The organism is Mycobacterium sp. 852002-51961_SCH5331710 (assembly GCF_001665535.1).
Lineage (GTDB): Bacteria > Actinomycetota > Actinomycetes > Mycobacteriales > Mycobacteriaceae > Mycobacterium.
Genome location: NZ_LZSQ01000123.1, coordinates 171,782 through 356,920, shown reverse-complemented (window position 1 = coordinate 356,920; position 185,139 = coordinate 171,782). Strand labels below are relative to the sequence as shown.

General features: G+C 68.0%; 183 protein-coding genes, 2 pseudogenes and 1 riboswitch (1 of these 186 running past the window's edge). Of the genes and pseudogenes, 66 read left to right on the top strand and 119 right to left on the bottom strand.

Going from position 1 to position 185,139, the window contains the following annotated elements:
• Both A5752_RS28125 and A5752_RS24700 read left to right on the top strand, forming a co-directional pair.
• The coding region (locus A5752_RS28125; protein ID WP_231983503.1) for a hypothetical protein at window positions 1-419 on the top strand (419 nt) is incomplete at its 5' end.
• Window positions 420-873: 454 nt separating this feature from the next.
• A complete protein-coding gene (locus tag A5752_RS24700) occupies window positions 874-2,769 on the top strand; it encodes a glycoside hydrolase family 2 protein (RefSeq protein WP_067091547.1) in 1,896 nt (631 codons plus the stop codon).
• A gap of 1 nt (window position 2,770) precedes the next feature.
• Here A5752_RS24700 and A5752_RS24695 read toward each other — a convergent pair whose 3' ends face one another.
• The 3 genes from A5752_RS24695 to A5752_RS24685 are packed head-to-tail and all read right to left on the bottom strand — an operon-like array spanning window position 2,771 to window position 6,847.
• Window positions 2,771-3,628, bottom strand: a complete 858-nt coding sequence (locus tag A5752_RS24695; protein ID WP_067091450.1) for a pseudouridine synthase — start codon at window positions 3,626-3,628, stop codon at window positions 2,771-2,773.
• On the bottom strand, window positions 3,625-5,376 hold the full coding sequence (locus A5752_RS24690) for a glycerol-3-phosphate dehydrogenase/oxidase (protein WP_067091446.1): 1,752 nt from the start codon (window positions 5,374-5,376) through the stop codon (window positions 3,625-3,627). The genes A5752_RS24695 and A5752_RS24690 overlap by 4 nt, the downstream gene beginning before the upstream one ends.
• 55 nt (window positions 5,377-5,431) lie before the next feature.
• Window positions 5,432-6,847: an NAD(P)H-quinone dehydrogenase gene (locus tag A5752_RS24685; RefSeq protein WP_067091444.1), complete on the bottom strand. Its 1,416-nt coding sequence runs from the start codon at window positions 6,845-6,847 to the stop codon at window positions 5,432-5,434.
• A gap of 65 nt (window positions 6,848-6,912) precedes the next feature.
• Here A5752_RS24685 and A5752_RS24680 point away from each other — a divergent pair, with 65 nt between their 5' ends.
• The gene (locus tag A5752_RS24680; RefSeq protein WP_067091442.1) at window positions 6,913-7,395 is read left to right on the top strand and encodes a gamma-glutamylcyclotransferase family protein; all 483 of its coding nucleotides are present in this window, start codon (window positions 6,913-6,915) and stop codon (window positions 7,393-7,395) included.
• Here the strand turns inward: A5752_RS24680 and A5752_RS24675 are convergent.
• Window positions 7,364-8,749, bottom strand: a complete 1,386-nt coding sequence (locus tag A5752_RS24675; protein ID WP_067091438.1) for an NAD(P)/FAD-dependent oxidoreductase — start codon at window positions 8,747-8,749, stop codon at window positions 7,364-7,366. The genes A5752_RS24680 and A5752_RS24675 overlap by 32 nt on opposite strands.
• Window positions 8,750-8,840: 91 nt before the next feature.
• Here A5752_RS24675 and A5752_RS24670 point away from each other — a divergent pair, with 91 nt between their 5' ends.
• Window positions 8,841-9,557, top strand: coding sequence for a TetR/AcrR family transcriptional regulator (locus A5752_RS24670; protein WP_067091435.1), 717 nt, complete (start codon window positions 8,841-8,843; stop codon window positions 9,555-9,557).
• Window positions 9,558-9,569: 12 nt separating this feature from the next.
• On the opposite strand, the gene A5752_RS24665 is transcribed toward A5752_RS24670, so the two are convergent.
• Together A5752_RS24665 and A5752_RS24660 are read right to left on the bottom strand one after the other, a co-directional pair.
• Window positions 9,570-10,742 carry an amidohydrolase gene (locus A5752_RS24665; protein ID WP_067091433.1) on the bottom strand — a complete coding sequence of 391 codons (1,173 nt, stop codon included), beginning with the start codon at window positions 10,740-10,742 and terminating at the stop codon, window positions 9,570-9,572.
• Window positions 10,739-11,920, bottom strand: coding sequence for a M20 family metallopeptidase (locus tag A5752_RS24660; RefSeq protein WP_067091430.1), 1,182 nt, complete (start codon window positions 11,918-11,920; stop codon window positions 10,739-10,741). The genes A5752_RS24665 and A5752_RS24660 overlap by 4 nt, the downstream gene beginning before the upstream one ends.
• 56 nt (window positions 11,921-11,976) lie before the next feature.
• On the opposite strand from A5752_RS24660, the gene A5752_RS24655 reads away from it, so the two are divergent.
• Together A5752_RS24655 and A5752_RS24650 are read left to right on the top strand one after the other, a co-directional pair.
• On the top strand, window positions 11,977-12,771 hold the full coding sequence (locus A5752_RS24655; protein ID WP_067091427.1) for a purine-nucleoside phosphorylase: 795 nt from the start codon (window positions 11,977-11,979) through the stop codon (window positions 12,769-12,771).
• Window positions 12,772-12,823: 52 nt separating this feature from the next.
• A complete protein-coding gene (locus A5752_RS24650; RefSeq protein ID WP_067091424.1) occupies window positions 12,824-14,452 on the top strand; it encodes a phospho-sugar mutase in 1,629 nt (542 codons plus the stop codon).
• On the opposite strand, the gene upp is transcribed toward A5752_RS24650, so the two are convergent.
• Complete coding sequence (upp, locus tag A5752_RS24645; RefSeq protein WP_067091421.1) at window positions 14,449-15,072, bottom strand: uracil phosphoribosyltransferase; 624 nt, start codon at window positions 15,070-15,072, stop codon at window positions 14,449-14,451. The genes A5752_RS24650 and upp overlap by 4 nt on opposite strands.
• Window positions 15,073-15,121: 49 nt before the next feature.
• On the opposite strand from upp, the gene A5752_RS24640 reads away from it, so the two are divergent.
• Genes A5752_RS24640 through satS form a run of 3 tightly spaced genes read left to right on the top strand, consistent with a single transcriptional unit; the run spans window position 15,122 to window position 17,825 of the window.
• On the top strand, window positions 15,122-15,412 hold the full coding sequence (locus A5752_RS24640) for a type VII secretion target (RefSeq protein ID WP_067091418.1): 291 nt from the start codon (window positions 15,122-15,124) through the stop codon (window positions 15,410-15,412).
• A 3-nt stretch (window positions 15,413-15,415) separates the two neighbouring features.
• On the top strand, window positions 15,416-16,501 hold the full coding sequence (locus A5752_RS24635; protein WP_067091415.1) for a C40 family peptidase: 1,086 nt from the start codon (window positions 15,416-15,418) through the stop codon (window positions 16,499-16,501).
• A 49-nt stretch (window positions 16,502-16,550) separates the two neighbouring features.
• Complete coding sequence (gene satS / locus A5752_RS24630; RefSeq protein ID WP_067091412.1) at window positions 16,551-17,825, top strand: protein export chaperone SatS; 1,275 nt, start codon at window positions 16,551-16,553, stop codon at window positions 17,823-17,825.
• 1 nt (window position 17,826) lies between these two features.
• Here the strand turns inward: satS and A5752_RS24625 are convergent, their stop codons facing one another.
• Genes A5752_RS24625 through A5752_RS24615 form a run of 3 tightly spaced genes read right to left on the bottom strand, consistent with a single transcriptional unit; the run spans window position 17,827 to window position 20,654 of the window.
• Window positions 17,827-18,915 carry an adenosine deaminase gene (locus A5752_RS24625; protein WP_067091408.1) on the bottom strand — a complete coding sequence of 363 codons (1,089 nt, stop codon included), beginning with the start codon at window positions 18,913-18,915 and terminating at the stop codon, window positions 17,827-17,829.
• A 12-nt stretch (window positions 18,916-18,927) separates the two neighbouring features.
• Entirely contained in the window at window positions 18,928-20,235 is a 1,308-nt protein-coding gene (locus A5752_RS24620; protein ID WP_067091407.1) for a thymidine phosphorylase, read from the bottom strand.
• Entirely contained in the window at window positions 20,232-20,654 is a 423-nt protein-coding gene (locus A5752_RS24615) for a cytidine deaminase (protein WP_067091404.1), read from the bottom strand. The genes A5752_RS24620 and A5752_RS24615 overlap by 4 nt, the downstream gene beginning before the upstream one ends.
• Before the next feature lie 336 nt (window positions 20,655-20,990).
• Between A5752_RS24615 and sdhC the strand changes: the two genes are divergently transcribed.
• The 4 genes from sdhC to A5752_RS24595 all read left to right on the top strand — a co-directional run bounded on the left by sdhC (window position 20,991) and on the right by A5752_RS24595 (window position 24,385).
• The gene (sdhC, locus tag A5752_RS24610) at window positions 20,991-21,329 is read left to right on the top strand and encodes a succinate dehydrogenase, cytochrome b556 subunit (protein WP_067091402.1); all 339 of its coding nucleotides are present in this window, start codon (window positions 20,991-20,993) and stop codon (window positions 21,327-21,329) included.
• A gap of 68 nt (window positions 21,330-21,397) precedes the next feature.
• A complete protein-coding gene (locus A5752_RS24605; RefSeq protein WP_067091544.1) occupies window positions 21,398-21,817 on the top strand; it encodes a succinate dehydrogenase hydrophobic membrane anchor subunit in 420 nt (139 codons plus the stop codon).
• A 13-nt stretch (window positions 21,818-21,830) separates the two neighbouring features.
• On the top strand, window positions 21,831-23,585 hold the full coding sequence (gene sdhA, locus A5752_RS24600) for a succinate dehydrogenase flavoprotein subunit (protein WP_067091399.1): 1,755 nt from the start codon (window positions 21,831-21,833) through the stop codon (window positions 23,583-23,585).
• Window positions 23,585-24,385: a succinate dehydrogenase iron-sulfur subunit gene (locus A5752_RS24595; protein ID WP_067091397.1), complete on the top strand. Its 801-nt coding sequence runs from the start codon at window positions 23,585-23,587 to the stop codon at window positions 24,383-24,385. Before sdhA ends, A5752_RS24595 begins: the two co-directional genes overlap by 1 nt.
• Here the strand turns inward: A5752_RS24595 and A5752_RS24590 are convergent.
• Window positions 24,382-27,477, bottom strand: coding sequence for an ATP-binding protein (locus tag A5752_RS24590; RefSeq protein WP_231983502.1), 3,096 nt, complete (start codon window positions 27,475-27,477; stop codon window positions 24,382-24,384). The genes A5752_RS24595 and A5752_RS24590 overlap by 4 nt on opposite strands.
• A 206-nt stretch (window positions 27,478-27,683) precedes the next feature.
• Here A5752_RS24590 and A5752_RS24585 point away from each other — a divergent pair.
• Window positions 27,684-28,265, top strand: a pseudogene (locus tag A5752_RS24585) (carboxymuconolactone decarboxylase family protein); the annotation flags it as partial.
• An 88-nt stretch (window positions 28,266-28,353) separates the two neighbouring features.
• On the opposite strand, the gene A5752_RS24580 reads toward A5752_RS24585, so the two are convergent.
• Entirely contained in the window at window positions 28,354-29,262 is a 909-nt protein-coding gene (locus A5752_RS24580; RefSeq protein WP_067091394.1) for a sigma-70 family RNA polymerase sigma factor, read from the bottom strand.
• Window positions 29,263-29,280: 18 nt separating this feature from the next.
• On the bottom strand, window positions 29,281-30,777 hold the full coding sequence (locus A5752_RS24575) for a gamma-aminobutyraldehyde dehydrogenase (protein WP_067091391.1): 1,497 nt from the start codon (window positions 30,775-30,777) through the stop codon (window positions 29,281-29,283).
• A 122-nt stretch (window positions 30,778-30,899) separates the two neighbouring features.
• On the opposite strand from A5752_RS24575, the gene A5752_RS24570 reads away from it, so the two are divergent.
• The 4 genes from A5752_RS24570 to A5752_RS24555 all read left to right on the top strand — a co-directional run bounded on the left by A5752_RS24570 (window position 30,900) and on the right by A5752_RS24555 (window position 35,154).
• Window positions 30,900-31,421 carry an Lrp/AsnC family transcriptional regulator gene (locus A5752_RS24570; RefSeq protein WP_067091389.1) on the top strand — a complete coding sequence of 174 codons (522 nt, stop codon included), beginning with the start codon at window positions 30,900-30,902 and terminating at the stop codon, window positions 31,419-31,421.
• Window positions 31,418-32,803 (top strand): aspartate aminotransferase family protein, encoded by a 1,386-nt coding sequence (locus A5752_RS24565; RefSeq protein WP_067091386.1) that lies wholly within the window; start codon window positions 31,418-31,420, stop codon window positions 32,801-32,803. The genes A5752_RS24570 and A5752_RS24565 overlap by 4 nt, the downstream gene beginning before the upstream one ends.
• A gap of 32 nt (window positions 32,804-32,835) precedes the next feature.
• Window positions 32,836-33,852, top strand: a complete 1,017-nt coding sequence (locus A5752_RS24560; protein WP_067091383.1) for an SMP-30/gluconolactonase/LRE family protein — start codon at window positions 32,836-32,838, stop codon at window positions 33,850-33,852.
• A gap of 81 nt (window positions 33,853-33,933) precedes the next feature.
• Window positions 33,934-35,154: a D-alanyl-D-alanine carboxypeptidase family protein gene (locus A5752_RS24555; protein WP_067091381.1), complete on the top strand. Its 1,221-nt coding sequence runs from the start codon at window positions 33,934-33,936 to the stop codon at window positions 35,152-35,154.
• Here A5752_RS24555 and A5752_RS24550 read toward each other — a convergent pair.
• The gene (locus A5752_RS24550) at window positions 35,151-36,065 is read right to left on the bottom strand and encodes an NAD(P)H-dependent flavin oxidoreductase (RefSeq protein ID WP_197500719.1); all 915 of its coding nucleotides are present in this window, start codon (window positions 36,063-36,065) and stop codon (window positions 35,151-35,153) included. The two genes, A5752_RS24555 and A5752_RS24550, sit on opposite strands and share 4 nt — an antisense overlap.
• Window positions 36,066-36,131: 66 nt before the next feature.
• Between A5752_RS24550 and A5752_RS24545 the strand changes: the two genes are divergently transcribed.
• The gene (locus A5752_RS24545; protein ID WP_067091376.1) at window positions 36,132-36,446 is read left to right on the top strand and encodes a DMT family transporter; all 315 of its coding nucleotides are present in this window, start codon (window positions 36,132-36,134) and stop codon (window positions 36,444-36,446) included.
• On the opposite strand, the gene yhjD is transcribed toward A5752_RS24545, so the two are convergent.
• Genes yhjD through A5752_RS24530 form a run of 3 tightly spaced genes read right to left on the bottom strand, consistent with a single transcriptional unit; the run spans window position 36,443 to window position 39,315 of the window.
• Window positions 36,443-37,468: an inner membrane protein YhjD gene (gene yhjD / locus A5752_RS24540; RefSeq protein WP_067091373.1), complete on the bottom strand. Its 1,026-nt coding sequence runs from the start codon at window positions 37,466-37,468 to the stop codon at window positions 36,443-36,445. The genes A5752_RS24545 and yhjD overlap by 4 nt on opposite strands.
• An 18-nt stretch (window positions 37,469-37,486) precedes the next feature.
• Window positions 37,487-38,503, bottom strand: a complete 1,017-nt coding sequence (gene trpS, locus A5752_RS24535; RefSeq protein ID WP_067091372.1) for a tryptophan--tRNA ligase — start codon at window positions 38,501-38,503, stop codon at window positions 37,487-37,489.
• On the bottom strand, window positions 38,500-39,315 hold the full coding sequence (locus A5752_RS24530; protein ID WP_067091539.1) for an exodeoxyribonuclease III: 816 nt from the start codon (window positions 39,313-39,315) through the stop codon (window positions 38,500-38,502). Before A5752_RS24530 ends, trpS begins: the two co-directional genes overlap by 4 nt.
• A 119-nt stretch (window positions 39,316-39,434) precedes the next feature.
• Here A5752_RS24530 and ephH point away from each other — a divergent pair, with 119 nt between their 5' ends.
• A complete protein-coding gene (gene ephH / locus A5752_RS24525; protein WP_082950841.1) occupies window positions 39,435-40,226 on the top strand; it encodes an epoxide hydrolase EphH in 792 nt (263 codons plus the stop codon).
• Here the strand turns inward: ephH and A5752_RS24520 are convergent.
• The gene (locus A5752_RS24520; protein ID WP_067091367.1) at window positions 40,223-42,478 is read right to left on the bottom strand and encodes an NADP-dependent isocitrate dehydrogenase; all 2,256 of its coding nucleotides are present in this window, start codon (window positions 42,476-42,478) and stop codon (window positions 40,223-40,225) included. The genes ephH and A5752_RS24520 overlap by 4 nt on opposite strands.
• A gap of 186 nt (window positions 42,479-42,664) precedes the next feature.
• Window positions 42,665-42,787, top strand: a riboswitch (SAM riboswitch).
• A gap of 102 nt (window positions 42,788-42,889) precedes the next feature.
• On the opposite strand from A5752_RS24520, the gene A5752_RS24515 reads away from it, so the two are divergent.
• From A5752_RS24515 to A5752_RS24505, 3 genes are read left to right on the top strand one after another with little or no spacing between them, the layout of a single operon-like run.
• The gene (locus A5752_RS24515) at window positions 42,890-44,239 is read left to right on the top strand and encodes a bifunctional o-acetylhomoserine/o-acetylserine sulfhydrylase (RefSeq protein WP_067091364.1); all 1,350 of its coding nucleotides are present in this window, start codon (window positions 42,890-42,892) and stop codon (window positions 44,237-44,239) included.
• Window positions 44,239-45,372 carry a homoserine O-acetyltransferase MetX gene (gene metX / locus A5752_RS24510; protein WP_067091362.1) on the top strand — a complete coding sequence of 378 codons (1,134 nt, stop codon included), beginning with the start codon at window positions 44,239-44,241 and terminating at the stop codon, window positions 45,370-45,372. The genes A5752_RS24515 and metX overlap by 1 nt, the downstream gene beginning before the upstream one ends.
• Complete coding sequence (locus A5752_RS24505) at window positions 45,369-46,100, top strand: class I SAM-dependent methyltransferase (protein WP_067091359.1); 732 nt, start codon at window positions 45,369-45,371, stop codon at window positions 46,098-46,100. The genes metX and A5752_RS24505 overlap by 4 nt, the downstream gene beginning before the upstream one ends.
• Here A5752_RS24505 and A5752_RS24500 read toward each other — a convergent pair.
• The 4 genes from A5752_RS24500 to A5752_RS24485 form a co-directional block, all read right to left on the bottom strand.
• Complete coding sequence (locus tag A5752_RS24500) at window positions 46,069-47,616, bottom strand: FAD-dependent monooxygenase (RefSeq protein WP_067091356.1); 1,548 nt, start codon at window positions 47,614-47,616, stop codon at window positions 46,069-46,071. The genes A5752_RS24505 and A5752_RS24500 overlap by 32 nt on opposite strands.
• The gene (locus A5752_RS24495; RefSeq protein WP_067091354.1) at window positions 47,613-48,230 is read right to left on the bottom strand and encodes an acyl-CoA-like ligand-binding transcription factor; all 618 of its coding nucleotides are present in this window, start codon (window positions 48,228-48,230) and stop codon (window positions 47,613-47,615) included. The genes A5752_RS24500 and A5752_RS24495 overlap by 4 nt, the downstream gene beginning before the upstream one ends.
• Window positions 48,231-48,294: 64 nt before the next feature.
• Complete coding sequence (locus A5752_RS24490; protein WP_067091351.1) at window positions 48,295-48,588, bottom strand: DUF3017 domain-containing protein; 294 nt, start codon at window positions 48,586-48,588, stop codon at window positions 48,295-48,297.
• Window positions 48,585-49,469: a bifunctional methylenetetrahydrofolate dehydrogenase/methenyltetrahydrofolate cyclohydrolase gene (locus tag A5752_RS24485; protein ID WP_067091348.1), complete on the bottom strand. Its 885-nt coding sequence runs from the start codon at window positions 49,467-49,469 to the stop codon at window positions 48,585-48,587. The genes A5752_RS24490 and A5752_RS24485 overlap by 4 nt, the downstream gene beginning before the upstream one ends.
• A gap of 28 nt (window positions 49,470-49,497) precedes the next feature.
• Between A5752_RS24485 and A5752_RS24480 the strand changes: the two genes are divergently transcribed.
• Complete coding sequence (locus tag A5752_RS24480) at window positions 49,498-50,721, top strand: NADH:flavin oxidoreductase (protein WP_067091347.1); 1,224 nt, start codon at window positions 49,498-49,500, stop codon at window positions 50,719-50,721.
• On the opposite strand, the gene A5752_RS24475 is transcribed toward A5752_RS24480, so the two are convergent.
• Complete coding sequence (locus A5752_RS24475) at window positions 50,688-51,104, bottom strand: hypothetical protein (protein WP_156614134.1); 417 nt, start codon at window positions 51,102-51,104, stop codon at window positions 50,688-50,690. The genes A5752_RS24480 and A5752_RS24475 overlap by 34 nt on opposite strands.
• 68 nt (window positions 51,105-51,172) lie before the next feature.
• A complete protein-coding gene (locus A5752_RS24470) occupies window positions 51,173-51,736 on the bottom strand; it encodes a TetR/AcrR family transcriptional regulator (protein ID WP_067091342.1) in 564 nt (187 codons plus the stop codon).
• A 49-nt stretch (window positions 51,737-51,785) separates the two neighbouring features.
• Here A5752_RS24470 and A5752_RS24465 point away from each other — a divergent pair, with 49 nt between their 5' ends.
• Window positions 51,786-52,268 carry a nuclear transport factor 2 family protein gene (locus A5752_RS24465; RefSeq protein WP_082964045.1) on the top strand — a complete coding sequence of 161 codons (483 nt, stop codon included), beginning with the start codon at window positions 51,786-51,788 and terminating at the stop codon, window positions 52,266-52,268.
• Window positions 52,195-54,780: an FHA domain-containing protein gene (locus A5752_RS24460; protein ID WP_067091340.1), complete on the top strand. Its 2,586-nt coding sequence runs from the start codon at window positions 52,195-52,197 to the stop codon at window positions 54,778-54,780. Before A5752_RS24465 ends, A5752_RS24460 begins: the two co-directional genes overlap by 74 nt.
• Here A5752_RS24460 and A5752_RS24455 read toward each other — a convergent pair.
• From A5752_RS24455 to A5752_RS24425, 7 genes are all read right to left on the bottom strand, one after another.
• Window positions 54,777-55,625 (bottom strand): pyridoxamine 5'-phosphate oxidase family protein, encoded by an 849-nt coding sequence (locus A5752_RS24455; RefSeq protein WP_067091337.1) that lies wholly within the window; start codon window positions 55,623-55,625, stop codon window positions 54,777-54,779. The genes A5752_RS24460 and A5752_RS24455 overlap by 4 nt on opposite strands.
• Before the next feature lie 27 nt (window positions 55,626-55,652).
• The gene (locus A5752_RS24450; protein WP_067091334.1) at window positions 55,653-56,246 is read right to left on the bottom strand and encodes a pentapeptide repeat-containing protein; all 594 of its coding nucleotides are present in this window, start codon (window positions 56,244-56,246) and stop codon (window positions 55,653-55,655) included.
• Window positions 56,221-56,790, bottom strand: a complete 570-nt coding sequence (locus A5752_RS24445; protein ID WP_067091332.1) for a GTP-binding protein — start codon at window positions 56,788-56,790, stop codon at window positions 56,221-56,223. Before A5752_RS24445 ends, A5752_RS24450 begins: the two co-directional genes overlap by 26 nt.
• Window positions 56,771-57,142, bottom strand: coding sequence for a DUF742 domain-containing protein (locus tag A5752_RS24440; protein ID WP_067091329.1), 372 nt, complete (start codon window positions 57,140-57,142; stop codon window positions 56,771-56,773). The genes A5752_RS24445 and A5752_RS24440 overlap by 20 nt, the downstream gene beginning before the upstream one ends.
• 7 nt (window positions 57,143-57,149) lie before the next feature.
• Window positions 57,150-57,569 (bottom strand): roadblock/LC7 domain-containing protein, encoded by a 420-nt coding sequence (locus A5752_RS24435; RefSeq protein ID WP_067091327.1) that lies wholly within the window; start codon window positions 57,567-57,569, stop codon window positions 57,150-57,152.
• A complete protein-coding gene (locus A5752_RS24430; protein WP_067091324.1) occupies window positions 57,566-60,088 on the bottom strand; it encodes a HAMP domain-containing sensor histidine kinase in 2,523 nt (840 codons plus the stop codon). Before A5752_RS24430 ends, A5752_RS24435 begins: the two co-directional genes overlap by 4 nt.
• A 254-nt stretch (window positions 60,089-60,342) precedes the next feature.
• Window positions 60,343-60,948 carry a class I SAM-dependent methyltransferase gene (locus A5752_RS24425; RefSeq protein ID WP_067091321.1) on the bottom strand — a complete coding sequence of 202 codons (606 nt, stop codon included), beginning with the start codon at window positions 60,946-60,948 and terminating at the stop codon, window positions 60,343-60,345.
• Window positions 60,949-61,069: 121 nt separating this feature from the next.
• Here A5752_RS24425 and A5752_RS24420 point away from each other — a divergent pair, with 121 nt between their 5' ends.
• Together A5752_RS24420 and A5752_RS24415 are read left to right on the top strand one after the other, a co-directional pair.
• Window positions 61,070-61,750 carry an alpha/beta fold hydrolase gene (locus tag A5752_RS24420; protein WP_067091319.1) on the top strand — a complete coding sequence of 227 codons (681 nt, stop codon included), beginning with the start codon at window positions 61,070-61,072 and terminating at the stop codon, window positions 61,748-61,750.
• A gap of 8 nt (window positions 61,751-61,758) precedes the next feature.
• A complete protein-coding gene (locus A5752_RS24415) occupies window positions 61,759-62,223 on the top strand; it encodes a tRNA (cytidine(34)-2'-O)-methyltransferase (protein WP_067091316.1) in 465 nt (154 codons plus the stop codon).
• Here the strand turns inward: A5752_RS24415 and A5752_RS24410 are convergent, their stop codons facing one another.
• The 3 genes from A5752_RS24410 to A5752_RS24400 are packed head-to-tail and all read right to left on the bottom strand — an operon-like array spanning window position 62,224 to window position 67,351.
• Window positions 62,224-62,871 (bottom strand): nitroreductase family protein, encoded by a 648-nt coding sequence (locus A5752_RS24410; protein ID WP_067091313.1) that lies wholly within the window; start codon window positions 62,869-62,871, stop codon window positions 62,224-62,226.
• Window positions 62,868-64,040 carry an MFS transporter gene (locus A5752_RS24405; RefSeq protein WP_067091311.1) on the bottom strand — a complete coding sequence of 391 codons (1,173 nt, stop codon included), beginning with the start codon at window positions 64,038-64,040 and terminating at the stop codon, window positions 62,868-62,870. Before A5752_RS24405 ends, A5752_RS24410 begins: the two co-directional genes overlap by 4 nt.
• 17 nt (window positions 64,041-64,057) lie before the next feature.
• A complete protein-coding gene (locus tag A5752_RS24400) occupies window positions 64,058-67,351 on the bottom strand; it encodes an error-prone DNA polymerase (RefSeq protein WP_067091308.1) in 3,294 nt (1,097 codons plus the stop codon).
• 144 nt (window positions 67,352-67,495) lie between these two features.
• Here A5752_RS24400 and A5752_RS24395 point away from each other — a divergent pair, with 144 nt between their 5' ends.
• Window positions 67,496-69,037: an HNH endonuclease signature motif containing protein gene (locus tag A5752_RS24395; protein WP_082964044.1), complete on the top strand. Its 1,542-nt coding sequence runs from the start codon at window positions 67,496-67,498 to the stop codon at window positions 69,035-69,037.
• Between the two features lie 262 nt (window positions 69,038-69,299).
• Window positions 69,300-70,202 (top strand): alpha/beta fold hydrolase, encoded by a 903-nt coding sequence (locus tag A5752_RS24390; protein WP_082964043.1) that lies wholly within the window; start codon window positions 69,300-69,302, stop codon window positions 70,200-70,202.
• Window positions 70,203-70,222: 20 nt separating this feature from the next.
• On the opposite strand, the gene A5752_RS24385 is transcribed toward A5752_RS24390, so the two are convergent.
• From A5752_RS24385 to A5752_RS24375, 3 genes are read right to left on the bottom strand one after another with little or no spacing between them, the layout of a single operon-like run.
• Window positions 70,223-71,539, bottom strand: coding sequence for an adenylate/guanylate cyclase domain-containing protein (locus A5752_RS24385; RefSeq protein WP_067091303.1), 1,317 nt, complete (start codon window positions 71,537-71,539; stop codon window positions 70,223-70,225).
• Between the two features lie 19 nt (window positions 71,540-71,558).
• Complete coding sequence (locus tag A5752_RS24380) at window positions 71,559-72,443, bottom strand: universal stress protein (RefSeq protein WP_067091300.1); 885 nt, start codon at window positions 72,441-72,443, stop codon at window positions 71,559-71,561.
• A 57-nt stretch (window positions 72,444-72,500) separates the two neighbouring features.
• Window positions 72,501-73,370, bottom strand: a complete 870-nt coding sequence (locus tag A5752_RS24375) for a MaoC family dehydratase (RefSeq protein WP_067091297.1) — start codon at window positions 73,368-73,370, stop codon at window positions 72,501-72,503.
• A 54-nt stretch (window positions 73,371-73,424) separates the two neighbouring features.
• Here A5752_RS24375 and A5752_RS24370 point away from each other — a divergent pair, with 54 nt between their 5' ends.
• Both A5752_RS24370 and A5752_RS24365 read left to right on the top strand, forming a co-directional pair.
• Window positions 73,425-75,410, top strand: a complete 1,986-nt coding sequence (locus A5752_RS24370) for an SDR family oxidoreductase (RefSeq protein WP_197500714.1) — start codon at window positions 73,425-73,427, stop codon at window positions 75,408-75,410.
• 24 nt (window positions 75,411-75,434) lie between these two features.
• Window positions 75,435-76,472 carry a nucleoside hydrolase gene (locus tag A5752_RS24365; protein WP_067091292.1) on the top strand — a complete coding sequence of 346 codons (1,038 nt, stop codon included), beginning with the start codon at window positions 75,435-75,437 and terminating at the stop codon, window positions 76,470-76,472.
• On the opposite strand, the gene A5752_RS24360 is transcribed toward A5752_RS24365, so the two are convergent.
• From A5752_RS24360 to A5752_RS24335, 6 genes are all read right to left on the bottom strand, one after another.
• A complete protein-coding gene (locus A5752_RS24360; protein ID WP_067091289.1) occupies window positions 76,465-76,695 on the bottom strand; it encodes a DUF6480 family protein in 231 nt (76 codons plus the stop codon). The two genes, A5752_RS24365 and A5752_RS24360, sit on opposite strands and share 8 nt — an antisense overlap.
• Before the next feature lie 29 nt (window positions 76,696-76,724).
• The gene (locus A5752_RS24355; protein WP_067091536.1) at window positions 76,725-78,287 is read right to left on the bottom strand and encodes a DNA polymerase Y family protein; all 1,563 of its coding nucleotides are present in this window, start codon (window positions 78,285-78,287) and stop codon (window positions 76,725-76,727) included.
• Between the two features lie 27 nt (window positions 78,288-78,314).
• On the bottom strand, window positions 78,315-78,989 hold the full coding sequence (gene imuA', locus A5752_RS24350; RefSeq protein ID WP_067091286.1) for a DnaE2-dependent mutagenesis accessory factor ImuA': 675 nt from the start codon (window positions 78,987-78,989) through the stop codon (window positions 78,315-78,317).
• A 129-nt stretch (window positions 78,990-79,118) separates the two neighbouring features.
• A complete protein-coding gene (gene guaA / locus A5752_RS24345) occupies window positions 79,119-80,678 on the bottom strand; it encodes a glutamine-hydrolyzing GMP synthase (RefSeq protein WP_067091284.1) in 1,560 nt (519 codons plus the stop codon).
• A 28-nt stretch (window positions 80,679-80,706) separates the two neighbouring features.
• Window positions 80,707-81,126 carry a DUF2752 domain-containing protein gene (locus A5752_RS24340; RefSeq protein WP_067091281.1) on the bottom strand — a complete coding sequence of 140 codons (420 nt, stop codon included), beginning with the start codon at window positions 81,124-81,126 and terminating at the stop codon, window positions 80,707-80,709.
• On the bottom strand, window positions 81,126-81,446 hold the full coding sequence (locus tag A5752_RS24335; RefSeq protein WP_067091278.1) for a CD225/dispanin family protein: 321 nt from the start codon (window positions 81,444-81,446) through the stop codon (window positions 81,126-81,128). The genes A5752_RS24340 and A5752_RS24335 overlap by 1 nt, the downstream gene beginning before the upstream one ends.
• 149 nt (window positions 81,447-81,595) lie before the next feature.
• Between A5752_RS24335 and A5752_RS24330 the strand changes: the two genes are divergently transcribed.
• Together A5752_RS24330 and A5752_RS24325 are read left to right on the top strand one after the other, a co-directional pair.
• Window positions 81,596-82,348 carry a beta-phosphoglucomutase family hydrolase gene (locus A5752_RS24330; protein WP_067091276.1) on the top strand — a complete coding sequence of 251 codons (753 nt, stop codon included), beginning with the start codon at window positions 81,596-81,598 and terminating at the stop codon, window positions 82,346-82,348.
• 2 nt (window positions 82,349-82,350) lie between these two features.
• Window positions 82,351-84,702 carry a glycoside hydrolase family 65 protein gene (locus tag A5752_RS24325; protein ID WP_067091534.1) on the top strand — a complete coding sequence of 784 codons (2,352 nt, stop codon included), beginning with the start codon at window positions 82,351-82,353 and terminating at the stop codon, window positions 84,700-84,702.
• Here the strand turns inward: A5752_RS24325 and A5752_RS24320 are convergent.
• The 6 genes from A5752_RS24320 to guaB form a co-directional block, all read right to left on the bottom strand.
• Window positions 84,699-85,103 (bottom strand): tautomerase family protein, encoded by a 405-nt coding sequence (locus A5752_RS24320; RefSeq protein ID WP_067091273.1) that lies wholly within the window; start codon window positions 85,101-85,103, stop codon window positions 84,699-84,701. The two genes, A5752_RS24325 and A5752_RS24320, sit on opposite strands and share 4 nt — an antisense overlap.
• Before the next feature lie 18 nt (window positions 85,104-85,121).
• The gene (gene mdlC, locus A5752_RS24315; protein ID WP_067091532.1) at window positions 85,122-86,735 is read right to left on the bottom strand and encodes a benzoylformate decarboxylase; all 1,614 of its coding nucleotides are present in this window, start codon (window positions 86,733-86,735) and stop codon (window positions 85,122-85,124) included.
• A gap of 129 nt (window positions 86,736-86,864) precedes the next feature.
• Entirely contained in the window at window positions 86,865-87,524 is a 660-nt protein-coding gene (phoU, locus tag A5752_RS24310) for a phosphate signaling complex protein PhoU (protein WP_067091271.1), read from the bottom strand.
• Between the two features lie 28 nt (window positions 87,525-87,552).
• Window positions 87,553-89,289, bottom strand: coding sequence for a GMC oxidoreductase (locus A5752_RS24305; protein WP_067091268.1), 1,737 nt, complete (start codon window positions 89,287-89,289; stop codon window positions 87,553-87,555).
• A gap of 72 nt (window positions 89,290-89,361) precedes the next feature.
• Window positions 89,362-90,489 carry a GuaB3 family IMP dehydrogenase-related protein gene (locus A5752_RS24300; RefSeq protein WP_156614147.1) on the bottom strand — a complete coding sequence of 376 codons (1,128 nt, stop codon included), beginning with the start codon at window positions 90,487-90,489 and terminating at the stop codon, window positions 89,362-89,364.
• Between the two features lie 22 nt (window positions 90,490-90,511).
• The gene (guaB, locus tag A5752_RS24295) at window positions 90,512-92,065 is read right to left on the bottom strand and encodes an IMP dehydrogenase (RefSeq protein WP_067091529.1); all 1,554 of its coding nucleotides are present in this window, start codon (window positions 92,063-92,065) and stop codon (window positions 90,512-90,514) included.
• A 148-nt stretch (window positions 92,066-92,213) separates the two neighbouring features.
• Here guaB and A5752_RS24290 point away from each other — a divergent pair, with 148 nt between their 5' ends.
• Complete coding sequence (locus tag A5752_RS24290; RefSeq protein ID WP_064345682.1) at window positions 92,214-92,618, top strand: DUF5319 domain-containing protein; 405 nt, start codon at window positions 92,214-92,216, stop codon at window positions 92,616-92,618.
• 11 nt (window positions 92,619-92,629) lie between these two features.
• Here A5752_RS24290 and A5752_RS24285 read toward each other — a convergent pair whose 3' ends face one another.
• From A5752_RS24285 to A5752_RS24275, 3 genes are all read right to left on the bottom strand, one after another.
• On the bottom strand, window positions 92,630-93,742 hold the full coding sequence (locus tag A5752_RS24285; protein ID WP_067091264.1) for an anti-sigma-D factor RsdA: 1,113 nt from the start codon (window positions 93,740-93,742) through the stop codon (window positions 92,630-92,632).
• Window positions 93,735-94,313 (bottom strand): sigma-70 family RNA polymerase sigma factor, encoded by a 579-nt coding sequence (locus A5752_RS24280; RefSeq protein WP_067091262.1) that lies wholly within the window; start codon window positions 94,311-94,313, stop codon window positions 93,735-93,737. The genes A5752_RS24285 and A5752_RS24280 overlap by 8 nt, the downstream gene beginning before the upstream one ends.
• Window positions 94,314-94,401: 88 nt before the next feature.
• Window positions 94,402-95,184, bottom strand: a complete 783-nt coding sequence (locus A5752_RS24275; RefSeq protein WP_067091260.1) for a hypothetical protein — start codon at window positions 95,182-95,184, stop codon at window positions 94,402-94,404.
• Window positions 95,185-95,554: 370 nt separating this feature from the next.
• Here A5752_RS24275 and A5752_RS24270 point away from each other — a divergent pair, with 370 nt between their 5' ends.
• Window positions 95,555-95,845, top strand: coding sequence for a WhiB family transcriptional regulator (locus A5752_RS24270; RefSeq protein ID WP_067091257.1), 291 nt, complete (start codon window positions 95,555-95,557; stop codon window positions 95,843-95,845).
• A 13-nt stretch (window positions 95,846-95,858) separates the two neighbouring features.
• Here the strand turns inward: A5752_RS24270 and A5752_RS24265 are convergent, their stop codons facing one another.
• Window positions 95,859-96,911 (bottom strand): 3-deoxy-7-phosphoheptulonate synthase, encoded by a 1,053-nt coding sequence (locus A5752_RS24265; RefSeq protein WP_067091255.1) that lies wholly within the window; start codon window positions 96,909-96,911, stop codon window positions 95,859-95,861.
• 278 nt (window positions 96,912-97,189) lie between these two features.
• Between A5752_RS24265 and A5752_RS24260 the strand changes: the two genes are divergently transcribed.
• A complete protein-coding gene (locus A5752_RS24260; RefSeq protein WP_067091252.1) occupies window positions 97,190-98,800 on the top strand; it encodes a GMC family oxidoreductase in 1,611 nt (536 codons plus the stop codon).
• Here the strand turns inward: A5752_RS24260 and A5752_RS28245 are convergent.
• Window positions 98,781-99,656, bottom strand: a pseudogene (locus A5752_RS28245) (LysR family transcriptional regulator). The gene A5752_RS24260 and the pseudogene A5752_RS28245 overlap by 20 nt on opposite strands.
• Before the next feature lie 107 nt (window positions 99,657-99,763).
• Between A5752_RS28245 and A5752_RS24250 the strand changes: the two are divergent.
• Window positions 99,764-100,129, top strand: coding sequence for a cupin domain-containing protein (locus A5752_RS24250; RefSeq protein ID WP_067091249.1), 366 nt, complete (start codon window positions 99,764-99,766; stop codon window positions 100,127-100,129).
• A 10-nt stretch (window positions 100,130-100,139) separates the two neighbouring features.
• On the opposite strand, the gene A5752_RS24245 is transcribed toward A5752_RS24250, so the two are convergent.
• From A5752_RS24245 to glmS, 15 genes are all read right to left on the bottom strand, one after another.
• Window positions 100,140-100,502: an Rv1352/Rv1906c domain-containing protein gene (locus A5752_RS24245; RefSeq protein ID WP_067091246.1), complete on the bottom strand. Its 363-nt coding sequence runs from the start codon at window positions 100,500-100,502 to the stop codon at window positions 100,140-100,142.
• A gap of 88 nt (window positions 100,503-100,590) precedes the next feature.
• Complete coding sequence (gene nagA / locus A5752_RS24240; RefSeq protein WP_067091244.1) at window positions 100,591-101,733, bottom strand: N-acetylglucosamine-6-phosphate deacetylase; 1,143 nt, start codon at window positions 101,731-101,733, stop codon at window positions 100,591-100,593.
• Between the two features lie 43 nt (window positions 101,734-101,776).
• Entirely contained in the window at window positions 101,777-103,177 is a 1,401-nt protein-coding gene (locus A5752_RS24235; protein WP_067091527.1) for a sugar porter family MFS transporter, read from the bottom strand.
• 175 nt (window positions 103,178-103,352) lie between these two features.
• Window positions 103,353-104,981, bottom strand: coding sequence for a chaperonin GroEL (gene groL, locus A5752_RS24230; protein WP_067091241.1), 1,629 nt, complete (start codon window positions 104,979-104,981; stop codon window positions 103,353-103,355).
• A gap of 78 nt (window positions 104,982-105,059) precedes the next feature.
• Window positions 105,060-105,362, bottom strand: a complete 303-nt coding sequence (groES, locus tag A5752_RS24225) for a co-chaperone GroES (protein WP_046754122.1) — start codon at window positions 105,360-105,362, stop codon at window positions 105,060-105,062.
• A gap of 182 nt (window positions 105,363-105,544) precedes the next feature.
• Window positions 105,545-106,570, bottom strand: a complete 1,026-nt coding sequence (tsaD, locus tag A5752_RS24220; RefSeq protein WP_067091239.1) for a tRNA (adenosine(37)-N6)-threonylcarbamoyltransferase complex transferase subunit TsaD — start codon at window positions 106,568-106,570, stop codon at window positions 105,545-105,547.
• Window positions 106,567-107,019, bottom strand: a complete 453-nt coding sequence (gene rimI / locus A5752_RS24215; protein WP_067091236.1) for a ribosomal protein S18-alanine N-acetyltransferase — start codon at window positions 107,017-107,019, stop codon at window positions 106,567-106,569. Before rimI ends, tsaD begins: the two co-directional genes overlap by 4 nt.
• Window positions 107,016-107,651, bottom strand: a complete 636-nt coding sequence (tsaB, locus tag A5752_RS24210) for a tRNA (adenosine(37)-N6)-threonylcarbamoyltransferase complex dimerization subunit type 1 TsaB (protein ID WP_197500713.1) — start codon at window positions 107,649-107,651, stop codon at window positions 107,016-107,018. Before tsaB ends, rimI begins: the two co-directional genes overlap by 4 nt.
• Window positions 107,630-108,097, bottom strand: coding sequence for a tRNA (adenosine(37)-N6)-threonylcarbamoyltransferase complex ATPase subunit type 1 TsaE (tsaE, locus tag A5752_RS24205; RefSeq protein WP_067091233.1), 468 nt, complete (start codon window positions 108,095-108,097; stop codon window positions 107,630-107,632). Before tsaE ends, tsaB begins: the two co-directional genes overlap by 22 nt.
• A complete protein-coding gene (locus A5752_RS24200) occupies window positions 108,090-109,193 on the bottom strand; it encodes an alpha/beta fold hydrolase (RefSeq protein WP_067091231.1) in 1,104 nt (367 codons plus the stop codon). Before A5752_RS24200 ends, tsaE begins: the two co-directional genes overlap by 8 nt.
• 17 nt (window positions 109,194-109,210) lie before the next feature.
• The gene (gene alr, locus A5752_RS24195) at window positions 109,211-110,377 is read right to left on the bottom strand and encodes an alanine racemase (RefSeq protein ID WP_067091228.1); all 1,167 of its coding nucleotides are present in this window, start codon (window positions 110,375-110,377) and stop codon (window positions 109,211-109,213) included.
• Window positions 110,378-110,428: 51 nt separating this feature from the next.
• Window positions 110,429-111,811, bottom strand: a complete 1,383-nt coding sequence (gene gad, locus A5752_RS24190) for a glutamate decarboxylase (protein WP_067091226.1) — start codon at window positions 111,809-111,811, stop codon at window positions 110,429-110,431.
• A 26-nt stretch (window positions 111,812-111,837) separates the two neighbouring features.
• Window positions 111,838-113,259: an NAD(P)H-hydrate dehydratase gene (locus A5752_RS24185; RefSeq protein WP_067091223.1), complete on the bottom strand. Its 1,422-nt coding sequence runs from the start codon at window positions 113,257-113,259 to the stop codon at window positions 111,838-111,840.
• Between the two features lie 11 nt (window positions 113,260-113,270).
• A complete protein-coding gene (locus A5752_RS24180; RefSeq protein ID WP_067091220.1) occupies window positions 113,271-113,804 on the bottom strand; it encodes an alpha/beta fold hydrolase in 534 nt (177 codons plus the stop codon).
• The gene (glmS, locus tag A5752_RS24175) at window positions 113,804-115,672 is read right to left on the bottom strand and encodes a glutamine--fructose-6-phosphate transaminase (isomerizing) (protein ID WP_067091218.1); all 1,869 of its coding nucleotides are present in this window, start codon (window positions 115,670-115,672) and stop codon (window positions 113,804-113,806) included. The genes A5752_RS24180 and glmS overlap by 1 nt, the downstream gene beginning before the upstream one ends.
• Window positions 115,673-115,727: 55 nt before the next feature.
• Here glmS and A5752_RS24170 point away from each other — a divergent pair, with 55 nt between their 5' ends.
• From A5752_RS24170 to A5752_RS24160, 3 genes are all read left to right on the top strand, one after another.
• Window positions 115,728-116,573: a dienelactone hydrolase family protein gene (locus tag A5752_RS24170; RefSeq protein ID WP_067091215.1), complete on the top strand. Its 846-nt coding sequence runs from the start codon at window positions 115,728-115,730 to the stop codon at window positions 116,571-116,573.
• Window positions 116,574-116,611: 38 nt separating this feature from the next.
• Complete coding sequence (locus tag A5752_RS24165) at window positions 116,612-117,652, top strand: LLM class F420-dependent oxidoreductase (protein WP_067091212.1); 1,041 nt, start codon at window positions 116,612-116,614, stop codon at window positions 117,650-117,652.
• Window positions 117,653-117,832: 180 nt separating this feature from the next.
• Window positions 117,833-119,119 carry a DEAD/DEAH box helicase gene (locus tag A5752_RS24160; RefSeq protein WP_067091210.1) on the top strand — a complete coding sequence of 429 codons (1,287 nt, stop codon included), beginning with the start codon at window positions 117,833-117,835 and terminating at the stop codon, window positions 119,117-119,119.
• Here A5752_RS24160 and A5752_RS24155 read toward each other — a convergent pair.
• The 8 genes from A5752_RS24155 to rplM all read right to left on the bottom strand — a co-directional run bounded on the left by A5752_RS24155 (window position 119,116) and on the right by rplM (window position 125,848).
• Window positions 119,116-119,673, bottom strand: coding sequence for a diacylglycerol-binding protein (locus A5752_RS24155; RefSeq protein ID WP_067091207.1), 558 nt, complete (start codon window positions 119,671-119,673; stop codon window positions 119,116-119,118). The two genes, A5752_RS24160 and A5752_RS24155, sit on opposite strands and share 4 nt — an antisense overlap.
• A gap of 384 nt (window positions 119,674-120,057) precedes the next feature.
• On the bottom strand, window positions 120,058-121,392 hold the full coding sequence (locus tag A5752_RS24150) for a hypothetical protein (RefSeq protein ID WP_067091204.1): 1,335 nt from the start codon (window positions 121,390-121,392) through the stop codon (window positions 120,058-120,060).
• A 1-nt stretch (window position 121,393) separates the two neighbouring features.
• Complete coding sequence (locus A5752_RS24145; RefSeq protein WP_067091201.1) at window positions 121,394-121,690, bottom strand: type VII secretion target; 297 nt, start codon at window positions 121,688-121,690, stop codon at window positions 121,394-121,396.
• Window positions 121,691-121,730: 40 nt separating this feature from the next.
• Window positions 121,731-123,068 carry a phosphoglucosamine mutase gene (gene glmM, locus A5752_RS24140; RefSeq protein WP_067091199.1) on the bottom strand — a complete coding sequence of 446 codons (1,338 nt, stop codon included), beginning with the start codon at window positions 123,066-123,068 and terminating at the stop codon, window positions 121,731-121,733.
• A 138-nt stretch (window positions 123,069-123,206) separates the two neighbouring features.
• On the bottom strand, window positions 123,207-123,908 hold the full coding sequence (locus A5752_RS27810) for a hypothetical protein (protein ID WP_197500712.1): 702 nt from the start codon (window positions 123,906-123,908) through the stop codon (window positions 123,207-123,209).
• Between the two features lie 366 nt (window positions 123,909-124,274).
• Window positions 124,275-124,694 (bottom strand): hypothetical protein, encoded by a 420-nt coding sequence (locus A5752_RS24130; RefSeq protein ID WP_067091194.1) that lies wholly within the window; start codon window positions 124,692-124,694, stop codon window positions 124,275-124,277.
• Between the two features lie 237 nt (window positions 124,695-124,931).
• Window positions 124,932-125,390 (bottom strand): 30S ribosomal protein S9, encoded by a 459-nt coding sequence (gene rpsI / locus A5752_RS24125; protein WP_082964039.1) that lies wholly within the window; start codon window positions 125,388-125,390, stop codon window positions 124,932-124,934.
• 14 nt (window positions 125,391-125,404) lie between these two features.
• Window positions 125,405-125,848 carry a 50S ribosomal protein L13 gene (gene rplM, locus A5752_RS24120; RefSeq protein WP_067091191.1) on the bottom strand — a complete coding sequence of 148 codons (444 nt, stop codon included), beginning with the start codon at window positions 125,846-125,848 and terminating at the stop codon, window positions 125,405-125,407.
• A gap of 297 nt (window positions 125,849-126,145) precedes the next feature.
• Between rplM and A5752_RS24115 the strand changes: the two genes are divergently transcribed.
• The gene (locus tag A5752_RS24115) at window positions 126,146-126,337 is read left to right on the top strand and encodes an excalibur calcium-binding domain-containing protein (RefSeq protein ID WP_064413289.1); all 192 of its coding nucleotides are present in this window, start codon (window positions 126,146-126,148) and stop codon (window positions 126,335-126,337) included.
• Window positions 126,338-126,439: 102 nt separating this feature from the next.
• On the opposite strand, the gene A5752_RS24110 is transcribed toward A5752_RS24115, so the two are convergent.
• The 4 genes from A5752_RS24110 to eccCb all read right to left on the bottom strand — a co-directional run bounded on the left by A5752_RS24110 (window position 126,440) and on the right by eccCb (window position 131,898).
• On the bottom strand, window positions 126,440-126,736 hold the full coding sequence (locus tag A5752_RS24110; RefSeq protein WP_067091188.1) for a WXG100 family type VII secretion target: 297 nt from the start codon (window positions 126,734-126,736) through the stop codon (window positions 126,440-126,442).
• Window positions 126,737-126,745: 9 nt separating this feature from the next.
• Window positions 126,746-127,069, bottom strand: coding sequence for a WXG100 family type VII secretion target (locus A5752_RS24105; RefSeq protein ID WP_067091185.1), 324 nt, complete (start codon window positions 127,067-127,069; stop codon window positions 126,746-126,748).
• A gap of 66 nt (window positions 127,070-127,135) precedes the next feature.
• A complete protein-coding gene (locus A5752_RS24100) occupies window positions 127,136-128,251 on the bottom strand; it encodes a type VII secretion-associated protein (RefSeq protein ID WP_067091184.1) in 1,116 nt (371 codons plus the stop codon).
• Window positions 128,248-131,898, bottom strand: a complete 3,651-nt coding sequence (eccCb, locus tag A5752_RS24095; protein ID WP_067091181.1) for a type VII secretion protein EccCb — start codon at window positions 131,896-131,898, stop codon at window positions 128,248-128,250. Before eccCb ends, A5752_RS24100 begins: the two co-directional genes overlap by 4 nt.
• 118 nt (window positions 131,899-132,016) lie before the next feature.
• Between eccCb and A5752_RS28110 the strand changes: the two genes are divergently transcribed.
• Window positions 132,017-133,315 carry an EsaB/YukD family protein gene (locus A5752_RS28110; RefSeq protein ID WP_067091179.1) on the top strand — a complete coding sequence of 433 codons (1,299 nt, stop codon included), beginning with the start codon at window positions 132,017-132,019 and terminating at the stop codon, window positions 133,313-133,315.
• The gene (gene mycP, locus A5752_RS24085; protein ID WP_067091176.1) at window positions 133,312-134,661 is read left to right on the top strand and encodes a type VII secretion-associated serine protease mycosin; all 1,350 of its coding nucleotides are present in this window, start codon (window positions 133,312-133,314) and stop codon (window positions 134,659-134,661) included. The genes A5752_RS28110 and mycP overlap by 4 nt, the downstream gene beginning before the upstream one ends.
• Here the strand turns inward: mycP and eccB are convergent.
• Together eccB and A5752_RS24075 are read right to left on the bottom strand one after the other, a co-directional pair.
• Window positions 134,629-136,005, bottom strand: coding sequence for a type VII secretion protein EccB (eccB, locus tag A5752_RS24080; protein WP_067091518.1), 1,377 nt, complete (start codon window positions 136,003-136,005; stop codon window positions 134,629-134,631). The genes mycP and eccB overlap by 33 nt on opposite strands.
• A 44-nt stretch (window positions 136,006-136,049) precedes the next feature.
• A complete protein-coding gene (locus A5752_RS24075; RefSeq protein WP_067091173.1) occupies window positions 136,050-136,604 on the bottom strand; it encodes a CGNR zinc finger domain-containing protein in 555 nt (184 codons plus the stop codon).
• Between the two features lie 76 nt (window positions 136,605-136,680).
• Here A5752_RS24075 and A5752_RS24070 point away from each other — a divergent pair, with 76 nt between their 5' ends.
• The 4 genes from A5752_RS24070 to A5752_RS24055 all read left to right on the top strand — a co-directional run bounded on the left by A5752_RS24070 (window position 136,681) and on the right by A5752_RS24055 (window position 139,890).
• Window positions 136,681-137,700 (top strand): EamA family transporter, encoded by a 1,020-nt coding sequence (locus A5752_RS24070; RefSeq protein WP_067091171.1) that lies wholly within the window; start codon window positions 136,681-136,683, stop codon window positions 137,698-137,700.
• A gap of 33 nt (window positions 137,701-137,733) precedes the next feature.
• The gene (locus tag A5752_RS24065; RefSeq protein WP_067091168.1) at window positions 137,734-138,444 is read left to right on the top strand and encodes a cutinase family protein; all 711 of its coding nucleotides are present in this window, start codon (window positions 137,734-137,736) and stop codon (window positions 138,442-138,444) included.
• 27 nt (window positions 138,445-138,471) lie between these two features.
• On the top strand, window positions 138,472-139,131 hold the full coding sequence (locus tag A5752_RS24060; RefSeq protein WP_067091165.1) for a cutinase family protein: 660 nt from the start codon (window positions 138,472-138,474) through the stop codon (window positions 139,129-139,131).
• A 102-nt stretch (window positions 139,132-139,233) separates the two neighbouring features.
• Window positions 139,234-139,890, top strand: a complete 657-nt coding sequence (locus A5752_RS24055; protein WP_082964037.1) for a cutinase family protein — start codon at window positions 139,234-139,236, stop codon at window positions 139,888-139,890.
• Here the strand turns inward: A5752_RS24055 and truA are convergent.
• From truA to infA, 8 genes are all read right to left on the bottom strand, one after another.
• Window positions 139,887-140,756: a tRNA pseudouridine(38-40) synthase TruA gene (truA, locus tag A5752_RS24050; protein WP_067091161.1), complete on the bottom strand. Its 870-nt coding sequence runs from the start codon at window positions 140,754-140,756 to the stop codon at window positions 139,887-139,889. The genes A5752_RS24055 and truA overlap by 4 nt on opposite strands.
• Window positions 140,757-140,763: 7 nt before the next feature.
• Entirely contained in the window at window positions 140,764-141,351 is a 588-nt protein-coding gene (rplQ, locus tag A5752_RS24045) for a 50S ribosomal protein L17 (protein WP_067091158.1), read from the bottom strand.
• A 60-nt stretch (window positions 141,352-141,411) separates the two neighbouring features.
• Window positions 141,412-142,464: a DNA-directed RNA polymerase subunit alpha gene (locus A5752_RS24040; RefSeq protein WP_067091154.1), complete on the bottom strand. Its 1,053-nt coding sequence runs from the start codon at window positions 142,462-142,464 to the stop codon at window positions 141,412-141,414.
• 74 nt (window positions 142,465-142,538) lie between these two features.
• Window positions 142,539-143,144: a 30S ribosomal protein S4 gene (rpsD, locus tag A5752_RS24035; RefSeq protein WP_064413278.1), complete on the bottom strand. Its 606-nt coding sequence runs from the start codon at window positions 143,142-143,144 to the stop codon at window positions 142,539-142,541.
• A 21-nt stretch (window positions 143,145-143,165) separates the two neighbouring features.
• Window positions 143,166-143,579 carry a 30S ribosomal protein S11 gene (rpsK, locus tag A5752_RS24030; protein ID WP_067091152.1) on the bottom strand — a complete coding sequence of 138 codons (414 nt, stop codon included), beginning with the start codon at window positions 143,577-143,579 and terminating at the stop codon, window positions 143,166-143,168.
• A 4-nt stretch (window positions 143,580-143,583) separates the two neighbouring features.
• A complete protein-coding gene (rpsM, locus tag A5752_RS24025; RefSeq protein ID WP_064345640.1) occupies window positions 143,584-143,958 on the bottom strand; it encodes a 30S ribosomal protein S13 in 375 nt (124 codons plus the stop codon).
• Between the two features lie 181 nt (window positions 143,959-144,139).
• Window positions 144,140-144,253: a 50S ribosomal protein L36 gene (gene rpmJ, locus A5752_RS27280; RefSeq protein ID WP_003879483.1), complete on the bottom strand. Its 114-nt coding sequence runs from the start codon at window positions 144,251-144,253 to the stop codon at window positions 144,140-144,142.
• Between the two features lie 30 nt (window positions 144,254-144,283).
• The gene (infA, locus tag A5752_RS24020; protein ID WP_003418601.1) at window positions 144,284-144,505 is read right to left on the bottom strand and encodes a translation initiation factor IF-1; all 222 of its coding nucleotides are present in this window, start codon (window positions 144,503-144,505) and stop codon (window positions 144,284-144,286) included.
• A 281-nt stretch (window positions 144,506-144,786) separates the two neighbouring features.
• Here infA and A5752_RS24015 point away from each other — a divergent pair, with 281 nt between their 5' ends.
• Genes A5752_RS24015 through A5752_RS24000 form a run of 4 tightly spaced genes read left to right on the top strand, consistent with a single transcriptional unit; the run spans window position 144,787 to window position 149,695 of the window.
• Window positions 144,787-146,454 (top strand): NAD(P)/FAD-dependent oxidoreductase, encoded by a 1,668-nt coding sequence (locus A5752_RS24015; RefSeq protein ID WP_067091149.1) that lies wholly within the window; start codon window positions 144,787-144,789, stop codon window positions 146,452-146,454.
• Window positions 146,454-147,947, top strand: coding sequence for an ATP-binding protein (locus tag A5752_RS24010; protein WP_067091147.1), 1,494 nt, complete (start codon window positions 146,454-146,456; stop codon window positions 147,945-147,947). The genes A5752_RS24015 and A5752_RS24010 overlap by 1 nt, the downstream gene beginning before the upstream one ends.
• A gap of 38 nt (window positions 147,948-147,985) precedes the next feature.
• Complete coding sequence (locus tag A5752_RS24005; RefSeq protein ID WP_067091144.1) at window positions 147,986-148,831, top strand: LLM class F420-dependent oxidoreductase; 846 nt, start codon at window positions 147,986-147,988, stop codon at window positions 148,829-148,831.
• A gap of 21 nt (window positions 148,832-148,852) precedes the next feature.
• The gene (locus A5752_RS24000) at window positions 148,853-149,695 is read left to right on the top strand and encodes an LLM class F420-dependent oxidoreductase (RefSeq protein ID WP_067091141.1); all 843 of its coding nucleotides are present in this window, start codon (window positions 148,853-148,855) and stop codon (window positions 149,693-149,695) included.
• Between the two features lie 22 nt (window positions 149,696-149,717).
• On the opposite strand, the gene A5752_RS23995 is transcribed toward A5752_RS24000, so the two are convergent.
• Complete coding sequence (locus A5752_RS23995) at window positions 149,718-150,191, bottom strand: MarR family winged helix-turn-helix transcriptional regulator (protein WP_231983496.1); 474 nt, start codon at window positions 150,189-150,191, stop codon at window positions 149,718-149,720.
• Window positions 150,192-150,310: 119 nt separating this feature from the next.
• Between A5752_RS23995 and A5752_RS23990 the strand changes: the two genes are divergently transcribed.
• The 5 genes from A5752_RS23990 to mmsB all read left to right on the top strand — a co-directional run bounded on the left by A5752_RS23990 (window position 150,311) and on the right by mmsB (window position 155,945).
• The gene (locus tag A5752_RS23990) at window positions 150,311-150,736 is read left to right on the top strand and encodes a Fur family transcriptional regulator (protein WP_067091136.1); all 426 of its coding nucleotides are present in this window, start codon (window positions 150,311-150,313) and stop codon (window positions 150,734-150,736) included.
• 24 nt (window positions 150,737-150,760) lie between these two features.
• Window positions 150,761-152,254, top strand: coding sequence for a catalase (locus A5752_RS23985; protein ID WP_067091133.1), 1,494 nt, complete (start codon window positions 150,761-150,763; stop codon window positions 152,252-152,254).
• Window positions 152,255-152,343: 89 nt separating this feature from the next.
• Window positions 152,344-153,864, top strand: a complete 1,521-nt coding sequence (locus tag A5752_RS23980; RefSeq protein WP_067091132.1) for a CoA-acylating methylmalonate-semialdehyde dehydrogenase — start codon at window positions 152,344-152,346, stop codon at window positions 153,862-153,864.
• A gap of 20 nt (window positions 153,865-153,884) precedes the next feature.
• Window positions 153,885-155,051 (top strand): acyl-CoA dehydrogenase family protein, encoded by a 1,167-nt coding sequence (locus A5752_RS23975; protein ID WP_067091129.1) that lies wholly within the window; start codon window positions 153,885-153,887, stop codon window positions 155,049-155,051.
• Between the two features lie 18 nt (window positions 155,052-155,069).
• Window positions 155,070-155,945 carry a 3-hydroxyisobutyrate dehydrogenase gene (mmsB, locus tag A5752_RS23970; RefSeq protein WP_067091126.1) on the top strand — a complete coding sequence of 292 codons (876 nt, stop codon included), beginning with the start codon at window positions 155,070-155,072 and terminating at the stop codon, window positions 155,943-155,945.
• Here the strand turns inward: mmsB and A5752_RS23965 are convergent, their stop codons facing one another.
• On the bottom strand, window positions 155,946-156,632 hold the full coding sequence (locus tag A5752_RS23965) for a nitroreductase family protein (protein WP_067091124.1): 687 nt from the start codon (window positions 156,630-156,632) through the stop codon (window positions 155,946-155,948). It abuts the gene before it with no gap.
• 128 nt (window positions 156,633-156,760) lie between these two features.
• On the bottom strand, window positions 156,761-157,561 hold the full coding sequence (locus tag A5752_RS23960; RefSeq protein WP_067091121.1) for an HAD hydrolase-like protein: 801 nt from the start codon (window positions 157,559-157,561) through the stop codon (window positions 156,761-156,763).
• Window positions 157,562-157,686: 125 nt separating this feature from the next.
• On the opposite strand from A5752_RS23960, the gene A5752_RS23955 reads away from it, so the two are divergent.
• Window positions 157,687-158,349, top strand: a complete 663-nt coding sequence (locus A5752_RS23955; RefSeq protein WP_067091118.1) for a response regulator — start codon at window positions 157,687-157,689, stop codon at window positions 158,347-158,349.
• Window positions 158,346-159,584 carry a GAF domain-containing sensor histidine kinase gene (locus A5752_RS23950; protein WP_067091116.1) on the top strand — a complete coding sequence of 413 codons (1,239 nt, stop codon included), beginning with the start codon at window positions 158,346-158,348 and terminating at the stop codon, window positions 159,582-159,584. The genes A5752_RS23955 and A5752_RS23950 overlap by 4 nt, the downstream gene beginning before the upstream one ends.
• A gap of 6 nt (window positions 159,585-159,590) precedes the next feature.
• On the opposite strand, the gene A5752_RS23945 is transcribed toward A5752_RS23950, so the two are convergent.
• Window positions 159,591-160,067, bottom strand: coding sequence for a MarR family winged helix-turn-helix transcriptional regulator (locus A5752_RS23945; protein ID WP_067091113.1), 477 nt, complete (start codon window positions 160,065-160,067; stop codon window positions 159,591-159,593).
• 88 nt (window positions 160,068-160,155) lie between these two features.
• Here A5752_RS23945 and A5752_RS23940 point away from each other — a divergent pair, with 88 nt between their 5' ends.
• Window positions 160,156-161,109: an NmrA/HSCARG family protein gene (locus A5752_RS23940; protein ID WP_231983495.1), complete on the top strand. Its 954-nt coding sequence runs from the start codon at window positions 160,156-160,158 to the stop codon at window positions 161,107-161,109.
• Window positions 161,110-161,122: 13 nt separating this feature from the next.
• Here A5752_RS23940 and A5752_RS23935 read toward each other — a convergent pair whose 3' ends face one another.
• From A5752_RS23935 to secY, 10 genes are all read right to left on the bottom strand, one after another.
• Entirely contained in the window at window positions 161,123-161,644 is a 522-nt protein-coding gene (locus tag A5752_RS23935; RefSeq protein WP_067091108.1) for a MarR family winged helix-turn-helix transcriptional regulator, read from the bottom strand.
• 39 nt (window positions 161,645-161,683) lie between these two features.
• Complete coding sequence (locus tag A5752_RS23930; protein WP_067091513.1) at window positions 161,684-162,718, bottom strand: pyridoxal phosphate-dependent aminotransferase; 1,035 nt, start codon at window positions 162,716-162,718, stop codon at window positions 161,684-161,686.
• Window positions 162,718-163,728, bottom strand: coding sequence for a 3-oxoacyl-ACP synthase III family protein (locus A5752_RS23925; RefSeq protein WP_067091105.1), 1,011 nt, complete (start codon window positions 163,726-163,728; stop codon window positions 162,718-162,720). The genes A5752_RS23930 and A5752_RS23925 overlap by 1 nt, the downstream gene beginning before the upstream one ends.
• A 4-nt stretch (window positions 163,729-163,732) precedes the next feature.
• Complete coding sequence (locus tag A5752_RS23920) at window positions 163,733-164,398, bottom strand: hypothetical protein (protein ID WP_067091104.1); 666 nt, start codon at window positions 164,396-164,398, stop codon at window positions 163,733-163,735.
• The gene (locus A5752_RS23915) at window positions 164,379-166,085 is read right to left on the bottom strand and encodes a thiamine pyrophosphate-binding protein (protein ID WP_067091102.1); all 1,707 of its coding nucleotides are present in this window, start codon (window positions 166,083-166,085) and stop codon (window positions 164,379-164,381) included. The genes A5752_RS23920 and A5752_RS23915 overlap by 20 nt, the downstream gene beginning before the upstream one ends.
• Before the next feature lie 70 nt (window positions 166,086-166,155).
• Window positions 166,156-166,881: an anti-sigma factor family protein gene (locus A5752_RS23910; protein ID WP_067091099.1), complete on the bottom strand. Its 726-nt coding sequence runs from the start codon at window positions 166,879-166,881 to the stop codon at window positions 166,156-166,158.
• Entirely contained in the window at window positions 166,878-167,393 is a 516-nt protein-coding gene (locus tag A5752_RS23905) for a sigma-70 family RNA polymerase sigma factor (protein WP_067091095.1), read from the bottom strand. Before A5752_RS23905 ends, A5752_RS23910 begins: the two co-directional genes overlap by 4 nt.
• A 64-nt stretch (window positions 167,394-167,457) precedes the next feature.
• The gene (map, locus tag A5752_RS23900) at window positions 167,458-168,252 is read right to left on the bottom strand and encodes a type I methionyl aminopeptidase (RefSeq protein WP_067091092.1); all 795 of its coding nucleotides are present in this window, start codon (window positions 168,250-168,252) and stop codon (window positions 167,458-167,460) included.
• A gap of 6 nt (window positions 168,253-168,258) precedes the next feature.
• A complete protein-coding gene (locus A5752_RS23895) occupies window positions 168,259-168,807 on the bottom strand; it encodes an adenylate kinase (protein ID WP_067091090.1) in 549 nt (182 codons plus the stop codon).
• The gene (secY, locus tag A5752_RS23890) at window positions 168,804-170,144 is read right to left on the bottom strand and encodes a preprotein translocase subunit SecY (RefSeq protein WP_067091087.1); all 1,341 of its coding nucleotides are present in this window, start codon (window positions 170,142-170,144) and stop codon (window positions 168,804-168,806) included. Before secY ends, A5752_RS23895 begins: the two co-directional genes overlap by 4 nt.
• Before the next feature lie 265 nt (window positions 170,145-170,409).
• Between secY and A5752_RS23885 the strand changes: the two genes are divergently transcribed.
• The 3 genes from A5752_RS23885 to A5752_RS23875 are packed head-to-tail and all read left to right on the top strand — an operon-like array spanning window position 170,410 to window position 173,177.
• Window positions 170,410-171,369: a class I SAM-dependent methyltransferase gene (locus A5752_RS23885; protein ID WP_067091085.1), complete on the top strand. Its 960-nt coding sequence runs from the start codon at window positions 170,410-170,412 to the stop codon at window positions 171,367-171,369.
• The gene (locus A5752_RS23880) at window positions 171,366-172,268 is read left to right on the top strand and encodes a class I SAM-dependent methyltransferase (protein ID WP_067091082.1); all 903 of its coding nucleotides are present in this window, start codon (window positions 171,366-171,368) and stop codon (window positions 172,266-172,268) included. Before A5752_RS23885 ends, A5752_RS23880 begins: the two co-directional genes overlap by 4 nt.
• A gap of 9 nt (window positions 172,269-172,277) precedes the next feature.
• On the top strand, window positions 172,278-173,177 hold the full coding sequence (locus tag A5752_RS23875) for a class I SAM-dependent methyltransferase (RefSeq protein WP_067091079.1): 900 nt from the start codon (window positions 172,278-172,280) through the stop codon (window positions 173,175-173,177).
• Window position 173,178: 1 nt separating this feature from the next.
• Here the strand turns inward: A5752_RS23875 and sppA are convergent, their stop codons facing one another.
• On the bottom strand, window positions 173,179-174,972 hold the full coding sequence (gene sppA / locus A5752_RS23870; protein WP_067091077.1) for a signal peptide peptidase SppA: 1,794 nt from the start codon (window positions 174,970-174,972) through the stop codon (window positions 173,179-173,181).
• A gap of 52 nt (window positions 174,973-175,024) precedes the next feature.
• Here sppA and A5752_RS23865 point away from each other — a divergent pair, with 52 nt between their 5' ends.
• Both A5752_RS23865 and A5752_RS23860 read left to right on the top strand, forming a co-directional pair.
• The gene (locus tag A5752_RS23865) at window positions 175,025-175,951 is read left to right on the top strand and encodes an LLM class flavin-dependent oxidoreductase (protein WP_067091510.1); all 927 of its coding nucleotides are present in this window, start codon (window positions 175,025-175,027) and stop codon (window positions 175,949-175,951) included.
• Between the two features lie 75 nt (window positions 175,952-176,026).
• Window positions 176,027-176,311 (top strand): hypothetical protein, encoded by a 285-nt coding sequence (locus tag A5752_RS23860; RefSeq protein ID WP_067091074.1) that lies wholly within the window; start codon window positions 176,027-176,029, stop codon window positions 176,309-176,311.
• A 1-nt stretch (window position 176,312) separates the two neighbouring features.
• Here A5752_RS23860 and A5752_RS23855 read toward each other — a convergent pair whose 3' ends face one another.
• The 13 genes from A5752_RS23855 to A5752_RS23795 form a co-directional block, all read right to left on the bottom strand.
• Entirely contained in the window at window positions 176,313-176,567 is a 255-nt protein-coding gene (locus tag A5752_RS23855) for a DUF732 domain-containing protein (RefSeq protein WP_353612410.1), read from the bottom strand.
• Window positions 176,568-176,784: 217 nt separating this feature from the next.
• A complete protein-coding gene (rplO, locus tag A5752_RS23850; RefSeq protein WP_067091072.1) occupies window positions 176,785-177,228 on the bottom strand; it encodes a 50S ribosomal protein L15 in 444 nt (147 codons plus the stop codon).
• Window positions 177,225-177,413 carry a 50S ribosomal protein L30 gene (gene rpmD / locus A5752_RS23845; RefSeq protein WP_067091069.1) on the bottom strand — a complete coding sequence of 63 codons (189 nt, stop codon included), beginning with the start codon at window positions 177,411-177,413 and terminating at the stop codon, window positions 177,225-177,227. Before rpmD ends, rplO begins: the two co-directional genes overlap by 4 nt.
• A 3-nt stretch (window positions 177,414-177,416) precedes the next feature.
• Complete coding sequence (gene rpsE, locus A5752_RS23840; RefSeq protein WP_090279624.1) at window positions 177,417-178,073, bottom strand: 30S ribosomal protein S5; 657 nt, start codon at window positions 178,071-178,073, stop codon at window positions 177,417-177,419.
• Between the two features lie 34 nt (window positions 178,074-178,107).
• Window positions 178,108-178,521: a 50S ribosomal protein L18 gene (rplR, locus tag A5752_RS23835; protein ID WP_067091063.1), complete on the bottom strand. Its 414-nt coding sequence runs from the start codon at window positions 178,519-178,521 to the stop codon at window positions 178,108-178,110.
• A gap of 2 nt (window positions 178,522-178,523) precedes the next feature.
• Window positions 178,524-179,063 carry a 50S ribosomal protein L6 gene (gene rplF, locus A5752_RS23830; protein WP_067091061.1) on the bottom strand — a complete coding sequence of 180 codons (540 nt, stop codon included), beginning with the start codon at window positions 179,061-179,063 and terminating at the stop codon, window positions 178,524-178,526.
• 21 nt (window positions 179,064-179,084) lie between these two features.
• Window positions 179,085-179,483 (bottom strand): 30S ribosomal protein S8, encoded by a 399-nt coding sequence (gene rpsH, locus A5752_RS23825; protein WP_067091058.1) that lies wholly within the window; start codon window positions 179,481-179,483, stop codon window positions 179,085-179,087.
• Between the two features lie 171 nt (window positions 179,484-179,654).
• On the bottom strand, window positions 179,655-179,840 hold the full coding sequence (locus A5752_RS23820) for a type Z 30S ribosomal protein S14 (RefSeq protein WP_059101363.1): 186 nt from the start codon (window positions 179,838-179,840) through the stop codon (window positions 179,655-179,657).
• A 3-nt stretch (window positions 179,841-179,843) separates the two neighbouring features.
• On the bottom strand, window positions 179,844-180,407 hold the full coding sequence (gene rplE / locus A5752_RS23815; protein ID WP_067091055.1) for a 50S ribosomal protein L5: 564 nt from the start codon (window positions 180,405-180,407) through the stop codon (window positions 179,844-179,846).
• Window position 180,408: 1 nt separating this feature from the next.
• Window positions 180,409-180,726, bottom strand: a complete 318-nt coding sequence (gene rplX, locus A5752_RS23810) for a 50S ribosomal protein L24 (protein WP_067091052.1) — start codon at window positions 180,724-180,726, stop codon at window positions 180,409-180,411.
• A complete protein-coding gene (gene rplN / locus A5752_RS23805) occupies window positions 180,727-181,095 on the bottom strand; it encodes a 50S ribosomal protein L14 (RefSeq protein ID WP_067091049.1) in 369 nt (122 codons plus the stop codon).
• 214 nt (window positions 181,096-181,309) lie between these two features.
• Complete coding sequence (locus A5752_RS23800; protein ID WP_067091041.1) at window positions 181,310-181,999, bottom strand: hypothetical protein; 690 nt, start codon at window positions 181,997-181,999, stop codon at window positions 181,310-181,312.
• A 38-nt stretch (window positions 182,000-182,037) separates the two neighbouring features.
• On the bottom strand, window positions 182,038-184,389 hold the full coding sequence (locus tag A5752_RS23795; protein WP_067091039.1) for an arylsulfatase: 2,352 nt from the start codon (window positions 184,387-184,389) through the stop codon (window positions 182,038-182,040).
• 204 nt (window positions 184,390-184,593) lie between these two features.
• Here A5752_RS23795 and A5752_RS23790 point away from each other — a divergent pair, with 204 nt between their 5' ends.
• Window positions 184,594-185,139: the 5' portion of a GAF domain-containing protein gene (locus A5752_RS23790; protein ID WP_067091037.1), read on the top strand. 165 nt of this gene lie beyond the right edge of the window; the window shows 546 of its 711 coding nt (coding positions 1-546); it begins with the start codon at window positions 184,594-184,596; its stop codon lies off the right edge, out of view.

Genomic DNA, 185,139 nt, shown 5'->3' with positions numbered 1-185,139 from the left:
CGGTGCAGACCGAGTACATCCGCACCGAGGCGGTGCCCAAACAGGCACTCACCGCGACGCTGTTCTACCTCGCCGAAAGTGGGTCTGCACAGCCGGTCACGTCGACGAACCTGCCGCCGACCGAACCACAGAGCGTCGCTTCGGCGCTCGGCGGGGTCACGGTCACAAGACCCCCGGCGAACAGGGCCGCAACAGCGCACAGCACTACCTTGCGCACATCTCCTCCCTTCGGCGAAGGCAACCGCCTTCGCCGACCTGATTGTGGCAGTGACGCATGCGTCAGGAGGCCGAACGCGCGATCGGCGCGTCGCCGTAACGAACTCCGCCGACGCGTCGATGTCTTCTGCGATGGTCGAACCATTCCTTCCTGTATGGTGGCCGCATCCGGCTTCGATCAGGATCACCAGCCGTACATCTAGCTCACCTATTCACCATTTGCTCTGTCTGGGCATTCTGAGCCTGGGCGCACCGACATGACGCTGGGCGCCGAACGCAGCGCACGTGCGTGCGCACCGTGGCACCGCCGGTGGATCAATGCTAGGCTTGACGAGCGTCTCGACTTTGCATTCATGGTGTGGCACACCAGCTCTCACGCATCCATGTGCTCTTGATCGATCCCTCGATCCCTGCGCAGATGCCTGCACGAACGCTTCGCTCGTCCATGCAGATGCAAAGAATAGGGAAACACCTGATTCCTCGCGGCCTACCTCTGACTAGGTTTGCCACGGGCGTCTGGTGCGCAGCACCCGTCCGCATTCCGTCGATGGTTTCCAGCAGGGGGGACTAGCAGTCGTGGCCGTGAACACCGAGTTGTCGAACAACCGGCACCGTGTGCGCAGAAATCTCAGCCGGTTGACGGCCCTACCCCTCGCCATGGCGGCGGCGTTCGCGGTCTTCGCGGCGCCGGCGAACGCGGCCGAAGCGTGGCAACGCAAGAGCCCGCCGCTGTCGACACCGTGGTCGCATCTGGTTGGCCCGAATAACGCCCTCCCGGAGTATCCCCGCCCGCAGATGGTGCGGGCGCGCTGGCTGAACCTCAACGGTGTGTGGGCCTACACCGGGCGATCGCAGGCATCCGCCCTGGCGACTCCCCCGTCCACCGCCGCGTACGACGAGAAGATCCTGGTGCCCTATCCCACGGAGTCGGCGCTTTCGGGAGTCCAGCGTCACGACGACCAGATGTGGTACCGCAAGAGTTTTCAGTTGCCCGGCACCTGGCGCGGCCAGCGCGTACTCCTGCATTTCGGCGCGGTCGACCAGACCGCAACCGTGTGGGTCAACAACAAGCGCGTCGCCCACCACGAGGGCGGGTTCACCTCGTTCAGCGCCGACATCACCGACGCGCTGCGCTGGACCGGCACCCAGGAGATCGTCGTACGCGCCGAGGACCGCAACGAGGCCGCACCGTTCCCCGTCGGCAAGCAGCGCAACGATCCCGAGGGTCTCTTCTACACCGGCGCCTCCGGGATCTGGCAGACGGTGTGGATGGAACCGGTGCGGGCCGCACACATCGACAAACTCGACATCACGGCGGATCTGAAGGGTTTCACCGTCACGACGCGCTCCACCGGAACGACGAAGGAACGCGCCGAGGTGATCGTGTCGGCGCCCGACGGTCCGACGTTGGCCCGCAGTTCCGGTGAACCGGGCAAGCCCGTGCGCGTGCCGGTACCGGACCCGCGGCTGTGGACGCCGGACGATCCCTACCTCTACGACCTCACGGTGCGGTTGGTCACGCCGGAGGGCAAGGTCGTCGACGAGGTCGCCAGCTACGGCGGCCTGCGCACGATCACCACGGTCAAAGATCCTCAGGGCCGGCCGCGAATCGCGTTGAACGACAAGATCACATTCCTGCACGGCCCGCTCGACCAGGGTTACTGGCCCGACGGGATCTACACCGCGCCCACCGACGACGCGCTGAGGTTCGACCTCGAACGAACCAAGGCACTCGGCATGAACTTCGTCCGCAAGCACGCGAAGGTGGAACCGGCGCGCTGGTACTACTGGACGGACAAGCTCGGGCTGATGGTGTGGCAGGACATGCCGTCGCTGGACGTCTCGCTCGACATTCCGGTTGGCCCGGCGCCCGAACCTTCGCCCGCGGCGAAGGCCAACTTCGAGCGTGAGCTCGTCGAGATGATCGACCAGTTGCGAAGCGTCACTTCGATCGTCGGCTGGGTTCCGTTCAACGAGGGGTGGGGCGAGTTCGACACTGCGAGGATCGCGGGTGTGGCCAAGGCGGCCGATCCGACCCGGATGGTGAATGCCAACAGCGGGGTGAACTGCTGCAAGTCGCGGCCCGACAGCAGGGCCGGCGATGTGTACGACGACCACACCTACGTCGGTCCCGGGCGCCCGGTTCTGCACGACAACCCCGCGACCCCGCACGACGAGCGCACGATGCTCGGCAACCGTCCTATCCCGCTCGAGCATCGCGTCGTCGTCGACGGCGAGTACGGCGGGCTCGGGTTGGTTCCCGAGGGCAACCGCTGGCCCGGTAAACCGCAGGCCTACGAGATGACCGACAGCCGAGCGCGATTGACCGACCGCTACGTCCAGGTGAGCCGCGACCTCGAAGACGAGGTCCGCAAGGGCGGCCTGTCCGGCGCCATCTACACCCAGACCACCGACGTCGAGAACGAGGTCAACGGGTTCATGACCTACGACCGCTGGCTGGTCAAGGTGTCGATGCGCACGGTCGCCGAACGCAACCGCGCGGTGATCGCGACGGGGGCGCAGGTGAACGAACCGGTCGAGCAGCGGCGGTGAGTCACAACGTGCGCAAGCTGACGAACTCGCGCTGACGGCCGCTGACCGGATCGGTGAACTCGAGGCGGTGCGCCAGAAGCTGCAACGGGCGCGAGAAGTCGTCCGGCGCGACGTCGATCACGTCCGGATACAACGGGTCGTTCGCGATCGGCAGACCCAGCGAGGTCATGTGCACCCGCAGCTGATGCGTTCGCCCCGTTCGCGGTGTCAACCGGTACAGCCCGTCGCCAAGTTGCTCGACGACGGTCTCGGCGTTCGGCTCGCCGGGCTCCTCGACCGCCTGTAACTGGCCGCGTCGCTTGACGATCCGGCTGCGCAGGGTGACGGGAAACGCCAACTCCGGATCGACGCCCGCCCTCGCCAGGTACGTCTTGCGTACCTCGCCGTGGGCGAACATCGTCTGATAGGGCCCACGCAGGTCGCGACGCGTCGTGAACAGCAGCACGCCGGCGGTCAACCGGTCCAGGCGATGCGCGGGCGACAACTCCGGCAGGTCCAGTTCCCGGCGCAACCGCACCAACGCCGTCTGCGCGACGTGGCGCCCCCGCGGCATCGTCGCGATGAAGTGCGGTTTGTCGACGACCACGATGTCGTCGTCGCGGTGCAGCACGGGGATGTCGAACGGCACCGGAATCTCTTCGCGCAGTTCGCGGTACAGGTAGACGAACGCTCCCGGCGGCAGCACGGTCCCGGCGGTGACGACCTCGCCGTCTGCGGTCACCACCTCGCCGGCGAGCACCTTGGCCGCGGCCTCGTCACCGAACCGGTCCGCCAGTTCGACCAGCACCGCACCGCCGCGCAACCGCACCCGCGCCGGTCCCAGTCCGTCCCGCACGGGTAGCGGCGCCACCCGCCTCAATTGAGCGGCACCGGTTCGAGGATCTCGGCGCGCGCTTCCGGCGCTGCCGCGCGCAACGCGTCGGCCGATTCGTCGTCGGGTTCCTGCTGCGAACGGATCTCCGCGTCCACCCGCGCCAGGTACGTCTTGACCTCGCGGTCGATGTCCTCGTCGCTCCAGCCCAGCACTGGCGCAACGACTTCGGCGACCTCGCGCGCGCAGTCCACCCCGCGGTGCGGGTACTCGATCGAGATCCTCATCCGCCGCGCGAGGATGTCCTCGAGGTGAAGAGCGCCCTCGGCGGCCGCGGCATACCACGCCTCGACCTTCAGATACACCGGCGCCTCGGTGATCGGATCAAGAAGGTCGGGCCGGACTGCGGCCTGTTCGCTGGCCATCTGCAGCACCTCGCCGATCAAAGAGCCGTACCGGTCCAGCAGGTGGCGCACCCGGTACGGGTGCAGGTCGTAATGCTTTCCGACGCTTTCGGTCTGGTTGATCAGCGCGAAGTATCCGTCCGCTCCCATCAGCGGGACCTTCTCGGTGATCGACCGTGCGACCCGCGCCGGGATGTACTCGGCCGCGGCGTCGATGGCATCCTCGGCCATCACCCGGTACGTCGTGTACTTGCCGCCGGCGATCGCGACCAGGCCCGGGGCGGGAACCGCGACGGCGTGCTCGCGCGACAGCTTCGAGGTCTCCTCGCTCTCGCCCGCCAGCAGCGGCCGCAGCCCGGCGTACACGCCGTCGATGTCGTCGTGCGTGAGCGGCGTCGCCAGCACTGTGTTGACCGTCTGAAGGATGTAGTCGATGTCGGCCTTGGTGGCCGCCGGATGCGCCAGGTCGAGATTCCAGTCGGTGTCGGTGGTCCCGATGATCCAGTGCGTCCCCCACGGGATCACGAACAGCACCGACTTCTCGGTGCGCAGGATGATCGCCACCTCGCTGACGATCCGGTCGCGCGGCACAACGATGTGCACACCTTTGGAAGCGCGCACCCGAAATCGCCCACGCTGCTTGGACAGGGCCTGGATCTCGTCGGTCCAGACGCCGGTGGCGTTCACGACGACGTGCCCGTGCACCTCGGTGACCGCGCCGTTCTCGGAGTCGCGGACCTCCACCCCGGTGACCCGGTCACCTTCCCGAAGCAACGCGACCACCTGCGTCGACGTCCGCACCACGGCCCCGTAGTGCGCGGCCGTGCGGGCGACCGTCATGGTGTGCCGCGCGTCGTCGACCACGGTGTCGAAATACCGGATGCCGCCGATCAGCGACGACCGCTTGAGACCCGGCGCCAGGCGCAGCGCTCCCGATTTGGTCAAATGCTTCTGCGCCGGAACCGATTTCGCGCCGCCCAGCTGGTCGTATAGGAAGATGCCGGCTGCCACGTACGGCCGCTCCCACCACCGGTTGGTCAGCGGGAACAGGAACGGCAGCGGTTTGACCAGATGCGGTGCCAACGTCGTGAGCGACAGCTCCCGCTCATGCAGCGCCTCGCGCACCAAGCCGAACTCCAGCTGCTCGAGGTAACGCAGCCCGCCGTGGAACATCTTCGACGACCGGCTCGACGTGCCCGACGCGAAATCCCGCGCCTCGACCAGGGCCACCTTCAAGCCTCGCGTCGCCGCGTCCAGGGCGGCGCCCGCGCCGACGACTCCCCCGCCGATCACCACGACGTCGAACTGCTCATTGCCGAGCCGCTCCCAGGCCTCCGCCCGCTGCTGGGGACCCAGAAGCGTCTGCCCGTTCGCCGGGATCGGGTCACTCACGGGAATGGCTCCTAGTTACTCGTCGGTACGGTCGCGCATCCCAGGCTACGTGGAACTAGTCCAGATCGTCGTGCGCCATCAGGCGCCGGCCCGCTTCGGTGATCGACCCCGACAGCGACGGATACACCGAGAACGTCTGCGCCAGGTCCTCGACGTCGTTGCCGTTCTGCACCGCCAGTGCGATCGGCATGATCAGCTCCGATGCGATCGGCGCGACCACGACGCCGCCGATCACCACCCCCGTCGCCGGTCGACAGAAGATCTTGACGAAACCGCGCCGCAGGCTCGACATCTTGGCCCGGGCGTTGGTGTTGAGCGGCAGCGTGATCGTCCGCGCGGCCACCGAACCGTCGTCGATCTTCGACTGCGGCACCCCGACCGCGGCGATCTCGGGCCGGGTGAACACGGCCGCGGCGACGGTGCGCAACCGGATCGGTTCGAGTCCTTCGCCCAGCACGTGGTACATCGCGATGCGGCCCTGCATGGCGGCCACCGAGGCCAACAGCATCAGCCCGGTGCAGTCGCCGGCGGCGTAGATGCCCGGCACGCCGGTGCGCGAGACCCGGTCGACCTTCAGATAGTCGCCCTTGCCCAGCTCGATGCCGACCCGTTCCAGGCCCAGATTGCTGGTGTTGGGCACCGAACCGACCGTCATCAATGCGTGGCTGCCCTCGACGGTGCGGCCGTCGGTCATCGTGACCAGCACACCGGACCCGTTGCGCTTGACCGACTGGGCGCGCGCGTTCTTGACCAACGTCACACCGCGATCGCTCAGCGCGTCCTCGAGTACGCCGGCGGCATCGGAGTCCTCGTGCGGCAGGATCTGGTCGCGGCTGGCCACGACGGTCACCTTCACCCCAAGCTCGGTGTAGGCGTTGACGAACTCCGCGCCGGTGACGCCGGAGCCGACGACGATCAGATGCTCGGGCAGCTCCTCGAGGTCGTAGAGCTGGCGCCAGTTCAGGATGCGTTCGCCGTCCGGTTCGGCGCCGGGCAGCACGCGGGGGCTCGCCCCGGTGGCGATCAGCACGACGTCGGCCTTCAGCGTGCTGGCGGTGCCGTCGTGCTCGGTCACCTTGACCGTGTGAGTGGCCATCCCCGGCATGTCGTCGACCAGTTCGCCGCGGCCTGCGATCAGGGTGACGCCGTCGTTGCGCAGCCGTTCGGCGATGTCGGCCGACTGCGCGGCGGCCAGCGTCTTGACCCGCTCGTTGATCTTGGACAGCGAGATCTCGGCGTCGGAGAATTCCAGCGCGTATCCGAGGTCGGGGGCGCGGCGCAGCTCGGTGCGCACGCCTGTCGAGGCGATGAAGGTCTTGGACGGCACGCAATCCCACAGCACGCAGGCCCCGCCGATGCCGTCGGCGTCGACGACGGTGACCTCGGCAACTTCGGGTCCGCGGGTCGCGGCGACCAGTGCGGCCTCATAGCCGGCGGGCCCGCCGCCGATGATCACGATGCGGGTTGCCACGCCCCCAACCTAACGAAGCGGGAGGTTGATCGCCCACGCGGCGCGCTAACGCTTAGTCTTTCCTGGTGCCGCTCTACGCCGCCTACGGATCGAACATGCATCCGGAGCAGATGTTGCAGCGCGCCCCTCATTCACCGATGGCAGGAACGGGCTGGCTGCACGGCTGGCGCCTGACGTTCGGCGGGGAGGACATCGGCTGGGAGGGTGCGCTCGCGACCGTCGTCGAGGATCCCACGTCGAAGGTCTTCGTGGTGCTCTACGACATGACCAAGGACGACGAGGCCAACCTGGACCGCTGGGAAGGTTCGGAGCTCGGGTTCCACAAGAAGATCCGCTGCCGGGTGCACCGCATCTCGTCGGACACCGATTTCGAACCGGTGCTGGCCTGGTTGTACGTGGTCGACGCGTGGGAGGGCGGCCTGCCGTCGGCGCGCTACCTCGGTGTGATGGCCGACGCCGCCGAGATCGCGGGCGCGCCAGCGGAGTACGTGCACGATCTGCGCACCCGCCCCGCGCTCAACATCGGGCCGGGTTCCGAGCCTCGATAGCGCGCGTCAGCGATAGCCGGGCCGACGCCGCCCGGCGGCGTTCGAACCTGCGATGTTCGACCATGCGCTCGGCCTCTCGGCGTACGTCGCGCCGGATCGTCCGCCACAGCGCGCCGCGCTCGACGTCGGAATTGCGGGCCGCCGCGGCCACCCAGCGCACCACCCGGGTGGGTGAGAACACCCGCTGCGGCGACACCAGCCGGTTGAAGGCGTCGGCGACCTCGGTGAAGCCGCCGGGCCTGGCGGCGAACCAGCGGTAAGCGGCCATTTCGATCGGCGATACCTCGTCGTCGCGCCCCAACAGGTTGGCCCACTGGTACATCGGCAGGCACTGAGCATCGCGGTCGAGCTCCCACGCCGTCAGCGCGCGGTCGAGTTCGGCGGGCTCGTCCAGATGCGGCGCGGCGGCCTCGCCGAGTAGGCGGCCGAAGCGCAACGCGTCACGGATGCCCTGCGCGGTGACCGGGTCCTTGAAATGTCCGGCGTCGCCCGCCAACGCCCACCCCGGGCCCGACGAATGCCGGAAATAGGAGGGGTGCGAGTAGGACGTCCGGATCTTGGTGACACGGGTACAACCGCAGAGCCGCTCGGCGTACGGGGCAATGCGCTCGACAGTGGCGTCGAACGCGGCCGCGACGTCGACGCGGAACTCGTCGGCGCGGCGCACCGGCGGCATCTGCAGCGCGACCAATTGCCCTCCGTCGCAGGGGAACACCGTCACGAGGTCGTCGTGGTGGCGCCACTGCATGGCGACGTGTCGCAGGTCGGCGTTGGCGTCCTCGTAGTAGGCGTAGGCCATCATTCGTTGGTTGGGCCAGTGGTGGTGGTCACGGGTGCCGACCAGACGCGCGACTGTCGATCGACGGCCGTCGGCGCCGATCACCAGTTTGGCGGTGATCGTCCCGGTGGAGCCGTCCCGCAGCCGGTATTGCACCCCCGACACGCGGCCGGCGTCGTCGCGGATCAGGTCGGTGACGCGCGCTCGCTCGCGCACGTCGGCGCCCGCCTCGCGCGCGGTCTCCACGAGCGCGAGGTCGAGTCCCGGCCGGCGGACGCAGCCGCCGGCGGACAACCCCTCGTACACGCTCGACGGCCCGACGACCTCGATGCCGGGCGCGCCTAGCCCGGCGTGGGTGTGCAGCGGGGCGCCGAGCTTCATCACGCGGTCGCGGGCGCCGAGCCGTTCCAGTTCGGCCCAGTGGTGGGTGAAGAACAGGTGCGTGGACAGAGTGTCGGACGGAAAGGTCGCGCCGTCGAGTGCGATGACACGCCGACCGCGGCGGGCGAGCGTGATCGCGGCGGCGGAGCCGGCGCAGCGGGCGCCGACGATGACGACGTCGGTGTGCTCGGGCATTGCGTCAGGATGCCAGCTGGAAGCCATTTTTATAAGCGTTTTCAGTTTATGAATCGACTTGCAATTTCGGTTCGTGGCCTATCCTTGGCCGATGTCCGCAGAGCCGCTGGAGCCCGCGCCGACGCCGGCCGCGGCCCGTTCCGGCCGGCGCCGCGCACGCGCCAAGGCCGCCCTCCTGGACGCCGCGGAGGTGGTGTTCGGCCGCGAGGGTTACGAGGGCGCGCGCATCGAGGAGATCGCCGAATTGGCCGACGTGTCGGTCGGCTCGATCTACACCCACTTCGATGGCAAGCGCGGCCTGTATCTGGAGCTCGTGGACCGTGCTCTCGCCCTGTTCACCGAGTACATGCAGCGAAGCGAGGATCCGGAGCTGACGCCGTTGCAGAAGGTGCTGGCCGGCGGCGACGCCTATCTGCGCTTTCACCTCGAGCATCCGGGCGCATTTCATTTCCTTGCGTATCGCAGCCCCGGCGCCCAGCCCCTGTCCGGAGACGACGAGACGGAAGCTCGGATCCGTGACCGGGTCGGTCTGCTGCTCAGCCGATTCGCCGGGCAGATCGACAACGCAATCGCGACCGGTGAAGCCCGGCCCGTCGACTCCCTACGGCTGACGCATTACCTGTGGGGCGCGTGGAACGGTGTGATCGCGTTGCGCCAACAACCCGACGGACTGCGGATCTCCGACGAGGAGATCGCCGAAACGCTGGAGCTCGCGCGGTGGCTGCTGCGCGAAGGCCTGGCCGCATCGTCGCTGCGCGACGCCAACGGCGAAGTGGGAGAACGGGTTCCGCTGCCGCATATCAAGTAGGCGGGCGGTCTTCTAGAACGCGGCGGCCTGGTCGATGATGTTGACGAGGACCCGCACCCCGACCGCGAGCGCGCGCTCGTCGAGGTCGAAAGTCGGCTGATGCAAATCCAATTGAGGCCCGCGGCCGGTCCACACGCCCAACCGGGCCATGGCGCCTGGCACCTCCTCCAGATACCAGGAGAAGTCCTCGCCGCCGCCGGACTGGCGGGTGTCGGCCAGCACGTCCGGGCCGATCGCCTCGATCGCGTGGGTGAGGATGCGCGTCGAGATCTCCTCGTTGACCACCGGCGGAACGCCGCGGCGGTACTGCACGGTGTGCTCGATGTGCAGCGGCGACAACAGCGACGAGATCACCTCGCGCACAATCGACTCCAGGGTCTCCCAGGTGTCGCGGCTGGCGGTGCGGATGGTGCCGGCCAGCGTTCCGGTCTGCGGGATCGCGTTCGCGGCGACGCCCGCGTTCACCGCACCCCACACCATCACGGTGCTGTTACGCGGATCGATGCGGCGCGACAGCACACCGGGCACCCCGGTGATCAACGTGCCGAGCCCGTACACCAGGTCACCGGTGAGATGCGGTCGCGAGGTGTGCCCGCCCGGCGAATGCAACGTCACCTCGAGCTGATCGGCGGCCGAGGTGATCGGCCCGGGCCGCATCGCCACCTTGCCGACCGCCAGCCGCGGATCGCAGTGCAGCGCGAAGATTCGCGACACACCGGTCAGCGCGCCCGCGGCAATCGCGTCGATCGCGCCGCCCGGCATCAGCTCCTCCGCGGCCTGGAAGATCAGCCGCACCCCGACGGGAAGCTCCGGCACCGACGCCATCGCCAGCGCGGCGCCCAGCAGGATCGCGGTGTGCGCGTCGTGCCCGCAGGCGTGCGAGACGTTGGGGACCAGCGACGCGTACGCCGCGCCGGTCCGGTCGGCCATCGGCAGCGCGTCCATGTCGGCGCGCAGCGCGATCCGCGGCCCGTGCTCGGGGCCGAAGTCACACGTCAACCCGGTGCCGCCCGGGAGCACCTTCGGGTTCAAGCCCGCATCGGCCAGCCGCGACGCCACGAACTGCGTGGTCGCGAACTCCTGGCGCCCCAACTCGGGATGCATGTGGATGTGGCGGCGCCACTCGACGAGATCGTCGAAGTGGGCCGAGAGCCACCGCGCGGCGGCGTGGGGCAGCACGCTCATGACGCCCGCCTCGCCTGCAGCTCCAGCACCCGGTCGCGCTCCTGCGGCGTCTGCGCCAGGCGAACGACCGTACGGGCCAGCATGACCGCACCCTCGACCACCGCCTTGTCCGCGCTCGGGCCCGCGGCGGCCTCGGCGAACGCGGGCTGATGCACCGAGGCGCCGCCCGCGTCGATGCCGACGATCGGATGGATACCGGGCATCGTCTGCGTGACGTTGCCCATGTCCGTGGAGCCCAGCGGCAACGCCGCCTCCAGCTCGGATGGCACCGGTTCGCGGCCCACCCGCCGCATCTCCTCGCGGAAGGTGTCGGCCAGCCAGGTGTCCGGGGTCAGTTCGTAATAGCTCGGTTCGGTCTCGGCGACCTCGTGACTGCAGCCGGTGGCCACCGCACCAGCCAGGAAGCAGTCGGCCATCCGCTGTTCGAGTTCGCACAGCGAGGCCGCGTCGTTGGCCCGCATCGTGTACTGCATCTCGGCGTGCGCGGGGATGACGTTGGTGGCCTGACCGCCGTCGGTGACGATGCCGTGTGCCATCTGACCCGGTGCCATCTGCTGGCGCAGCAACCCGATCGCCACCTGCGCGACGGTGATCGCGTCGACGGCGTTGAGGCCGAGGTAGGGAGCCACGGCTGCATGCGCTTCCCTGCCCGTGTACCGGACCGCGACCTGCGACAGCGCGAGCGAGCGCGCGGCGGCGATGTCGAGCGGGCCGGGGTGCAGCATCACCGACGCGGCGATGTCGTCGAAGGTCCCGGCGTTCAGCAGCAGCACCTTCCCGCCACCGGCCTCCTCGGCCGGGGTCCCGAGAAGCACCACCGTCAAACCCAGTTCATCGGCCACATCCGCCAACGCCAGGGCGGTGCCGACGGCCGAGGCCGCGATGATGTTGTGCCCGCAGGCGTGACCGATGCCGGGTAGCGCGTCGTACTCGGCGCAGAGGCCGATGACGAGGGGTCCGCTGCCGTAGTCGGCGCGAAACGCGGTCTCCAGCCCCGCGGGCGCCTTCGTCACCGTGAATCCGTACTCGGCGACAAGCGTTTGCGTCTTGGCGCAGCTGCGGTGTTCGGCGAATGCGAGCTCGGGCTCGGCGTGGATCGAGTGTGAGAGTTCGACCAGGTCGTCACGGCGCCGGTGGACGGCGTCCTCGACGACGTCCGACGCGGTGAGTGCTGGCATCTTGGCAGTATCTCACTGCGGCCTGGGGGCGGTTGCGACAGATAAGCTCGCCGACTGTGACCGATGCGCAGGCACTGGCCGCCGAAGCCGCGGCCGCCCTCGGCGTGCGCACCGGCGTCGACCGCCACGACGTCGCCGTCGTGCTCGGTTCGGGCTGGGCTCCTGCGGTGCAGCGGCTGGGCGATCCGGTCGCGGTCGTGCCGGTCGCGGAGCTGCCGGGGTTCACACCACCGGCCGCGGAAGGCCACGGCGGCCAGGTGTTGTCGATGCGCATCGCCGATCACCGGGTGCTGGTGTTCGTCGGCCGCATCCATCCCTACGAGGGCCACGACCTGCGCCACATCGTGCATCCGGTGCGCACCGCATGCGTCGGTGGCGTGCACACGGTCGTGCTGACCAACGCTGCGGGCGGGCTGCGCGAGGACTTCGCGGTCGGCCAGCCGGTGCTGATCAGCGACCACCTCAACCTCACCGGCCGTTCGCCGCTGGTGGGACCCCGGTTCGTGGACATGGTCGACGCGTACGCACCGCGGCTGCGCGAGCTGACGAGGGAGATCGACCCGACGCTCGCCGACGGTGTCTACGCCGGGCTGCCCGGACCGCAGTACGAGACGCCCGCCGAGATCCGGATGCTGCGGACGCTGGGCGCTGACCTCGTCGGCATGTCGACCGTGCACGAAACCATCGCCGCGCGCGAGGCGGGTGCCGAGGTGCTGGGCGTGTCGCTGGTGACCAACCTCGCGGCGGGCATGACCGGGCAACCGCTGAATCACGAAGAGGTGCTGGAGGCGGGCCGTCAGTCGGCGATGCGAATGGGAGCCTTGCTCGCGGCGGTCATCGCGCGCCTCTGACCGCGCGCGAGAAGCCGGAATATGCCGCCGTGAAATTGGGCACACTACGCCCATGACTGCGTCGCCGACCACGAGTACCGCGCAGGAGTGGATCTCGCACGACCCGGATCCCAAGACCGCCGCCGAGTTGTCGGAGTGTTCCGAAGAAGAGCTCGAGCAGCGGTTCGCCCACCCGTTGACATTCGGCACCGCCGGTCTGCGGGGGCCGTTGCGCGGCGGACCGAGCGGGATGAACCTCGCCGTCGTGCTGCGGGCCACCTGGGGGGTGGCCAAGGTGCTCAAGGACCGCGGTCTGGCCGGCCAGGACGTCATCGTCGGACGCGACGCCCGGCACGGTTCCGACGACTTCGCACTGGCCGCCGCCGAAGTTCTTGCGGCCCAAGGCTTTCCTGTCACCCTGTTCTTCGCGGCCGTGCCCACCCCCGTTCTGGCGTTCACGGTGCGCCATCGTCCCGCGGCGGCGGGCATCCAGATCACCGCTTCACACAACCCGCCGTCCGACAACGGCTTCAAGGTGTTCTTCGGCGGCGGATACCCAATCGCGTCACCGACCGACCGCGAGATCGAGGCGGCGATGGCCGAAGCGCCGCACGCCGACGAGATCCCCCGTGCGGCGGTCACGCCCGGCGGCGTCGACGAGGTGCAGCGCTATGTCGAGCGCGCCGCGACCATCCGCCACACCCACGGTTCGGTGCGCATCGCGTTCACCCCGCTACACGGCGTGGGTGGCGAGTTCGCGCTCGACGCGTTCGTGCGCGCCGGCCTCGAGGACGTGCACGTCGTGGACGACCAGTTCGCGCCCGACGCCGACTTCCCCACGGTCAGCACCGCCAACCCCGAAGAACCCGAGGCGGTCGAAGCGGTGCTGAGATTGGCCGCCGACGTCGACGCCGACGTCGCCATCGCGCTGGATCCGGACGCCGACCGATGCGCGGTCGGCGTTCCCACGCCCGACGGGTGGCGCATGCTCTCGGGCGACGAAACCGGTTGGCTTCTCGGGGATTACATCCTCTCGCAGGTCGAACCGGGACCGGTGATGGAGACCACCGTGGTGGCCAGCACGCTGGTGTCGTCGCGCATGCTTTCGGCGATCGCGCGGGAACACGGCGCGCGGCACGTCGAGACGCCGACGGGCTTCAAGTGGTTGGCACGAGCCGACGACGACCTGCCCGGCTGCACGCTGGTGTACGCCTACGAAGAGGCGATCGGACACTGTGTCGATCCCTCCGCCGTCCGGGACAAGGACGGCATCAGTGCCGCGGTGTTGATCTGCGATCTGATCGTCGCGTTGCGCGACCGCGGGCACACGCTGCTCGACGCGCTCGACGACCTGGCCCGCCGCCACGGTGTGCACACCACGACGGCGGTCTCGCGACCCGTCGAGAACACCCACGAGGCCGCCGCGGTGATGACCCGCCTGCGCGAGACACCGCCCGAGAGCCTCGCCGGATATCACGTGACCGTCACCGACCTGCTGCCAGAGGACGGCACCGACGCGTTGATCATGACCGGCGCCGACGACGATGTCTCCGTACGCATCGTGGTGCGCCCCTCGGGAACCGAGCCAAAAGTCAAGTCCTACATCGAGGTTCGCTGCGGCCAGGTGACTGATCTGGCGGCGGCGCGGGAACGGGCACGACGCGTGCAGGAGGAGTTGCGGGAGGCCGCCGCGCGCCTTTAACGGGGACCGAACTGGCGGTCCCCGGCGTCGCCGAGGCCGGGCACGATGTAGGCGACCTCGTTGAGTCCCTCGTCGATGGTCGCGGTGACCAGCCGGATGTCCGGAGCCGCTTTCGCCAGTGCGGCAAGGCCTTCCGGGGCGACGACGACGCAGATCGCCGTGATGTCAACGGCGTTGCGGGAATACAGCAGCTCGACGGTGTGCACCATCGAACCGCCCGTCGCGAGCATCGGGTCGAGCACGATCACCGGCCGCGTGCTCAGGTCCTCGGGCAGCGACTCGAGATACGGCGTCGGCTGATGTGTCTCCTCGTCGCGCGCGACGCCGACGAAACCCACCCGCGCCTCGGGTATCAACGCGTGCGCCTGGTCGACCATGCCCAGGCCGGCACGCAGGACGGGCACGAGCAACGGCGGGTTGGCGAGCCGGCATCCGGTCGTCTCGGTGAGCGGGGTGCGCACCGAGACGGTTTCGACGGCGGCGTCCCGGGTGGCTTCGTACACCAGCATCAGCGTGAGATCGCGCAGCGCGGCCCGAAACGCGGCGTTGTTCGTCTTCTCATCGCGCAAAGTGGTCAGTCGCGCGGCCGCCAGCGGGTGATCGACCACGCGCACATCCATGGGGCGACCATAGCGGGAACCGGGGCGCGTCGCGGTGCGTCCTATCCACATGCACGCCGACACCGACGCCGTCCGCACCCTGGCCGCGGCCACCGCCGCGCATGCCGACCGACTGGGCGCCATCGCCGCGAAACTAACCGCCGTTCCCGCAAACACGGCCGCGTTCGGTCCGGTCGGCGAACCGTTCCTCGCAGCGCTGGCCGGCGCCGTCGCCGAGCAGGCGCGCATGGTCGCCGCGCTGGGCGATGTCGCCTCGGCGACCGGTGACACCGCGTACCGCACGGCGCTCGCCTATGACGACGCGGACGACCGCGCGGGCGCACGGGTCCTCGGCCTGTAGCCGATGCCGAGTGCGTTGGTGGCCGGGCTGACGGCGCCGCTGCGGGAGCTCGAGTCGCTCGTCGGCTCCGGCTCGGGAGCCGAGCTGGCAGGCGCCCTGCGCGACGTACGCGACGCGTTGCGCGAGTTGTCGGCGTCGACCGGCGACGCGTGGAGCCGCACGGCGCAGCACTGGGCGGGGTCGGGCGCCGACGCGGCGGCGGGCGTGTTCTCGGCGGCCGTCGCTCAGACCGACGAGCTCGCCGAGCGGGCGGGACGGCTCGGCGCCGCGGCCGAGGCGGCGGGCGCGGCGGTGGCCCGTGCCCGTGAGCGCCTGCGCGCGATCGTCGACGAGTTCGAGGCGCGGGCGGCCGCATTGGAGCCCTACCTGGACTCCCCGGGGGTCACGGAGGAGCTGGTCGCCGAGGCGCGCCGATCGCTCGCCGAGGCAATGGCCGTCGTCGACGATCTACGGGCCGAGCTGGACGGGCACGCCGCGGGCCTGCCGGTCCCGGCGTCGGCGCCCGCTTCAGGGCCGGCGCCCACCGCGCCCGCGGGTTTCAGCACCCCCGGATTCGGTGGCGCAGGTGTGCCCGCTGGCGGGCTGGGGTCCGCTGCGGGCGGGCTCGGTTCCGGCGCGGGTGGGCTCGGCTCGCTGGTGCGCGACATCGCCGACCTCTCCCGCCCGGAGCCGCCGGACGCCACCGCATTCGGCGACGGTGTCACGGTGCGACTGCCGGACGGCAGCACGGCGACCGCGCCGAACGCGGTGGCCGCGAGCGCCGTTCGATATGCGCTGACACAACTGGGGGTGCCGTACGACTGGGGCGGCACGACGCCGGGCGTCGGCCTGGACTGCAGCGGCCTGACCCAGTGGGCGTATGCGGAGGCCGGGTTGACGCTTCCGCGGCTGGCCCAGGAGCAGGATGTCGGTGCGCCGGTCTCGCCGGGCGACCTGCGGCCCGGCGACCTCGCCATCTGGGACGGCCACGTCGCGATGATCGTCGGGAACAACCAGATGATCGAGGCCGGCGACCCGGTGAAGCTGTCTCCGATCCGGACCACCAACGCCGGGCAGGGCTTCCAGGGGTTCTGGCGTCCGACGGCGTGACAGCACTGTGCCAGCTTCGGCGTAGCTCCCGATCGTTAGGCTGTCCGCCATGGCTGCTGACATCGTGCCGATCCGGCTCGGCTTGACCAAGGGCGACCTGTACACGTTATGGGCTCCACGCTGGCGTGATGGCGGCGACGAGTGGGAGGCCTTCCTCGGCAAGGACGAGGACCTCTACGTGTTCGAGTCGGTCGCCGACCTGGCCGCGTTCGTCAGGACCAACAAGGACAACGACCTGACCGACCACCCCGCATGGACCAAGCTCACCGAGGCCAATGCGCATCGCCTGGACCCGGCCGAGGAGCACCGGTACGACGTCATCGGCGTGCCGGAGATCGTCGCGGAGAAGGTCAGCGAGGACGCGGTCCGCCAACTGCACCGCACGCTGGCGATCGTCTCCTCGCTCGGCTCGGTGTGCGAACTGCCGGTCGTCACAAGGTTTTTCAACGGCAACCCGGTGCTGGGCACCCTCGGCGGCGGAATCGACTCGTTCTCAGGCCGCAGCGGACGCAAGCGGTGGGGCGAGATCGAGGCCGTCATCGCCCGCGCCTGGGACAACGTCGTCGATGCGCTCGACGAGCTGGTCACCACCCCGGACGTCGACGCCGCCGCGTCGGAGAAGGCCGAAGCCGAGTTGGCCGAGCCGGCGCCCGAGCCCGAAGAGGACGAGGCGATCGACGAGGCCGCGGAGGCCGACACCCCCGAAGACGACGAGGACGCCGAGGACGAGTCCGACGCCCTGACCGCGCAGGCGCAGAATCAGGTCCTCGGCGGCGACGAGGACTTCTGGCTCAAGGTCGGCATCGATCCGGTGCGGTTGATGACGAGCGCGGGCACGTACTACACGCTGCGCTGCTACCTCGACGACCAGCCGGTGTTCCTCGGGCGTAACGGCCGCATCAGCGTCTTCGGCTCGGAGCGGGCGCTGGCGCGCTATCTGGCCGACGAGCATGACCATGACCTGTCGGGCCTGGCCACCTACGACGACATCCGCACGGCCGCCACGGACGGCTCGCTGGAGGTCGAGGTCACTGAGGACAACGTCTACGTGCTCACCGGCATCGTCGACGACCTCGCCGACGGACCCGATGCGCTGGACCACGACCAGTTGGAACTCGCCGTCGAACTTCTCCGCGATGTCGGTGACTACGCGGAGGACACGACCGTCGACCAGGCCCTCGACCCGGATCAGCCGCTCGGCAGGCTGGTCGCGCACGTCCTGGAGCCTGACACCGTCCGCGCGCCCAGCCCGCCGTACGCCAAGGCCGTCGAGCAGTGGGAGGCGCTGGAGGCGTTCGTCGAGTCCCGGCTGCGCCAGGAATAACTCACCCGATCAGTACCGCGTAGCGCGGCTTGATGACGTCGTCGATGATCGACAGCCGCTCGTCGAACGAGATGAACGCCGACTTCATCGCATTGATCGTGAACCGCTGCAGGTCGCTCCAGCCGTATCCGAACGTCTCGACCAATCGCAGCATCTCCTGAGTCATCGAGGTGTCGCTCATCAGGCGGTTGTCGGTGTTGACCGTGACGCGGAACCGCAGCCGCGCCAGCAGGTCGAACGGATGCTCGGCGATGCTGGCGACCGCGCCGGTCTGCACGTTGGACGACGGGCACAGCTCGAACGGGATGCGCTTGTCGCGCAGCAGCGCCGCGAGCCGGCCGAGCTGCGCGGTGCCGTCGGGTGCGACCGTGATGTCGTCGACGATCCGCACGCCGTGGCCGAGCCGGTCGGCGCCGCAGAACGCGATCGCCTCGTGGATCGACGGCAGGCCGAACGCCTCGCCCGCGTGAATCGTGAAGCGCGCGTTGTTGCTTCGCATGTACTCGAACGCGTCGAGGTGGCGCGTCGGCGGATATCCGGCCTCGGCTCCGGCGATGTCGAACCCGACCACGCCCTTGTCGCGAAATCGGATCGCGAGCTCGGCGATCTCGCGTGAGCGCGCCGCGTGCCGCATGGCGGTCACCAGGCAGCGCACGGTGATGGTCCGCCCTTCCGCGGCGGCCGCCTTCTCACCCTCGGCGAACCCCGCCATCACCGCGTCGACGACGGCGTCCAGCGATAGGCCGCCGTCGATGTGCAGTTCGGGCGCGAAACGGATCTCGGCGTACACCACGTTGTCGGCCGCCAGGTCCTCGACGCACTCGTAGGCCACCCTATGCAGGGCCTCGGGTGTCTGCATCACGCCGACGGTGTGGGCGAACGGCTCCAGATAGCGCACCAGCGACCCGCTGTGCGCCGCGGTGCGAAAGAACGCCGCCAGCTCGTCGACCTCGGTTGCGGGCAGGTCGTCGTAACCGGTCGCCTCCGCGAGCTCGAGGACGGTCGCCGGGCGCAGCCCGCCGTCCAGGTGGTCGTGCAGCAGCGCCTTGGGCGCTTGCCTGATCGAGTCCAGCGTCAGCGGCGTCGTCATGTCGCTCTCCGGTCAGTCTCCGCTCGTGATTCGGTCGATGATCAACGGACGCGGCGGCGGTGCGGCATCGCCGACGGACCAGGCGCCGTCCAGTTCGGCGATCGCCCCCTCGAAGCGGTCGGGGGTCTCGGTGTACAGCGTGAACAGCGGCTCGCCTGCGCTCACCGGTTCGCCCACCTTTCGGTGGATGTGCAGCCCGGCGCCCGGCTGCACGCGCTCACCGGGAGCGGAGCGTCCCGCTCCGAGCCGCCACACCGCCATACCCACCGCCATCGCGTCGATGCTCTCCATCCTGCCATCGCGCGGCGCGGTGACGGTCTCGGCGTGAGGGCCGACCGGCAGGTCCGCGGTCGGATCGCCGCCCTGCGCCGCGACGAGCTCGCGGAACCGATCCATCGCCGAGCCGTCCCGCAATGTCTGCGCCGGGTCCACGCCGTCGATACCCGCGGCGTCGAGCATCTCGGCGGCCAGCGTCAGCGTCAGCTCCACCACGTCGGCCGGGCCGCCCCCGGCGAGCACCTCGAGCGATTCGGCCACCTCGACGGCGTTGCCCACCGCACGGCCCAGCGGGGTGGACATGTCGGTCAACACCGCCCTGGTGGTCAGGCCGTGCGCCGTCCCCAGCTCGACCATCGTGCGGGCCAGCTTCCGCGACTCCTCCTCCGTCTTCAGGAACGCGCCCGACCCGACCTTGGTGTCGAGCACCAGCGCGCGGGCGCCCTCGGCGATCTTCTTGCTCATCACCGAGCTCGCGATCAGCGGCAGCGACTCGGTGGTCGCCGTGATGTCGCGCAGCGCGTAGATCTTCCGGTCGGCGGGTGCCAGCTCCCCCGCGGCGAAGATAGCGGCGCCGAGATCGCAAAGCTGTTGGCGGATCTGATGTTTGGAGATCTCGGCGGTGAAACCGGGTATGGACTCGAGCTTGTCGAGGGTGCCGCCGGTGTGGCCGAGTCCGCGCCCGGCCGCCTGCGGCACCGCACCGCCGCATGCCATCACCACGGGCACCAGCGGGATGGTGATCTTATCGCCCACCCCGCCGGTGGAGTGCTTGTCCACCAACGCCAGTGGCTTTCCATCGCGGCGAAGATCTGTAAAGTCCAGCCGCTCGCCGGAGTCCACCATCGCCGCCGTCCACCGGGCGATCTCGGCCGCAGTCATCCCGCGTAGGAAGATCGCCATCAACAGCGCCGACATCTGCTCGTCGGCCACCCGGCCGTGCGTGTAGGCGTCGATCACCCAGTCGATCGCCGCATCGGAGAGCTCCCCACCGTCGCGCTTCGCCCTGATGACGGTGGGTGCGTCAAATGTGAACTGCGTCACGGAGTTTCCTCGCCCGGCAGCCGGTCGCGCCGGGCCAGGTCGGCCGGGCCGAAGGCGTCGGGCAAGAGCTCGGTCAGGGGGCGCGGACCGCGGGGATGGTCGATGAGCATCTGGGGTCCTCCATGTTCCAGCAGCACCTGCCGGCACCGGCCACACGGCATCAGCAGTTCCCCGGCGGCATCGACGCACGACAGTGCGATCAGCCGGCCACCGCCGCTCGAATGCAGGTTGCAGACCACTGCGCACTCCGCACAGAGACCTAGGCCATATGAGACATTTTCCACATTGCAACCGGTCACCACCCGGCCATCGTCGACCAGCGCCGCCGCACCGACCGGGAAGCCCGAATACGGCGCATACGCGGCGGCCGTCACCTCAGTTGCCTTCTGCCGCAACGTGTTCCAGTCGATACCCGACATCGCGCCACCCTCGCCAAACCGGTTCTGAATGCATTCCGATGTCCCCTGCGCGAAGCCCGGAAACGGAATAGGTAACCCTAACTTCGGCGTTTTTCAAGACATCGACCGCTAAACCGTAGTTCGTTTAGCAGTACGACTGGGATTAGGCTCGCCCCGAGGTTTGGGTGAAGTGCGCGAACCGGACCGAACGTCACCCGGTGCAGCTCCGGAGCCCAATCGTCCACCGAAGGCGTTGGAGGCCAGATGAGTACTCAGATTTCCGGGGGACCGCCCGGAGCCTCTGCGGCTCCGCGGTCGCGACCGCGCAGGCGAACCCTTTACCGCGGCGATCCCGCCATGTGGTCGTGGGTGCTGCACCGCATCACCGGTGCGACGATCTTCTTCTTCCTGTTCGTGCACGTGCTCGACACCGCACTGGTGCGGGTCAGCCCGCAGGCCTACAACGAGGTCATCGAGACCTACAAGACCCCGCTGATCGGATTGATGGAGATCGGCCTGGTGGTCGCGGTGCTCTACCACGCCCTGAACGGCATCCGCGTGATCCTCATCGACTTCTGGCAGCACGGGGCGCGCTATCAGCGCGTGATGCTGTGGATCGTCGTCGGGATCTTCCTGGCGGTGTTCATCCCCTCGCTGGGCATCATCGGCATGCACATGGCGGAGCGGTTCCTGTGAGCGCGCCGGCCGGCGGGCCGCAGGGAGCCTGGACGCCGCACCACCGCGAGGGCCGCATCGCCCCGGTGATGGAGAAGGAGCACGACAGGCCGGCCAGCCTGGACCACCCGCGGGCGCCGCGCCGGCCGCGCGGTATCCCCTACTTCGAGAAGTACGCCTGGCTGTTCATGCGGTTCTCGGGTGTGGCGCTGGTCTTCCTGGCGCTGGGCCACCTGTTCGTGATGCTGATGTGGCAGGACGGGGTCTACCGCATCGACTTCAACTACGTCGCGCAACGCTGGGCGTCACCGTTCTGGCAGATCTGGGACATGGCGCTGCTGTGGCTGGCCCAGCTGCACGGGGCCAACGGACTGCGGACCATCATCGGCGACTACGCACGCAAGAACACCACGAAATTCTGGCTGAACTCGGTGCTGCTGCTGGCGACTGGATTCACCCTGGTGCTGGGCAGCTACGTGCTGGTCACCTTCGACGCGAACATTACGTAAGCGGGAGCTCTTCATGATTCAGGAACATCGCTACGACGTCGTCATCGTCGGCGCGGGCGGCGCGGGTATGCGGGCAGCCGTGGAGGCGGGTCCGCGGGCCCGCACGGCCGTGCTGACGAAGGTGTACCCGACGCGCAGCCACACCGGCGCGGCGCAGGGCGGCATGTGCGCCGCGTTGGCCAACGTCGAAGAGGACAACTGGGAGTGGCACACCTTCGACACCGTCAAGGGCGGCGACTACCTCGCCGACCAGGACGCCGTCGAGATCATGTGCAAGGAAGCCATCGACGCGGTGCTCGATCTCGAGAAGATGGGGATGCCGTTCAACCGCACCCCCGAGGGCCGCATCGATCAGCGCCGCTTCGGCGGGCACACCCGCGACCACGGCAAGGCCCCGGTGCGCCGGGCCTGTTACGCCGCCGACCGCACCGGCCACATGATCCTGCAGACGCTGTATCAAAACTGCGTCAAGCACGACGTCGAATTCTTCAACGAGTTCTACGCGCTCGACATCGCGATCACCGAGACGCAGTCCGGCCCCGTCGCCACCGGCGTCATCGCCTACGAGCTGGCCACCGGCGACATCCACGTCTTCCACGCCAAGGCCGTCGTCTTCGCCACCGGCGGATCGGGCCGGATGTACAAGACCACCTCCAACGCCCACACGCTGACCGGCGACGGGCTCGGCATCGTGTTCCGCAAGGGACTTCCGTTGGAGGACATGGAGTTCCACCAGTTCCATCCGACCGGCCTGGCCGGCCTCGGCATCCTGATCTCCGAGGCGGTGCGCGGCGAGGGCGGGCGACTGCTCAACGGTGAGGGCGAGCGCTTCATGGAGCGCTACGCGCCGACGATCGTCGACCTGGCGCCGCGCGACATCGTCGCCCGTTCGATGGTGCTCGAAGTGCTCGAGGGCCGCGGCGCAGGCCCGAACAAGGACTACGTCTACATCGACGTGCGCCACCTGGGTGAGGACGTGCTCGAGGCCAAGCTGCCCGACATCACCGAGTTCGCCCGCACCTACCTCGGTGTCGACCCGGTCAAGGAGCTGGTGCCGGTCTACCCGACGTGTCACTACGTGATGGGTGGCATCCCGACCACGGTCAACGGTCAGGTGCTGCGCGACAACACGACGGTCATCCCGGGTCTGTACGCGGCGGGTGAGTGTGCGTGCGTGTCCGTGCACGGCGCCAACCGCCTGGGCACCAACTCGCTGTTGGACATCAACGTGTTCGGCCGCCGCGCGGGCATCGCCGCCGCCAATTACGCGCTGGGCCACGACTTCGTCTCTCTTCCGGAGAACCCGGCGGGCATGGTGGTCCAGTGGGTCGGCGACATCCTCTCCGAGCACGGCAACGAGCGCGTCGCCGACATCCGCGGCGCCCTGCAGCAGTCGATGGACAATAACGCTGCGGTGTTCCGCACTGAGGAGACGCTCAAGCAGGCGCTCACCGACATCCACGCCCTCAAGGAGCGGTACTCGCGAATCACGGTGCACGACAAGGGCAAGCGCTACAACAGCGATCTGCTCGAGGCGATCGAGCTGGGCTTCCTGCTCGAGCTCGCCGAGGTCACCGTCGTCGGTGCGCTGAACCGCAAGGAGTCTCGCGGCGGGCACGCCCGGGAGGACTACCCGAACCGCGACGACACCAACTACATGCGCCACACCATGGCCTACAAGGAGGGCGCGGACCTGCTGTCCGACATCCGGCTGGACTACAAGCCCGTGGTCCAGACACGTTATGAGCCGATGGAACGGAAGTACTGATGACGATCGCGCCTGACGTAAAAGGTCCGGCTACCAAGGATCCCGAACTGCCGCCCGTGCCCGAGGGCGCGGTGATGGTGACGCTGAAGATCGCCCGGTTCAATCCGGAGAACCCCGATGCGTACGCGGATTCGGGTGGCTGGCAGAGCTTCCGCGTTCCCTGCCTGCCCACTGACCGGCTGCTCAATCTGCTGCACTACGTGAAGTGGTATCTGGACGGCACTCTCACGTTCCGGCGGTCGTGCGCACACGGTGTGTGCGGTTCGGATGCGATGCGCATCAACGGCGTCAACCGGCTGGCGTGCAAGGTGCTGATGCGCGACATGCTGCCGAAGAACCCCAGCAAGCAGCTGACCATCACCATCGAGCCGATCCGCGGCCTGCCCGTGGAGAAGGACCTCGTGGTCGACATGGAGCCGTTCTTCGACGCCTACCGCGCCATCAAGCCGTACCTGGTCACCAGCGGCAATCCCCCTACGCGCGAACGTATTCAGAGCCAGACCGACCGGGCCCGTTACGACGACACCACGAAGTGCATCCTGTGCGCGTGCTGCACGACAAGCTGCCCGATCTACTGGAGCGAGGGGTCGTACTTCGGCCCCGCCGCGATCGTCAACGCGCACCGTTTCATCTTCGACAGCCGCGACGAGGCGGCCGCCGAACGGCTCGACATCCTCAACGAGGTCGACGGGGTGTGGCGCTGCCGCACGACGTTCAACTGCACGGAGTCCTGCCCGCGCGGCATCCAGGTCACGCAGGCGATCCAGGAGGTCAAGCGCGCGCTGATGTTCGCGCGCTAGGAACGACGCATCGCGTCGGCGAGCTGAATGTGTCCGGCGAAGTTCCGGGACACGGCCAGCGCACGATAGCGTTCGACGAGGTCGCGAAAGCCGCTGTCGTCGCCCCGCGCTCGGGCCAGCCGGGCACGCATACGCAGCAGCTGGATCTCGTTGATCACGACGCCGGGTTCGGAGGGCATATCCGCGAACCGGTCGATGTGCTCGGCCGCCTCCCGGATGTCATCGGTGTCGCCTCGCCGAAGCAGAGACTCCACCAGCACCGCGGTGGCCTCTACGCGCAGAATCCTCTCCTCGCCTCGGACGAGCGTGTCGAGGAGCGACTTGAGGTCGTCGATGGCGCCGTCGAGATCCTCTGAGGCGGCAGCGATCTCGGCGATTCGGATTCTCGGGATGACCGCGGGCGCGAAAATCGAGCTGTGTTCGTACAGGTCGCGCGACTCCTGGAGTAACCCGAATCCACGTCGCCGGTCGACCTCCGCGGCCTGAGAAGTGAGAACCAGTCCCAGGGCCGAACACGCTGTGGCCAGCGCGAGGTCGTCGCCGATCTCCCGTCCCTTCCGAACGGCTTCCTCTGTGTCTGCGATGGCGCGATCGTCCGGAATGATGGCCTTTGTGTGCATGCCGAACGAGTAGCCGATGCCGATGATGAACACAAAGGTCGCGCCGACTGGGTGAACTTCGCGTTCCAGCGCGGCACTGCGGCGTGCACTCTGTAGCCAGTCGGGCTCGCCGAGAACGCATTTGGCGACCGATCCCCAGATCAACGCCGTCGCCAGAGCCGTGCCGATCTGTCCCTCGCTCATGTCTCCGCCGGTGTAACCCTCGAGCAGTCCGGCCGCCCAGTCCGAGATGTAGCGCGCCTCTCGCGCCTCCCCGGCGAGAATCTTCGCCATAACTCCCGCATGGATGTAGGTGAGCGCCCTCACCGCACCGTCGCATCTCTGGAGCAATTCGAACTGCTCAGACGCCAGCGCGGACGCTTCCCGGTGGCAATGTTGGAAACTCCGCAAGGCGATCTGGCCGTACATTCCGATCGCGAGCGACAGGTCGTCACCGGCTTCTTGACAAAGCTCCTTGAGATCTTCGAATCCTGTGTCGGACAGGCCCCCGCCGACCCGCCATGTCGACATGCACAGCATCGTCTTCGGCACGATGCGCAGGGCCGTGCGGTTCGGGTCCTCGAGGGGCAGGGCGTCGGCGGCTCGCGCAGCGCGCTCCCATCCCGCCCGCGCGCCTCGGACGTCGCGCTGCATGGACCAGGTGGCCGCTTTCAGATGCCAGTTGTACGCGGCCGTCAGATCCCCGGCTGCTTCCAGGTGTTCAGCGATCAACGCCGCGTTCTCACCCGCGGAGCCACGCTCTTCGATGGCGGCGGCAAGCCGCCGATGCAGTTCGGCGCGTTCGGACTTCAGCTGCGACTCGAGTGCCACAGTGCGGATCAGCGGATTGCGGAACACGTATTCGGGCCGACGGCCGAACCTGATCTGCTCGATGAGCTGCGCCTCGAGCAGATCCTCCACCGCGGGTTCGACCCCGAGCGCGCTCAGGAGATCCAATCCGAATCGTGCGCCGACGACAGCGCCGGCGCTGAGCGTGCGCTTGGCCCTAGGGTCCAGGCGGTCGATGCGCGCAGCGATCGTCGTCTGCAGGGTCGCGGGCACGCTTACATCGACGTCGTCCGCCGCGTTGCGATAGCGTCCGGGCTCGCCGTCGAGAACGCCGCGCTCGGCGAGTTCGCGCACCATCTCCTCGGCGAACAGCGGATTGCCCGCCGCCCTATCGCAAATCGTCTCCCGCAGCTCTCCGACCGAATCGGTGGCTCCGAGCAGGCCGTCGACGATCGCGCGCACCTCCGCGTCGCGAAGCGGCGCCAGCGCGAAAATGTGCCCACCGCGCACCCTGGTCAAAATCCCTTGGTAATCGGGCCGATACGTGATCACCGTCAACAGATGCGTCTGCGGGACCACCGTCAGGAAGTCCGCCAGCATCGACTCGCTGACCTCGTCCATCCAGTGCACGTCCTCGATGACGTACACCGCGGGTATCTTGCGCGCCAGGCAGTAGGTGTTGACCATTGCGGTCAACCGCCGCCGCCTTGCCTCCGGGGTGATGGTCGCCGACGCGGCATGCGGCTCGCCGATGCCCAGCAGATCCTCGAACAATAGCACGTCCTCGGCATCGACATCGGTGAGGGCGGCGCGGAGCCGCGCACGTGCGGAGGCGGCGTCGAGGCGCTCTACGCCGGTACCCGCGCGGAGGAACGCTGCCAGCGCATGGAACGGAACCTGTTTGGTGTGTGACTCGCAGTACGAGCGGACCACTTCGATGCCCCGCCGATCGGCCAGCGCCGCGACCTCGCGCGCGAGCCGGCTCTTGCCGATACCCGGGGGCCCGACCAAACCGACCACGGCACCGTGGCCGTCGATCGCACCCTCGAGCAGCCCCTCGGCCGCGGCGAGCTCCCACCGCCGGCCGACCAACGGCGATTCGTCGCGCCGATCGGGGCGGTGCACCCTGCTGATGCTGATCAGCCGGCGGGCCGCAACCGGTTCGTCGGCGCCCTTGATCCGTACCCGCTCGGGCTCACCGAGGACAGCCACGCCGTCCACCAGCCGCGCCGTCGACTCGCTGAGCATCACCGCGCCGGGCGCGGCGACCGCCTCCATGCGTTGTGCGATGCCTACCTGCTCGCCGATCGCGGTGTAACCGAATGCACCCGAACCCATGTCGCCGGTGATGACCCGGCCGGAGTTCAGCCCGACCCGCACCCGGAGCTCGATACCGTCACGTCGCGCGACCTCGGCCGCGAGGCGTTCGGTCTCCTCCTGCAGCCCCAGGGCCGCCAGGCAAGCGCTCGCGGCGTGATCCTCCAACGCCACCGGCGCACCGAACACCGCCATCAACCCGTCGCCGGTGAACTTGTCCACCGTGCCGTCGTAACGCCGGATGACCGCGGCGCAGCGCTCGACGAGGTCGGTGATGATCTCACGCAACCGTTCTGCGCCGAGCGCCGACGCGATGTCCATGGACCGCACCACGTCGGCGAACAACACCGTCACGTGCTTGTACTCGGCGGATCGGGCGGATTGCACGACCGCTGCGCCACACTCACTGCAGAATTTCGCGGTCGCTGCCAGCGGCGCCTCGCAGCCGGCGCAACGAAGGTCCGCGGCGGTCGCTGTACCGCCCGGACCCCGTCCTGCGTCCACCTGAACATCGTGTCACCAGCACGGACGTCGTGTCGCACATTCGGCTGTCACACATCCGCCGGCCGTTTCGTCGAATAGGTATGACCGAAAACGCACAGAAAACCCGCATCGAACCCCTCCCCCCGCAGCGCGCGACGCTGCTGACCAGGCTCCTGTACCGGGTCGCCAAGCGCCGGTTCGGCGAGGTTCCCGAACCCTTCGCCGTGGCGGCGCACCACCCGCGGCTGATGCTCGCCAACGTCGTGCACGAAGGCATGCTGCAGTCCGGGTCGAAGACGCTGCCCAAGAGCGTCCGCGAGCTCGCGGTCTTCTGGACCGCCCGCACGGTCGGATGCTCATGGTGCGTCGACTTCGGTGCGATGCTGCAGCGCCTCGACGGCCTGGACGTCGACCGGCTCAAGCACATCGACGACTACGCGACCTCGCCGCTGTTCTCCGACGACGAGCGCGCCGCGATCGCCTACGCCGACGCGATGACCACCGACCCGCACACCATCACCGATGAGCAGGTCGACGACCTTCGGCAGCGGTTCGGCGACGACGGCGTCATCGAGCTGACGTATCAGATCGGCGTGGAGAACATGCGGGCGCGGATGTACTCGGCGCTGGGAATCACCGAGCAGGGCTTCGGTTCCGGCGACTCGTGCCGCGTTCCGTGGGCTTCCGACGAGCGCTTGCGCGAGGAGACGACGGCTACCGACGAGCGCTTGCGCGAGGAGACGACGGCTACCGACGAGCGCTTGCGCGAGGAGACGACGGCTACCGACGAACCTTCAGCGGTGAACCAGTGAACTTGTCCGGGTTGGCGATATCCCATATCGCGCAGACCTTGCCGTCGCGCACGGTCATCGCGGTGACCCGCGGCATGACCTCCGGATAACCGTCGTTGGCCGGTGAGCCGGAGAGGTAGCTGCCCAGCTGCCCGTTGACGTTCGCCAGCTGGCTCGACGAGAGGAACTGCGGTCCGTACCGCCGAACCAGTCCGAACAGGAACCGGGCCACCTTCTCCGGTCCGTGGATGACGCGCGGTGCGGTGGGCGCCCGGCGGTTCGAGTCGCCGGTGAACGTGACGTCCGGATGTAGCAGCGCCACAACGGCTTCCATGTCACCCGACGCCAGCGCAGCCATCAGCGCCCCCGCCACCTCGTTGTGGGCCTCGTCGGGCACCGGTGGCGGCGCATCGGCAACGGCACGACGAGCGCGCGACGCCAGTTGCCGAGCCGCCGCCTCGCCGATTCCGAGCACGTCGGCGATCTCGCCGAACGGCACCGAGAAGCCGTCGTGCAGCACGAAAGCCACCCGCTGGTCGGGGGTGAGACGCTCGAGCACCACCATCGCGGCGAACCGCGCGTCCTCGCCGGCGACCACCGCCGCCAACGGGTCGTCGCGGTCCAGGGGGACGACGACCGGTTCCGGAAGCCATTCGCCCACATAGGTTTCGCGCCGATGCGCGGCCGAACGGAGCCGGTCCAGACCCAACCGGCTGACCACCGTCGTCAGCCACGCCCGCAGATCCTTGATCGATTCTTGGCGTGCGGCGCTCCACCGCAACCAGGCGTCCTGCACGATGTCCTCGGCGTCGGCCATCGTGCCCGTGAGCCGGTAGGCGACGGACAGCAGGTGCGGCCGCAACTCCTCGAACTCGTCGACCCGCGTGCTGGCGGTCATGGATTCGAGGCTACTCCTCTAGCGCTTGGCGAACACCGTTCGGTGCCATCCCTTTTCGGCAACCCCGGTGATATCGCTCATCACGTGCTTGACCGTCACGTATTCCTCGAGCGAATAGTCGCTCATGTCCTTGCCGAAGCCGGAGGCGCCCACACCGCCGTGCGGCATTTCGCTGATGATCGGGATGTGGTCGTTGATCCACACGCAACCGGCCTTGATCTCCCGCGACGCCCGCTGCGCGCGGTACACGTCGCGCGTCCACGCCGAGGCGGCCAGCCCGTAGTCGGTGTCATTGGCCTGTCGCAGCGCATCGTCGTCGTCAGTGAACGAGCGCACCGTCAGCACCGGACCGAAGATCTCGTCGCGGTACACCTCGGACTGCTCGTCGACGTCGGCGATCACCGTCGGCAGGTAGAACGAACCTGGCCGGTCCGGCGCCGACCCGCCGCAGACGATCCGCCCGCCCTGGCCGGGAGCCCGCTCGACCATGCCCGCCACCTTGGCGCGGTGCGCCGTCGAGATCAGCGGGCCCAGGTCGGTGTCGGGGTCGTGCGGGTCGCCGACGACGACCTTGGAGAACAGCTCGGCCACGCCCGCGACGAAGTCGTCGTAGAGTTCGCGCGCCACGATCGCCCTGGTGGCGGCCGTGCAGTCCTGACCGGTGTTGATCAGCGCGGCGGCCGCCGCACCCTGGATGGCGGCGTCGAGATCGGCGTCGTCGAACACCACGAACGGCGCCTTGCCGCCCAGCTCGAGCTGCACCCGGTGGCCGTGCACGGCCGCGGCGGCCATCACCTTGCGCCCGACCGGCGTCGAACCGGTGAACGTCACGACGTCGACGTCGCGGTGGCCGGCCAGCGCCGTACCGGCGTCGGAGCCCACCCCTGTGACGACGTTGAATACGCCGTCAGGCAGGCCCGCCTCCGTGGCGAGGCGCGCGAGAGTCAGGGTGGTCAACGGCGTCAGCTCGCAGGGTTTGATCACCACCGAACACCCGGTGGCCAACGCGGGCAACACCTTCCACACCGCCATCTGCAGCGGATAGTTCCACGGCGTGATGGTCGCGACGACGCCGACGGCCTCGCGCCGGATGCTCGAGGTGTGGTCCCCGGAGTACTCGGCGCTCGCCTTGCCTTCCAGGTGGCGCGCCGCGCCGGCGAAGAAGTCGATGTTGTCGACGCTGCCTGGCACGTCGAACTCGGCGGCCAGCCGCACCGGCTTACCGGTCTGGCTGACCTCCTCGGCGACCAACTCGTCGGCGCGCTCACCGGCCAGTCGGGCCAGCGTGGACAGCACCGCCGAGCGCTCGGCGGGGGTAGCGGTCGCCCAGCCGGACAGCGCCGCACGTGCCGACGCCACCGCGCTGTCGACATCGGCGGGGGTGGCCAGCGAGTATTCGGCGACGACCTCGCCGGTGGCGGGGTCGACGACCTGGTGGGCGGGGCCACCCGTCGCCACCGCAGCGCCGTCGATCCAGCTGCCCGCCACACTGGTGGAAACGGAAGACGCAGTCATGGCCCTACGCTAACGGACGCCCCGCCATCGAGCTACGCAATCCCATAGCGGCAGGGCCCTCAAACGAGTGATTTCATGGCACTGGTTGCCCCTTACGACGGATTCCGTGCACAATCACTGGCATGCCTTCTCCGGGTGCAACGCACGGTCTCGGCCCCGTTTCGTTCCGGCTCAACCAGTCCCGTCCGGGTGCCGCGTTTCAGCTCGACGACCTCAGCAAGCAGATCATCGAGAAGCTGCAGCAGGACGGCCGCCGCTCATACGCGGGCATAGGCAAGTCCGTCGGCCTGTCCGAGGCCGCCGTCCGCCAGCGTGTGCAGCGCATGGTCGACGCCGGCGTGATGCAGATCGTCGCCGTCACGGACCCGATGCAGTTGGGATTCGCCCGACAGGCAATGATCGGCATCCGCTGCACCGGTGACACGACCAAGGTGGCCGAGAGGCTGGCCGCCATCGAATCCGTCGACTACGTCGTGCTCACCGCCGGTTCCTTCGACGCCATCGTCGAGGTGGTCTGCGAGGACGACGACGACCTCCTCGACCTTCTCAACACCCAGATCCGCGCCCTGCCGGGAGTGATATCCACCGAAACACTTGTTTATTTGAAACTTGTTAAGCAGCAATACAATTGGGGCACTAGATGACTACCACCGATATCGCGCAGGACGTTACGTCCGAACTCGGCGCCAAAGCCAACCGCCACCTGTGGGGCCATTTCGCCCGCCATGGCACAGGCATCACCCCGCCGATCATCACCCGCGGCGAAGGCGTCACGATCTGGGACAGCCACGGCAAGAGCTACATCGACGGCCTGTCCGGGCTCTTCGTCGTCCAGGTCGGCCACGGCCGCCAGGAGTTGGCAGAGGCCGCGGCCAAACAGGCCGAGCAGTTGGCGTTCTTCCCACTGTGGTCCTACGCCACGCCCACGGCGATCGAACTCGCCGAACGCGTCGCCGGCTACGCACCCGGCGACCTGAACCGGGTGTTCTTCACCACCGGCGGCGGTGAGGCCGTCGAGTCGGCGTGGAAGCTGGCCAAGAACTACTTCAAGCTGACCGGCAAACCCGGTAAGCACAAGGTGGTTTCGCGTTCGATCGCCTACCACGGCACTCCGCAGGGTGCGCTGGCCATCACCGGCCTGCCGGTGTTCAAGGCGCCGTTCGAACCGCTGACGCCCGGCGGCTTCCGCGTCCCCAACACTAACTTCTACCGCGCGCCCGCGCCGTACCAGAACGACGAGAAGGCATTCGGTCAGTACTGCGCCGACCGCATCGCCGAAGCCATCGAGTTCGAAGGGCCCGACACCGTCGCCGCGGTCTTCCTCGAACCGGTGCAGAACGCGGGCGGCTGCTTCCCCCCTCCCCCAGGCTATTTCGAGCGGGTGCGGGAGATCTGCGACGAGTACGACGTGCTGCTGGTGTCCGACGAGGTCATCTGCGCGTACGGGCGGATCGGGTCGATGTTCGCCTGTGACGACTTCGGCTACGTGCCCGACATCATCACCTGCGCCAAGGGTTTGACGTCCGGCTACTCGCCGATCGGCGCGATGATCGCCAGCGACCGGCTGTTCGAACCGTTCAACGACGGCAAGACCACGTTCGCGCACGGCTACACCTTCGGCGGGCATCCGGTGTCGTCGGCGGTGGCGCTGGCCAACCTCGACATCTTCGAGCGCGAGGGCCTCAACGATCACGTCAAGGAGAACGCCCCGAATTTCCGGGCCACCCTCGAGCAGCTGTACGACCTGCCGATCGTCGGTGACGTCCGCGGGGAGGGCTACTTCTACGGCATCGAGTTGGTCAAGGACAAGGACACCAAGGAGACGTTCAACGACGAGGAATCGGAGCGGCTGCTGCGCGGCTTCCTGACCCCCGCGTTGTTCGAGGCCGGCCTGTACTGCAGAGCCGACGACCGCGGCGACCCGGTGGTACAGCTGGCTCCGCCGCTGATCAGCGGCGAGAAGGAGTTCGACGCGATCTACCAGATCATGCGCGACGTGCTGTCCGAGGCGGGCCGACTGCTCTGAGCGCGGCGCTGCCGAAGCGTAGCGTCGGCGCTGTGAGCGCGCCCGGATCCCACAAGCCGCCGATCGACCCCGTCCGCTGGCAACCGCCGCCGGTCGACCCACTACCGGATCTGCCGTCGGCGGAGCTGACCGTCGTGCCCGTGCCCGGCCACGCGCCCGAGGACGTCGTCGTCGACGCCGAGGGCGCGATCTGGGCGGGCGTCGACGACGGCCGCATCGTGCGCATCGCCCCCGGCGGTGCCGCGGACGTCGTCGCCACCACCGAGGGCCGCCCGCTGGGCATGCACGTCGCCCACGACGGCCGGATCCTGGTCTGCACCAGCCCCGGCGGCCTGATGTCGCTGAACCCCACCGACCGCACGGTGCAGACGCTCGTGGCGGAAGTCGACGACCGGCGGCTGATGTTCTGCTCGAACGTCACCCAATCACCGGACGGCACAATCTATTTCACCGAGTCGACGAGCGCGTTCGACTACGCCCACTTCAAGGGCGCGGTGATGGAGGCGCGGCCGCGCGGCAGCCTGTTCCGCCGCGACGCGGACGGCACCGTGCTGACCGCGGCGGCGGGGCTGTACTTCGCCAACGGCGTGACACCGACGGCCGACGGGTCGGCGTTGGTGTTCGCCGAGACGATGGGGCGGCGGCTGTCGAAGTTCTGGCTGACGGGCGAACGCGCCGGGTCGGTGACCCCGTTGCGCGAGAACCTGCCCGGCCATCCGGACAACCTGTCCACCGGTGCAGACGGCCGCATCTGGTGCGCGATGGTCTCGCCGCTCAACGCCGCCGCCGAATGGCTGGCACCGCGCTGGCCTGCGCTGCGCAAGCTGCTGTGGAAGCTTCCCGACAAACTGCAACCCCAGATCAAACCCGAAGTGTGGGCGGTGGCGTTCGACCCGGACACCGGCGACGTCGTCGCGGGTATCCGCTGCGAGCACCCACAGTTCGGCATGGTGACCGGCCTGGTGGAGGCCGACGGCCGACTCTGGATGGGCAGCATCGGATTTCCCGCCGTCGCGCACGCCGACCTCGCGTCCCTGTCACTGCGCTAAGTCACAAATGAAACTCAAGTAACACCAGTCACAGCGCGCCTACACGGCTTCGGCCCCTTCGCGGCTTAATGTGCGGTCACAATGGCGAAGTTTCGTAAACCGCTGCACCGCGCCGCCGCGCTGGCCGCGGCCCTGTTCGTGGTCGCGGGTCCGGCCGTGGCAAGCGCCCAGCCGCCCGCAGCTCCCGAGGCGAGTGCGTGTCCGTACCGAGAGTCGACGCCCCCGGCGGTCGACGCGTCCGAGGTGCCCAAACCCGGCGACGCACCGCCGGCACCGTTGCCGGTGCCCGCCACGCCGATGGGCGGCGACAAGCTGTCCGGGTGCGGCGTCATCACCGCGCCGGGCACCCCGCCACTGCCCAACGACGTCTCGGCCGAGGCCTGGGTGGTCGCCGACCTCGACTCCGGTGACGTCATCGCCGCCAAGGATCCGCACGGCAGGCACCGGCCCGCCAGCATCATCAAGGTGCTGGTCGCCATGCAGGCCGTCAAGGACCTGCCGATCCACAAGGTCATCGCGGGAACCGCCGAGGACGCCGCCCAGGAGGGCACCAAGGTCGGGGTCGGCGAAGGCGGCCACTACTCGATCAACGACCTGCTGCACGGCCTGCTGATGTACTCCGGCAACGACGCCGCGTTCGCGCTGGCACGGCAGCTCGGCGGGTGGGACGCGACCCTGCACAAGCTGAACGACCTGGCCCGCAAGCTGGGCGGGCTCGACACCAGGGTCGCGACGCCGTCGGGGCTCGACGGACCGGGCATGAGCACCTCGGCATACGACATGGCGCTGTTCTACCGGTACGCCTGGCGCAATCCGATCTTCGCCGACATCGTCTCGACCCGGGAATTCGACTTCCCCGGCCGCGGCGATGCCGGCTACCCGATCGAGAACGACAATAAGTTGCTGCTCAACTACCCCGGCGCGATGGGCGGCAAGACCGGCTACACCGACGATGCGGGCCAGACCTTCGTCGGCGCGGCCGACCACGGTGGCCGCCGACTCGTCGCCGTCCTCATGAAGGGCACCCGCCAGCCGATCGCCCCGTGGGAGCAGGCCGCCCACCTGCTCGACTACGGGTTCGCCACGACACCGGGCACCAGCGTCGGCACCCTGATCGAGCCCGACCCCTCGCTGCTCGGGACGAAGCCGGATGCCGCCGCCAATCCCGCGGTCAACGCCTCCCCGATGATGTCGGACATCGACGCGATGCCGGTGCGGGTCGGCGTCGCGGTCGTCGGCAGCGTGATCGTGTTCTCGTTGATCATGGGCGCGCGGTCGCTGAACCGCCGGCCCCAGCTCTAGGCCCAGCGCCGCAGCAGCCGCTCGGCGTCGATGCAGAGCCGTTCGATCACCTCAGCGGCAGAACGTGATTCGCGGACCATGCCGACGCCCTGCCCCGCGTTGACGGGCGCGATCCGGTAATCCTCGGCGGCCGTCGCCGCGGCGAGCGCGGACCGGGCGTCGGCGTCCACGAGGTCCTCGTGACCGTCGAAGCGGTCGACGAACTCGTTACGCACCACGCGCTCGGGAAGCGTTGCCGGCCAGGGGTATTCGAGGGCCACGTCGAAGACCCGCGTGGTAACGGTCTGCTCCCCCGCCGCGCCCAGCAGCAGGTTCCTCGCCGCGGCCGAGGTCGCCGCTTCGAGGCAGGTGGTGAACGCGGTGCCGAGCCAGGCGCCCGACGCCCCGGCGGCCAGCACCGCGGCCAGCCCGCGGCCCGACGCGATGCCCCCCGCGGCGAGCACGGGCACGGTCACGGCGTCGAGCACCTCCGCGAGCAACGGAAGGGTGCCGACGCGCACCTCGCCGTGCCCGCCGCCCTCGGCCCCCCGCGCGACGATCACGTCGGCGCCGGCGTCGGCCGCCCGTCGCGCGCCGGTCACGTCGGCCACCTGCACGGCCACCGGGACCCCGGCATCATGGGCGCGGCGGACCCAGGACCACTCGTCGCCGAAACTGACGGACAGCAGAGCGGGTCTGGCGGCGAGCGCGACGTCGAGCAGTTCGGGCTGCGCCGCCGCCACCCAGTGCACGAGACCGATACCGACGTCCAACCCGGCCACGTGGGGCAGTTCGGCGGTGAGCGCCGCGGCGGTCGCCGAGCTACCCATCCCGATCATGCCGAGGCCACCGGCCCGTGAGACCGCGGCGGCCAGTGCACCGCCTGCGGTGCCGCCCATCGGGGCGTTGACGATCGGCGCGGACAGGCCCATCCGCTCCGACCACGGCGTGGAAAGAGGCACGCAGCGGCACGTTACGCCTTGGGTACGGTGGGCCGGATGGCGTGGCTGATTCTGGTGGTGTCCGGTGTTCTCGAAGCGGTATGGGCCTCCGCGCTCGGCAGGACCGAGGGGTTCACGAAGCTCGGCCCATCGATGGTGTTCCTGGTGGCGCTGGTGCTCTCGATGGCCGGTCTGGGCATCGCGATGCGCAGCCTGCCACCGGGCACCAGCTATGCGGTGTGGGTCGGTATCGGCGCCTCGCTCACCGTCGGCTACGCGATGCTCACCGGGGCGGAGAGCGCGTCGGCCGTCAAGGCGCTCCTGATCGCGGGGATCATCGGTTGCGTCGTCGGGCTCAGGCTGGTCAGCTAGCGGCGGCGGAGCCGCGAAATGCCCAGCGCGCCAAGCGCCCCCGCCGCAGCGGCGGCCAGCACCCCGCCCACTCCGACACCCTCCTGCACCTGCACGCGAGGCGTGATCTGTGCGGCGTCGGGCGGGAAGACGGGCGCGGCCTCCATGTTCTCGATCGACGTTGCCGCCCACGCCGTCGCGAACAGGATCAGCCGCGCGGTGATGTAGGCGAACACCATCAGGCCGAGCACCGGACCGAACGTGGCCCCTGCCGGACCCGTCACCACCGAACGCAGGTAGATCGACGCCACCTGTTTGAAGACCTCGAACGCCACCGCCGTGAGCAGCCCCGAGCGCAGCGCGGAACGGAAGCTGATCGATTCGCGGGGCAGCCGCGCGATGATCCAGGTGAACAGCAGCCAGCTGATCAACACCGACACCGCGAGCGACACCACCCGCAGCAGAATGCTCATGCCCGGAACATCCTCCAGCCCAACCCATTCAACGGCCTTACGGGCCAGCCCCGAGCTGCTCACCACGGTCAACGCGATGGTGCCGGCGATAGCGACGAAGAGGCCGACGATGGCCGTCAGGTCCGACAGCTTGGTGCGCACGAAGCCGGGTGTGTCGCGCCGCATCAGGCCCCACATCTGGCTCAGCGCCTCACGCAGGTTCGCCATCCAGCCCAGCCCCGCCCACGCCGCGGTCGCCAGCCCGATGATGCCGACCGAGGTGCGCGACTCGATCGCGGAGTCCATCAGCTCGACCAGCTGGGTGGCGATGTCTCCGGAGACCGACGCCCGGATCTTGTCCTGAAGATCGGCGAGTAGTTCCGGCTGGCTGGCCAGGATGAAGCCGGCGACGGCGAATCCGACCATGAGCAACGGGAACATCGCGAAGACCGTGAAGTACGTGATGCCCGCGGCGTAGAAATCGCCCTTGCTGTCGTTGTAGCGCTGCTGCGCCCGCATGACGTGGTCGAACCACTCGTATCGCGACCGCAGCCGGCCGACGAAACCTTCCGGCTCGGCGGGTTGTGTCACGCCAACCTCCCGAAAACCTCAGCCGCCCGGGCGCAAAAACCCCAACCGGTCGTATACCCGCCGCAGCGTCGCGGCAGACACCTCGCGCGCCCGTTCGGCGCCCGTCGCTAGTACGGATTCCAGTTCCGCGGGGTCGTCGAGCAGTTCGTCGACGCGGGTCTTGATCGGGGTGACGAACTCGACGACGGCCTCCGCGGTGTCGGATTTGAGGTCGCCGTAGCCGCGTCCGGCGTACCCCTCGACGAGCTTGTCGATGTCGGTGCCGGTGACCGCCGACTGGATGGTGAGCAGGTTCGACACCCCGGGTTTGGCGTCCGGGTCGAAGCGCACCTCGCGCTCGCTGTCGGTGACCGCGGAGCGGATCTTCTTGGCCGAGGCCTTCGGATCGTCGAGCAGGCCGATCAGTCCGGCCTCGGTGCCCGCCGACTTGCTCATCTTCGACGTCGGATCCTGCAGGTCGTAGATCTTCGCCGTCGCCTTCGGGATCATCGGCTCGGGAATGACGAAGGTGTCCGGGAAACGAGAGTTGACCCGTTGCGCCACATCGCGTGCCAGCTCCAGGTGCTGGCGTTGGTCCTCGCCGACCGGCACGAGATCGGTGTCGTAGAGCAGCACGTCGGCGGCCATCAGCACCGGATAGGTGAACAGCCCGACCGTGGTCGCCTCGCTGCCCTCCTTCTGGGACTTGTCCTTGAACTGCGTCATCCGCGACGCCTGCCCGAACCCGGTGAAACAGCCCAGCACCCAAGCCAATTCGGCATGCGCCGGAACGTGGCTTTGCACGAAGATCGTGCTGCGGTTCGGGTCGATGCCCAGCGCCAGGTACTGCGCGGCGGTGACCAGGGTGCGCCGCCTCAGCCGCTCGGGATCCTGCGGAATGGTGATCGCATGCAGATCGACCACGCAGAAGAACGCGTCGTGGTCGTCCTGTAGGCCGACCCACTGTTGGATCGCGCCCAGCGCGTTGCCCAGGTGCAGCGAATCGGAGGTGGGTTGGACACCGGAGAAGACGACGGGCTTCGACGAACTGCTCATGATCGTCCGATCATTTCACGGGGCCCGTATTCGACCGTCACCGGCGCGTGGTCCGACCAGCGCAGCGCGTACGCCTCGGCGCGCTCCACCCGGGCGGCGACCGCCCGCGTCGCCAGGGCCTTCGTGGCCAGCTGGTAGTCGATCCGCCAGCCGGCGTCGTTGTCGAAGGCGCGGCCCCGCCACGACCACCACGCGTACGGGCCCGGCTGGTCGGGATGGAGCTCGCGGACCACGTCGACCCAGCCCGAGGCCAGCAGTTCGGTGAGCCATTGACGCTCGCTGGGCAGGAAGCCGGACTTCTTGATGTTGCCCTTCCAGTTCTTGATGTCGTTCTCGGTGTGGGCGATGTTCCAGTCGCCGCAGACGACGGCGTCCGAGTCGGTCAGCGTCGCCATCCGCGCGGCGAGCTCGGTTATGAACCGTTCCTTCTCGAGCTGACGGTCGGTCTCGGCCTCACCGGTCTGGACGTAGACGCTCGCCACCGTCGTTCCCGCGGTGTCGACCTCCAGGTAGCGGCCGTGCGCGCCGAACTCGTCGGACTCCAGCAGCCGCGATGCGTCGATCGGGTGACGCGAGAGCACCGCGACGCCGCTGCGGCCCTTGATGTGGGGTTCGGCCGACGCGAGATGCCAGCCGTCATCCAGCGCAGGCGCCAGCGCGGCGGCCAGTTGGGTGTCGTCGGCGCGGGTCTCCTGCAGGCAAACCACGTCGGCGGTGGTGGACGCCAACCACGGCAGCAGGCCACGGTTCTGTGGCGAGCGCTCTTTGACCGCGGCGCGGATGCCGTTGACGTTGATGGTGCTGACGATCAGCGAGGTCACAGCGGCAGACCATACCGACGTACTTGCGGTACCGGCGGTATCACCTTAGTGTCGGGCTGATGGCTAGAAACTTGCCGCGCGACCCGCTCCACGTCGGCTCCGGCGAACCCATGCTGTTGCTACACCCGTTCATGATGTCGCAGAACGTGTGGAAGAAGGTCGTCCCGTTGATTGCCGACACCGGCCGCTACGAGGTGTTCGCACCCACGCTGCCCGGGCACAACGGCGGCGTGAAGGGGCACCGCTTCCTGGACACCAAAGAGCTCGCCGACGATGTCGAACGCCGACTCGACGCGCTCGGCTGGGACACCGCGCACGTCGTGGGCAACTCGCTTGGCGGCTGGGTCGCCTTCGAGCTGGAGCGCCGGGGCCGGGCCCGCACGCTGACCGGGATCGCGCCCGCGGGCGGCTGGAGCAAGTTCACGCCCGCCAAGTTCGAGATCGTCGGCAAGTTCGTCGCCGGCTTCCCGGTATGGCTGTTCACGCTCGCGTTCGGACAGCGGGTGCTGAAGTTCCCGTTCACGCGCTACCTGGCGCACTTCCCGATCAGCGCCACGCCGGACCGCCTGTCCGACGACGACCTCATCGACATCATCGACGACGTCACGCACTGCCCGGCCTACTACCAGCTGCTGGTGAAGTCGCTGCTGACGCCCGGCCTGATGGAGCTGGCCGAGAGCGACTGCCCCACGCACCTGGTGATCTGCGAGAAGGACCGCGTACTGCCGCATCCCCGGTTCACCCGCCACTTCACCGCACACCTGCAGTCGAGCCCGCAGATCACGCATCTCGAAGACGTCGGCCACATCCCGATGTTCGAGGCGCCGCAGCGCGTGGCCGACCTGATCCTCGAGTTCGTCGACCGCCATGTAGAACCGCCGCGCGAGGCGCTCGGCGGCTAAAGCTGGGTGACGGGCTCTTCCGTCGCGCCCTCCAGCACCGAGTTCAGGGTCTTGCTCGGCCGCATCACCGCGGTCGTCTTCTCCGGATCCGGGTAGTAGTACCCACCGATATCGACCGAATCGCCTTGCACCTCCGCCAGTTCGGACACGATCGCGTCCTCGTTCTCGGCGAGCGACTTCGCCAGGTCCGCGAAGTGGTCGGCCAGTTCTTTGTCCTCGGTCTGCTCGGCGAGCTGCTGCGCCCAGTACATCGCGAGGTAGAACTGGCTGCCCCTGTTGTCCAGCTCGCCGGTCTTACGCGACGGGCTCTTGTTGTTGTCCAACAAGTTTCCGATCGCCGAGTCCAGCGTCTTGCCCAGCAGGACGGCACGCTTGTTGCCGGTCTTGCGCCCGATGTCTTCGAAACACGCTCCGAGAGCGAGGAATTCGCCCAGCGAATCCCAGCGCAGGTGGTTCTCCTCGACCAGCTGGTGGACGTGCTTCGGCGCCGAACCGCCCGCACCGGTCTCGTACATGCCGCCACCGGCCATCAGCGGCACGATCGACAGCATCTTCGCGCTGGTGCCCAGCTCCAGGATCGGGAAAAGATCAGTCAGGTAGTCGCGCAGGATGTTTCCGGTCACCGCGATGGTGTCCTGGCCGCGGATCAGCCGTTCCAGCGTGTACCGCATGGCCCACACCTGCGGCATGATCTGGATGTGCAGGCCCTCGGTGTCGTGCTCCTTGAGGTACTCCTTGACCTTCTTGCGCAGCTCCACCTCGTGCGGCCGCTCGGTGTCGAGCCAGAACAGCGCGGTCATGCCCGAGGCCCGCGCCCTGGTCACGGCGAGCTTGACCCAGTCCCGGATCGCGGCGTCCTTGACCACCGGCATACGCCAGATGTCACCGGTCTCGACGTTCTGGGTCAGCAGCACCTCGCCGGTGTCGGCGTCGACGATGTTGGCGACGCCGTCCTCGGGGATCTCGAAGGTCTTGTCGTGGCTGCCGTACTCCTCGGCCTTCTGCGCCATGAGCCCGACGTTCGGGACGGTGCCGATGGTCGTCGGATCGAACTGGCCGTGGGTCTTACAGAAGTTGACCATCTCCTGATAGATCCGGCTGAACGTCGACTCGGGGTTCACCGCCTTGGTGTCCTTGGTCCGTCCGTCGGCGCCGTACATCTTGCCGCCGAGCCGGATCATCGCCGGCATCGAGGCGTCGACGATCACGTCGCTGGGCGAGTGGAAGTTGGTGATTCCGCGAGCCGAATCGACCATCGCCAGCTCCGGCCGGTGCTCGTGCACGGCGTGGATGTCCTGGACGATCTCCTCACGCTGTGAGGCGGGCAGCGCCTGGATCTTGTCGTACAGGTCCGACATCCCGTTGTTGACGTTCACGCCGAGCTCGTCGAGCACCTTCTGGTGCTTGGCGAACGCGTCCTTGTAGAACACCTTCACCGCGTGGCCGAATACGATCGGGTGCGACACCTTCATCATCGTCGCCTTGACGTGCAGCGAGAACATCACGCCGGTCTTGTAGGCGTCCTCGATCTGTTCCTCGAAGAACTCGCACAGCGCCTTTTTGCTCATGAACATGCTGTCGATGACGTCGCCGCTGTCGAGCTTGACCTCCGGCTTGAGCACGAGGGTCTCGCCGCTCTTGGTTTCCAGCACCATCTTGACCTTGCGGTCCTTGTCGAGGGTCATCGACTTCTCGCCGTGGTAGAAGTCGCCCTTCTTCATCGTCGCCACGTGCGTGCGCGACGCCATCGACCACTCGCCCATGCTGTGCGGGTGCTTGCGCGCGTACTCCTTGACCGCCTTGGGGGCGCGCCGGTCCGAATTGCCCTGCCGCAGAACCGGGTTGACCGCGCTGCCGAGCACCTTGGCGTAGCGATCCTTGATTTCCTTTTCCTCGTCGTTCTTGGGCTCGCCGGGATAGTCCGGAAGGTCGTAGCCCTTGGCCTTGAGCTCCTTGATGGCGGCCAGCAACTGCGGCACCGACGCGCTGATATTCGGCAGCTTGATGATGTTGGTGTCGGGCTTCTCGGTGAGCTCCCCCAGCTTGGCCAGGTTGTCGGGCACGCGCTGCTCTTCGGACAGGCGGTCGGAGAACTCCGCGAGGATGCGTGCCGCCACCGAGATGTCGCTGGTCTCGACGTTGATGCCCGCCGGTTCGGTGAAGGTCCGAATGATCGGCAGGAACGCGTAGGTCGCCAGCAGCGGCGCCTCGTCGGTCAGCGTGTAGATGATGGTCGGCTGCTCGGCAGTCATGTGGGGTTCTCCCGGCTCGCTAGTCGGTCAGTCGACTACCAGTATTCCCTCGGAGGTGACCCCGTGTGTGAGCCAGGGGGGTCCGCTTTCGGGTGTGTGATCTGCTACTGACCGGTAGCTTCGGGCGCGCCTCGCCGAGATCCCCTCGCTGGCACGCGATGAGCAATATGAGATACGCTTCTCATCGGTCATGAGTGCCAGCGACAAGCCCCGGCTTGCTGGTCGGCAACCCTCCAACCGCGGTGGGGTGCCCCGGGTGATGACCAGGTTGAGTACCCGCTGAGAAGCGGCTACCGGCAAGCGCGGGTCCGTTGTGACGGGCCCCCAGAGAAGACAGCGGAGGTCCGGCGTGCGCAGTTACCGCTGAGTGCGTGAAATGCCCCTTCCAGGCCCCTCACAACAGGAGATTCGATGAGCACCGAAGACACTGACCCCACCGCCCGGTGGGCGTTCGAGACCAAACAGGTCCATGCCGGCCAGACGCCCGACCCGGCGACCAATGCGCGGGCGCTGCCGATCTACCAGACCACGTCGTACACGTTCAACAGCACCGATCACGCCGCGGCGCTGTTCGGCCTCGCCGAGCCCGGCAACATCTACACCCGGATCATGAACCCGACGCAGGACGTCGTCGAGCAGCGCATCGCCGCGCTCGAGGGCGGCGTCGCGGCGCTGTTTCTGGCTTCCGGTCAGGCCGCTGAACACTTCGCGATCCTGAACCTGGCCAACACGGGCGACCACATCGTGTCCAGCCCGCGGCTCTACGGCGGCACGTACAACCTGTTCCACTACACGTTCCCGAAGATCGGGATCGAGGTCAGTTTCGTCGAGAATCCCGACGACCTCGACTCCTGGCGTGCGGCCGTGCGGCCCAACACCAAGGCGTTCTTCGCCGAGTCGATCTCGAATCCCAAGATCGACGTGCTCGACATTCCGAACGTCGCCGCGGTCGCCCATGACAGCGGGGTGCCGCTGATCGTCGACAACACCATCGCCACCCCGTACCTGATCCAGCCGCTGCAACACGGTGCGGACATCGTCGTGCACTCGGCCACCAAGTACCTGGGCGGGCACGGCGCCGCGATCGCCGGCGTCATCGTCGACGGCGGCACGTTCGACTGGACGAGCGGCAAGTTCCCCGGCTTCACCGAACCCGACCCGAGCTACCACGGTGTGGTGTTCGCCGAACTGGGTCCGCCGGCGTTCGCACTCAAGGCGCGCGTGCAGCTGCTGCGCGACCTCGGTTCGGCGGCGTCGCCGTTCAACGCCTTCCTGATCGCCCAGGGCCTGGAGACGCTGAGCCTGCGCGTCGAGCGCCACGTCGCCAACGCCCAGAAGGTGGCCGAGTACCTCGAGGGCCACGACGACGTGATCTCGGTGAACTACGCCGGGTTGCCGTCGTCCCCGTGGTACGAACTCGGAAAGAAGTTGGCGCCCAAGGGCACCGGCGCCGTGCTCGCGTTCGAGCTGGCGGGCGGCGTCGACGCAGGCAAGGCCTTCGTCAACGCGCTGACCCTGCACAGCCACGTCGCCAACATCGGCGACGTTCGCTCGCTGGTGATCCATCCGGCCTCCACCACGCATGCCCAGCTGTCGCCCGAGGAGCAGTTGGCCACCGGCGTCACGCCGGGGCTGGTGCGCCTGGCGGTCGGCATCGAGGGCATCGACGACATCCTCGCCGACCTCGAGCAGGGTTTCGCCGCCGCGAAACCATTCAGCTCCGCGGGCAAGACCGATCCGAACACGACGGCGGCGTTCTGATGACCCTCTCCGATGTGGAAGTCGAGGTGCCACTCCTGAACCTGCCCGCGGAAGGCGAGATCGGCGTGGTCGACATCGGCCCGCTGACGCTGGAGAACGGCGCGGTCATCGACGATGTGTCGATCGCCGTGCAGCGCTGGGGCGAGCTGTCGCCCACGCGCGACAACGTCGTCGTCGTGCTGCATGCGCTGACCGGCGATTCGCACATCACCGGTCCGGCAGGACCCGACCACCCGACCCCCGGCTGGTGGGACGGTGTCGCAGGGCCCGGCGGGCCGATCGACACCGACCGCTGGTGCGCGGTGGCGACCAATGTGCTCGGTGGCTGCCGCGGCTCCACCGGCCCGAGCTCGCTGCATCCCGACGGCAAGGCATGGGGTTCCCGCTTCCCGGTCGTCTCCGTGCGGGACCAGGTTCGCGCCGACATCGCCGCGCTGGAGGCGTTCGGCATCACCCAGGTCGCCGCGGTCATGGGCGGCTCGCTGGGCGGCGCCCGGGCGCTGGAGTGGATGGTCGGCCATCCGGATCGGGTGCGGTCGGGGCTGGTGATGGCCGTCGGCGCCCGAGCCACCGCCGACCAGATCGGCACCCAGTGCTCGCAGGTCGCCGCGATCAAGGCCGACCCGAACTGGCAGAACGGCGACTATTACGGCACCGGGCTCTCGCCCGATGTCGGCATGGAGATCGCCCGCCGGTTCGCGCATCTGACCTATCGCGGCGAGGAAGAGCTCGACACCCGGTTCGCCAACGATCCGCAGGACGGTGAGGATCCGGCCGTCGGCGGCCGCTACGCCGTGCAGAGCTATCTGGAGCATCAGGGCCGAAAGCTGGTGTCGCGGTTCGACGCCGGCACGTACGTGGCGCTCACCGAGGCGCTGTCGGGCCACGACGTCGGTCGCGGCCGCGGAGGTGTCGAGGCGGCGTTGCGTGGCTGCCCGGTGCCCGCGGTGGTCGGCGGCATCACCTCGGATCGGCTCTATCCGCTGCGGCTGCAGGAGGAGCTGGCCGAATTGCTGCCGGGCTGCGCCGGTTTGGATGTCGTGGACTCGATCTACGGGCATGACGGTTTTCTGGTGGAGACGGACGCGGTGTACAAGCTGATCCGCCGAACGCTGGAGCTGGCATCTCGGTGAGCGGGCAGGAGCACGATCGCTCGCTGTCGTTCGGCGCGGAAGCCGCGGCATACGAACGCGGTCGGCCGTCGTATCCGCCCGAGGCGATCGACTGGCTGTTGCCGTCGGGCGCCTCGAAGGTGCTCGACCTCGGCGCAGGCACCGGCAAGCTGACCACGCGCCTCGTCGAGCGCGGCCTCGACGTCGTGGCGGTCGACCCGATCCCGGAAATGCTCGAGCTGCTGAGCAGTTCGCTGCCCGAGACGCCCGCGCTGCTCGGCACCGCCGAGGAGATCCCGCTGCCCGACGACAGCGTGGACACCGTGCTGGTGGCCCAGGCGTGGCACTGGTTCGACCTCGAGCGCGCGGTCAAGGAGGTGGCGCGCGTATTGCGCCCCGGCGGCCGGCTCGGTCTGGTGTGGAACACCCGCGACGAGCGGCTGGGCTGGGTGAAGGACCTCGGTCACATCATCGGCCAAGAGCACGACCCGTTCAGCAACACCGTGGCGCTGCCCGAACCGTTCACCGGTGTCGAACGCCATCAGGTCGAGTGGACCAGTTACCTGACCCCACAAGCGCTCATCGACCTGGTCGCGTCGCGCAGTTACTGCATCACCTCACCGGAGAAGGTGCGCACCAGGACGCTGGACCGGGTGCGCGAGCTGTTGGCGACCCATCCGGCACTGGCCAACTCGACGGGACTCGCGCTGCCGTACGTCACGGTGTGCATCCGCGCTTCGCTGGCCTGAGCGCCGAGCCGAACCAGCGCCCGAGCGCGCCCCGCAGGGCGTCGGCACCCGCGTCGTCGAAATGCTCAGCGGCCCAGGCGACATAACCGTCGGGCCGAACGAGCATGGCCGCGGCGGGCGGATCCTCGGCCGCTGCGATGATCGGGTCGACGCGCTCGGCCCACGGCTCGGCGACGGTCGCTGCGGCTCCGCCGTCGAGGTCGAGCAGCACCGCACGGCCGCGGTGCAGGAGTTCGGCGAGGCGACGACCGTCGGCGAGCGCCAGTTCCGGCGCCATCCGTCCCGACAGCGGATGGTCGTCGCCGACGTCGTAGCGCACGTCCGAACCCGCCAGCAAGTGTGCGAGATGCTCTGTGACACCGCGCTGTTGGATCAGCTCCCCGAACAGCGTTCGCAGGGCCTCGACGTCGGGTCCCGGCGCCGAGAGCGCGAGCTGAGCCTGCGAGTGCATCATCACGCGTTCGCCGACCGGGTACCGCTCGGACTCGTAGGTGTCGAGCAGATCGTCGGCTTGCCAACCGTTGACGACGGCCGCCAGTTTCCAGCCAAGGTTGACCGCATCCTGCAGCCCCAGGTTCAGGCCCGGCCCTCCCATCGGCGAATGCACGTGAGCCGCGTCGCCGAGCAGCAGGACCCGGCCGGCCCGGTAGCGGTCGGCCTGACGTGAGTTGATGTTTTCGAGCCGCCGAAGGGCATGCGGGCCCGCCCTTTTCGGGGTGTGCAGGGGTACATCAACACCGATGATGCGGCGGACGCTGGCGCGCAACTCGTCGAGCGTCATGTCCTCGTCGGCGGTTTGACGTGCCTCGCCGTATTCAATGGTGCCCAGCAGCGGGCGATCGGGCTCGAGCGGGAAGAGGATGATGCTGCCGCGTTCGAAGCGGTTGTAACCGAATCTCAGGCGACCGAAGCCGGGAATGTCGTATCCCTGGCCGGGAACGAGCAACTCGTCGGGCAGTCCGACATGGGCGACGCGGCTCTCGATCGGCGACGTGTGCCCGGGAAATCCGATCCCCGCACGCTTGCGGACGAAACTGCGTCCGCCGTCGGCGCCGACCAGGTAGCGCGTGCGCAGTTTGTAGGTCTCCCCCTCGACCGCGACCGTCACCGCAACGGAGTCGGGCCCTGGTTCGAGGCCGATCAACTCGTGCCCCCACCGGATATCGACGCCGAGCCCGCGCGCGTGCTTCTCCAACAGCCGCACCAGCCGCGGCTGCGGAATCAGCAACGCGTGCATCGGGTTCGGTGCGATATTCGAAAAGCTCAGCGCGATCCCCGCGAACGGCCAACCGGCCGCCGGACGCGGCGGTCCCTCCTCGCCGCCGAACGCGTGGTAGAGCCCGCGCATGTCGAGCTGCCGGATCACCTGGCCCACAAGGCCGTTGGCTTTGGGCTCCTCGCTCGGAGCCGGCAGCCGGTCGAGCACCACGGGGCGAACGCCCGCCAGTGCGAGCTCGCACGCGAGCAGCAGCCCGTTGGGGCCGGCTCCGCTGATCACGACGTTTTCGGCGCTCATGACTTGCTCGGATCCGGTAGCCCCGCGGCCACTTCGGCGAAGCCCGCACGGATCAGCGTCGTGATCGGCACCGGCGGATCGGCGCGCACGTAGATCTCGGTGGCCGCGTCGCCGACGGCGCGCACGACGGCCGCGACCAGCCGCGGGTACATATCGCGTTGCGGGTCGGTTCCCGTGCGCTCGGCGATCACCTCCATCCACTCGTCGAACAACTCCCTCGACACCGCGTCGCGAATCTCGGGCCGCATCAGAAGCTTTCGTATCTCGGCGAACTCCTCGCGGCTGGGTATCCGGCGCTCCGCGCCGTCGGCGTCGCTCATGTCCTCTTCCAGCGGTGCGAGCACGGACTCGGTGATCGACGTCCACAGTGGTTCGTCGGCGGGCCGACCGCGCAGCACGGCGATGCTGCGGCGCAACCGTTCGGTCTGGCGGTAGGCCAGCGCCTCGTACTTTCCGCTGAAGTAGTTGTTGAAGGTGCGCAGCGACACGCCCGCCAGGTCGGCGATCGCCTCGCGGGTCACACCGTCGAAACCACGCTCTAACGCGAGTTTGAGTGCGGCGTCGCTCAGCGCGCGCCTGGTGTCGAGCTTTTTACGCTCCCGAAGTCCGGCCACGCGGCCACGGTAACCACAAACTTGCCTACTGTGCAAGATTGCATACCGGGCAATTTCCTGTGAATCAGCTGGTGCCCAATGGGTCGATGGTCCACGCGATGTAGAGCATCGTTGCGCTGACGACGGCGGTGGTGACGAAGTCGACGCCGCGGCTGCGCACCGCGAGAAGTCCGGCGCGATCATCGCTCAGGAGCAGCCGCAATGCCGCCGCCACCCCGACCCCGATCGCCATCACGAGCGCGCCGCGCCGCCAATATCCCGCGACCACCAGGACGAACGCGGCGGCGAAGATCAGGCCGACCGACCAGAACGGCCATTGACCGGCGAAAACCTTGCGCGCGAACTCCTTTGGCGTCACGTCGCGGCCAGTACCTCCGCGCGCTCGACCACATTCGTCAGCAGGAATGCGCGCGTCAGCGGACCCACACCGCCCGGATTGGGCGACACATGGCCCGCGACATCCCAGACGTCGGGGTGGACATCACCGACGAGCTTGCCGTTCTCGTCGCGACTGACCCCGACGTCCACGACGGCCGCGCCGGGCCGAACCATCTCGGCGGTCACCATGTGCGGCATGCCCGCCGCGGCGATGATGATGTCGGCCTCGCGGGCCAACTCCGGCAGGTGACGAGTTGCGGTGTGGCACAACGTGACCGTTGCGTTCTCCGAACGCCGGGTCAACAGCAGCCCGAGCGGGCGCCCGACGGTGACGCCGCGACCGATGACCACCACGTGCGCGCCCGCGATCTCCACCTCGTAGCGGCGCAGTAGGTGCACGATCCCGCGCGGGGTGCACGGCAACGGGGCCGGCTCGTTGAGCACAAGCCGGCCCAGGTTGGTCGGATGCAGACCGTCGGCGTCCTTGCCCGGGTCGATGCGCTCCAGGGCGGAGTTCTCGTTGAGGTGCTTGGGCAGCGGAAGCTGGACGATGTAACCGGTGCACTCGGGGTTGGCGTTGAGCTCGTCGATCGTCTCGTCGAGCGTGGCCTGGCTGATGTCGGCGGGCAGGTCGCGGCGGATCGAGTTGATGCCGACCTTCGCACAGTCGGAGTGCTTACCGCGTACGTAGGCGTGGGAACCGGGGTCGTCGCCGACGAGCACCGTGCCCAGTCCCGGCGTGCGTCCGGCCACCGCGGCCGAGCCGCGAAGACGGCCCTGGGTCAGCGCCGCGACCCGTTCCTTGAGGTCGACGAAGATCTCGTCGCGCGTGGCCTTACCGTCCAGTGTGATCGCACCCACGGGTCTCAGTCTGGCATGCTCGCTTTCTATGAACACTCAGCCCAATGTGTTCACCCCGGCCAAGCTCGGCCCGGTGACGCTGCGCAACCGGATCATCAAGGCGGCGACGTTCGAGGCATCGACGCCGAACGCGCTCGTCACCGACGAGTTGATCAACTATCACCGGCTGCCCGCCGCAGGCGGGGTCGGCATGACCACGGTCGCCTACTGCGCGGTCGCCCCCGGCGGACGCACCGACGGCTGGCAGATCTGGATGCGGCCCGAGGCCGTGCCGGGATTGAAGAGGCTGACCGAAGCGATTCACGCCGAGGGCGCGGCGATCAGCGCGCAGATCGGCCACGCGGGACCGGTCGCCAACGCGCGGACCAACAAGGCCAAGGCGCTGGCGCCGGTGCGCTTCTTCAATCCGCTGTCGATGCGGTTCGCGAAGAAGGCAACGCGCGACGACATTCGCGACGTCACCGAGGCGCACGCCAACGCCGCGCGCCTGGCGATCGAATCCGGGTTCGACGCGGTCGAGATCCACCTCGGCCACAACTATCTCGCCAGCTCGTTCTTGAGCCCGCTGCTCAACCGCCGCACCGATGAGTTCGGCGGCTCGCTGGAGAACCGGGCCAAGGTCGCGCGCGGCGTCGTGCGGGCCGTGCGCCAGGCCGTCGAGAAGGAGGGCAACCCGATCGCGGTGACGGCCAAGCTCACCATGTCCGACGGCGTGCGCGGTGGCATCACCGTCGAGGAGTCCTTGCAGACGGCGAAGTGGCTGGAAGAGGACGGCGGATTGGACGCGATCGAACTGACCGCGGGCAGCTCGCTGGTCAACCCGATGTACCTGTTCCACGGCGATGCACCGGTCAAGGAGTTCGCCAACGCCTTCAAACCGCCGATCCGGTGGGGCATCCGCATGACCGGCAAGAAGTTCCTGCGCGAGTACCCCTACCGCGAGGCGTTCCTGTTACGCCACGCCAGGCAGTTCCGCGCTGAGCTGAAGCTGCCGCTGATCCTGTTGGGCGGCATCACCAATCGCGAGACGATGGACCTGGCGATGGCCGAGGGCTTCGACTTCGTGGCGATGGGCCGCGCACTGCTGGCCGAACCGGATCTGCTCAACCGCATCCAGGCGGACAGCTCGGTGCGGTCGATCTGCGATCACTGCAACAAGTGCATGCCGACGATCTACAGCCACACCCACTGCGTGTTGACCGGGGCGCCGGACAACTATCAGCCGTCCACGGCGGGCCGCGGTTCGACGTAGGCCACCATCGGTTCGGTGACCAACACGCGGTCGCCCGCGCTCACGACGAGTTCCTTCGCCGAGAATGTGTAGGTGGCTCCGTCGTTCTCGGCGGTGAACACCCCGTCGGTCTTCTCGACCGCCGGTGCGGTCAGCACCAGACCGTCCTTCATCCGCACACCGCGGTACTCGTGGCTGCCGCTGCGCTTACAGATCGCCACGAGCGCGAACTGGGTGCGGCCGAAAGCCACTGGCTGCCACGGTGCCTCGCACCGGGCCTTCGAATCGACGAACCCACGATCGTCGATGGCGATGGCGCTCTGCGCGTCCACCGTCGGTGCCAGGAACGCCGCTGCGACACAGAGCCCGCCGATGCCGACGATCAGGAAAGGCGCCCGAGACACCATGCCCTATGGTGACCACGTTTCGCCGCCAACCGCGCGCGACTCGCCGGATGACCGGCAAACTTTCGTCAGTCGCCCGGTATGAGGGCCTCGGCGCACTCGGTGACGATCGCATCCGCGCTCGCCGGAATCGCCGTCCCCGCCAGCAGGTGTCGACGCACGACGGCATAGGGGATGTCGATCACCGCGGCGTTCACCCGGTCGCCGTCGGCGTGCAGTCCGGACAGCAGGCGTCGCAAGCGCCTGCGCAGGCGGCGCCTCCTGTCGTGCAACTCGGGCGGCCACTCGGCGGCACACAGCGCATCAGCGCCCGCGAGCAGAACCGCGGCCTCGGTGCGGTGGTCGCGACACCATTGGACGGTGTGACGGGCGCCCGCGACACAACGCGCGCGTGTGCCGCCCGTACCGGTCAGCGCCGCCGCGAACCCTTCACCGAAACGCTCCTCGGTGCGCATCCACAGTTCGCCACACAGTGCCGCCCGACCCGAAAACCGGTGATACATCGACCCGCTCGGCGCCCCCGCCGCACGCGCCACCGCGGACACGGTCACCGCGGCGGGCCCCTGCTCGGCGAGCAGTGCTGCGGCGGCGTCCAGGAGATCGTCGGCGCTGAAGCGCGCGGGCCTCGGCATTGCCACAGCCTATAGTAGAGACTACTCTCTAATACTCAAGGAGGTAGCCGTGTCCACTTCCATCGACATCGCCCGGCGGTTCTACGGCGCGCTCGCAGGTGCCGACGGTCCAGCGCTCTTCCGGCTGCTGACCGACGATTTCGTCGGCACCGTCAGCGCCGGCATGCCCCACGGTGTCGGCGGACGGCATCGCGGACCGGCCGACATGATCGCCGGGGTCTGGGGCCGCATCGGCACGCTGTACGACATGCACGTCGACCCGGCGGAGTATCTGGCGGTCGACGACGATCGCGTCGTGGTCATCGGCCGGTACTGGGGTCCCGCCCGCGACGGTCGTACCACCGTCGACGCAGCGTTCGCACACGTCATCACCACGCGCGAGGACCAGATCGCGGCGCTGCATCAGATCACCGACACCGCAAGGTGGAACATTCTGCCTACCGTTAGAGTTGGCGTCGATGAGCCGACCCGCCCCACCCGCGCTGACCGTTCGGTACGACGGATCGACCCGGACCTTCGCGGCGGGAAATGACGTCGTCGTCGGCCGCGACCTCCGCGCCGACGTACGTATCGCCCACCCCCTGATCTCGCGTGCGCACCTGGTGTTGCGCTTCGATCAGGGTCGCTGGGTCGCGATCGACAACGGCAGCCTCAACGGGATGTTCGTCAACAACCGCCGCGTTCCCGCTGTCGACATCTCCGACGGTCAGACCGTCAACATCGGCAATCCCGACGGTCCGCGGCTGACGTTCGAGGTCGGTCGCCACCAGGGTGCAGTGGGCCGCACACCGACCGTCGCGGTCCCGATCGCCAACCAGAGGCAGGCTTCGGGGCCCCACACCGGGCGGCCGTACGGACCGCCGCCGGGTCAGGCGCGTCCGCAGCCGACGTATCCGAGCGCGCCTCCCCCGCCGCGGTATCCGAGCACGCCACCCCCGGCGGCGTATACGAGCCCGCAGCAGCCCGCGCGCCAACCGATCTCCTCACCTGCGCTCGAGTCGGCGACGATGATGGGCCCGACCGCCGCGCCTCGCTCCAGCGAGGGCAACCTCGCCACGAGCATGCTCAAGATCCTGCGGCCGGGAAGCCGGCCTGCGGACAACGTGCCCGGCGCTGTCAAGATCGGGCGAGCCACCGACAACGACATCGTCGTGCCCGACGTGCTGGCTTCGCGCCACCACGCAACCCTGTTGCCGACGGCCGGCGGAACCGAGATCGTCGACAACCGCAGCATCAACGGCACGTTCGTCAACGGTGCGCGCGTCGAGTCGGCGCTGCTCCGCGAGGGCGACACGGTCACGATCGGCAACATCGACCTCGTCTTCTCCGGCGGCACGCTGGCCCGTCGCACCGAGACCGAGGCCGCCACCCGCACCGGCGGGCTCGAGGTGCACGGCGTCACGTGGACCATCGAGAACAACAAGACGCTGCTCGACAACATCTCGATCGCGGCGCGCCCCGGCACTTTGACCGCCGTTATCGGGCCGTCGGGTGCAGGCAAGTCGACGTTCGCGCGATTGGTCGCGGGCTACACCCATCCGACGACGGGCACGGTGACCTTCGAGGGGCACAACGTGCACGCCGAGTACGCCTCGCTCCGCTCCAGAATCGGGATGGTGCCCCAGGACGACGTCGTCCACGGTCAGCTGACCGTGCGCCAGGCGCTGATGTACGCCGCGGAACTGCGCCTGCCGCCGGACACCACGAAGGCGGACCGCGAACAGGTCGTCATGCAGGTGCTCGAAGAACTCGAGATGACCAAGCATCTGGAGACCCGTGTCGACAAGCTCTCCGGCGGCCAACGCAAGCGCGCTTCGGTGGCGCTCGAACTGCTGACGGGTCCGTCGTTGTTGATCCTCGACGAGCCGACATCGGGCCTGGATCCTGCCCTGGACCGCCAGGTCATGACGATGCTGCGGCAGTTGGCCGACGCCGGCCGCGTCGTGCTGGTCGTCACGCACTCGCTGACCTACCTCGACGTCTGCGACCAGGTGCTCCTGCTGGCGCCGGGCGGCAAGACCGCGTTCTACGGCCCGCCCAGCCAGATCGGTCCGTCGATGGGCACGACCAACTGGGCCGACATCTTCAGCAGCGTGGCCAGCGATCCCGACGCGGCCAATCAGCGCTTCCTGTCCCAGCACGGGCCACCACCGCCTGCGCCACCGACCGAGGAGCCGTCCGATCTGGGCAGCCCCACCAGCACCAGCGTGCGTCGACAGTTCTCGACGATCGCGCGCCGCCAAGTGCGGCTGGTGATCTCCGATCGCGGCTACTTCGCGTTCCTGATGCTGCTGCCGTTCATCATGGGCGTGCTGTCGCTCTCGGTGCCCGGCGACGTCGGGTTCGGTGTCCCGGTCCCCGCGATGCAGGGCGGCGCCGCACCCAACGAGCCGGGTCAGATTTTGGTCATGCTCAACGTCGGCGCCATCTTCATGGGCACGGCGCTGACCATCCGTGCGCTGATCGGCGAGCGGGCGATCTTCCGTCGCGAGCAGGCCGTCGGATTGTCCACGACCGCATACCTTTTGGCGAAGGTGTTCGTGTTCACGCTGTTCGCGATCGTGCAGTCGGCGATCGTCACGGTGATCGCGATCATCGGCAAGGGCTGGGGCCCTGGCGCGGTGGACAGCGGTTCGCTGCTCGGCAACCGCAGCATCGAGTTGTTCGTCGACATCGCGGTGACGACGGTGGCCGCGGCGATGGTCGGGTTGGCGCTCTCGGCGTTGGCCCGATCAAACGAACAGATCATGCCGCTGCTGGTGGTCGCGATCATGTCGCAGCTGGTGTTCTCGGGCGGCATGATCCCGGTGACGGACCGGATCGTGCTCGATCAGATGTCCTGGTTCACGCCCGCCCGTTGGGGTTTCGCGGCGTCCGCCTCGACCATCGACCTCATCCGGTTGGTGCCCGGCCCGCTGACACCCAACGATCGGCACTGGGACCACACGGCCGGTACATGGCTGTTCGACATGGCCATGCTTGCGCTCATCTGCATCGGTTACACGGCGTTCGTGCGCTGGCGGATACGGCTGAGCAGCAGCTAGCGCAGCGTGCCGGAGACGACGGCCTCCGCGGTGAACGTCACGCCCCGATCGGTCCCGTCCTCATCGGGCCACACCACCGCCGCGGTGCCCGAGACCGCAACGGTGGCACCGGTGGTGAAGTCGATGAACAGGACGGCCGCCGCGGGATCGACCGCGATGTTGCCGAGGCTGTTGAACATGTTGTTGCCCGGATAGTCGGGCCACCACAGCCGGTTGCCGTCGACCCGGACGAAACCCGGGGGGCCGCCGCGGTGCGACGCGTCGACACCGCGGGCCGGACGCTCGGTGCCGAGGAAGAACGTGTCCGCCCGGGTGATGAGCGCCGCTTGTGCCGGTTGCAGCGTGTCCGAGCGGGTGAACCCGTGTGGCGGCGCAGACGGTTGCGCGGGGGAAAGATCGCGCGGCTGGATGTATCTCGGGCAGTTGCCGAATGCCTGATCGACGTCGACGGTCAGGCCGTCGGCGGTGCCGTCGCTGACTGTGCCGTTGACCCGCACCCGTCGCCGTGTGGCGAAGTCGATGGCCAGCATGCCGATCGGCTGGCCCGCGTCGAGGCCGTGCAACGGGTCTCCGGGATCCGGCCGGATCGCTATCCGAAGTGTGCGATCGTGCGCCTCGAGAAACCCGGCCCGGGCGTGCAGCGGGGACGTCCACAGTCGGCCGTCGTCTCCCCTGGCCGTCACGACGGCGAACTCCCGGACGGACAGGAACGTGCCGATGCTGCCGTTGAGGTCGGGCGCGGCCAGCATGCCCCTACCCAGCCGCGCGGCCTGTGCCATCACGCCGGCGCGCGCCTGCACGGCGAGTTCGCCTTCGTGGAAGCCGCTCTGGCTGACGGCACTCATGCACTACGAAACCCGTGTGCGCGGTGCTTATTCCCCGTGGATGTTCAGGCCGTGGGCGGCGGCGTAGGCCAGCGCCTGGTCGACGTCGATCTTCACGCCTTTGACGCTCGCGGTCGTCCACAGCGACGCATCGGTTCGCGCACCGCGCAAATCCGCGTCGTCCAACCGGAGGTTCCGCACCCGCGCGCCGGCCAGATCCGCGCCGCGCAGCACCGCCTTGCGCAGATCGGCGTCGACCAGGCTGGCCTCGCGCATCCGGCATCCGGCGAGGTCCACGCCGCGCAGGTCACAGCCGCCCAGGACGGCGAGTGTCAGGTCGACGTCGACCAGCGTCAGCGGCCGTAACCGGGCGCCGGTGAACACCGATCCCAACATGCTGCACTGCCGAAACGTGCTGTGGTGCAGCGTCGCCCGTTCGAACCGGCAGTTACGGAAAGCACTGCCGGCGTGTTCGGATTCGGTAAGGTCGACGCCGCGGAAGTCGCATTCGTCGAACACGACGCGTTCGGTGCGCAACCGGCTGAGGTCGTCGTCGCGGAAGTCGCGGCCGGTGAATTCCTCGTCGCTCCAGATTGTTTCGTCGGGAGGCACTCGATCAACCAGGCAGGCTGACGAGCGCATACTCGGTGATCGCGATCAGCGCGGCCTTGGCGGACTGACGGTCGCGCGCGTCGACGGTGATCACCGGGATGTGCTCGGCCAACGCCAGCGCCTTACGCACCGCTGACACCGGATGCCTTGGCGCACCGTCGAATTGGTTGATCGCGATCAGGAACGGCAGTTTACGCGCCTCAAAGAAGTCGACCGCGGCGAAGCTGTCCTGCAGGCGACGCACGTCGACCAGCACGATCGCCCCGATCGCCCCGCTGACGAGGTCGTCCCACATGAACCAGAACCGACGCTGCCCGGGCGTGCCGAACAGGTACAACACCAGGTCGTCGGCCAAGGTGATGCGACCGAAGTCCATCGCGACCGTCGTGGTGTTCTTCTGCGGTGTGGCCTCCAGGCCGTCGACGCCCGCCGACGCAGTAGTGACCAGGGCCTCGGTCCGCAGCGGCATGATCTCGGAGACCGCGCCGACGAACGTCGTCTTGCCGGCGCCGAAGCCGCCGGAGATGACGATCTTCGTTGAAGCTGAGCGCTCCTCAGAGTGCCTTGAGGCCACGCAGTGTCCTTCCTATCAACTCACGTCTCTCGTCGACGGTGCTCGACTCGCCCAGCGTGCTGCGCACCGCCACATAACCCTGCGTCACGAGATCCCCGATCAGCACCCGCGCCACGCCGAGCGGCAACGACAACTTCGCGGCGATCTCGGCGACGGACGGGTGGTTGACGCCCATCGCCAGGATCTGCCCGCGCACGTCGTTGCCCGGCCAGCGCGGCGGCTTGGCCGAATCGAGCGTCTCGATCGGCGCCTCCAGCGGGAGGTGGACCCGGGAATGGGTGCGACCGGCGGTCAGGATGTACGGCCGGACCAGGCTCGGCTCTTCGACGACGTCGCCATCCCGCTGGTCCATCGACGGCTCACGAACGCGCAGGTGCGCGCCGCCGCGCCGACTGGACGACGGTGCCCACCCGCTCGACCAGCACCGCCATCTCGTAGCCGATCTGGCCGATGTCGCAGTTGCGCGCCGCAAGGGTGGCCAGGTTGGAGCCGTCGCCGACCCGCATCAGCAGCAGGTAGCCGTTCTCCATCTCGACCACCGACTGCAGCACGTACCCACCCTCGAACAGCTGCGCCGCGCCCGTCGACAGGCTGGCCAGTCCGGACGCCACGGCCGCGAGTTGGTCGGCGCGTTCGGTGGGGATGTGCTCGCTGGCCGCCATCAGCAGCCCGTCGGCGGACACCAGCACGGCGTGGGTCACCCCGGACACCTCGCGGGCGAATTTCGACACCAGCCAGTCGAGTGAGTCACGCTGCGTTGATCGCGACGCGTGGGTCATTCGGTATCGGTTCCTCTGGTCTCTCGTGCGTGCGACCGGGCGGCGTGCACCCCGCCGAAGTGGCTGCTGATGCTGGCCCGAACGGCTTCCGGATCGCGGTGCGGGGCTCCCGGTTCGGCGCCGACCTCAGCCGCCGATGCTACCTCGGCGGTGTCCGGGGCGCCGGGCACGAGGCGGGCGCCGGGGGTGCGCACGGGAAGGCCATCGTCGGTGACGTCGGTGACCGGCGCCTCGTCCGCGGCGGCGGCGAGCGACCAGCCGTGGTCCCAGACCGACTCCCAGTTCAGGTCCTCGCTGTTGGCGAGTTCGGTCGGGTCGACCAGCCACTCGGAAAGCATGCTCTGGTAGATGGAGTCGTCGGTATCGGCCGTCGTCGTCGCCTGGGTGCGAGCGGCGAAGAAGCTGGACGTGTCCGTCGGCCGAGCGGCGGGTTCGGGCTCCTCCGGTTCCTCGTCGAAGACGGCCGCGATGCCGCTGGCGCCGGGAGCGCGCTGCGGAAGCACCGAGATGTTCGAGTGTTCCCGCTCGGGCTCGGGCTCGAGTTCGCGCTCGACGTGATCCTCGTCGAGGGCGAGCGCCGTCGCGATGCCCGCGTGCGCATCGGCGGGCGTCGCGTACTCGGGCGCGCTGAACTGATGCGGTTCCCCAGGCCGGCGGAGCAACTCCGTCGGCACGTACACACCCGCGGTGGTGCCCGAATCCGGTTCGCCGCCGATCGTCGAACGCAGCCGGACCACCAGCCCGTGCTGGGCGGCCAGGCGACCGACGACGAACAGGCCCATGTGCCGCGCGGTGTACGGGTCGACCTGGCCGCCGGACTGCAGGCGGGTGTTGGCGACGCGCAGATCCGACTCGGTCATGCCGAGGCCGATGTCGCCCACCTCGATGACCAGTCCGCCGTTGGCGGTGTGCACAGCCGACACCCGCACCTGCGAGATCGGCGGCGAATACCGCAGCGCGTTGTCCAGCAGCTCGGCCAGCAGGTGGACAAGGTCGCCGGCGACGGCGCCGCTGACCTCGCTGTCGGGCACCGTCGCGATGACCACTCGCGTGTAGTCCTCGACCTCGGACGCCGCGGCGTTGATCACCGCCGACACCGGGACCGGTTCGGCTTGTTCGCGAGGTACTTTCGCGCCCGACAGCACCAACAGGTTCGCGCCGTTACGGCGCATCCGAGCGGCCAGGTGATCCAGCCGGAACAGGCTCTCGAGCCGCTCGGGGTCTTCCTCGTTGCGTTCCAGCCGGTCGATCAGCGCGAGCTGCTGGTCGACCAGCGAGCGGCTGCGCCGCGACAGCGTCTCGAACATGTCGCCGATCTGCAGCTGCAACCGCGACTGCTCGGCGGCGAGGAACACGGCCTGCTCGTGCAGTTCGTCGACGGCGTGCGCGACCTGGCCCACCTCCTCGGTGGTGTGCACCGGGATCGGCGTGATCTGCGAGGCGTCACCGCCTGCGCGCACCCGCTCGATCTCCGCGCTCAAGTCCTCGTGGGCGACCTTGAGAGCGCTATCGCGCAGACGCCGCAACGGGCGCACCAGGCTGCGCGCCACCAGCGCCACGATGATCAGGGCGAGCAGCAGCGCCACGCCGACGATGATCGCATCACGGATCAGAGTGGTGCGCTGCGCATCGGCGCGGTCCTGGACGGCCGAGGTGACCGCGGGCGTGGTCCGCTCGATGACTTGGCGCGCGATCTGCTCGGTGGTGGCCACCGACGCCAGAAGTTCGGGGTTGTTCACCAGCGGCACCGCGAGGTCGGTCATCAACGCCATCCGCTTGACGAACTCGGCCTGCAACTTCTGGGCGTCCGGCGACCCGACCCCGAGCACCTGGTTCATCCCGAACAGCGTCGACGGCTCGGTGCCCGCCAGCGCGATCACCGCGGTCCTCAACTCAGGCTCGGGCAGTTCGGCGCCGCGGGTCAACGCGAGCGTCTGCATCGTCATCTGGCCGCGCGCCCCGATCGCGCGGGCCAGACCGACGGTCTCCGCGCGGATGCGTTCGTCGTCGACGCGGACCGAGCCGGTCACCGCATCCTCGGCCGGCAACAGCAGCAACGCGTAAGCCTGGATGGTGTCGCGCAGCCCGATGCTGTTCGCGGCGACCTTCTCCACCAAGATCTGGCCGCCGTTGGTCATCGTCGTGATGGCCTGGCGGACGTCGGGCGCGACGTCGGTGTCGTCGAGTCGGCGCTGCAGATTGCGGCGGCTGTCGTCGTAGCGCGTCAACGCCGTCTGGATGTCGCCCCCTGTCGAGCCGGCGAGCATCGTTCCTTCCAACGCCGCCATGTAGCCCTCGATCGCGGGCACCATCTCGGCGCGGTCAGCGGCGCGGCGCAGATCGGATTCGGCTATCACGTCGGCGCGGATGCGCAGGCCGCCGAACGTCGCGGCGACGATCAGCGGCACAAGAACGATCGCGAGCACTTTCCACCGGACAGGCCAGTTGGACAGCGCCCACCGCGAGGGCTTCTTGACGGGTGGCTCCGGTTTGCGGTCGAAATCGATCAGGGCGCTCATCGGCGCACGCCCGCTCGCTGGGCCGGTGGTTTCAACGTCAGCCTCGGCGCGTCATGCATCAGACTTCCCACTGATTTTCTCGTGATATGCCCTCCCGGCGGGCGCATTCGGGCCCTGGCAATTGGACGAGTATGCCAGCGATGCGCGGCCGAATCCACCGTTCTTACTGAACGGACAGAGTCCATAAACGCAGGTGGAATGCGGTGTGAGGATACCGAGCGAATACCGGGACCCGATCGTGATGCGGCGTCCGCTTACGCCGGGCGAAGGATCGCGACCAGGAAGTCGGACTCGTCGGTGAAAGGCCGCAGATCCCATGTGGACAACAGCAGGTCGGGCGCGAATCCGGCGGTCGAGGCGTCGTTCAGGAAGTCGTCGAACGCGTAGTCGCGGCCGGCGCCGAAGCCGATCACGGCCCGTCCGTCGTCCTCGAGGTGCGCGCGCAGCCGAGAGAGCACCAGGCCGCGGGTGCTCGGGGCCAGGAACGTCATGACGTTGCCCGCCGAGACGATCACGTCGAACGGTTCGGCGATGCCGCGCGCGGGAAGGTCGAGTTCGGCGAGGTCGCCGACGAGCCAGTGCGGGCCGGGATGGTCCTGTTCGGCGGCCTCGATCAGGGTGGGGTCGACGTCGACGCCGACGACGCGGTGTCCGACGGTGGCGAGGTAGCCGCCCAGTCGGCCGGGTCCGCAACCGGCGTCGAGGATGTGCGACCCGCGCGGCACCATCGCGTCGACGAGGCGGGCCTCCCCCGCCAGGTCGTCGCCGGCGCGCGCCATGGCGCGGAACCGCTCGATATACCAGTGCGAGTGGCCGGGGTCGGCCGCCACCTTCTGCATCCAGAGGCTTTCTGCGACCATGCGAGCATTATCCCCTTGGCTCCGAAGAGCTCTTCCCGCCCTCGGCGTTGGGAGTTCCCGAGCGTGGCTGGACTTCACGAAATGTCAGAACTCGTCGGCATGATGAGCCCAGAATTCCGGCATGAGCGACTACCTGCTGGTCCACGGCGCGTTCAACGGCGGCTGGGTCTGGGACGCCTTGGCCGAGCAGCTGCGGGCCGGTGGCCATCATGTACACGTCGTCAAACAACTGCCGAGCGGTGGTAGCAATCCGGCAGTGCTCGGTGACCTCAGCGCGGATGCCAATCATGTTCGGCAGGTGCTGATGACTACCGCTGAGCCTGTTGTGCTGGTTGGCCATTCGTACGGTGGGATGGTGATCACCGAGTTCGCCGACCACCCAAAGGTGCGGCACAGCGTGTACCTCACTGCGCTCTGGCCGAAGCGCGGACAGTCAGTCCTGAATCAATTGGGCGATGTCCTACCCAACGTGTTTGTTCGGCGAGAGGACGGCACGATGGAGATGACCGATGATTTTGAACTGGCCAGGCAGTCCTTCTGCTCCGATCTCGACCGCGATCAGAGTCAGATGATTCTGTCACGCTTCGTCCTGCAATCGGCAGCGTCGTACTCTTCTCCGAGCATGGCTGGAGAACGGACGCATCCGGCGACTTACGTAATTGCCACTGGAGAATCAGCGAACTCGGCGGCAGCGCAGGAAGCGTGGTCGACGAACGCCGACCACGTCGTTCGAATATCCGCCGGGCACATGGCCCAGCTCTCTCGGCCCCGTGAGCTGGCCGATGTGCTCGAACGGATCTGATCCCGTCGATGTTCCGTGTTCTCTTCTATTCACCGCGCATCGCGCCCAACACCGGCAACGCGATCCGGATGGTGGCGGCGACCGGCTGCGAACTGCATCTGGTGGAACCGATGGGATTCGATCTGTCCGAGCCGAAGCTGCGGCGCGCCGGTCTGGACTACCACGACCTGGCGTCAGTAACCGTTCACAGCGACCTGGCCACGGCGTGGTCCGCGTTAACGCCCGAGCGGGTCTTCGCGTTCACCGCGCACGCGACAACGTCGTTCACCGACATCGAGTACCGGCCGGGTGACGTGCTCATGTTCGGGCCGGAGCCCACCGGGCTGGACGACGCGACGCTGGCCGATCCGCACATCACCGCGCAACTGCGGATACCGATGCTGGCCGGCCGACGCTCACTGAACCTGTCGAACGCGGCCGCCGTCGCCGTGTACGAGGCGTGGCGTCAGCACGGGTTCAGCGGCGCGACCTGATCACCACGTGTTGAAGTGCGCGATCTGCTCGACGGGCAGCCGCTTGGCCGGGCGGAAGTCGGTGCCCTTGGTGTAGGCGATCGGGAACAGCCCACCCTGGCTGTACTGGTCGTGCGGGATGCCGAGCACGTCGGCGGCCTGCTTCTCCCCCTCACCGAGCAGATGCAGCGTGGTCCACGCCGAGCCGAGTCCGCGCGAGCGCAACGCCAGCATGTAACTCCACGCCGCGGGCAGAAGTGAACCCCAGAAGCTGGCGCTGACGGCGCCGGGCACACCGTCGCACCGCCCTTCGAGGCACGGGATCAGCAGCCACGGCGCCTTTTCCATGTTCTCGGCGAGGTATTCGGCCGACGACACCACGGCTTGGCGCCGCTCTCCGCGGCTGTCGCCCTCGGCGTATTCGGGCTCGGGCATCGTGCGGTACATCTTCCAGCTGTTGCGGTAGATCTCGGCGAGCGCCGTCTTCTTCTCGGGGTCGTCGACGAACACCCACTGCCACGCCTGGCTGTTCGATCCGGTTGGGGCCTGGATGGCGAGTTCGAGACACTCCAGCAGCACCTCACGCGGTACCGGCTTGTCGAAATCGAGCCGCTTGCGCACCGATCGGGTGGTGGTCAGCACTTCGTCGGCGGAGAGGTTCAACGTCATTTTTCGAGACTACATTCGCCCCATGGCGCAGTGTTTCGCGCAGCGGGTGCTGTCTCTACCGGGCGTACGGCGAGCGCACACAGGCCGACCGCGGCGATCGACACGAATGCGGTTCTGCCACCGACCATGTCGATGAGCGCGCCGGCGATGGGAGCGCCGAGAGCTTGACCGGCGGCGATGGTGAAAAACGACAGGCCGACCCCCGACGAGGTGCTGTCGGGGTACAACCGCGCGCTCCACAGCAATGCCAGGCCCGTCAACGCGATGTAGGCGCCACCGAAGAGGGTCGCGGCGACGATCATCACGACGAGGTTGGCCGGGGCGGCGGCCAACGAAGCCGTCGCCACGGCCATCGTCACGGTCGCGGCCACCCACGCCCACCGCAGGCCGATCCGCTGCACCGCGTCACCGGCGAACGCACCGGCAATGCCCGCCGCGCCGATGACGATCCACAACAACGACGAGCGCGTCGCGTCTGCCCCGCCGACCGTGGTGATCAGGTCGCGGCCGAACGTCCACACCGCGACGCTGCCGACGCCCGTCAGCAGTGAGGCCAGCAGCAAGCCGAAAGTGCCTGGGCGCCAGAACGGATCGACCCGCTTGGCCGCGCGCTGCGAGGAGTCGGGCACGGCGAGGAACACCCAGACCGTCACGGCCGCCGACACCGCCGCGTACACCACCCACGCCGCGCGCCAGTGACTCAACAGCAGCAGCGCGATCGGCGCTGACAGCACCACACCGATGCCCGTGCCGCCGTTGACCACGGTCTGCGCACGGTCCGCTGTGGCAGGCGGCACATGTTGGGCGACCGCCGCGGCCAGTGGTGGCGAGACGATGCCGGTGCTGCACCCAGCGATCAGCACCCCGGCCGCCAGAACCCAGGCCGAGGGCGCCAGGGCGATGATCGAAATGCCCAGTGTGGCAACGCCTCCGGCGGCGACCGCAACCCGGCGCGGTCCGACGCGGTCGGTGAGCAGCAGGCTGGCGGTGATCGCGGCGCAGTAGCCGATGTAGCTGCCCGCCCCGATCACGCCGGCGATGGTGGAACTGAGGCCGAAGGTTTCCCCGAACACCGGCCCGAACAGTCCGTAGGAGAACCGCCCGAATCCATAGCAGCAGGCGATCAGCGCGGTGCCCGCACCGACGAGGACGTAGACGGGTCGGCGCACGGCTCAACCGTAGCGGGCTAGCGGAAGTCGCGAGACTTGGAGCCGACCGCCAGGGTGAGCTTGCCCATCCGCTCGGCGACCACGGTGACGGCCCCGGTGGCGTTCTGCACCTGACCGCGGACCAACAGCGCCGGAGCCGTCTGCGCCAGCTTGCGGTGCCGCGCCCACACCCCGCGCGAGCAGATGACGTTGACCATCCCGGTCTCGTCCTCGAGGTTGAGGAAGGTGGCGCCCTGGGCCGTAGCCGGCCGCTGCCGGTGCGTCACAGCCCCGGCCACCAAGACCCGGGAGCCGTCGGGCACGTCGAGCAATCGGCTTGCGGGGATGACACCGAGGGCGTCGAGGTCGTCACGGAGGAACTGGGTCGGGTAGCTGTCGGGCGATACCCCGGTGGCCCAGACGTCGGCGGCGGCGAGCTCGAGGTCGGTCATGCCGGGCAGGGAGGGAACGTGCGACGACGCGCCCACTCCCGGCAGCCGGTCGGGTCGCTGAGTGGCGGCCGCGCCCGCAGCCCACAACCCTTCGCGCCGGGTGATACCGAAGCAGCCCAGCGCCCCCGCGGTGGCCAGGGCCTCGGTCTGCGGCACGGACAGTTGCACCCGCTGCGTCAGGTCCAGCAGGGAAGCGAACGCGCCGTTGGCGTTTCGTTCCTCGACGAGCTGCTCGGCCAGTTCGTCGCCGATGTGCCGAACGGCGCCGAGCCCCAATCTGACCGCGTTCCCGGTGTCTTCCAAGGTCGCGTGCGCCAGGCTGGCGTTGACGTCGGGGCCGCGCACGATCACACCGTGGCGGCGGGCGTCGGCCACCAGGGTCTGCGGCGAGTAGAAGCCCATCGGCTGCGCCCGCAGCAGCGCGGCGCAGAACGCGGCGGGGTGATGCAGCTTGAACCACGACGAGTAGAAAACCAGCGATGCGAAGCTCAACGAATGACTCTCGGGGAAGCCGAAATTCGCGAAGGCCTCCAGTTTCTCGTAGATGCGGTCGGCGGTCTCGCCGGTGATGCCATGGCGCTGACGCATACCGTCGTAGAACCTGCCCCGCAGCCGGCGCATCCGTTCGGTCGATCGCTTGGATCCCATCGCGCGGCGCAGCTGGTCGGCCTCCGCGGCGGAGAAACCCGCGCAGTCAACGGCGAGCTGCATGAGCTGTTCCTGGAACAGCGGCACCCCCAACGTCTTGTGCAAGGCCGGTTCCATCGACGGGTGGTCGTAGGTGACAGCCTCTTCGCCGTTGCGGCGCTTGATGTACGGGTGCACCGACCCGCCCTGGATCGGGCCGGGCCGGATCAGCGCGACCTCGACGACCAGGTCGTAGAACACGCGGGGCTTGAGCCGTGGCAGCGTGGCCATCTGGGCGCGTGACTCCACCTGGAACACGCCGACGGAGTCGGCCTTCTGCAGCATCTCGTACACGGCGGGCTCGGACAGGTCCAGTTTCGCCAGGTCGACGTCGATGCCCTTGTGCTCGCGCACCAGGTCGATGCAGTAGTGCAGCGCCGAGAGCATGCCGAGGCCGAGCATGTCGAACTTCACCAAACCTATTGCCGCGCAATCGTCCTTGTCCCACTGCAGGACGCTGCGGTTCTCCATGCGGGCCCATTCGACCGGACACACGTCGGCGATGGGCCGGTCGCAGATGACCATGCCGCCGGAGTGGATGCCCATGTGCCGGGGCAGGTTGGATATCTGCTTGGCCAGGTCGATGACCTGCTCGGGAATGTCTTCGGTGTGCGGCGCCTCGGCGAGGTTGCCCCACTGGCCGAGCTGCTTGCTCCAGGCGTCCTGCTGACCTTGCGAGAAGCCCAGTGCGCGGGCCATATCGCGCACCGCGCTGCGGCCGCGGTAGGTGATGACGTTGGCCACCTGGGCGGCGTAGTCGCGGCCGTAGCGGTCGTAGACGTACTGGATGGCCTTCTCGCGCAGGTCCGATTCGATGTCGATGTCGATGTCCGGTGGGCCGTCGCGCGCCGGCGACAGGAACCGTTCGAAGAGCAGTTCGTTGGCGACCGGGTCGACGTTGGTGACCCCGAGCGCGTAACAGACCGCCGAATTGGCCGCCGATCCCCTGCCCTGGGCCAGGATGCCGTTCTCCTTGCAGAATCGGGTGATGTCGTGGACCACCAGGAAGTAGCCGGGAAACGTCAGCTGTTCAATGACTTTCAGCTCGTGTTCGATCTGTGCGTAGGCCCGGGGCGCCCGCTGAGGTGGGCCGTACCTGTTGCGGGCCCCCGTCATGACAAGGTGGCGCAGCCAACTGTCCTCGGTGTGGCCCTCGGGGACGTCGAACGGCGGTAGCTGCGGTGCGATCAGGGCGAGCCCGAACGCGCACTGCTCGCCGAGTTCGGCCGCGGCGGTCACCACCTCGGGCCGGTCGGCGAACAGTCGCGCCATCTCCGCGCCGGAGCGCAGATGCGAACCGCCCAGCGGCGCAAGGTATCCGGCGGCTTCGTCCATCGAGTGGCGGGCGCGGATCGCACCCATCGCCATGGCCAGTCGACCCCGCGAGGGTTCGGCGAAATGGGCGGCGGTGGTCGCGACCACGCTCAGGCCGAACCGGGGTGCCAGCTCGGCCAGGATGGCGTTGCGTTCGTCGTCGCAAGGATGCCCGTGGTGGGTGAGCTCGACGCTGACCCGGTCGCGGCCGAAGCGGTCGACGAGATCGGCGAGCGCTTGGCTTGCCGCTTCGGGCCCGCCTTCGGAAAGCGCTTGCCGGACATGCCCTTTGCGGCAGCCGGTGAGGATGTGCCAGTGTCCGCCGGCCGCTTCTGTCAATGCGTCGTAGTCGTATTGCAGTTTGCCCTTCTCGCCGCCGGCCAGGTGCGCCTTCGCGAGTTCGCGTGACAGCCGCCGGTAGCCCTCGGGCCCGCGCGCCAGCACCAGCAGGTGCGGGCCGGGCGGGTCGGGGTCTTCGGTCCGGTCGCCGCCGCCAAGGGACAGTTCGGCGCCGAACACCGTCGACATGTCGAGTTCCTTGGCGGCCTCGGCGAAGCGCACCACACCGTAGAGACCGTCGTGGTCGGTGAGCGCGATCGCCCGCAGGTCGAGCCGAACCGCTTCTTCGACCAGTTCCTCCGGGGTGCTGGCGCCGTCGAGGAAGCTGTACGCCGAATGGGCGTGCAGTTCGGCGTAGGGCACCGTCGATGTGGGCCGCTCCACGTCGAGCGGTTGGTACTCCCCCCTCTTGCTGGACCAGGCGGGGCTGTCGCCACCGTCGCCGATCTGCTCGTCGATCGGCCAGCCCGCACGGCGCGGTTTGCCGTTGAGCACCCGCTCCATTTCCGCCCAGCTCGGCGGGCCAAGATGCCAGCCCATGTGTGCAGTGTATCGAACCTGTGTTCGAACCGTCTGATCGGTCGAAATTTCGGCAAAAGCGCAGGTTATCCCCAACGCCAGATTTATCCACAGGCTGGCAAAACAACCTTTCCGATGTCAGTGGATCCGACTAGATTCGTTCATATGTTCGATCAGTTGGTGGAGGCGGCCGACGGCGCCAGAGGTGCCGAGGCAGCCGGTGCATGGGCGCGCATCGAGAATGCCGCGTGCGCGCGCAGGCTCTCGGCGGCCGTCGCCGTGCTGGATCGGATGTATGCCACCGACGGTTCGGCCGATCGCGAGCAGTGGATCATCGACAACTACGCCGCCGTCGCCGCTGAGATCGCCCCTGCCCAGCAGGTGTCGATCGGAGTCGCGGCGTCCCAACTGGAGATCGCGATCGCCCTGCGCGACCGGCTGCCTCGAACGAACGCGGTGTTTCTGACCGGCACCATCACCTACCGCATCGTCGCCGCCATCGTGTTTCGGACGTACCTGGTCCAAGACTGTGACGCGCTTGCCAAGGTCGACGCCGCGATCGCCGCGCATGTCGAGGGATGGACGGCACTGTCAGTGCTGAAGATGCACAACGCGATCGACTACTGGGTCGACCGCTTTGACCCCGCTGCGGTGCGCCGTGCCGAGAACAGTTCGCGCAGCCGCTATATCGAAGTCAAGGACAGCGGGGACGGCTCGGGTGTCGCGTATGTCGAAGCGACGGTGTTCGCCCATCACGGCGAGTTCATCGACCAACGGCTCGACGCCTTGGCCGCCACGGTGTGCGAGAACGACCCGCGCACTCAGGAGCAGCGTCGCGCCGACGCCGTTGCCGCCGCGTTCGATGGCGCCCAGACGCTGCCGTGTGAGTGCGGATCGAAAGAATGCCCGACCGCGGGCATCTCCGTCGGCGGCGTGGTGGTGCACGTCGTGGCGAGCGAGGACACGCTCGATGACGCGGCCCCGGCCGAATTGGACGGCGACAAGCCCGTCGAACCGATCGAGGCCGACGATCCCACGCTCGGTGGGCCGGCCGAGACGGGGCCGGGGTTTGTGATGGGTCGCGGAGTGGTGCCGGCACCGATCGTGGCCGCCAAGCTGGCGGTCGCCAAGCGCCGACCCGTCAGGCATCCCGGGGACGCACCGCCGGAGAAGCGGCGGGTTCCCTCGTCGGCGCTAGCGTGGTTCGTCCGTTGCCGCGATCTGACGTGCCGCTTCCCGAACTGCGACAGGCCCGCTACTCATTGCGACATCGACCACACGGTCCCGTATCCGCGGGGAGCGACGCAGGCGTCGAACCTCAAGTGCCTGTGTAGAACTCATCATCTCTACAAGACGTTCCTCGGATGGCGCGATCGGCAACACCCCGACGGAAGCGTCGACTGGCTCTCACCCGCCGGGCAGAAGTACACGACCCATCCGGGCAGCAGGCTGTTGTTCCCGTCGCTGTGCCGGGAAACCGCGCCCCTCGTCATCGATCCAAGCGTCGATCTGCTCGACGACGCGGTTCGATGCTTGAAGATGCCGCGGCGCAAGCGAACTCGCGAACAGAACCGGGCGGCGGTCATCGAAGCGGAGCGTCAGCGCAACCAGCGCCTGCTGGATGATCTCGCCGGAAGGAAGTGCGGAAGGCCCGCTTTTCCGCTCACGCCGCAGGTGTCGGTCGAAGAAGACCCGCCGCCGTTCTGACTCGGCAATCTCGCGGTCACCAAAAGTGGCTGGTCCGGCACCAGTGCGCCGTGTACCGGTCGCGTACACAACGAACAAGTTGGGTTTCCATCTGGTCAGCGATCCGAGAGAACTCGGTCTCCGGCCTCAGCCGTTCTAGTCGACGACAGCGAGCAGCCGCCTCATTCATCGGAACCAGCGAATCGCTTCCCGATTCGTCGAAGACGCTGCACCGCACCGACAACGCGGTGTATCAATTCGGAAGGACGGTGAGGAGACTCGGATGCCCGCACTCTCTGCATTTCGATCGGATGACGCACGCGCCGCCTACCTTCGGCTATACGACGCGGTCCTGGCCGGCAGTGTCGTCTCTGTCACGGAATCAGACGTGGAGACCTCATACGGGCGCACACACGTGCTTCAGGCCGGTGACCCATCAAAGCCTCCACTGGTCGCGCTCCACGGGTCGTCCTCGAGTTCAACGAGTTGGATACCGCAGCTGCCCGTCCTCACCGCTACCCATCGTGTGACGATGCTCGATGCCATCGACGAGGTAGGTAAGAGCACCCCGACCAAACCGACGTCCAACGTCACCGATCTCGTCGCGTGGCTCGACGAAGCGTTGCAGGGACTGAGGATTCAGCGCGCCGGAATCGTTGCCGTTTCTCGCGGGACTTGGATAGGGACGCACTTTGCGATGGCCTTCCCCAGAAGGGTCGAGCGGCTGGCACTCGTGTGCCCGGTCGGGATCGCGGGAGGTATGAGCCCGCGGTTTTTGTTTCGCGGCCTCACCACCATCGCTGTGCGCCCCAGTGAACGACGCGTGTGGTCACTGATCGACCACATGGTCAACCCCGAACAGCGCCGACTGCTTGGCGAAGAGCCGATGCACACGATCATGCAGCAGTTCGTCAGTGGCGCCATGACGTTCAAGATGTCGCTGGGTAACGCCGAGCCGAGGCCGTGGCCGATGCGCAGCGACTGTGATCTTCGTCCAATCGCATCCGCGCGGATCCCGGTGCTGGCGATCATCGGCAAGAACGAGACCGCACACAACGGACCCAAAGCTGCGGCCCGCCTGCGGCAGCGACTCCCCGATGCGCGGATCGAACTCGTCGACGCCAATCACCTGATCCCGAACGAGGTCGTCGGTAAGTACCTGTCCGACTTCCTCGCGCACCGCTGAGCCCGTCGACCGCCGCCGTCCTAGTTGGCGACCGCATGCAGGCGCCATTCACCGGGTACACCCTTCAGTTGGTGGGTCCCGCGTTCCTCGAACTCCAGTCCCGAGCCGATCACCAGATCGCGCAAGGTGCTCGACACCAGCACGTCGTCTGGTCCTGCCAGGCCGGCCACGCGGGCACCGATGTGCACGGCGATACCGCCGATATCGTCACCGCGAACCTCGCATTCGCCCGTATGCAAACCCGCGCGTACTTCGATTCCAAGCACCTGCACTGCGTCGCGAATAGCCATGGCGCAGCGGATGGCTCGCTGAGGACCGTCGAACATCGCGACGAAGCCGTCTCCCGTCGTGTTCACCTCACGACCACGAAACCGAGCAAGTTGCGCCCGCACGACAGCGTCGTGCGCATCCAGAAGCGCATGCCACCCGCGGTCGCCCATCTCAGCCGCGCGACGCGTCGAGTCGACGATGTCGGTGAACAACACCGTCGCCAGCACCCGATCGTCAGCGACCTCAGGCTGTCTGCCAGTAAGGAATTCGGCGATCTCCCGAAAAGACTCACGCCATGGTTCGACCACGTGTATCAGGTTCCGACCGGGCAGCTCGACGTAGCGCGCAGCTGGAATGTGATCAGCGACGTACTTGCCCCAATCCCGCGGAATCACAACATCATCCGTGTGGTGAACGACAACTGTGGGAACCCGGATCGCCGGGAGCAGCGCACGCACGTCCATCTCGGCCATGAAACGCATCATCGACGCGGCGGTGCTTGGGCTCGCCGACAAACGTTCGAACCGAGCCCAGGCCGCCCGAATCTCCTCGTTCCACGGCATGTCCGGATTCAAGAAGTGTTGCGACTCCCCTGTGCCCCACGTGTCGACCATTGCGGCGAGGACTTCCTCCGGCGTCGGTCCATCGACGCGCGCCGCGTTCGGATCTGCATAACCCTCCAACACCACCAGCCCCGTCGTCCGTGAAGGATGCGTTGCGGCGAAGAGCGCCCCTGCCGCCAACGCGCCGACACCGGCGATCAGGACGGTTTCGCTACTGCCGAGTGCATCAAGCACCGCGCTGATGCTGTCGACCCACATTTCCAGGGTCGGCAACGCACCGCCGGGAAGGGGATCGGAGGCCCCCATACCCGGCTGGTCGAAGAAGATCAGCCGACCTAGCGATGTCATCGCCTCGACCCATTCGCGTGTGGCCGGGAGCTCCGGCGTGAGCTCACAGTTCGAGAACCAGTTCGGGATGAACAGGATGTCGCGCTCACCCTCGGCGGACGCGCGGTAAGCGATTCGCAGGTCTCCGTTCGTCGCATACCGCGTCTCGGAGAACATAGCCCGAAGTCAATCTCCGCTAAGGCAGATCTTCGCGCCCGAATTGTTCGCGCGGCACCACCACCATCGGCACGTCGAGCACCCGTAGCATCTTCGCCGCCTTCGAGCCGAGAAACAGCCGCCGTGGCGCGCTCAGCCGGCTCGACCCGACCATGATCAGGTCCCCATCGCGCCAGTCCAGCTTGCCCACCGCCTCCTCGATCGTCGTACCCTCCACGATCGTCGACGTCACCGGAAAATCCTGCGGCAACTCTGATTTCGCCACATCGAGAACATGATGCGCATGAGCGAGCGCCCGCTCCCGCACCGCCTCACCGTCCCCGCGCAGCGCCCCGAACGTCGGGTCCAGCGCGACCAGCGACACCAGCCGCAGCGGAGTGCCCGCCGCCCGGCTGTAGCGAACAGCCATGTCCAGCAGGACATCCGCGCCTTCGCGCTCGCCTATCGCACACGTTGCCTCACGCACACGGTCGACGGGTGAATTCCGCGTACCCCGCGGCGCCACCGCCACCGGCAACGGCGCCGAGTGCAACAGGCCGTTGACCACCGACCCCAACGAAAAGCTGGCCGCCAGGCCACCCGATCCGCCGACGATGATCATGTCGGCCTCGACCCGCGCGGCTTCCTGAATCAGCCCATCGGCCGCCGAGTCGTCGACGCGTACATGGCTGCGCACCACGATGTCGTCGGGCACCGACGCGCGCGCCTCTTCCAGCCACTGCTCGGCCTGCTCGACGAGGTGCTTCTCGAAATCCCCCACCGGTTTTATCGACGGCACCACCCGGTCGGGCGGCAACACCATGCACAAGTCGAGTTCGGCGCCCAGCGTGCGCGCGAACCGCACACCGAGCGCCAGCGCATCCGCACCGCCGGGAGTGGCCAGGTATCCAACGACGAGCCTCATGGTCGACCATCCTGTCAATCCCCGGCGGCACACGCCTCCGGATCGACCAAATGAGCGTCAGTCGCGGTATTCGGCCACACCGTCCTCCAGTACGAGGCGGGCATTCGAACCGTCGGGTTCGGCCGCCTCCGTGCGGAATACCGCGCGACCGGCCTCGGTCCGCCAGATCGACGTCGTCAACGTCTCTCCCGGGAACACCGGCGACGTGAACCTGGCGTCGATCGCGCTGACCTTCGTCGCGTCACCCCCACCCAGTTCGGCGACCAACGCCCGACCCGCCACTCCGTAACTGCACAGCCCGTGCAGGATCGGCTTCGGGAAGCCCGCCAGTTCCCGCGCGAACCACGGATCGCTGTGCAACGGGTTGCGATCCCCCGACAGCCGATAGATCAACGCCTGATCTTCGCGCGTGGGCAACGCAATTCGGGCATCCGGTTCGCGGTCGGGAATCTCCGGAGCCGGTGGCCGCTGCCCCGGTTGCCCGCCGAATCCACCCTCACCGCGGATGACCGCCGTCGTGAAGGTCTCCGCCACCACCTTCGACGTGTCGGGGTCCGTGCCCGTCGCCTTGAGCATGACGATCGCGTTCTTGCCCGCACCCTTGTCCTGGATGTCGGCGACCTCCGCGACCACGCTCAGCTTTCCGGCCGGCTTCAGCGGTTCATACAGCCGGATCCCCTGGGAACCGTGCAGCAGCATCGCGAAGTTGAACGAACCGATCAGGCCTGCCGCCGCGAACGGCAGGCACGCGATCACCGCGTACGTCGGCAGCACCTGTTGCTCGATGCCGTGGCTGTTCTCGGTGGTGAACGCGAGATCCGCGGTGCCCGCGCCGACGCCCAGCGCGTACAGCAACGTGTCGCGGTCGGTCCATTCGAACAGTTGCGGGTCGGTCTTGGCGCCGATGGCGTTGGGGTCGAGAGGCATGTCCGAACGATATCCGCATTGACGTCTCGGCCGCGGCGGTCCACGATGACTCGCATGCGCTATGTCGTTACCGGCGGTACCGGGTTTATCGGCAGACGAGTGGTGACGCGGTTGTTGGCCCACAGCAGCGACGCCGAGGTGCTCGGGCTCGTGCGCCGAACCTCGCTGTCCCGGTTCGAACGCCTCGCCGCCACCTGGGGCGACCGGGTGAAACCGCTGGTCGGTGACCTCTGCGAACCGGATCTCGGTCTGCCGCCGAACGCCATCGGCGCTGTCGACCACGTCGTGCACTGCGGCGCCGTCTACGACATCACCGCCTCCGACGCCGACCAGCGTGCAGCCAACGTCGACGGCACCCGCGCGGTCATCGACCTCGCCAACCGGCTCGACGCGACCCTGCACCACGTGTCCTCGATCGCCGTCGCGGGCACCTTCCGCGGCGAGTTCACCGAGGACGACTTCGACGTCGGCCAGGAACTGCCGACGCCGTATCACCGGACCAAGTTCGAGGCCGAGCAGCTGGTCCGCGCCACGCCCGGGCTGCGGTACCGGGTGTACCGCCCCGCCGTCGTCGTCGGGGATTCGCGGACCGGCGAGATGGACAAGATCGACGGGCCGTACTACTTCTTCCCGATGCTCGCGAGACTGGCCTCGTTGCCGTCGATCACGCCGATGGCGCTGCCCGACACCGGCCGGACGAACCTCGTCCCGGTCGACTACGTGGCCAACGCGCTCGTCGCTCTCATGCATCTGCCCGATCGCGACGGTGAAACGTTCCATCTCACCGCACCGAAAACGATTGGGCTGCGCGGCATCTACCGCGCCGTGGCCAGAACCGCCGGACTTCCGCCGCTGCGTGCGTCTCTTCCCCGTTCCACGGCGACACCCCTGCTGAAGGCCACCGGCCGCGTCAAGATCGTGCGCAACATGGTCGCGACGCAACTCGGCCTGCCCGCCGAAGTGCTCGACGTCGTCGACCTGATGCCCACATTCACGGCCGAGCGCGCCTCAGAAGCATTGCGGGGCACGGGGATAATTGTCCCCCGCTTCGGCGACTACGCGCCCGTGCTGTGGCGCTATTGGGCCGAACACCTCGACCCCGACCGTGCGCGGCGCGACGATCCGGCCGGTCCACTGGTCGGCAAGCACGTGATCGTCACCGGCGCCTCGAGCGGAATCGGACGGGCTTCGGCCATCGCGATCGCCGAACGCGGCGCGACCGTGTTCGCATTGGCGCGCAACGCCGATGCGCTCGACGACCTGGTCGCCGAGATCCGGGCCGGCGGCGGTCAAGCCCATGCGTTCACCTGCGACGTCACCGACTCGACGTCGGTCGAGAGCACTGTCAAGGACATCCTCGGCCGCTTCGACCATGTCGACTATCTGGTGAACAACGCCGGCCGCTCGATCCGCCGCTCGGTGACCGCCTCCACCGACCGCTTGCACGACTACGAGCGCGTGATGGCCGTCAACTACTTCGGCGCTGTGCGGATGGTCCTTGCGCTGCTACCGCATTGGCGGGAACGACGGTTCGGCCATGTGGTCAACGTGTCGAGCGCCGGCGTGCAGGCGCGCAACCCGAAGTACAGCTCCTACCTTCCGACCAAGGCCGCGCTCGACGCGTTCGCCGACGTGGTCGCGACCGAGACGCTCTCCGACCACATCACGTTCACCACCATCCACATGCCGTTGGTGCGCACGCCGATGATCGTGCCGTCGCGTCGGCTCAACCCGGTGCCCCCGATCAGCGCCGAACACGCCGCGGCCATGGTGGTGCGCGGGCTCATCGACAAGCCGGCCAGAATCGACACACCCCTGGGCACGCTCGCCGACTTCGGCAACTACTTCACGCCGAAACTCTCGCGGCGGATCCTGCACCAGCTCTACCTCGGATATCCGGATTCACCTGCGGCTCGCGGGGTGCCGGCGCCGCCGAGGACCGCACGGACACCACGTCCACCGCGCAGCCCGAAGCGGCCCGCACGAATACCGCGGCCGGTGAAGTCCGCGGTGCGGCTGGTGCCGGGTGTGCACTGGTAACTGCGGATCCCTATCGTTGGCCAGGTGACTCAGCCCGTCTTCGTCGACGTCGACACCGGTGTCGATGACGCCATGGCGCTGGCCTACCTGTTCGCCAGCGAGGACGCGAACGTGGTCGGGATTGCGTCGACAGCGGGAAACGTTCCGGTGCAACAGGTTTGCCGCAACAACCTCGGCCTGTTGGATCTGTGCCGGATGCCGGAGATCCCGGTGTCGAAAGGATCCGAGCAGCCGGTCAGTTCACCGCTGCGCACCGCCGAGGACACCCACGGTCCCGAGGGCATGGGGTATGCCCAGTTGCCTGCATCCGGGCGACGGCTCACCGAATACGACGCCGCCGAGGCTTGGGTGCGCACCGCTCGAGCGTTCCCCGGCGAACTGATCGCGGTGGCCACCGGACCGCTGACCAACCTGGCGCTGGCGCTTCGCGCCGAACCGGCGCTCCCCACACTGCTGCGTCGACTGGTGATCATGGGCGGCGCGTTCGACTACCGCGGCAACACGACCCCGGTCGCCGAGTGGAACATCAGCGTGGACCCCGAAGCCGCGGCCGAGGTGTTCGCCAACTGGGCCGCCGCGTGGGGTGACGAGAAGCCCGCACACCTGCCGATCGTGTTGGGCCTGAACCTGACCGAACACATCGCGATGACACCCGCGCTGTTGAACCGGCTCGCGGAGGAGGCCGGCGCGACATCGGTGGCGATGAGCGTCTCCGACGACCGCGGCACCCGATCGGCGTCGGACAACCCGCTCATCGCGGTCCTCGAGGACGCCATGCGGTTCTACTTCGAGTTCCACTTCGACCAGGGCGAGGGCTATCTCGCGCACCTGCACGACCCGCTGGCCGCGGCGGTGGCACTCGATCCCGGCCTCGTCAGCTACCGGGCGACCACCGTCGACGTCGAGCTCACGGGCACGCTGACGCGCGGCATGACCATCGCGGACTGGAGCAACCGCTGGGGACGGGAACCCAACGCACTCATCGGTGTTGACGTCGATCCCGCCGGGTTCTTCGACCGGTTCATCGCGCGCGTCGGCGCGTTCGCCGCGACGGTCAGGTGAAGAACACGCCGACAACGACGGCCAGGAACAACAGCAGGAAGATCGCGACCGCGATGACGCTGACCACGGCCGTCGGAGTCCACCGGCGCCGCGGCCGGGATTCGACGGCACCCACACCGGAGGTCTGATCGGAGTCGGGCGGTGTGGCCCCTGGCGGCACTCCACCACCGGGTTCGAGGTCGGGGGTTTCGGCCGGTTCTGGATCGGGCGGTATGGCGGTCATTGGTGTGCGGGTACCCCGTCACGCGGTCGTCATTCATAAATCCCTTCGACGTACCACCGGCGCTGGCGGTAACACAGCAGCAGGGCCTGCCCCGGCCGGGCGTCACGCGAGGACCCGTCGAGCAGCACCTGTGCGCGGGCGGTGCGGCCCGCCTTGCTGCCTTCCGGATCCCACCACCGCTCGTCGACCGGCCAGGGTCCCGCCCACCAGGCCAATCTGCCTGCCTTGACCACCTTGCCCGGTGTGTCCAACCGCGCCGGGTCAGTGGAGAACAGGCCGCGTGCGGTCACTCGCACCGGACGGCCGTCGGCGTCGAACAACTCGACCGGATCGTCGAGCAGCACGGTCGGCGACGGTTCGGGCAGTTGACCGGGCCACGGCTGACGGGGATCGGCGCGCGGCACCGGCTCATCGCCCAGTGGAGTGAGCGTGATGCGTTCGGCGGGCCCCCGGCCGCCGCTGAGCACCGGCACCTGCACCGCCTCCGGTCCGAGCAGACCCTGCACGCGCACCAGTGCGCGACGGGCCCGCAGCCGATCCTCTTCGCCCACCCCACCCCACAGCGGCAGCTGCAGCGCCTCGGCCGACACCACCTCCACCGGGCGCAATCGGATCACCGTGATGGGCGCGGTGGGCCTGTCGTTCGGGTTGCGCCTGTTCAGCCAGCCGTCGAGCTGCCAACGCACCCGGTCGGCGGTGGCGTCCTCGGTCAGCGGTTCGGCGCAGCGCCAAACCCGTTCCAGCTCTTCACCATTGGCGGTGCGGGCGTGGATGGCCAGCCGCGTGCAGCCCACACCGGACGCGGCCAGGGTGCGGTGCAGGTTGGCGGCCAGCGACCGGCCCGCGAAGGCCGCGGCGTCCACCCGGTCGATCGGCGGATCACAGTCCATGACGGCGTCGAGTTCGGCCTCGGGGTCCCGGCCCGACGGACCACGGGTGGGCTCACCGCGGGCGAACTGGTGCGCGGCCACCGCGTCGGCGCCGAACCGCGAGGCCACATCACTGCGGGACAGCGCAGCGAACTGCCCGATGTTGCGAATCCCCATGCGCCACAGCAGGTCTGCCAGATCCTCTCGACCGGGTGCGGCCAGGCTCGGTTCGGTGGCCAGCTGACGGATCGACAACGCCGACAGGAACACCGCGTCCTGTCCGGGCTCGACGATCCGCCCTGCGCGCGCAGCGAAGACCGCGGTGGGCAACTGGTCGGCGACCCCCACCTGGCATTCGGCGCCGGCAGCGGCCACCGCATCGACCAACCGCTCGGCGGCGGCTTCTTCGGATCCGAAGTACCGGGCCGCGCCTCGGACCGGAAGCACCAGCAGGCCCGGCCGCAACACCTCGGCGCGCGGCACCAGGTCATCCACCGCGATCGTCACGTTCTCGAAATGGCGGGCGTCACGCGCCGGGTCGGCGGTGACCACATGCAGTTCCGGGCACCGCGCCTGCGCTTCCCGACGCCGCAACCCGCGTCGCACCCCCACCGCCCGGGCCGATGCCGAACAGGCGATGACCCGGTTTGCCAGGGTCACCGCGATCGGGGCGGTGGACGGCAGATCGGCGGCGGCCGCCGCGGCGACGGCCGGCCAGTCCATGCACCAGATGGCAAGAACGCGCGACACTCATCCGCCTACCGCACGGACGGACCGCCCCCTGGCCCGAGTGGCCAGTCGGACCCGGCTGATGCGGCCGAACCCCGGACGTCCCTGCCCCGTGATCTCGTAGCCACACACCGAGGCCTCCAGCCGGGCCGACGCTCCCTGCCAGTCGCCGTCGGTGACCAGCAGCGTGCAGCCCTTCTGACGGGCCCGCGCCACTATCGCCCGCGCGCGGGTGACAGGCACCGACCGCCCACCCAGGCCGAGCACCACCAGATCCATCCCGTCCATCAGCACGGCGGCGACCTCGACCGGATCGGCGCCCGGTTCGGGGATGACCGCGATCCGGCTCAGGTCGGCGCCCATCTCCACGGTCGCCAGCAGGCCGACGTCGGGCTGGCCGACGATCGCGGCGTGGCCGCCCTGCGCCGTCACCGCCGCGACCATGCTCAACGACAGCGACCGGGCACCCGACACCACCGCCACCGACCCGCGCGGCAACGGCGCGGGGAGCGGTCCGTCCAGCGATTCGGGCATCGGCAGCAAAGTTTCCGAGTCCGGAAGCGGCTCGGTGTTCGAAGCGGCTCCGCGTCGGCCCGCGCCCACCTTGCTGGATACCGCCGCAATCTTGCGACGCAGGTGTTCCACCTGTTCAGCGCGGGTAAGCTGACGCTGATCCAGGCTCACGGCAGCTGTCACAACAGCACCTCCTGCATCGTCTGACTCACTAGTTTTTCGAACGTGTGTTCGATACGCTGAGTAAACACCCACCCACCGACAGCGTCAAGCGGGTTCGGTCGATTCAGAGGCGGAGAAACGAGAGGAGAACTACTCCCACTCGATGGTGCCGGGCGGCTTGCTCGTCACGTCCAGCACCACCCGATTGACCTCGGCCACCTCATTGGTGATGCGAGTCGAGATGCGTTCGAGAACTTCGTACGGCACCCGCGTCCAGTCGGCGGTCATGGCGTCCTCACTGGACACCGGGCGCAGCACGATCGGATGCCCGTAGGTGCGGCCGTCACCCTGCACACCCACCGAACGGACATCGGCCAACAGGACGACGGGACACTGCCAGATCTGGCCGTCGAGCCCGGCGGCCGTCAGTTCCTCACGAGCGATCGCATCGGCCCGCCGCAACGTCTCCAACCGCGCGGCCGTGACCTCGCCGACGATCCGGATGCCCAGACCGGGCCCCGGGAACGGTTGGCGCGCAACGATTTCCTCGGGCAGGCCCAGCTCGCGGCCCACCGCGCGGACCTCGTCCTTGAACAACAGCCTCAACGGCTCGACCAGTTTGAACTTCAGGTCGTCGGGCAGGCCGCCGACGTTGTGGTGGCTCTTGATGTTCGCGGTGCCCGACCCTCCGCCGGATTCCACCACGTCGGGATACAGCGTGCCCTGCACCAGGAAGTCGACCTCTGGCCCGCCGCCCTCGACCAGGTCGCGCACCGCCCCTTCGAACGCCCGGATGAACTCCCGTCCGATGATCTTGCGCTTGCCCTCGGGGTTGGACACCCCGGTCAGCGCCTCGAGGAACCGGTCGGCGACGTCGACGGTGACCAGGTTGGCGTGGGTGGCGGCGACGAAGTCACGCTGCACCTGCGCCCGCTCCCCCGCCCGCAGCAGGCCGTGATCGACGAACACGCACGTCAACCGGTCGCCTATGGCGCGCTGCACGAGCGCGGCCGCGACCGCGGAGTCCACCCCACCGGACAGCCCACAGATGGCCCGCCCGTCACCGATCTGCTCACGCACCTGCTCGACGAGCGCGTCGGCAATGTTGGCCGGCGTCCACGTCGAGTCGATGCCCGCGAACTCGTGGAGGAAGCGGCTCAGGATCTGCTGCCCATGCGGGGTGTGCATGACCTCCGGGTGATACTGCACACCGGCCAGCCGACGACCGCGATGCTCGAACGCCGCCACCGGCGCGCCGCCGCTGGCGGCCACCACCTCGAAGCCGTCGGGAGCCTCGGTCACCGCGTCGCCGTGGCTCATCCACACCGGCTGGGTGGATGGTAGGTCCGAATGCAGTTCTCCGCCAGTGACTTTCAGCTCTGTGCGGCCGTACTCGCGAGTGCCGGTGCGCGCGACGGTTCCGCCCAGTACCTGCGCCATGGCCTGAAAGCCGTAGCAGATGCCGAACACCGGAACCTCCAGATCGAACAGCTCCGGGTTCAGCTGCGGGGCGCCCTCCTCGTAGACGCTGGCCGGACCACCGGAGAGCACGATGGCCTGGGGGTCGCGGGCCTTGATCTCCTCGACACTGGCGGTGTGCGGGATCACCTCGGAATACACCCGAGCCTCGCGGACCCGTCGGGCGATCAACTGCGCGTACTGCGCTCCGAAATCGACTACCAAAACGGGCCGGGGAGATCCTGATGTCACGCGGTCAGTCTAGTTGGCCGAGCCGACGTCACACGTGCAGCGCGGTGAACGGCTCAAACGGCAAGTTGCGCAGCACGAACCACACCACGGTCACCGCCACGGCCACCGGAGCCGACCACCGCAGATGCTGCCAACTGGTTACCCGCCTACCCGCCACCGAGCCGAAGACCCAAGCCCCGTACGCCCAGAGCAGAAGCATCGACGCGATCACCGCGAGCGCGTTGAACCGGACCGCCGCCGCCACGTCGAGATGCAGCAGCGAGTAGATCATCCGCAGGCTGCCGCAGCCGGGACAGTCGATGCCGAGCAACGCCTTGGTCGGGCAAACGGGCAGGATGCCCCCGGGCACGGTCGGGTCGGCCAGCCAGATGGCCGCGCACCCGCCCACCGCGGCGGCGGCGACCGCCAGCGGCGCGGTGAGCGAGCGAACGGAAGTCACATGCGACATCACATGTTGGCCAGGCCGCCGCCCGCGACCCCGATGATGAGATAGATGACGATGACGATCACACCGGCGATCGCACCCCAGATCGCCCACTTCTTCGCATCGTCGGAAGCCTTCTGCGCCTGCGCATACTGGCCCGACTGCCACAGTCCGGAGACCTTGCTGGCGTTGATGATCGACACGATGCCAAACGGCAAGCAGCACAACACCGTAACGAGGATTCCCCATACGAGGTTGCTGTCGGGCTGCTGGGCCGGAACACCCCCTGGCGGCGGACCATAACCCTGAGGCGGTGGCGGCGGAGGTTGAGGCGGATAGGTCATGGGGTCCCTTTTCTCGAGTAGCACCCTGTCGAACGACAAGCCCGCTCAATATATGGCAATTGTTTGCTGTCTGCGTCAATTTCAAATCGCTGCGATAAGTTCTTCGATGCGCAGGTATGTCTGCGCGCGATAACGGGAATGGGTGATTGGTGCCTGGAACCGGAGAGTTGGGTCTACCCGACGGGATCCGCGCTGCGCTGTTCGACCTCGACGGCGTGCTGACGGACACCGCGAGCGTGCACAAGAAGGCGTGGAAGGCGATGTTCGACGACTTCCTGCGACGACGCGCGGAGCGCACCGGCGAGGCGTTCACGCCGTTCGACATGCAGACCGATTACCTGAATTACGTGGACGGCAAGAAGCGCGAGGACGGGGTTCGATCGTTTCTGGCCAGCCGGAGCATCGAGTTGCCCGACGGCGGCCCCGACGACCCGCCGACGAACGAAACCGTGCACGGCCTGGGGAACGCGAAGAACGATATGTTCCAACAGATCCTGCGGACCGACGGGGTGAAGGTGTTCGAGGGCTCGCGCCGCTATCTGCAGGCTGCCGCCGACGCGGGTCTGGGCATTGCGGTCGTGTCGTCGAGTGCCAACACCCGCGAAGTTCTCGAGCTGACCGGCCTTGCGCGATTCGTCCAACACCGCGTGGACGGTGTCGTGTTGCGTGAGGAGAACATCGCCGGAAAACCCGCACCCGACTCGTTCCTGCGCGCCGCGCAACTTCTCGGTATCGAACCCGAGCAGGGCGCCGTTTTCGAGGACGCGCTCTCCGGCGTGGAGGCGGGCCGCGCCGGACGCTTCGGCGTGGTGGTCGGTGTCGACCGGGTCGGCCAGGCGGAAGCGTTGCGGCGCAGCGGCGCTGACATCGTGGTGTCCGATCTCGCGGAGCTCCTGACGTGAGCCTGCACGACGAGATCTACCCCGTGGAGCCGTGGCAGGTCCGCGAGAGATCGCTCGACCTCAGCGTCCTGGCCCAGTCGGAGTCGTTGTTCGCATTGTCCAACGGCCACATCGGCATGCGCGGAAATCTCGACGAAGGCGAACCGCACGGCCTGCCCGGCACCTACCTGAATTCGTTCTACGAGGTTCGTCCGCTGCCGTACGCCGAAGCGGGATACGGCTATCCGGAAGACGGCCAGACGGTCGTCAACGTCACCAACGGCAAGTTGATCCGGCTGTTGGTCGATGACGAACCGTTCGACGTCCGCTACGGCGAATTGCTCGACCACGAACGCGTTCTCGATCTGCGGGCGGGCACGCTCAAGCGCACCGCCTGCTGGCGTTCACCGGCGGGCAAGAAGATCAAGGTCGTCTCCACCCGCGTCGTCTCGCTCGCGCAGCGCAGCGCCGCGGCCATCGAGTACGTCGTCGAGGCCCAAGACGAATTCGTGCGTGTCACCGTGCAATCGGAACTGGTGGCGAACGAGGAGTTGCCGCCGTCGGCGAAGGACCCACGGGTGTCCACCGTGCTCGAGAAGCCGTTGGAGCCCGTGCAGCACGAACATTCCGAACACGGCGCGATCCTGCTGCACCGCACCCGCGGCAGCAATCTGACGATGGCCGCGGCCATGGACCACGACATCGAGGTCCCCGGCCGCGTCGAGGTCGACACCGGCGCCGGCGGTGACTGGGCCAACACGACGATCATCTGTGGGCTGCGTCCCGGCCAGCAACTGCGAATCGTCAAGTACCTCGCATACGGATGGTCGAGCCTGCGCTCACGCCCGGCGCTGCGCGACCAGGCGGCCGCGGCGCTCAGCAGCGCGCGCTACACCGGCTGGCAGGGTCTGCTCGACGCCCAACGGGCGTACCTCGACGACTTCTGGGACGGTGCGGACGTCGAGGTGGAGGGTGACCCCGACTGCCAGCAGGCGGTCCGGTTCGGGCTCTTCCACGTCCTGCAGGCCAGCGCGCGTGCCGAACGCCGTGCGATACCCGGCAAGGGCCTGACCGGAACGGGCTACGACGGCCACGCCTTCTGGGACACCGAGGGGTTCGTGCTGCCGGTGCTGACCTACACCCATCCGTCGGCGGCGGCCGACGCATTGCGTTGGCGCGCATCGATCCTGCCTATGGCCAGGGAGCGCGCGACGCAGCTGGATCTGGACGGCGCGGCATACCCCTGGCGGACGATCCGCGGCGAGGAGTGTTCGGCCTACTGGCCGGCGGGCACTGCGGCGTTCCACGTCAACGCCACCATCGCCATGGCGTTCGAGCGATACCGCATCGTCACGGGCGACCACTCGCTCGAAGCGGAGTGCGGGCTGCACGTGCTCATCGACACCGCGCGGCTGTGGGCATCGCTCGGTCACCACGATCGCCACGGCGTGTGGCATGTCGACGGCGTGACGGGACCCGACGAGTACACCGCGATCGTGCGCGACAACGTGTTCACGAATCTGATGGCGGCGGCCAATCTTCGGGCGGCCGCCGACGCCTGCGCGCGCAATGTCGAAGCCGCCCAGGCGGCCGGCGTCTCGACCGAGGAGATGGCCGCGTGGCGTCACGCCGCCGACAGCGCCAACATCCCGTTCGACGAGGAACTCGGCGTACATCCTCAGTGCGAGGGCTTCACGACGCTGCGGGAGTGGGACTTTCACGCCAACACGGTCTACCCGCTGCTGCTGAACGAACCGTACGTCCGGCTCTACCCGGCGCAGGTGGTCAAACAGGCCGACCTGGTGCTCGCCATGCATTGGCAGGGCCACGCGTTCACCGCCGAACAGAAGGCCCGCAACGTCGACTACTACGAACGACGCACCACCCGGGACTCGTCGCTGTCGGCGTGCACGCAGGCGGTGATGTGCGCCGAGGTCGGCCATCTCGAGCTCGCGCACGACTACGCCTACGAGGCGGCGATGATCGATCTGCGCGACCTGCACCACAACACCCGCGACGGGTTGCACATGGCATCGCTGGCCGGGGCGTGGGCCGCGCTGGTGGCCGGGTTCGGCGGCCTGCGCGACGACGAAGGTGTGCTCGAGCTCAACCCCCGGCTGCCCGACGGGATCTCCCGGCTTCGATTCCGGTTGCGCTGGAGGAACTTCCGGCTCACCGTCGATGCGACCCACGACGACGTCACCTACACGCTGCGCGACGGTCCGGAGGGTGAGCTGCTGATCCGCCATGGCGGCGAGGAGCTGCAGCTCGCGGCGCGGGAACCCACCACCGTGCCGGTTCGCTGGTGCAAACCGCTGCTGCCGACGCCCGCGCAACCGCCCGGGCGCGAGCCGGTGCGCCGGCGCCCCGCCTAGGTACGGCTGCCCGCCGCCAGCCACGCCTGCTCCTGACCGGGTTCGGGCAGCACGCGACCGCCCTCGATTGCGAAACGGGCGGGGCTGTTACCGATGATGACGAGCACCCGCGCCGGCGGGATCGCCGTGATTCGCGTTGCCGCATTGGCGATCTCGTTCGCCAAGCGGCTCGTCTCGTCATCCGGATGACCGGAACGCACCCAACCGTTGATGATCAGCGGCCGCGCTGGCTTGGCGTCGGTGTACACGTTGTGTGCGGGCAGTTCGTTGAACACGACGTTGACGTAAGTGCTCGGCACGTGGTTGACATCCGAGTGGATCTTGGTGATCTCGGAGGCCAGGTCGGCCTTGGTGTCGGCGTCCAGAGTGCCCTCGGCGATGGTGCAGGTGTAGACAGGCATTGCAGTTCCTTTCCCTACTCAGCCCAGGCGGGGCAGTTGGGGGATGGTGGGCACGACCAGCACCGTCGGCCCGTCGGCGTCGAGCGCGGCCTTGAACTCGTCGGCCAGCATGTCGGTGCTGGTCACATCGACCGCATGGCATCCGAAACCGCTTGCCACCGAGGCGATGTCGAGTCCGGGCAGGTCCAGCCCCGGCACGTGCGGCGTCTTCTCGAGCAGCGCGAACGACTTCAGGATCGCGTACTCGCCGTTGCGCAGAACCACGAACACGATCGGCAGCTTGTGCTGCGCGGCCGTCCACAGCGCCTGGATGGAGTACTGGAACGAACCGTCGCCGATGGTGGCGACGATCGGCCGCTTGACGCCTCGTGCCCGGTCGCCCAGTGCGAGCCCCACCGCGGCGGGCAGACCCCAGCCGATACCACCGCTACCGGTCGCGAAGAAGCTCGCCGACCGCGTCGTGGGCAACCAGTTGAACAGGTCGGGCATCGTCGACGTCGACTCCATGACGACCACGGCGTCGTCGGGCTTCACGGTGCTGAGCGTCTCGTAGACCGCGTTGGACGTCATCGGAGCCTCAGAAGGCCCCTCCGACTGACGGTTTCGGACCAGCGGTCCCGGCGGCTCGCGGTCGGCGGGCACGCTGATGAGCTCGGTCAGCTGTTGCAGCGCGATGGTGACGTCGCCGACCAGGCTGTCGCCGACCGGGGCGACCCCGGACAGGTGTGGGTCGGACGTGATCTGCAGGAGTTCACTCCCTTCGGGCAGGTACTCTCCCGCCACATACGGGTAGTAACGGAACACCTGCGCGCCGATCACGACGACCAGGTCGTGACCGCGAACGGTCTGCTCGACGTCCGCGATCGTCATTCCCAGCGGACCGGCGTACAGCGGGTGGTCTTCGGGGAACGAGACCCGGTCGGACAGCGCGCTGCCGTAGACCGGCGCCCGCAGCTTCTCGGCGAACGCGATGCCCGCGTCCCAGCCGCCGGCGCGGTCCACCTCGGGGCCGAGCACCAGCATCGGACGCTCCGCGGCGCTGATGCGTTCGGCGAACTCCGCCAATCGCGCGGGGTCCGGCGCGACGCGCTCGGCGACGCTTCTGACGACGGCTGGTCCCAGCACGGGCTTGTCCCAGTCGTCGAGCGGGATGGACAGGAACACCGGACCTTTGGGCGCCTGCATGGCCATCGCATAGGCCTGCATGAACGCGGCGGGCACGTCTTCGGCACGCGCCGGCTCGTAGGACCACTTCACCCACGGCTTGGGCATCTCGGTGGCGTCGGGATTGTTCAGATACGGGTCGACGAGCGACATCTCGCGGGTCTGCTGTCCGGCGGTGATGATCAGCGGGGTGTTGGCGCGGTAGGCCGCCACCAGGCTGCCGATCCCGTTGCCGGTGCCGGCGGCGGTGTGCAGGTTCACCAGCGCCGGCTTACCGGTCGTCTGGGCGAACGCGTCGGCCATGGCCACCGCCGACGCCTCCTGCAGCGCCAGCACGTATTCGAAATCGTCAGGGAAGTTCTGCAGGAACGTCTGCTCGGTCGAGCCCGGATTGCCGAAAACTGTTGTCAGGCCGAGCTTGCGGAGCAGATCGAAAGTCACCTCGTGGACGGTCTTCTGGTCGGTCATCGGATTACCCCTGTCGTGATGGATTGGTGTGAAAACCATCGCTGACTGGGGTGTTCGCGGTCATCGACGCTGCCGGGCATCTACCCGGTCGACTTTTCCGACGTCGCTCTTACCGCTAGCCGGTAGACCTCACCCGATCTTCTTGTGACCGGGCAACCCGCCGGTCGCCTCGAACACCACCCGCTTGCCGATCTCCACGGCGTGGTCGGCGAACCGTTCGTAGTAGCGGCCGAGCAGCGCGACGTCCACCGCCGAACACACACCGTCCTGCCACTTGTGGTCGATCAGCAGGGTGAACAGGTGCCGGTGCTCGGCATCGACGGCGTCGTCCTCGTCGCGCAGCCGAGCCGCCTTGTCGGGATCACGCGACAGCAGCACCTCCTGCGCCGTCCTCGCGAGCTGCACAGCGCGCGCACCCATCTCGGCGAAGCTCGCGCGCACGTCGGCAGGCAGGGCGCAGTCCGGGTGGCGCAGCCGCGAGATGCCCGCGACGTGGGCCGCCAGGGCGCCCATGCGATCGATGTCGGCGGCGATGTGGATGGAGCCGATGACCGTGCGCAGGTCGGTGGCGACAGGCTGCTGCAGTGCGAGGATCCGCAGCGCCGACTCCTCGACCCGCCGGTTCAGCGCGATGATGTGCTCGTGGTCGGCGATGACCTGCTCAGCGAGCGACAGATCGGCGTCCAGCAGGGCCCGCGTGGCATGTTCCAGCGCGGTGATCGCAAGCCCGCACATCTCACCGAGTTGCGCACTCAGTGCGGCCAGTTGCTCCTGGTATGCGGTCCGCATCTGCGACAGTTACCCCAATCGGCGATTCTCAACCAGCCGAGCTGACCGGTTCGATCGGCAGCCATCGCAGCGCCGCCGGCGCGTGACCGGGCACGACCGGGTTCTGCGGTGGGACGGGCTCCAACCGGCGGTACGGCTGCCCCTGCTCCGGTCGCAGGTCCTGCTCACCCTTGTTCGGCCACAACGACGCGGCCCGCTCGGCCTGTGCGGTGATCGAAAGTGACGGATTGACACCGAGATTCGCCGAGATCGCCGCTCCGTCGTGCACGGAGAGCGTCGGATAGCCGTACACCCGGTGATACGGGTCGATGACGCCGTGTTGCGCGTCGTCGGCGATGGCGGCACCGCCGAGGAAGTGCGCGGTGAGCGGGATGTTGAACAGCTCGCCCCAAGTGCCGCCCGCGACGCCGTCGATCTTCTCGGCGATCCGCCGGGTGACCCGGTTGCCGACCGGGATCCACGCCGGATTGGGCGCCCCGTGGCCCTGTTTGCTCAGGTAGCGCGTGATGCCGAACCGGTTGCGCTTCGTGTAGGTGGTGATCGAATTGTCGAGGTGCTGCATCACCAGCGCGATCAGCGTGCGTTCGCTCCACCGCCGGACGTTGAGCAGGCGGATCGTGCCGCGGGGATCCTTGCGGGCGTTGAGGAACAGCTGTTTCCACCGCGGAACATCCGACCCTTCGGGGCCGTCGCCGTCGGTCATCAATGTCTGCAGCAGCCCCATGGCGTTGGAGCCCTTGCCGTAGCGTACGGGTTCGATGTGGGTGTCCGGGGTCGGGTGGATGGACGAGGTGATCGCCACGCCGTGTGTCAGGTTGAGGTCGTCGGTCACCTCGAATCGTCCTGCGCCGACGATGGATTCGGAGTTGGTGCGGGTCAGCACGCCGAGCTTGTCCGACAGGTCGGGCAGCTTGCCTTTGTCGCGCATCTTGAACAGCAGCCGCTGCGTGCCGTAGGTACCGGCCGCCAGCACCACGTGCGACGCGGTGAAGGTGCGCTTGTGCTTGCGCACCTTGCGACCGGTTCGGACGGTGTGCACATCCCACAGGCCGTCCGGGCGCTGCTCGAAGCCGGTGACCGTGGTCATCGGGTGGATCTTCGTCCCGAACTTCTCCGCGAGGTAGAGGTAGTTCTTGATCAGCGTGTTCTTCGCGTTGTGCCGGCATCCGGTCATGCATTCGCCGACCTCGATACAGCCCTTGCGCGCCGGTCCGACACCGCCGAAGTACGGGTCGGGCACGGTCTCGCCGGGCGCCTTCGTCCCGTCCGGGCCGAAGAAGACGCCCACCGGCGTCTGCACGAACGTGTCACCGACACCCATCTCGTCGGCGACCTCTTTGACGACGCGGTCGGCGTCGGTGAACGTCGGGTTGGTCACGACGCCGAGCATGCGCTGCGCCTGGTCGTAGTGCGGCATCAACTCTGCGCGCCAGTCCGTGATGTCCTTCCACTGCGGATCGTTGAAGAACGGATCCGGCGGCACGTACAGCGTGTTGGCGTAGTTCAGGGAGCCGCCGCCCACGCCCGCGCCCGCGAGGATCATGACGTTGCGCAGCAGGTGAATCCGCTGGATGCCGTACATGCCGAGCTGCGGAGCCCACAGGAACTTGCGCAGATTCCACGAGGTCTTTGCGAAGTCCTCGTCGGCGAACCGCCTACCGGCTTCGAGCACTCCGACGCGATAGCCCTTCTCGGTGAGCCGCAGCGCCGTGACGCTGCCGCCGAACCCCGAACCGATCACCAGGACGTCGTAGTCAGGTTCCATCGGTCCAGTATGGCGTTACCGAGGGGTAACTATCCATTGCCTGAGGTCAGACGGCGACGGCGGTGCTCGTACTCAGCTCCCGACCGTCAGGCCGACCTTCTGGAACTCCTTGAGGTCGCAATAGCCGGCCTTCGCCATCGAGCGGCGCAGCCCGCCGACCAGGTTCAGTGAGCCGAAAGGATCGTCGGAGGGACCCGTCAGTACCTGCTCCAGCGCCGGGCGTTCTCCGACCGCGACCTGGAGGAACGCGCCCCGAGGCAGAGACGGGTGGGCGGCGGCAGCCGGCCAGAACCAGCCGCCACCCAACGCTTCGGCCGCCGTCGCCAGCGGCGTACCGAGCACCACCGCGTCGGCGCCGCACGCGATGGCTTTGGCCAGGTCACCGGAGGTGTGCATATCGCCGTCGGCGAGGACGTGCACATAGCGTCCGCCGGTCTCGTCGAGGTACTCGCGCCGAGCCGCGGCCGCGTCGGCGATCGCGGTGGCCATCGGCACGCTGATCCCGAGCACCTCGTCGCTGGTGGTCACGCCGCTGGTCGAGCCGTAGCCGACGATGACACCGGCCGCCCCGGTCCGCATCAGATGCAGCGCGGTGCGGTGATCGAGGACCCCTCCCGCGACGACCGGCACGTCGAGTTCGGAGATGAAGGTCTTGAGGTTCAGCGGCTCCCCGTTGGAGGCCACGCGCTCGGCGGAGATGATGGTGCCCTGGATGACCAGCAGGTCAATGCCCGCGGTGAGCAGGGTGGGCGTCAACGCCTGCGCGTTCTGCGGGCTGACCCGCACCGCCGTCGTCACCCCGGCCTCGCGGATCCGCGCGACCGCCGCGCCCAGCAGATCGGGGTCCAGCGGCGCGGCGTGCAGTTGCTGCAGAAGCCGGACCGCCGCCGAGGGTTCTGGCTCTTTTTCGGCGGCCTCGACGACCTGGGCGATCTTCGCTTCGACGTCGGCGTGCCTGCCGATCAGGCCTTCGCCGTTGAGCACGGCCAGCCCGCCGAGCCGGCCCATTTCTATTGCGAATTCCGGGGATACGAGCGCGTCGGTGGGATGGGCCACGACGGGGATCTCGAACCGGTAGGCGTCGAGTTGCCACGCGGTCGACACATCCTGCGACGAGCGGGTGCGCCGCGATGGGACGATGTTGATGTCGTCGAGTTCGTATGTGCGGCGGGCGGTTCTGCCCATGCCGATCTCAACCATGTCGCGCACGGCCCAGTTCTCCTTAACGGGTGTAGTAGTTCGGGGCCTCGACGGTCATGGTGATGTCGTGCGGATGGCTTTCCTTGAGTCCGGCCGCGGTGATCTGCACGAACTGCGCCTGCTGGAGCTGTTCGATGGTCGCCGACCCGGTGTAGCCCATCGCGGCACGTAGTCCGCCGGTGAGTTGGTGGATCACCGTCGCCAGCGGACCCCGGAACGGCACCCGTCCCTCGATGCCCTCGGGCACGAGCTTGTCCTCGCTGAGCACGTCGTCCTGGAAATAGCGGTCCTTGGAGTACGACCCGCGCACCGAACCGGCGGCGCCGCGGCCCTGCATGGCGCCCAGCGACCCCATGCCGCGATAGCTCTTGAACTGCTTGCCGTTCACGAAGATCAGCTCGCCGGGCGACTCCGCGGTGCCCGCCAGCAGCGAGCCCAGCATCGCGGTCGACGCGCCCGCGGCCAACGCCTTGGCGATGTCGCCGGAGTACTGCAGCCCGCCGTCGGCGATCACCGGCACACCGGCCGGCGCGCAGGCGGCGACGGCCTCCATGATCGCGGTGATCTGCGGCGCGCCGACGCCGGCCACCACGCGGGTGGTGCAGATCGAACCGGGGCCCACCCCGACCTTGACCGCGTCCGCGCCGGCCTGCACGAGGGCCGCCGCGGCCGCGCGCGTCGCGACGTTTCCGCCGACCACCTCGACCCGGTCACCGACGGCGGCCTTGACCCGGCTCACCATGTCGAGCACGCCGCGGTTGTGCGCGTGCGCGGTGTCCACGACCAGCACGTCGACACCCGCGTCGACAAGCGTCATCGCCCGTGTCCACGCGTCGTCACCGACACCGACCGCGGCGCCGACCAGCAGCCTGCCGTCCTTGTCCTTGGTGGACAGCGGGAACTGTTCGGTCTTGACGAAGTCCTTGACGGTGATCAGCCCGGTCAGCTTGCCGTGCCCGTCGACGATCGGAAGCTTCTCAATCTTGTTGCGCCGCAACAGTCCTAGCGCCGCTTCGGCCGACACGCCCTCGCGGGCGGTGATCAACGGGGCCTTGGTCATCACCTCGGAGACGGGCTTGGACTGGTCTACCTCGAACCGCATGTCGCGATTGGTGATGATGCCGACCAGCTCGCCGGTGTCGTCGACGACGGGCAGCCCGGAGATCCGGAACCGCGCGCACATCGCGTCGACCTCGGCCAGCGTGTTGTCCGGCGAGCAGGTCACCGGATCGGTGACCATCCCGGCCTCGGACCGCTTGACTGTCTCGACCTGACCGGCCTGCTCGGCCACGGGAAGGTTGCGGTGCAGCACGCCCATACCGCCGGCACGCGCCATGGCGATCGCCATGCGCGACTCGGTGACGGTGTCCATCGCCGAACTCACCAGCGGCACCTTGAGCCGGATCTTCTTGGTCAACTGGCTCGAGGTGTCGGCGGTCGCGGGGATCACGTCGGAGGCGGCGGGCAGCAGCAGCACGTCGTCGAAGGTCAAGCCGAGCATGGCGACTTTCGTCGGGTCATCCCCGCCGGTCGGCACCGGCACCGCGATGGGGATGCTGCTTTCGGCGATCGACATGGTGGGGGCCTCCAGATACAAAACGCAGCCGAACACAGTCGTCGAGCTAAAGAACCATCTTATCGGCTGTCGATCGGCATCCCGGTCTCACGTGGCGCGTCGGCGTGACGGCTAGCGCGATCCCCGCCCTGCTGCGTAGGGTGGACTCGTGCGTGACCACCTGCCACCGGGTTTGCCACCGGACCCGTTCGCCGATGACCCGTGCGACCCTTCGGCTGCCCTCGACGCGCTCGAGCCAGGCCAGCCGCTGGACCCACAGGAGCGGACCGCGGTCGAGGCCGATCTCGCCGATCTGGCGGTGTATGAGGCACTTCTCGCACACAGGGGAATCCGCGGTCTTGTCGTGTGCTGCGACGAATGCCAGCAGGACCACTACCACGACTGGGACATGCTGCGCGCCAACCTGTTGCAGCTGCTGGTCGACGGCACGGTGCGCCCGCACGAGCCCGCTTACGATCCCGAACCCGACGCCTACGTGACGTGGGATTACTGCCGGGGCTACGCCGACGCATCGCTCAACGAGGCGACGTCGGAGTCCGACGGCTACCGCTGAACTAACCCGAACTAGCTCGGTTCCTCCACCGCATCCGGAACGGTCACGGTCGTGGCCGCCGTCTTCGGCGCGGATGGCGGTTGCCTCACCGTCGGCTCGGCCGGCGGTTGCTCCTCCTCCTGCTCGACCACCGACGGCGGCGACGAGGGCGTCGGAATCTGAACTCGAGTGCTCGGCGTCGGCAGCGGCGCGCTCGCCGACGGTGTCGGCTGCGGCGTGGCCGTCGGCGTCGGCAGCGCGGTGGGCACCGAGGTCGGCGGTGGGCTGCCCGGCAGGACCGTCGTCGACGGTGGCGGGGACGACGGTGACGGTGTTGCGGACGGCGGCGTCGTTGCAGATGGAGACGGCGTAGCCGAGGGCGGCGTCGTCTCCGACGGCGGCGTCGTCTCGGACGGCGACGTGGTCTCCGACGACGGCGAAGTGGACTCTGACAGCCCGGAGGTTTCCGACGACGTCGTGCCCTCGCCCGGCGTCAGCACGACGACCTCGGGGAACGTCGGCGGCGGCGTGCCCGGCGGGATGGTCGCCGCGGGATCCTGCGCCTCGACCTTGACCGTCAGCTCCTGCCACTGGCTGACCAGCTGTTCCTTGCGCTGCGTGTCGCCCACGGTCGCCACGGTCGTCGTCAGCGTCTGCAGCTTGTCCTGAGCGGCCTGCCACTGACCCTGGTCGATCAGCTGCTGCACCTCGGCCATCTGCGTCTGCGCCGCGAGCACGACCGCATCGTCGCGGGTGTCGTGCCGCTCGCCGAACAGCATGGTGCGCAGGCCGTACAGCGAGTCGCCCGGGCCCGAACCGGCCACCACCGCACCGAAACCGCCGATGCACAACACCGCGGCCGCGGCGGACCCCACGACCGCCAGGGACGTGCGCGTGCGGCGGCGCGATGCCGCGGCCCGGTCGAGCGCCAGCACCGCGTCGCGCGGCGTGACCGTGGCGGTCAGAGGAGCACCACGGATCTCGTCGCGCCAGCCGGCGAGCAGCTGGGCGAGTTCCGCCTCACTGGGATCGGTCGAGTACACCGGCTGCTGTGTGGCCAGCGAATCGAGGAACCGATCGGTGCGGTTGATCTCGTTGAGCGAGGGATCTCCCCCGTTCGAAGTCCAGCGTCCGAAGTCAGGCATAGTCACGCCCCGTCGCGACGATCTCGGACTTCAGTTTCGCGAGCGCGCGGTGCTGGGCGACGCGCACGGCGCCCGGCGTGCTGCCGACCGCCTCCGCGGTCTCCTCGGCGCTCATCCCCACGACAACGCGCAAGATCAGGATCTCGCGCTGTTTCTCGGGAAGCACGGCCAGGAGCTTGTTCATCCGCGCCGACGCCTCGGCGTCGAGGGCCATCTGCTCGGGTCCGGCGTCCAGCGAGTATCGCTCCGGCACGACGTCGGTCGGGTCGGATCGATTCCTGGCTGCTGCGCGATGCGCGTCAGCAACCTTGTGGGCGGCAATGCCGTACACGAAGGCCAGGAACGGGCGTCCCTGATCCTTGTAACGCGGCAGCGCCGTGATGGCGGCCAAGCAAACCTCCTGGGCAACGTCGTCTGCTGAGAGGCCACTGCGCTCTGTCGCCCCCACCCTCGCCCGGCAATACCGAACAACGATCGGACGAATGGTCTCCAGCACCTCCCGGAGCGCGTCCCGGTTTCCTGCCACAGCCTCAGCAACGACAGCATCGAGACGTTCTCCCGAAAATGTCATCGTGGGCGATCTCTCCAACGTTACGAACAGGACCGAGCTTGGTAGGTCGGTCAGCTAAACAATAACTTTCACTTCCGCGTGGACCCGGTTACCGCACCGACCACACGCCGCCCCGCCGACGCACTGTATCGGCACAAGTATCGCGTAGCGCCACCATGTCCTGTGCCGGGTGCTCGGCGCTGCCGATGTCGGCCAGCAAGCAAGCCAACGCCCACTGCAACGGAACCATTCCGAAGCGCTGCGTCTCGTCGAGCGCCGCATCGGCCACCGCGCGCGCACCGGCGAGGTCACCGGCGCTGCACCGGGCGGCGGCCAACACCACCGACGACTTCACTTCGTGACGCACCGAGCCGAACGCCGCGGCCGCCTCGACGGCACGCTCGGCGTGCCCGACGGCGGCCTTCCCTTCTCCACGCGCCATCGCCAGTTCGGCCGACACCCAGCCCAGCCGCACCCGTAGCCGCGGCACCGGCGAATCCGACATCAGCTCGGCTGCGCGGGCCAGTGCGCGCGCGGCCGCGTCGAACCGCCCCACACCCAACGCGTCTGCGCCCAGGCCTACCAACGCATCCGCTGCCGACTCGACGTCCGACCCGGCCAGCGCCAGCGCCCGTCCGTCCCATCGTCGAGCGCGGGCGTGCCAACCGAGCTGGCGCAGAAACGACGCCTCGGTGCTGTGTGCCAACGCGCGTTCTCGACCACCGCTGCGCAACAGCGCGGCCAGATCGACCCGCGCGCTGGCGTACCGGCCCTGCCCGCCCGCCGCGATGGCACGCAGCCACAACTCGTGCGGTGTGGCGCCGGGAGGCAACGGCCAGCGCCCGGGATCGTCACCGAATGCGGCCCTCGTCAGAACGATTTCTGCGGGCATCGAGTCGCGACGGTATCAATTGACCCGCGCCATTGGTTAACAGTTGGTGGTCGCAATGTTACTTGCGTGTTAGCGGCTCGAATTTGCCCGCTCACCGACAATTGACGCGAACTGGAGAAATGCGTTTCGCCGTCGACCACCATAGGTCGGCTTAGCACCGTTCTCGTTGTCTGTGGGTCGCAATGATGAACGTGATGTAAATTCTGGGCCTGCGGTTATGTCAATAAGCACATGTGGGGGCTATTGACGAGATTTCGGCAGCGCCCATACTTTGTCTCCACGAGTGGTCATCGGCGACTTGAGCTCGAATCGGTTTTTGAACTCACTCATCCATTCGTTTCCGAAATGGGTGTGCAGAGAGGGGTTTCCAATGCCACAACCGCAGCAGCTGCCCGGTCCCAACGCCGACATTTGGGATTGGCAGATGGCCGGGCTTTGTCGAGGCGTCGATTCCTCCATGTTCTTTCATCCCGACGGTGAGCGCGGCCGCGCCCGCGCCCAACGCGAGATGCGCGCGAAGGAGATGTGCCGGCGGTGCCCGGTGATCGCCCAGTGCCGCGCGCACGCGCTCGCCGTAGGCGAGCCGTACGGCATCTGGGGTGGGCTGTCGGAGTCCGAGCGCGAGCTTTTGCTGAAGCGCGGAATCCGGCGGGCCTCCTGAGGGCTGCGGGCGGCTAGCGCTCGGCCAGCTCCCGCAGCACCCGGTCCGTCGTCGCCCAGTCCATGCACTTGTCTGTGACCGACTGCCCGTAGGTCAGCGGACGGGCTTCGGGGGCCTGCGCACCGGCGACGAGGAAGCTTTCGAGCATCACACCGCTGACCGGTAGGCCGTCACGCACCAGCTGCGCCACCTCGGCGGCGACCTGCGCCTGGCGGACGTGATCCTTCCCCGAATTAGCGTGGCTGCAATCGATCACGACGCGGCCGGGCAGTCCGGCCGCGGTCAGCTTGGCCGCGGTGGCCTGCACGGCGTCGGCGTCGCAGTTCGGACCATTTGTGCCGCCGCGCAGGATCACGTGGCAGTCCTCGTTGCCTGCGGTGTTCACCAGGGCGCCGCGGCCGAGGTCGTCCATGCCGAAGAAGACGTGCGGGGCGGCGGCGGCCTTGACCCCGTCGACGGCGACCTGGATGTTGCCGTCGGTGCCGTTCTTGAACCCGACGGGCATCGACAGACCGGATGCCAGCTGGCGGTGCACCTGGGATTCGGTGGTCCGGGCTCCGATGGCACCCCACGCGACGGCGTCGGCGATGTACTGCGGGCTGGTCGGCTCGAGGAACTCGCAGCCGACCGGCAACCCGATGTCGACGATGTCGAGCAGCAGGTGACGGGCGATGCGCAGGCCGCGGGCGACGTCGAAGGTGCCGTCCATGCCCGGATCGTTGATCAGCCCCTTCCAGCCGATCGTGGTACGCGGCTTCTCGAAGTACACCCGCATCACGATCTTGAGGCGGTCGCTGAGCTCGTCGGCGACCTTGACGAGCCGGCTGGCATAGTCCAGCGCAGCGGCCGGGTCGTGCACCGAGCACGGTCCCACGACCACCAGCAGCCGGTCGTCGCGGCCCGCGAGAATCTCGGCGATCTCTTCCCGGTCACGCACGACGCGCTCGGCGCGCCGGGCTCCGAGCGGGAATTCGCTGAGCACCTCGTGCGGGCTGGGAATCTCGCTGAAACCGCGGACCCGCCGGTCAGAGGTGGCGGGCGGGGTGGCGGTCTGCGCCAGGTTCATGTTCTCGGGTGCCTTTCTGGAGGTTGCGGCGCCCGGTTCGACCCCGGGCCCTTTAATGACGAAAGGCAGCGACCTGGTGGTCACTGCCTGGGCTCCGGGTGGATGCGTGCTTAGCGCTGCGCTTTATCGGCTCCGCCCGGAGCCTCGATAAAGCGCCAATAGCCGACGCGCACCGCAGAGTTCACGCCGACCAGGTTATACCGGGATCCGGGCGTTCGCCAAAACGAAGGTTTCGAGACCCCTTGACTGCGCCGCCCGTCGCGCCGACCCTGACCGTGATGCCTTCGAGGACCTACGACTACATCATCGTCGGCGCCGGCTCCGCGGGATGCGTCCTGGCGAACCGACTCTCCGAGGATCCGCGCTCGAGCGTTCTGCTGGTCGAGGCCGGCGGCAAGGACCGAAGTCCGATGATCCGAATCCCGAAGGGCGTCGGGAAGATTCTCGGGAACCCGAAGATCACCTGGCACTTCCCCGTTCGCCCGACCGGACCTTCTCGGCTCGTCGAGCACTGGGTGCGCGGCAAGGCCCTCGGCGGATCGAGTTCGGTCAACGGGATGGTCTACAACCGCGGCGGCGCCGCCGATTACGACGCGATGGCTGCGCTGGGAAACCCCGCGTGGGGCTGGGACGAGATGCTGCCCGTGTTCCGTTCGATGGAGAACCACGGCCTCGGGCCCGATCCGATGCGAGGCTCGGGAGGCCCGCTCGACGTCACGATCGACACCGGTCTCCCCCAGCTCTGCTCGGACGTCATCGCGGCGGGGGCGAACCTGGGCTGGTCGCCGCCCGACGACGTCAATGCCAGTGACCGCGAACGGATCGGCCCCGCGCCCCGCACCATCAAGGGCGGCCGGCGCGTGAGCGCGGCGCATGCGTTCCTGCACCCGGTCGCCCGCCGGGCCAACCTCCGTATCGCGGTGCACACCACGGTCGAACGAGTGATCTTCCAGGGCGACAAGGCGGTCGGTGTGCGAGCGGCCACCGGTCGTGGCGCGAAGGTCGACCTCCTCGCTCGGCGTGAGGTGATCCTGGCGCTCGGGAGCATCTCGACACCGAGGGTGCTCCAGTTGTCCGGCGTCGGAGATCGTTCGGCGCTGCGCGGACTGGGCATCGACACCGTCGTGGACAGCCCCAACGTCGGCCGGAGGATGCGGGAACACCGGTGCTTCGTCATCCAGTTCCGGCTCAACCGGGACGTCGGCTACAACCGCCTTTTGAGCACCACGGCGCGTCAAGCGCTCACCACCGCAAGGTATTTGGCGACGAAGCGGGGCCCGCTCGCCGGCGCCGCGTTCGACGTCGTCGGGTTCTTCAAGACCTCACCCGAATTGGACCGCCCGGACGCTCAGATCCTGATGGCGCCCTTCTCATTGGCGCCGTATGAGCAGGGCGAGGCGGCGGCCGTCGAGCGGGAACCGGGGCTTCAAGCGATCGGATACGTACTGCGCCCGGACAGCGAGGGGTCGGTGACGATCACGTCGGCCGACCCGGCGGCGCCGCTGGACATCGATCCCGGCTACCTCACCTCACCGCACGACCGGGACAAGGGTGTCGCGTTGTTCCGCATCATGCGGCGGTTGTTCGGTCAGTCGCCGATCGCCGAACACCTTGTCGCCGAGACCCTGCCGGGCGCAGACGTCGTCACCGAGCAGGCGATCATCGATTCCGCTCTCGATGACGGCTACTGCGGATACCACGCGATCGGAACGTGCGCGATGGGGCCGGGCGACGACGACGTCGTGGACACCTCGCTACGCGTGCGCGGCGTCGACAACCTGCGCGTCGTCGACTGTTCGGTGATGCCCACGATGGTGTCGGGCAACCTCAACGGCCCGGTGATGGCAATGGCTTGGCGGGCAGCCGATCTCATCCTCGACGCGGCGTAGGGCCGTCAACGGCGGCGATCTGGTCGAGAAATGCACGCGCGGCGCCCGACGCACTCGCAGACACCGCGACACCGAGGCGACGAACGGTATGAGGGACGAGAGGCCGCACCGCAACACCGGGCATATCGGGAAGGCCCGCAACGGGCAAGATGCTCACACCGAGTCCCGCCCGCACGATCTCGAGCGCCGCGGCAACCTCACGCGCGTCGAACGCCAGGTCGAACTCCACACCGGCCTGTCGCGCGATGGGCATGAAAACGTCGGCACAGCCGCCCTTGCCGCGAACGAACGGCTTGCTCGCCAAGTCGGCATAAGTGACGGCCTCCTTCGAGGCGAGATCGGACTCGGCCGGTACCACCGCCGCCAGGGCCTGGTCTCCCAGAACCGCGGCCTCCATTCCTTTGACAGGCAGGCTGACCACACCTGTCTCGACCGCGCCTTAGTCGAGCCAATCCAAGACCTCTTCCTCGCTGCCCTCGAGCAACCGGATCGTGACAGCCGGGTGGCGGTGCGCGTATGCGCGCAACTGTGGGGCGATGAACGCGGCGGTGGCGGTCGGCAGGCTGGCCAGCCACAACGTGCCCGTGACATCACCTGTCAGTCCGGCGACCTCGGTGCGCATCAATGTCAAGTGCCGCACCGCTTCTCGAGCGTGCGCGAGCGCCACGGAGCCCGCTTCGGTCAACGCGAGACCGTCGCGGCGGCGGACGAAGACGGGCGAGCCGAGCTCGCTTTCCAGTGTGGCAATGGCACGGCTGACGGCCGGCTGGGACAACCCGAGCCGCCGGCTCGCGGCCGTGAACCCGCCCTGTTCGGCCACCGTCACAAAGGCGTTGAGCTGCACCAGAGTCGGCATCTGCCCTCCATAGCTCCCATGTGATCACGCCATAACCGAAACGTTGTCGATCCTTTTGCCTCGAAAGCGTTCCAGTAATAGTAAGCCCATCTGGAAGGAGAACCACCATGAAAGAGACGACTCTGCCGTTCGTGTATTCGCCAGAGGACATCGTCTGGCATGAAACCGATCTCGGTCAGGCGTTTTGGATTAGCGACGACCTCGTCGGCTCCCAATACTCCGGGTTGTTCAGTGCACAACTGACCAAGTTCGGACCCGGGGGCGGGTCACAGCCACATCACCACGACTACAACCACGCCTTCTACTTTCTGACCGGCACCGCTTGCATGCGGATCGACGGTCAGAGTTGGGACGTGAAACCGGGCACCTTCGTCAAGGTTCCGGCGAAAGCGCAGCACAGTTTGGTCAACACCGGGGCGGAAGACCTTGTGTTTCTGGTGATTTACGATCCGCCACACGTCGCGACCGACTAGACCCCTTGGCTCAGTTGAGCCGCGTCCAGGGCTGACAGTTCCGCGACTCGAACGCCTTCACCGACGAGTTGATGTTCGCGTTCATCGGACCGACGGACATGTTCGTCGCGACGACGTTGTCCTTGTTGGTATCCGGCGTGCTGTAGGTGAACCACACACACATCGAGTCCTCGGTAGGCACGTCGTTGATGTAGACGGCCCAGGTCGACGCCGACCCGCCGGTGTTGTAGACGCCCGGAGCGATATCGGGCCCCACGAGAAAGAATCCGTTTCCCGGGATCGGGTTCAGCGGGTCGGCGGCCGCCGGTGACGCGGTCGCGACCGCGGCCGCGCAGGCGATCAGCGCGGCCGGCGCGCGGAACAGATGTGGCATATGTCCTCACCACCTCGTGTCAGGTGTTCGAAGCCTAAGCCCAAAAGCCGCGGTGCATGTGCGATTCGGACGGTCGAGCGCTCATCCGCTAGCGGTGGGGCAGCCACGAACCGTTGCGCATCACCTGCTGAACCTGTAGATCCTCTTGTAGTACAACGCAATTGGCATCCATGCCGACGCGCAGGCTGCCGACGTGCTCGAGCTTCAATGCGCGAGCCGGGGTGGTCGCCGTCATCTGCGCCGCCTTGGCCAGCGCCTCATCCGAGCCGCCGAGTTGGCCGACCGCTGTCCGGAAAAGGTGATCCATGGTCGCCGTGCTGCCTGCGATCGTCGACATCCCGCGCACGCGCGCGACGCGCTCGGCTACCTCCACCTCGACTGCGCCGATTCGAAATGAGCCGTCCGGCAGTCCAGCTGCCGCCATCGCGTCGGTGATCAGCGCGACGCGACCTGGCCCGACCGTCTCGATGACCCGTCGCACGAGCGCGGGATGGAGGTGCACGCCGTCGGCGATGAGCTCCACAGTTATTCGCGGGTCTTCCAGCAGCGCCAACGCCGGACCCGGGTCGCGATGGTGTAGTGGTCGCATCGCGTTGAACACATGGGTACCGACGGTCGCGCCCGATTCGATCGCGCGCTTCGCGTCGTCGTAGCTGGCGTCTGTGTGGCCGATGGCGGCGACCACACCCGCGTCCGCAATGCGGGCGATGGCGTCCTGAGCGCCCGGCAGTTCCGGCGCCAGCGTGACCATCCGGATAGTGCCGTCCGCGGCAGCGAGCAGAGCGTCGATCTCGGCGGGGTCGGGGTCCCGCATCAGCGTTGCGTCGTGTGCACCGCAACGCACTGCACTGAGCCAGGGGCCTTCCAGGTGCACGCCGGCGACGGCTTTTTGCCGAGTCAGCTCGGCGAGCACGCGCACTTGGTGCAAGAGGTTCTCGGGTGAGGCGGTGACCAGGCTGGCCACCGTGGTGGTGGTGCCGTGGCGCAGGTGGAACTCGGCTGCCTGTTCGATCTCTGAGCCGATGCCGTCGGCGTAGGACGCACCACCCCCTCCGTGCACGTGCATATCGACGAATCCGGGCACCACTACGTGATCCGGGAAGTCATGGTCGGGCGGTCGCGGTGCCGGGCCGGGCGCGCAGTCGATGATCCGACCGGCAGAGGTAGCGAACCAACCCGGCTTACAGACCCGGTCCTGAAAGACGATGGTCCCCGCGGCGATGAGCGTCACCGCATCTCCGTGATTCTGTGCAGCCCGCGCGGCTTGTCCGCCGTCATTGTTTCAACGGGTTGAGATCCTCTGCCGCGCCGTCGGCCGCTTCGGGCCAACGCCCGCCGTTTTCCCAGAAGTGCCGGATCTCCTCGAGCTGGCGGCCCTTGGTTTCCGGCGCGAATCGATAGACGAAGACGAGCGCGGCCAGCGCGAAGGCGCCGAACAGCGCAAATGTCCCCCCACCGCCCAGCGAATTGAGCATCGTCAGGAAGAAGGCGGCGATGATCGCGTTGGCCACGAGGTCGGAAGTGAGCATCGCACTCGAGCCCATCGACCGGAGCCGAGTTGGGAAGCTCTCACCGGCGTAAACCCAGACCAATGCGCCGAAGCCGAACGTGAACCCGATCGTGAACAGCAGCACGCCGAGGAATCCGATCGTGGTGAGCGCACCACCGAATTCCGTGCCGGCCACGAAGACGCCGACGAGCACGGCATTGGCGGCCACCATCATTGCGATGCCGCCCAACAGGATCGGTCGTCGACCCACTCGGTCGACCAGCATCAGCGAAACGAACACCGCCGCCAGGGCAGCCACCTGGATCAGCGCCGGAAGTATCAGCAGTGCAAAGTTTCCCTCGAAGCCCATGGCCTCGAACAGTCGGGGGCTGTAGTAGACGATCGCGTTGATGCCGGTGATCTGGATGAAGAAACCGAGCACCACCACGAAAGCAGTGGCGCGAAGGTAGGGCCGCCGGAGCATCTCGCGCACCGCGCCGCCGATTTCCTCCTTGAGCGCGCGGCTGATCTCGGCGAGTTCGACCTCGACGTCGGCGCTCGCCTCGACCCGGCGCAGCGTTTGGCGGGCTTCGTCGACCCGGCCCTTGAGCATGTACCAGCGGGCGGTGTCGGGCATCCACAGCAGCAACAACGTGACCAGCACCGCCGGTATCGCAGCCAGGCCGAGCATCCACCGCCAGTTGCCCGAGCCGGCCAGGAAGTACGCGGCCAGGTAGCCGATGATGATGCCGACGACCGTAGCCACCTGATAGGCGACCAACAGCGAACCGCGAACCTTCGCAGGTGCTGATTCGGCGACGAACACCGGCACGACCACCACCGACACGCCGATGGTGAGGCCCAGCAGAAAGCGTGACACCAGCAGCATCGGCACCGACACCGACAACGCGCTGAGAAGCGCGAAGGCCGCGTACGCGATGGCGACGAGCACCATCGACCTTTTGCGTCCGATGGCGTTGGCGAGCATCCCACCGCCGACCGCCCCGGCGATCTGGCCGATGACTATCGCTGTGGTCACCAATTCCTGCTGCCGGGTGGTCAGCCCGAACTCGTCGGTGATGAACAGAAGCGCACCGGCGATGTTGGAGAGGTCGTAGCCGTAAATGATGCCGACACTGGCGGCTGCGACGGCCACCAGCGGTCCCAGGCGGGGGGACCGCCGGATTGCGGTGTTGCCCACGTTGATCCTTTCGCCGGTGAGCGAAAAGTTTAAGGAACTGGTTGGAGTGGCACAGCCAGACGCGCCGCCGTACTCGGATCGACTCAGCCTTCGCCGGCGCGGTCCATGCCAAAACAAAACACCCCCGGCCATGTGACCGGGGGTGCTTCGTTCAATTCACTCAGTGATGGTGGTGGTGGCCGTGCCCGTGGCCGTGACCGTCGTCCTCGGGCTCCTCCGGCTTGTCGACGACCGCGGTCTCGGTGGTGAGCACCATGCGGGCCACCGAAGCCGCGTTCAGCACCGCCGAACGCGTGACCTTGACCGGATCGACGACACCGTCGGCCGCCAGGTCACCGAAGGTCAGGGTCGCGGCGTTGAAACCATGTCCCGCAGGCGACTCCGTCACCTTGTTCACCACGACCGCGCCGTCCAGGCCGGCGTTGGTGGCGATCCAGTACAGCGGAGCACCGAGCGCTGCCGAGAACAGCTCGACGCCGAGGCGCTCGTCACCGGACACGCTGTCGCGCAACTTGTCCAGTGCACCGCGCGTCTGGACCAGCGCCGCACCGCCACCGGCGATGACGCCCTCCTCGACGGCCGCCTTGGCCGCCGCGACGGCGTCCTCGACGGCTTCCTTGCGCTTCTTCAGGTCGGTCTCGGTCGCGGCGCCCACCTGGATGACGGCGACACCGCCGGCCAGCTTGGCCAACCGCTCCTCGAGCTTCTCGCGGTCCCATTCGGAATCGGAGACCTCGATCTCGGCCCGCAGCTGCGACTTTCGCGCCTCGATGGCTTCCTTGGTGCCACCGCCGTCAACGATCGTGGTGCTGTCCTTGTTGACCACCACGCGCCGGGCGGTGCCCAGCACCTCGAGGCCCACCTCGCGCAGCACCAGGCCGACATCGGGGTTGACGACCTGGCCGTTGGTGACGATGGCGAGGTCTTCGAGGAACGCCTTGCGCCGATCACCGAAGAACGGCGCCTTGACCGCCACGGCCTTGAGCGTCTTGCGGATCGCGTTGACCACCAGCGTCGAGAGTGCTTCGCCCTCAACGTCTTCGGCGATGATCAACAGCGGCTTGCCCGCCTCGGCGACCTTCTCCAGCAGCGGCAGCAGGTCCGGCAGGGAGCTGATCTTCTCGCGGTGCAGCAGCACGTATGCGTCCTCGAGCACCGCCTCCTGGGCGTCGAAATCGGTGACGAAGTACGCCGAGAGGTAGCCCTTGTCGAAGCCGACGCCGTCGGTCATCTCCAAGTAGGTCTCCAGCGTCGAGGACTCCTCGACGGAGACGACGCCGTCGGCGCCGACCTTCGTCATCGCCTCGCCGACCAGTTCGCCGACCTTCTCGTCGCGCGACGAGACCGTGGCGACCTGGGCGATGGCGTTCTTCTCCGACACCGGCGTGGCCGCGCTCAGCAGCGCCTCCGAGACCGCATCGGCGGCCTTGGCGATGCCCGCACCGAGTGCGATCGGGTTGGCGCCCGCCGCGACGTTGCGCAGGCCGCCCTTGACCAGGGCCTGGGCCAGCACGGTCGCGGTGGTGGTGCCGTCGCCCGCCACGTCGTTGGTCTTGGTGGCGACCGACTTGACCAGCTGCGCACCGAGGTTCTCGAACGGGTCTTCGAGGTCGATCTCGCGGGCGATCGTCACACCGTCGTTGGTGACGGTCGGCCCGCCCCACGACTTGGACAGCACCACGTTGCGGCCGCGCGGCCCAAGGGTCACCCGCACCGCGTCGGCCAGCTTGTCTACGCCGGCTTCCATTGCGCGGCGCGCAGTTTCGTTGAACTCAATCTGCTTGCTCATAGCTGTCTTTCAGTTAGACGCATACCGCCCCGGAAATCACCCGTGCGGACGGGGATTCCCGGGGCGGAACACGGGTGCTTACTTGTTGACGACGGCCAGCACGTCGCGTGCCGACAGGATCAGGTACTCCTCGCCGTTGTACTTGATCTCGGTGCCGCCGTACTTGCTGTAGATGACGGTGTCGCCCTCGGAGACGTCCAGCGGGATGCGCTTTTCGCCGTCCTCATCCCAGCGGCCGGGGCCAACTGCGACGACGGTGCCTTCCTGCGGCTTCTCCTTGGCGGTGTCGGGGATGACCAGACCGGAAGCGGTCGTGGTCTCGGCCTCGTTGGCCTGAACGAGGATCTTGTCCTCGAGTGGCTTGATGTTCACGCTCGCCACGATGGAGCCCTCCACTAGTTCGGGTGTCGATCCGGGGTTCCGGATCTATCAGTTACCAGGTGTTCGGCATGGCGTCCGTGCCCACGCACCGTCGTCGCGGGTGCCGGCGCAGGGGTTGGTCGCCTGCCACCTAGCACTCTATACATGAGAGTGCTAGCACTCAAGGTCGGGTCTCGACAAGATCAGGCGACTTGTCCCTGCACGACCGGCAGCCCCGGATTGCTCACCGCATCCAGCGGCGACGGCTGCGCGCCCGCGGCGATCAGGTGAGCCGCGAACGAGGCGATCATCGCGCCGTTGTCCGTGCACAGACGCGGTCGCGGGATCCGCAGGGTCAACCCGTTGGCGGCACACCGCTCCTCAGCCACCTCGCGCAGCCGCGAGTTCGCCGCCACGCCGCCGGCGATCAGCAGCGTCGACACGTCCAGCGCCTTGGCCGCCCGGATCGCCTTGAGCGTCAGCACGTCGGCGACCGCCTCCTGAAAACCGGCCGCGACATCGGCCGTCGACGCCTCGGGGTGGCTTTCGACGTACCGCGCGACCGCGGTCTTGAGACCCGAGAAGCTGAACGCGTACGGATCGTCGCGCGGGCCGGTCATGCCCCGGGGAAACACGATGGCATCGCGGTCGCCCTCACGGGCCAACTCGTCGAGCACCCTTCCGCCCGGATAACCCAGACCCAGGAGCCGCGCCACCTTGTCGTAGGCCTCCCCCGCAGCGTCGTCGACCGTGCTGCCGAGCTCGACGATCGGCTCGCCCAACGACCGCACGTGCAGGAGGTTGGTGTGCCCGCCCGAAACCAGCAGACCGATGCTCTCCGGCAGCGGTCCGTGGTCGTAGACGTCGGCGGCCAGATGGCCACCCAGGTGGTTGACGGCATAGAACGGCACCTGCCAGGCCGCCGAATAAGCCTTGGCCGCAGCCACTCCCACCAGCAGCGCACCGGCGAGCCCCGGGCCGATCGTGGCCGCGACGATGTCGGGCCTGTCCACCCCCGCCGCCTGTAGTGCGCGGCGCATCGTCGGACCCAACGCCTCCAGGTGTGCTCGGGACGCGATCTCGGGCACCACGCCGCCGAACCGGGCGTGCTCGTCGACGCTGGAGGCCACCTCGTCGGCGAGCAGCCTCACCGATCCGTCGGCGCCCAATTCGGCGATGCCCACGCCGGTTTCGTCGCACGAGCTCTCGATGGCCAGGATGATCGTCATGTCGGGTCTCGCCGCATCGTATAGGCGTCCGCCCCGCTGGCGCGGTAGTAGCGCCTGCGCAGGCCCACGTTGGTGAATCCGAAGCTCTCGTACATCTTGATGGCTGCTTCGTTGTCGGTGCGGACCTCGAGGAACACCGCGCCACCCGAGGCGTGGTCGAGCAGCTCGGTCAGCATGCGCTTGCCGATGCCCTGGCCCTGGTACGCGGGGTCGACGCCGATCGTGTGAATCTCATACTCGTACGGCTTCTTTCGACCCAAGCGGGCGATACCGGCGTAGCCGACGAGCTTGTCATCATCGCGTGCGGCGACGTAACGGATGTGTTTGGCGGCCAGCTCGGCGAGGAAAGCGCGCTCGGGCCACGGGTCGTCGCCGTCGAACAATTGTGCCTCCAACTCGGCGCACCGGGCCGCGTCCGTCGGCTTCAACGGGCCGTAGGTGATGCTCATCGCCGGGCCACCGAGGGTTTGGCGTCGGGCCGGCGCAGATACAGCGGCACCAGCGGAGCGGGTTCGGCGGCCCAATCGGCCACCGCGTGCGCCAGCCCCGAGACGGTCGGATAGACGGGCTCCTGGCGCGGCAGGTCGAACAGCGCGGCATGCTCAAGTGATCCGGCGACCGCGGCGGCACCTGCGGGCACGTTCGCGGGCGCGCACACGGCTGGTCCGTCGGTGCGCACCCCGTCGCGGTAGCGCGCCCAGTACACCTCCCGGCGCCGGGCGTCGGTCACCACCAGCACGTCGCCGACGGTGTCCACCCCGATCGCGTCGAGGCTGCAGACGCCGTGGACGGGGACGCCGAGCGCGTGGCCGTAGGCGGCGGCGGTCGCCATCCCGACACGCAGCCCGGTGAACGGTCCCGGACCACACCCGACGACGACAGCGCCCAGGTCGTCGACGCCCAGTCCTGCGTCGGCGAGCGCCCGCACCGCATTCGGGGTGAGCTGTTCGGCGTGCGCCCGCGCGTCGACCGTCACCCGTTCGGCCAGCACCTCGAATCCGTCGAGGCGGACCACCCCGGCGGTGACCGCGGGCGTCGCCGTGTCGATGGCCAATACGTTCACGCCGTGCTCCACTCCCACACCGCGGTGCGCACCTCGGTGTCGCGGGCCCGCTCGAGGCGGACGTCGAGGTGGCTGTCGGAGAGCCGTTCGGCGAGCCCCTCACCCCACTCCACGACCACCACCGCGTCGTCGAGATCGGTGTCGAGATCCAGCGAGTCGAGTTCGGCGAGCAGGTCGACCGACGGATGGTCGAGCAGGCGGTACATGTCGACGTGGATCATCGCCGGGGCCTCGGGCCGGCGGGCCTGATGTACGCGCGCCAACACGAACGTCGGCGAGATGACAGGCCCCTCCACATCCATCGCTTGCGCAATGCCCTTGGCGAGGACCGTCTTTCCCGCGCCGAGGGGCCCGGACAGGACGACGACGTCACCCGCGCGCAGCTGCTCGCCGAGTTCGGCGCCGAGCGCGATGGTGTCTTCCGCGGTCGGCAGTTCGGCCGTGCCCCCGCTGCGCTCACCCATTGTTGCGGACCTTCTCGCGGACCCGCCTGGTCAACGCGACGAGCTTGGACGGTGTCGCGCGTTCGACCAGTCGGACCAGCGCCTCGTTGATCGCCTCGGGTTGTTCGAGCTGCACGAGATGCCCTGCGCCGCCGACGATCACCAGCTGCGCCTTGGGCAGCAGCGCGGCCATGGCTTGTGAGTACTCCATTGGGGTCAGCAAGTCGCGGTCACCGCACGCGATGAGTGTCGGGATCTTCGCCAGCGTGGTCAGGCCGTCGATCTCGTTGTGTACCTCGAGCGCGTGCAGGAATTCGACGAGGGTCGCGATCGGGGTGCCGTGCATCATCCGTTCGGAGAACGCCACCACGCTCGGGCTGATCTTCTCGTCCCCGTACGACGCGGCGCGCAAAATCGGCGCGATCACCCGCTTCGCTGCGCCGCGGGTGCGGTGCACCATCTTCGGTGCATACCGCACCGCGAAACGCGCCGCCTCCAGTGCCGGGTTCTTCAGAATCTCACCCAGCGGCGATCGCGAAACTCCCTCCGCCGCCGAGGAAATGATCGCTGCCCCGACGATCCGCTTCGGATAGCGCTGCGGGAACTGCCGGGCGTGCGAGAGTACCGTCATCCCACCCATCGAGTGGCCGACCAGAACCACAGGACCGCGCGGAACCACCACCGACAGCACGGCCTCCAGATCCTGACCGAGCTGCGTCACGGTGTAGGTCTCGGGCGGCGCCTCATCCGACTGGCCGTGACCCCGCTGGTCGTAGAACACCATCCGGACCTGGGGACCCCACTGCTCGGTCAGCCGGACGCGCTGAAAGTAGAACGCGCCCATGCGCAGACAGAACCCGTGGGCGAACACCACCGTCAGCGGCGCGTCCTCGGGACCAACCTCGCGCACTGCCAGCGATACGCCGTCCGGGGTGGTGACGACCGAACTGCGATCGGCGTCGAGCAGTTCGAAATCCTCGTCCCTGTAGTGGTCCACAGTCGCGAGCCGCCGCCGCAGCGAGCGCGCCGCCGACATGCCCGCCGCGCTGCCGACCGCGGTGAGCCCGGCTGCGCCCGCAAGCCATCGTCCGTTCTGGTTGCGGCGGCCACGCGGCATCGGGAGTCCGGCGTCGCTCAACGTGTCTCGCCCATCGAACCGGTGTATGTCCGCACGAAGCGGCCACGCGGGCTGGTCACGACCTCGTAGTTGATGGTGCCGAGCAGTTCGGCCCAATCCTGCGCCGTCGGCTCACCGTGGGTGCCGGGCCCGAACAGGATTGCGTCGTCACCTTCCGCGGCGGCCCCGTCCGGCCCGAGGTCAACGACGAACTGGTCCATGCAGATCCGACCGACGTTGCGGTAGCGCCGGCCGTTGATCAGCACGTCGATACGGTTGCTCAGCGTGCGGAACACGCCGTCGGCGTAGCCGACCGGCAGCAGCGCGACCATCGTGTCGCGGTCGGCGACCCACGTGTGTCCGTAGGACACCCCGTCGCCCGCCCGCAGCGACCGCACCAGTGCCACCGGGCATTTCACCGTCATCGCCGGGCGCAGCCCCATGTTCCCGCGCTCGGGGATCGGGGTCTGCCCGTACACCGCGATGCCGGCGCGCACCATGTCGAAGGCGAGGTCGGGTCGCGTCATCGCCGCCGGGCTGTTGCTCAGGTGCGCAATCTCGAACCGCACGCCGTGTTCGGCTGCGTACGTGCGCATCTCGGTGAGCCGCTGCGCCTGCAGTCCGTTGAGGGCATTGTCGGGGTCGTCGCCGTGCACCAGGTGCGACATCAGACCGCGGACGCTGATTGCGCCGTCGGCCTGGGCACGCGCGAGCGCTACGACCATCGCCGGGAAGTCGGCCGAGCCGACGCCGTTGCGGCTGAGGCCGGTGTCGGCCTTGACGGTGACCGAAGCGCTGCGCCCGGTGCGGGTGACGGCGTCGAGAAGTTCGTCGAGTTGGCGGACCGACGACACGGCGATCTGCACGTCGGCGGCCACGGCGGGGGCGAAGTCGGTGCCCGGCGGGTGCAGCCAGGCCAGGAGCGGAGCTGCAATGCCGTCGTTGCGCAGCGCCAACGCCTCGCCGACGGTCGCCACGCCGAGTTCGGTGGCGCCCGCGGCTAGCGCGGCCCGGCTCACCTGCGTGGCGCCGTGCCCGTACCCGTCGGCCTTGACGACAGCCATGACCTGCGCGTCCCCCGCGAGGTCACGCAGAAGACGCACGTTGTGGGCGATCGCGTCGAGGTCCACCACCGTCTGGGGTGCCACGATCGCGGTCGGCGTCGTCAGCTCGGTCGTGTGCATTGTCGTCTCACCACGGCCGATTGTCCCAGACGGAGCAGTGGTGGCCCGACGCTAGTGCGCGAAGGGCTGCTGCTGGTTGAAATGCCCGCGCGGTTTGAGCTCGTCGAGGTGGGTCAGCACGGTGGCGAGGTCATCGTGCAGCGCCCGGGCCAGGTCCGCGGAGAATCCCTCGCGCACCACGATGCGCAACATCGTGACGTCGGTGGCACCCTCCGGCATCGTGTACGCGGGCACCTGCCAGCCGAAGGCGCGCAGCCCCTGCGACACATCGAACTCGGTGTAGCCGAAGTCCCCGGCCAGCTTGAAGCTGACCACCGGGATCGCCGATCCGTCGGCGACGACTTCGAAGTGCTTGCTTTCGCGAAGCTGGTCGCCGAGCCACCGCGCGGTCTGTGAAAGGCACTGCATGACTTGCGAATAGCCTTCGCGACCGAGCCGCAGGAAGTTGTAGTACTGACCCACGACCTGGTTGCCGGGTCTGGAGAAGTTCAGCGTGAACGTCGGCATGTCGCCACCGAGATAGTTGACGTGAAAGACCAGGCCTTCGGGTAGGTATTCGGCGCTGCGCCACACCACGAAGCCGATGCCCGGATAGGTCAGGCCGTACTTGTGGCCGCTGACGTTGATGGACACCACCCGCGGGAGCCGAAAGTCCCATTCCAGGTCCGGGTGCACAAACGGCACCACGAAACCGCCGCTGGCAGCGTCGACGTGCACCGGGATGTCGAGTCCGCCGTCGGCAGCCAGCTTGTCGAGTGCGGCGCAGATCTCGGCGATGGGTTCCAGTTCCCCGGTGTAGGTGGTGCCGAGGATCGCCACCACGCCGATGGTGTCCTCATCGATGTTCTCGAGCACCTGCTCGGGGGTGATCACATAGCGGCCCTCCGCCATCGGCAGATACCGGGCCTCGACGTCGAAGTAGCGGCAGAACTTCTCCCAAACCACCTGAACGTTCGCGCCCATAACCAGGTTCGGCGTGCGTCCCTTCCACTTCTCGCCGACGCGCTCGCGCCACCGCCACTTCATCGCAAGCCCGGCGAGCATCACCGCCTCACTCGAACCGATCGTGGAAACGCCGATGGCGCTGGAGGGGTCGTCGTCGCGCAACCCCTCCGCGTGGAAGAGATCGGCCACCATGCACACGCAGCGCTGCTCGATCGCGGCCGTCGCCGGGTACTCGTCTTTGTCGATCATGTTCTTGTCGAACGTCTCGGCCATCAGCCGTTCAGCCTGCGGATCCATCCACGTCGTGACGAACGTGGCGAGGTTCAGCCGGGAACTGCCGTCGAGCATCAGCTCGTCGTGGATGAACCGGTACGCCGCATCGGGATCCATCGCGTCGTCGGGGAGCCGCAGCGACGGCACCGGTGCCATCGCCAGCCGTCCGGTGTAGGCGGGGGCAATCTGCGGCGCGTGGCTGCGCGTGGGCGGCATGAGGGTTCCTCTCGTTACGGACTGGCTTACAAACTGGCTATGGCGGTTCGGACGTGCGCAAGGATGCGTGACGCCGAAGTCGGGGCGGGCCTGGGCCCTGGGTCGGACGCGGCCAGGTTCGCGGCGCGGGCATGGACGAAGGCCGCGGCCGCGGCGGCCTCGCCAGGGGGCAGCCCTGCAGCCAGCAGCGCTCCGATGATCCCGGTCAGCACATCGCCGGATCCCGCTGTGGCGGCCCATGATTGGCCCGCCGGGTTGAGGTACACCGGCCCGCCGGGTTCGGCGATGACGGTCACGTTGCCCTTCAGGAGCACGGTGACGCCGAGGCGGTCGGCGAGCCTGCGGGCGGCGCCGACGCGATCGTCGCCGGGCGGCGAACCGGCGAGGCGGGCGTATTCGCCCGCGTGCGGTGTCAGCACCGTCGGCGCCTCGCGGCCGTCGACCAGATCGGGATGGGCGGCCAGGATCGTCAACCCGTCGGCGTCGACGACCACCGGCAACCCGCTGTCCAACGCGAACCACAGCGCCGCCGCGCCGGTGTCGTCGGTGCCGAGGCCCGGTCCAACGGCCCAGGCCTGTACCCGCCCCGACGCGCTCGGATTCGGCGCCGCGATCACCTCCGGCCACTGCGAAAGAACCTGCTGTCCAGCACTTCCGGCGTACCGGACCATGCCCGACGTCGCCGCGACCGCCGCGCCTGTGCACAGCACCGCGGCGCCGGGGTAGGTGGCCGAGCCCGCAAGGACACCGGTGACGCCCTGGGTGTACTTGTCGTCTTTCGGACCGGGCACCGGCCACCGCGCGGCCGCATCGCCCGCGTCGAACGACATCATGTCGGACCGCGGCAGGTCCAGACCTATGTCGACGAGTTCGACTCGGCCGCAATCGCCCAGCGCATGAACGGGTTTGAGCCCGCCGAACGTCACGGTCAGCGCGGCGCGCACGTGCGGTCCGTCCGTGGCCCCGGTCTGAACGTCGACGCCGCTGGGGATGTCGACGGCGACCACCGGCACGCCCGCGTCGTCGACGGCGGAGAACACGTCGGCGGCGTTCTGCCGCAGCGGACCGGACCCGGAGATCCCGACCACGCCGTCGATGACCAGGTCGGTGCCCGCCGGGACCGTTTCGACGACGCGCCCGCCGGCGGCGGTGAAGGCCGCGAGCGCAGTGCGGTGGACGCGTTCCGGGTTGAGAAGCACTGCGGCGGCCCCGGCGCCGCGGCGGCGCAGGAACGTCGCGGCCCACAACGCGTCGCCGCCGTTGTCGCCGGACCCGACCACGGCGCAGACGCGGCGTCCGGAGACGCCTCCCGTGCGCAGGACGAGGTCCCGGGCGATCGCGACGGCAAGGCCGTTGGCGGCGCGGCGCATCAGGGCACCGTCGGGCAGGGACGCCAACAGCGGCGCTTCAGCCTCGCGGATCTGGTCCGCGGTGTAGTAGTGCCGCATCGTCGACCACGTTAGTAGCAAACCGCTCGGCGGGGCTCAGTTTGGGCCGTCTGCCTTCGCCCAGAAATCCGCTGCCCGTTCGGCGATCTCGGCCGCGTACTCGCCATTGATCGCATGCGAGGCGGCGGGCCACACCTCAACGTCCACCCGCCGATCGACACTCCCATCAGGTGCACCCGGTTGCATCCCAGCCCGGCAACCGCCTCGTCGAGCCACTGCGCCTCGTCGTCGGGTCCGCGGATGGGTTTCTCCTGCACCGACAGGCCCGCCTCGCCCAGCAGGTCGATCCCGATCACGGGCCGGTGTCGTTGAAGGTGCGCGATGTTGTCGTGCCACATCGGGGCGGACGCGTTGCGTCCGGGCAGCAGGATGACCGGCGTCCGGTCGGGCGGCCCGCCGAACCGATGCACCCGCACCGAACCGAACGAGGTTGCCACGTCACGGGATTCGGCGACCGGCGGCAGCTCTGCCATCGCGGCCCGGTATACGCCGAGGAAGTGGGCGCGAGCCCGTTCGTTCTTGAAGTCCCCGACGCGGCCCGGCACTACTCGACGGTGACGGACTTGGCCAGGTTGCGGGGCTTGTCGACGTCGTAACCCCGAGCCTGTGCGACGCCCGCAGCGAACACCTGCAGCGGGATGGTCGACAGCAGCGGCTGGAAAAGCGTTGACACCGCGGGGATCTCGATCAGGTGGTCGGCGTACGGGCGGACGGTGTCGTCGCCCTCCTCGGCGATCACGATGGTGACCGCGCCACGCGCCTGGATCTCGCGGATGTTCGACAGCAGCTTGGCATGCAGCATCGGCGAGTTCTTCGGCGACGGCATCACGACGATGACCGGGAGCTCGTCTTCGATGAGCGCGATCGGGCCGTGTTTGAGCTCGCCGGCGGCGAAGCCCTCGGCGTGCATGTACGCCAGCTCCTTGAGCTTGAGGGCACCTTCGAGCGCGACCGGGTAGCCGACATGCCTGCCGAGGAACAGCACGGTCTGCGACTGCGCGAAGCGGTGGGCCAGCGCCTTGACCGGTTCGACGGTCTCCAGCACGCGGCTGACCAGGTCGGGCATGGCCTCCAGCTCGCGGTACTCGCGCTCGACCTCGTCGGGGTATTTCGTGCCGCGCGCCTGCGCCAGGGCAAGCCCGACAAGATAATTCGCGGCGATCTGAGCGAGGAACGTCTTGGTCGACGCCACGCCGATCTCGGGCCCGGCGCGGGTGTAGAGCACCGCATCGCATTCGCGCGGAATCTGGCTGCCGTTGGTGTTGCAGATGGCCAGCACCTTGGCCTTCTGCTCCTTAGCGTGCCGGACGGCCTCCAATGTGTCGGCGGTCTCACCGGATTGCGAGATCGCCACCACCAGGGTGTGACTGTCCAGAACGGGGTCGCGGTAACGGAATTCGCTGGCGAGTTCGGCCTCGACGGGCAACCGGGTCCAATGCTCGATCGCGTACTTGGCCAGCAGCCCCGAGTGGTACGCGGTGCCGCAGGCCACGACGAAGACCTTGTCGACCTCGCGCAGTTCCTGATCGGAGAGCCGCTGCTCGTCGAGCACGATGCGGTTGTCGGCGAAGTGGCCCAGCAACGTGTCGGACACCGCGGCGGGCTGCTCGGCGATCTCCTTGAGCATGAAGTACTCGTAGCCGCCCTTTTCGGCCGCCGACATGTCCCAGTCGATGTGGAACGCCCGGGCGTTCGCGCCGTCGTCCACGCCGTCGAAGTCGGTGATGCGGTATCCGTCGGCGGTCACCACCACCGCCTGGTCCTGGCCGAGCTCGACGGCGTCACGGGTGTGTTCGATGAACGCGGCGACATCGGAACCCACGAACATCTCACCGTCGCCCACGCCGAGCACCAACGGCGTGGAGCGCCGCGCCGCGACGATCGTGCCCGGGTCGTCGGCGTTGGCGAACACCAGAGTGAAATGTCCCTCGAGGCGGCGCAGCACCGCGAGCACCGAGGCGGGGAAATCGCCCGCGGTGGGGCCGTGGTGGAACTGCCAGGCGACCAGGTGCACCGCGACCTCGGTGTCGGTGTCGCTGGCGAACTCCACGCCGGTCTTCTCGAGTTCGGCCCGCAGGGCGGCGTAGTTCTCGATGATCCCGTTGTGGACGACGGCGATCTTGCCTGCGGCGTCGCGGTGCGGGTGGGCGTTGCGGTCGGTGGGCCTGCCGTGCGTCGCCCACCGGGTGTGGCCGAGGCCCGTGCTGCCGCCGAGGCTGGACGCGTCGGTCTCGGTCAGCGCGGCTTCGAGGTTGGCCAGCCGACCGGCCCGGCGTCGCACCGTGAGCCCGCCGTGGCCGTCGAGCAGGGCGACGCCCGACGAGTCGTATCCGCGGTACTCCATCCGGCGCAGCGCATCGACGACGATGTTGCAGGCAGGACGCTGCCCGACATAGCCGACGATTCCGCACATAGGCATTCAGGGTAGTGCAAGAGCCGCCGGAAACCCTGTGGGCTACGGTCGTCTGGTGGCCAGCACGAAGAAGCTGTTCAAGGCCCTGACTCGCCGCGGCCCGCACCGCGTTTTACGAGGTGACCTGGCCTTCGCCGGGCTTCCCGGTGTGGTGTTCACCCCCGAGGCCGGACTCAACCTGCCGGGCGTCGCCTTCGGTCACGACTGGCTTGCCGGCGCCGACCGCTACCACGGCACGCTGGAGCACCTGGCCTCGTGGGGCATCGTCGCTGCGGCGCCGGCGACCGAAACCGGACTGGCCCCGTCGGCACTCAACTTCGCCTATGACCTGGGCACAACGCTCGACATCATCACCGGGGTGCGGCTGGGCCCTGGCGAGATCAGCGTGCAGCGCAGCAAGCTCGGGGTGGTCGGGCACGGGTTCGGCGGGTCGGCGGCGGTCTTCGCCGCGGCGGGGCTGCCCACCAAGCCGAAATCCGTCGTTGCGATATTCCCCACAGTCACCGCACCGCCCGCCGAGGAGCCCGCGGCGAGCCTGCAGGTGCCCGGTCTGGTGCTCAGCGGGCCGGGCGACCCGATGACGCTACGGTCCAATGCGGTCGAGCTGGCCAGGACCTGGAAGACGGCCACCCTGCGCACGGTCAGCAAGGCGAAGCCGGGTGGGCTGATCGAGGGCCGCCGGCTGGCGCGCGCCGTGGGCCTGCCGGGCGCCGACCGCAGCACCCAGAAGGTGGTTCGTGCGCTGATCACCGGGTTTCTGCTGCACACACTGACCGGCGACAAGACCTACCGCGACTTCGCCGACCCCGACCTTCCCCTGCCGAAGGCCCCGAACGTCGATCCGTTCTCCGAGGATCCGGTGGACCTCGAGAACAAGGTCGTCGCGCTGCTGAAGCCCTGACCCCGTGCCAACCAACCGGTTGGGTGTATAACTCGATGATGCGCACCGGGATCTTCCTCAACTACACCGATGGCTTCCTGCAGGCGGTGGATCAGGTCGTCGAGCTCGAGAAGGTCGGCGTCGACCTCGCCCTGGTCGCCGAGGCGTACTCCTATGACGCGATCAGCCAGCTCGGCTTTCTGGCCGCCAAGACCTCGCGCATGGAACTCGGCACCGGAGTCGTGCCGATCTACGTCCGCACGCCGACGTTGTTGGCCATGACGGCGGCGGGCCTCGACTACGTCTCGGGCGGCCGCTTCCGGCTCGGCATCGGCACGTCCGGGCCTCAGGTGATGGAGGGCTTCCACGGCGTGCCGTTCGACGCCCCGCTGGGACGCACCCGTGAGGTCGTCGAGATATGCAGGCAGGTCTGGCGTCGCGAACGCGTGCAGTTCGACGGCAAGCACTATCAGATCCCGCTACCCAGCGATCAGGGCACCGGCCTGGGCAAGCCGTTGCAGTTGATCAATCACCCTGTGCGCGACCGCATCCCGGTCACTATCGCGGCACTGGGTCCGAAGAACGTCGAACTCACCGCCGAGATCGCCGACGGGTGGCAGCCGGTGTTCTTCTATCCCGAGCAGGCCGACGCGGTGTGGGGCGAGGCGCTGCGGGCCGGCTTCGCCAAGCGCGATCCGTCGTTGGGTCCGCTCGACGTCATGGTCAGCGCGCCCCTGGCCATCGGCGAGGATGTCGACGACCGGTTGTCGTGGGTCAAGCCGCAGTTGGCGCTGTACATCGGGGGTATGGGCGCGCGGGGCCGCAACTTCTACCACAACCTGGCCACCCGCTACGGGTACGGCGATGTCGCGAACACCATCCAGGACCTCTACTTGGCGGGCAAGAAAGCCGAAGCGATCGCGGCGGTGCCGGATGACTTGGTGCGCAACGTCTCGCTGGTCGGGCCGCGCGGGTTCGTCAAGGAGCGGTTGGCGGCTTTCGCCGAAGCCGGTGCGACGACGCTTCTGCTGCAACCACTTTCGGTCGACCGTCGCGAAATCGTCGGATTCGTCGAGGAACTGCACGGCCTGCTGCCATAGGCCCGATTACGCCGAACGCCGCTCGCCGGGGTACAGTGGGTGAAGCGGCATCTTCTGTTCTGCCTTTTGCCGCTTCTCGATCGTCACACCGAGCGCCGCGGATCATCCGCGCCGGGCAGGACGACCACACTGAACTTTCGGAGTTTTTACTTGTCTGTGCAATCCCCCTGTGGCACAACCGTGCCCACGTTCGCTGACCTCGGCCTCCCGAAGACCGTCGTCGACACTCTGGCTGCCAACGGCATCGATTCGCCCTTCCCCATTCAGGCCGCGACGCTGCCCGACTCGGTGGCAGGTCGCGACGTTCTCGGCCGCGGTCGCACCGGATCCGGGAAGACGTACGCGTTTCTGCTGCCGGTGGTGACGAGGCTCACTGCGAGCCCGTCGAAGCGGGTCCCCGGCCGTCCGCGGGCGCTCATCCTCGCGCCGACCCGTGAACTGGCCGCTCAGATCAGCGCGTCGTTGGCGCCGCTGGCGGCGGCCACCAACCTGCGCTCGGTGACGATCATCGGCGGCGTCGGACCCAATCCTCAGATCGCGGCTCTGCGCCAGGGCGTCGACATCGTGATCGCCTGCCCGGGCCGGCTCGAAGATCACGTCAAGTCCCGCCATGCCGACCTGTCGGCAGTCGAGATCACCGTGCTGGACGAGGCCGACCACATGGCCGACCTCGGCTTCCTCCCGCCAGTGAAGCGACTGCTGGACAAGACCCCTCGCAACGGACAGCGGATGCTGTTTTCGGCCACCCTCGACGGCGGCGTCGACGTGCTGGTGAAGCGCTACCTGAACAATCCCGTTGTGCACAGCGTCGATTCGGAGCAGTCGCCGGTCACCGCGATGGAGCACCACGTGCTTCACGTCGACAAGGCGTCCCGTTTGGGCGTGCTCGCCGACCTTGCCGCTTCGCCGGGCCGGACGATCGTCTTCGCGCGCACCAAGCACGGCGCCAAAAACCTTGCCCGGCAGCTGAACTCGCGCGGCGTCCCCGCGGTCGAGTTGCACGGCAACCTGTCGCAGAACGCGCGGACCCGCAACCTCGCCGCGTTCTCCGACGGTTCGGCGACCGTGCTGGTCGCCACCGACATCGCCGCGCGCGGCATCCACGTCGACCACGTCAGCCTCGTGGTGCACGCGGACCCGCCCGTCGAGCACAAGGCCTACCTGCACCGCTCGGGCCGAACGGCACGCGCCGGGGCCGACGGCACCGTGGTGACGCTGATGCTCGACGAGCAGGTGTCCGATGTGCGGCAGCTGACCCGCAAGGCCGGCGTCAAACCGACCATCACCCGTTTCAGCGGCTCGTCGCATCCGGTGCTCAACGAAATCGCACCCGGCGATCGGACTTTCGGCGACCCGATCGTCGCCAGCCGTCCCGAGCCCACACGGCCGCACCAGCCATCGTCCCCCAGGGGCCGGCAGCAGCGGCGGCGGCGCCCGCAGCGTTCGCGTCGTCCGGCGAACGCCTAACGCCTGGCCACGATCTCGGCCAGCAACGCGACCACCACGCCGAAAGCGAAGTACAGCGGCACCAGCCACGGTGCGACGCCGAAGAGGCCGTCGCAGGCTTCGTGGTACGCGAACAGGCCCGCCTTCGCGATGACGATCTCGACGACGGGCCCGATGACCGCGGCCAGCACGCCGCACACGACCGCCGGCCCGTCGCCCAGTGCACACCAGGTGATGGCCGCGAGCGTGACGATCAGCGCGGTGGCCGGCACGGCGGGTGCGGTGTGGATCAGCCCGGTCGTGACGTATATGCCCAGCACCGCCGCCACGCCGGCCAGACCTTGTCGCGCTGTCACGTCGGCGCGCGGCGACGGTAGGTGAAGCCGGAGTTCGGCGAGCGACACCGTCGCCAATGCAACCAGCACCGGAAACCAGATCGGGCTGCTCCATACGAACGGCACCGCATCGGTGAAGTACTCGGTGGTGCCGGTGACGACGTGGCTGTGGTCGCCGACGAGCGACGCCGCCGCGCCCAGGGCTAAGAAGAACAGCACGTCTCGCAGCCGCAGCTTCATCAAAGGGACGCTACCGCGCAAACCTCTCGGGGGTTGAAAGTTGCGGGACGCAGCAAACTTTCGAGCCGGTATTCCGTTGTGCCAACACGTGATTGTCACCGTTTCGGTCCCCGAACTGTGATCTCACATTGAGTATCATCAGGCAATCCGGGGTACCCGGGGTTCACTCCTGAAGGGGGTGCGGCAATGGTCACGACAACCTACCCACCGCTCATCAGCTCAGAGCGTTGCGCGCGAAGCCCCGCGACGTCCCGAAGTCTGAAGCGTCTCGAACACGGCCACTTCTGGTGCGATCACTGCGGTACGAACCATCGCAGCCGGTTGATCGCCGCCGAGTGCGTCCGCCTGCTGGTGAACGGCCCCGACCAGCGCACCTGAGCGAGGTCATTCGCCGACCTGCGGTAGCTCGTCGGCAGCGATCTCGCACGGCGTCCCAGCGGTCGGCGGCTCAGCCGGCACGGCCAATGGTTCCGGCGGCGCGGGCGGTTCGGGCACCGGTGGTTCGGGCGGCACCGTCGCCGCGGGCGGTTCCTCGACCGGTGCCTCGGCCGCCTCCGCGGGCACAGCGGCGCACACGGGCTCCTCGACCTTCGGCTCCTCGGGTTCCGCCCCGTCCTCCTCGTCTTTCTCTTCTTCCTTGTCTTTCTCTTCTTCCTCGGCGTCCTCGGCGTTGTCCTCGGCCAGCTCCTCGATATCTGACTGCGCCGGATGGTCGAGTTCGGCGTCCAGCGCGCCCTCGCCCAGGAGCCCGCCGAGCAGATCACTGAGTTGCTGTCCGACACCCGAGAACGCACCGCCGAGGTCGGGCACTCCCCCGCCGAGCGAGGGCAACTGAGAGGCGGCGGGCGGCTCGGTCGGTGGCGGCGGCGTCCCGGGCAGCGGCGGCGGCGTCGCGGGCAGCGGTGGTGGCGTCGCGGGCAGCGCCGGCGGCGCCGGTGACACAGCAGCGGGCGCGGCCCATCCGGCAGGCGTGACGGGAGCGGGCGCCATGCCCGTCGCAGGCGGTGGGGGCGTGGTGTCGGCCGGGCCGAGCTGGCCGGGGACGTCGAACACCGCGCCCGTCTCCGGCGCGAGCTGCGCCACCACCGCCTCGTAGGCCGCCTCGATCGCATCGGAGGCCGCCCGCATCGCCGCAAGCCAGTCACCGCCGACCACGGTGTCCACGAACTGTTTCACCTCGTGATCCACCAACTCACTGGCCACCGCCCGATCGCCGGCCCCAATGGTGACGGTCTGCGCCGCCGCCAACCAGTCGGCGCGCCGGGCTTGCACGCCGTCGCCGATGGCCGTCACCTTCGCGACCTTGTCGTCCACCGCGGTCCACAGGCGCTCGCGCAGCTCCGCCAGTGCGGACGCGGCGGTCCGGACCGCCGTCGCGGCGACGGTCGCTGCCTGCCCGTGGCGGCGCAAGAACTCGCGGGATGCGCTAGCCCCCGCCCCCTGCCATGCGGTCGACAGCGTATCCAGCTGACCTTCGTGACGTGCGAGCGCATCCTCTGCCGCGCTCGCCACCGATTGCATTGCCGCACAATCGGTCTCGAGAGCACCCAGATCCAGACCGTCCTCGGCGGCGTACCAGTCGCGCAGCTGGCCGGGGTGCGCTGTCAGGTCCGGATGTCGGTAGCCGAGGCACTGGCACGCGAGGACGTACTGCTCGAGCTCGGCGACACCGGGTGCCCCGTCGGCCAAACGCGCTGTGGTGTCGAAGCTCTCAGTCATGTCACCCCAACCGTCCCGCGGCGTGGGCGTCGGCCTCGGTGTAACGCTCGACGGAGACCCGCAGCGCGGAGGCGATCTCGGCCGACGCGCGTGACCACGCCCGTAATTGGTTCACGACGTCCTCGACCGCCGAACGCACCGCGTCGCCGTGTGCGACATACGAACGACCCGCACCGGCCCCGCCGAACGCCAAGCCGCTCAGGTGTGTTCGCACGGCGGCATCGACGATGTCGGCTGCGCTCTGGTACTGCCTCGACACGCTCAGCAGCGCGGCGGCGTCGACACGTGATGCGTCCATATAGGAGTTGGACGCGCGGCGACGGCGGCCGGTTCCACGCTCAGCGTTGCGCGCTGACCTGCTCGGCAACTCGTACCGCGAGTTGGCGCGCGGTGTCCTCGTCGGCCGCTTCCACCATCACGCGCACGACTTGCTCGGTTCCCGAGGGCCGCAACAGAATTCGGCCGGTATCGCCGAGTTCGGCCTCGACCTCGGCCACCGCGGTGCGGACCGACGGCGCATCGGCAACCGTCGTCTTGTCGGCCACCTGAACGTTGATCAGGACCTGGGGCAGCGTCCGCATCGGCTCGGCCAGGACCGCCAGCGGGGAACGGGTCTGCGCCATCCGCGACATCAACCGCAGACCGGTGACGATGCCGTCGCCCGTCGTGCCCAACGCGGGCATGACGATGTGACCCGACTGTTCACCGCCGAGCGCGAACCCGCCGGCGCGCAACTCCTCGAGGACGTAGCGGTCCCCGACGCTGGTGGTGCAGACCTCGACGCCGGCCGCGCGCATGGCCAGATGCAGGCCGAGGTTGCTCATCACCGTCGTCACCAGGGTGTTCGACGACAGTTCGCCGCTCTCCTGCATGGCCAGGGCGAGGATCACCATGATCGCGTCACCGTCGATCACGCGACCGTGCGCGTCGACGGCCAGGCATCGGTCCGCATCGCCGTCGTGCGCGATGCCCAGATCGGCTCCGTACGACACGACCGCGGACCGCAGGCTCTCCATATGCGTCGAGCCGCAGCGTTCGTTGATGTTGAGCCCGTCAGGCTGGGCGTTGATGGTGATGACATTGGCGCCCGCGGCGCGGTAGGCCTGCGGCGCGGCGGCCGACGCGGCGCCGTTGGCGCAGTCGACGACGACGGTCAGCTCGTCGAGCCTGGTGGTGACGGCCTTGCTGACATGCCGCAGATAGCGGTCCAGAGCGTCGTCGGCGTCGACTACCCGACCGATCCGCGCACCCGTGGGGCGCTCGCCGGGGCCCTGGCTGACCAGCTCCTCGATCCGGTCCTCGGTGGCGTCGTCGAGCTTGTGGCCACCGGGCCCGAAGATCTTGATGCCGTTGTCGGGCATCGGATTATGGGAGGCGCTGATCATGACGCCGAAATCGGCGTCGTAAGCGCTGGTCAGATAGGCGACGGCCGGGGTGGGCAGGATCCCGACGCGGAGGGCGTCGACGCCTTCGCTGGCCAGTCCGGCGATGACGGCGGCCTCGAGCATCTCCCCGCTGGCCCGCGGGTCGCGGCCGACGACGGCCACGCGCCTGGCGTGTCCGCCGGCCGTCGCCAACCGGCGCGCCGCGGCGGAAGCGAGGGCCAACGCCAGCTCAGCGGTCAGATCCTGGTTGGCGACGCCGCGCACCCCGTCGGTGCCGAACAGTCGAGCCATGCCGACAAACTTCTCACAGATGGCGGCCGGAGAGCCAACCGCGCGTGTCGGGGGCCGTGCCGTCGCCGAATCGGTATCCAGACGCGACTCACCGCCCGCATCCGGGGCGATACGGGCGGTGAGCCATCGGTTTGACGGTCAGCCTCCGAGAATGCCGAGAATCTGGTTCAGCAGATCGATGATCGGCTGCAGCGGATTCGGGGGCACGGGAAGTCCACCGGCCAGCGAGCACAGCAGCGAACCGAGCAGACCGCCACCCGGATCGGCGGTGATGTTGAGAACGACCTGGTTGAGGTCAACGATGAGGCCGAGCAACTCCAGATGCAGCGGCCCCAGCACCAGGTTCAGGACGTCGCAGACGGCCTGCTGGCTCGCGAAGCGGACCTGGTCGTCCTGACCGCTTCCGGTCGTCGCCGATGACGGCGCAGCCTCTCCGCCGGGCGCGGAGATCTCGTTGACGGGCATCGAGAAATCCGAGATGTTCACATCTTGGGCGGCACCCCGATCGCCAGGTTGATTCCCCTGTTGCGGTTGCCCGGGCGAAACCAGCTTGCCGGTCAGCTGACCGGTCAACGCGATGCCGGTGTTCGACGAGGTCGCGCCGGTGGCATCGGCTGTGGCCGGTCCGGACTGTTGGGTCACTTCCTTGGCGGCCGTGGCCACGAACTGCCCGTTGAACTTGACCCCATCCGGGCCGGTTCCCTGCACCTGGACAACGTTCTTCTTGCCCACGCCCGGCGGCTGCGCTGCCGACGTTCCGATGCCGGTGACACCCCCCACCAGAACCAACATTGCGGCACTCACCAAGACGGTGAGCAAACGTGTCATGAAAATTTTCATGATCACTCCATTCATATTTTCAGGAAGCAGCGACCCGGCCCCCCGACTGCTCCTGACGTCACGCCGGTGGCGGCAATGGACCGCCCTGCGCGCAGCATCCGTGCTCCCGCGCAGGTGGTTCCTCTTGCCGGCGGAGTCGAAACGGCATTTGCCGATAAAATTTTCGTCTGCGTAAGTTTGTCGATGCTGCCTAATTAGCTATGCAATCAACATCAAGCGCGTCGCCCCAAGCCCCAGCGCAGTTAGCTGATCACACAAAAGTTCACCGGCCAGCAAAAGTTTTTTTCAATACCGTTGACGCCACCGAGCCCCTGGAAACGACTCACCGCCCGCATCCGGGCGGATGCGGGCGGTGAGGTTGCGCTCTTAGCTGCCGCCGTTCTCGGCGGTCGGGGCAGCCGTCGGCGAGGTCGTCGGCGACTCGGTTGTCGGCGTTGCCTCACGCTGGCGGTCCTGACCCGGTGCATTCTCGGAGTGACCCGGTCCGTTCTGCTGGATCGCGACCGTGCCGAGGGTGTTCGTGCACACCGTCTGATCGGTGCCCTCGGTGTCGGCGGCCTGCGCCAATGCGTTGACCGAGTTCACGTCGGTGTGGCACACATCGGCGGCGATCTGCGCCGCGGCGGTCACGTCGACGTCCTCGAGGACACCGGCGTTACCGAACGAGACGTTGACTCGGCTGTCGTTAGCCGTGTCCGGCTGCGCCATGGCCATACCCATGCCAGCGGTGAAGAGCAGCGATCCGCCCAACACGGCGCCTGCGGTCAACTTCTTCGCGTTCTGCATCCATCACTCCTTTTCAGTCCGGAGGCGACGATCCGGTCACCCACGAGGGGCGACTGGGTCGTATCGGTGGCAGTTGCGGTCTGCCGCGCGTGCAGCGCCGCCGCCTCCAACCCCGGTGCATTTACTACGGGAGGGCAAGCGAAACCGGATTCGGCCGAATTGTGAGATAGCCCGCAGCGCTTCTTGAATGCAAAACCGCCGGGCGTGCGGTGCACACCCGGCGGTTTCGCGGCTTGATCAGCGCTTGCTGTACTGAGGCGCCTTGCGGGCCTTCTTGAGGCCGTACTTCTTGCGCTCGATGGCCCGCGGGTCGCGGGTCAGGAAGCCGGCCTTCTTCAGCGCGGGCCGGTCCTCCGGCTGCACCAGGATCAGCGCCCTGGCGATCGCCAGACGCAGCGCACCGGCCTGGCCGGACGGTCCGCCACCGTCGAGGTGGGCGTAGATGTCGAAGCTGTCCACCCGGTCGACGGTGACCAGCGGGGCCTTGATGAGCTGCTGGTGAACCTTGTTCGGGAAGTAGTCCTCGAGGCTGCGCCCGTCCAGGTTGAACTGGCCCGTTCCGGGAACCAGACGCACCCGAACGACCGCCTCCTTGCGCCGGCCGACGGTCTGGATCGGGCGGTCGATGAAGACGGGCTCGCGTGGGGTCGCCTCAGCGGCGGCCTCGGTCACGGCATCAGTGTTGTCGTCGGTCATCTCAACTGGCTGAGTCACTGGGCCACCTGCTTGATCTCGTACGGAATCGGCTGCTGGGCGGTGTGCGGATGGTCCGGCCCGACATAGACGCGCAGCTTCTTCTTGACCTGGCGGCCGAGTTTGGTGTGGGGAATCATGCCCAGGATCGCGCGCTCGACGACCCGGTCGGCGTGCTTCTCCATCTCCTGAGCGAGCGAGCGCTTGCGCAGACCACCGGGATAACCCGAGTGGCGGTAGAAGAACGTGCGGTCCGCCTTGTTTCCGGCGATGGCGATTTTCTCGGCGTTGATGATGATGACGAAGTCACCACCGTCGACATTCGGCGTGTATGTCGGCTTGTGCTTGCCGCGCAGCAAAGTGGCTGCTGCAACGGCGAGCCGGCCGAGCACCACGTCGGTGGCGTCGATGACGTACCACGAACGCGTGGTGTCACCCGCCTTCGGCGTGTACGTAGGCACAGCGCTACCTCTCCTCTATCGGGTTTCGAGTCCCGGTGACCCGGGTGCCGGTCAGGCGTATTCGGTGGGGCTGATCTCGGCGACCGACGTTGACCCGAGAACCCGTGCTTACCGCACGCCAACGAGGCAGCTTACCTGGACGCGTCGTCGCAGGTCAAAACGCGCATCGGCCCTCGCTGCTCCAACGATAGGGAAATCCCCGATTCCTTTTCGTTCCCGTCGCCCTAGCGTCGTCGCCGGGGGGACAGCAAACCGGCCGTCTCACATCCGATTGTCCAAGATCTCAATGGAGTGAAAATGATTCGTGGCTTGATCGTTGCCGCATTCGTCGTCGCGGCAACCGCCGCCGGGGCCGCCACCGCATCCGCGGACACCTACTACAAAAACTGCTCCGCCGCCCGCGAGGCCGGCGTGGCGCCGATCATGCAGGGCGAGGACGGCTACGCCCCGCACCTGGACCGCGACGGCGACGGCATCGCCTGCGAGTAGTCGACGGTGATGCGCCACCGTGGCCGCTCTCCTCGACCACGGTGGCGCGTACCGTGTGGTCGCCCGGCTCCCCTCCAGTCGAACCGCACAAACCTCTCGGCGTCAGAAACCCCACGCGCCTGCGGCGCTGCGGTCGGTCGCGGCCACATCGTCGGCGCCGTCGCGGACAGCGTTGCCGAGGCTGAACAGGATCTCGTTCAGCGCTCCGGCCGCCTGCTCCCATCGGGCCTGTTCGATGCGGTACGCATCAGCCGCCTGGCGGGTCCACACCTCTTGCAGCGGCGCGATCTGCGCACGCAACTCCTCGAGCGCGTTGTTCAGCCTCGCCGAGGTGGCGTGAATCTCCTGACGGACGGTGTACTCGATTTCGTCGAAGTTGTACGACAACACGTTTTCCATGACCGCTCCTTACAGGTGATTGGCCACCGCGCCGATGCGCTGCGAGTGGCTTTCGTTGGCTTCCCGCAGCGTCTGTTCGTTGAGCCGGATGGTCTCGGCGATGCGTTGCAATGAGGCATGCAGTTTCAGGGATTCGGCATTCCACCGGTCGACGACGTCGCGGAAGCGTGCCGCCGCGACGCCGCCCCATACCGAGGGCGGCACGGCGCTCATCCGAGCGATGAACGACTGCAGCATGGCTCGGATCTCGTCGTTGCGCGTGTCGGTCTGATCGGCGACCGCTGCCATCATGTCGAAATCGGTGTTGAGCGAACCGCCTTGCGGTGCCGTCATGGGGATCCTTTCTTTGGACTCTGACTGATACGACGCACCGGGCGGCGGTCCGGTTCCACCCGATTTTCAGGTGATTGCGTGCGCGGACCTGATCGCCTGATCGCATACGTCGCGGACCCTCTCCTCGTCCCCCGGTGCGGTCTGACATCCGATGGCGATGCGGACACCGGCGTCGGCGAGAACCGTCCACGCGACGTGATGGTCGGGGCGCAGTTCGCGATAGGTCACGGCGGTTCTGCCCGCCCGAGAGTCGACCGGCTTGAAGTCGACGAAGACATCGCCGGGTTCGTCGGACAGCGCGTTGCGCAGCGAGGCGGCGGTCTGCGTGAGGTCCGCCTCGGGTGGGCCCAGCGACTGGGTCAGGTGCAGTGCGACGTCGTCTGACGGTGAAGTGATCTGCACCCGAGCCGAACCCGGCCCGGCCGTGATGTGCTCCACCGGCCACCCTGCCGGCACCACCACCTGAACTCGCCCCTCCGCCAACACGGTTGACGCAATGTCCGGCGCTCGGTCACCACCAGCGCGCAACCCGAAAGCACCGCACACCGCGACCGTCGACGCGACGACACCGACCACCACGGCCGTCCGCCGCGGTCGGTTCGCGTCGGAGACGGCGACCGTGTGGTCCGGTGTCGGCGGTGCCTGATCGATGGCGCGAACCTCGACGAGTCGCGCCTCGATTCCGTTGTGCCGCAACCGAGTGAAGATGTCGTTGGTCAACGGTCCACCGGGCCCGTCGATCAACACTGGGCCCGCCGAAGCCGCCGCTGCCACCACCTGCTCGACCACCCCCTGACCGACGTTCGCGATGACGACGGCCCGTTCGCCGGGACGGGTGACAACGATCAACTCCGGGGCGATTTCCACGACGGTGGCTCGCGTGCGCCCCTGGAGCAGCGCGGTTCGACCGATCACCTCGACGTCCGGTGCCGCCGTCGCGTGGCGGACGCGGTCGATCCGAGCGCTCGACCACCACGTCGGGCAGACGAGGACGACGGTGTCGGCGTCACCCACCGCGACCCGCATCAGCTCGGTCCAGAGTTCCGGCACGGATACGGCGCGCTCGCCGACCAGCACGAGTTCGTCGTCGATCGCATCGAGCGCCGCTGAGACCAGTTCGGCGTCGGCCGGATTCGGACTGCGGACAGTGGCCGGTCCCACCTCGACGACGACACGGCTCATGGCGGCTCCACCCAACCGATCTGAATGAGTCGCTCGCCGTCACCCCGGGTGATCAGCGTGCCGCGCCCCGGTGGCTGCGCCGACGGCCGAACCGACCCCAGCAGTACACCGTCGTCCGGGCTCGCGCTCATCATCACGCCGAGGCATCCGATCTCCCGCATCCGCGAGAGAAGTGGATCGAACATCGCCCGCGCCGCGCCTCCGGACCGGCGGGCGATGATGACGTGCAGGCCGAGGTCGGCGGAGTGCGGCAGGAGGTCGGCCAGCGGGGCCAGCGGGTTGCCGGTCGCGGCGGCCACCAGGTCGTAATCGTCGACCACGAGGAAGATCTCGGGCCCAGACCACCACGACCGGTCACGCAACTGCTGCTGCGTCACGTCCTCGCCCGGCATCCGGGCTTCCAGCGTCGCAAGCAGTTTGGGCATACGTGTGGCCAACGCCGCGGGCGATGCCGCATATCCGGCGAGGTGCCCGGATTCGACGACGCCGAGCAGCGAGCGACGGAAGTCCACGATCTCCAGCCGCGCCTGCTCGACGGTGCGGATTCGGACGATCTCGTGACACAGCAGTCGCAGCAGCGACGTCTTGCCGCAAGAGCCCTCCCCGAGTACCAGCAGATGTGAATGCTCGGTGAAATCGATGCTCACCGGGCGCAAGTCACTCTCATGGAGACCGAGCACGATCCGCTGCCTGCACTGTGCCGAGCAGGTCGCGACTCGTTCGGCGTGATCCACCAGTGTCGGAAGCAGCTCGATGCGGGGGGCGTGCCGTCCGGTCCACCGCTTCCTGCATCGCTCGACGGTCGCCGCCACCGCCTCCCCCAGCCCTTCGGCTGCGGCCACACCGTCCCAGCGCGGCAGCGCGATCGCCATCTCCCGACCGTCGGCGGTGATCCCCCTCCCCGGCGGACAATCGATCAGCGTGCGGGCCCGGCGGCGATCCATCTCGGACTCGGCCGGATCGCCGAGTCGGAGTTCGATGCGCGTCGCGATCTGGTCCCTCAGCGCCGGCCGCAGTTCGGCCCATCGCGATGCGGTGATGACCACATGCACGCCGAACGCGAGTCCCTGTGTGGCGATCGCGGTGATCGACGCCTCCAGCGGCTCGAGATGCCGGCGTAGCTGACTCCAGCCGTCCACGACGAGAATCACATCGCCGTAGGGGTCGTCGGCCACGGCCGGATCGTGTGCGGCGCGCAGTGCGCGGTAGTCGGCCATCGACTCGATTCCCGTTGCGCGAAAGAGGTTTTCCCTCGACCGGATCAACGCTTCGGCCACCGCGACGGTGCGCCGGCACAGATCGATGTCTGCGTGGCCCGACACAGCCCCGACGTGCGGGAGCCGGGCGAGTCCGGCCAATGCACCGCCGCCGAAGTCCAGGCAGTACAGCGCGATCTCTCCGGGGGCGTGCGCCTGTGCGAGGGACAGCATCAGTGTTCGCAGAGCCGTCGACTTACCCGACTGGGGCGCACCGACGACGGCAACGTGTCCGGAAGCCATTTGCGCGATGAGCAGATCGCGGCGCTGGTGGAAGGGATCGTCCACCAGCCCAATGGCGGCGCTGAGCGCGGGTCGGCCGCCGGGCGGCGTGATGAGGTCGAGCGTCGGAGGCGCGGCCAGCGGCGGCAACCATACCGGGTGCGCCGCCGCCCCTCGACCGGCGAGCCGTTCCAACACCACGTCGAACACGGTTCGGGTCTGCGCCGCGTCGTGATGGTCAGGAACCGGTTCGGACGTGGCGGAGAAGATCATCGGTTCCCGGTCATCCGAACGCGATTGGCGGCACGGGCCGGAGACGAACGCCGTCTGGAACCGGGTCAGGTCACCGGCGGCCGTCTTCAGCAGCGCCGCGCCCGGGGCCCCCGGAAGCGTGTGCGCGTCGGCGACGCCGAGCACGGCACGGGATTCGCTCGCGGAGAAAGTCTTGAGGCAGATCCGGTACGACAAGTGGGTGTCCAGGCCGCGGAGCCGCCCCTCGTCGAGCCGTTGACTGGCGAGCAACAGGTGGATGCCCAGTGATCGGCCCAGCCTGCCGATCGCGACGAACAGTTCGGCGAAGTCGGGATGTTGGCTGAGCAGCTCGGAGAACTCGTCGACGACGACGAACAGCGCGGGCAGGGGCGGCAGCGCGCTGCCGCTCGCACGAGCGTTGGCGTAGTCGGTGGTGTTGGCGAAATTGCCCGCCGCACGGAGCAGTTCCTGCCTGCGGTGGACCTCACCGGCGAGCGCGTCGCTCATCCTCGCGACGAGGTGCGCTTCCCCCGCCAAGTTCGTGATCACGGCGGCCACATGCCGCGCCCCTTCCATGCCGAGGAACGTCGCGCCGCCTTTGAAGTCGACGAGGACGAGGTTGAGCACATCAGGCGGATGCATCGCGATCATGCCCAGAACCAGTGTGCGCAACAGTTCGGACTTGCCGGATCCGGTGGCGCCGACACACAGCCCGTGCGGGCCGATGCCGTTGTGGGCGGCCTCGTTGATGTCGATCGAGATAGGTGATCCGTCGTCGGTGACGCCGATGGGTACGGCCCGCACCTGACGTGTCTGCGCCCAGAGTGTCTCCGCGACAAGCTCGGTGGGTCGCTCGATGTGCATCAGGTCGAGCCAGCCGCCGCGGACCGGAGCGTCGTCGAGTCGGTGACCGGCCAACCGGCGCGCACAAACCGTCGCCTGCGCCAACGTCATGAAGTCCGGCGTGCATCCGAGACCGCCGCCGACGGTCAACTTCTCGGCGTCGAGATGCATCCGCAGCACGTCGTCACCCGAGCCGGTTCCGACTTCGAGGACCGTGACACCGCCGGTCGCCGATGAGCGTCCGTGACCGTCGACGACGACCACGAGGTGCTGCTGGGCCGACGGGTGCGGCGAAGACCGGTACTGGGGAAGCCATTTGAGCCACTCCCACAAGTGGCGCGTTCCACGGTCGGTGACGGCCGCGACCGCTATGGAATCGCTCGCGTGATGTGCCGCGAGTTGGCACACCATCGCCCGCACCAATCCCCGCGCACGCTCGACATCACCGTCCACCGCGATCACTGGATGCCGGAGCAACGGCATCGCAATCGGCATATCGCCGAGGATCGAGCGCTGCCGGATCAGCGTGCGCACCGCGGACACCGTCACCGGGTCCTGCTCGTCGACGCCGCCGAGATCGGGCTCCGACAACGGTGCGCGCAACGGTTGCTCGCCGACTCCTACCCGGGCGCAACAGAAGTCCGCGTCGTCGGGTCGTCGTGGGTCCCAGAGCCGACCGCCCACCGACGCCCACAGCGACTCCGGCGCCGGGTGGCGCGAAAGCTGTTCCCGGCGTTGGTCAACCGCCCTCGCGACGATCTCGCCGTCGAGCTCATCGAGATAACGCAGGTAGCTTCGCCGATTTCGGTCGATCTCAGCGGATCGTTCCGCCCCACCCCTGGCGCCGTACACCACTGTGCCGAGGACCGACATGACCATCATGACGGGGAAGAACATGAACATCGGCGCCCGCCCGGCCGTGGCCCCCGACGTGAAGTACAGGGCCGTCATGCCGACGGTCGCGACGAGCATGGCCAGCGGCAACAGGCGCGCGACGGGATTGGTTGACGACGCCTTCGGCAGCGCCGGTGGAGGTTTCACGACGACACCGCGTGTTTCAGTGGGCAAGTCCATCGATGACTCGGACGCGGACGGAGGGGATTTGGTTCCATCCACAGCCCGGAAAGGACGTGCAGCGCGGGCACCGCCGGACGCGTTACGGTGACGACGCGGCGTCACAAGGGGGGATGCGATGCCTGATTCACGCTGCCGGGTCAGCGTTCATGTCGACGACGTCGGCGCGACGACCGTCGATCTGACGCTTCCGGCCCGGGCCTGTGTCGGCGACATGCTCCCGTCGATCATCGACCTGACCCGTGCCGGTCCGCGCGATCCCGCTGTGCGCTGGCGACTTCGCCGAGTCGACGGATCGTCACTGGATGAATCGCTGACACTTCCGGACAACAACATTCGTGACGGCGAGCTGCTGTGGCTCAGCACGGAGACCATTCCGGAGCCGGTCTTCGTCGATCGGGATGCCGGCGGCACCGTGGCCAGGCTGCGACCGACGAACGACGGCGCCCCGGGGATGCTGTGTGTCGGAGGCAGCGTGGTCGCGGCCGGACTCGGCGGTATCGCGCTCCTGACCGCGGGAAGCGGGGGTTCCGTTCTCGCCGGCACCGCACTGACCGGGGTGATGATGACCGCCGCGCTGGTGGCGCGCCGCACCGTCCCGGAACCGTTGGTGTGCACCGCCTTCAGCGTGCTGACCGCACTATCGGCGGCGGTGACGGGTGCGGTCGTGGTGCCCGACGGAGCGCTCCATGCGCATCTGCTGCTGGCGTCGGCTGCGGCGCTGACCGCCGCCGTCGTGTGCCTGCGCTTCACGGGTCGCGGTCATATCCCGCTCACCGCGATCGCCACCGCATCGCTGCTGTGCACCGCGGTTTCGGCCGCGTCGGTTGCGTGGCGTCTCGACGGTCTCGACTCGGGCGCGTTGTTTGCGACGATCGCGCTGGTGACTGTTGGTTCGTCGCCAAGGCTGGCCATCAAGCTCACCCGCGGCGGCTCCGAGCCGCCGGACGAGCGCCATGCCGCCCGCGCGCATGACCTGCTGACCGGGATGCTCGCCGGGGCATCGACCGCCGTGGTCATCGGCACCGTGTTCGTCGGCTACGGCGCGTTGGCCGCGCGGGAGCTCTCCATCCCGGCTGCGACGTTCGACGGCGTCGTCGGTGCAGCGCTTCTCCTGCGCACTCGTACGCACATCGGAACGTCTCGTCGTACCGCGCTGGGCATATGCGGATTCGGATCGCTCGCAGCAGGATTCGCTGTCCTGGTGGTGGCCATGCCGGGTCATGCCCACTGGCTCGGCGCCCTGGTCGTTGCCGCGGGCACCGGTTTCCTGATCCCGTTACTCCGGATCGCGCCCGGTCTGGTCGCCTGCCGCACGGTCGAACTGGCCGAGTACGCGGTGCTGGCGACGGTCATCCCGCTGGGCTGCTGGATCGCCGGCATCTTCGGTCTTGTCCGCGGCCTGGCCCTGGCGTGAATCGCGTACTTCGTGTTGTCCTCGCCGTGGCGTTCGCCTCGGCCCCGCTGACGGGCACCCCCAGGGCGACGGCGATAACCCCACCGGCGGTGGACAAATCACTGCTCCCTCCATCGCAGTCGCCGGTTCCCCCGCGACCCACCGTGCAGACGGAGGCGTGCACGGTCTCTCGAAAAGCGTCGCCCGCCGGGGAGGTCGGCGGCCAACTCGACGACCTAGATCTGCAGTCGGTGTGGCCACTCACCCGCGGAGCCGGCCAGACCGTCGCAGTGATCGACACCGGTGTGGCGCGCCACCGCCTGCTGCCGCGCCTGCTGCCCGGCGGCGACTACGTGTCGAGTGGCGACGGCACCGAGGACTGCGACGGTCACGGAACGATCGTCGCGGGTATCGTCGGCGCCACACCGGATTCCGCCGAGACGGACGCCTTCAGCGGTATCGCACCTGACGCAGCGATCATCGGCATTCGGCAGTCGAGCGCCAGGTTCAGCGAAGAAGGCGCTCCGGCATCCGGTTTCGGAGACGTCGACACGCTCGCGCGCGCGGTGCGCACCGCGGCGGACATGGGCGCGACCGTGATCAACATTTCGACCGTTGCCTGCGTCCCTGTCGGCACGCCTCTCGATGACGGCGCCCTGGGCGCCGCGCTGGCCTACGCGGTGGACGTGAAGAACGTCGTCGTGGTGGCCGCGGCGGGCAATGTGGGCGCCGCCGGACATTGTGAGCACCAGAACCCTACGCAACCGGGTCGACCGGTCTGGGACGACGTCAACGCAGTGGTGAGCCCCGCCTGGTACGACGACCATGTGCTGACGGTCGGATCGGTCGGACCGAACGGCGCGCCTTCGTCATTCACCTTGGCGGGTCCCTGGGTCGACGTCGCCGCCCCCGGCGAGCGGGTGGTGTCGCTGGATCGTGACGGTGACGGTCTCGTCGCCGTGACTCCGACGGCTTCGGGTGAGAAGCCGCTCGCGGGAACCAGTTACGCCGCTCCCGTGGTCACGGGTGTCGTCGCACTTCTGCGGTCGCGCTCACCGCAGTTGACGGCCCGTGAGGTCATGCGGCGCATCGAGGACACGGCCCACCACCCCGCCGCCGGGTGGGACCCCCAGGTCGGCCATGGCGTCGTCGATGTGCTCGCGGCGGTGACCGGTGGCGGCCCAACCGGCGCGCACTCCGAGCACCCGGCCACGGTATCGCTGCCCCGGCCGTCGCCGACCGACGAACAGGCGGCGAGCGTCGCGGTGCGCGGCGCAGCCCTCTGCCTGGCTGCCGCAACGGCCGTCATCGTAATGACGTTGTCGTCCAGACGGTTACGGCGCTCCGGATCCGTCCCGCGCGACTGAGGCGGCATCGACACTCAGCTCCGGCCCGCGCGGCAACCGGGCCAGCAGCGGCCACGGTGCGGGCACCGGGTCGCCGGTCAGCCCGAGACGCCGAGCCGTCTCCTCGTCGCGGATGCCAAAGACTGCACCCGCATCGTTGACCATGAACAGCGTTCCGGTGCGTGCACCGTCACCGCTCACCCCCACCGCCCGCACATATGCGCTGCGGCCCCCGCTCATCGCAAAGCCGTCGATCGCGGTGCCGTCGTCGTCGGCCTGGGCCAGCCGCACCGCGGGCACATCGGGTACCGCGTCGACGGTAATCGTCTCCGTCACGACGGACTTTGCGCTCGCCGACCAGGACCACCGTCCGCACACCACCGGATCGTCGATCGGATGCGCGCGATCGGGAAAGTGTCCTACGGGCAACTCTCCCACGACGGGGACGGTGCCGATGATGCCCGGCTCGACGGTGACGATCTCGTGCGCGTGCTGAGGCTGAGTGAATCGAATGAGGTCGGCCGCCACCATCCCGATCCGCTGCACTCCCGCTCCCAGCACCACGTAGTGCTCCCACGCCTCGGCACGCGGTACCCGGATCACGGCTCCGATCCGCAACCGGTGCAACGGCGCCGGCGCGGGCGCACCGGCGTCGCGGATGGCGGGCGCCTTGATCTCGGGCACCTCCGGCACGGTGTCGAGCAATGCGCGTGTAACCGGCCGCGGCACAACGCCGTCGAGCGCGAGCGCACGGACGACCGCCGGGCTGCGCAGGTCGACCTTCGCGCGTCGACCATCGAAGAGCAGGTACGTTTGCGCCTCGTCTGCCGAACTGACCAGTACGCCACCCTCAGCGGCGCGTGTGTCGCCCACAGACCCGATGAGTACGGTCGATGACCCCGAATCGTCCTCGCACACCATCCATGTCGATTCGTCGCCGGTCAGCGGCGAGCCGATCGCATCGGGAGCGCCCGGGATGCCGAGCGCCGCGCCCCTGGGGGCGGCCCCGACGGCCGAGCCGCTGACGAGCCGGGGCTTGGCGGTCGAACCGGCGATCAACCGAGCCGACGCGAGGTTCGGCACCGGGTGCAGGGTCCGGTCGACCCGCACGTACAGGGCGCCGCTGTCGCGCACCATCACGATCGGGTCATCGCCGAGTGCCCCTCGCGGCTGCAGGAACGCCAGGACGGCGGCGACCCCGAGCCCGATGACCGCAAGGATCGAGCCGGTAAGCAGCGAAAGCGCCTGTGCGCGCATGGGATCATCGACCATCCGCACATCGCCGCGAACCAGTGCGTGTTCCAAGCGCCGCAGCAGGAACCGGTGCGCGCTGATCTGCACGCCGGTGGTCGATCGCCCCGTCATCACTCCCCCACGGAAAGCCTAAGGGCCGCGAAGAGTCCCGATCGTCACCGCTTTCGGGCTCGACGCTCCCGATACGCCGCCACGTGCTGGCGATTGCCGCAGTTGCCGGTGTCGCAGAACTTTCCCGACCGATTGCGGGACAGGTCGACCAGAACCGCGTCGCAGTCGGATGCCGCGCAGATCTTGAGCCGGCGCAGTTCGCCGATGCGGATGAGGTCCGCCAGGGCCATCGCCATCTCGGCCCCCATGCGCTGCCACAGCGGGTCGTCGACCGATGCCAGGTGCAGGTGCCACTCCGGCATCTCCGGATGCCGCGTCAGCCACGGCGAGGCGTTCGTGTCGCTGAGCAACGCGTTGACCTGATCCACCGTGCTTTCCTCGTCGTCGGCGAGCGCCCAGATCCGACCGAGCCGCTCCCGCAGGCCGTGGACGGACGCGAGTTCGGCGTCGTCGTAGTCGCGTCGGCCCGTCCAGCCGAAGCTGTCGAGGTACTCGTTCAGCGAGGCCATGTCCCCGATCCGCTCACCGTCGACACGGTCGCTGTTGATCAGGACGCACGCGGCCCGCAGGGTGAGCTCGGTGTCATGACTGAAAAGCATTTGACTCATGACGCCTCTCCTCGCTAGTGTCAGGACCGTAGTTCATTTTACTCATTACATCCCCGGAGGTGCGGTCATGGCCGTGACGAGTTCCGGTGCGCGGCCAGCCGCCGACCACTTCCGACTCGGGCTGGCCCTCGCGGTGGGTTCGGCGGTCGCGTTCGGCTCATCGGGGCCGTTCGCGAAGGCGCTGATGGAGGCGGGCTGGACCCCCACCGCCGCGGTCGTCGCCCGGCTGGCGGGTGGCGCGCTGGTGATGGCGCTGTTCGCGACCGTCGTCAGGCGCGGATGGGTCCGCGAGGCGCTGCGCCACCCCACCACGGTGCTGGCGTACGGGGTGGTGCCGATCGCCGGCGCCCAGCTGTTCTACTACAACGCCGTCGCGCACCTCTCGGTCGGCGTCGCGCTGCTGCTCGAGTACACCGCGCCCGTCCTCGTCGTGACATGGGTATGGGCCACCACCCGGCGCCGCCCGACCACGTTGACGCTGGCAGGTGTCGCGCTGGCGGTCGCCGGGATCACCCTGGTGCTCGACGTGTTCTCGGGCGCCCACATCGACCTCGTCGGCGTCGGCTGGGGCCTGGCGGCGGCCCTGTGCGCCGCCGGGTACTTCGTGATGTCGGCCAACGTCGGCTTCACTGCCGACGGTGATGACGGGATCCACCCCGTCACACTGTCCGCCGCCGGGCTGGTCGTCGGTTCGGCCGCCGTCACCCTCCTCGGCCTGACCGGAGTGATGCCGCTGACGTTCACCGCCAACGACACTGTCGTCGCCGGGTACACCACGTCGTGGGCGGTGCCGGTCATCGCCCTGGGCATCGTCGCCACCGCGATCGCCTACACGCTGGGCATCATGGGCATCGCCCGGCTGCGGCCCCGCTTCGCGTCGCTCGTCGGCCTGTCCGAGGTCATGTTCGCGGTGCTGGCGGCGTGGATCCTGCTCGGCGAGGCGATCTCCCCGACCCAGGCGTTCGGTGGCGCCATCGTCCTGGCCGGGCTGGCGTTGGCCCGGGCCGGCGACCGCTCTGAAGCGGTTGCCAATGCGAGCTGGCCGGAGGGCCCGCTCGAGGAGACGCCCGCCCGAGCGAACTGTTAGCCCCCGGACCCCTCGGTATGTGAGTATGTCCGCGTGACTTTGCTGCGCGTGACGGCCCGACTGGCGGCCGCGGCCGTCCTCGGCGCGCTCGCCGGCGGTGCGGCCCCGCTGGCGGCCGCCCAACCAGGTCCCCTGCCCGGCCCCGTGGACCCCGGTTACCCCGGGTACGGCGCAACCTCGTCGTCGTGCAGCGACATCGAGGTGATCTTCGCGCGCGGCACCGACGACACCCCGGGCCTCGGCACTCCAGGCACCGCGTTCGTCAACGCACTGCGGGGCCTGAAGAGCGGGAGCACGATCAGCACCTACGCGGTCAACTACCCCGCGTCCTACGACTTCCTGGCCGCCGCCGACGGCGCGACTGACGCCACCAACCGCGTCGCGATGCTCTCGCAGCAGTGCCCGAGCACCCGCATCGTGCTCGGCGGCTACTCGCAGGGCGCGGCGGTCGTCGACATGCTGGCGGGGGTGCCGCCGTTGGGCAACAAGATCGGCTCGATCGGGTCGGCTCCGCCGTTGCCGGGCAGCCTGGTGCCCAACGTGGCCGCCGTCGCGGTGTTCGGCAACCCGGCGGCCAAATTCAGCAACCCGATCACCAAGTCGGTGTTCGCGGGCCGGGCGATAGACCTGTGCAAGGACGGCGACCCGATCTGCTCCCGCGGCCGTAACCCGTTCGCGCACAACGACTACGTCACCGCCGGACTGGTTCAGGAGGCCGCGAACTTTGTCGCCGGACTCGTCTGAGTCCGCGCGGCGATATCATCTCGTCCCGTGAATTTCGCGCGCCCTCATCGTCGGTTCGCCGCCGCAGCCGTCATCGCGGCGATCGGCCTGATCCCCTCGCTGCTGCAGCCAGCGACCGTTTCGGCGCAGGGCTGCTCCGACGTCACGGTGGTGTTCGCCCGCGGCACCGGTGAACCACCGGGTATCGGTCGCGTCGGCCAGGCGTTGGTCGACGCCCTGCGTCCTCAGCTCGGGGGCCGGACCCTGTCGGCATACGGGGTGGCCTATCCGGCCACCTACGACTTCGCGCTGGCCGCAGACGGTGCCGCCGACGCGGCGGCGTTCATCTCCAACACCGCACAGTCGTGCCCGGACTCGCGCATCGTGCTGGGCGGGTTCTCGCAGGGCGCCGCGGTCGTCGACATGCTCGCCGGGGTGCCGCCGCTGGGTAACCGGCTCGGCGCCCTGGGGCCGGTGCTGCCGCCGAACGTCGCACCCAACGTCGCCGCGGTGGCGGTGTTCGGTAACCCCGCCACGAAGTTCGACAACCCGATCACCTCGGCTCCGTTGTTCGGGGGACGCGCGATCGACCTGTGCACCGACGGCGACCCGATCTGCTCCCGAGGCCGCAATCCGTTCGCTCACAGCGATTACGTCGGAGCCGGAATGGCGAACCAGGCTGCGGATTTCGTGGCGCGGCTGGTCTGACATCACAGCACGCGCGCCGGATTACCTTCCTGCGCGTTGATTAGGTCCTATAAGATCGGCGAGGTGCTAAACGATCTTGTTCGCTGTTGGGGACGCCGGGGGATGCTGCTCGCCGGAGCGCTCGCACTCGCCGTAGCGGGTCTGATCGCGCCTGTGCCGCAAGGCAGCCCGGGGCTCGTGCCCGTCGCAGCCGCACAGTCGTGCCCGCCTGTCGAGCTGATCTTCGCGCGCGGCCGCACCGAAGCACCCGGTGCCGGCGTGATCGGCAACGCGCTCATCAGCGCGCTGCGCAGCAAGACCAGCAAGAACATCAGTCTCTACTCCGTGCAGTACCCGGCCGACACCGAGGTCGACATCGGCGCCAATGACATGAGTTCACGGATCCAAGACATGGCGGCCCGGTGCCCCGACACCCGGCTGGTGCTCGGTGGGTACTCCCTGGGCGCCGCGGTGACCGACGTCGTGCTGGCCGCGCCGATCGCCGCGTTCGGGTTCAAGAAGCCGCTGCCCCAGGGCATGGACACCCACATCGCCGCGGTCGCGCTGTTCGGCAACGGCGCGGCGTGGGTCGGCCCGATCACGAATTTCAGCCCGCTCTACCGCGAGCGCACCATCGAGCTGTGCCACGGTGCCGACCCGATCTGCAACCCCGCCGAGCCCAAGACCTGGGAGGGCAACTGGCCCGACCACGCCGCGAGGGCGTACGTCAACGCAGGCATGGTCAACCAGGCGGCCGACTTCATCGCGGGGCGTATCTAGTCGACGACCCGCAGGTCGCGGGTCACCTTGGTCCTGGCCTCGAGTTGATCGTCGGGCGGATAGTCCACACTGACGAGCGTCAACCCCTGCGGCGGCGCCGACGCGAATTCGCTGGACCGTCGCTCGGCCGTCAACAGCCCCGCGCACCAATCGGGTTCGCGGCGGTGTTCACCGACCGCCAGCAGCGCCCCGACGAGGGAGCGGACCATCGACCAGCAGAACGCATCGGCGGTGACGTGCGCGGTGACCCGGGTGCCCTCGCTCGACCAGTCCAGCCGCTGCAGGTCACGGATGGTGGTGGCACCCTCGCGGTGCCGGCAGAAGGCGGCGAAATCGTGCAGCCCCAATAGTTTCCGGGACGCCTCGGTCATCGCCTCCACGTCGAGCGGACGCGGCCAGGCGGTCACGTAACGTGCCTCGTGCGGTTCGACACCGTACGGCGCCGTCGACAGCCGATACACGTAGTGCCTGCGCAGCGCGGAGAACCGGGCGTCGAAACCAGGGGCGGCACGCGCGATCTGCAGCACGCGGACATCGGCCGGCAGGAACCGCCCGAGGCGACGCACCAACGGCAGGAACTCGCCGTCGCCGGGCCGCGGTGTACGCGGATACGCGTGCGCCAGGGCGTCTTCCGGCACGTCGACGTGGGCGACCTGTCCGGTCGCGTGCACCCCGGTGTCGGTGCGTCCCGCCGCGCGGGTCACCACCGGAGTGCGGAACACCGTCGACAGCGCCTCGTCGATGACGCCGGCGACCGTGCGCTGTCCGGCCTGAACGGCCCAACCCGCGAATTCGGTTCCGTCGTAGGCGATGTCGAGCCGAAGACGAACGAGCCCGCCACCGGAATCGATGGCGGGCCCGCTCATGGCGTCCTCAGGACTTGTCGTCATCCTTGTCGGCTTCGGCCTCGACTTCCGAGGACTCGGCCTTGGCCTCCTCGACCGACTCGTCCTCGGTGGGACCCTCGGCGGCCTCCGGCTCGACCGCGGCCTGCGGCGCGGCTGCCGCCGCGACCGGCTGCTCGGTCTTCGAGCCCGCCGCGCCGGACTGGATGTCTCCGCCGGAGCGGCTCCGGCGGGCACGGTCGGCCTCGGAGGTCACCGTCTTCTCCCGCACCAGCTCGATGACCGCCATGGGAGCGTTGTCGCCCTTGCGGTTCTCGACCTTGATGATGCGGGTGTAGCCGCCCTCACGGTCGGCGAAGAACGGGCCGATCTCGGCGAACAGCGTATGCACGATGTCCTTGTCGCGGATCTTCTTCATCACCTCGCGCCGGTTGTGCAGCGTGCCCTTCTTGGCGTGCGTGATGAGCTTCTCCGCGTAAGGACGCAACGCCCGCGCTTTGGGCTCGGTCGTCTTGATGCGGCCGTGCTCGAAAAGCGACGTGGCCAGGTTGGCCAGGAGCGCCTTCTGGTGCGAGGACGACCCGCCGAGGCGAGGGCCCTTGGTGGGCTTGGGCATTGCGACTATCTCCTAAATGGGGCCGGCCCCCGTATCAGGTAGGGCCGGGACGGTTTGTGCTTAGAGCTGTTCGGTTTCGGCGTAGTCCTGGTTGTCGTCCAGGTCGTAGCCGGCATCGCTGTTCCAGGTGCCGGTGGCGACGTCGTAACCGGCGACCTCGGACGGGTCGAACGAGGCGGGGCTGTCCTTGAGCGAAAGGCCCAGCTGGTGCAGCTTGATCTTCACCTCGTCGATGGACTTCTGGCCGAAGTTGCGGATGTCCAGCAGATCGGACTCCGTGCGAGCGACCAGTTCGCCCACGGTGTGCACGCCTTCGCGCTTGAGGCAGTTGTACGACCGCACCGTGAGGTCCAGATCGTCGATCGGCAGCGCGAAGCTGGCGATGTGGTCGGCCTCGGCCGGCGACGGCCCGATCTCGATGCCCTCGGCCTCGACGTTGAGTTCCCGTGCCAGACCGAACAATTCGACCAGCGTCTTACCCGCCGAGGCGAGCGCGTCACGCGGGGTGATCGAATTCTTGGTCTCGACATCGAGGATCAGCTTGTCGAAGTCGGTGCGCTGCTCGACGCGGGTGGCCTCCACCTTGTAGGTGACCTTGAGCACCGGCGAGTAGATCGAATCGACCGGGATCCGGCCGATCTCGGCGCCGGAGGCCTTGTTCTGCACGGCGGGAACGTAACCGCGACCGCGCTCGACGACGAGCTCGACCTCGAGCTTGCCCTTGTCGTTGAGGGTGGCGATGTGCATCTCGGGGTTGTGCACCGTCACGCCGGCCGGCGGAACGATGTCACCCGCGGTGACCTCACCCGGCCCCTGCTTGCGCAGGTACATGGTGACCGGCTCGTCCTCTTCCGACGAGACGACCAGGCCCTTGAGGTTCAAGATGATGTCGGTGACGTCTTCCTTGACACCGGGCACCGTGGTGAACTCGTGCAGCACCCCGTCGATGCGGATGCTGGTGACCGCCGCGCCCGGGATGGACGACAGCAGCGTGCGCCGAAGCGAATTGCCAAGGGTGTAACCGAAACCGGGCTCCAGGGGTTCGATGACGAACTGAGAGCGGTTCTCGGCCTTGACCTCTTCGGACAGTGTGGGTCGCTGAGAAATCAGCATGTGTTTCTTTCCTCCTCTACGGCACCCGCTATTTGATGCCGCAAATCCCTACCGCCATCCAAGCGGCGGGAAGACTACTTCGAGTAGAGCTCGACGATCAGCTGCTCGGACAGCGGGACGTCGATCTGCGCGCGCTCGGGCAGCTGGTGCACCAGGATGCGCTGACGCTCACCGACGACCTGCAGCCAGGACGGAATCGGCCGCTCGCCCGCGGTCTCCCGGGCGATCACGAACGGATCGGTGTTGAGCGACTTTTCCTTCACGTCGATGATGTCGTACTGCGACACCCGGTAGCTCGGGATGTCGACCTTGACACCGTTGACCAGGAAGTGCCCGTGGCTGACCAGCTGGCGCGCCATCCGGCGGGTGCGGGCCAGGCCGGCGCGGTAGATGACGTTGTCCAGCCGGCTCTCCAGGATGCGCAGCAGGTTGTCACCGGTCTTGCCCGGCAGACGGTTGGCCTCTTCGTAGTAGCGACGGAACTGCTTCTCCATCACTCCGTACGAAAAGCGGGCCTTCTGCTTCTCCTGCAACTGCAGGCGGTATTCGCTCTCCTTGATCCGCGCACGGCCGTGCTGGCCGGGCGGGTAGGGGCGCTTCTCGAACGACTGATCGCCGCCGACCAGGTCGACGCCGAGGCGGCGTGACTTGCGGGTCGCGGGTCCGGTGTAACGAGCCATGTCTGTTTCTCCCTCGTCCTACTAGACCCGGCGCCGCTTCGGCGGACGGCATCCGTTGTGCGGCTGCGGCGTGACATCGGCGATCGCGCCGACCTCGAGGCCGGCGGCCTGCAACGACCGGATCGCGGTCTCGCGGCCCGAGCCCGGGCCCTTGACGAACACGTCGACCTTCTTCACGCCGTGCTCCTGCGCCTTGCGGGCGGCGTTCTCGGCCGCCAGCTGCGCGGCGAACGGCGTCGACTTACGCGAGCCCTTGAAGCCCACGTGGCCCGACGACGCCCACGCGATGACGTTGCCCGACGGGTCGGTGATGGTCACGATCGTGTTGTTGAACGTGCTCTTGATGTGTGCGGCGCCGTGCGGGACGTTCTTCTTTTCCCGGCGACGGGTCTTCTGACCCTTCTTGGGGGCGGCCGTCTTTTTAGCTGGAGGCATCTACTTACCTGGCCTTCTTCTTACCCGCGATGGTGCGCTTCGGGCCCTTGCGGGTGCGCGCGTTGGTCTTGGTCCGCTGGCCGCGCACCGGGAGGCCACGGCGGTGCCGCAGGCCCTGGTAGCAGCCGATCTCGATCTTGCGGCGGATGTCGGCCTGCACCTCGCGGCGCAGATCGCCCTCCACCTTGAGGTTCGCTTCGATGTAATCGCGCAGCTGGGTCACCTGATCATCGGTCAGGTCCTTCGTGCGCAGGTCCCGGCTGATGCCGGTGGCGTCCAGGATCTCCTGGGAGCGGGTACGGCCGACGCCGTAGATGTAGGTCAGGGCGATCTCCATGCGCTTATCGCGCGGAAGATCAACGCCCACGAGACGTGCCATCAGGCAGTGTTCCTTCTTCTATGCGGAGGTCTTGTCCCAGTCCGTTCCCGCTGTCTCGGGGTCCGGCCTCCGTGCCGGACGTTCAGAGTCGTTGGCTCTTCGCCTGACGGCTCATCGCAAGCGGCGTATCCGCTCAGTGGTACCGGGATTTCGTCATTCAGTTGTCTGGCAGCAGCGCGTTCTAGCCTTGGCGCTGCTTGTGGCGCGGATCAGAGCAGATCACCATGACCCGCCCATGCCGGCGGATCACCCTGCACTTATCGCAAATGGGCTTGACGCTCGGGTTCACCTTCACGGCGTTCGATCCTGTTCTTCCGAAGTGTCTTTACTTGTACCGGTAAACGATGCGGCCCCGGGACAGGTCGTAGGGAGACAGCTCCACCACGACGCGATCCTCGGGCAGGATGCGGATGTAGTGCTGCCGCATCTTGCCGCTGATGTGGGCAAGGACCTTGTGTCCGTTCTCCAGCTCAATGCGGAACATCGCATTGGGCAGGGGTTCGACCACGCGACCCTCGACCTCTATGGCACCGTCTTTCTTGGCCATTGTGTTTCGGAGATCCTCCGTGTCCTGATCGTTGGCGCCTGCTGGGACAGCAAACGCTCCGACCACAGAACGTGAGCCAGTAGCCAGAAATTCCTGAACAGGGGCACGCAAAGAGTCGGCGCGGTCGCCGCACCGTTGGTAAAGAATACCCGCTGACCACCGGATGACCAAAATGCGCCGGCACCGCCCCACCCACTGTCGCCGACCATCAGCATCGCGCCCGGTGAGCCGGGAAATCTCGCCCCGATATCGGCTGGACGATAGGCGCATACTTATACGCGATGACCGGCCCCTCGCCCCAGCCCCGTAAACCCGTCATATTGAGCGTGGACGACGACCCGGCGGTGTCGCGTGCCGTCGCACGCGACCTGCGCCGCCACTACGGCGAGGGGTTTCGGATCGTGCGCGCAGAGAACGGCCCCGACGCTCTCGAGACGCTCAACGAACTCAAGCTGCGCGGTGAGACCGTCGCCGTGTTCGTCGCCGACTACCGGATGCCGCAGATGAGCGGGATCGAATTCCTCGAAGAGGCGATGGACATCTTCCCGATGGCCCGCCGGGTGCTGTTGACCGCATATGCCGACACACATGCCGCAATCGACGCCATCAACGTCGTCGATCTCGACCACTACCTGCTCAAACCGTGGGACCCGCCGGAGGAGAAGCTCTACCCGGTCATCGACGCGCTGATCGAGGCGTGGCGCGAGACCGGCGACCGCGCCATCCCGCACACCAAGATCATCGGCCACCCGTGGAACGCGCGCTCGTCGGAGGTTCGCGAGTTCCTCGCCCGCAACCGGCTCTACTACACGTGGTTCCGCGCCGACGAGCCCAAGGGCAGACAGCTGCTCGACGCCGCGGGTCTCGACGGGCTGACGCTTCCGGTGGTGATCACCGAGCAGGGCGAGACGCTGGTCGCGCCCGACGACGCCGAACTCGGCGCGACGCTCGGCCTGTCCACCACCCCCGCGGAGGACTTCTACGACCTGGTCGTCATCGGCGGCGGCCCGGCGGGCCTGGCGGCGGCGGTCTACGGCGCCTCCGAGGGCCTCAAGACCGTGCTGATCGAACGCACGGCCACGGGTGGGCAGGCCGGACAGAGCTCGCGGATCGAGAACTACCTGGGCTTTCCCGACGGCGTGTCCGGCTCCCAGCTCGCCGAGCGGGCACGCAGGCAGGCCGAGAAGTTCGAGGCCGAGCTCATCACCGCAGCCGAGGTCAGCGCGCTCGAGATCGACGGCAACGCACGCACCGTCCACCTGTCCGACGGCAGATCGATCGGGACGCGGGCGGTGATCCTCGCGATGGGCGTCGAGTACCGCCAGCTGCCCGCCGAGGGCTGCTCCGACCTGACCGGTGCGGGCGTCTACTACGGGGCCACGTCGTCGGTGGCCGCCGAATGCGAGGACGAGGAGGTCTTCGTCATCGGCGGCGCGAATTCCGCAGGCCAGGCCGCGATGTTCCTGGCGCGCACGGCGAAGAAGGTGAGCATCGTCTGCCGCCGCACGCTGGAGGACTCGATGTCCTACTACCTGATCCAGCAGATCAGGGCGACCGACAACATCCGCGAACTGCCGTACACCGCCGTGCACAAGGTCGAGGGCAACGGCCACCTCGAACGCATCTGCCTGGAGAACCTGCAAACCGGTGAGCGGGAGGAACACACCTGCGGGCGGATGTTCATCTTCATCGGGGCCGAACCCCGCACCGACTGGGTCGAACAGGCCGGCATCGCCCGCGACGACCACGGATTCATCCTCGCCGGGCCCGATCTGCGCAACGTCGCCGGCTGGACGCTGGATCGTCCGCCGCACCACCTGGAAACAAGCGTGCCCGGTGTGTTTGTTGCAGGAGATGTGCGTTCCGAATCCGCCAAGAGGGTGGCGGCCGCCGTCGGCGAAGGGTCGATGGCGGTGATGTTGGTGCACCGATACCTGGCGGAGGCGTGATGGGCGACAAGAAACACGAGTGCCTTCCGGACGAACTGCGCACGCTGTTCCTCTTCGAGGCGCTCACCGACCGGCAACTGCAGATCCTGTGCGACAACGGCCACATCGCGACGTTCGAACCCGGCCCGGTGTGCACCGAGGGCGACCCCGCGACGTGCTTCTACGTCCTACTCGACGGTGAACTGGTGATGTCCAAGCGCTCGGGCGGGGTGGACATCGAGACGGGCCGCACCTCCCAGCGCGGGGTGTACTGCGGCGCCTGGTCGGCCTACGTCCCGGGTGAAGAGCACCTCTACGAAGCCTCCGTCCGCGTCACGAGGCCGTCCCGGTTCTTCGTCCTCGACGCCGACGCCTTCGCGAAGTTCATGCAGTCGGAGTTCCCGATGGCCGTGCACCTGCTCGAGGGTCACCGCGTCGGCGGCCGCCGGCAGAGCCAGATCCTCGGTCAGCGCGAGAAGCTGCTGGCGCTGGGCACCATCACCGCGGGGCTGACCCATCAGCTCAACAATCCCGCGGCCGCCGCGGCCCGCGCCGTTGCCGACCTTCGCGAGGGCGTCGGCAAGATGCGGCACAAGCTCGCGATGCTGGCCGACGGCAAGTTCACCCCGGAAGCGCTGCGGGTGCTGGTGCGGATTCAGGACGAGGTCGCCGAGCAGGTCGCCAAGTCGAAGGCGCAGGAGCTCACCGCGCTGGAGCTCTCCGACCGCGAGGAGCAGATCGGCGACTGGCTCGAAAGCCGCGGTATCGCCAGTGCGTGGGATTACGCGCCGACGTTCGTCGAGGCGGGCCTCGACCTCGACTGGCTCGAACGAGTACAGGCCTCGATCGACGACGTCGACTGCTCTGCCACGCTGCAGAGCGCACTGGGCTGGTTGAAGTACACAATCGACGCCGAGCTGCGGATGAACGAGATCGCCGACGCCAGCAAGCGGATCTCCGCGCTGCTGGCCGGCGCCAAGCAGTACTCCCAGATGGACCGCAGTGAGTACCAGGCCGCCAACGTCCACGAGTTGATCCACAGCACGATCAAGACGATCTTCGGCGACAAGGTCGGCAAGGACAAGCCGGTGAAGCTGGTGTGGGAGAAGGACACCTCGCTGCCTCAAATATTGTGCTACCCAGGCGATCTCAACGAGGTCTGGACCAACGTCATCGACAACGCGATTCAGGCGATGGACTACGAGGGCACATTGACGATCCGTACGTCGCGCGTGACCGACGAGATGATCCGGGTCGAGATCTGCGATGACGGCCAGGGCATCGCCGTAGAGAACATCGACCGCATCTTCACCCCGTTCTTCACCACCAAACCGTTCGGCCAGGGCACCGGCCTGGGACTGGACCTCGCCCGACGCATCATCGTCGAGAAGCATCACGGCGACATCCGGGTCACGTCCGCACCCGGCGACACCCGGTTCGTCATCGACCTGCCGTTGGTCGCCCCCGCCCCCGAGGCGCCGACACCGACGGAACTTCCCGTCACGGCCGGATAGCCGGAATATCCCGTCGACACCGAGAAGTTGGAGCGAACATGACGAAACCCGATCTCGGTTCCTACGGCGCGTTCGGCCACTACTCCATGTGGCAGCGACTGGCCCCGGAGCAGCTGCGGGCGATCGAAGACCTCGGATACGGCGCGATCTGGGCGGGTGGCTCCCCCGCGGCCGAGTTGGACTGGGTGGAACCGATTCTCGAAGCGACCACCAACCTCAAGCTCGCCACCGGCATCGTCAACATCTGGACCGCCGAAGCCGGTCCGGTCAGCGAGTCGTTCCACCGCATCGAGAAGGCCTACCCGGGACGGTTCCTGCTGGGCATCGGCGTCGGCCACCCCGAGGCCCACACCGAGTACCGCAAACCGTATGACGCGCTCACCGACTACCTCGACAAGCTCGACGAGTACGGGGTGCCGAAGGACCGACGGGTCGTCGCCGCGCTGGGTCCGCGGGTGCTCAAGCTGTCCGCCGAACGCTCCGCCGGCGCGCATCCGTACCTGACGACACCCGAACACACCGCCGAGGCGCGCAAGATCATCGGAGCGGATGCATTCCTCGCGCCGGAACACAAGGTGGTGCTGACGAGGGACGCGGAGCAGGCGCGTGCGGTCGGTCGCAAGGCGCTCGACATCTACCTCAATCTCCGCAACTACCTCAACAACTGGAAGCGCCTCGGATTCACCGACGACGAGATAGCGAAGCCGGGTGGCGACCGGCTTGTCGACTCCGTGGTGGCGTATGGCACCGTCGACGCCATAGCCGCACGACTCGAGGAGCATCACGCCGCGGGCGCCGACCACGTGCCCGTGCAAGTGCTCACCGGACCGGACAAGCTGGTGGACGCGTTGGCGCAGTTGGCGGGTCCGCTCGGCCTGAAGTGACGTCACCACGAAGGGATCCGCATGACTGAGCTCAAGCCCAACCTCGGCCGCTACGGCGTCTGGACGTTCGGGGCACCGAAGCCCGAACAGGCCGTGGAGATCGAGAAACTCGGCTACGGCGCGGTGTGGATCGGCGGATCCCCTGCCGGCAACCTCGAATACGTCGAGCCCATCCTCGAGCGCACCGAGAACCTCACGGTCGCCACCGGCATCATCAACGTGTGGACGGCGCCGGCCGACGAGGTCGCCGAGGCGTATCACCGCGTCGAGGACGCCTATCCGGGCCGCTTCCTGCTGGGCATCGGTATCGGCCACCCCGAACACACCGAGGAGTACCGCAAGCCCTACGACGTGCTCGTCGAATACCTCGACGCGTTGGACGCGAAGAAGGTGCCGACCAGTCGCCGGGTGGTCGCAGCGCTCGGGCCCAAGGTGCTGAAGCTCTCGGCGCAGCGCAGCGCGGGGGCGCACCCGTACCTCACCACCCCACAGCACACCGGAGAGTCGCGAAACCTGCTCGGGCCCACGGTCTTCATCGCACCCGAGCACAAGGTCGTTTTGGCCCGCGACGCCGAGGCGTCGCGCGAGATCGGCAGGCAGACAATCGATTTCTACCTGAACCTGTCGAACTACCTGAACAACTGGAAGCGGCTGGGATTCACCGATGACGACGTCGAGAAGCCCGGGAGCGACCGGTTGATCGACGCGCTCGTCGCGCACGGCACACCCGACTCGATCGCCGCGCGACTCAACGAGCACCTCGACGCCGGTGCCGATCATGTCGCAATTCAGGTGCTCGGCGGCTGGGACGTCCTGATCCCGACCCTTACCGAATTGGCGGGCCCGCTGGGCCTGAAGGGCTGACCGTCGCGGGCGTTCCGCTGAGTCAGAACGGTCGCGCGTTGTATCGGTCGTCGTTGGCGAAGCGCTCGTGGAGGGTGCGCAGCACGGTGGCGCACGCGGCACGGTCGGCGGCGTCAATGCGGTCGAGCACCCGCCGCAGCTCACGACGGCGGTACGCCGTCACCTGCCGGACAATATCGCGGCCCTTGTCCGTCAGCTCCAGGGTCACGACACTGCGGTTGGCGGGATCCCCGCCGCGCATCAGGTAGCCGCGGGCGTGCAACCGGTCGGCCAGGCGGGTCACCGAGGAGCCGACCACGCCGAGCGCAGCGGCACAGGCCGACGATGTCGACGGCCCAGACTGCGCCAGCACGAGCAGTAACCGAAACTGGGGCAGCGACACGTCCACTCGGTCCACGCTGCGCAGTGCGACCCCCACCAGGTCCGCCGTCGCGGCCTCGAACGCCACGAGCTCTTCCACCGGCGTCTTGGTTACGTCCGCCTTCTGCCTGGGCACGCGCCAAGTATCGCATGACGCAAGCCCGCCGACCATCAATTGCTTAAAGCAACCCTTGCACTATGCAAGACAACGTAGCAGAGTGGCACTTGAGTCGATCCAATCTTCAGGGGTGGTGCATGGTGACCCTCTGGCAGAGCCGCCTGCGACTGTCGGGATTGCGGGTGACGAAACCGCGTGTGGCGGTGCTGGCCGAGGTGAGCGAGCAACCACACGCCGACGTGGAGGCAATCACCGCGGGTGCGCGCAAGCGCATCGGATCGCTGTCGACGCAGGCGGTCTACGACGTGTTGTATGCGTTGACGGACGCCGGCCTGTTGCGACGTATCGAGCCGGCCGGCTCGCCGGCCCGCTTCGAGCTCGAGACCGGAGACAACCACCACCATCTCGTCTGTCGGTCCTGCGGCGAGATCGTCGATGTCGAATGCGCGACCGGCGAGAAACCCTGCCTGCGACCTGACGAAGAGTCGGGCTACCTGATCAAGCAAGCCGAAGTGACGTTCTGGGGCATCTGCCCCGAATGCCAAGCCAGCCCAAAGAATTAACAGCCCACGCGATTGGAGATCGGCATGACCACACCACCCTCCGGCTCGACCACCGGGTCCGGCGCCCCCGCCTTCAGCGACCGCAACTCGTTGACGGTCGGCGCAGGCGGCCCGATCGTCCTGCACGACGTGCATTTCCTGGAGCAGATGGCCCACTTCAACCGTGAACGCGTGCCCGAACGCAGCCCCCACGCCAAGGGCTCCGGCGCGTTCGGCGTCCTCAAGGTGACCGAAGATGTCAGCCAGTACACGAAGGCGGCGCTGTTTCAAAGGGGCGCCGAAACCGACTTGCTCGTGCGCTTTTCCACCGTCGCCGGCGAACAGGGCAGTCCGGATACCTGGCGTGACGTTCGCGGTTATGCGATGAAGTTCTACACGTCCGAGGGCAACTACGACATCGTCGGCAACAACACCCCGATCTTCTTCCTGCGCGACCCGATCAAGTTTCCCCACTTCATCAGAAGCCAGAAGCGGTTACCCGACTCCGGGCTGCGCTCGGCTCAAATGCAATGGGATTTCTGGACTCTGAACCCGGAGTCGGCACACCAGGTCACCTACCTGATGGGGCAACGGGGCTTACCGAAAACCTGGCGGCACATGAACGGCTACGGCTCGCATACGTACATGTGGGTCAACGGAGGCGGCGAGAAATTCTGGGTCAAGTACCACTTCCACACCCACCAGGGCATGGAATTCCTCACCAACGATGAAGCCGCGACGATGGCCGGCGAGGACGCCGACTTCCATCGGCGCGACCTCTTCGAGGCCATCGCCCGCGGTGACCATCCGAGTTGGCGCCTCTCGGTGCAGGTGATGCCCTACACCGAGGCCGCGGACTATCGGTTCAATCCTTTTGACCTGACCAAGGTCTGGCCGCACGCGGACTATCCGTTGATCCCGGTCGGCATCTACACGCTCAACCGCAACCCGGAGAACTTCTTCGCCCAGATCGAGCAGGCCGCGTTCTCCCCCGGCAACACCGTGCCGGGCACCGGCCTGTCCCCGGACAAGATGTTGCTGGGGCGCGCCTTCGCCTACAACGACGCTCAACGCAACCGCATCGGAACCAACTTCCACCAGCTGCCGGTCAACCAGCCCCGCGCGGGCGTCGAGACGAACACCTATCTGTTCGACGGGCAGATGACCTACCACCACTCCGGCGCCTCCGCGGTCTATGCACCCAACAGCACCGGTCGCCCCTGGGCCGATACCACCGGCCCGGCAGAGGACGGCTGGGAGGCGGACGGCGAATTGCTGCGCGCGGCGTACGCCCTGCACTCCGAGGACGACGACTTCGGACAGGCCGGCACGCTGGTGCGGGAGGTCTGGGATGACCCGCAGCGCAGCGCTGCGGTCGAGACGATCTCCGGGGCCCTGCTCGGCGGCGTCAGCGGGGACGTCCTGGATCGGGCGCTGCAGTACTGGCGCAACATCGACGCCGATTTCGGCGCTCGCATCGAGAAGGCCGTCCGCGCAGGTGGACAGGCCGAACCGGTGGACGGCATGGGCGAGGCCTAGTCACGAAAACCGCTCCAGCGTCGACTCTTGCGTCGGCTGGCACCGCATTACTAGGATATCCAACTATCTATTCAGTGAGGGGCACGCTCATGACCACCCAGGTTCCGCATTTCATCGACGGCAAGCGCACGAACGGACAGTCGAGCCGCACCGCCGACATCTTCAACCCCAGCACCGGTGAAGTGCAGGCGCAGGTGTCGATGGCCTCGACGGCCGACGTCGACGCGGCGGTCGCCGGCGCGGCCAAGGCGCAGAAGGAATGGGCGGCGTGGAACCCCCAGCGCCGCGCGCGCGTGCTGATGAAGTTCATCGAGCTGGTCAACCAGAACGCCGACGAGCTCGCTCGACTGCTGTCTCTCGAGCACGGCAAAACCCACGCCGACTCGCTCGGCGACATCCAGCGCGGACTCGAGGTCATCGAGTTCAGCGTCGGCATCCCGCACCTGCTCAAGGGGGAATACACCGAGGGCGCCGGCCCCGGCATCGACGTCTACTCGCTGCGACAGCCGCTAGGTGTCGTCGCGGGCATCACACCGTTCAACTTCCCGGCGATGATCCCGCTCTGGAAAGCCGGCCCCGCATTGGCGTGCGGCAACGCCTTCATCCTCAAACCGTCCGAACGTGACCCCTCGGTGCCGCTCCGCCTAGCCGAGCTGTTCCTCGAGGCGGGCCTGCCCCCCGGCGTCTTCCAGGTCGTGCAGGGGGATAAGGAAGCCGTCGACGCCATCCTCGAACACCCGGCGATTCAGGCCGTCGGCTTCGTCGGCAGCTCCGACATCGCGCAGTACATCTATGCGGGCGCGACGGCAAACGGAAAGCGCGCGCAGTGCTTCGGCGGCGCGAAGAACCACATGATCGTGATGCCCGATGCCGATCTCGACCAGGCCGTCGACGCGCTGATCGGCGCCGGCTACGGCAGTGCGGGTGAGCGCTGCATGGCGATCAGTGTCGCGGTACCTGTCGGCGACGAGACCGCAGATCGCCTGCGGGCCAGGCTCGTCGAGCGGATCAACAACCTGCGGGTGGGCCACAGTCTCGACCCGAAGGCCGATTACGGGCCGCTGGTGACCGAAGCAGCGCTTCAGCGCGTGCGCGGCTACATCGACGCCGGTGTCGAGGCGGGCGCCGAGATCGTGGTCGACGGCCGTGAACGCGCCAGTGACGAACTGCAATTCGGTGACGACAGCCTTGAGAACGGCTGGTTCATCGGCCCCACCCTGTTCGACCACGTCACCACCGACATGTCGGTCTACACCGATGAGATCTTCGGACCGGTGTTGTGCATCGTGCGCGCCAAGGACTACGAAGAGGCGCTCGCACTGCCCTCGGAGCACGAGTACGGCAACGGCGTCGCGATCTTCACCCGCGACGGCGACGCGGCCCGCGACTTCGTGTCCCGCGTGCAGGTCGGCATGGTCGGCGTCAACGTTCCGATCCCGGTGCCGGTCGCCTATCACACCTTCGGCGGTTGGAAGCGGTCCGGTTTCGGGGACCTCAACCAGCACGGTCCGCATTCGATCCTGTTCTACACCAAGACCAAGACCGTCACGCAGCGGTGGCCGTCCGGCATCAAGGACGGCGCTGAGTTCGTCCTGCCGACGATGAAGTAGCGCACGAGACCACCGGCAGCATGCACTATTTCGGGCTCGACGACGACGAGCGGGTGATCGCCGAGACGGCGGCCGCGTTCGCCGAGAAGCGGCTCGCGCCGTTCGCGTTGGAGTGGGACAAGACGCACCACTTCCCCACCGACGTGCTGCGTGAGGCCGCCGAGCTGGGCATGGCCGCGGTGTACTGCAACGAGGATGTCGGCGGCAGCGGATTGCGCCGGCTGGACGGCGTGCGGATCTTCGAGCAACTCGCGACGGCGGATCCAACGGTGGCGGCGTTCTTGTCCATTCACAACATGTGCACGTGGATGGTCGACACCTACGGCACCCCCGAACAGCGCAAGAGCCTGGTGCCGCGGTTGGCGTCGATGGAGCTGATCGCCAGCTACTGCCTGACCGAACCCGGCGCGGGCTCCGATGCGAGCGCGTTGCGCACCAAGGCTGTTCGTGAGGGCGACTACTATGTCCTCGACGGGGTCAAGCAGTTCATCTCCGGCGCCGGAGCCTCCGACCTGTACGTGGTGATGGCACGCACCGGCGGCGACGGCCCGCGCGGCATCTCGACGTTCATCGTCGAAAAGGACACGCCCGGGCTGACTTTCGGGGCCGACGAGGAGAAGATGGGCTGGCACGCCCAGCCCACCGCCCAGGTGATCTTCGAGGGGGTCCGGGTCCCGGCCGACGCGATGCTCGGCGGCGTCGACGGTGACGGCACCGGCTTCGGCATCGCGATGAACGGGCTCAACGGCGGCCGGATCAACATCGCCGCCTGTTCGCTCGGTGGCGCCCAGGCCGCCTACGACAAGGCCGTCGCCTACGTCCGCGACCGCGAGGCGTTCGGCGGCGCGCTGCTCGACGAGCCCACCATCCGGTTCACCCTCGCCGATATGGCCACCGCATTGGAAGCCTCGCGAAACCTGTTGTGGCGCGCGGCCACCGCGCTGGACGAGAACCATCCGGACAAGGTCGAGCTGTGCGCGATGGCCAAGCTCCACGTCACCGAGTCCTGCTTCACCGTCGCCGATCAGGCGCTGCAGTTGCACGGCGGCTACGGCTACCTCAACGAGTACGGCCTGGAGAAGATCGTCCGCGATCTGCGGGTGCACCGGATCCTCGAGGGGACCAACGAAATCATGCGCGTGGTCATCGGGCGGTCACAGGCCGCCAAGGTGCGGGCGTCCACATAACGCTGAAAGGGCTTGTGAATGACGACGATCGCGTTCCTGGGGCTGGGCAACATGGGTGGTCCGATGGCGGCCAACCTGGTCGCGGCCGGTCACACCGTCCGCGGGTTCGATCCCGTGCCCGCGCTGAAATCGGCAGCGGCCGAGCGGGGCGTGTCGGTGATCGACAGCGGCGCTGAGGCGGTCACCGACGCCGAGGTCGTGATCACCTCGCTGCCCAACGGCGACATCGTGAAAGCGTGCTACGCCGAGGTGCTACCCGCCGCCAAGACCGACGCGCTGTTCATCGACACCTCGACGATCTCGGTCGACGATGCGCGGTCCATCCACCAGCAGGCGCTCGAGCGTGGCTTCGCACAACTCGACGCCCCGGTGTCCGGCGGGGTGAAGGGCGCGACCGCGGGCATGCTGGCGTTCATGGTCGGCGGTGAGGATTCCGCCGTCGAGCGGGCCAGGCCCGTGCTGGAGCCTCTGGCGGGCAAGGTCATTCACTGCGGCCCGTCGGGCACCGGCCAGGCGGCCAAGCTGTGCAACAACATGGTGCTCGCGGTGGAGCAGATCGCGATCGGTGAGGCCTTCGTGCTGGCCGAGAAGCTCGGCCTGTCGGCGCAGTCCCTGTTCGACGTGATCACCGGCGCCACCGGCAACTGCTGGTCGGTGCACACCAATTGCCCTGTCCCGGGACCGGTTCCGACGTCACCGGCCAACAACGATTTCAAGCCCGGCTTCGCCACCGCATTGATGAACAAGGACCTCGGGCTGGCCATGGCGGCGGTCGAGTCGACGGGTTCGAACGCGCCACTGGGCAGCCACGCCGCCGAGATCTACAAGAAGTTCGCCGCCGACCATGCGGACAAGGACTTCAGCGCGGTGATCGAGCTGCTGCGCGGCAACTGATCACCGGTCGGCCCAGGCGCGCTCGCCGTACCGGTCGAGGTGCGTGACCTGCCCAACCGGCCTGCGGGTGGTGGGCCCGTACCGTCCACGCGGCCAGCCCATCGGCACGACGCACACCGGCGTCACCGTCAGGGGCAGCCCCAGGGTGCGCCGAGCGGAGGTGACGCTCCACAGCGGCAGGGTGATCAGCGACGCGCCGAGCCCCATCGCCCGCGCGGCGAGCAGCAGGTTCTGCACGCTGGGATAGATCGATCCGAAGAACGACGACTCGCCCACAAATGGTGACGGCATGTACGGCAACCGCATACCGCCGCGCAGACACGGCACGACCAGGACCGGGATCTCGCTGAAGTGGTCCACCTGCCATTGCACGGCCCGCAGGATCTTCTGCATCGATTCGTCGCCTGCGGCGAGGCGCCGGCCGATACCGCCGTATAGCGACCACGCCTGCCGATACCGCTTGCCGAGCTGATCCTTGACGGCCTGGTCCTTGACCACGATGAATTCCCAGTTCTGGCCGTTCGATCCGGTAGGCGCTCGGAGCGCCAACTCGATGCACTTCAGCACGACCGCGTCGTCGACGGGGTCGGGCAGCACGCGGCGCACGGCACGTTGGGTCATCATCGCCTCGACCAGCGGCATGTCGAGGCGGGCGAGGGCTTCTTCGGTGGTGGGGATCTCGGCCATGAGTCGAAACTACTCAGCACTACTCAGCGTTGAGTGTTGGCACCGAATGCTCGGCGACCTTCCCGTAGCCCTCGTCGACTCACCGCCGACCGCGCCGAACGGAGCGGTCGTTCCGGTGAATGCTTCGGCTAGGCGGCCGTCTGCTTGCGGCCGCGCGACCAGTTGGCGTGCAGGCGCTGGCAATCGGCGAACCGCAGAGGGTCGGCGCCGGCGAAGTCCGGCCGCACCGCGACCGCAGCCGGGATCTCGGGCGTGCCCTCCCCCGTGATCACCAGGGTCGGCATTCCGGCGGTGTTCGCCGCCCGCAGTCCCGACGCCGAGCCGGTGATCGCGAACGCCTCGTCGGCGGACAGGCCGAGCTCCCACAGCGCGTGTCGGTGGGCCTCCGCATCGGGCATCGGTTTGACGACGTCCTCGGCGGCGACCACGACCTCGACGAGGCCTTCACCGACCAGCTGGCGCACCAGCGGTTCGGCCCAGCCGCGCTGGCCGTTCACCACGACGGCCACCTGCGCACCGCCGCCGACGGCGTCCATCACGAAGTCGACGAGGCCGGCGCGCGGGGCCAGGTCCCGCTCGAGAATCAGCTCGTCGAACAGCATGGACTTGGTGTTGTAGATCTCGTCAGCCAGCAGCTTGGTCAGCACATCGGCCTCGGTGGCCACGCAGCGCTTGCGCAGTTCGGCCGCGACCCGTTGCCGCTCGTCGGTGAGCGCGAGCAGTTGCCGGTAGCGCGGCACCGACCACTGGAAATCCAGTCCATGCGCCTCGAAGGCGGCGTTGTAGGCGACCCGGTGGCCGTCGATCTCGATGTCGGTCAACGCGTCGAGGTCGAACACCAGACCGCACGCCGCACTGCGCGAACCGGGAGGCGCACAGTCCCACCAGAACCGGCCCGCCCGCCACGTCGTCTCCTGCGTTGTCGGCATAGGTAAAGAGTGGCCGCCATCACACGCCTGGGCCTCCCCCAATTGGGGGATCCTCGGTGCGGATTCCTCCCGCCACGCGCCGACAACCTGCTTCACCTGGGAAATGACGCCTCTAAGGTGGGGGGATGCCGAGCAGCCCACCGGTGCGTCTTGTGCTGGTCGACGACCACGAGATGGTCATCGAGGGCCTCAAGGCCATGCTGGCGGCGTTCTCCGACCGGGTGCAGGTCGTCGGGCAGGCCGTAGGTGCCGAACGCGCGGTCGCGGTGATCGACGATCTCGACCCCGACATCGTCCTGTGCGACGTGCGGATGCAGGGGGCGAGCGGGCTGGACCTGTGCGCCGAACTGCGCCACCGCAACGCCGGACGCAAGATCGTCATGCTCTCGGTCTACGACGACGAGCAGTACCTGTTCCAGGCCCTCCGGGTGGGGGCGTCCGGTTATCTGCTCAAGAGCATCAGCAGCGATGAGTTGGTCCGTCAGCTGGAGTTCGTGCACCGCGGCGAAACCGCCATCGATCCGGGCATGGCGGCCAGGGCCGTCGACACCGCGGCTCGGCTGCAACGCGACGAGTTCTGGCCGGGCGCGCGCCAGGGCCTGACCCAGCGCGAGAGCGAGATCCTCTCGCTCGTCGTCAACGGGCTGTCGAACCGGGCTATCGCCGCCAAGCTCGTGATCGGCGACGAGACAGTGAAGACGCACCTCAGCTCGATCTACCGCAAGCTGGGCGTCAACGACCGCACTGGCGCCGTCGCGACCGCTCTTCGCGAAGGAATCTTCAAGTGACCACGACACCGGGCTCGTCGGACGCGGTGCACGATCTCAGCCAGTACGCGCTGGCCGCCGACCGCGAGCTGGCGCTGCTGCGCGAGCTGATCCAGGCGGCATCGAAAGGGCCGGGTGTCGAACCGCTGGCCGCCGCGGCCGCGCGGATGATCACCGCGGCGACGGCCAGCGATGTGTGCTTCGTCCACGTGCTCGACGACAGCGACCGCTCACTCACGCTGGCGGGCGCCACCCCGCCCTTCGACGCCGAGATCGGCAAGATCAGACTGCCGCTGGGACAAGGCATCTCCGGCTGGGTGGCGAGTCACCGCGAACCCGTGGTGATCACGCAGGACAAGGAGTCCGACCCGCGCTACATGCCGTTCCAGTCGCTGCGGGGTTCGGATTTCACGTCGATGGTGTCGGTGCCGATGGAGACCGATCCGGGCGGCCTGGTCGGCGTGCTCAACGTGCACACCGTCGAGCGCCGCGAGTTCACCGACCGTGACGTCGAACTGCTGGTGGTGATCGGCAGGCTCATCGCGGGCGCCATGCACCAGGCCCGGCTGCACCGGCAGCTGGTGGCCCGCGAGCGCGCGCACGAGAACTTCGTCGAGCAGGTGATCGAGGCTCAGGAGCTCGAAAGGCGCCGTCTCGCAGGCGATATCCACGACGGCATCTCACAACGGCTGGTGACGCTGTCCTACCGGCTGGACGCCGCGACCCGGTCCGACGACCCCGCGATCGTCGCCGAACAACTCGGCAAGGCGCGCGAACTCGTCGACCTGACGCTTCAGGAGGCGCGGGCGGCGATCAGCGGGCTGCGCCCGCCGGTCCTCGACGACCTCGGACTGGCCGGCGGTCTGGCCAGCCTCGCCCGGTCGATACCGCAGATCGGTATCGACGTCGACCTCGCCGAGCGCCGGCTGCCCGACCACATCGAGCTCGCCCTGTACCGGATCGCCCAGGAGTGCCTGCAGAACGTGGTCAAACACGCCAAGGCGACATCGGCGCGCCTGATGTTCACCGTCGATTCCGGTGACAACGGCGATGTCGCGCGGCTCGAGATCGTCGACGACGGAATCGGTTTCGACACTTTCGAGCATCCGCTGGGTGGCGACGACATGGGCGGCTACGGCCTGCTGTCGATGGCCGAGCGCGCCGAGATCGTCGGCGGCCGGCTCAATATCCGGTCGCGCCCGGGCGCGGGCACCGCGGTGACGGCGACCATCCCGCTGCCGTCGGTGCCGGACTAGGGCCGATCACTCCAAAGTGCAGTCCTTGGCCCGATGCTCCTCGATCGCGGCGATCACGTCTTCGGACATCTCGCGAATCGCCGCCAGCCGTTTCGGGCCGAGCACGTCGATGAACAACTCCCGCACCCGCGCGGCATTTGCGGGTGCCGACGCCTTGATCGCGTCACGCCCGGCCTCGGTCAGCACGATGTCCGGATAGCGAGCACCCGAGTCTTCGCGGCGGATCATCCCGCGCTTCTCCATCCGGCGCAGGTGATGCGACAACCGGGTCTTCTCCCAATGCGTGGCCCTGCCCAGTTCATACGCCCGCATCCGACCCTTCGGCGCTTCGGATAGGTTGACCAGGATCTCGAAATCGGAGTCCGACAACCCGAAATCCCGCTGCAGGTGGGCCACCAGGTGACGCTCCAGCCCGTGGCGCATCGCGACGAACGCACGCCAGGCGTCCAGTTCTTCCTGCGACAGCCGCCCTTTACCAGCCATGTTTCCGATCCTACCCAATTGGGTTGACATATCAACCCGCTACGCTACTCTGGATTGGGTTGACGTATCAACCTAAAAGGAGATGACCATGTCGCAGCAAGTGATCACCGTGGTGGGGGCCACCGGCAAGCAGGGCGGAGGGCTGGCCCGAGCGATCCTCGCCGATCCGGACCGGCAGTTCCGGGCGCGCGCGATAACGCGCAACCCGCAGTCGCCGCAGGCCAAACAGCTGGCCGACGCTGGCGCGGAAGTGGTCGAGGCCGACCTCTACGACACCGCCAGCCTGGAGCGCGCGTTCGACGGCGCCTCGGCGGCGTTCGTCGTCACCAACTACTGGGCGGACCGGACGGCGCAGGAGGAGGCCGCACGCAGCCGCGCGGAATCCGAACTACGCCAAGCTGAAACGGCCGCCCGCGCGGCGAAGTCCGCCGGCGTGGCACACGTCGTCTGGTCGACGCTCGAGGACACCCGTGACCACTTCGGTGACGACGACCGGGTGCCGACGGTCGAGGGACGGTACAAGGTGCCGCACTTCGACGCCAAGGCCGAGGCGGACGGCTTGTTCACTGAACTCGGTGTGCCGACGACGTTCCTGCGCACCGCCGGGTTCTACGAGGGGTTCACCGCGGACCTGCAACCGGTGCGCGCCGACAGCGGCGAACTCGTGCTCACGCTGCCCATGGCGGACCGGCCGATGGCCGCGATCGCCGTGCAGGACATCGGCCGGACCGCGCTGGGCATCTTCAAGCGCGGGGCGGAATTCATCGGCGAGACGGTGAGCATCGCGGGTGACCAGTTGACCGGCGAGCAGTTCGCCGCGGAACTTTCGGCGCTGCACGGCGAACCGGTGCTCTATCGTCCCCAGTCCTGGGACGCATTGCGCGCGCTGGGCTTTCCCGGTGCAGTAGAGATAGCCAACATGTTCCAGTACTACGCCGAGGATTCCGAGCGGTTCATCGCGGTGCGCGATCTAAACTTCGTGCGGACGCTCAACCCCGATCTGCAGTCGTTCCGCGACTGGGTGGCGCGCCAGAAAGCGTGAGCACCGACCGAACCTAGAAGTCCCCGGAGTTGCGGCGCAGAGTCTGGATCGAGTCGGCCAGCGCCCGCGACTCGGCGGCCGACATACCGATGTCGGCGAAGACCTCGTTGTTCAACGTCACCGTGGCGTCCTCGACCGTCGAGCGGCCGAGGTCGGTGATCTGCACTAGCGTGGTCCGGCCGTCGGTCGGATGGGGAATCCGCTCGACCAGACCGTCGGCCTCGAGCCGTCGGATCGCGTGCGTGACGCTGGTGACGTGGACCTGCAGCCGGTCGGACGCCTTGGTGATCGGCAGTGCGCCGTTACGGGTGAACGCCAGCAACCTCAGCAGCTCGAAGCGCGAGAAGCTCAGGTCGTAGGGGCGAAGTGCGCTTTCGACGCGGGCCAGCAGGATCTGGTGGGCCCGCATCACCGACGTCACCGCCACCATGCCGTCGGCGACATCCCCCCAACCCGAGCGCTCCCAATTGGCGCGGGCCAGCGCGATCGGGTCACGGTCGTCCTGCGGCGGCGGTCGTGACGGTTCAGGGGCCACGCCCCTTCATACCGCATCGCTCGACGTGGTCCGCAGATTTCAGCGCAGCGCCTCAGCCACCGCCGCAACCACGGCGCGCGTCGACCGGCGATCGCCCACGGTGATGCGCACACCGCCGTCGGCGTACTGCCGGACACGCACCCCCGTTGACGCGAATGCCGGTCCCCAATCTCGGCCGCGGTCCGGTACGTACACGAAGTTGGCGTTGCTCTCGGTGCTGTACACGCCCATCGACCGCAACCGCATGCGCAGGTAGCGACGCTCGCTGGTGATCATCCGGATGCGTTGGTACAGCTCGGCTTCCGCGTCGAAGGACGCCGCCACCGCGACGAACGCCGTGATCGCCACGCCGAACGGCAACTGCATGGTCCACAGCCGTCGGGCGAGCCGAGGTGCGCAGAAGCCGTAACCGATACGCAGTCCGGCCAACCCGTACGCCTTCGAGAACGTCCGTAGCACCACGACATTGGGGTAGCGCGTCACCAGATCCACGGCGTCGATCCGGCATTCCGGCGCCAAGAACTCGGCGTAAGCCTCGTCGAGGAGCACCACGGTATCCGGCGACACCCTCCGCAGGAACCGCTCGAGGTCGGCGGCGGGTTCGACGGTTCCCGTCGGATTGTGCGGGCGGCACACCACCACGACGCCGGCATCGGTTGCGGCCGACGCCATCGCGTCGAGATCGTGGTGACCGTGCGCGTCCAGCGGAACGGTGACGGATCGGAGACGCGCCATCTGCGCGAAGATCGGATATCCGTCGAACGTCGGCGAGGCCACCACCATGGTGTCGCCTGGGCTCGTCACCGCATGCAGCACCTGCATGATCACACCGGTCGCACCGGCCCCGATGACGACCTGCTCGTCGCACAGACCCATCCGATCGGCGATCAACGAACGCAGCCGCTCGGGTAGGTACTCCGGATACCGGTTGGCCGCCTCGATCGAGGCCGTCAACGCTGATCGCACGGAGGGCAGCGGCGGAAACGGATTCTCGTTGAGCGACAACGCCGTCGGGTCCAGGGCGGTGGGTAGCGCGCCGACGGCCTGCGCACCGCTGTGCCTTGGGGCCGCCATCAGCCGCGGCCGCCCCACCGCACAGCGGCCGCGCCTGCGAAGTCACCGGCATGAGCGAACGCGGCCATCAGGACAACGTCACCCGACTTGAGCGTGCCAGTGCCGATCGCGCGATCCAGATTGATCGGAATGCCCGCGCCGAACAGGTTGCCGCACTCGTCGAACGTGTCGACGTGACGGTCGGCGGGAAGTTCGAGCGCTTCACGCCAGTTGCGCAGAAACACCCGGTTCGGCTGATTGGTGACGAGCACGTCGAGGTCGGGTGGCTTGATTCCGATGCGGTCGCACACGGCGTACGACACCTCGGGAACCTGCCGGTTGCCCCGCGCCAGCACCTTGGTGATCTTGCCCTCGGTGAAGCCGATGTAGCCCTCGCCTGGGCCGGGCTGCCACCATTTTCGCGGCGGATCGGAGGTGACCGTCATATCGCCGGCGAACTCTCCGTACGTACGGCATTCGACATCGAGTATCGGCGACTGCTCGGACAATGCGACGAGGCCGACGGCCGCACCGTCGCCGGGCACCGCCGCCTGCGCCTTGCGCCGGACCCCCGGCTGGTCGAAAGCCTGCCCGGCGGCGTTCTGCGCGACGGCGATCAGCGCCGTGCGGCCGGCGCCGGACGACAACAGCTGCCGCGCCACCTGAAGGCCGAGCACGAACGCCGCGCAGCCGCCGTTGTGCAGATCGAGCACCCACGACGGTTTCATGCCCAGCCGGTGCGCCATGGCGCCGCCGCCTCCGTAGAACGGCACATCGGGCATCTGCGTGTGGGTGATCAACACGTCCGCGCCCGCGACCGCATCCTGGCCGTGACGTTCGATCAGGCCCGCGGCCGCACGCTCGACCATGTCCACGGCGGTCTCGTCGGGGGCTACGTGGTGGCGGAATCGCGGTGCGCGGAACATCAGGTTGTCCCGCAGGTCGTCGGATTCGGCGAACTGCGCATAGTATTCGGCGCCGATCGGTTCGCCGGGCAGGTACGTCGAGACGTCGAGAAGGCTGACGGTCATCGGTTCACCTCATCCAATCGGGTGTCACGGGAAGGCCGTTGCGGTGCCGATACTCGGCGATGGCCTTGAGATTGCGCAACTCGAGCAGATGGCCGGCCCCGAACATGTCCCAGAAGTCACCGACCCAGACCGGCCGCTCGGGCGGGGCCGTTTCCGGGTAGGGGTTTCGGTCGTAGAACGGGTGATGACAGTTCGTCCACAGCACGACCGATCCCGGCTTGTCGAGGACGACTCGTGCGTCGACGACGCGCATCAGGTAGATCATCCACAGATGCCTGCCCTGATCCCACGCGCAGTGGTAGTCCACCGTCATGGCGGCTTCGTTCGCCACCGTGCGGGTGAAAATCTGTGTCTGCGAACCCAACCGGTCGTAGGCCGCCCACAGTCCCGGTTCTTCGGTGGGCGCGAAGCCGCGCAGGCTGTACGTCCATTCCTCGAGACACCGGGTATCGGACAGGTACGCGAACAGCTCGTCGGGCGGACAGTCGACGTAGTCGTTGACGGTGCAGTACTCGCCGTAGACGTAGTCGTGCGGATAGACCGAACGCATCATCTCCATGATGATCGGCGTCGCCTTCTCACGCGGCGACGTTTCGACGCGTATCAGGCCGTCCAGCGGGTCGGCGGTGCCCCGGTGGGCCGTGATGTCGTCAAGGGCGGGTAGCGACATGGCTTGAAATCTCCTCTGCGGCGGGCGGTTTGGTGGTGGCCTGGTCGAGAAACGCGGCGAACGGCGGAACCTCGTCGGCGGAACATTCGATGCTGACGACGGCGGGGCCGTCGGCCTGCAGCGCTGCGCCGAGCGCGCCGGGAAGCGACGCGATGTCATCGACATCGGCGCTCGGGAGTCCCGGGAACATCGCAGAGAGCCCCGCCCCCAGCCGACTCGGCCCGAACCGGTTGTAGCTGTAGCGATCTGAGTAGAAGCGCTGCTCGCGGGTGACGCACATCGCGTGCGCATGGTTGTCGAACAGGCAGAACGTCACGGGTAGGTGGTACTCGCGTGCGGTGTGGATCTCCATGCCGTGCATGAGGAAGCTGCCGTCGCCGGCGATCACCAGCGTGCGCCTGCCCCTGCCGAACGCCATTCCGATCGCGGCGCCGAAGCTGTATCCCATTCCGCCCATGCCGAGCGCGACGACGAAGCGACCGTCACGGCGCGCCGCCAGGTGATGGATCGCCGCCGCCCCGATGTTGCCTGCGTCGACGACGATGTCCACGCCGTCGGGCAGCGCCGCATCGAGCGCGATCATCGCGTCGCGGTACCGGATCCCCGGCCCGCGGTGCGTCGGCGGCCGCAGCTCGGACGGCGTCACCGTCTCGGGCACCCGCACGTGGGTAGGGCGGCCCGCACCCGACAGCGCTTCGGTGAGCGTCGTCAGCGAGCCGCGAAGATCCTCGGTGTGCACATGGGTGCACGCGAAATACGGTGGCGCGGCACCGATCGAGTACACGGGCACCGAGGCCAGTGCGTCGTCGAGACCGGCGCGGGCCGTCACCGCCATCCTGGTGCCCACCACCAGGCACACCGCGCTGCCGGCGAGTGCGGCGGCGATGTGCGGACGCCCCATCACACCGGTCACGCCGAGCGCCGACGACGAACCCATTCCCGGCGTGCCCGCCACATCCTTCGCATCGGGCACGGTCGCGACCCGGGCGCGCAGAACCGCGCGCAGCGCCTCCAGCTCTGCGCGCGCATCGTCTCGCGCGACCTGTTCACCCGCGATGATCGTGACCGGCCCCGTGGCCCGGCGCAGCGCCCGCGCGATCACCCGCGGGTCGCCCGAGCGCACCTCCGCCTGCTCACCGACCACCACGCCACCGTTGGCCGGCACCTCGCCTTGCTGAATGTCCTTGGGCAGCAGCAGGACCGACGGTCCACGCTGGGTCCGCGCGGCCTCGATCGCGGCGGGCAGCGCGGCGACGATGTCGGCGGGCGCAGTCACCCGACGGCAGTGCACGGACACCGCCGAGAACAGCGCGTGTGCGTCGAGTGCCGCGTTGCGCCCACTGGTGTCCTGAAACGCGCCGCGACCGTCGAGCGGGGTCGGCGACTGCCCGATCAGGGCCAGCACGGGAACTCGGCTCGCGAAGGCCTCGCCCAGCGCGGGAACGGTGTTCAGCGCGCCGCCACCCGACGTCGCGGCCACCACGCCGATGCCGCAGCCACTACGGCTGTAGCCGTCGGCCATGGTGGCGGCGGAGAACTCGTGTTTGGCGAGCACGGCGTCGATGCCGGAACGGAAGAACGCCGCATCGTAGAGATCCTCGATGTTGGCGCCGTCGACACCGAAGATATGGCGCACTCCGATCGCCGCGAGGTACTCGACGATGTGGTCGACGACCCGATGGCCCATTGCTCACCTGCTTTCGGACTTCACGAGTGACACGGTGCGCGGGCCGGTGGAGTTCATCTGTTCAGCGAATTCACAGCGAACGCTCGAGAAGCACTTTGCCGGAGTCGGGTGAAACCAGTTGCACGGCAGCGATTTCGTCCATCTGCATCGGCGTGGTGGCGCTCGGCAACGCGGTCGCACCGGAGAGCCCCAGCCATGTCGCCACCTGGCTGCGGCTGCCGTCATGGCCGACGACCACCATCCCCAGGTTCTGCGGCGGAGCATCGCGGCGGCCCCAATCGCCGTACGTGCACGCCATGTCGATCCGGGTGCCCCAGCCGTACCCCGTCATCGAGATGGTCGCGTTGATCGGCGTCTCGGACACCTTGGTCATCTCCAGTTGCTGACCCGAGGCCGTGGGCGGTGTGCCGGTCTGCAGCCCGAATGCCTCCGGACGGACCGCGATCACGATCCCGATCGCCAGCACCGCGGCGGCCAGACCGACGGCGGCCGAGGCCAGCCACCGCGAGCGCCTGCGCCGCGCGCGCACCGTGTCGAGCAGCCCGGTCAGCAGTTCGGCGGGCGGTTCGGCCCGCGCCGGGTCGAGGCCGTCGAACTCGGCGGGTTCGACCGTGCTCAGCAAGGCGGGGATGCCACTGAGTTCGGCCACGGCGGCCGCGCAGCGCTCACATGCGTCCAAATGCGCCTCGTACTCGCCGCGCTCCCCCTCGGTGAGCGATCCCAGAACGTAGGCGGCGTCCCATGTCGCGTACCGATCGTCGTCCGTCCGGCCCAGGGCCGGTTCGAATGCCGTCACGGTGTCACCCCCATCTCCTCCAGCCGGAGCTTGAGCGCACGCACCCCGTAGTGGAGCCGCGACTTCACGGTTCCTTCCGCGATGTGCAGATCGGCCGCGATCTGCGCCGTGCTCCAGCCGTGGTAATACGCGCGACTGATGACTGCGCGATGCTCCTCGGACAGTTCACCGATGGCTTCGCCGAGCATCATTCGGTTCAACGCAGCCTCCACCTCGTCAGGCCCGGGCCGGTCCGCGGTCGTTTCCATATCGGCGGTGCCCGACTCGCTGCGGAACCGGGCGCTGCGCGCTTCGTCGATGATGAGGTTGCGGGCCACCGTGAACAGCCACGCCCGCGCCGATCTCGAGGCGTCGGCCGTCACCTCGGGGTGCCGCCACGCCCGCAGTAGCGTTTCCTGCACGACGTCCTCCGCCCGGGCCGTATCGCCCGTCAGCCGCACCGCATAGCGCCATATCGCGGCGGCGTGCTCCGCGTAGAGCACCCGCATCACGGTCGCTTCCGGGTCGTCCAATATCAACCTCCGCTGTAGACACGAGGTTGGCGGTCGTCCGGTTCAGTATTCGCGCTTGTCAGCGCTAACGGGTGAGGATGCGCGGACCGTCTTCGGTGACGGCCACCGTGTGCTCCCAGTGCGCTGCGCGCGAGCCGTCCGCGGTGATGACGGTCCACTCGTCGTCGAGGACCACCGTCTTGGTGGTGCCGAGCGTGAGCATCGGCTCGATGGCCAACACCGAGCCGACCGCCAAATACGGCCCGCGGCCCGGGGCACCCTCATTGGGCAGGAACGGGTCCATGTGCATCTCGCGTCCGATGCCGTGGCCGCCGTAGCCGTCCACGATGCCGAACGCGCGGCCGTACCGTTTCTCGGCGGCGCGCGTCGCGGTCTCGATGGCGTGCGAGACGTCGGTCAGCCGGTTGCCGGGCACCATCGCCGCGGCACCGGCCTCCATGGCCTCCTTGGTCGCCTGCGACAACGCTTCGTCGACCGGGATCAGCGTCCCGACCCCGAACGTGATCGCCGAATCCCCATGCCAGCCGTCGACGATCGCCCCGCAGTCGATGGACACCAGGTCCCCGGGCGCGAGGGTTTCGTCCGAGGACGGAATGCCGTGCACCACACGGTCATTGACCGAGGAGCAGATGCTGGCCGGATATCCGTGGTATCCGAGGAAGGACGGCACGCCGCCGCCGTCGCGGATCACCGACTCGGCGATCTCGTCGAGCGCCAGCGTCGATACCCCGGGAGCCGCGGCGTCACGCATCGCCGCCAGCGCGGAGGCCACCAGGGCTCCGGCGACCTTCATCGCGTCGAGTTCACCGGGGGTGCGCTGCGGAACGACCTTGCGGCCGCGCAGGCCCATCAGGCCCATACCGGACTACTTACCGAGCGCCTGCAGCGCCCGCGCGAACACCTCGTCCAGGCCGCCGACCGCGTCGACCTGCTGCAGGTTGTTGCCGCTGTAGTACTCCAACAGCGGATAGGTCTCGTCACGGTAGACCTGCATGCGGTTGCGGATCACGTCTTCGGTGTCGTCTTCGCGGCCGCGGGACTTGAGCCGCTTGAACAGCTCGTCCTCGGAAACCTTGAACTCCAGCACCGCGTCGAGCTTGGTGTTGTGGCGTTTCAGCATCTCGTCGAGGGCCTTGGCCTGTTCCACCGAGCGCGGGTAGCCGTCGAGGATGAATCCGTCGGCGGCGTCGGCCTGTTCGATGCGGTCCTCGACGAGCTTGTTGGTCAGCTCCGAGGGCACCAGATCGCCGGCGTCGAGGTACCTCTTGGCCTCCACGCCCAGCGGTGTGCCGTCGCCGATGTTCTTGCGGAAGAGGTCACCGGTCGAGATCTGCGGGATCCCGAGCTTCTCGGAGAGCTTCTGTGCCTGTGTGCCCTTGCCGGCGCCGGGCGGTCCGAGCAGAACGACTCTCACTTCAGGAACCCTTCGTAATTACGCTGCATCAGCTGGCTCTCGATCTGTTTCACGGTATCCAAGCCGACGCCGACCAGGATCAGAACGCCCACACCACCGAACGGCAGGTTCTGCACCGGCCCGCTGCTCCCGACGGAGAGGAACAGGTTGGGTAGGACCGCGATCAGACCCAGGTAGATCGAACCTGGCAGGGTGATCCGGCTCAGCACGTAGCGCAGGTAGTCTGCGGTCGGCTTGCCTGGCCGGATGCCGGGGATGAAGCCGCCGAACTTCTTCATCTCGTCGGCCCGCTCATCGGGGTTGAACGTGATGGACACGTAGAAGTAGGTGAAGAACACGATCAGCCCGAAGTAGATCGCGATGTAGGCCGGGCTGCTCGGGTCGGTCAGGTAGCTCGCGACGAAGGTGCTCCACCAGCTGTTGCTGTTCGGGTTGGAGCTCCCACTCTGGATGAGCTGCGTGATGAGCTGCGGGATGTATATCAGCGACGAGGCGAAGATCACCGGGATGACGCCGGCCTGGTTGACCTTCAACGGTAGATACGTCGACGTGCCGCCGTACATCTTGCGGCCGACCATCCGTTTGGCGTACTGGACGGGGATCCGGCGCTGGCCCTGTTCGACGAACACCACGCCGATGATGATCGCCAACGCGCCCGCGCAGACCAGGGCGAAGACCAGCCCGCCGCGGCTGTCGAGGATGGTCTTGCCCTCGGCCGGAATCGCGGAGGCGATGCTCGCGAAGATGATCAGCGACATGCCGTTGCCGATGCCGCGCTCGGTGACCAGCTCGCCCATCCACATCACCAGCGCCGCGCCCGCGGTCATCACGAGCACCATCACGACGAGCGTGAAGATGTTCAGACCCTCGTGCTGGCCCTGGATGATGTCCAGCGAGCAGCCCTGAAGCAGGCCGCCGTTCGCGGCGAGCGCCACGATGCTGGTGCTCTGCAGGATCGCCAGCGCAACGGCCAGATAGCGCGTGTACTGCGTCATCTTGGCCTGACCGGACTGGCCTTCCTTACGGAGCTGCTCGAACCGCGGAATCACCACGGTCAACAACTGCACGATGATGCTCGCGGTGATGTAGGGCATCACACCGACGGCGAACACCGACAGCTGCAGCAGCGCGCCACCGGAGAACAGGTTGATCAGCGAGTAGATCTGTCCGGACTCACCGCCGGTGACCTCCGCGATGCACTGCTGCACATTCGGGTAGTTCACTCCGGGAGACGGGATCGAGGCACCGACCCGGTAAAGGATCACGATGCCCAGGGTGAACAGGATCTTTCGCCTCAGGTCGACCGTCCTGAGTGAAGAGATGAAAGCCGAAAGCACTCTTCCTCCTGCGCAGCCGGCCTGTTGATCGCGGCGTGCGGATGGGGCTGGATTCGACCAGCGTCTTGGTTAAGTCGTGTGCGGACCCCCGTCAAGCGCGCAGCCTGCAGAGTTACCCGTCAAACAGTCTACGAGAGTAACAGTTGGGACCCCGTTGGCCCGCATCCCGCTGATCGTCCCGCCCTCACAGCGTCTTCTCAGCCCGGGAACATACCGTGGACCCAATCTCGTTATATCCGCTAATTAATAACGTCAGGAGCGATAGATGGCACGTACCGACAACGACACCTGGGACCTCGCATCGAGCGTCGGCGCCACCGCGACCATGGTCGCGGCCGCGCGGGCGATCGCCAGCACCGGCGACGACCCGCTGATCTCCGACCCCTACGCCGAACCGTTGGTGCGCGCCGTCGGTGTCGACTTCTTCACGCGCCTCGCCAGCGGCGAGCTCAAGCTCGAGGATCTCGACACGGACAATGCGGCGGTCGGTATGGCGCGGATGACCGACAACATGGCGGTGCGCACCAAATTTTTCGACGAGTTCTTTCTCGCCGCCACCGGAGGTGGCGATTCAACGGGAGCGGGCGAGGCGGGCATCCGACAGGCAGTGATCCTGGCGTCGGGTCTCGACGCGCGGGCGTACCGGTTGGCCTGGCCCGCCGGGACGACGGTCTACGAGATCGACCAGCCCGAGGTCATCGCGTTCAAGAGCCAGACGCTGGCCGACTTCGGCGCCGAGCCGACCGCGCAGCGCCGTGCCGTGGCCATCGACCTGCGGTTCGACTGGCCGAAGGCGCTGAATGCCGCCGGCTTCGACCCGGCCCTTCCGACGGCATGGAGCGCCGAGGGACTGCTGGGTTACCTGCCGCCTGAGGCGCAGGACAAGCTGCTCGACACGATCTCCGAGCTGAGCGCACCCGGCAGCCGGCTGGCGGTCGAGAGCGGCCCGTCGAGCACGGATCCCGCGGACCGCGAAAAGGTGCTGGCGCGGATGCAGGAGTCGGCTCAGCGGTGGCGCGAGCACGGGTTCGAACTCGACTTCGCCGATCTGATCTACCTCGGCGACCGCAACGAGGCAGGTGCCTATCTCGAGGAGCGGGGCTGGCGCCTGACGCGGCGGACGGTCGGTGAGCTGCTGGCCGAAAGTGGTCTGCCGCAGCTGCCCGACGATGACGAGGTCAGGTTCGGCGAGCTGCAGTACGTCACGGGGATACTCGAGGGATGAGCCGGACGGATTCGGACAGCTGGGATCTGGCGTCGAGCGTGGGCACCACGGCCACGATGGTCGCGGCCGCCCGCGCGATCGCCAGCCGCGAGGAGGATCCGTTGTTCGACGATCCGTACGCCGCTCCCCTGGTGCGCGCGGTCGGCATCGACTTCTTCACGGGCCTGGTCGACGGCGGCATCGAGGGCAACGACATCGACGGCGCCGGAGCGGACTTCATGGCGAAGATGATCGCGGTGCGCACGCGGTTCTTCGACGACTTCTTCGCAGACGCGACGAGCGCGGGCATCCGGCAGGCGGTGATCCTGGCGTCCGGTCTGGACTCGCGGTCCTACCGGTTGCCGTGGCCACCCGGAACCGTCGTCTACGAAATCGACCAGCCGCAGGTGATCGAGTTCAAGGCTTCGACGATGTCGTCACTGGGGGCCAGGCCGTCGGCCGAGCTGCGCACGGTCGGTGTCGACTTACGTGACGACTGGCCGAAAGCACTGCGGGACAGTGGTTTCGATCCGGCACAGCCCACAGCGTGGAGCGCCGAGGGATTGCTCGTCTACCTGCCGCCCGAGGCGCAGGACCGACTGTTCGACGACATCGGGGGGCTGAGCGCACCGGGCAGCAAGCTGGCCACCGAATATCATCCCGACGCCGCGGCGACGATCGGCGAACGCAGCAAGGCGATCAGCAAGCAGTGGGGCGACAACGGCGCGCACCTCGACATCTCGCACCTGTTCTATGCGGGCGAGCGCCGCCACGTCGGCGAATATCTCACCGAACACGGATGGCACGTCTCAACGAGGAACCGGCCCGAGGTGTTCGCGGGATACGGCCGCACGTTTCCCGACACCGATTTGCTTGCCCCGATGCGGGATTCGCTCGCGATCATCGCAACCCGAAACTGAGGAGCACGGATGGCACGCACCGACAACGACACCTGGGACCTGGCTTCCAGCGTCGGCTCGACCGCGACGATGGTCGCCGCACAACGCGTGTTGAGCCACCGCGAGGGCCTGATCGACGACCCGTACGCCGAGCCTCTGGTGCGCGCGGTCGGGCTGGACTTCTTCGTGCGCGCGCTCGACGGCGAGATATCGCTGGACGCGATCGATGCCCGGTTCAACACGCGGCGGGCCGCCGAGGGCATGAGCGTGCGCACCCGCCATTTCGACCGCATGTTCACCGACGCCGTCGATGCGGGTGTCCGTCAGGCGGTGATCCTGGCCTCCGGGCTCGACGCCCGCGCCTACCGCCTGCCGTGGCCGACGGGCACCACCGTCTTCGAACTCGACCAGCCCGACGTCATCGCCTTCAAGACCAATACGCTGGCGGCGCTGGGGGCCGAGCCGACGGCGGACCGGCGGGCGTTGGCGATCGACCTGCGCGAGGACTGGCCGAAAGCCCTGCTGGACAACGGTTTCGACCCGACCAAGCCGACGGCGTGGAGCGCGGAGGGGCTGCTGATCTACCTGCCGCCCGAGGCCCAGGATCTGCTGTTCGACCGGATCGACGAGCTGAGCGCGCCGGGCAGCCGGCTCGCGACCGAGCACATCCCCGACGTCAGCATGTTCGCCGACGAGCGCTCGCGCGAGATCGCCGAGCGGTTACAGGCATACGGGCAGAACATCGAGATGGGTGAGCTCATCTATCACGGCGAACGCAACGACGTCGTCGAGTATCTCACCGACCGCGGCTGGGACGTCACGACGCAGAAGATGCCAGATGCCTACGCCGCCAACGGTTTCACGTTCGACGAGGACAGCACCATCGGGTTGTTCACCGACATGAGCTACCTGTCGGCGATCAAGCGCTGACTCAGAACCGGTGCTCGCCGAGCCACAACGCGCCCAGCCCGGTGAATGAGCGCTCCGCCTGATCGACCAATTGCATCACCGACCGCCCCAGCATCCCGACCACGGCATCGGGCAGCGACGCCGCGGGCTGTGACGACGGCTTGGGTCGCAGCCGGTCCATCAGCGACGAACCGGGATATGACACGATGCGCGCCTCGGCCTCGGCGTCCATCCCCGCGAGCACCTTGGCCCGCGTGATCGCGGTGCGTAGGCCGCCGAGGTTGTCGACCAAACCGCGGTCGTGTGCGTCCGCGCCGGTCCACACCCGGCCGCGCGCAACGGCGTCGACGTCCTCGACGCTCATCTTGCGGCCCACCGCGACCCGCTCGATGAAATCGGTGTAGAGCAGGTCGGCCTCTGCCTCCACGAGCGCGCGCTGTTCGTCGGTGAACGGTTCGTTGAGCGACCAGGCGTCGGCGTTGCGGTTGGTGCGTACCGTGCCGGAGCCGACGCCGAGGCGGCCCTTGAGTTCGCGGGCGACGAGCTTGCCTGCCAGCACGCCGATCGACCCGGTGATGGTGCCGGGATTGGCGACGATCTCGTCGGCGGCCATCGACACGTAGTAGCCGCCCGACGCGGCGACCGCACCCATCGACGCGACCACCGGCTTGCCCTTGTCGCGGGCCCGTTGTACCTCGCGCCAAATGGTTTCCGATCCGGTGACCGAACCGCCGGGGCTGTCGACCCGCAGCACGATCGCCGAGACGTCGTCGGAAGACGCGGCCTCGCGAAGCGCCGCGGCGATCGTGTCTCCGCCTGCGCTGGAACCACCGATCGGCAGCGGCTGCGTGCCGCCCCGGCCACTGACGATCGCGCCGTGCAGCGTGACGACGGCGATCGTGGCCTTCTTCCGGCCCGGGATCGACGGCGTAAGGCTCTGACGCCCGGCCGTGGCCCGCGCATACCGCGACAAGAACAGCCGCGGCGGTGCGTCGTCGGCGTCCGCATCCGCCCCGGGCGTGAAGTCCGGTGCGCCAACCAGTTCGGCGATGCGGGCGTAGGCCTCGTCGCGGAAACCGACGCGGTCGATCAGCCTGCCCGCCAGGGCGTCGTCACGAAGCAACGGCGCCTTGTCGGCGAGGGCGTCGATCTCCCTGGCCTCGAGGTGGCGCGATTGTGCGACCGCCTCCAGCACATGGGAGTGCAGGCTCTGCATCAACCGCTCATCCGCCTCACGATGGGCGTCGGTATAGCGGTCTTCGGTGAAACGGTTTGCGGCAGACTTGTATTCGCCACGTGCGATGAACTGTGCCTCGACTCCGATCTTGTCGAGCGCGCCCCGAAGGAATATCGCATTCGTCGCGAATCCCACCAGGCCGACGGTTCCGGCCGGCTGCATCCAAACCTCGCGGAACGCCGAGGCCAGGTAGTACGACAGGGTGCCCGGATAGGTTTCGGCCCACGCCAGTGACGGTTTGACGTCGCTGAACGCGGCGATGGCCGACCTCAGTTCCTGCACCGGCCCCGGCGACGCGGCCGGCAGCTGCACGCGCGCGACCAACCCGGCGACCCGATCGTCGTCCGCCGCGCGGTGAATCGCGGCGACGGCCTCACCCAACAACAGCGGCTTGCCCGCCCCGGAGATCAACGCGAGCGGATCGAACCCGCCCGTCTCGTTCGGCACCGACGTCAGATCGAGTTCGAGCACACATCCGTTCGGGACACCGTTGTGGCGGGCCGTGTCGATGCGCCGGGCCAGTGCGCGTACATCGGCCAGACCGGGCAGTCCGGACATGCCGGGGAGGAAGGCGAGCATGGTTCGAGCGTACCGACGCCGCCTCGCGGGCCACCCCGTCTACCGTGGTGCCGTGCGCTTCGACATCTCGCTTCCCCAGCGCGTGGCGGCCGGCTTCGACGCCGAGGGCACTCGCGACTACCTGATCCGGGCCGAGGAACTGGGCTTCACCGGTGGGTGGACGCTGGAGCAGACGATCGGCCCGTCACCACTGCTCGCGCCGCTGGAGATGCTGGCCTGGGCCGCGGGGCAGACCACGCGGCTCCGCCTCGGGGTGGCCGTCCTGGTCACCACCCTGCATGAACCGCTGCAGCTGGCTTCGGCGGTCACGGCCGTCGACCACCTCAGCCACGGCCGGCTCGACCTCGGTGTGGCTCCGGGCGGGGGCACCCGCAAGTTCGCCGCGTTCGGTGTCGAACCCGCCACGTTCGTCCGCGCCTTCACCGAGGGACTCGAGCTGATGAAGTCGGCGTGGTCCGACGACCCGAAGGTGACGTACCGCGGGCGTTTTCGCGACGTCGACGCGTTGCCGGTACAACCGAAGCCCGTGCAGCGGCCACACCCGCCGATCTGGTTCGGGGCCAACGCCCCCCGCGCGATCGCCAGGGCGGTGCGGCACGGCGACGCGTTCCTCGGGGCGGGATCGTCCACGACGGCCGCGTTCACCGAAGCCGTCCAGACCGTCCGCCGCGAGCTCAACGAACAGAACAGGGAGGCAACGGGTTTCACGATCGGCAAGCGCGTGTACCTGATTGTCGACGACGACCCTGCGCGCGCCAGGGAGCGAGTGCTGGCCGGCCTGCACCGCATCTACGGCGGCATGGCGGGCATCGACAACGTACCGGTCTCAGGCACCCCCGCCGATGTCGTTCGAAGGCTGCGCGAGGTCATCGACGCAGGCGCCGAGATGCTATTGCTCAACCCGGTCGGGGAGAACGTCGCCGAGGACCGCGAACAGATGGAACGTCTGGCCGCAGAGGTGATTCCGCACCTGCGGTGACGCCCCGACGCGTTGGAGAGTTTGCTGACGCTTAGGTGATTTAACTTTTCTTGATCTTGGTGGTAGACCGGAATCATGATCGCGAAACTGAGAACCCTCGCACCGCTGCTGATGGCGGGCGTGGCGGCGACGGCGATCGCCGCGGCACCTGTCGCAATCGCCCAGAGCTATCCGGGCACGCCGATCAGTCATTCTGCACAGGGCCCCGATTACGGCGGATGCGCAGCCGACGGAACATGCGGACGCGGCGGCCCGGACGGTGGTGGAGGCTGCACCGCCGACGGGGTCTGCGGACACGGCGGCCCCTGGGGTGGCGGCGGGTGCGTCCCCGGTGTCGGCTGCTTCGAGTGGCGGCAGTAGGTCAGCGGCCCAGATAGCGGGCGTGCTGCGGGCAGTAGACGCCGACGGCCGCGCGCATCAGTCCCGCGGCCTGCCCGCGGCTCATGCCCGCACTGGTGAGGCGGTTCACCACGCCGCGCACGACGGGCACGGGGTTGGCGGTACCGGCCAACCCGGTGGTGAGCATGTCGCAGATTCCGTGACCCAACTCCGGTAGATCGGTCTCGCCGAGCGGGATCTCCAGGGCGGCGACCTGTTCGGCGAACTTCGCGTCCACCGCCGAATTCTCATCCTGGGGCGGTCGCCGTCGCGGTGCCTGCCGACAGTGCGAGACCGGCGGCCACGGCGATGGCGGTGAGCCGGCGGATGGAGGTCATATCTGCTCCTGACGGGTTTGCGCCTACGCACAATATCGTTCGACGACGGGTGGCGTTACGCCCACCCGAACACGAAAGCCCCCGCCGTGACGGCAGGGGCTCCCGGTCGACAGCGGACTACAGCTCGGTCGCCGAACCGCCCGCTGCGGAGATCTTGTCGCGGGCGCTGCCACTGAACTTGTGCGCGGTGACGTTCACCTTGACGGTGAGCTTGCCGTCGCCGAGCACCTTCACCAGCGTGTTCTTGCGCACCGCACCCGCGGCCACCAGCTCGTCCACGCCGACATCGCCGCCCTTCGGGAACAGCTTGTTGATGTCGCCGACGTTGACGACCTCGTACTCGGTGCGGAAGCGGTTACGGAAGCCCTTGAGCTTCGGCAGCCGCATGTGGATCGGCATCTGGCCGCCCTCGAATGTCGCGGGGACGTTCTTGCGGGCCTTGGTGCCCTTGGTGCCGCGACCGGCGGTCTTACCCTTCGAACCCTCACCGCGGCCCACACGGGTCTTGGCGGTCTTCGAACCGGGTGCCGGCTTCAGGTCATGGAGCTTGATGGGTGTCATTTCGTCTCGACCGCCTCTACTTTGACGAGGTGATGCACGGTCTTGATCAGGCCGCGCGTCTGCGCGTTGTCCTCACGGACGACGGACTGGCTGATCTTGCGCAGCCCCAGCGACCGCAGGCTCTCCCGCTGCTTCCAGCGCGCACCGATGGTGCTGCGCACCTGGGTGATCTTCAGCTCTGCCATGATTTACGACCCCTCACGCGCAGCCGACGCGGCGAGCGCCTCGGCCTCACGACGCGCCCGCAGCATGCCCGCGGGCGCCACATCCTCGATCGGCAGGCCACGCCGGGCCGCGACCTCTTCGGGACGCTGCAGCAGCTTCAGCGCGGCAACGGTGGCATGCACCACGTTGATCGCGTTGTCACTGCCCAGCGACTTGGCCAGGATGTCGTGCACGCCGGCACATTCCAGCACCGCGCGAGCGGCACCGCCGGCGATCACACCGGTACCGGGGCTGGCGGGTCGCAGCATCACGACACCGGCGGCGGCTTCGCCCTGCACCGGGTGCGTGATGGTGCCGCCGATCAGCGGGACCCGGAAGAAGTTCTTGCGAGCCTCTTCGACGCCCTTGGCGATGGCGGCCGGAACTTCCTTGGCCTTGCCGTAGCCGACACCGACCATGCCCTTGCCGTCGCCGACGATCACCAGCGCGGTGAAGCTGAACCGGCGACCACCCTTGACGACCTTGGACACGCGGTTGATGGAGACGACGCGCTCGAGGTAGTTGCTCTTGTCACCGCCGTCGCGACCACGACCGCCACGGTCATCGCGACGGCCACGTCCGTCGCGGTCTCGCGAGCCGCGGCCGTCCTGGGGGCCGCCGGCTGTTGCCTGTTCGGCCATCATGCAGTCCTTCCCATTGTGTTGAAGTCAGTCATCAGAATTGCAGTCCGCCCTCGCGCGCCGCATCGGCGAGCGCCGCGATCCGTCCGCCGTAGGTGTAACCACCGCGGTCGAACACGACCTTGTCGATACCTGCGGCCTTCGCGCGCTCGGCGATCAGCTGACCGACCCGCACGCTGTGCGCCTTCTTGTCCCCTTCGACCGCACGCACGTCGGCCTCGATCGAGGACGCGGCGACCAGCGTGGTGCCTTCGAGGTCGTTCACCAGCTGCACGTGGATGTGCCGCGACGAACGGTTGACCACCAGCCGCGGCACCTCTGCCGTACCGGAGATCTTCTTGCGCAACCGAGCATGGCGACGCAGCCGCGCGACCCGACGGGTCTCAGAGATGTTCTGGCCCACGGGCTTGCGCGTCGGCGCTGCCGAATCCTTTGTGGTTGAAGCCATTTCTACTTACCTGTCTTTCCGACCTTGCGGCGGATCTGCTCGCCCTCGTAGCGGATCCCCTTGCCCTTGTAGGGGTCGCTCTTGCGCAAGCGGCGGATGTTCGCCGCAACCTGGCCGACCTTCTGCTTGTCGATGCCGGAGATCGAGAACTTCGTCGGCGTCTCCACCGCGAATGTCACACCCTCGGGCGCGTTGATCGTCACCGGGTGGCTGTAGCCCAACGCGAACTCGAGGTTGGAACCCTTGAGCTGCACGCGGTAACCGACGCCGAAGATCTCCATCTTGGTGGTGTAACCCTCGGTGACGCCGGTGATCAGGTTCGCCACCAGCGTGCGTGACAGACCGTGCAGTGAACGGCTGCGCCGCTCGTCGTCCGGACGCGTCACCACGATCGCGCCGTCATCGTCACGAGCCACCCGGATCGGGTCGGCCACCGACAGTTCGAGACTCCCCTTGGGTCCCTTGACCGACACGTTCTGCCCGTCGATCGAGACGTCGACCCCGCTGGGGACCGGGACCGGCTGCTTTCCAATACGCGACATTTGAGCTCTACTCCCTCTCGCCTACCACACGTACGCGAGGACTTCGCCGCCCACGCCCTCTTGGGCTGCCTGGCGGTCGGTTCGGAGCCCCGACGACGTGGAGATGATCGCCACGCCGAGGCCGCCGAGAACCCGCGGCAGATTGGTGGATTTCGCGTACACCCGCAGACCAGGCTTGGACACGCGGCGCAGACCGGCGATGCTTCGCTCCCGGCTGGGGCCGTACTTCAGTTGCACGATGAGGGACTTGCCGACCCGAGCATCCTCGGTGCGGTAGTCGGCGATGTAGCCCTCGCGCTTCAGGATCTCGGCGATGTTGGCCTTGATCTTGGAGTGGGGCAGTGTCACCTCGTCGTGGTACGCCGAATTGGCGTTGCGCAGACGCGTCAAGAAGTCTGCGATCGGGTCCGTCATAGTCATCGAGCGCTGCTCCTCTTCGTGGCTGCGTCCCCCTCGCAGCTGCGCTGCTGGGGGCACCCCCACCGCATCGTCGTCATCGCGGTCATGACAGCGGTCTCACCTTTCTCGCGGTGGTTCCCGGTATCCGGGCCTGCCGCAACTTGTTTGGTTGGTCTGGTCTGTTGAGCTGGATTACCAGCTGCTCTTCTGCACGCCGGGCAGTTCGCCGGCGTGCGCCATTTCGCGCAGGCAGATCCGGCACAGGCCGAACTTGCGGAAGACGGCGTGCGGACGCCCGCAGCGCTGGCAGCGGGTATAGGCGCGCACCTTGAACTTCGGCTTCTTGTTGGCCTTGTTGACCAGTGCCTTCTTTGCCATTACTCAGTTCTCCTTGAACGGAAAGCCCAGCGCCCGCAGCAGCGCTCGTCCTTCGTCGTCGGTCGTCGCCGAGGTGACGACGGTGATGTCCATGCCACGGGGGCGGTCGATGGAGTCCACGTCGATCTCGTGGAACACCGACTGCTCGGTCAGACCGAAGGTGTAGTTGCCGGTGCCGTCGAACTGCTTTGGCGACAGGCCGCGGAAGTCGCGGATACGCGGGAGCGCGATCGAGATCAACCGGTCGAGGAACTCCCACATCCGGTCGCCGCGCAGCGTGACGCGGGCACCGATCGGCATGCCCTCGCGAAGCTTGAACTGCGCGATGGACTTGCGGGCCCGGCGGACCTCCGGCTTCTGGCCGGTGATCAGCGCGAGGTCGTTGACCGCGCCGTTGATCAGCTTGGCGTCGCGGGCGGCGTCGCCGACGCCCATGTTGACGACGACCTTGACCACGCCCGGAATCTGCATGACGTTGGCGTAGCCGAACTCCTTGGCCAGCGCGTCGCGGATCTCCTCGCGGTAGCGCTGCTTGAGGCGCGGCAGTGTTTTCTCAGCTGTAGTCATCTCAGATGTCCTTGCCGTTGGTCTTGGCGATGCGGACCTTCTTGCCCGTCTCCTCGTCAACCCGGTATGCGACGCGGGTGGGCTTCCCGTCGGAGTCGACGACCATCACGTTGGAGGCGTCGATCGGCGCCTCTTGGGTGACGATGCCGCCGGACTTGGCGCCGCGCTCGTTGCTCGACACCGCCGTATGCTTCTTGATCCGGTTGACGCCCTCGACCAGCACCTTGTTGCGGGTCGGGTAGGCGACCAGCACCTTGCCCTTGGCGCCCTTGTCCTTACCGGAGATGACCAGGACGGTGTCGCCCTTGTGGACCTTCATCTACAACACCTCCGGAGCGAGCGAGACGATCTTCATGAAGCGCTTCTCGCGCAGTTCGCGGCCGACCGGCCCGAAGATGCGCGTACCACGCGGGTCGTTGTCGGGCTTGATGATGACGGCGGCGTTCTCGTCGAACTTGATGTAGCTGCCGTCGGCCCGGCGGCGTTCCTTGACGGTGCGCACGACGACGGCCTTCACCACATCACCGCGCTTGACGTTGCCACCCGGAATGGCGTCCTTGACGGTCGCCACGATGACATCGCCGATGCCGGCGTAGCGTCGCGACGAGCCGCCGAGCACACGGATGCACAAGATCTCCTTGGCGCCCGTGTTGTCGGCGACCTTGAGCCGCGATTCCTGCTGAATCACTCGATCTCCTCGACCTGGTTTTTGTATGCACGCCAGATACCGACCTGGACGTGCGCGGTCTTGCTGTCACCTATGAGCACGCGGGGCCTGCCGGAACGACTGGCCGAGGTCTGCCCAAGGCAACCGCCTGATTCTATGGGAGGACCTGCAGGAAACCAAATCGCCGCTGATCAGCGGCCCCCTGCCCCACGGGCGGGCGTGGCCGTCGACGCCGTCAGGGTATGACGATGCCGAAGTCGCCCAGCAGCGGCGAGGTAAGCGGGTCGAAGGCCGCACCCTGCGCAGGGGCCTCGACGTGCACCGCGACCAGGTAGTCGCCGCTGGTCGTCGGGATATGGGCCAGCCGGTCGCCGAACTCGACAGCGTGTTCCGGGGAATCCGCCCACGATCCGAGCAGCTTCTGGCCGCTGAAGCCGCACAGTTCCGCCGGCAGGACGCTCAGGGTGCTGATGTCGGAGGCGGCCATGGCGTCGTCGGCATAGCGGTCGAAGGCCTCGGCGGGCGGCAGCGTCGTCCTGGCAATGGTGACCGACGCCGACATCCCGTCCGGACCGGTCAGCCGAAGGCCGACGTCGCCCTGTCCCGGCGCGGTCGACCATCCCGCGGGGAGCACCACCGTGATTTTGGGCGCGGCCGGATCGGGCACCGACGCCTCTTCGTAGGGCGGGTTGGGCACATCGCAGGCGACGCCCGTCGGCGAAGGCACCGCGGTGGTCGGCACGATGCCGGGCTGTTCGGTATCGGGTTCAGCAGCGGAGCTCGTGGTCGACGACGGCGGGGCGGTGGCGGAGATGGTCGTATCGGAGACGACCGCCTCTTCCGCGATCGGCGTGCCCTCGCTGTTGTCGACGCACGATGTGAGCAGACATGTCAGCGCGATCGTCGGCCACACGGCGTTTTTCATGAGCTGGATCCCGCCTTGTCCTCAGTCCTGCGCGGTCCTCAGTCCTGCGCGAAGGCGCGCGCGAACTCCCTCTCCACGTCCACGTACGGCTTACCCGAGACGTCGATGTTCACCTGGGTGATGGTGCCACCGGTGAAGGCGAACGGCGGCTTGTACGACCGCGAGACCGGGGATCCCGCGTTCCTGCCGATGCTCAGACTGGCGCCGGCGAGCCCGAACGTCCCCGGATGCACACGCACGCCGCTGAACGTCGCGACCTGTTGGTCGTCGATGTACAGCGCAGCGTCTCCCAGCGGAGTGTGGCTGCCCTCTGCGGTTCCGGTGCGCACGTACGCGACCCCGAAAATATGCCGCCCCAACGGTATCGGGTCCGGCGAGGAGAGCTGTTGTTCCTGTTCACCCAGGAAGTTGTAGACGTAGTGGAGCCGGCCGTCCTGAATGAACATCACGTGTCCCCCGTGTGCGCCACCGTGTTTGAAGATCACGCCCTCCGCGCCGGAGGTGTCGATCGTCATCTCGGCCATCACCGAGAACGACCGGCCCATGATCTCGGCCGCCGCGCCGGTGCCGACGTCGGCCGTTCCGGGGTAGTAGACGTAGGACTCGCGCTGCCCGGCGAGGCTGGGCCGCCACCGGGATATGGTGTCGAAGATGTTGAGGTCGCCCAGCGGCAGGCCGTTGTACTTATCGGCTTCGGCGAACCACAGTTTCTTGAGTTCTTCGAGCTTGTCCGGCTTTTCGGCGGCCAGATCGTGGCACTGGCTGCGATCGCTTTCGAGGTGGAACAGCTCCCACCGGTCTTTGTCGAAGTGCGACCAACCGGCCGGGGAGGCGGCGTGGACGGTGTTGGCGAACCAGCCGTCACGCCAGATTCCCCGCGTGCCGAGCATCGTGTAGAACTGCGTGTGCTTGTCGGTCGCGGCCGACGAATCTTTGAGCGCCGCCTCGAAACTCACACCGTCCAACGGCTTCTGCGGCACTCCCCTGACCGTCTCCGGCGGCGTGATTCCCAGCAGTTCGTAGATCGTCGGGGTGACGTCGCAGACGTTGATATAGGTGTCCAGTACATCGCCGTGCGCGGCGATGCCCTTGGGCCAGGAGATGATTGCGGGGTCGGCGATTCCGCCCTCGTGCGACGCGTAGCGCTTGAAGAGCTTGTAGGGGGCGTTGAACGCCATAGCCCAGCCGGTCGGATAGTGGTTGTAGGTCTCCGGTCCGCCGAGATTGTCGAGCAGCCTTAGACCGTCCTCGACCGTGTCGATGTAGCCGTTGAAGAACTTGACCTCGTTGACCGAGCCGTTCGGTCCGCCTTCCCCGCTCGCCCCGTTGTCGGAGATGACGACGATGATCGTGTTGTCGAGCTGACCCGACTCCTCCAGATAGTCGAGGATGCGGCCGATCTGGGCGTCGGTGTACGACAGGAAGCCGGCAAACACCTCGGCCATGCGGGTGAAGAGGCGTTTCTCGTCGTCACTGAGCTCGCCCCAGGGACGCACCGAGTCCTGCTCCGGCCACGGTTCACCGTTAGGCCCCTTGACGTCTCCATACGGATTCATCGGCGAGAGTTCGGTATCGGCGGGGACGATGCCGAGCCTCTTCTGGTTCTCGAGCACGATCTCGCGGTAACGCTCGTAGCCCATGTCGAACTTGCCGGCGTAGCGGTCGGCCCACTCCTTGAAGACGTGATGCGGCGCGTGGCCGGCTCCCGGACACACATAGGAAAACCACGGTTTGTCCGGTGCGATGACCTTCGCGTCGCGGATGAACTCGATCGTCCTGTCCGCCAGGTCTTTTGACAGGTGGTAGCCCTCTTCCGGTGTCCCCGGCGGAGCAACGGGATGGTTGTCGTAAACCAGGTCCGGATACCACTGGTCCGTCTCACCGCCCATGAACCCGTAGAAGCGCTCGAAGCCACGCGACAGCGGCCAATGTCGCTTGGCGGAAGCCAGATTCGACTCCTCGAGCGGGGTCAGATGCCACTTTCCCACGCAGTAGGTGTTGTATCCATGCTCGACGAGCACCTCGGACAGCAGCGCGGTGTCGAACGGAATCCGGCCGTTGCAGCCGGGAAAGCCGTCGGTGAACTCTTCGATGGTGGCCATGCCGACGGTCGTCGGATTTCGTCCGGTCAGCAGTGAGGCGCGGGTCGGCGAGCAGAGCGCGGTGGTGTGGAACTGCGAGAGCCGAACGCCGCGTTCGGCGATACGGCTCATCGTCGGCATCTCGACCAGGCCACCGAAGCAGTCCCATGTGGCGATCCCGATGTCGTCCCACACGAGGTACAGGATGTTGGGCGCGCCGTCGGGAGCGGTGGGCGCGGCGTAGGGTCCCCAGTCCGGTTCGGAGTCTCGGATGTCGAGTTCGATCTTGCCGTTGAATTCGGTCGCCATGCCCCGCCTTGGTCTCGCGTCGAAGGTTGGCCCGGAGATTACACCCGGGGCGTCTCGGTTAGCTGACGATCTGACGACGACCTCATCAACGCGAGTTGTGCCCCTGTCAAAGGATTTGTCCCACAGGAAACCACGGCGGCGGGACACTTCCGGGATGAGGCGATATCACTTGAAGAGCAGCCCTTTCGTATACCGTTCGCTCTTGTGACCAAGTCGCTGCAGGCCTTCGATGAGTGGCTCAACCGCTCACTCGAAGAATGCGCGCGCAACGCCGGCCTTGATGTCGAGTCCTATGTCGCGCGCGCGGTCGCGTCGCAGATGGTCGCCGACCAGATGCGCACGAAGGTTTCGGCGAAGGAACTGCTCGCCCACCTCTCGCAGTCCGGGGTGCTCGCCAGCGACGAGATGCCGGACGTATCGGCCGCCGTCACGGACCCCGACAGGTTGAGTTCTCTGCACTCCACCGGACTCATGGATACACCGCCGGACCCGGCCTACGACCGCATCACCCGGGCTGCCGCCGAAGCGCTGGACACGCCCTTCGCGGCCGTGACACTGGTCGACGCCGACCGCACGTACTACAAGAGCACCACCGGGATGGGACAGCTGTCGATCGAGGAACGTCAGATGCCGTTCGACCAATCCATCTGTCAGTACACCGTTGCCGACTGCGCTCCCCTCGTGCTCGAAGACGCAAGGATCGACCCCGTTTTCGGGAACCATCCGGTGGTCCGGGGCGGTGCGATGGCG

Bases quoted from the DNA above. Each gene is read 5' to 3' on its own strand.
- A5752_RS24185 (WP_067091223.1), bottom strand. From the start codon at position 113,259: ATGCGGCACTACTACACCGCGGACCAGATCCGCGAGGCTGAAGCGCCG.
- A5752_RS24470 (WP_067091342.1), bottom strand. From the start codon at position 51,736: ATGCCGAGGCCCGCGCGCTTCAGCGCCGACGATCTCCTGGACGCCGCC.
- A5752_RS24420 (WP_067091319.1), top strand. From the start codon at position 61,070: ATGAGCGACTACCTGCTGGTCCACGGCGCGTTCAACGGCGGCTGGGTC.
- A5752_RS24270 (WP_067091257.1), top strand. From the start codon at position 95,555: ATGCCACAACCGCAGCAGCTGCCCGGTCCCAACGCCGACATTTGGGAT.
- A5752_RS24500 (WP_067091356.1), bottom strand. From the start codon at position 47,616: ATGAGCGCCGAAAACGTCGTGATCAGCGGAGCCGGCCCCAACGGGCTG.
- A5752_RS24055 (WP_082964037.1), top strand. From the start codon at position 139,234: ATGCTGCTCGCCGGAGCGCTCGCACTCGCCGTAGCGGGTCTGATCGCG.
- A5752_RS24380 (WP_067091300.1), bottom strand. From the start codon at position 72,443: ATGAGGCTCGTCGTTGGATACCTGGCCACTCCCGGCGGTGCGGATGCG.
- rpsK (WP_067091152.1), bottom strand. From the start codon at position 143,579: ATGCCTCCAGCTAAAAAGACGGCCGCCCCCAAGAAGGGTCAGAAGACC.
- A5752_RS24400 (WP_067091308.1), bottom strand. From the start codon at position 67,351: ATGGGCTGGCATCTTGGCCCGCCGAGCTGGGCGGAAATGGAGCGGGTG.
- rplF (WP_067091061.1), bottom strand. From the start codon at position 179,063: ATGTCGCGTATTGGAAAGCAGCCGGTCCCGGTCCCCAGCGGGGTCGAC.
- A5752_RS24265 (WP_067091255.1), bottom strand. From the start codon at position 96,911: ATGAACCTGGCGCAGACCGCCACCCCGCCCGCCACCTCTGACCGGCGG.
- A5752_RS24340 (WP_067091281.1), bottom strand. From the start codon at position 81,126: ATGTCGCATGTGACTTCCGTTCGCTCGCTCACCGCGCCGCTGGCGGTC.
- sdhC (WP_067091402.1), top strand. From the start codon at position 20,991: ATGTGGTCGTGGGTGCTGCACCGCATCACCGGTGCGACGATCTTCTTC.
- A5752_RS24335 (WP_067091278.1), bottom strand. From the start codon at position 81,446: ATGACCTATCCGCCTCAACCTCCGCCGCCACCGCCTCAGGGTTATGGT.
- A5752_RS24390 (WP_082964043.1), top strand. From the start codon at position 69,300: ATGCCCGCACTCTCTGCATTTCGATCGGATGACGCACGCGCCGCCTAC.
- rpsE (WP_090279624.1), bottom strand. From the start codon at position 178,073: ATGGCCGAACAGGCAACAGCCGGCGGCCCCCAGGACGGCCGCGGCTCG.
- A5752_RS23940 (WP_231983495.1), top strand. From the start codon at position 160,156: ATGTCGCAGCAAGTGATCACCGTGGTGGGGGCCACCGGCAAGCAGGGC.
- A5752_RS24410 (WP_067091313.1), bottom strand. From the start codon at position 62,871: ATGACGTTGAACCTCTCCGCCGACGAAGTGCTGACCACCACCCGATCG.
- rplR (WP_067091063.1), bottom strand. From the start codon at position 178,521: ATGGCTTCAACCACAAAGGATTCGGCAGCGCCGACGCGCAAGCCCGTG.
- glmM (WP_067091199.1), bottom strand. From the start codon at position 123,068: ATGGCTCGACTGTTCGGCACCGACGGGGTGCGCGGCGTCGCCAACCAG.
- ephH (WP_082950841.1), top strand. From the start codon at position 39,435: ATGCTGTTGCTACACCCGTTCATGATGTCGCAGAACGTGTGGAAGAAG.
- A5752_RS24550 (WP_197500719.1), bottom strand. From the start codon at position 36,065: ATGGGCCTGTCCGCGCCGATCGTCAACGCCCCGATGGGCGGCACCGCA.
- A5752_RS24640 (WP_067091418.1), top strand. From the start codon at position 15,122: ATGCACGCCGACACCGACGCCGTCCGCACCCTGGCCGCGGCCACCGCC.
- A5752_RS24000 (WP_067091141.1), top strand. From the start codon at position 148,853: ATGACTGAGCTCAAGCCCAACCTCGGCCGCTACGGCGTCTGGACGTTC.
- rplX (WP_067091052.1), bottom strand. From the start codon at position 180,726: ATGAAGGTCCACAAGGGCGACACCGTCCTGGTCATCTCCGGTAAGGAC.
- sdhA (WP_067091399.1), top strand. From the start codon at position 21,831: ATGATTCAGGAACATCGCTACGACGTCGTCATCGTCGGCGCGGGCGGC.
- A5752_RS24635 (WP_067091415.1), top strand. From the start codon at position 15,416: ATGCCGAGTGCGTTGGTGGCCGGGCTGACGGCGCCGCTGCGGGAGCTC.
- sppA (WP_067091077.1), bottom strand. From the start codon at position 174,972: ATGCTCGCCTTCCTCCCCGGCATGTCCGGACTGCCCGGTCTGGCCGAT.
- A5752_RS23795 (WP_067091039.1), bottom strand. From the start codon at position 184,389: ATGGCGACCGAATTCAACGGCAAGATCGAACTCGACATCCGAGACTCC.
- A5752_RS24200 (WP_067091231.1), bottom strand. From the start codon at position 109,193: ATGCCGCGTGGCCGCCGCAACCAGAACGGACGATGGCTTGCGGGCGCA.
- A5752_RS23875 (WP_067091079.1), top strand. From the start codon at position 172,278: ATGGCACGCACCGACAACGACACCTGGGACCTGGCTTCCAGCGTCGGC.
- A5752_RS24650 (WP_067091424.1), top strand. From the start codon at position 12,824: ATGACTGCGTCGCCGACCACGAGTACCGCGCAGGAGTGGATCTCGCAC.
- rpsD (WP_064413278.1), bottom strand. From the start codon at position 143,144: ATGGCTCGTTACACCGGACCCGCGACCCGCAAGTCACGCCGCCTCGGC.
- A5752_RS24150 (WP_067091204.1), bottom strand. From the start codon at position 121,392: ATGACTGAGAGCTTCGACACCACAGCGCGTTTGGCCGACGGGGCACCC.
- eccB (WP_067091518.1), bottom strand. From the start codon at position 136,005: ATGACGGGGCGATCGACCACCGGCGTGCAGATCAGCGCGCACCGGTTC.
- A5752_RS24595 (WP_067091397.1), top strand. From the start codon at position 23,585: ATGACGATCGCGCCTGACGTAAAAGGTCCGGCTACCAAGGATCCCGAA.
- A5752_RS24010 (WP_067091147.1), top strand. From the start codon at position 146,454: ATGGGCGACAAGAAACACGAGTGCCTTCCGGACGAACTGCGCACGCTG.
- rpmD (WP_067091069.1), bottom strand. From the start codon at position 177,413: ATGGCAGAGCTGAAGATCACCCAGGTGCGCAGCACCATCGGTGCGCGC.
- A5752_RS23960 (WP_067091121.1), bottom strand. From the start codon at position 157,561: ATGCCGACAACGCAGGAGACGACGTGGCGGGCGGGCCGGTTCTGGTGG.
- tsaE (WP_067091233.1), bottom strand. From the start codon at position 108,097: ATGGGTGAGCGCAGCGGGGGCACGGCCGAACTGCCGACCGCGGAAGAC.
- upp (WP_067091421.1), bottom strand. From the start codon at position 15,072: ATGGATGTGCGCGTGGTCGATCACCCGCTGGCGGCCGCGCGACTGACC.
- A5752_RS23980 (WP_067091132.1), top strand. From the start codon at position 152,344: ATGACCACCCAGGTTCCGCATTTCATCGACGGCAAGCGCACGAACGGA.
- A5752_RS24155 (WP_067091207.1), bottom strand. From the start codon at position 119,673: ATGAAGCTGCGGCTGCGAGACGTGCTGTTCTTCTTAGCCCTGGGCGCG.
- A5752_RS24625 (WP_067091408.1), bottom strand. From the start codon at position 18,915: ATGACGACGCCGCTGACGCTGGACTCGATCAGGCAAGCGCCCAAGGCG.
- A5752_RS24675 (WP_067091438.1), bottom strand. From the start codon at position 8,749: ATGCCCGAGCACACCGACGTCGTCATCGTCGGCGCCCGCTGCGCCGGC.
- satS (WP_067091412.1), top strand. From the start codon at position 16,551: ATGGCTGCTGACATCGTGCCGATCCGGCTCGGCTTGACCAAGGGCGAC.
- guaB (WP_067091529.1), bottom strand. From the start codon at position 92,065: ATGTCGATCGCCGAAAGCAGCATCCCCATCGCGGTGCCGGTGCCGACC.
- rimI (WP_067091236.1), bottom strand. From the start codon at position 107,019: ATGAGCATCACCTACGGCCCGTTGAAGCCGACGGACGCGGCCCGGTGC.
- A5752_RS24665 (WP_067091433.1), bottom strand. From the start codon at position 10,742: ATGAGCGTGCTGCCCCACGCCGCCGCGCGGTGGCTCTCGGCCCACTTC.
- A5752_RS24115 (WP_064413289.1), top strand. From the start codon at position 126,146: ATGATTCGTGGCTTGATCGTTGCCGCATTCGTCGTCGCGGCAACCGCC.
- rplE (WP_067091055.1), bottom strand. From the start codon at position 180,407: ATGACTACAGCTGAGAAAACACTGCCGCGCCTCAAGCAGCGCTACCGC.
- A5752_RS23965 (WP_067091124.1), bottom strand. From the start codon at position 156,632: ATGGCCGAGATCCCCACCACCGAAGAAGCCCTCGCCCGCCTCGACATG.
- A5752_RS24250 (WP_067091249.1), top strand. From the start codon at position 99,764: ATGAAAGAGACGACTCTGCCGTTCGTGTATTCGCCAGAGGACATCGTC.
- A5752_RS28110 (WP_067091179.1), top strand. From the start codon at position 132,017: ATGCCTGATTCACGCTGCCGGGTCAGCGTTCATGTCGACGACGTCGGC.
- A5752_RS24005 (WP_067091144.1), top strand. From the start codon at position 147,986: ATGACGAAACCCGATCTCGGTTCCTACGGCGCGTTCGGCCACTACTCC.
- alr (WP_067091228.1), bottom strand. From the start codon at position 110,377: ATGCACACGACCGAGCTGACGACGCCGACCGCGATCGTGGCACCCCAG.
- rpsM (WP_064345640.1), bottom strand. From the start codon at position 143,958: ATGGCACGTCTCGTGGGCGTTGATCTTCCGCGCGATAAGCGCATGGAG.
- eccCb (WP_067091181.1), bottom strand. From the start codon at position 131,898: ATGGACTTGCCCACTGAAACACGCGGTGTCGTCGTGAAACCTCCACCG.
- A5752_RS24260 (WP_067091252.1), top strand. From the start codon at position 97,190: ATGCCTTCGAGGACCTACGACTACATCATCGTCGGCGCCGGCTCCGCG.
- A5752_RS23930 (WP_067091513.1), bottom strand. From the start codon at position 162,718: ATGGCGGCCCCAAGGCACAGCGGTGCGCAGGCCGTCGGCGCGCTACCC.
- A5752_RS23955 (WP_067091118.1), top strand. From the start codon at position 157,687: ATGCCGAGCAGCCCACCGGTGCGTCTTGTGCTGGTCGACGACCACGAG.
- A5752_RS24275 (WP_067091260.1), bottom strand. From the start codon at position 95,184: ATGCCCGCAGAAATCGTTCTGACGAGGGCCGCATTCGGTGACGATCCC.
- A5752_RS24320 (WP_067091273.1), bottom strand. From the start codon at position 85,103: ATGCCTGTCTACACCTGCACCATCGCCGAGGGCACTCTGGACGCCGAC.
- A5752_RS23920 (WP_067091104.1), bottom strand. From the start codon at position 164,398: ATGTCGCTACCCGCCCTTGACGACATCACGGCCCACCGGGGCACCGCC.
- A5752_RS24070 (WP_067091171.1), top strand. From the start codon at position 136,681: ATGGCCGTGACGAGTTCCGGTGCGCGGCCAGCCGCCGACCACTTCCGA.
- A5752_RS23800 (WP_067091041.1), bottom strand. From the start codon at position 181,999: ATGAAAAACGCCGTGTGGCCGACGATCGCGCTGACATGTCTGCTCACA.
- truA (WP_067091161.1), bottom strand. From the start codon at position 140,756: ATGAGCGGGCCCGCCATCGATTCCGGTGGCGGGCTCGTTCGTCTTCGG.
- A5752_RS23925 (WP_067091105.1), bottom strand. From the start codon at position 163,728: ATGACCGTCAGCCTTCTCGACGTCTCGACGTACCTGCCCGGCGAACCG.
- map (WP_067091092.1), bottom strand. From the start codon at position 168,252: ATGGGCCTGATGGGCCTGCGCGGCCGCAAGGTCGTTCCGCAGCGCACC.
- A5752_RS24395 (WP_082964044.1), top strand. From the start codon at position 67,496: ATGTTCGATCAGTTGGTGGAGGCGGCCGACGGCGCCAGAGGTGCCGAG.
- A5752_RS24360 (WP_067091289.1), bottom strand. From the start codon at position 76,695: ATGACCGCCATACCGCCCGATCCAGAACCGGCCGAAACCCCCGACCTC.
- A5752_RS23975 (WP_067091129.1), top strand. From the start codon at position 153,885: ATGCACTATTTCGGGCTCGACGACGACGAGCGGGTGATCGCCGAGACG.
- A5752_RS24565 (WP_067091386.1), top strand. From the start codon at position 31,418: ATGACTACCACCGATATCGCGCAGGACGTTACGTCCGAACTCGGCGCC.
- A5752_RS23860 (WP_067091074.1), top strand. From the start codon at position 176,027: ATGATCGCGAAACTGAGAACCCTCGCACCGCTGCTGATGGCGGGCGTG.
- A5752_RS27810 (WP_197500712.1), bottom strand. From the start codon at position 123,908: ATGAAAATTTTCATGACACGTTTGCTCACCGTCTTGGTGAGTGCCGCA.
- A5752_RS24430 (WP_067091324.1), bottom strand. From the start codon at position 60,088: ATGAGCGCCCTGATCGATTTCGACCGCAAACCGGAGCCACCCGTCAAG.
- A5752_RS24015 (WP_067091149.1), top strand. From the start codon at position 144,787: ATGACCGGCCCCTCGCCCCAGCCCCGTAAACCCGTCATATTGAGCGTG.
- A5752_RS24435 (WP_067091327.1), bottom strand. From the start codon at position 57,569: ATGACCCACGCGTCGCGATCAACGCAGCGTGACTCACTCGACTGGCTG.
- infA (WP_003418601.1), bottom strand. From the start codon at position 144,505: ATGGCCAAGAAAGACGGTGCCATAGAGGTCGAGGGTCGCGTGGTCGAA.
- mmsB (WP_067091126.1), top strand. From the start codon at position 155,070: ATGACGACGATCGCGTTCCTGGGGCTGGGCAACATGGGTGGTCCGATG.
- A5752_RS24575 (WP_067091391.1), bottom strand. From the start codon at position 30,777: ATGACTGCGTCTTCCGTTTCCACCAGTGTGGCGGGCAGCTGGATCGAC.
- phoU (WP_067091271.1), bottom strand. From the start codon at position 87,524: ATGCGGACCGCATACCAGGAGCAACTGGCCGCACTGAGTGCGCAACTC.
- A5752_RS24425 (WP_067091321.1), bottom strand. From the start codon at position 60,948: ATGGTCGCAGAAAGCCTCTGGATGCAGAAGGTGGCGGCCGACCCCGGC.
- A5752_RS23990 (WP_067091136.1), top strand. From the start codon at position 150,311: ATGGTGACCCTCTGGCAGAGCCGCCTGCGACTGTCGGGATTGCGGGTG.
- A5752_RS24305 (WP_067091268.1), bottom strand. From the start codon at position 89,289: ATGGAACCTGACTACGACGTCCTGGTGATCGGTTCGGGGTTCGGCGGC.
- trpS (WP_067091372.1), bottom strand. From the start codon at position 38,503: ATGAGCAGTTCGTCGAAGCCCGTCGTCTTCTCCGGTGTCCAACCCACC.
- A5752_RS24555 (WP_067091381.1), top strand. From the start codon at position 33,934: ATGGCGAAGTTTCGTAAACCGCTGCACCGCGCCGCCGCGCTGGCCGCG.
- A5752_RS24455 (WP_067091337.1), bottom strand. From the start codon at position 55,625: ATGAGTGCCGTCAGCCAGAGCGGCTTCCACGAAGGCGAACTCGCCGTG.
- A5752_RS24660 (WP_067091430.1), bottom strand. From the start codon at position 11,920: ATGCCAGCACTCACCGCGTCGGACGTCGTCGAGGACGCCGTCCACCGG.
- rpsH (WP_067091058.1), bottom strand. From the start codon at position 179,483: ATGACTATGACGGACCCGATCGCAGACTTCTTGACGCGTCTGCGCAAC.
- A5752_RS24075 (WP_067091173.1), bottom strand. From the start codon at position 136,604: ATGCTTTTCAGTCATGACACCGAGCTCACCCTGCGGGCCGCGTGCGTC.
- A5752_RS23945 (WP_067091113.1), bottom strand. From the start codon at position 160,067: ATGGCTGGTAAAGGGCGGCTGTCGCAGGAAGAACTGGACGCCTGGCGT.
- metX (WP_067091362.1), top strand. From the start codon at position 44,239: ATGACCCTCTCCGATGTGGAAGTCGAGGTGCCACTCCTGAACCTGCCC.
- A5752_RS24515 (WP_067091364.1), top strand. From the start codon at position 42,890: ATGAGCACCGAAGACACTGACCCCACCGCCCGGTGGGCGTTCGAGACC.
- A5752_RS24355 (WP_067091536.1), bottom strand. From the start codon at position 78,287: ATGGACTGGCCGGCCGTCGCCGCGGCGGCCGCCGCCGATCTGCCGTCC.
- A5752_RS23885 (WP_067091085.1), top strand. From the start codon at position 170,410: ATGGCACGTACCGACAACGACACCTGGGACCTCGCATCGAGCGTCGGC.
- A5752_RS24165 (WP_067091212.1), top strand. From the start codon at position 116,612: ATGCGCACCGGGATCTTCCTCAACTACACCGATGGCTTCCTGCAGGCG.
- rplQ (WP_067091158.1), bottom strand. From the start codon at position 141,351: ATGCCCAAGCCCACCAAGGGCCCTCGCCTCGGCGGGTCGTCCTCGCAC.
- A5752_RS24450 (WP_067091334.1), bottom strand. From the start codon at position 56,246: ATGCGCTCGTCAGCCTGCCTGGTTGATCGAGTGCCTCCCGACGAAACA.
- groL (WP_067091241.1), bottom strand. From the start codon at position 104,981: ATGAGCAAGCAGATTGAGTTCAACGAAACTGCGCGCCGCGCAATGGAA.
- A5752_RS24670 (WP_067091435.1), top strand. From the start codon at position 8,841: ATGTCCGCAGAGCCGCTGGAGCCCGCGCCGACGCCGGCCGCGGCCCGT.
- A5752_RS24385 (WP_067091303.1), bottom strand. From the start codon at position 71,539: ATGTTCTCCGAGACGCGGTATGCGACGAACGGAGACCTGCGAATCGCT.
- rpsI (WP_082964039.1), bottom strand. From the start codon at position 125,390: ATGACCGACGACAACACTGATGCCGTGACCGAGGCCGCCGCTGAGGCG.
- A5752_RS23915 (WP_067091102.1), bottom strand. From the start codon at position 166,085: ATGGGCCATCGGGTCGTCGACCACATCGTCGAGTACCTCGCGGCGATC.
- A5752_RS24370 (WP_197500714.1), top strand. From the start codon at position 73,425: ATGCGCTATGTCGTTACCGGCGGTACCGGGTTTATCGGCAGACGAGTG.
- A5752_RS24415 (WP_067091316.1), top strand. From the start codon at position 61,759: ATGTTCCGTGTTCTCTTCTATTCACCGCGCATCGCGCCCAACACCGGC.
- A5752_RS24245 (WP_067091246.1), bottom strand. From the start codon at position 100,502: ATGCCACATCTGTTCCGCGCGCCGGCCGCGCTGATCGCCTGCGCGGCC.
- A5752_RS24480 (WP_067091347.1), top strand. From the start codon at position 49,498: ATGAACACTCAGCCCAATGTGTTCACCCCGGCCAAGCTCGGCCCGGTG.
- A5752_RS23820 (WP_059101363.1), bottom strand. From the start codon at position 179,840: ATGGCAAAGAAGGCACTGGTCAACAAGGCCAACAAGAAGCCGAAGTTC.
- A5752_RS24580 (WP_067091394.1), bottom strand. From the start codon at position 29,262: ATGACCGCCAGCACGCGGGTCGACGAGTTCGAGGAGTTGCGGCCGCAC.
- A5752_RS24545 (WP_067091376.1), top strand. From the start codon at position 36,132: ATGGCGTGGCTGATTCTGGTGGTGTCCGGTGTTCTCGAAGCGGTATGG.
- A5752_RS24615 (WP_067091404.1), bottom strand. From the start codon at position 20,654: ATGTCGGGTATCGACTGGAACACGTTGCGGCAGAAGGCAACTGAGGTG.
- A5752_RS23985 (WP_067091133.1), top strand. From the start codon at position 150,761: ATGACCACACCACCCTCCGGCTCGACCACCGGGTCCGGCGCCCCCGCC.
- A5752_RS24375 (WP_067091297.1), bottom strand. From the start codon at position 73,370: ATGCCTCTCGACCCCAACGCCATCGGCGCCAAGACCGACCCGCAACTG.
- A5752_RS24700 (WP_067091547.1), top strand. From the start codon at position 874: ATGGCGGCGGCGTTCGCGGTCTTCGCGGCGCCGGCGAACGCGGCCGAA.
- A5752_RS24145 (WP_067091201.1), bottom strand. From the start codon at position 121,690: ATGGACGCATCACGTGTCGACGCCGCCGCGCTGCTGAGCGTGTCGAGG.
- A5752_RS24040 (WP_067091154.1), bottom strand. From the start codon at position 142,464: ATGCTGATTTCTCAGCGACCCACACTGTCCGAAGAGGTCAAGGCCGAG.
- A5752_RS24300 (WP_156614147.1), bottom strand. From the start codon at position 90,489: ATGGTTGAGATCGGCATGGGCAGAACCGCCCGCCGCACATACGAACTC.
- glmS (WP_067091218.1), bottom strand. From the start codon at position 115,672: ATGTGCGGAATCGTCGGCTATGTCGGGCAGCGTCCTGCCTGCAACATC.
- A5752_RS23880 (WP_067091082.1), top strand. From the start codon at position 171,366: ATGAGCCGGACGGATTCGGACAGCTGGGATCTGGCGTCGAGCGTGGGC.
- A5752_RS24460 (WP_067091340.1), top strand. From the start codon at position 52,195: ATGAGCCGACCCGCCCCACCCGCGCTGACCGTTCGGTACGACGGATCG.
- mdlC (WP_067091532.1), bottom strand. From the start codon at position 86,735: ATGACCGACCAGAAGACCGTCCACGAGGTGACTTTCGATCTGCTCCGC.
- A5752_RS24285 (WP_067091264.1), bottom strand. From the start codon at position 93,742: ATGCCTGACTTCGGACGCTGGACTTCGAACGGGGGAGATCCCTCGCTC.
- rplO (WP_067091072.1), bottom strand. From the start codon at position 177,228: ATGACACCCATCAAGCTCCATGACCTGAAGCCGGCACCCGGTTCGAAG.
- A5752_RS24100 (WP_067091184.1), bottom strand. From the start codon at position 128,251: ATGAGCCGTGTCGTCGTCGAGGTGGGACCGGCCACTGTCCGCAGTCCG.
- A5752_RS24605 (WP_067091544.1), top strand. From the start codon at position 21,398: ATGGAGAAGGAGCACGACAGGCCGGCCAGCCTGGACCACCCGCGGGCG.
- A5752_RS24110 (WP_067091188.1), bottom strand. From the start codon at position 126,736: ATGGAAAACGTGTTGTCGTACAACTTCGACGAAATCGAGTACACCGTC.
- tsaD (WP_067091239.1), bottom strand. From the start codon at position 106,570: ATGACGATCATCCTGGCCATCGAGAGCTCGTGCGACGAAACCGGCGTG.
- A5752_RS24280 (WP_067091262.1), bottom strand. From the start codon at position 94,313: ATGACATTTTCGGGAGAACGTCTCGATGCTGTCGTTGCTGAGGCTGTG.
- A5752_RS24105 (WP_067091185.1), bottom strand. From the start codon at position 127,069: ATGACGGCACCGCAAGGCGGTTCGCTCAACACCGATTTCGACATGATG.
- A5752_RS24520 (WP_067091367.1), bottom strand. From the start codon at position 42,478: ATGACTGCCGAGCAGCCGACCATCATCTACACGCTGACCGACGAGGCG.
- gad (WP_067091226.1), bottom strand. From the start codon at position 111,811: ATGCCGCCCACGCGCAGCCACGCGCCGCAGATTGCCCCCGCCTACACC.
- A5752_RS24440 (WP_067091329.1), bottom strand. From the start codon at position 57,142: ATGGACCAGCGGGATGGCGACGTCGTCGAAGAGCCGAGCCTGGTCCGG.
- A5752_RS24570 (WP_067091389.1), top strand. From the start codon at position 30,900: ATGCCTTCTCCGGGTGCAACGCACGGTCTCGGCCCCGTTTCGTTCCGG.
- A5752_RS24130 (WP_067091194.1), bottom strand. From the start codon at position 124,694: ATGCAGAACGCGAAGAAGTTGACCGCAGGCGCCGTGTTGGGCGGATCG.